Source organism: Aquamicrobium aerolatum DSM 21857 (assembly GCF_900113935.1).
GTDB lineage: Bacteria > Pseudomonadota > Alphaproteobacteria > Rhizobiales > Rhizobiaceae > Aerobium > Aerobium aerolatum.
The window spans coordinates 114132-340892 of record NZ_FORF01000001.1; the positions used below are offsets into that span (position 1 = coordinate 114132).

A 226761-nucleotide genomic window follows, 5' to 3' on the forward strand; every position below is an offset into this window, starting at 1 on the left:
CACCGAGCCGAGCAGGATGCGGTCGCTGTCGATGACATAGGTGCGGTAGATCGTTTCCTTGTCCGGTGCTTCGCGGCGCAGGACCGTCAGCGCGCGTGTCGCGCTCAGCTCGGGCGAAAGCGCCGCATAGTCCGACGTCATGATCGCGCCGGCTGTGTCTTCCTCATAGGAAGCAAGCCGACGGATGTCTTCCCGCTCGGCCTGAGCCAGACCGGGCATGAGCGCCTTGCGCTGGTCTTCGGACAATTGCTTGTAGAGATCGGCGCGGTCGTCGGCGTTCATCTCCATCACGATGGCCGCAAGTGCCCCGCGCGCCATGACGGTCGCCAGGAGGGTGCGGAAGTCGTTGTCGAGATAGCCGAATATTTCCGCCTGCTGCTCGACCGGTACAAGCTTGAGGCTGGCCCAGGCGTCATGAGCGCCGAGCGTCTTCAGGGCTTTGGCAATGTCAGCGGGATGCTCGGCAACGAGCGCTGCGCGGATGTCATCGGAGGTTCCGGTGAGCAGGATCTCGCGGATAGGCTGGGTACGTGTGTCCATAGGCGTCTCCATCGCGACAAGGCACGGGAGGCGCCAAACCGTCAGGAGGAGGAGGACGCGTCGTGCCGTCTTGGCAGTGTTGTTTTTGGTGACCGGCAATCTTGTCGCGCGATCACACTAGTACAATCGTCGTCCATCGGTTTCTCGGTTGGTTGTTCGGCTGGCGCGATGCCAGACGAGGCAGGGCTAATCCAGCACCGCGCAGAAATCAATCCGCTAACGGCTGTTGCAGGCAAATATGGTGCTGGCCCGGCAGTGCGGACAGAAGCTGAAGCTCTATTGCCACAAAAAGGCCTGATGCTGCTGTTGGCAACATCAGGCCCGGTGTGGCTCAGACTATGTTGAAAGTGTCAGTACCAGCGATGGGAAGAGCGGTCGCTCGACGAGAGTGCCTGGCCGAGAACCAGTCCCAGAACAAAGCCGAGCAGACCGGCCGAGGAGAGGACGGTTGCGGCAGTGCCGGGGTTTTCGCGGATCGCATCGCTGACCGCATGCGCCTGCTGGCGCATCTGGCGGGAAGCGCCTCGCGCGCGCCGCGCCACTTCGTCATAGGCGCCTTCCGCTTCGTCGCGGACATTGTCGTAAAGCTCTTCTCCGCGCTCGGAGAGAGACTTCGACATCCGCGTCACCTCTTTCTTGAGGTCAGCGATTTGCTTTTCAAGGTCTTTACGAATGTCGTCGGTGTTGACTGGATCGGCCATGGCATTTTCCTTGTATGTGGAGAGAGAATGCCCCGCCCTGTGGATCAGTTCCCCTCGATGGAGACCCCGCTTTCGTTGATCCGCAGCTCAACCCCGGAAGGTTGGCTTTCCTGGCGGTAAACATAAGCGCCGAGCCCGATGACAACGACGACAAGCGCGCCGATGAGGAGATAAAGACCGTTCTGATTCATGAATGCCCCAAAGAATGTCTGCAATAAAACGCAAACGCCGGGCGGGCGAACTGGTTCCATCCGATGGGCGCAGAAGCAACAATACGCAATCGCCGCCTTGATGCTGTCGCGGATCGCCGCTATCTGCGACGGAACGACCGCAGGAGACGACAGATGTCCGCAATGAACCGCTTTCTTGGCGACACGCCCTTGCGGGTTGCGATCAAGCTGATCGTGATCTCATTTCTGGTCGGCATTGTGATGGCGACGTTCGGATGGTCGCCATGGGATGTGTTCTACCGGATCGAGGATTTCTTCGTCGGATTGTGGAATCTCGGCTTCGACGCGATCTATCGCTTCTGGGGCTATCTGCTGCTCGGTGCGGCGGTCGTCATTCCGGCATTCATCCTGTTGCGGATTGTCAGCTACCGGCGCTGACCCGCATCATTTTCAGATCGCCACCGCTTCCCACTTCTCCAGCGCGGTGTCGCGCATCTGCGAGATCGATGTGAGGCGTTCGCGCGCAACGATGGTGGCCAGGCCCTTCACGATCTTGCCGGGCAAGGATGGTCCGGCATAGATCATGGACGTGTAGAGCTGCACGAGATCGGCGCCAGCGCGGATCTTTTCGGCAGCGGCCTCGGCGCAATCCACCCCGCCGACGCCAATGATGGCGACATCTGGTCCAAGCCGGCGGCGCATGCGTGCGAGCACCGCTGTGGAGCGTTCGAAAAGCGGTTTTCCGGAGACACCGCCAGCTTCCTTGGCATGACGACTGCTCAATCGCTCCCGTGCAAGCGTGGTGTTGGAGACGATGACGCCCTCGATGCCATTGTCGAGAACTTCCGCGGCAATGTCGTCCAGATCCGCCTCGGTCAGATCTGGCGCGATCTTGAGGAAGATCGGCGTGTTGCGGCCCGATTTTTGCCGCTGTGCGTCGCGCGCATCGCGCACCGCTGCAAGCAGTTCGGCAAGACTGGCACGCGCCTGAAGATCGCGCAGGCCCGGCGTGTTGGGCGAGGAAATATTGACGGTCAGATAGGTGGCGAGGGGGGCGAAAAGCTCGACACCGGCGCGATAGTCCGCGATCCGGTCAGCGCTGTCCCGATTGGCGCCAATATTGACGCCGACGATGCCGGTGCGGCCGCTGCGATGGCGCAGGCGACGCAGACACGCCTGATGGCCCTCATTGTTGAAGCCCAGACGGTTGATGACGGCCTGATCTTCCTCGAGGCGAAAAATGCGCGGTTTCGCATTGCCTGTTTGCGGTAACGGCGTGACGGTGCCGATCTCGGCATGGCCGAAGCCCAGACCGATCAGCGCATCCGGTACTTCGCCATTCTTGTCGAAGCCGGCAGCCATGCCGAGAGGGTTGGCAAATTCGAGGCCCGCCACCCGCACGGCCAGCCTCTGATCTGTGACCGGCGTGCAGGCCAGCGGCAGACCGGTTTTCAGGGCTGAAAGAGAAATTCCATGAGCAGTTTCGGGATCGAAGGCGAAAAGGAGACGTTGTCCAATGCGGTCGAACCCAGGAATCATGCTGTCAAATCCGGAAATATGTGCCGGCCATCGGTGTCGAGCGGGAGGGGCTTGACCCAGGCGACGGCAGAAAGGTCGAGGGAGGCGTAGAGGTGGGGGAAGAGTGCGCCGCCGCGCGACACTTCGTATTTCAGTTCGCTGCCAAGACGGCGCGTGTCGATCGCCGCAATGAGCAGATCGGTCTGGCCGGCAAAGTGCTTTGCCGCAGTTTCCTGCGCCTGCGTGGCGGTCGAGAAATGGATGTAGCCGTCTTCAAGGTCGATCAGCGCGCCGGAAAAAACGCCCTTGGCTTCGGCTTCGCGCCAGAGAGACTCGGGGACGATCTTGAAAATCAATGTGTGCATGGGGCTGCTATAGGCCCGACGCGAGATAAAGGAAAGCGCATCGTTGACGCATTTAGGGCATAAATCCACTGCTATGCTGCAAGCACACCTACTGAGGAAGACGATCATGCTCAATCGATGTGTGACAGGCGTGACAATCGCGATGGCTTGCGTGGCCTTGCCGGCCATGGCGCAGGAGCAGGTTGACCGCTACCAGCTGCAGCGTACCGATGACGGTTATGTCCGGCTCGACACCAAGACCGGCTCGATGTCCATCTGCCAGGAGAAAAGCGGCCAACTGATCTGCAGAATGGCGAGCGACGAGCGCGCCGCATATGAGGGCGATCTTGACGTGCTGGAGGATCGTGTCGATGCGCTGGAGGCGCGCGTGAAGACACTTGAAGCAGGCCGACCCGCAGCTTCCATGCCGGACGAACAGGAATTTGAACAGACGCTGGGCTATATGGAACGGTTCTTCCGCCGCTTCATGGGAATTGTCCGGGATTTCGAGCAGGAAAACCAGCCGGCCCAGCCACAACCCGACCGGACGTGACCCTGCGGCGGTTCTGCCGTTTTCCTGCTTATCGTTCGAGTGGTTTTTGGTATGATCGCGCTGCCCAAGTTTTTTGGGTGGGGGTTCTACTCGAGCAATTTCCATCTCCAGGAGGGAAGGATGATTAAAGAATTTCAGGAATTTATCGCACGCGGCAATGTCATGGACCTTGCTGTCGGCGTGATCATCGGCGGAGCTTTCGGGCTCATCGTTTCCTCGCTGGTGGATGATATCATTATGCCGATCGTCGGCGCGATTTTCGGCGGGTTCGATTTCTCGAACTATTTCCTCCCGTTGTCCTCCAACGTGACAGCCACCACGCTGGCAGCTGCCCGTGAGCAGGGTGCGGTGTTTGCCTATGGCAACTTCATCACCGTGATCATCAACTTCATGATTCTGGCCTGGATCATCTTCCTGATGGTCAAGGGCGTGAACACGATGCGCAAGCGCCTTGAGCGTGAAGAAGCTGCCGCACCGGCTGCTCCTCCGCCAGAAGACGTCAAGCTGTTGACGGAAATTCGCGATCTGCTTGCGACCAAGTAAGCTGCGCGATAGAAATGCCAAGGGCCCCGATTGCTTGCGACCGGGGCCTTTTTCTTGAGGAGGATTTGCATGTCACAGGTGGAGTTTCTGCGCGATGTTGCGCGCGGTGCACCGGAGAGCGGAATTGTCGAGCTGGTCAACCATGCGCGGGGCAGGGCGGACCTGATCCCGCTTTGGGTCGGAGAGGGGGATCTGCCAACGCCCGACTTCATTACGCGTGCAGCAAGCGAGGCGCTGGCGGCAGGCGAGACCTTCTACACCTGGCAGCGCGGTATCCCCGAATTGCGCGAAGCCCTTGCGCGCTACTATGCGCGGCAGTTCGGCGGTGCGTTCAAGGCCGAGGAATTCATCGTCAGCACCAGCGGCATGCACGCGATCCAGATGGCGATCGACGCGGTGGCAGGCCATGGTGACGAGATCGTCTATCTTTCGCCGGCCTGGCCGAACTTTGCCGCGAGCGCGGAACTGGCGGGCGTGAAACCCGTGCCGGTCACACTCGAAAGGTCGGGCAATGGCTGGACCTGCGACGTCGAGAAGATACGCGCGGCGGTCAGCGGATCGACAAAAGCGATTTTCATCAACAGTCCGTCCAACCCGACCGGCTGGACTGCCGATCGGGCAACACTAAAGTCGATTCTCGACGTCGCGCGTGAGAAGGGTGTCTGGCTGATCGCTGACGAAATCTACTCTCGCTTCTATTACGGTGGCGCACGCGCGCCTTCGTTCATCGACGTGATGGAACCTGATGACAGGATCATCTTCGTCAACAGCTTTTCGAAGAACTGGTCGATGACCGGCTGGCGTATCGGCTGGCTGCGCACCCACCCCTCGCTGCAGCAGGTGTTCGAGAACCTCGTGCAATATTCCGTGTCAGGCGTGCCGGCGTTCCTGCAGCGCGGTGCAGTTGCGGCGCTCGATCATGGCGACGCCTTCGTTGATGAGCAGGTGCAACGCGCGCGTGCGGCGCGCGATATTGTCTGCGACCGGTTGCTGGCAACGGGACGTGTCAAACTGGCCGCTCCCGAAGGTGCGTTTTATGCATTCTTCTCGATTGACGGGGTTGCCGACACGCGTCAGGCGGCGCTTGATCTGGTGGATAGTTGCGGTGTCGGGCTGGCGCCGGGAAGCGCGTTCGGTGCCGGTGGCGACGGCTCGTTTCGTCTTTGCTTCCACCGGCGGCTCGATCACGTCGAGGAAGCCGCAGGACGGATTGCGGACTGGATCAGAAAGATCTGAAGCGAGGGAAGAAAAGTCTGCAGGCTCGCCGTGGGGCGAGCCTGGGGCATGGTTCGGGTCGAGCGGTCAGCCGCCCGATTTTGCGACCAGCAGCGGCACGACGCGATCAGACGCAACCGGCTCGACCGGGGCACTATCGTCGCGGAATGGAATGCCCAAGGCGGTCCAGGTTTCGACCAGCGCATCGCGCAAGGTTTCGATCAGGCTGTCGTCGTGCAGAGGGGTTGGGGTGACACGCAGGCGCTCGGTGCCACGCGGAACCGTCGGATAGTTGATCGGCTGGATATAGATGCCGTGCTTGGCCAGAAGACGGTCGGTCGCCATCTTGCACAGTTCCGGATCGCCAACCAGGATCGGCACGATGTGGGTTTCCGAAGGCATCACCGGCAGGGCGCTTGCCGACAGGATGTCCTTGGTGGCCTGCGCCTGGCGCTGCTGGGCGTCGCGCTCGACCTGCGATGATTTCAGGTGGCGGATCGAGGTGACGGCTGCCGCTGCAATGGCTGGTGGCAGCGCGGTCGTGAAGATGAAGCCCGGCGCATAAGAGCGCACGGCGTCGACAACAGACCGGGTGCCGGTGATGTAGCCGCCGAGCGTGCCGAATGCCTTGGCCAGCGTTCCTTCGATCACGTCGATACGGTGGGAAAGGCCTTCGCGCTCGGTGATGCCACCGCCACGCGCGCCGTACATGCCAACCGCGTGGACCTCATCGATATAGGTCATCGCGTTATATTTTTCGGCGAGATCGGCAATCGCCGCGATAGGTGCGATATCGCCGTCCATCGAGTAGACGCTCTCGAACACGATCAGCTTGGCGCGCTCGCGTCCGGCCTGTTGCAGCAACATTTCCAGATGCGCGACATCGTTGTGGCGGAAGATTTTCTTCTCGGCACCAGAGCGGCGAACGCCTTCGATCATCGAGGCGTGATTGAGTTCGTCGGACAGGATCAGACAGTTCGGCAGGAGGCGGCCGATTGTCGAGATCGCTGCTTCGTTGGACACGAAACCGGAGGTGAATACGAGTCCGGCTTCCTTTCCATGCAGGTCTGCCAGCTCGTCTTCAAGCTGCACCAGCGGGTGTGTCGTGCCGGAAATGTTGCGCGTGCCGCCAGCGCCGGACCCCATGCCTGCGGCGGTGTCCTGCATTGCCTTGATGACGTCAGGATGCTGACCCATGCCGAGATAGTCGTTCGAGCACCAGACAGTGATTTCGCGAGCCTCGCCGTCGGCGCGCCAGCGCGCCTTCGGGAACGCTCCGACGATCCGCTCCAGATCTGCAAACACCCGGTAACGTCGTTCGGCATGGAGCTGATCGATCGCCTCGTCGAAAAACCGCTGATAGTTCATGGTGCCTTCCTGAATTTGCGCCGCAACGTAATCTCCGGCGCATTGTGCGTCCATTGCCGCAATGTGGGCAAATTGCCACGTCGTTTGACGTCTCTCTAGCATCGCTTGAGAGGGCATCGTGTTGATCTGGCGCAATAATCCGAAAACTTTGTCGATTTCGGCGAGAAGATAGGCCTGTCAGGGGCGATAGTAGTGCTCGGTCAATCGTGTCAGCAGACGCGACTTCGGCCGGATGACGCTGCCATCGATGGTCTCAAGATGACCATTGCCGTTGAGCGTGTGCAGCTTGTGTCCGGGCCAGTATGGCCCGGCGGTCAGGTTGGTCTCGATGGTCTGTTCGAAATGGCTTTCATCGAGACGGTCGATGCGTGCCAGCGCGAGCGCTGCGCCATAACCGTCCTGGCAATCCTGCACCGGGCGCATCAGAACGCCATTGCGCAGCACGAAGTTGCCAGCCGGGCGCGCCGTGCGGTCATTGATGAGCACGGGGTTGGTCGCATGTGGCTTCCAAGGCCCGAGCAGGTCCGGCGCATGCCAGATCGCCAGCGTATCGGAGTAGCCCCCGACGCCGTGACGGATCACGGCAAACATGTGCCACGCTCCGGCATGGTGGACGATGGTCGCATCGGCCGCCTCGACACCACTGACCAGTACGCTGTGTCGTTCCCAGCGATAGGGGAACTCGACTGCGCGATAAAGGGCAATCTCACCGCTGAGCGAGGCTTCCGGCACCATCCAGATGTTGCCATGGGCCTCGACCAGAAATGGATAGGACAGATGCCATGGCTCTTCGAGCACCGGAATGGCAGAGCCCGGCTGACCGTGCTCGTCAAACGCAACGACGCAGATGATGCCCTTGGAGGTCTTGTGGTCGAGATCCTCGAAAAAGATGTAGTCACGGCCGCGATGGTGGAACGGAAACGGATCTGCGTAAAAGTGGTCGCCGGGATCGGGCAGGACGTTCCAACGCGCACCGCCAAGATCGCGCCGTGCCCAGACATCGCCGTCCGGCTCCGGTCGTCGCCAGCCGACGCGCCAATGGGGCGAATAGCAGCAGAGCCGGTAGGCTGCCCGCGCTGCCTCGCAGGCAAGCATTCTGGCGCTGCGCCTGAGCACCGCGCTTCTGGTCAGAACATCGGCGTGCGGATGGGGCGCGAGCGTGCTTTGTGCCGCAGGCTGGTCGAGCTTGTCGATGGCAGCGAGAAGCAGCATGGCGACGCGCGACCACACTGCCTCCATCGCTCCGCCAATCCCGGCGGCAGCTTCCAGCGAGGCAACGCCTTCACCGACAATGTCGGTTGCGCCGCGCTCATCTTCTCGCAGGATCGATATTTGCGGCGAGTGGCAGTGAAACAGCGCACTGGCCAGTGCATTTTCGCCGGCGGCGCCATTGTAGAGCGGACGCAGCGTTGTCGTGCCGGTCGACTTGGTGTCGGCGGTGGAAAGGTCAAGGATCAGGTCAGGCTGCGGCGCGGTTTCCCCACGCTGGAATTCCTGCAATTGCGCAACTGGGATACGATCGCTCCAGCACGGCTTGCCCCGGCGCACCACCATCTTTTCCAGAGCCAGCAATGTGTCGAGCGCTGACGAGCCGTCCTCGATCCCCGCAACGAGACGGATTTTGACCTGTGCGCCGGTGTGGTCAACGATCTGCTGTGCAAGAGCGGGAACGAATGCGGACAGTGAATCGGCATCAACAACAATGCAGATCGAGCCGATGGTAGGGGGCGGCTTCTGTATCATGGGCCGCTGGACGCCAGATGTGGCCGATGTAATTCGTCGCTGCTTGTCGCCGGCAGCGACTTGCTGAGGATCAGGTCGCGATAGGCATCGACCATTGCCGAAAGCGAGTAGCGTTCGGCCAGACGCCGCCCGAGTGCGCCCATGGCAGCAGCTTGTGCGGGATTGTCGAAATTCTGCTGGATTGCGGCCGCGAACGCGCCAGTATCGGCGGCATCGACGAAGTGCGCGCAGGGCTTGCCGTCGACATCGAGAACTTCACGCAGCACAGGCAGATCGTGCGCGACAACGGGCAAGCCTGCCTGTGCCGCCTCGACGGCGGCGAGGCCGAAGGTTTCCGCTGCGCTGGGAAAGACGAACTGATCAAGGCCAACCAGAAAATCGGCAACACCGGAGCCATCCATCTCGCCCACAAAATGCACGCGCTCTCTGACGCCATATTCAAGCGCACAGGCGCGCAAGCGCTCTTCATCCGGCCCCTGTCCGGCAATGGCCAGATGAACCTGCGGCAATAGCGGCAAAGTCGCAATCGCCAGATCGATCCGCTTGAGCGGGTGCAGGCGCGCTACCGTGCCAATGATCGCGGCGTCCAGAGGAAGGCCGAATCTGGCGCGAGATGCCGATTTATCCAGTGTGCTGATGCGCTGGGCGAAGCCATGCGGGACATGCACAATACGCCGCGTGTAGCGGGCCGGATAGGATTGGTAGTCGCGCCACGTGGCGTGTGAGTTGACCGTGATGACGTCATAGAAGCCGCTCAGGCCAAGGACACGGTCGATCAGGCGGACGGGTCTGCTGATCGTGGCCGGCGCGGAGACGTGGTTGGCGATGATGCGCGGAACGCCCATGAGCCTTGCGACCGGCGCGGCAACGATGTTGCCATAGTGCTGAAACGGCAGAACGACATCGGGGCGCAACTCGCGCATCACGGCAAACAGGCGGCCTACGAAACGCGCGGCACCCAGCAGGCCCGACGGTCGTTCGCGCGCGACGAAATGCACGTTTGGAAAGTGGTCGCAGCCAGCGGTCTTGCGGTAAAGAAAGAGATGGTGGATCTCGAGGGCAGGCGTTCCGTCATTGGATGGGGATGAAAGTTCCTGCCCAAGCAAACGCGAAATCTCCTGCGCGCCAGCCATTTCGGCTTGCGTTTGCACGAAGAGAATTCGCAGCGGTTGCTTGTGAGAGGCACCGTTTGGCATTGATGTGTCCTGTGTCTGAGCCCTTACCAAAGCCCAGAAACGTCAAGAAATCATTGCCGCGTACTTTCACGAGGCCAGGCGCTGTTCAACGCCTGACCGCACGGAAGCCCCCAGAATCATCCCCCCAACACCGAGAAATAGCGACAGGGCGAGCGGTGCAAAGAACGCTTCTTCCTGGAAAACGCCGTTGGCTACGACACCCATCACCGCGAAAGCAATTGCAGCCTGAAGTGCGTTCCCCGTCAGATGTGCAACGCGCAAAACTCTCCAGGCAATCCAGATATAGCCGCCGATAACCGCGAACGCGAAGATGCCCAGCTGGTACATCAAGACGCCGACGGAGCTTTCAACCGGGAAGGGCGTTCGGCCCGCTGCCTGAGCTTCCGTCCAGACGATCGTGTTGAACAAGGGCGACAGATTGCCACCGCTACCGATACCGTGGCCGATCGGGTTGCGAAAAAACTCGAAGATCGCGGCCATCAGTCCAAGGACGTGATAGTCGCCAATCTGAAGGCCGATGATGACTCCGATGACGACATAAAGCGAAAGCGCTGCTGCGATACACAAAAAGGCAAAGCCGCTCCCGAACAGGCGGAAGGCGACCCATGTGAGGACCACAAGCGCGGTCATGATCAACGGTCCCTTGGCGCTGCAGAGAAACAGCAGAATGAACAGAAAGAACGCTTGCAGCCAGCGACCCCGAAACACCGCGAAGATGAAGAAGAATGACAGCGCATAGGCGAAACTGATCGAATGCATGTTGGGACCGAACAATCGCGTTACGGTCGATGCAAGCTGAGAAAATAGCGGCGAATTGAAGAATGAGATCTGGAAGCTGTCGATGAGACCGGTGGCTACGATTCCGGTTTCGGCAGCCATCTGGTCATAACTTAGAGTTTGCCAATTGGCACCCGAGGCAAGCTCCCAATAAGCATAGCCATTTGTCAGGGCGAGCCACGTCTCACGCGCCGCCGATTCAGTGAAGCCGCATAAGACGGTCAATACAGACAATACCGTCAGCATTGGCCCGAGCCTGACGGGATAAGCCGCGAATAATGTCAGGCAAATCTGAAACAGCAGCAGCGGGGTGACAATATTGCGCAGATAGATGATTGCCTGAATGCCGTTGAGTGCGAAGCCGATGAGAAAATAAGTCCCGATGGCGACCATCAACCCAGTGGATAGCTTGATGTAGGGCATGATCAGGGGACCGTGACTGCGCCACTGCAACAGATAGCGCACCGCAAAGGTCACCCAGGTGACAGCCAGGATGAGAAAATTGTAGGCGCGGATCATGTCGAAGTCGTCATCGCTGCGCACAAAGTCAGCCATGATCGATACAAAGAAGTTCTGGAACAAAAATGCCGTGATGATCGCGATCACCGAGATGTGTGGCATCCGGATCGCCACGATGGCGGCAAGAAAAGCCGCCAGCGATATCCCGAGTAATTGGTGGACCGTATGCGCGACGACGGGCATGGCGATCATCGTCATTGCGACGGCCACGCCGAGGAATGTACGCACGCAGTGGGTCAGCAGCCGCCCGGCACTATCGGTGTCGGAATACCACTGATCGTGTGCGTTTGGCGCCATGGCTGGTGCCGGAAAGGCAGTCATTCGTCGTCACGCTCCGGGCAGGTCAGTCGCAGCATAGCGTCGCGGGTCTCTTTGTTTGGTTAACTCGCACTTCAGCTTTCTGGTTTACGAGTTTATGTCTAGCGGGCGGGAAAATCGCGGTCCCCCCGCAGAGCAATAGCGGAGAGCAGTTTGAGCGTGGACTGGGACATGCCGGGTGGAGAGAGCTCTATGCGTTCGTCAGCACGCCCGATGCGTGGCTCGCAGCGCTTGAATTCCACTCGTGACGGCCAGAACGCAGGCGACGGCTTGTTTGATCCGCTCGAGCTGTTTGCCTGGATTCTACGCAACTTCGTCAAGATCGGACTGGTTGCGGCAATCCTGACCGCACTCGGCCTGATGGTGTTCCTGTCGCTTTCCTTTCCGTACCGGTCGACCGCGATCGTGCTTGCTGACCCGCGCGATCAACGGATCACGCTGCAGGAGGAGGTGCTTCCCTCGATAGGAACCGACGCTGCGGTGCTGGAAAGCATGGTCCAGATTGTCAAATCTGATGGCTTCCTGCTGCCCGTCATGCGCGAACTCGGACTCTTGGGTTCAGCCGAAACCGGAATGAGCCGTGAAGCTGAACTGAAAGCGTTGGCGCAGTTTCGCAAAAACATCACCGTGGAGCGCAAGGGTGCGACATATCTGGTGGAGATCTCCTATGCTGCGTCGTCAGGAGATGAAGCAGCGCGGATTGCCAACGGGATCGCGGAAGCTTTCGCGGCCAGCCAGAACGGAGCGCGCTTAAGCGCCAATGTCGACGCGGCTCGCAGTCTTGCGGCGCAACTGGTCGAGATCCGCGCCAAGCTTAATGTGTCCGAAGAGGCGGTTGCAAAGTTTCGGGCAGATAACGGCATTGTCTATGTGGACGAGCGCAATACGGTCCAGATGCGCCAGCTTGCGGATCTCAATCAACAACTGGCGCTCGTCAACAATGCAACCGAGGAAGCACGCGCGCGCTACCAGGAACATCAAAACGGCGGCGCACTGACCCGTGGCGGACAATCCAACGACGGAGAAGGGGCACAGCTGGCATTCTTGCAGCAGCAACGCGCGCAACTGCTGCAGACCCGCGACCAGCAATTGCAGATCTATGGCTCGCGCCATCCGACGTTGGCGCAGACAATGCAGGCTCTCGGTGGTGTCGAGCGCGAGATTGCGCGTGAGCGCAGCCGTCTTTCGGCACAGCTGAAGACGGAACTGGATGTTTCGCTGTCCAAGCAGCAGCAACTGGAGCGCCAGATTGGCGAACTCAGTTCGGCGGTGATCATCACCGACGCAGCCAGGGTGCAGCTCGAGGCGCTTGAGCGCGAGGCGGCCGCAGACCGAGAGCTTTATCAGCAGCTTCTCAGCCGCAACAAGGCAACCGATCAGCTGGCGTCTCTCACCATCAACAATGTGCGGGTTGTTTCGGCTGCGGCTGCACCGATCATGTCTTCGCGCCCCTCACTGACGGTGGTGCTTCCTGTGATAGCGTTCCTCAGCCTTGTGGCGGCAACGGTCTTCGCGGTGATAGCCAACAGCAATGCCTTGCGCCGGACGGCCTCGCCCCGTGTCAAGAAGACACGATTGCCACGCACCGCAGCCCCGCAGGCGGCACCGAAACCAGCAGCCCCATCAAGGACTGAGGCTCCCGCTCCCGCTCCCGCTCCGCGTCCCGAGCCTTCCCATGGTTCTCTTCTCAACGCCAGTTTGCGTCCTGCGACCGCGCGCAACGCGATTCATCGCGATGAAGCGATGCGTGTGGGGCGTTGAGTCCGGTCGCGCTTTAACCAAGTCTTTACCATAATTCCTGTCGCCAACCCGTTTCGGCGCGGTTCGGCATGCAATGTGCATGGCTATCTCGGAATGCCTCTTCCGTGCCGATCTGGCACGTGTGGAGATTGTCGACCGAGGTCTTGCCGCATCTGAGATGTGGCGAACGCGCAGCTTCAAGGGGTGCCATAAATGAACTCTATGGTCATGGGTCAGGACATCATCAGCAATTGGGAACCTCGCCACGAACGACTGTTCGGGACGGAAATCGTCAAACTCAATCACCGCTTGCGGGAGTCGGGCCTTTTTACCCGCGATGCAGTGGCGCGTCTGATCGAGCGTTGCCCGGCAAGCGAGTTGGGGCTGGAATCGATGAGCGAAGACCCCAACAAGAAAGAACGGCTTTACGGCGTTCTCGGCGATGCGCGTGGGATCGATGCAATCGACGCGATCGAGAAGGGGCGTATCTGGATGAATATCCGCCGCGTCATGGACTGGGCACCGGAATATCGGAAGCTGCTCGACAATATTTTTGACGAATTCCGTGGGCGGATGCCGGGTTTCGACACCTTCAAGCGCAACATGGGCGTGCTCGTCTCGTCGCCTGATGCGAATGTCTATTACCACGCCGACATCCAGGGCCAGTCCCTATGGCAGATCGAAGGGGTCAAGCGCGTCTATCTCTATCCCCGTTCCGAAGCGTTCATGACGGGCGAGACAGTCGAGAAAATCCTGCTGCGCGAGACCGATGAGCGGATGCCCTACGAGCCGTGGTTCGATGAATATGCGCGGGTGATCGACCTGCAGCCAGGCGAGATGGTGACATGGCCGCTTTACGCGCCGCACCGTGTCCATAACCACGACTGCCTGAATATTTCGGTCACGATGGAGCATTGGACCAAGGAAATCTGGAATTCCTACGCGGTCCATTACGGCAATGGCGTCTTGAGGCGCACGCTTGGGTTGCGCACCCCGTCGACCCAGCCGTCCGGCCTGCACGTCTACCCGAAGGCGGCAGCGGCGCTGCTGTGGAAAAAGATGGGACGGCAGCGCGCGGGAGACGTGAACAATGCCCGGCATTTCCGCGTTGATGCCGCATCGCCGAACGGGCGCAGCCCGATCTGAAGATATGACCAGGATCGCTCACCCGCCTCGCGGGTGAGGATCAGACATGAGGTTTGGCATGGGCGTCGACACATTGAGCCGGATGCAACATCAATTCGTCCTGGAGTCGCTGCCCGATTTCGACTTTCTGAGCGCAGAATATCGTGCATTCTTCGACCTGCATGGGACAACGGCGTTTCAGGCTCCCTTGTGGCAGCAGCGGCTCCATGATCGCCTTGGTCCGGCGCTCGGCGCCAAGAGCAAGACTGTTGTGGTGCGTCATGCCTCGGACGGGCGGCTGATGGCGGTGCTGCCGATGGCGACGCAGCGCGCGTTCGGCGTGACAATCGCCCAGTTCGCCGATTTCGGCACCTGCGACTACAACAGCGCGGTCGCGGATCGGGAAACGCTGCAGGCGCTCGCGGCTGACCCACATTTCCGCGCAGCGTTGCGTCGCGCTTTCGAAGGGTCGGACCTGATTCTGTTTCGAAAGATCCGCAGTGACGATTTCGACATGGCCCTGCTGTTTGGCACGAGCCGCACCAGTGTCGGCGAGCACCCTGCCTATCTATGTGAGGTCGGCACCGATTTTGGCCACTGGCGCTCCAAGGTCTTGCGCAACAAGTTTACCAAGGAGCTTGGACGACTGCAGCGCCAGACCGAACGCGAGCATGGCAGCTTCGAACACCGCCTGGCTGTCGGGGAAGACGAGATTGACGCTGCGTTTGAATTCTTGCGCCAGACGCAGGCGGAACGTCAGCGGGACAGCGTTCTGAACAAGCCGGAATATTATAGTTTCTATCGCGATTTTGCCATTGATGGCGCAGCCAGTGGTGCCGCGCTGACCTATGTGAGCTATCTGGCGGGCAAGCCAGTTGCGGTGCTGTTTGGTCCGGCCGACCGCGACCGGTTTCATGCGGTGCTGATCGGCGTCGACACGGTCAATCACGCCCGAATCTCGCCGGGCACCCAGCTTATCTATCGGGTGGTCGAACAGCGGATGCGCCAAGGTCACAGCAGTTTCGACATGGGACTAGGCGACCCCGGCTACAAAAGCCACTTCCGGCCAACAGAAATACCGATGCAAAACGTCAGTTCCAACCTCACGACCCGTGGTATGGCCGTGTCTTTCGTCTATCACTATTCCAAGCCGCTCAAAAACGTGCTCAGAGAGTTTGCTCCTGCCGTGCGGTAACGGTTCGAGCTCGTATTGGGGATTTGGAATGAGTCTCAGCATGCGTGATCGCCTGGTCGCGATTCTGCAGCGACCAGACATTCGCGGCATGGCCGGTGTCATTGGCGTCAAGGTCGTGATGGTGGTGCTCAATTTCACCCTGATCGCCCTGGCTGCACGCGCGCTGGAAACCGATGAATTCGGCTATTATTCGATCCTGTTTTCTGCGGCGGGCCTTCTTCTGATCACTGCCGCCGCCGGGCAGGAACTGTTCGTGATCCGCTCGTGGAACGAATTCGTGGTCCGCAAGGACATGGGGCGCATCAAGGGCCTGTTCTACTTCAGCGTCGGGCTTTGCACAGCAGCTTCGATACTTGTTTCAGCCGGGTTCCTGCCGTGGGTGTCGTGGTGGTACGGGTGGCATACCGCGCTGGCGGTGACCTGCTTTATGGTCCTGTCGGCGGTGCTGCAGGTCTCAAACCACCTGCTGAGAACATCGATCAGCGTCGCTGCAGGTGACGGCATCGGCAATGTTTGCCAGGTCACGCCCGCAATTCTCTATCTGGCATGGTGTCTCGTTTCGGCACATGATGCGCATTTGACGGAGTTGTTCGTCTTTCTTTCGATCGGCGCCTTTGCGGGCATCGTCGTTCACTTCGTGATGATGCGTCGCCGTGTGCGCAAATTGTTTCCCGCGATCGCCAGCGCCAAGGCCGTTTCAGACCGGTTGGAATGGCTGGCGCGTTCGGCGCGGATGTGGGCCTCGAACACGTTGGAGGCCATCAATCAGTATGTCGATGTTCTGATCATCGGCTATCTGATGAGCCCGACGATTGCAGGCGCATATTTCGTGACGGTCCGGCTCGCAAATCTGTTTGCCGCCGCCGCCGATTCGATCAATCTGTTCGCAACCCGGCATTTCTCGCGTCTGTACTACCAGGGCGACCGTCAGGAACTGGCGCGCTTTCTGGACAGCGTGGCTTGGATCACGCTGGCGTTCATCGTTCTCGGGCTGCTGGCAATTGCAGGGGGCGGATATTTCGCGCTGTATTTCATCAACGAGGAATACGCGGTCTACTATCCCGAACTCATGGTGCTGTGCTGCGGTACAGCGGCGCTGGCGGTGGCACGTCCTTGTGGCTCGATCCTGATGCTCACGGGTTATGAAGGCCAGTATCTGCGGATCATTGCCGCCTCGGTGACGCTGCGCGTCATCGCGTTGTTCGCGCTGATCCCGCATTTCGGCGTCATGGGCGCTGTCGTCAGCACGGCGGCATCCTTTGTGGTCGCCGCCACGATGATGCGGCGCGCGGCTAAGGCCTCGACGGGGCTCGATGCAACTATTGTCAGACTGATGGCGACGTGACGTTGGTTTTCCAGGGTCTTTCCGCGCTTCTAGGAAGTGTTAGAGCGTCCTTTGTGCGTCCGACCGGAGTCGTGGCGCTCTAGTGGCTGAGAACGCCCCAGCGCCAGAGACGTTTTCGCAAGGCTTCGACCTGCGGTCGTAATTGCGGAAAGCGGACAAGCGCCAGCCGTACAAGGCGACGTGCGCGTGCGTCGGCGAGTGCCAGCCAGCCGCGCAAGGTCAACACCTCATGTCGTTCATAAAGCGGCATCTCGGTGCCGGTGAGGCGCTCTTTATAGGCGTGCTCGCCAACACCGATGTCGCAGTAGCGAACACCCTGCTTGCGCGCTTCATCCAGCATCAGCATGAAGACGATCGTGCCGGGTGAGTGGCGGCTCCAGGTATCGTTGTTCATCGAGTTGATGATGCGGTGAAGGGTCTTGCCGTTGAGAATGCCCAGATCGGTGGCGATGCATTCCCCATCGATGTACAGCCCGCCGAACAGCAGCTGCCCCGCAGCAACCCCTTTGCCGACAAATTCACGATAGAATTCGCGAACGGGAAGCGCGCAGAGGGGATCGGGCCGGTTGAGTGAACGAAAGCGTGTGACGCGCTGCTCGACCAGATGTTCGAATAGGACCAGAGCTTCGTCCTGAGTGCGGGTCAGCCGAAACTCGACCGCGCCCATCGTTTTCAGACGGCGCAGCTTTTTCATGCCGTCCTTGTAGATGCCGGACTTGCGGTAGTGGGACGGAAACTCCTCGCCGCTCAGGGACGCGGTCTTGGTGGCAGTGGCCATGTCGACCGTGTTAGGCAGCAACACCAGCGGATTGGGGCGCCCACCTTCAAGCCAGGCGGGAAGCTTCTTGAGAAGAAGGATATCAGCCTGTGGCAGCACATGGCGCAGGCTCCCCCAGATTGCGGCCATTTCCTTGTTTGCCGGGCGGAACCAGTCCGCGATGATCGGCGCGGTGTAGTCGGCCAGTCCAAGGTCGGCTGGCTCGATGTAGCTGAGTGCCTGCGTGCGTCGTCGAATCAGTGGAAGGACCATCGCGAGACGGCCGGATGCCTTGTCTTCCACGCTGATGAGGACGGGTGAGCAATTGTCGGGCAGGTGGTCGTAGAAGGCCTTGAGAAACGCAACGGATTGAAACGGCGTGCTGATGAAGCCGCAGGGCTGACCATCAGGCCATAGCCGGTCGAGCACAGCGCTGCCGGACGCCTCGTGCACTGTCAGCGTGAACTCAGTTCCTGCAATGCGTCGGCCTTCTAGGTCCGCAGCCCGGTCGTTCACGCGCGCTCCCCTCTTGTCACCGAATGCCGCCGCGATAAATCCGGCGGCACATCGAGCGGGCGCATCTGAAAGAGTGCAGTGAACCCGTTCGTTCCTGCAGCGGTAATGCCTGAAAAGAACTAAATATGCCTGAACATAACCGCTTATATGCTCATGACTTCAGTATTTGGCAGCAGGGCAAACGATGTTTGAAAGTAAATGCCGTTCACATACAGGATGGTCGCGACCCGTTGCGGGAGCGAAAGGGTTAGGCAACTAGGCTCTCGGGCAGGCCAAGCGCGGATGCGAGACGGGCAAGTTTAGCGGGATCAGCGCCGCCATTTTCCAGGTCTGCAAGTTCGGATGTTGCAAGCCCTGACGTCACGGCCAGTTCCTCAAGTGAATAGCCGAATGCATCGCGCATTGCGGTGACGGGATTGGTGCCGGAGCTAAGTGCGGCAGAGATGGTGTCTACGAGTTCGAGCATTGAAGGCCTCTTTTTATAGGGTACCAAGAATCGCAAAAATGAGGGGATCGATTGCGGTTCAAATGGATAGCAGCACCTAGCTTTTCAAGAATGCTGCAGAATATGGCCGAACAGATGACGCTGATATGAAGGCGCCATGCGAATTTCAGTAGTGCAGCTTATAGCGAAGCTGAAAATCTGGAGTGGTGCCCGGAGACGGATTTGAACCGCCGACACGCGGATTTTCAATCCGCTGCTCTACCAACTGAGCTATCCGGGCAACCTGAGAAAAGACATTTCGTGGAAACGACTTTCTCGTCAGCGGTATTGGCTACCGCCGGAAATCGGGTGCGTTATAGCACGAGAATCGCTTCTGTCCAGCAGGTAGGGCGACCTTTTTCCGACTATTTTTGTGCTCGCGCGATGCCTCTGGCCGCTTCAATGCGCACAAATGCGTCCCGGCCGTCGAAAACGACAAAAAACGTGGCTTAAACAGGCAGATAACGCATTTCTGAGCCTACCCTACCGTCATCTCTCGGGGGGCAGCATCCAGCTGGCAACGCAGCTAATTTTGGCTCGCGCCTAGCGCTCGTCGTCGTCCGGATTGGCGTCTTCTTCACTGCCGGGAATGACATAGGAGCCGGAAAGCCAGCGATTGAGGTCCACATCCTTGCAGCGCTGCGAGCAGAACGGATAGGTGGCGCGCGCCGACGGCTTGCCACATTCGGGGCAGGGGCGCGTCGGACGAAGCGGGGTCACGTTGTCTTTTTCTGGAACGTTCGTCATCGCTCAGGCCTTTGCGCCGGCAGCCCAGTTCAGATGGGCCTTGTAGCCGTCTGCAGATAGGAGCCCGACGGTTTCATACAAGGGCAGGCCGACGACATTGGTGTAGGATCCGACAAGCTTGACAACGAAACTGCCTGCAAAGCCCTGGACAGCATAGCCGCCAGCCTTGCCGCGCCATTCGCCGGAGGCCAGATAGCTGTCGAGTTCCGCGCGCGACAGGCGCTTGAAGCGCACGCGCGTCTCAACCAGCGACTGGCGCTGCTTGCCGCTCGGGGTAATGAGGCACACGCCTGTATAGACGCGATGCGACCGGCCCGACAGCAATTGCAGGCAGTTCGACGCCTCATCGGCAAGCTCGGCCTTGGGCAGGATGCGCCGGCCTACGGCGACGACGGTGTCGGCTGCCAGGATGTAGGCAGAGCCTTCGCCTTCCTTCTGCAGGGTTTCCAGCGCCTTGCGTGCCTTGGCAGCCGAAAGCCGCTTGGCCAGCGAGCGCGGATGTTCTGCACGCAGCGGCGTCTCGTCCACATCGGTGGCGAGGACGCGATCAGGCTCGATGCCTGCCTGCTGCAGAAGCTCGATCCGCCTGGGCGATCCCGAGGCCAGCACAAGCTTCTGAATGTCGCTCATAGGAGACCCGTAATCTAGCGGGAGGAAAACCGCTACTTGAAGCGGTAGGTGATGCGACCCTTGGTCAGGTCGTAAGGCGTCATTTCAACCAGAACCTTGTCGCCCGTCAGGACGCGAATACGGTTCTTGCGCATACGGCCAGCCGTATGGGCGACGATTTCATGTTCGTTTTCGAGCTTCACCCTGAACATGGCGTTTGGCAGCAGTTCAGTGACCACACCCGGAAACTCGAGTACTTCTTCCTTCGGCATCCGATACCTTTGTTGATTGTCTGTGCCGGCCGACAGGGCCGGAAAGTTGCGCGGAACCTACATGATCAGCGTGGCTTTGTGAACACGCTTAATCGGGCGCTCCCGCTGTAAAACGGCGTATTATATGCGATTCAAGGCGATCGCGCACGTCCCGATAGGCATCCAGCACCCGATCACGTGTCCCGGTAATACCCGAAGGGTCAGCCGTTGGCCAGTACTCGACATCGACCGCACTGGTGCGCGTCAGTTCCAGCGCGGCATGGTGCGCTTCAGGCGCCAGCGTGATGATGAGGTCGAAATAGGCGTCTTCAAGCTCGTCCCACTCGTGTGGATGGCGCTCGCCAAGGGTCAGGCCAATCTCCTGCAGCACCGCTTCCACGAACGGGTCCGGGTCGCCTGCGCGCACTCCGGCAGAGGTGACGAAGGTGTCAGCCGGCAGGATGTAGCGCGCCAGCGCCTCGGCCATGGGAGAGCGAATGGCGTTCATGCCGCAAAGGAAAAGGATCGAGCGTGGAAGCCGGCGCGACTCCTCCAAGCGTCAACCTCGCCAGTGCAGGACGCAAACGAGTGTGAACAGTCGCCTCGCAGTGTCGAAGTCGACATCGATCTTTCCGGCGAGGCGATCCATCAGCGTCTGCGAGCCTTCATTGTGCAGACCCCGTCGACCCATGTCGATGGCCTCGATCTGTGACGGCGTGGATGAGCGGATGGCGTCATAATAGCTTTCGCAGATCATGAAATAGTCTTTCACGACCCGGCGAAACGGGGTCAGCGAAAGGATGTGCGTGACAACCGGCTCGTCGTCCTCGCGCGTGACACTGAAGACAAGCTTGGCGTCAACGAGAGAAAGGCGAAGCCGGTAGGGACCCCCATCGTCGCCAACCGGCTGAAAGGAGTTGTCCTCAATCAGATCGAAGATGGCGACGGCGCGCTCGTGCTCCACGTCCGGTGTCGAGCGGCCGATCGATTCGTCCAGCGTGACATCGGCCAGTCTTGCCTTTGCGTCGCGCCTGCCCATTGCATCAGCTTTCCATGTTCAACCTGATGGCCACCGATGCGGCGTGGCCGTCAAGATTTTCAGCACGTGCCAGAGCAATGGCTGCCGGACCAATCGCGCGCAGCTGATCCGGCCCAAGCTTGAGGATCGAGGTGCGCTTGACGAAATCAAGAACGGTCAGCCCCGATGAGAAGCGTGCGGAACGAGCCGTCGGCAGGACGTGATTGGTGCCGCCGACATAGTCGCCGATCACTTCAGGAGTATGGCGGCCAACAAAGATCGCACCCGCATTGCGGATCTTGGGGATGAACGCCTCGGCGTCGTCCATCGCCAGCTCCAGATGCTCGGCGGCAATCCGGTTGGCCAGGGGGACAGCGTCCTCAAGGTCCGGGACGACGATGACCGCGCCGAAATCGCGCCAGCTGGCCGCTGCCGTCTCGCCGCGTGGCAGACGAGCAATCTGGCGCTCCATTTCCGCTTCGACGGCATCGGCAAGCGTCGCATCGTCGGTGATGAGAATGGACTGCGCACCAGTGTCATGCTCGGCCTGCGCGATCATGTCGGCGGCGAGCCATGCCGGGTCATTGTTGCCATCGGCAATGATCAGAACTTCTGAAGGTCCGGCGATCATGTCGATGCCGACAGTACCGAAGACGCGTCGCTTGGCAGCCGCAACGAAGGCGTTGCCGGGGCCAACGATCTTGGCGACAGGTGCAATCGTTTCAGTGCCATAGGCCAGTGCGGCAACGGCTTGTGCGCCACCGACACGGTAGATCTCGGAGACGCCGACCAGACGCGCTGCCGCAAGCACCAGCGGGTTCAGCTCGCCGCGTGGCGACGGGACCGTAATTACAAGCCGTTCGACGCCGGCGACCTTTGCCGGAACTGCGTTCATCAGCACCGAACTGGGATAGCTTGCCGTGCCGCCCGGAACGTAAAGCCCGACAGCTTCGATTGCGGTCCAGCGCGAGCCAAGCTCAACGCCAATCGCGTCAGTGTAACGGTCGTCGCTCGGCATCTGGCGCGCGTGGTGCGCTGTGATGCGTTCGTGGGCGAGTTCCAGCGCAGCGTAAGTTTCGGGATCGACACTGGCGACGGCGGCGTCGATTTCCGCTTCTGTCACCGCGATGCCGGTTTCACTCAGGTCGAGATGGTCGAAGCGCTTCGTGTAGTCGATGAGAGCGGCATCGCCTTCCGCCTGGATGCGCGCAATGATTTCGGCCGCGATGGCGTCGACGTCGGCTGACACCTCACGCTTGGTGGTGAGAAACGCGGCAAAGCTCTGTTCGAAATCGGGAGCGTTGAAATCGAGGCGTAGGGACATGAAGGAAAAATACTCCGGTCAGTTCTTGTGGGCTGGCCTGGACTGCGCTTCCCAGGCTGCACCCAGATCGGTGAGGCGTGCTTCGACATAGTCGACATCGAGCCGGATTGCAGCACCGCCCGAACAGGTCAGTTCGATGACGCCGGCAGGCGTATCCGCCGCCTGCTCGAACCGGATCGCCAACAGCGACAGGACATCGTCCTTGGCATCGCGTGAAAATCCGGTCGTCCTGACGCCGCTGACCCGTTCGAAATGCAGGATGCTGCGGCGTCGTTCGTTGTTGCGGCTGAAAAAGCCCGACTTGTTCTCCCACACGAAACGGTTGAGTTCGATGAGAAAGAGCTTGTCGGCGGCGCGATAGGTCAGGTCGCCGATCTTCATCACCGCGTCCTGAGTATAGGCGGAAATGATCTTGAGATCGTCTGCGTCGAGTGCGGCAAGCTTGAGTTGAGACATGTCGTTGCACAATCCGCGAGGGGCCAGCAAAGCGCGGCAAGAATAGGTTCCACCCGGTGTTATGCCGAGATTGGAAGCAGTGCAACAGGGAGAAGGGGAAATAGGGGAGAGAAGGGAGTAGGGGAGTAAGGGAGTAGGGGAATGACGGGACGCTCGTTTTCCCCTGTTCCCCTAAATCCCTATTCCCCTATCACGATGACAGCCGCTCGATCGTCGCGCCGCACGCCGACAGCTTCTCTTCCAGCCGTTCGAAGCCGCGGTCGAGATGATAGACGCGGTTGACGATGGTCTCGCCTTCAGCGGCGAGGCCCGCGATGACCAGCGAGACGGAAGCACGCAGATCGGTAGCCATCACCGGTGCGCCCTTGAGCTGGGAGACGCCATCAACGATTGCGGTCTGGCCCGCCAGCGAGATCTTCGCGCCAAGACGCGCAAGCTCCTGAACGTGCATGAACCTGTTCTCGAAGATCGTTTCGGTGATGCGCGAGCGCCCCTGCGCCATCGTCATCAGCCCCATGAACTGCGCCTGTAGGTCGGTCGGGAAGCCGGGGAAGGGTTCCGTGGTGATGTCGACTGGCAGGATGCCTGCGCCATTGCGGCGGATGCGGATGCCGGAATTCAGCGGAGTGACTTCGACACCGGCCTGCGCCAGCGCGTCGAGCGCGCTTTCCAGAAGATCGGCGCGCGCGCCTTCAAGAACGACGTCGCCGCCAGTCATCGCCACAGCCATCGCGTAGGTGCCGGTCTCGATGCGATCCGGGATGACCTGATGGGTTGCGCCGTGCAGCGATGTGACGCCGTCGATGGTGATCGTCGAGGTGCCGGCACCCGAAACCTTCGCACCCATGGCGTTAAGGCATTCGGCAAGATTGACGACTTCAGGCTCGCGGGCGGCGTTCTCCAGCACCGTCTGCCCCTTGGCGAGTGTGGCCGCCATCATCAGCACATGGGTTGCGCCAACGGATACTTTCGGGAAGACGTAGCGGTCGCCGATCAGGCCCTTTGGCGCACGGGCATGGGCGTAGCCCTGTTCGATCTCGATCTCCGCGCCGAGCTGGCGCAGCCCGTCGATGAACAAATCGACCGGACGCGTGCCGATGGCGCAGCCACCCGGCAGCGAAACCCGTGCCTCGCCCATGCGGGCCAGGAGCGGGCCGATCACCCAGAACGAGGCGCGCATCTTCGACACGAGTTCATAGGGTGCGGTCGTGTCGACAATGTTGCGAGCGGTGAAGTTAACTGTTCGGGCATAAAGCGAATTCTGCTGCTCGCGCCGTCCATTGACCGAATAGTCCGCACCGTGATTGCCGAGAATCCGGATCAGCTGCTCGACGTCGGCCAGATGCGGTACGTTTTCGAGGCTCAGCGTTTCTTCCGTCAGCAGCGACGCGATCATCAGGGGCAGGGCGGCATTCTTCGCTCCGGAAATCGGAATGGTTCCATTGAGCGTGTTGCCACCGACGATCCTGATGCGATCCATGCGCTGTATCCTTCCCGCAAAGCGGTTGTTTCAATGGTGCGGCGTGCCGGTGCCCGGCGGGCGCGCGAAATATTATCCGGGGAGAGCGGGCTTCGATCTGTAACCGGCCCGATTGCCGTGTCAGGCCTCGTCCCCATTGTCCCTCAGCAGTCCTTCTGGCCGCGAATCAGCGGCGCCGTCCCGTCTCGACCGCGCCTGTACCTTGCGCCTTTGAAGGTTGGCACGCAATTTTTCTGCAAGCCGCGCCTTCTTGCGGTCATTCGGATCGCCCTTGGGCGGCTTCTGATTTTCTGGCGGGTTCATCCAGCATGCTCCGGCTACCGGCGAATTGTGTCGAACTGGCGGCGCTGGCCTATAGCAGAGGAAGGCGTTAGGCTCAAATCCCCGGCGATCTTGCAGCATTTGCCGCGGGCAGGGGAAATTATCCAGTTCAGCGCTTGCACTTCTCAAACTCATGTGGCAGAAGGCCGCCACAATCAAGACCGGCTGCGGTAGCTCAGTGGTAGAGCACTCCCTTGGTAAGGGAGAGGTCGAGAGTTCAATCCTCTCTCGCAGCACCATTCTCCTCCTGTAATTTTAGATGTTTCTGGATTTTGTGATGTCCAGAGAAACCCGCCAGCCTTTCCCCTGTTTGTTGTGTTTCAATAACTTAGGGTCACGCGGCTTCGTGCTGGTAACACAAGCCTAGCACGCGGGCGTACCACTGTGATTTTTGGTGGCGACCCTATGCATATCGAGGCGACAAAAAGCACGTTGCGCCGTGAATACGTGAAATATTCACATTTCGAATGCGCGGCGCACCAGGGGATCTAGTCGTTGTGACTGCATGTTGTGTGGCTTGTCGTATCTAGATCATTTCCGAAAAGTCACAGAGTTCCTGCATCATGGTGGCGAGGGTCAGTACGAAGGACGATGGGTGATCCTGACGCAAAATTGCGACATAAGGGATGTCTGGCAGGAGCGGCTTGGTCTCAATGATGCGAAGCTTGTTGCTTTCGAGGAGGTGACGGAAAGGTCGCCGGGGGAGGTGGCTGATCCCCAGTCCCGCCACCGTCATCCCGACGGTCGCCATCAGGCTATCAGTGACACGCACGCGTTCGAACACCAATCGCTCCGACAACAGCCATTTCGAGAGGTGCGACCCGGCTCCAGAGCGACCTCCCTGTAGAAGCAATGGGTAGGAGACCAGTTCCTGAAGTGGCACGACTTCATCCAGTCCCGTTAATCCGGGCTGTTCCATCCACGCGAAATCCACATCACTGAGATGCAGGATGGTGACATTTGTGTCCCTGATAAACTCGGGACACACGATGATGTCGAGCAGGCCGCTCTGCAGGCTCTCATAGAGGGTACGGCCACTTGCGACTTCTGGCTCCAGCACCACGCCGGGATGGTTGTCACGCACGGCTGCGGTCAATCGCGGAAGCCAGGTCATTGCCGTCAGTTCGGTAATGCCGATACGGATCCGTTTCGCCATGGTGGTGGCGCGGCCGGCTTTGATGGTCGCAATATCGTCTTGAAGAAGCAGCATCTTGCGCGCCACCTCCAGGACTTCCTCCCCGCGCGGCGTCAGCTTCGACCCGCGTTGTGAACGTTCGAACAGCGGAAAGCCGATCGTGTGTTCCAGTTCATTGATTCGCTTGGAGATCGCGGACTGCGATGTGCCCAGACGTGAGGCAGCGCGCTCGAACGTCCCAAGCTGGGCGATCCAGACCAAGGCTTCCATCTGTCGGAGAGAGAGCATCTAATATTCCAAAAAGGAATGAAAGTCGGCAACTTAATATCTCTTTATTCGATTGCTCGTCAAACAATATGGTTGCCTCTCAGTCAGAACCTGGAGGGTAGTCGGAAATGGCAATGAAACTTGCTGAACGGGTGGTGCAGTTGAAGCCGTCCGCCAGCATCGTCGCCAGGCAGCGCGTTCTCGAATTGCAGGCCGCTGGCGAGACCATTATCGATCTGACAATTGGCGAGCCGGATCTTGATACGCCGGCACACATTGTCGAGGCTGCATTCGCTGCCGTGAACGCCGGTGATACGCATTACACCGTTCCGCCCGGAACGCCTGCGCTGCGCAAGGCCATCATTGCAAAACTCCAGCGCGACAACGGTCTCGATTATGCAATGAACGAGGTGATTGTCGGCGTCGGCGCGAAGCAGCTGATCTATGAAGCATTTGCCGCAAGCCTCGATACCGGCGACGAGGTGATCGTTCCGGCGCCGTATTGGGTGAGCTATCCCGACATTGCCACCATTCACGACGGCACTCCCGTTATCGTGGACTGTCCTGAAGTTGATGGATTCAAGTTGACGGCGAAGGCGCTTGAGGCAGCCATTACGCCGAACACCAAGTGGCTGGTCCTGAACTCGCCCAACAACCCCAGCGGTGCCGTCTATTCGCGTGAGGAACTGGAAGCGCTCGCTCAAGTGCTGCGCCAGGCTCCGCATGTCTGGCTGATGACCGACGAGATCTACGAGCATCTGACTTATGACGGCGTGACGGCGATCAGTCTCGTCGAAGCCGCGCCGGACCTGAAGGACCGTACGCTCATCGTCAATGGCGTCAGCAAGGCTTATGCCATGACCGGTTGGCGGATTGGATACGCAGCTGGCCCATCTGACATTATTGCCGCCATGGTAAAGCTGGTCGGTCAGAGCACGTCGTGCGCCAGTTCTGTAAGCCAGGCTGCTGCTGCCGCTGCGCTTTCGGGAGATCAGGCCTGCGTTGCTGAAGCCACGGAAATCTTCCGCCAGCGCCGCGACCGGATGTTCGAAATTCTCGACGGGACGCCCGGCCTTGCCGTCAGGAAACCGGATGGCGCGTTCTATTTCTATCCTTCGGTGGCGGGGTTGATCGGCAAGACGACACCGCAAGGCAAAGTTCTGCAAAGCGACCTCGATGTGTCGCTCTACCTGTTGGAAGCCGCGCATGTCGCTGTTCTCGACGGCGGCGCATACGGCATGTCGCCATATCTGCGCATGTCGTTTGGTGGCGCAATGGCAGATATCGAGGTTGGTTGCCACGCCATCCGCAAGGCCTGCGAAGAGTTGGTCTGACGCCAGCCCGGATCTAGACGCGTTTTGAAAGTGAATATCATGGCTCAGGACACTGTAATCGAAAAGCTGCTGCGCGAATTCGGCACGACTTCCACCTCGATCATCAGCGACAACCTGCAACGCTTGCCGGGCGCGGTCGGTCTGCGGCCCTTCCACAAGATCGAGGGTACGATGGTTGGCCGCGCGCTCACCGTGAAAGTGGCGGCCGGTGACAACAAGCTCATCCACAAGGCGCTCGATGTCGTCGAACCGGGTCAGGTGATCGTCGTTGATGGCGGCGGGGAAACCTCCCGTGCGCTGATTGGCGAAATCATGGTGGCCATCGCCCGCAGTCGCAATGCGGTCGGGTTTGTGATCGATGGCGCTATCCGTGACAGTGCCACGATCGGCGCAGGCGATTTCCCGGTCTTCGCGCGCTCTGCGATCCATCGTGGACCGTACAAGCACGGCCCCGGATCAATCAACGTCCCGGTATGCATCGGCGGGATGGCGGTGAACCCGGGCGACATCGTCGTTGGTGATCATGACGGCATTGTTGCGTTCCCGGTCGAGGGGGCTGAAGCCCTGCTCGAAAGTGTCCGCGCGAGCGAACGCATGGAAGAAGAAATGCTTCGGCAGATCGCCGAAGGAACCTATGTCGGAGCCTACGCGTAGGCAGGCATGCTGCCGCCCCCGCGCGGTAAGTCGTAGAGTACCAGAGGAGAAGACATGAAAACCAAATTGCTTTCACTTGCCGTCGCCGCAGCGATCCTGTCCACCGGAACCGCTTCGGCCGACCAGCTCGAAGATATCAAGGCGCGCGGCACGCTCATCTGCGGTACGCTTGGAACCGCCGAGCCGTTCAGCTTCGCAGATCCCCAGACCCGCCAGATCGTCGGCTACGACATCGATCTGTGCCAGGCCATCGCTGATGACCTTGGTGTGAAGATGGAAGCCAAGCCGATCTCGGTCGAAGCACGCATTCCAGAGCTGGTTCAGGGCCGCATCGACATCGTTGCGGGCAATCTGGGCTACACGCCAGAGCGCGCAGAGCAGATCGACTACACCACGTCGTACTTCGTCAGCCTGCAGAAGCTGCTCGTCAAGGAAGGTTCGGCTTTCGACACCATCGACAGCCTTGCCGAGAGCCGTATCAGCGCCCCCAAGGGCTCCAGCTCGGAGCGCTATGTTCGCGAAGTGCTGCCTCAGGCGTCACTGCTGACTTTCCAGGATCCGCCGTCGGCATTTCTGGCGCTGGCGCAGTCCAAGGTTGATGCGATGATCCTCTCCGAGATCAACGCTGAAAAGTTCATCGCACAGACCGGCGAAAGCTTCCGTTTCGTCGAGCAGCCGGTAGCTGAAGAGTACTGGGGTCTGGGCGTGCGCAAGAACGAGGAAGCTTTCCTCCAGCAGGTCAACGTGACACTGAAGCGTCTGGAAGACAGCGGCGAAGGCGAAGCGATCTTCGACAAGTGGCTCGGTCAGGAAACCGTCTACAAGCTGTCGAAGCCGTTCAAGTTCGACACCCCTGTCAGCGATCCGGTCCTGCGTCCGGCACTCTGATACATCATTGCGATCACCGGCTCCCGCGGCATCCGCGGGGGTCGTTGAAAATAGGACACTGCAATGGGATATGAATTCGACTTTTCGTCGGTGCTGACTGACCAGTATATCGACTGGCTCATCTCAGGCGTTCGCATCACACTGCTGCTGACAGCCGGCGCCTGGATCATCGCGTTCGTTATCGCCGTTGTTCTTGCTGTCCTGCGCGCGACCAACTTCCGCCCGGCGGTATGGTTGGTGGCCGTTTTCGTCGAGGTTCACCAAAATATTCCGCTGCTGGTGCAGGTGCTGTTCTGGTACTTCGCGATGCCGGAACTGCTTCCCGAGGCCTGGCGTGATTGGCTGGTTCGCAACAACAGCGAATTCATCCTCGCGATGATCGCCATCGCCATGTGTACCGCCGCTTATATGTCCGAGGCTCTTCGCAGCGGCCTGCGGGCGGTTCCTGTGACGCAGTATGAAGCGGGGCGCTCGTTCGGGTTCAACTATCTCCAGACGATGTCCTACATCGTGGTGCCGCAGGCATTGCGGCTGTCGGTGCCGCCGATGGTCAACCATTCGCTGCTTTTGTTCAAGAACACCTCGATCGCAATGGCGATCGGTGTGCATGAACTGACCTATCAGACCCGTCAGATCGACAGCGACACATTCCGCACCTTCGAGGTGTTCCTCGTGGCTACGGGCCTCTATCTCGTCCTTTCATTCATAATCATGTTTGTCGGCAACCTCATCGAGCGCCGCTTCAGCATGGGAACGAGGTAAGCGCCATGCTGGAAATCGTTCAAAACAACTGGACCTTGCTACTGGTCGGCCAGTACCCAGCAGGTCCACTCGGCGGGATAGTCGCCACGCTGCTTCTGGCCATTGCCGGTCTTGCACTGGCGTTCCCATTCGCCATCCTTCTGGCCGTCGCCCGCCTCAGCCCGTATCGCTGGGTGAACTGGCCTGCCACGGCGGTAGTCAACATCGTCCGTGGAATGCCGTTTCTGATGGTGATCTTCTGGAGCTATTTCGCGCTGCCGATCCTGATTGGCCGCCCGCTGAGCGGCTTCTGGACCCTCGTAGGCGCTCTTGTGCTTTATGAAAGCGCCTATCTGGCGGAAATCATCCGTGCCGGCATTCAGGCACTGCCACGTGGTCAGGAAGAGGCGGCTCGTTCGCTCGGGTTCGGATATTTCCGCACGTTGACATTCGTCATCCTGCCGCAAGCCCTCTACAACTCACTTCCAGCGCTGATCGGCCAGTTCGTTTCGCTGATCAAGGAGACTTCTCTTGGCTACGTCATTTCGGTCAACGAGTTCACTTACGCTGCGTCGCAGTTGAACAGCCAGCTGCTCGTACGTCCTGTCGAGGTGTTCTCCATCCTTGCGATCACCTACTTCATTGTCTGCTTCGCCCTCACGCAGTCGGCTCGCTGGGTTGAACAGCGTATCGCGCGCACCCGCCAGGGCAAGAGCTCCGGGATGCAGATTCAGACTAATCCCTTGGCCACGGAACCGATGCCATGATCCGCTTCGATAAAGTCAACAAGTGGTACGGACCACAGCTCAAGGTGCTCAATGAAGTCACTGCTGAGGTCAAGAAGGGTGAGGTTGTCGTCGTTTGCGGTCCATCGGGCTCGGGGAAGACGACACTGATCCGCACGATCAACCGTCTCGAGCCGATCGACAGCGGTTCGATCACGGTCAACGGAACCGATGCCCATTCCTCGAAGAACAACGTCAACACGTTGCGCCGCGACATCGGCTTCGTCTTCCAGCAGTTCAACCTGTTCCCGCATATGAGCGTGTTGAACAACATCACGCTTGCTCCGCGAAAACTGCGCGGAATGAGTCGCGCTGCGGCGGAGGAAAAGGCGCGCGAGCTGCTTGATCGCGTCGGCCTTGCGGACAAGGCGGAAGCCTATCCGGCCCAGCTCTCGGGCGGCCAGAGCCAGCGCGTCGCCATTGCGCGCTCTCTTGCCATGGATCCGCCGATCATCCTGTTCGATGAGCCGACCTCGGCGCTCGATCCGGAAATGGTCGGTGAAGTGCTCGCTGTCATGAAGGGGCTTGCCACGACCGGCATCACCATGATGTGCGTGACCCACGAAATGGGTTTCGCTCGCGACGTCGCCGACCGCGTGTGGTTCCTCGACAAGGGCAACCTCCTGGAAGACGCAAAGCCGGACGAATTCTTCTCCAACCCGACGCACCCACGCGCGCAGCGCTTCCTGGCCGACCTTCGACATTGAGCGGAGCGCGCGCCAGCGCGCGCTTCCCGGTACGCGCGCTGCTCACGCCTCGCTACCTCTTCAGGTTGACGAGCACATCCATGAGATCGCCGCCGGTCTGGAACACTTTCGAGTTGGCGGTGTAGTTGCGCTGTGATTCGATCATGTTGGTCAGCTCCTCGGCGATGTCGACGTTTGACGCCTCAAGCGCTCCGGACTTGACCGCTCCGAGTGAAATCTCATTTGGCTTTCCGAAAGTTACTTGGCCGGAGTTGAGCCCTTCCTGAAAAATATTGCCCGGCAGCACGGTTAACATGTCAGGGCTCTGTACCGTTGCGAGATCGAGACGATAGAGCCATTCTGTGGCTCCGTTCCCGTATTGCACCGACAGAATGCCGTCATCGCTGATGACGACCCGGTCGATAGCTGAAGGACGTGAACCGTTCATCTCAGAGGCGAGGGGCGTGTAGCCCGCCGCAAGCTGACGCATGCCGGCAAGGTCAATCTCCACCTCTCGGCCATTAAGTGTGGTCAGGTCGAGTGTGATGTTTGTGGGGGTGCCAGTCTCGATATTGCCGGTTGCGGGATCGAATTCCAGCGTGATCGTGTTGAGCGGCACGACGGAATAGGGGAAGGCGGTGCCAATAGCCGCGTTGGGCTGGTGGAAAACGGTCATTTCCCACTCATCGGTGATCGCGATGGTGGTGGATGTGAAGTTGCCGATCCCGGCATTGATGGGCGCGCCTGTGGCGTTGTCGACATTGACGATGAGATCTGAACCGCTGGTGTCGTAGGTGATCGCTACGCCCGCCGGTATGGAGCCGGGATTGACGGGAGCGAACGACCAAACGCCACCACCGAGCGTACCAGTAACATCAATGCTGTTACCGTCTATGTCGATGGTGAAGGAGGCGGTATCGCCGTCTCGCCAGACAAGATCGACGAAACCGGCAAACGCAAGGTCTATGTTGTCGTTATATGTGTGGGACACAAAGCCATCGATCTCGGCATTGATGGGTGCGCCTGTGGCGTTGTCGACATTGACGATGAGATCTGCACCGCTGGTGTCGTAGGTGATCGCCACGCCCGCCGGTATGGAGCCGGGATTGAGGGGAGCGAACGACCAAACGCTGCCATCAAATGCGCCCGTGACGTCGATGCCGATGCCTCCAACATCTAGGGTAAAGGACGTGGTGTCACCAACGGACCAAGTCAGGCCGGTGAAGCCGGCAAAAGAAAAGTCTATGTTGTCGTTATATGTGTGGGACACAAAGCCGCCGATCCCGGCATTGATAGGCGCGCCTGTGGCGTTGTCGACATTGACGATGAGATCTGCACCGCTGGTGTCGTAGGTGATCGCCACGCCCGCTGGTATGGAGCCGGGATTGTCGGGCGCGAACGACCAAACGCCACCGCTGAAAGTGCCCCTGACATCGACGCTGCTGCCGTTGATGTTGAGGCTGAACGAGGTGGTGTCACCAGATGACCAGGCCAGGCCCGTAAATCCGGCGAAGGTAAAATTGTTGTTGGCAGCGTCGGCAATTGGGGTGCTCGGAGCCGAGTAGCTGGAAACGGTGGGGTTGTTGGGATTGAGCACCGGTGCGGCCGGAATTGCTGTGCTTGGCACGGAGTACGCGGAAACGACGGGGTTGTTGGGGTTGAGTAGTGGCGCAGCGGGAATTGGCGTATTCGGTACAGAGTAGGCGGAAACGATCGGAGTGTTGGGGTTTGGACCTACGCCACCGGGGGCACTTGCGCGCATTTTGGTGAAGTAGATGTCGAGTCGAATTGGCTCACCCGCATTGCCGATTGCTGTCAGTCCCGACTTAAAGATGGAGCCATTGTCCATGCCTTGCCTGATCTGGGTATCGGTTAGTGGATTGCTTGATGGTGGGAGCCCTGCATAGATGGGGGCGCCAAAAGGAAGGTTGGACGCGAGAGTGCCGGCAGTCGATGGCACGCGCTCAAGGCCGGAGGTCGGTATCGTGACTCTTTCATAGTCACTGAACGATGTCGTTGCCCCTGGCTCTCCGAGTTCGAAGCTGCGTCCCATCAGATAGTATCCAGCCGCGTTGATCAGATTGCCGTTGCCGTCGGGAATGAAAGAGCCTGCGCGCGTGAGAAGCGGCTTGCCTGCAGCGTCTTGAACGACCAGAAAGCCGTTTCCGTCGATCGCCAGGTCGGTGATCGAGTTTGTATATTGCAGGTTGCCGGACGACATCAAATGGCGGATCTGCGTTGATGCGGCACCGGAAACATAGCTGCTGCCGGTACTTGGTGCCACCAATGAGGAAAACTCAACGGACGCCTTCTTGTAGCCGTTAGTTCCAGAATTGGCGATGTTGTCTGCCACAGTAGCCAGGCGCGTAGACTGCGCGTTCATGCCCGATACACCGGTGCGCATCATTCCATACAAGCTCATATCTGTCCCCAAAGTATCTTGTTTGAGACAGAGTTACGTGTGCAAGCTTGTGCGAAGCTTTTATAAGTTTATTCTTATTTTTATATAAAATTTATTTCTTAATCGCGAAATATCGCAAAATACGCGGGCAGCTGAACTCTAGGTAACATACGACGCAAGCTCTTGTTTTGTCTTTCAGAATTCGGCTTTGATTTTTCAAGATTCTCTGTGTGATGTGCGGGCATTGAATCTCGTCTAGCGGGGATACTCTGCTGCCCTTGTTCATGGGGTGGCGGTGAGGTTCGCTCGGTGCTCCCGTGAAGGACAACTTATCAGAGCCCTACATCTTTACTTCAGCGTTATCACCAAGCTCGGGCGCGGTGCCTGTTACCGCTGCAATCAGCATCTTGGCGCCTGAGACGACTGCGTTCGGGCTGTCCCAGATCTCGCCGTGCTCCGGCACGACAGTCAGCAGCCTGATCGTCGGATCCTGTTCATCCTCCCACCAGACATTGTCCATCTTGGACCAAAGTTGCGAAATCTTGGCGCGATCATTGCTGATCTTGGCCCGACCCGAAATCAGCGCATAGCGATAGTTGCCGTTGTCAGCCCAGGCCAGCGAGACGGTGGGAAATGCTTCGATGTCGGCATTCTTCTCGCCACTGACATCCGTCAGGAAGTAAATCGCGTTTTCATCGCGGCGTGGGCGTGCCGACATGGGCCGGCTGCGCTGTTCCTTCCCGGTCCAGGTCGTCAACATGCAAATGTCGATCTTGTCAGCGAGTTCCCAGACGCGATCGATGACTTCCTCAGGTGGTGCAGGGTTGTCGTGCTGGCGTTCTTTCATCGTGGCCTCCTTGTGGCCACCTGAAACGCGGGGCGAGCGCCGACGTTCCCCCATGAGGCGAATTTGGTGCGATGGGGGGCAGATCTGCCTGGAGCATTTTAGCTTTTCAGCGCATCGGGGAAGTGCTCCAACTCTTTATTTCTGCGCAATTCCAAACGCCCACGGCTTGCGCTGTGCAGGGGGGTGTTCAGATGGATTTCGCCCGATCGTGGCGCTCAGAGCGCGATGCGCATGCCATCTTTTGCATCGAACAGATGGGTGTCTTCTCCGACGACACCCAGTCGGATCTTGTCCCCGGCATTGACCTTCATCCGCTTGCGCAGGAGCACGACAAGCGGATCGCCGGCAACGCGAACCAGCAACTGCGTGTCCGGCCCCGTTGGCTCTACGACTTCGACGGTTCCCTCAAAGCCATTATCATCCGGGACGATCGACTCGGGGCGAGCGCCCCAAAGCACGTGGCGTCCATCGAGAGCGCTCGCCTCCGAAAGTACCGGAAGGCGTGTACCGTCGCTTGCCTTGACTGCACCGTCGCTCATGGTGCCTTTGATGAAATTCATTGCCGGTGAACCTAGGAAGCCGCCTACGAAGGCATTGGCCGGCCGGTCGTAGAGATCGAGCGGAGCGCCCTCCTGCTCGATGCGCCCGCCCTGCATGACCACGATACGGTCTGCCAGCGTCATCGCTTCGATCTGGTCATGCGTGACATAGATCATCGTGCTGCCCAGCCGTTGATGCAGCGCCTTGATCTCGGTCCGCATCTGCACCCGCAGCTTGGCGTCCAGGTTTGACAGAGGCTCATCGAAAAGGAACAGCTTCGGATCGCGCACGATCGCGCGCCCAGTGGCGACACGCTGTCTCTGGCCGCCGGATAGCTGGCCGGGGTATCGATCGAGCAGGTGCTCCAGACCAAGAACGCCAGCCGCTTCTTCCACTTTCTTGTTGATCTGGTCCTTGGCATCACCGCGAAGTTTGAGCGAGAAGCCCATATTCGCGCGCACGGTCAGATGCGGATAAAGCGCATAGTTCTGAAACACCATGGCGATGTCCCTCTCTTTGGGCGGCAGGCGCGTGACATCGCGGTCATCAATGAAGATGTGGCCAGAAGTTGCCGCTTCCAGCCCGGCAATGAGCCGGAGCAGGGTGGACTTTCCACAGCCGGACGGACCCACCAGCGCCACAAACTCACCATGGCGTACATCCAGGCTGATTCCGCGCAAGATCTCGAGTTCGCCAAATGACTTGCGGAGAGTATCAATTTTCATCGAGGACATGATTTATTCCACAGACTTTCGAGAGGTCACTTGATTCCGCCGGAAATCAGCGTGCGCACGTAGAAGCGCTGGATCAGAAGAAACGGGATGGTCCCGAGCAGGATGGCAAGATTGGTAGAGGCAAACAGACCGCCCCAGTCATTTTGCTCGAAGTTGATATTTCGGGCGATGGCCACCTGAACCACCGCGTAGGCGGAATCGCTTGCCGCCACGACTGGCCAGAAGAACGAATCCCACTGGGCAAGAAACAGCATCAATCCGGACGTGGCGATCGTTGGCCAAGACAAAGGCATTGCGATGCGCGCAAAGATGTAGAACCACGACGCCCCGTCAACGCGCGCTGCTTCATAGAAGTCACGCGGGATGGACGCGAAGAACTGCCTGAACAGGAAGATCACCATGCCATTGGCGATTTCGGGGACGATCAGCGCCTGGTAGGAATTCGCCCAGCCGAAAGCCCGGATCATCACGTAGAGAGGCAGCACGATTGCTTCGAAGGGCATCATGAATGACACGATCACCAGCAAGAACAGGAGATTCTTGCCACGAAAATCGAACACCGCAAACGCAAACCCGGCCAGCGCGTTGACCACGACGCCAAACAGGACCGTGGTCAGCGCGACGAAGGTAGAGTTTTTGACTGCCAGGGGAAAATCGCCGTTCAACAGGGTCCGGTAGTTGTCCAAGGTGAAGCGCGACGGGATGAACGTGTTCCAGCCAAAATCGGAAACTGGCTGGAAGATCTCGTTTTGGGGTCGAACAGATGCGAGCGCGAGCCAGACCAGAGGGAAAACGACGATGAACGCAAGGATCGAGAGCAACCCGTAGCGGAGCATCAGGACGTGCGGTTTCTGAAACGGGTTGTCCATCATTTCGCCTCTTCGGGGGAGCGCATGAAGCGGAATTCGAGCACCACGATGATTGCGATGATTCCGAGGAGAACGGTCGAGATCGCAAGCGAACGTCCGATGTCGGAGAAAGTGAAAGCCGCGCGATAGGCCTGGAACATCAGAACGGAAGTCGAGCCGCTGGGTCCGCCGGATGTCAGAATGTAGACGGGAGCGAAAAACAGGAAGTTGATCGCGGTGTCGGCCACCAGAACGAAAGCCATTGGCTTGCGCATCAGGGGCAGGGTTACATAACGAAAGCGCTGCCAGCCATTTGCACCGTCGATGGTTGCCGCCTCGTAGACCGTCGACGGTATCGAATAAAGCCCGGCAAGCAGGAACAGCATCCAGTAGCCCGCGCCCTTCCAGGTCGCGATGCCGATCAGCGTGTAGAGTGCCTGATCATGGCTGCGGTGGAATGGCTGGGCACCAATCCCGATCCATTCGAGGAAGCCGTTCATCGGCCCGAGATTTCCATCAAGGAAAAGGCCGAACAGCACTGCACTGATGCCGGTGGAGACGGCCATCGGCAGCACCAGCAGCGTGCGATAGAACCAGACACCGGGCAGCGGCCTGAAGACCAGAAGGGCCAGCGCGAAAGCGACTGCGAGCTGGATCGGATTGATCAGCAGATTGAAATAGAGAGTTGTCCGCAGCGATTCCCAAAATTCCGGATCGTCCGCCAGATATTCGAAATTTTCGAGCCCGACATAGCGCAACTCCCCCATCAGGGAGACGCCACTAAGGCTACCTCCTACCGCGACAAGGATCGGCGTCAGTCGAAAGATCAGCAGTCCAGCAAGCGCCGGCGCCAGGAAGAGGAAGGGTGTCCAGCGGGACGAAATCATGTGCTCTCACTCACGGGCAGGTTGACCAGTCGCCAGTCGGCGTGCGCCTGGACCATGATCGGCAATCCGCCTCGCTGCAACGTATTGCGACGAGGCAGCTTTGTGCCGAAGCGATGGAAATCAACGGTACTTGCGCATCTCGCGGTCGATGTTCTGTGCCGCACGATCCAATGTCGCGCGCACATCAGCGCCAGTATTGATGTCCTGCATCGCAGTCTTCAGGAAATCCTCATATTCGCGATAGCCGGGTGTCGCCGGGCGCGGTGTCGCGGTATGTTCCAGTTCGTGCTGGACGATCTCCCAGACAGGATCGATGAAGTTGGTCGATGCCCGCTCTTCCCAGATCTGCCGAAGCGATGGCGGATACTGGCGCAGTTCGAACCACAGATCCATTGCATCACGTGTCGACAACCAGCGGACGAACGCCTTGGCTTCTTCCATGTGCGCCGTGCGAGGGTTGATGCCGATATGCCAGCTGCCGGTCGGCGTGACCGGCGTGCCCTTGGCAAAATATGGATGGGGCGCGACACCGAAATCGAGCCCTTCAAATTTCTCGAAGCCAACCAGATTCCAGGTTCCGCCGACGATCATGGCAAGTTTGCCGGAGCCGAACATTTCCTGGGTGACGCCGGTCTGAAAGGTGCCGACGGGCGCGACTTTATGCGTTTGGTGCAACTCCTGATACCAGGTCATCGCATCGACCATCGCATCACCGTTGACATAGCCAGCCGCTGTCAACTGATCGGGGCCAATGACTTCGGCTCCCCAGCTCTGGGGCAGGGCCAGGAGCTGATAAGGATTGCAATTCTCAAACGCGATACCGAATTGTGAAATCTCCGGCTTGGTGAGCGCTTGCGCGATCGAGAGCGCTTCTTCCCAAGTCATCCGCTTGGCAGGATCTGCCGACGGCTCGGGAAGGCCCGCTTCCGCGAACAGCTTCTTGTTGTAGAACAAGATCTGCGTCGATGTCCCCAGGGGCATGGCGTAGAGTTTCTCGTCATATGTGCCCTGAACCAGCGTGCTCGGCAGGAAACGCTCGAGGTCGTCCGCGAGCATTTCATCCAGGACGAGGAGGTGTCCACGCGCGGCGTAGGATGCGGTCAGCGGACCATCAACGAGATAGACATCGGGGATTTCGTTGCGCGCCTGAAGCCGTACTTCCAGCGTCTTGAACAGCTCCGCGATTGGGAGACGCTCGGCAGCTACCTTGATGCCGGTCTCCTTCTCAAACGCTGCCATCAGTGGCGCAACCTGCTCTTCCGGCCAGCCCATCCACGGTGCGGAAAGCGTGGTCGATTGCGCGCCAGCGCGCCCTATCGAGCCAAGCAATGTGGTTGTGGCGAGGCCCGCCATAAACTGTCGTCTTCCGATCTGCATTGCAAATCCCCATCCCAGATTTCGTTACATTCCCTGCAGGTGCCCAAATTGGGTTGTGCACACGTGTGAATAATGCAATCTATTTTGCGTGGCTAGTCAAGACATGAGCTTCGGGTCAACAATCCGATAAATTTGCGAAGCAGTGCTTGGGGGTTCGGATTTGCAGAGAGAAGGAAAGAAGGTTCGCTCGTTCGAGGTTGCGGAGCTTGCACAGATTTCGCGCTCGACGGTTTCCCGCGCACTTGCTGGCGACCCGCGAATCTCCAAGGCCACCCGCGAGCGTGTTCTTGCGGCTGCCGCCGAGCTTGGCTACCAGCCCAATCTGATCGCGCGTGGCCTCAAGAACAGCACCACGGGGATTATTGGTGTGGTCGTCACAGACCTCAACAATCCCTACCACGCGCATGCCCTGCAGTTGCTGATCGAAAAGATGGGGCTGAAGCATCTCGCTCCGCTCGTCTTCGTCGGCAACACGGCCGAGGGTGCGGAACATGCTATTGAGCGCCTGATGAGCTACCAGGTCGATGCAGTGATTGCACTGGCGGCTCCCTTTCTCGAACACGTCATTGAAGCCTGTCTGACCCGCTCCAAACCGCTTGTCTTGATGAACCGCTACGACGGCAGTGAGCCTGTCAGTGCCGTCGGAGGAGACGGAGGTGCGGCAGGCCGGCTTGTTGCTGACCATCTGGTGTCGTGCCGGGCGAGACGGTTTGCGTTTTTTGCCGGTGAAGACCGCACAGGCATCAGCTGGGAGCGTGAGCAGGGCTTTTCGGAGCGGCTCAAGGAGCTCGGGCACGCTATCGATGTGACGATTTCAGCGCCCTACACTTACAGGGCAGCGGTGGTTGCCGCGCACGAAATGTTGCGTGAAGAGCCTGACGCGGTGTTTTGCGCCAACGACACGCTGGCCATAGCGCTGATGGACGCTGCACGCTCTACCGGTGGCCAGATGCCGCTGATCGTTGGCTATGATAATTCGACCTTCGCCCAATGGCCGATCTATGACCTGACTTCAGTCGATCAAAATCTCGACGAAATGACCACGCGGACGGTGGAGATCGCGATTGCCATCGCACGCGAGCCCAAGCGCGCGCCCGACCGGCAGATGATCCAGCCTTCTCTGGTTGTGCGTGGCTCGACATCCCGAACTATCAAATAATCCCGAAATCCAGGAATGAAAATGACAAAGGTATTGATCGACTGTGATCCCGGTCACGACGACGCGACGGCGATTCTGTACGCCGCACGCCATCTCGACCTGGTCGGTATCTCAACGGTCTACGGCAATCAGTCGGTGGACAAGACAACCAGGAATGCACTTTCGCTCACTACCCTTTTGGGCCTGGACGTTCCTGTCGCGCGTGGCTGTGAACAGCCGCTCAATCGCGTGTTCTCTCATGGCGGCGACGTTCATGGCGAAACCGGCATCGATGGCGCTGAATTGCCAGCGCCCGTGAGTGAGCCGGTCGACATGCATGCGGTGGACTTCATCATCGAAATGGCCAGCAAGCATCGCGGCGAACTGGTTCTGTGCCCGATCGGTCCGTTTACCAATGTTGCCATGGCGTTGCGCAAGGAGCCCCGACTGAAGCAGTGGCTGCGGGCGATCAGCGTGATGGGCGGGACGACACAAATCGGCAACACGACTCCGGTTGCCGAGTTTAATGTCTGGAGCGATCCTGAAGCGGCGGTCGTGGTGTTCGGATCGGGATTGCCCTTGTGGATGGTCGGTCTCAACGTCACCCGCCAGGTGGGCATCGATGAGCAGGATATTCTCAAGCTGGAAAGCGGTGGCAATGTTGCGCGCACTTATGGCGGGTTGTTCCGCTTCTTCCGCGACAGTCTGCGCAAGGTTCACGGCCTCAGCACCGCATCAATGCACGACGCCTGCGCACTGGTCCCGTTCATCGCGCCGGACCTGATCACCTACCGGGATTGTCCGGTCGAAGTTGAGGTCGGGGAGGGGCTGACGCGCGGCATGACGGTCTGCGACTTCCGCACCCTGACGAGCGCCAAACTGGAAAATATCAGAGGCCAGGCCGCGCCAAACTGCAAGGTTGCCGTCGAGGTTCAGGCGCGTGCGGTGGTCGATCACATTGTCGAGGCGATCATGCAGTGGCCCGATACTTCAGCGCAGACGAGTGTCTGAGACGATCGGTCTGATCGCTACCTGCCGAATCCGCGGCAGGTAGCGAGTTCAACTCTCTGGGTCCGATCAGGCGATTGGACGACGCAGATGCCAGTTCGTCATCTGCTGGAAGGCGTGACCCGCTGCGCACAGCACGTCCTCCGACAAATGCTTGCCGACCAGCTGGAGCGAAATCGGCATGTTGTTGCGGGAGAAGCCGGCAGGCAGGACGATCGTCGGGTTGCCCGTCAGATCGAACGGCGCGGTGTAGCGGATCATCTGCAGCAGGACGTCGTCATCGGCGCCAAAAGCCTCAAGGTCGGCAAGCGTCGGTGTCGGCGTCGTCATGGTTGGAAGCAGCAGCAGATCGACATTCTCGAACGTTGCCTCCAGGCGGCCGGTAAGCTCGAGCCTGTTCACCCAGGCCTTGGCAACAGCCTCGCCGCTGACCTTGCGGCCATGCTCGATCAGGCCAGCCATGCCGGCGTGATAATCACTGGCGCGCGAAGGGTAGGTCGCTTCGTGCACCTTGGCTGTTTCGGAGCCGCAAATGTCGAACCAGCCGCGCAGCGCGTCATAGGGAGATGGGAAGGTGACCGGGACGATGCGTGCGCCGCGGGCGGCGAGAATATCGCGTGCGGCTTCAACCGCAGCGACGACTTCCGGATCGGTGCGCGTCGAGATGAAGTTTTCGTCGTAGCCGATGCGCAATCCGTCGATGCCGCGCATTGTGGCGCTGACATAGTCAGGAACCGGCGCACGCAATGCCGTCGCATCGTTGTCGTCCGCACCGGAAATGACGCGCAGCATCATCGCGGCATCCACGGCATCACGCGCAAACGGGCCGATGTGGTCCAGTGAATGCGACAGGGTGAACATCCCGTGACGGCTGACGCGGCCCCAGGTAGGCTTGATCGCTGTCAGGTTGTTACAGGCGGCAGGGAAGCGGATCGAGCCACCGGTATCGGTGGAAAGCGAGCCGAATGTCATGCCGGTGGCGGTAGCGACGCCGGAGCCGTTTGACGACGTGCCAGCCCAGTACTCGGAATTCCATGGGTTGATCGGCGTTGGAAAGATGGGGTGATTGTTCGTGTAGGCGCCCTCGGTCAGCGACAGCTTGCCAAGGATGATCGCGCCGGCTGCATAAAGCCGCTCCACCACAGTCGCATCGTAGTCAGGAATGAAATCCTTGTGGATGCTCATGCCCGCGGAAGTCGGGGCATCGCGTGTGAAGAGGAGATCCTTGAGCGCGAGCGGGACGCCATGCAGCGGGCCGCGCCACATGCCGCTGAGCAATTCCTGCTCGGCGATGCGGGCACGGGCCAGCGCCTGATCGGCCATCACGGTGATGTAGGAATGGTAATTGCCGTCCAGCGCCGCGATGCGGTCCAGCGTGGAGCGAACGACCTCGACCGGAGAGATCGATCCAGAACGCAATTGATCTGACAGCTTCTGAATTGACCAATAGTGCAGCTCTGACATCGATAGCCCCCTGAAATTGTAGAAAATTGGTCGAATTCAGCCATTTTCGCTCGTGATCCGACCTTTGAGCGACATCAATCTCCAATAACAGCGTGTAGAAAGCAATAAAATAAATTGACAACTTTGTTGCAGCAATCCTACGATCCGTAGGAAGCTTGGAAAAAAGCGAAGCAACAGAACGAGCAGGCGGGAGGCTGGAAGGCCTCAAACAACGCCTGACCGCTCTTCCAGGCTAGATCCCAAACACTTCAGAGGCCGCGCCTTCAAGGAGAGGAATTTCAACGATGCGTGATCGTCGAACAGCTATGAAATCTGCGGTTGCCGTGCTCGCCCTCGTGGCAGGTCTCGGTACCGCGTCGGCAAAGGACACTCTCACACTCGGCCTGCCCATCGAGCCGACTGGTCTTGATCCGACGATTTCCGCGCCAGTCGCCATTCGCGAGGTGACGTGGGGCAACATCTATGAAGGTTTGACCACCATCGACAAGGACGGCAAGGTTCAGCCCTTGCTCGCGACACAATGGACTGTGTCGGACGACGGACTGGTCTATACGTTCAAATTGCGTGAAGGCGTGAAGTTCCACAATGGCACGGAATTCGATGCATCCATCGTAAAGTTCTCGCTGGATCGTGCGCGTGCTGACGACTCCACGAATGCTCAGAAGCAGTTCTTCGAGCCGATCGAGAGCATCGAGACGCCAGATCCGCTCACAGTTGTGATCGCACTGAAGGCGCCGACAGGTCTTTTCGCCTACCATCTGGCCTGGGGTGACGCTGTGATGGTCGATCCCAAGACGGTCGAGACGAACAAGACCGAGCCGGTTGGAACCGGACCGTTCCGGTTCAAGTCATGGCAGCGCGGCGACCGCGTCGAGGTCGTGCGCAACGACGACTACTGGGACGCAGGTGTGCCGAAGCTCGCGGCGGTCACGTTCCGCTTCATCGGTGACGCGCAGGCCCAGGCGGCTGCCTTGCGGGCAGGCGACGTCGATGCGATCCCCAACTTTACCGCACCGGAATTGTTCGGTGAGTTTGAAAACGACGACCGGTTCACCACGATTGTCGGCAACACGCCGCGCAAACTTGTCGCTGGATTTAACAACTCCAAGGCACCGTTTGACGACATCCGAGTGCGCCAGGCGCTGATGTCGGCCATCGACCGGCAGACGGTGATCGACGGCGCCTATTCGGGCTATGGCATTGCCATCGGCAGCCATTATGCACCGACGGACAGCGGCTATGTCGATCTGACCAACGCGCTGCCCTACGATCCGGAAAAGGCCGCTGCACTGCTCAGTGAAGCGGGAGCCGAAAACCTCAGCCTGACCATCAAGTGCCCGCAGATGACCTACACGATGCGCGCCTGCGAGGTGATGCAGGCGATGGTCGCGGAAGTCGGCGTGACGATGAATATCGAGGCCAGCGAATTCCCGGCCAAGTGGATTGATGAAGTATTCATCAAGCACGATTTTGACATGTCGATTGTCGACCATGCCGAGCCGATGGACATCGATATCTATGCCCGTCCCGGTTATTATTTTGAGTATAATAACCCTGCCTTCAACGAGATCATTGCAAAGGCGACAGTGAACTCGAACGAGGCCGAGCGCGACGCGCTTTATGGCGAGGCGCAGAAGATTCTGGCCAGCGAAGTGCCCGCTCTCTACCTTTTCGATCTGCCGCGCCTCAACATCTGGGCCAGCAAGATTCAGGGCTTGTGGGAGAACGAACCGATCTCGCAGGTCTATGTCCGGGACGCCTATTGGGCCGACTGAACCGTGAGGCTCCCGCACGTCATTGTGCGGGAGCCATCCCTGTTATCGTCAGGCATGTGCACTGACTGATCCGGAAGCTGGAGAGCCTGCAGATTGATGCTGCAGAAGTTCCGGTTGCAACCGCTGAAAGACCGATGACCTTGAAAGGTACCCCGCGATGACGGGCATTTTCCTGCGCCGTCTGGGCTCGTTTGTATTGACACTGCTGATAGCCTCGCTGCTGATTTTTGCCTGCATGGATCTTCTGCCAGGCAATGCGGCGGCTATTCTGCTTGGCACCGCTGCGCGCCCCGACACCATCGCCGCGCTTGAGCAGCAGCTGGGTCTCGATCAGCCGGCCTATATTCGCTATCTGAGCTGGGTTGCGGGTGCGTTCACTGGCGATCTTGGAAATTCGGCTTCCTATGGGGTTCCGGTCGCCGGTTTGATCGCCGAGCGTTTGGCTGTGACGCTGCCTCTGGCCGCACTTGCTCTTCTTCTTGCTGTCGCCCTAGGCACCCCGATGGGTGTGTGGGCGGCTGCCCGCTGGCGCAAGGCGCCTGACCGCATCGCTTCAGGATTTTCCCAGATCGGCATTGCTATTCCAGACTTCTGGTTTGGCCTTCTGCTGATCCTGACATTTTCCACCGGTCTGCAGTGGTTCTCTGCGGGCGGCTTTCCCGGCTGGCAGGAGCCAGCAAGCGGACTCAAGGCATTGGTGCTTCCGGCCGTTGCGCTGGCCCTGCCGCAGGCCGCGATCCTGACGCGGGTCACCCGTTCGGCGGTTCTTGATGTCGCCAGCGAAGACTTCATCCGCACTGCTCAAGCCAAGGGGCTGACGGAAAGCCGCATTCTGTGGCGACATGCCGTGCGCAATGCGCTCGTTCCCATCATCACCATCATTGGCCTGCAATTCTCCTTTCTGATCGCAGGCGCGGTGCTGGTCGAGAACGTCTTCAACCTTCCGGGAATCGGACGTCTTGCCTATCAGGCGCTGTCTCAGCGTGACCTTGTGGTGATCCGCAACGTTGCCATGTTCTTTGCAGGTCTCGTCATAGTGGTGAATTTTCTGGTCGATCTGTCCTACCTTTGGCTCGACCCGCGATTGAGGGCCCGCCGATGAGCGCGATCGTCGACAAACCCCGCCGCTCGTGGTTCGGGCCGCATGTGCGGCTCTATCTTGGGATGGTCATCACAGCACTTGTCGTCGGTCTGGCGGTCCTGTCGCTCGTCTGGACGCCTGCGCCGCCGACGAAGATGCGGATCGCCATGAAGTTGAAGCCGCCGCTGGAAAGCGGCTTGGCAGGCACCGACCAGTTCGGACGTGATATTTTTTCGCTGCTGATGACCGGCGCATGGAACTCGCTTTCCATAGCGCTGATCTCGGTTCTGATCGGCGTCACGGTCGGGGTGGCCCTTGGAACGATGGCCGCGGCAAAACGCGGTTTCATCGAGGAAGCAATCATGCGTTTTGCAGACGTTGTGTTTGCCTTCCCGGCGATCATTTCAGCGATCATGATCGCGGCACTGATCGGGTCAGGGGCGCTGACGCCGATCCTCGCCATCGGCCTGTTCAATATTCCGGTCTTCATTCGAGTTTCGCGCGCTCTGGCGCAGCGTGTCTGGGCCAATGATTTTTGCCTTGCGGCACAAGCCGCCGGCAAGGGCGCTTTTCGGATCACGACGGATCACGTGCTGCCCAATATCGCTGGAGGCGTGGCAATCCAGGCGACGATTCAGATCGGTCTGGCAATTCTTGTCGAAGCGGGCCTGAGCTTCCTTGGCCTCAGCCTCGCACCGCCGTCGCCATCCTGGGGACGCATGCTGGGAGATGCACAAACCTATCTCAGCCAGGCACCCTGGATGGCAATAGCTCCGGGTATTGCGGTGGCCGTGGCAGTCCTCGGCTTCAACCTGCTTGGCGACGGGTTGCGTGACAAATTTGATCCGCGAACGGAGGGCGGGGCATGAAACTCTCAGTCGCGCTGGATTCCATTGTCCATTCGCAGTGGGACGGCACGCGTCGCACGCTTGTTGAAAACATCGCCTTTGAAATTCCGCAGGGAACCACAATGGGCGTCGTCGGTGAATCCGGTTCGGGGAAATCGCTGACATCGCTGGCGATCATGGGGCTGCTGCCGCCCGGCATGACCGCTGCAGGTCGCATCGAACTTGATGGGGCTGACATTCTGCAGCTCTCCCCCGCCCAAATGCGAAAGATACGCGGCGCGCGGATCGGGATGATCTTTCAGGAGCCGATGACCGCGCTCAATCCGGCGATGCGCATCGGCGATCAGATTGCCGAAGGGCTGCTGGCGCATAAACCCATGTCTCGCAGCGAAGCGCGGGCCGAGGCGCTGCGCTTGCTGGAGCGCGTGCACATACCGGATGCGAGACGACGTATCGACAGTTTCCCGCATGAAATGTCGGGTGGTCAGCGTCAGCGTGTCGGCATCGCCATAGCGCTGGCACCAGGGCCGTCGCTGTTGATCGCCGACGAGCCCACCACTGCGCTTGACGTAACAGTTCAGGCGGAAGTGCTCGCGCTTCTCGGAGAACTCATCAGTGATCTGAAGATGTCACTGCTGATGATCAGCCATGATCTGGGCGTGATTTCCAGCATCTGCGAGCGCACGCTGGTGATGCAGTCAGGGCGTCATATCGAAAGCGGTGCTACGCAGCAGGTGTTGCGCAACCCCGCAAAGGACTACACGCGGCGACTGATTTCGGCCATTCCTCGCCGTGAAGATGACGATGCCCGCAGGCTTCCCGTCGCCCAGCCAGATGAAACTCCTGTGCTGGAAGTGCAAAATCTGTCGCGTGAGTATCGTTCCCTTTCCGGGCAGGTGTTGAGCCGGGCGGTCAACGACCTCAGCTTCTCTGTCAGGCGCGGCACGATTTTCGGAATCGTGGGTGAAAGCGGCTGCGGAAAGTCGACGCTGTCGCGCATCATCATGGGGCTCGATCGTCCGACCTCCGGTCGTGTCCTGTTCGATGGCGAGGATTTGTTTGCGAAGAAGCCGCACGAGTTGCGGCTGGCCAGACGTGGTTTCCAGATGGTGTTTCAGGATCCGCGTGGTTCGCTGGACCCGCGCCAAAATGTTTCACGCATCATTGCCGAACCGCTCTATCTCGACCCGCACGCACCAAAGGGCAAGGAACGCGAGGCGATGATCGCAGAGGCGTTGACCGATGTTGGTCTTCACCCGGATGATGCGAGAAAATACCCCCATCAGTTTTCCGGCGGGCAGCGCCAGCGCATTGCCATCGCTCGCGCCTTGATCTGCAAGCCAAAACTCGTCGTTGCCGATGAACCGGTTTCAGCGCTTGATCTGTCCGTTCAGGCGCAGGTGTTGGAGTTGATCCGCGAGCTGCGTGACAAGCAAGGTATTTCGTTCCTTTTCATAAGCCATAGTCTGGCGGTCGTTGAATCGATTTCAGACGACATCGGGGTTATGCACCGCGGCCAGTTTGTCGAAACCGGCAAGGCCAGAGCCGTATTTGCCGACCCGACCCACCCATATACCCGCACGTTGATTGCCGCGGAGCCGCGCATCGATCAGCCCCGCCGCTACGGCGTCGTTTCTGCGGATGAAGTTTTGTAATGGGAGAAGAACGACATGCAAAAGACAGTGGATGGCGAGCCGGTTGATCAGTTCATTCGGCGACATATGGCCGGGGATTTCCTGCTGTGGTCGCCGAACATCCAGTCTGAGGCCTTCCTGAACTGGGACCGCATCTGGGCGACGCGGACGATCGAGAAAGGCACTCCAAAGCTTTTGCCCGTCTCGGCGGAGCCGCTCGACATTACCTTTGAGAGCGGCGGCGCAACCCACACGATCGACGATCTGATGCGCTGGGAATTCGTCAGCGGCCTGATCGTCATCAAGGATGGTGAGATCAAGCTCGAACGTTATGCCCGAGGTCTCAACGTCGAGCGCTGCTGGCAGTCTTCATCGATGGTCAAATCGCTGGCGGCGATTCTGATTGGTGCGGCAATTCAGGATGGAGCAATCCAGAGCATCGAGCAGAAGGTTACGGATTTTCTGCCCGATTTTGCCGGCACGCCTTATGAGAGTGTCACGATCCGCGACCTCTTGCATATGGCTTCCGGGGTGGAGTGGGTCGAAAACACCGACGATCTGAGCACCGATGTCGCTGAACATTATATCAAGGTCATCGCGGCGCGGCGGCCCGACTATATCCTCGATTATCTCAAGACGCGTCCTCGCGCCAATCCGGCTGGAACCCAGTTCTACTACAATACGGGCGACACTTTCCTGCTGAGCCACATTTTGAGCCGCGCGACAGGAAAATCGGTGGCGCAATATTGCTCCGAAAAGCTCTGGCAACCGATGGGCTTCGAGCAGGATGGCTATTTCATTCTCGATTCCGATGACGGCCATGAAGTGGTCGGCAGTTGCTGCGGTGCATCCTTGCGCGACTATGCGCGGTGGGGGCTTTTCATGCTCTCTGACGGTGTGATCGACGGACAGCGGGTCGTTCCTGAAGGTTGGGTCAAGGCCTGCACAAGCCCAACTGCACCAAACTTTGCCTTTGATTTTGGCGGCGAGCGTGGTGTTGCCGGCGGCGCTGATACGGCGTTTGAAGGCTATGGTTATCTGTGGTGGGTACGCCAGGGCGGCGACTATCAGGCACTCGGCAGCTATGGGCAGTGGATCTATGTCAGCCCGGCCAACAACACCGTGGCAGTGATCCTGGGTGCGGTTCCGCGCCACGTTTACATGACGCCGGAGGAGGCTGCCCTGCATCGAAACTCTTCGCATTGCGGCTCAGAGATGCGGCTTGATTTCATCAAGGCGGCAATGAGCGCGCTGGCCTGAGCGAAACTGGCCGCAAGAGCAGATCATCAGCGTGACAAGGTGACAAGATCAGGTCACCTTGCTGTGGAGGTGACGTAGAGCAGCTTCATGAAAAGCCCATCGAAATGGATATTTCATCCGTCGCAATTGATGGGAAAGGTGGGCTTTTCAGGCCGGGTGCAAGAAACTATGGGAGTATAAGGGGAAATTCTTATAGTAACGAGCATTCGGCGAGGGCTATATTTGTCTTTTCTCGAATTTCTCCTTTTTCCTTCTGGTTGCCTCAAGTTCAAGGGATGCCCGAAAAATGCAGATGAAAGAGGCAACCGCTACATTGATGGCCGCCAGTACGCCCAACGATGGCTTCTTCGATACTGCACGTCCTGGAGGAATGCATGAGCGCGTCTACAACAGCCTCGTGCACGCGATAGTTTCCGGTCGCTATGGCGAAAGTGACAAGCTTCCTTCCGAAGCTGAACTGGCGACGATCTTCACTGTGTCGCGTCCTGTAGTGCGTCAGGCGCTGGAAAAACTGCGCGACGAAGGGTTGGTTGAGTCGCTTCGCGGGTCTGGCAACTACGTAACCGGTCTCGCGCGCCTGATTGAAGGGATGCAGGAATTCGGCTCTCATTGGAGCCGACATGCCAAGACCATGCTCGATGATCTGGAGTTTCGCCTGATTGTCGAGCCCGAAGCTGCCTATCTGGCGGCGCGGCGGCGGACCAAGGCTGATCTGCACCGTATGCGTGCTGCGTTGGAGCAGTTCGAGCAGGCCCATGCAAGTGGGCGGATCACGCATCATTTCGACTATTTGTTTCACGAGGCGATTGCCCTCGCGACCACGAATACGCGCTTCATCGAAGCGGCGCGCTCGGTCGAGTTTTCAAAAGACCCGAGAAGTTTGCTGATACGCCATCGGGTGCATTTTCAGCCCGCGGGCAGGGGGCTTGAGTCCATTCAAGAGCATCTTCGGGTGTTCGAACTGATCGAGGAGCGTGAGCCCGACCATGCCCGCAAGGCGATGTGGGATCATCTCAATGCGAGCCACAATCGGCTCAACCAGCAACTCGAGGCCCTGCGGGACGGTCCAGCAGGCAACATCGCGTAAGACTGCCGCTTCCAAAGTGTGTCGCGGAGCTTTCAGATGCGCTTGTGGCGCTTTAGACCCTTGTTTTTACGCATGTCTTTATCCTGAAACCGGTTCTCACTTTCGGGAGACATGCGTTATCGATTGGCAGCGAGTGAAACGCTTTTGATCTGCGCAATCACCATCTCGTCGATCTGCAAATTCAGCGCGGCGAGCGAGCGCTGCGAAATCCGCGCGCGCACGATGGCGGGGTGGTTCTTACCGATATCGAGGCGCAGGCTGGCCTCTGTCGCTCCCAAGGTTTCGATGCCCAGAATCCGCGCCGGAATTGAGTTGAGGATGCTGCTGCTGGCATGTTTGCCGCGGGCGATTGAGATGTCGCTGGCGGCAATGCGAAGGCGCACTGCGTCGCCGGGCCGCAGTGTGTCTGCCAGCACCAGAAATTCGCTCCCCGCCACATCCAGTGCGCTGATGCCATCTTCGTCAGTGCGCAGCACCTGAGCTGGCAGCACGGCAGCAAAGTCGCGGCGCATGGCTAAAGTGGAGTCCGGGGCAGACAACACATCGCTGAGTGGGCCTGAATTGACTAGCCGCCCATCCTTCAGAAGAACCAGATGATCAGCCAGCCGCTCGACCTCGGAAATGTCGTGCGAGACCAGAAGGATCGGTACTTTCAGGTTCGCGTGGAGCGCTTCGAAATAGGGTAGGATTTCATCCTTGGCCATGCGGTCGAGCGCTGACAGAGGCTCGTCCATCAGCAGCAATTGCGGCTGCGACAGCAGCGCCCGCCCAATTGACACGCGCTGACGCTCGCCGCCGGACAGATGCATCGGTGAGCGGTCGATCAAATGACCAATACCGAGCAGGTCGACGATGTCGTCGAAGCGTATGTGCTTTTCAGCTTTCTTGGCGCGTTTCTCGCCATAGATGAGGTTTTGGCGGACGGACAGGTGCGGAAACAGGCTGGCTTCCTGAAACACATAGCCAAGCGGGCGCTTGTGCGTCGGCACGAAGCGCTCCTGATCCTGCCAGATGTGGCTTCCGATCGCGATGCGCCCAGCCATGTGGTTGAGGCCGGCGACCGAGCGCAGGATCGATGTCTTGCCGCACCCGGATGGACCGAACAGGGCGGTAATGCCGTGCATCGGCACCGCGAAATCCACGTCCAGATGAAATGCTCCGAGATCGCCCTTGAGCGTGATGGCGATTTCATTGCCCATCAGAATGCCCTACGTCCGCTGCGCCGCGCCAACAAGGACACGGTGAGAATGACCAGGAATGCGAAGACCAGCATGCCTGCCGACAGGATATGCGCCTCGCGCCAGCGCAGTGTTTCGACGAAATCGTAGATCGCGATCGACAGCACTTTGGTTTCACCGGGAATATTGCCGCCGATCATCAGGATCACGCCGAATTCGCCAACGGTGTGAGCAAAGCCCAGCACCGCGCCGGTCAGAAAGCCGGGAATGGCGAGTGGCAACGCGATGGTGAAAAATCTGTCGAGCGGCGAGGCGCGCAATGTCGCTGCAACCTCCAGCGGGCGTGCGCCGATGGCCTCAAAGGCGTTGCGGATCGGCTGCACCACGAAGGGCATCGAATACAGCACTGAGCCTGCGACCAGGCCTTCGAAGGTGAAGGCGAATGTCCGCAGGCCGAACCATGGCCCAAACCAGCCGCCAAGCCCGTTGGGTCCGAGGGCAAGCAGGATGTAGAACCCAAGAACTGTCGGCGGCAGCACCAGCGGCAGCGCGACCAGCGTGGCCACGACTTCCTTCCAGCGCGATTTTGACCAGGCCAACCACCACGCAATCGGTGTGCCGATGATCATCAGCAGCACTGTTGTGATGGCGGCCAACTCAATCGTCAGCCGGATCGGCGACCAAAGTTCCTGTGACAGGGTTCAACTCCCGCAAACAAGCGTCGTTCAAAAGCGCGTCGCGATTCAATCAGATTCCGTGAGCGCGTGTTAGAGCAATTCCGCTTTTCCTGAAATCGCGGAATTACTCTAACTCTTTGTTATTACGCTATTTCGAGCGCAAAGCCGCATCGCCCTTTCGGGCGAGATGCTCGAATAGCTCAGCGGTCCAGTGCGTAACCGTATTTCTCGATGATTGCAGAAGCAGCATCACCCTTGAGGAATTCGATGAACGCTGTTGCTGCCGGGTTGTTCTCGCCGTTCTTCAGCAACACCGCATCCTGCTTGATCGGCGCGTAGTGTTCCTGCGGCACGATCCAGCGCGATCCGACATCGGTCTGCGAGACCTGTCCGAGCGCGACGAAGCCGATCTCGGCATTGCCGGTTTCAACGAACTGATAGGTCTGGCCGATATTCTGGCCCTGAACGATCTTCGGCTGCAGCGCTTCATAAACGCCAAGCGCCTGCATGGTCTCGACCGCCGCCTTGCCGTATGGGGCCGTTTCAGGGTTGGCGATAGCGATTTGCTTGAACTCGCCAGCCGTGAGCGTCTCGGCGCCGGTCACCTTGCCGGGCTCGATCGAGTACAGCACCAACTGCCCGATGGCGTAGGTGAAAACCGTTCCCGCGACGCCGTAGCCTTCGTTGACTGCCAGGGTCGGGCGTTCGTCGTCGGCCGCGAGGAATACCTCGAACGGAGCGCCCTGAGTGATCTGAGTATAGAACTGACCGGTTGCTCCAAACGACAATATCGCTTCGTGGTCGGTCGCTTCAGCGAAGGCGGCCGCAATCTCATTGGCGGCATCCGTGAAGTTCGCTGCAACTGCAACGTTCACATTGTCTGCATGGGCAGTGGATACCAGAAAGGTCGCTGCGGAAAATGCGATAAGAAGATGTCTCAAAATGCCACCCGATATGTTCGAACGAAGATAACGAAGTTCTAGCTTCTTAAGTTCAACCCTGCAAGCGGCCTTGGGGTCATCATGCGCTGGGCCATGAATGAACGGCGACCTCGTGGTCAGGAAGGGTCGACGGTGGTGACCGCAGATCGGCTGAGGAAGCGCTGTTTGCTCACAATGCCGGGCGTAGATGGCTGCATCGGGTCATTCGGGGCGGCTCCCACTGTCGCGAGAGTCTTTTTGCCTGTATAGCGCAGAGTTAGTCGGCGAGACGGCGGTCTTGTCACTCATGACTGCTGTGGCCTGTATTTCATCCGCACACCGTTGCTTTGGTCGGCAGTTCTTTCAGTCTGTCGGCAAGTAATGAGGAGTTGTAGACAGCGATGCTTCAGACGAACCCGCAGGCATTATCGACAGCCTTCCAGACATTGAAGATCGCCGTTGCCGCTGATCCCTACCCCTCACTGGCGGCGCGGCGCGATAGTCTGAAAAAACTGCTTGCTCTGGTTGAGGACCATGAGCGTGAATTCTGCGCGGCCATCGATGCCGACTTTGGCGGACGCTCTGCCCATGAAACCCGTATGGCGGAAATGATGGTCGTGAGGGCCGGCGTGCGTCACGCGCTCGCGCATCTTTCGCGATGGATGCGCCAAAAGCGTGTTGCCACGAGCATGTTGTTTTGGCCTGGCCGTAACAGATTGCTGCCACAGCCGCTGGGCGTTGTAGGTATCGTTTCGCCTTGGAATTATCCGTTCCAGTTGGCGCTCGCTCCTGCGACGGCGGCGCTCGCGGCCGGAAACCGCATTCTGATCAAGCCATCGGAGCTCACACCGGCTTTTTCTCAATTGCTGGCAGAATTGGTGGGGCGCTATTTTCCCGCCGATCAGCTTCAGGTGGTGAACGGAGATGCCGAAGTCGGCAAGGCGTTCGTGTCGATGCCTTTCGATCATCTGCTGTTTACCGGTTCTACCGCAGTTGGGCGGGAGGTTGCAAAGGCGGCGGCAGCGAACCTGACGCCAGTGACGCTGGAACTAGGGGGCAAATCACCGGCCATCATCGATGCGTCCTGCGACCTCGATAGTGCCGTGAAAAGCATTGCCTATGGCAAGTTTCTGAACGCCGGACAGACCTGCATTGCACCGGACTATCTGCTGGTGCCAAAGGGAGAGAGTGCATCCATCGCAGCGCGTCTTGAGGCGGTGGTCAGACGCTATTACCCAACTCTCGCGGAAAATCCCGATTACACTGCAATCATTTCGCCGCGCCACCATGCGCGGTTGGAAACGCTGGTGGAGGAGGCCCGTGCGCGCGGGGTGGTCGTCACGCGGATCAATCCAGGCAATGAAGACCTGGTTGCTGGCGGGAAAAAATTCGCGCCAACCCTGATGCAGGGTGTCGATCCGGATCTGACGGTGATGCGCGAGGAAATTTTCGGGCCAATTCTGCCCATCATTGAGTATGAAAATCTTGACGCCGCCATCGCCTTTGTCAACGAGCGCGATCGTCCGTTGGCGCTGTACTGGTTCGGCAGGAACGCTGCACGGCGCGACCGAATTCTGCAGGAGACTGTGTCCGGTGGTGTGACAATCAACGATTGTCTCATGCATCTGGCACAGGAAAACCAGCCCTTCGGCGGTGTCGGGGCAAGTGGGATGGGAGCTTATCATGGCGAATGGGGCTTCCGAACCTTCAGCAAGGAAAAGCCGATATTCCACCAGTCACGGCTGGGGGCAGCGGCATTGCTGCGCCCACCTTACGGTGCGACGTTCGAGCGTCTGCTGAAATTGTCCAGACTTATCACTTGAGAAGTTGGTCAAGGCGCAGCCATTGCACTTTTTTCGCTCTGGATTTTCTCAAGATCGAGTGATTTTCACCCGAAGGCGACCGAAGTTTTCCACCTGATCGATAGTTGCGTCAACGCATTCCTCATGTCGGCGCAACCTGCTGGTGTGCCTGCTGTTGCGCCGATTCCAACCCTCGGCAGATTGGGCATTTTTGAGGCGTCAATGAGGTGTTTTTTGCAAAAAAAACCTCAAATCCTTGCATAATCGGCTGTTTTCTTTATAAGCATCCGCGCTGCCTTGTGCAGATTTCGTCGGCGAAGCGCTAATTGCGCGTGATAGTCCGGTTCGATCCCGGCTCGCCTGTCTCGGCATGAATTAGCCGTTTATTGACCGCGCGGTGTGGTTTGCCTGCAGTGATCTGCGGGTTTTCGTTGTCTTGCCTGTTTTCGCGCGGCAAGAGCGTGAAATTGGAATAATGGAACTTCAACAACTAGGAACGCCTCTCACTCTATTACTGCTTTTTCTATTTTTCGGCGGCACGTTTTTCATCTCGCTCTCGATCGGGCGCAAGCGCGAAAATGCCGACAATTACATGAATGCCGGCAACGCGGTGGGGTTCGGAGTATCCGCCGCATCGATGACCGCAACCTGGATATGGGCCTCTTCCCTCTACGCCTCTGCAACCTCCGGTTACACCTATGGCGTGTCTGGCCCGATTCACTACGGGCTGTGGGGTGCATTGATGATCCTGTTCATCTACCCCTTTGGCAAACGCATCCGATCCCTGGCGCCCAATGCGCATACGCTGGCTGAAATTCTCTATGCCCGCCACGGACGATCGAGCCAGCTCCTATTGGCCGGATCGAACGTTGTTGGAAGTGTCATCAGTCTGACGTCCAACTTCATCGCAGGTGGCGCGCTCATCGCCATGCTGTCGCCATTGTCGTTTTCGACGGGCATTCTCATCATCGCATCGGGTGTTTTGCTGTACACGATCTGGTCGGGGCTGCGCGCTTCGATCCTGACGGACTTTATTCAGGTCTGCGGCATGCTCGGGGCGGCCGTCATTATCGTTCCTGCGGTGTTTTTCAGCGCCGGCGGCCCCTCCGTGTTTGAAGCAGGTGCAGTCAATCTCACTGCCGAGCAGCAGAACTTCTTCTCGTCGGAAGCGTTTTTCAATCAGGGAGCACCGTATATCGCGGCTGTTCTTGCCTACGCGATTGGCAATCAGACCATTGCCCAGCGGTTGTTCGCCGTGCGCGAAGACATGATCAAGTCGACGTTTATTACCGCAACGCTTGGCTATGGCGCGACGGTGATCGGTGTCGGAATGCTGGGTGTCCTCGCACTTTATATGGGGATCGAACCGCTCGACGGCGATGTCAACAATCTCGTGCCGCAACTCGCTGCCAACTACCTTGGGGTCGGGTTCCTATGCATCTTCTTCCTGATGGTTATCGGCTCTCTGGCTTCAACCGCCGACTCTGATCTGTCGGCCCTGTCCTCGATCGTCATGACCGACATTTATGGGCGCAGCGTTGGAGAGGGGCAGGCCGATCCGAAGCTGATGCTTTTCATCGGTCGTGTGACCATGATCCTGGCAACGGCGACCGCGCTCTATTTTGCCAGCAGTCGCTTCAACATCCTTGAATTGCTGGTTCTTGTCGGGGCGATCTGGGGCGCGCTCGTGTTTCCTGTTATCGCGAGCTTCTACTGGAACAAGGTGACCAATACGGCCTTCACCGTGTCGGTGATCGCGGCACTGGTCGTTTTCTTCCCGGTTCGCTTTGGCCTCATCGAGCTGACAGGGGCGGTCGCCCTCGTGAGCGATGTGGTCGCCTCGGTGGGTGTCGGCGTCATTGTCGGGCTGATGGCGTTCGGATTTTTCGGTCTTCGCACAGGCCGTATATTGGGCGTTGTCGCTGCCATCGTCACGATCCCCTTCGCCGTCGGCTTCCTGCACACCTACGCGATCCTCACAGCGTCCCTGCTTGCCTACGCGGTCAGCGCGATCGTCTGCATTGCGCTTTCGATGCGCAATTCAACGGCGTTCGATTTCGACACGATCAGCGAACAGACCGGCAGTTTTGACACCAATCGGGCACATGCCTGAACAAAGGAGATATCCTGATGAGTACTTTTTTCCTCACGACCTACATGCTGATCTGGCCGGTGCTGGTCGCGGCGATTCTTTATGTTCTGGTATCGGCTTTCTTTCGCGAATGGCGTGAGGCCCGCATGGAAGGCCGCTCGCTGGTCTGATCCCGGTACAAGAGTTTCGGCTCAACAAAATGCCTCGCGATTGAAAGATCGCGGGGCATTTTTTCTGGATGCTGTTTGCATGTGAGGGGACTAGCTGGTTGTGATGAACGCCGTCCACGGGGTGTTTGTGGCCGACGGGCTCGGTTATGATGCGCCAGCGAATCCCTCAGGTAGTTTGTTCATGCGTCAATACCTCGATCTCCTTCAGCACGTCCTTGATCACGGTGTAGACCGTGGCGACCGCACCGGCACCGGCACACGCGGCGTGTTCGGCTGGCAGATGCGGTTCGATCTGGCTGAAGGCTTCCCGGTCACGACCACCAAGAAGCTGCACCTGAAGTCGATCATCCACGAATTGCTGTGGTTTCTCGCCGGCGATACCAACATCAAGTACCTGACAGACAACGGCGTCTCGATCTGGAACGAATGGGCCGACGAGAACGGCGATCTCGGCCCGGTCTACGGCTCGCAATGGCGCTCATGGCCGACGCCGGATGGCGGCTCCATCGACCAGATCGCCAATGTCGTGCGTGAAATCCGCAACAACCCCAATTCGCGCCGCCTGATCGTCTCGGCATGGAATCCGGCAGAGGTTGACGCGATGGCTCTGCCGCCGTGTCATTGCCTGTTCCAGTTCCATGTCGCCAATGGAAAGCTGTCGTGCCAGCTCTACCAGCGTTCCGCCGACATCTTTCTCGGCGTGCCGTTCAACATTGCCTCCTATGCGCTGCTGACGATGATGATGGCGCAGGTTACGGGCTTGAAGCCGGGCCATTTCATTCACACGCTGGGCGATGCCCATCTTTATTCAAATCATTTTGATCAAGCGCGTGAACAGCTGACCCGCACACCGAAACAATTGCCGACCATGTGGATCAACCCAGATGTGACGGATTTGTTTGCATTCACGTTCGATGATTTCACACTGGAATCCTATGTAGCCGATCCCACCATCCGCGCCCCGATTGCCGTTTGACCCGCAACCGGCCTGTGCCGGTCCTCTTGGGAGGTTCACATGAAGCGTACCGTTCTGCTTGTGGCTGCCGGGTTCGCGGTTGCCCCGGCGTTTGCCAACGACACCACTGCCTTACCCGGAGCGCGACATCAATATTCTCATCATGCAGCCTTACCATGACGACTGAACCTATGTCTGATGCTCCCGCGCTCGCGAGACCCTCTATCGTCATCCATGTCGCGATGGCCGGGAACGGCGTGATCGGGCGCGACGGGGACATGCCATGGCGCCTGTCGACCGACCTGAAGCGGTTCAAGGCGGCCACGATGGGAAAGCCGATCATCATGGGGCGCAAGACATGGGAGAGCTTTCCCAGGCAGCCTTTGCCGGGTCGGCACAATATTGTCATCACACGTAACCCCGACTACCGCGCAGAGGGGGCGGACAGGGCAACTTCCCTTGATGAAGCGATTGTGCTGGCAGGGCCGGTTGAAGAAATCTGCATCATCGGCGGAGGGCAGATCTATTCTCAGGCGATGGGACTGGCGGATCGCCTCGAGGTGACCCACATATTGGCGGATATTGAAGGCGATACGCGGTTTCCTGAGATCGATCCGAAAGTCTGGACACTTTTGTCTGAAAACCTGTTTCCTGCCGGTGAGAAGGATAGCCATTCTACCCGTCATGCGATTTACTTGCGTTCCAAAGTGTGAACCCGCGTTTGTCCGCGTCGTTAAATCGCCGCATCGACCCTGCATTTCGTTGAAAACGTGGACTTGCGTGCCTATAACGCCGTAAAACGGCACCATGCGGCGGTTCGCTCCGTCGCCTGATTTAAGTCAGACGAGAGGAAGTATATGCCCTGGAGCAATCAGAGTGGCGGCGGCGGTCCCTGGGGGGGCGGTGGCGGCAATGGTGGCAGTGGCGGGCCATGGGGCCAGGGGCCTCGGGGCCCGAACAACGGTCAGGGGAACACCCCTCCCGATCTCGAAGAGATCATTCGTCGGGGGCAGGACCGCTTGAAGCGTGCACTGCCCGGTGGCGGCAGTGGAAGTCCAGCCATGTTTGGCCTCACCGCGCTGGTTCTCGCTGCCCTGTGGCTTTTTCAGGCAATCTATACGGTGCAGCCGGACGAACTGGCAGTTGAACTTCGCTTCGGACGGCCGAAAGCTGAAGTTTCCGAGCCAGGTCTCCATTTCCATTGGTGGCCGGTCGAAACAGTTGAGAAGGCGACCGTTGCAGAACGCCTCATCAATATTGGCGATGCCCGTCAGGGCAGCTCGACAGGTCATATGCTGTCGGGTGACCAGAACATCGTCGATGTGCGTTTTTCGGTCGCCTATCAGGTCAGCGACCCGCGCGCATATCTGTTCAACGTATCGGATCCAGACTCCACCCTTCGCCAGATCGCCGAAAGCGCGATGCGTGAAGTTGTCGGCAGCCGTCCCGCGCAGGACATTTTCCGCGATGACCGTCAGGGCATAGCCGAGACCGTGCGGACGGTGATGCAGGAAACCATCGACGACTACGGCGCAGGACTCGCGATCACAGCGATCTCGATTGAAGACGCGGCCCCGCCGCGCGAAGTCGCCGACGCGTTCGAGGAGGTGCAGCGCGCCGAACAGGACGAGGATCGGTTCGTCGAGGAATCCAACCAGTACTCCAACCAGAAGCTTGGTGCAGCGCGCGGTGAAGGCGCCCAGATCCGCGAAGAAGCGGCAGCTTACAAGAACCGTGTCGTGCAGGAGGCGGAAGGTGAGGCGCAGCGCTTTATCTCGGTCTACGACGAATATGCAAAGGCACCGGATGTAACCCGCAAGCGTCTTTTCCTGGAAACCATGGAAGGCGTGCTCAAGGGTTCAAACAAGGTGATTGTCGAGCAGGGGAACGGTCAGGGGGTCATTCCATATCTGCCGCTGCCTGAGCTGCGCGCGACGCAGCAGGGAGGAAACAACTGATGGCAAACCGTCTTCCTGCGATCGTTGTTGTCGCCCTTGTCCTGTTGTTCCTCGCCTGGTCATCGATCTTTGTCGTCAACGAGCGCCAGCAAGCCATCGTGCTGCGTTTTGGCGAGATCGTTGATGTGAAATCGGAGCCGGGGCTCTACTTCAAACTGCCTTTTGCCTTCATGGAAGCCGACAACGTGCAGATGGTCGACGATCGCGTATTGCGTTTCGATCTGGATGATATCCGCGTTCAGGTGTCCGGCGGCCGCTTCTATGAAGTCGACGCGTTCATTGCCTATCGTATCAGCGATGCGCGCCGTTTCCGTCTTGCCGTTTCGGGTAGCATTCCGCTCGCCGAACAGCGTCTTCGGACACGTCTGGATGCGGCTCTGCGTCGTGTTTACGGTCTGCGTGGCTTTGAAGCAGCGCTGTCGGAAGAGCGTTCCTCGATGATGCGGGAAGTGCGCGACCAGTTGCGCCCGGACGCTACGTCTCTTGGCCTTGAGATCGTGGACGTGCGTATCCGCCGCACCGATCTGACGCAGGAAGTCTCGCAGCAGACCTATGAGCGTATGCGTGCCGAGCGACTTGCAGAGGCAGAACGCCTGCGCGCGCGTGGTCGTGAAGCTGCCCAGCGTATTCGTGCACGTGCTGACCGTGAAGTAGTCGAGATCGTTGCAGAGGCCCGTCGCGAGTCGGAAATTCTGCGCGGTGAGGGTGAAGCCCAGCGTAACGCGGTCTTTGCCGACGCTTTCAATCGCGACCCTGACTTCTTCGAGTTCTATCGCTCGATGTCGGCCTACACGTCTGCGCTTGAAGGCTCGGGAACGACGATGCTGTTGTCGCCTGACTCGGAATTCTTCCGTTATTTCGGCAGTTCCACGGGGCGCGACCTGACAAATGGTGCGGCGACTTCGACACCGGCGACACCATCTGCCGGTGGCGTGAACACAGGCGCAAACAACTGACGTGAGTGACTTCATCGTCGCTTTGGGACTTGTCCTTGTGATCGAGGGCGTCTTCTACGGTGGCCTGCCGCATCTCGCAAAGCGGTTGGCCGCCGATGTTCAGTCGGTTCCCGAACAGGCATTGCGCGCCGTGGGGATCGTTGCGATCATCATCGGCGTTGGCATCGTCTGGCTTGTGCGAGGCGGCTGACCACCGAAATATTGCGGGTGTCTGCTTCGGCAGACGCCCGCCATTCTTAAGTTATTGCGTGGTTCCCGGCATTGGTCGTAAACGCGCCCTATTGTTGGTCACCATGAACAAGTGAGGACCTGCGCCTCATTCCCGAATTTGGAGACTGGTTGCATGGTTTCGAAGATTTTCGCGTCGGCTGCCCGCAAGGCTGTTCTGGGAGCAGCGGTAAGCGCCATCTGCGCAGCTGGTGCTTTGCAGGTCGTTCCGGCTGCATATGCTCAGGCCCAGCCTGCTGTCACCAATGGACCGGCATCGGTGGCCGATCTTGCGGAAGGTCTGCTTGATGCGGTGGTGAACATCTCGACCTCGCAGAGTGTCGCGCCGTCCGCTCGTGGCGGCCGCACGCCGCGCCCCGGCCCGCGTCCGACCCTGCCGGAAGGCTCACCATTCCAGGAATTCTTTGACGAGTTTTTCGGCAATCCCGGTGAAGGGGGCAGCTCCAATGGACCGCGCCGCGTTCAGTCGCTTGGCTCCGGCTTTGTCATTGACGCCGCTGAAGGCATTGTCATTACCAACAACCACGTCATTGCCGATGCGGACGAGATCGAGGTCAATTTTGCCGATGGTGGCAAGCTGAAGGCCGAGTTGGTCGGAACCGATCCACAAACAGATCTGGCAGTGCTGAAGGTCGATCCGAAGCTGCGCAAACTCACGCAGGTCGAATTCGGCGATTCGTCCGCAATCCGCATCGGCGACTGGGTGATGGCAATCGGCAACCCGTTCGGGCTTGGCGGGTCGGTGTCCATCGGCATCGTGTCGGCGCGCGGGCGCGATATCCAGTCCGGTCCTTATGACGATTTCATCCAGACGGACGCAGCGATCAACCGGGGCAACTCGGGCGGGCCGCTGTTCGACATGCATGGCAAGGTGATCGGCATCAACACAGCCATCATTTCGCCGTCGGGCGGCTCCATAGGCATCGGTTTCTCGATACCGTCGCAATTGGCGGTGAACGTCATTCAACAGCTGCGCGAGTTTGGTGAAACGCGACGTGGCTGGCTTGGCGTCCGCATTCAGCCGGTGACCGATGAAATCGCCGAGAGCCTGGGCATGGACAAGGCCATGGGCGCGCTGGTCGGCGGGGTGATTGCTGGAGGGCCGGTTGACGATGGCAGCATTCTGCCCGGTGACGTCATCATCAGCTTCGATGGCCGGGAAATCCGCAGCGCGCGCGATCTGACGCGCATCGTCGCTGAGACACCGGTTTCGAAGGAAGTTCAGGTCGTCGTCGTCCGCAAGGGTGAAGAACAGACTGTTCCCGTCAAGCTCGGTCGCCGTGAGGATGGCGAGAAGATGCTGCAGGGCGAGAACGGCACCGAGGATGACGAAGCCGCGATTGCTGAGACGGAGACTGTGCTCGGCATGACGGTGGCCGAACTGGACGATGCAGGACGTGCCTCGTTCCAGATTTCCCCTGACATTTCCGGCGTATTGGTGACCGAGGTCGCGGCAGGATCGAGCGCGGAAGAGCGCGGGATTGCGGCTGGCGACGTGATCACGGAAATCGCGCAGGAGAGCGTGTCGACTCCCAAGGAAGTCATTGATCGTATTGCTGCTCTCAAGCAGCAGGGCCGCCGCAATGCCCTTCTGATGTTGTCGTCAAAGAACGGCGAGTTGCGGTTTGTGACGATCCGTATGGACTGATCAGGGCAGGGCGGGGGCTTGCTTGCGTCCCCGCCATTGTTCTGCTGTCAGCGTGTAGAGCAGGTGGCGTTTGAGGTCTTGCCGCGCCACTTGCGGGTGATCGAAATCGCCCGATGGTTCCGCCACCATTCCGATCCGTGTCATCACTGCTGTTGAGCGGCGATTGTTGGCCACAGCGAACGACACGATTTCCTCAAGGCCGAGTTCATCAAACCCGAAAGCAAGGCAAGCATTCGCCGCTTCGGTGATGTAGCCATACCCCCAGCATTCCGGCACCAGACGCCAGCCGATCTCGACGCAGCCGGTTTCTCTGGACGGTACGGCATTCGTCGGCTGAAGCCCCGTGAAGCCGATGCATTCGCCTGTGTCCCTGCGCTCGAGCGCCCAGAAACCGTAACCCCGCTGCGCAATTCCCGACGCGATATGATCGAGCAACTCGTCGGATTGCTGCCGCGTGCGGCGCATCTCGAAAAACTCCATCACCGTCTCATCGGAATTGATTCGATGAAACAGCTCTCGATCTCTGTTTTCCCAGTTGCGCAGTATGAGGCGATCAGTGGCGGGTGGCTTCAAGCGATAATCTCTTCCTGTCGGTAGCCTTGCAGGTAGAGAAGCGCACTCAAGTCGCCATGGTCAATACGGATACGCGCCTGGGCCGCAACGGAAGGCTTCGCGTGCAGTGCAACGCCGGTGCCTGCAAGTTGCAGCATGTCGAGGTCGTTGGCGCCGTCGCCCACTGCGATTGCGTCTTCGACACTCAAGCCAAGCCGCGTGGTCATCTCGGTCAGCGCCTCGGCCTTTGCCGCGCGCCCCAGGATCGGCTCGGCAACCTTGCCCGCCAGACGGCCATCTTCTTCGAGCAGCACGTTGGCGCGGTTCTCCTGAAAGCCGAGCTTTGCTGCAATTGGACCGGTGAACGAAAGAAAGCCGCCTGAGACGAGAGCTGTCCATGCACCTGCGGCATTCATGGTGGCCACTAGTGCTGTGCCGCCGGACGCCAGAGTGATGCGGTTCTCGATGATGCGTGCGATGACGCCGACATCAAGTCCGGCAAGAAGCGCGACGCGCTCGCGCAGCGCAGGCTCGAAGGCCAGTTCGCCGTTCATCGAACGTGCGGTGATGTCGGCCACATGCTCCTTCAGTCCGACTTCGTCGGCCAGCTCATCGATGCATTCCTGGTCGATCATGGTCGAGTCCATGTCAGCGATCAAAAGCTTCTTGCGCCGGGTTTCTGCAACCTGAACTGCATGGTCGATTGGCTCGCTGGCGAGCAGCGTGGCGAGGCGCGATGACGCTTCATCCTGCGCCAATTCCTGCGGCAGAGGGATGTCGAGCGCGACGCCGGGGTTGAGCCAGTCGATGCGGCTTGCGCCGAGCGCATGCATGGCTCTATCTGCAATCTCTTGTGAAAGGATGGGACGAGCCGGATGGGCGATCAGCGTGGCGACGAGCGACATGGATAATCCTGTAGAGACGGTCGGGGACGAGGCGATCAAGAATGCGATCCTGATAGCCGGGCCAACAGCCAGCGGCAAGTCGGCGCTTGCGTTGTCGCTGGCACGCCAGACCAACGGTGTCGTCGTCAACACAGATTCGATGCAGGTCTATTCGGTCCTCCGGCTGCTGACGGCACGCCCGGACGACGACGATCTCGCCGCCGCGCCGCATCACCTTTACGGCCATGTCGATCCGCGTGCGAGCTACTCGACCGGGCGCTGGACAGACGATGTTCAGCAGCTTGCCCGAAGCGGTTTGTTCGAAAACCGACCGCCGATCTTCGTCGGGGGCACCGGGCTTTATTTCAAGGCTTTGCTGGATGGTTTGTCGCAAATGCCGCCGGTGCCGGAGAATGCGCGACAAAAGTGGCGCGAGGCGCTTGCGCGTGAAGGGCCGGGCGCCTTGCACCCGCTGCTCGCGGAGCGCGACCCCGAGGCAGCGCGCCTCATCCGTCCCACCGACGGTCAGCGGATCGTGCGCGCGCTGGAGGTCCATGACGCTTCCGGGCGACCCTTGTCACACTGGCAAAAGGCCAAAGGAAAGCCGTTGGTGGACGGAGCTTCCGCGAAGCTGATTGTGATCGAGCCGGATCGTGCGAAGCTGGCGGAACGCATCAGTCGCCGGTTTGACCTGATGATGGACAATGGCGCGGTTGATGAAGTGCGCGCTCTGGCAGCAATGTCGCCGGACGGCGCGGCACCGGTCATGAAGGCCATTGGCGTGCGCGAGTTGATGGCTGTCGACCGCGGCGAGATGCTGCTGGCGGACGCAATCGAGCGCGCCAAGATCGCAACGCGGCAATATGCCAAACGTCAAATGACGTGGTTCCGAAACCAGTTCGGCCCGGAGTGGGAGCGAACACCACTTAAAGACTGATTGAAGGCGCTGCGGATCCGCCTATTCGTACAGTCGGCGCAGGCCCGCGTCGTCTGATCGTCTGCCGCTCCCGTCAGGTGCGGTTGGCACGATGGTTCCTCGGACGGGATGTGAGGAAAATCCCATGCCACGCAGCGGCGAGGGAAAATCCAGACCGGTTTCGTCCCCGGATTGGGCGGGACTTTCCGCGCGCCGAAGAGCCTCCACGAGTGAGAAGATATCGATGTCTTGATCCGTGGGCTGACAGAACGTGTTGCTGCTCGCGGCGCCAGGCAACTGATCGGCCGGAAGCTGCTCGAATTTCAGCCGCATTGTCGTTCCGACGCCGTCTCCGAAAGCTATCGCCTCCCGCTGTCCCATTGAGGACAGGAACGACAGGCTTGACGCGGATGTGTCAGAGATGGCCGAGCGAATTATGTTCTGGTCGATCTCATTGGCCAGGCGCATGGCAAAAACAGTCGAGCACTGGGAAAGCACCGTCGGGTCAAGCTCGCCGGGGCGCTGCGTGACGACGCCGAGCGAGCAGCCATATTTTCTGCCTTCCTTGGCAATGCGCGACAGGGCATGGCGTGTCGGTGCGAAGCCCAGCTGCGGGTCGGCAGGCATGTAGCGATGCGCCTCCTCACAAAGGACCAGTAGCTTCAGCCTTCCCTGGCTGTTGACGGCCACGTCAAAGGCAAGGCGCGCGACCACCGAACAGACGGAATTGACGACTTCGGATGGCAGTCCGCCCAGTTCAAGGCATGTAACCGGGCGTCCTTCGAGGGGAACGCGGAAGATGGTGCCGATCGTTTCATGAATGTTGTCGCCGATGGTGCGTGACGAAAACATGAAACGATAACGCGGGTCGTTTGCTGCCGTTTCGATACGGGCGCGCAGTGCACGATAGACCGGGCGGTCGTTCTTTGACTCGAGCAATCCCATCCGGTCGTTGATCAGCTTTGCCACGTCCGCCATCCGGTAGGGAATCGGAGTGTCGGCGGTGATGCTTATCGCTCCGTCGATGGGGCGGCGCGCCAGTGCGCTGGTGGGCGGCGTGCGATAATGCTGTTTTGCCAGCGGCAACAATTCGCGCAGCAAGTCGACTTCTTCGGGGATGGGCTTGCGGCCCTGGTAGAGCACCTCCACCAGCTCGTCGAGGCGGAACAGCCAGAAGGGCAGGTCCAGCGTCGAGGTGTTGACCCGGATTGCATGATCAGGAAAGGCGCTCGCAAACTCGTTGTGTGGATCAAGGATCAGCACGCGAAGATCAGGGCGCGAGATAATGGCCTTGCGAAGCAGAAGCGCGACCGCGCTGGACTTGCCGACCCCGGTGGTGCCGACAACTGCGAAATGACGGTTGAGCGTGTCATCGATGGCAATGCGAGCGTCGATGGTTGTGTCTTGCGACAGACGACCGATTGTCGCCGGCAGGCGGCCGGACAGATCGTAGACTGCTTGCAGATCGGTGGCACGAATCCGATGAGCTACGGCACCGATCGGGGGATAAGTCGTGATGCCGCGATCAAAGACAGGGGCGCCGTCGCCTGTTTGGCTGACCTCACCAAGCAGCTCGACATAAGCCCTGATCGGATTGTCGCCATCTTCGAGCCAATCGCCAGCCATGCCTTCGATGCGATGCACCAGTCCGACTGTGCGGATCGACCCAAGATTGATCGATATGATCCGGCCCACGGTCCAAAGCGCTGTGGCGTCAGTGTCCTTGCCGCTGGCTGTTGCCGCGATTGTCGCCCTGGCACCATCGCAGTGGATGACCCGGCCTATCGTGCGCGACGGATCTTGCGAACCATCCCGGCGTTCCTGGCTCGTCAGTTCCCCTACTTTGGATTGGTCAACGAACATCGTGCAATTCCCCGACGATTGGTCACATCTCACCCGAGAAAAGACTTGTAGGGGAACGGAGTTAAGGCGGCGTGTGGAGCGATGGTTGCTGATGGGTTAGCAAAGTCATTCAAGCATGAATGTGTTTTCGGATGCCGAACGTGGGCACGAAAGAGGCGACATGATGCGTTCATCACGCCGCCTCTGCCGCGACAGCAAAGTGGCTGTCTATCGGTCGCGACTGTCCCCGATCGCGACCATCCCCTGCTCCGGAGAGCCGAACATCAAGCTGATGCCCTCGATTTGTCGACGATGCCAGAAGATGTTGAGCGTCGTCACATGACCACAACCTTCGCGCCAACCGGTACCCGCCCGTAAAGATCGACCACGTCCTCGTTACGCATGCGGATGCAACCGGAAGAGACGGCGCGTCCGATGGATTGTGGCTGATTCGTGCCGTGAATACGATAGAGCGTCGATCCCAGATAAAGAGCACGTGCGCCGAGGGGATTTTGCGGGCCGCCCTTCATGTGGGCCGGAAGGACACGTCCCTTTTTCTTCTCGCGGGCAATCATTTCCGCTGGCGGCCGCCAATCGGGCCACTCGGCTTTTCGAGTGACCGTATGTGTTCCGGCCCACTCGAAGCCGGGCTTGCCGGTTCCGACGCCGTAGCGGCGCGCCTGCCCGCCTTGTTCGACCAGGTAGAGCAGGTGCTCGCGGGTGTCGATGATGACCGTTCCAGCAGGGTGCTGCCCATCATAATCGACCATCTGGGGCAGGAATTTCGGATCCAGCGTGGGCTTTGCATCCCGAGGCGCGCTTGGCACTGCCGCAGTCCGGATTGCGTCGGGCTGGGGTGTCACCTGGTTCGGTTGGGCGGTGGCACGCTGCCGCGTCGATACTACTGGTGCAGGGGCGATGCCCACGCGAATTCCGGGCAGACCGGTGCTGGATGGACGGCGATCGATCAGCCGATGACCGCCTGATGGTGCGCGCTGCAGTTGCATAACCCACGGCGCCGCGAGGTCGGGGCTGACGACAACGGGCGGCATGTCGCGGTAGCGGTCCTGGGCGAGTGCGCCACAGGTTGCAGCTGCGGCGAGGCTTGCTGTGCCAAGCAGCACCAGAATGCTTCTCATCTCGTCCACCTTCTATATCTGACAAAGTGTGGCGGCTGAAACCGGGTGGGAAAACAGCCTGTGCTGCAGCAATTGTCAGGACTGTGCGCGCAAAAAGGATGAATGCGCTTTCATAAAATGCAGCGCAAAGCGTAAACCTTTGATTGTGGTTACCGATCCGTTGACCGGAGTGGTTAGGAAAGTTTCAAGGAGGCAATTATGGATGGGCTGGTTCGCGGCGAGGACGGTGAGGTGCGATGTGCATGGCACGGCAACCTGCCTGACTATATGCGTTATCATGACGAAGAATGGGGCAAGCCGGTTGCTGACGACCAGCGACTTTTTGAAAAGCTCTGTCTGGAAGGTTTCCAGTCGGGCCTGTCATGGCTGACGATCCTGCGAAAGCGTGAGAATTTTCGGGCAGCCTTTAGCGGCTTCGACTATCACGACCTTGCGCAGAAGGACGCGGATCAGATGATGGGCACCCATCTGCAGGACGCCGGGATCGTACGCCATCGCGGCAAGATCGCTTCGGTCTATAACAATGCCCGCCGTGCAGTTGCGCTGGAAGCGGAATTTGGCTCGCTTGCGAGCTATTTCTGGTCCTTTGAGCCAGGCCCCGATGAGCGTCCCGCTGTCGCGGACTGGAATTCCTTGCGGGCAATGGGAAACACGCCAACCTCCACGCGCATCTCCAAAGAACTGAAAAAGCGTGGCTGGAGCTTTGTCGGTCCCACGACGGTTTACGCGTTTATGCAGGCAATGGGCATGGTCAATGACCATGTGGAGGGATGCGTTTGCCGGGAGCGGGTGGAGCAGCTGCGCGAGGGGTTCCGCCGGCCAGCCAAAGGTGAGCGTGGGTGAAAGCGGGTGACATGCGCGGCTGCATGCGGTAATTCCCCGAGCGCCCGGCGCTGCTGTCGCCTTTTGTCCCGGATGGAATGACATGCCCAAAATGATTGAAACCCTGGATGATATTGTTGGCGGCTATTCCGCGCTGTTCTGCGATGTCTGGGGCGTCATTCACAATGGAATTGACGTATTCGAAGGCGCGGTCGCTGCGTTGCGACGCGCGCGGGAGCGAGGCGTCGCAGTCGTGCTCATCACCAATTCACCCCGTCGCCGCGACGGTGTGATCGAGCAGTTGATCTCGATGGGAGCGGATCCAGAGTGCTGGGACCGGATCGTGACCTCGGGCGATGTGACACGCGATCTCATCAGCGCCGGTCCGCGTCGTGTGTTGCACATCGGTCCTGACCGCGACCTGTCGCTCTACGACGGGCTTGATGTCGAGATGGCCGAGGAGTTCGAAGCGCAGGCGATCGTCTGTACCGGCCTTGTCGATGACGATGTGGAAACACCCGAAGACTACACCGAACTGTTGCAGCGCTTGCGTATGCGCAACCTGCCTTTTATCTGCGCCAATCCAGACATTGTGGTCGAGCGGGGCGACAGGCTGATCTGGTGCGCTGGCGCCCTGGCGCGTGACTATGCGCAAATGGGTGGTCGCACACTGATTGCCGGCAAGCCGCACCGACCGATCTATGAGGCAGCCCAGCAGGCAGCGGCGGAACTGCTTGGACGCGCGCCTGAAAAAAATGAAGTGCTGGCAATCGGCGATGGTGTGCTGACCGACGTCAAGGGGGCCAGCGATCATGGACTCGATGTGCTTTTTGTTTCGGCAGGCATTCACGCCGGGGAATACGGGGCTTCCATGGCGCCTGACCGCAGCCAGTTGGCGGCATTCCTTGAAAAGCATGGCTACGGGCCGGTGGCTGTGATTCCACGGCTGAGATAACCAATGGCCGAACCTCGTATCCAGCGACTGACCTGTTCGTCCGGCCAACTTGCATCATTCAAGGGCGGGGTGGTGGCCATCGGAAATTTCGATGGCGTTCACCGTGGCCATCAACAAGTGCTGACAAGCGCGCTCCAGCAGGCCGAAATCCTCGGCGCGCCGTCGCTGGTACTGACCTTCGAGCCGCATCCGCGTTCAGTGTTTCGTCCGGAAGTGCCGTTATTCCGCATCACCCCGCCAGAGCTTCGTGCGCGGTTGCTTGAGGCATCGGGCTTCGACGCTGTTGTCGAGCAGCCGTTCACTGGCGCGTTCGCGGCCTTCGACGCAGAGGCGTTCGTACGTGACGTTTTGGTGCGTGATCTCGGCATTCGCCATGTCGTCACCGGCTACGACTTCCATTTTGGCAAGGACCGTCAGGGCAGCCCCGAATTTCTCATCGAAGCCGGCAAGCGGTATGGTTTTGGTGTCAGTCTCGTCGCTGCTTTTCGCGATGAGTGCGCACAGATCGTTTCCTCCAGCCGGATTCGAAGCCTGCTGACCGATGGCGAGGTTGCAGAGGCAGCAGGGTTGCTCGGATATCGCTTCACGATCGAGTCCGTTGTGCAGCATGGGCGAAAGCTGGGGCGTGAACTCGGCTTCCCCACGGCCAACATGGCGCTGGAAGACAGCTGCACGCTCAAGGAAGGCATCTATGCTGTCCGCTTGCGACGCGCAGATGGCACGCTTCACAATGGCGTCGCCAGCTTTGGACGCCGCCCGACCGTCACTGATGACGGCGCGCCGCTGCTTGAGACATACGTCTTTGATTTCTCGGATGACCTTTACGGCGAGACCTGTGCGGTCTCCTTTTTTGGCTATCTACGCGGCGAACTGAAGTTTGATGGCCTTGACGATCTGATCGTCCAGATGAAGCAGGATGAGGCGGAGGCGAGGGCGCTGTTGGCTGGTGCGAAGCCGCTGTCGGACCTTGATCGCAAAATCAGCTTCGAGGGTATTTAATTCAAATTTTACCCTGCTTGCGCCAGACTGGCGGACCACCCGCAATAGTAGTGTGTAAGCGGAGCTTTTGAATGTCCCTAACGATAAGGCTGCTCGCAGCCAGCGTCGCCGTTGGTGTGAGCGTAGTTGCGGCGATGGCGCAGACCTACGACCAGCAGTCAGGCTACCTGCAACCTGCCTACGGCAATCAGCAGTCCCAGGAATATCCGGCACAGACGGTCGAGTATCAGCAGCCGCAGCAGCAGGACTACGGTTATCCCGCGACGCAGACTTCCTACAACCAGCCGAGCAGCGGCAGCTTCATTTCGGGCAGCTGGTACCTGAAGCTTGGCGGCGCAATTCTGCATGCGCCAAAGTTCGAGGGCGCTTCCGGTCGTGTCCTGTCTTTCCAGCCGCTGGTGTCGCTTGGCAAGCACGGTAATGCGGCGCGGTTTACCTCGCGCAATGACAACATCTCGCTGGCCTTGCTCGACGATGGTGGCTTGCGGGCGGGTCTTGCCGGCAAATTCATCTGGTCGCGCGATTCTTCGACCGATGACCGGTTGCGCGGTCTTTCGCCGGTGAAGTTCGGCGGTGAAGCGGGTGTTTTCGCGGAAATGTACCCGACCGAATTTGCCCGGGTGCGCGCGGAAGTCCGCCACGGTCTTCGTTCGCATGATGGTGTCGTCATCGACATTGCGGCAGATGCGTTCTTCGACGTTACCGAAGATGTGCGCGTCTCTGGCGGGCCACGCGCGACATGGGCGTCCAAGCGCTATCACAATGCCTATTATGGCGTAGATGCCAGCGAAGCTGCCCTCAGCGGGCTGGGCGAATACTCACCGGGCAGCGGGTTCAAGTCGGTTGGCCTCGGCGGAGCGATCACCTGGAAAGCGACAGATGCGCTGGAGACGAGCGTGTTTGCAGAATATTCGCGCCTCGTTGGCCCGGCAGGCAACTCGACGCTGGTGAAGGAGCGTGGGTCGAAAAACCAGTTCACGCTGGGTGCGTCAGCGATCTACCGTTTCGATTTCTCGATGTAGTTTTGCAGGCCCGCTGGCTTTCAAACCGCATTGGCCCTTTATTCTGTGCTCGCGCTCAGCTAAAAGCGCGGGCCATGATGACACGCGCTCCTTCCATCGCGATCTCGATACGAATTATTGGCCCGGCCTTCCGGGCGGCCTGAAGGCTGCCGGAAGGTCCGGGATACTTGCGCGCTGATCTTCGCGCGCCTTTCGCCTGTTTATTCAAGCCTTGCCCGGTGCGAACTGCACGCTGGGCCGATAATGCGATGAGACCGATGACCGCCGCTGAACCGATCGACTATTCAAAGACACTCAATCTGCCACAGACGGATTTCCCGATGCGAGCCGGCTTGCCGGACAATGAGCCGAAGCTCGTTGACCGCTGGCAGGGAATGAACCTCTACAAGAAATTGCGCGAAAGCGCCGCCGGACGCCCGCTCTATGTCCTGCATGACGGCCCGCCCTACGCCAATGGCAACATCCATATCGGCCACGCGCTGAACAAGGTTCTCAAGGACGTCATCACGCGTTCGTTCCAGATGCGCGGTTTCAACTCGAATTACGTGCCGGGCTGGGACTGCCACGGCCTGCCGATCGAGTGGAAGATCGAGGAAAAATACCGCGCCGAGGGCAAGAACAAGGACGAGGTGCCGGTCAACGAGTTCCGTCAGGAATGCCGCGAATTCGCCCAGCACTGGATCGACGTTCAGACAGTGGAGTTCAAGCGCCTCGGTATCGAGGGTGACTTCGATAATCCGTATACGACGATGAATTTCCACGCCGAGGCGCGCATCGCTGGCGAGTTGCTGAAATTCGCCATGTCCGGCCAGCTCTATCGTGGCTCCAAGCCTGTGATGTGGTCGGTGGTCGAGCGTACCGCGCTGGCCGAGGCTGAAGTCGAGTATCAGGACTATGAGAGCGACACGATCTGGGTGAAGTTCCCGGTCGCCACCGGCTCGCAGGAGCTTGCCGATGCCCATGTCGTGATCTGGACGACCACTCCATGGACGATCCCCGGCAACCGTGCGGTCAACTATTCGCCGCGCATCGCCTATGGCCTTTATGAAGTCACCGCGGCGGAGAATGATTTCGGCCCGCGTCCCGGCGAAAAGCTGATCTTCGCCGACGCACTCGCCGAAGAGTCGTTTGCCAAAGCAAAGCTCGAATTCAATCGTCTGCGCACTGTCGAGGGCGACGAACTTGCTTCATTGACGCTCGCCCACCCGCTCAAGGGTTTTGGCGGTGGCTATGAATTCGTCGTGCCGATGCTGGCTGGCGACCATGTCACCGACGATGCCGGTACCGGTTTCGTCCATACCGCGCCGGGCCACGGCCGCGAAGACTTTGATGCCTGGATGGATGCCGTCCCCGAGCTGGAAAAGCGCGGTATCGACACGCGCCTGCCGTTCACCGTCGACGACGCCGGCTTCCTGACCAAGGACGCGCCGGGCTTCGGGCCGGACCGCGAAGGTGGCGCTGCTCGTGTCATCGACGACAACGGCAAGAAGGGCGACGCGAACAAGGCGGTGATAGAAGCGCTGATCGGTGCGAATGCGCTGTTTGCCCGCGGTCGCCTCAAGCACTCCTATCCGCATTCCTGGCGCTCGAAGAAGGCGGTCATCTTCCGCAATACGCCACAATGGTTCGTCTACATGGACAAGGATCTTGGCGATGCCACAACGCTGCGCAGCCGCGCGCTGAAGGCTATCGATGAAACCAGGTTTGTTCCAAATGCCGGTCAGACCCGCCTTCGCGCCATGATCGAAGACCGTCCGGATTGGGTCCTGTCGCGTCAGCGCGCATGGGGTGTGCCGATCTCCGTTTTTGCGGACGCTGATGGCGAAATCCTGAGGGACGAAGCCGTCAATGCGCGCATCCTTGAGGCTTTTGAGGCCGAAGGCGCTGACGCGTGGTTTGCAGAAGGCGCACGTGAGCGCTTTCTCGGGGAGCGCGCGGGTGAGCCGTGGCAGATGGTCACGGACATCCTCGACGTGTGGTTCGATTCAGGGTCGACCCACACCTTCACGCTGGAAGACCGCCCGGACATGAAGTGGCCGGCTGACGTCTATCTGGAAGGCTCCGACCAGCATCGCGGCTGGTTCCACTCGTCGCTGCTGGAAAGCTGCGGAACGCGTGGACGTGCGCCCTACGACGCTGTCATCACCCATGGCTTCACCATGGACGAAGACGGTCGCAAAATGTCGAAGTCGCTCGGCAACACGGTGGTGCCGCAGGAGATCATCAAGCAGTCAGGCGCAGACATTCTGCGTCTGTGGGTGATGACGACCGACTATTGGGAAGACCAGCGCCTCGGCAAGAACGTCATCCAGACCAATGTCGATGCCTACCGCAAGATGCGCAACACCATCCGCTGGATGCTGGGCACGCTCGCGCACGACGATGGCGAAGACGTTGCCTTGGACGACATGCCGGAACTCGAGCGGTTGATGCTGCACCGCATTGCCGAACTCGATGAGGTCGTGCGCAAGGGCTATGACGCGTTCGACTTCAAGCGCATCACCCGCACGCTGATCGATTTCATGGTGCTCGAACTTTCGGCGTTCTACTTCGACGTCCGCAAGGATGCGCTGTACTGCGATGCGCCATCCTCCACGAAGCGCAAGGCATCCATCGTCGTCGTACGGCACCTCTTCGACAACCTCGTGACATGGCTCGCACCGATGCTGCCGTTCACCACCGAAGAAGCCTGGCTGTCGCGCTACCCGGATGCGGTTTCGGTTCACCTCGAACAGTTCCGCGACATTCCGGCCGAGTGGAGGAATGATGAGCTTGCCGCCAAGTGGCGCAAAGTGCGTCAGGTTCGAAAGGTTGTGACCGGCGCGCTCGAAATCGAACGCCGCGAAAAGCGCATCGGCTCGTCGCTGGAAGCCGCGCCGATCGTCCATGTGGCCGATGCAGAATTGCGTGCCGCCATCGCCGATGTCGACATGGCCGAGATCTCGATCACGAGCGACATCACGATTCTTGACAGTGACGCTCCTGCCGGTGCGTTCGTTCTTGAGGACGTGAAGGGCGTCGGTGTCGTGCCGGCCATGGCGCAGGGTACGAAATGCGCGCGCTCGTGGCGGTATACGTCGGACGTTGGTTCGGACCCGGCATTCCCGGATGTTTCGGCTCGCGATGCGGCTGCCTTGCATGAGTTGAAGACGCTGGGCCGTCTCTAAAATATGGTCTTGCAATGGCAGTCTCTACGAGGCTGTCATTGCCGAGAGATTGAGAGTGCGATACAAGGTCGCCCGATCGTGCGCCTTGTTGTCGCCGGAATTTCCGGCGAAGTCAGGCAACGAAAGCGGTTCTGATGCCCGGGTATGAGAGGCAGGTTGCATTGAAGATTGATCGCATCACCGGGCGTGGCCATGCGCCGCTTTTCATCGGGCTTACTGTCGCTTGCGCGGCAGCGCTACTGTCAGGCTGCGTGTCGTCTCCAACTTATGGCACCGACAAGACGTCCAGCGAGCAGTTGCTGGATGACATGACGAGCATTGTGTCGATTGGGCCGGGCAGCAATCGGAAGCCGGAAGTCGCTTACAATCCTCGCCCCAATCTCGTGCGTCCGAAGTCCCTCGAAGTGCTTCCTGAGCCGCAGCAGGACATCGCCAGCAACAATCCCGCCTGGCCGGAGTCCCCGGAGCAGCGTCGTGCGCGCATTCGCGCTGAGGCGACAGAGAATCAGGGCAATCCGCATTACCGCCCATCCGTCCGGTCATCGGCGCCAGCTCTTGTGCGCAATCTGGACGACGATGTGACGGAGCAGCGGAAATATTCCGGCATGACTGACGCGCAGCGCGCCGATGTCACCAAGAAGATTCGCGAGCGTAATCAGGGCGATCCGAACGTTCGGCGTTACCTGAGCGAACCGCCAGTCACTTACCGCAGGCCTTCCGACAACGCCGCAGTGGGTGAATTGGGCGAAGACGAACTGAAGAAGCAGCGGCGTCTTGAGCGCGACAGTGGCAAAACCAGCGGTTTGCGCAGTCTGCTGCCCTGGCTGTAACGCACACAGATCAGCGCTTCTGCTGAAAGAAGCGACGGAGCATCAGCGCTGATTGAACTTCACCAATGCCTGTATAGATGTCAGGGCTGTGATGGCAGGTCGGCTGGCTGAAATATGTAATCCCATTGGTGACCGCGCCGCCTTTTTCGTCTGATGCGCCGAAATAGAGCCGCCTGATCCTTGCAAATGAAATGGCGGCGGCGCACATCGGGCAAGGTTCGAGTGTGACGTAAAGGTCCACCTGAGGTAACCTCTCGCTGGAGAGCTTGCTGCAAGCTTCCCGAATGACCAGAATTTCGGCATGTGCGGTCGGGTCGTTGAGTTCACGGGTGCGGTTTCCCGCACGCGCGATGATCTGACCGGCAAGCACTGCAACCGCGCCAATGGGAACTTCGCCTCGATAACTGGCAGACTCGGCCTCCTCGAAGGCACTATCCATGAAAGACGCCGATTTCATCCGATTCCCGCTGATGACAATTAACTCGCAACACCCGACACGCTCTGATAGTTACCCGCGCTGAAAGGCGATTTCCATATGAACGACGATAAACGGAAACCACCCCGTGACAATGCTGGGCGCGGCAGGCCGCGAGACAGTGAGCGCGCACCCTATAAGAAGGCTGAGGGCGGCGCTGGCAAGCCGTTCCGCAAGCGTGAAGAGGGCGATGCCCGTCCGTTCCGCGCTCGTGAGGATGGTGACCGCAAGCCGTATCAGGGCCGTCCCGATGGCGACCGCAAGCCGTTCCGCAAGCGCGAGGAGGGCGACGCCCGTCCGTTCCGCGCTCGCGAAGATGGCGACCGCAAGCCGTATCAGGGTCGCCCGGATGGTGAGCGCAAGCCTTTCCGCAAGCGTGAGGAGGGCGATGCCCGTCCGTTCCGCGCTCGCGAAGATGGCGACCGCAAGCCGTATCAGGGTCGCCCCGATGGTGAGCGCAAGCCGTTCCGCAAGCGCGAGGAGGGCGATGCCCGTCCATTCCGCGCGCGCGAAGATGGCGACCGCAAGTCGTATCAGGGCCGCCCCGATGGTGACCGCAAACCGTTCCGCAAACGTGAGGAGGGCGACGCCCGTCCGGGTCGTCGCGAGCGTGATACCGGTGCAACCGAGCCCGTCATTCATGAAGATGGCGAGCGTATCGCACGGCGTCTGGCACGCGTGGGCATCGCCTCGCGCCGCGACGCTGAGGACATCATTGCCGCTGGCCGCGTGAGGCTGAACGGCAAGGTGCTCGACACGCCGGCGGTCAATGTCGGTCCCAATGATCGCATCGAGGTGGACGGTCAGCTGATCCCTGCCGTGGAGCGGACGCGCGTGTTCCTGTTCCACAAGCCCGCAGGTGTCGTCACGACCAACCGCGATCCTGAAGGCCGTACAACCGTGTTCGATGTGCTGCCGCAAGGGCTGCCACGTCTGATGACGGTCGGCAGGCTGGATATCAACACAGAAGGTCTTTTGCTGCTGACCAATGATGGCGGTCTGTCCCGCGTTCTGGAGCTTCCGACAACCGGTTGGCTGCGACGCTACCGCGTCCGCGTTCATGGTAAGGTGGATCAGGCAGCTCTGGACAGCCTGAAGGACGGCATCGCCGTCGATGGCGTCTTCTACGGGGCCGTGGAAGCGACGTTGGATCGCGAGCAGGGCTCCAACGCCTGGCTCATGCTGGGGCTGCGCGAGGGGAAGAACCGCGAGGTCAAGAACATCCTCGGGGCAATCGGCCTTGAAGTGACGCGCCTGATCCGTGTGTCCTTTGGACCGTTCCAGCTTGGCGAGCTGCGTGAAGGAGAGGTTCGCGAGCTCAAGGGTCGACTGCTGCGCGAACAATTGGGCGACCGGCTTATCGAGGAGGCAGGAGCCAACTTCGAAGCGCCGATCCTCAAGGAATTCACCAATGATGCAACTTCTGTCGTCAAACAGCAGGTAGTTGCAGAAGAGCGCAGCGAATTTCGTCCAAACCGCAAACGCGAGCGTGAAGAAAAACGCGAAAGTGCGCTGGATCGCTTGCAGACGCGCCCGAAGCGGCCCGATGGCTCGGCTCCGAGGCCTGGCCCCAAGCGCGAAGGTGGCCCCAAGTGGGACAGCAACGGTCCCAAGCGGGATGGTGGCGGGAAATTCGGCAAGCGCGAAGAGCGTCCGGTCGAAAGCCCGCGTCCGCGCAACGCTAATGTCTGGATGGCGCCGGGAGCCCGCCCTGTAGGCGAGAAGAAGGCCGCAGTCATGGCGGAGCGCAGCGAAGGCCGACGCTATGCCGGCAAGCCGCGTCCCGCTGGCCCTGCCCGTGGCAAGGACGGCGGCTGGGCCAGCCCGGCGCCGAAGGGACCACGCAAGCCGCGTGACCGCTCCTGAAAATGCGGATTGTCGGTGGTGAATTTCGCGGGCGACCTCTTGCGTCGCCGCGTTCCGACAGCATCCGGCCCACCACGGATCGGACGCGGGAAGCCCTGTTCAATGTCTTGTCCCACTCTTATGCGGACAAGCTGGCCGGCGCGCGGGTCTTGGACCTGTTCGCCGGTACCGGAGCCTTCGGCCTTGAGGCGATGTCTCGGGGCGCGTCGTACTGCGTCTTTATCGAAGAGTCCGCAGAGGGCCGCGGGTTGATCCGCACCAATGTTGAAACATTGGGGCTGCAGGGTCGCACGAAGATTTTTCGGCGCGATGCCACCGCTTTGGGCGAGGCAGGAACAATCGCGCCGTTCGACATCGTGTTCGCCGATCCGCCTTATGGCAAAGGCCTTGCTGAGAAAGCCCTGACTGCAGCAATAGCGGGAGGGTGGCTGAAGCACGACGCGCTCGTTCTGGTAGAGGAAGCTTCGGCGACGCCGTTTGCGACACCCGCAGGTCTGGTTGCTGTGGATCGGCGCGATTATGGCGAAACGTCTGTGACATTCTGCGACCGCGCCTGACTTTCGTCATTCTTCCGCCGGATGAGTTGGCATCTTGTCTGGTTCCGATTGCAAGTTCGCCCCAAGGCGTTAATTCTCGCAATGCTTGGAAGAAGGAAGTTTCGATGAAGCTGATTCCCGATTGTAGCCTTGCGTTGCGGTCCGCAGCCCTGGCTGCGTTTCTCGTGGTGCCTGTGACTGCAGCATCTGCGCTGGAGGCAGGCAACGTCTCGCACTTCACGCTGGACAATGGTCTGGAAGTGGTGGTGGTCCCTGACCGCCGCGCACCGGTGGTCACCCATATGCTTTGGTACAAGGTTGGGAGCGCCGATGAGGCTCCTGGCAAGTCCGGCATCGCCCACTTCTTCGAGCATCTGATGTTCAAGGGCACCAGCACGCACGGCCCCGGCGAATTTTCCGGCTACATTTCCAAGGTTGGCGGACGGGAAAACGCTTTCACGTCCTATGATTACACGGCTTATTTTCAACAGGTCGCGCCGACCGAACTGAAGACGATGATGAGTTTTGAGGCCGACCGGATGCGAAATCTGGTGCTGACCGACGACGTCATCGGGCCAGAGCGGGACGTCATTATCGAGGAACGAAACTCACGCGTGGAATCAAGCCCGCAGGCGCTCCACGGCGAAGAAGTAAGCGCGACCCTCTATCAGAACCATCCCTACCGGATCCCGGTAATCGGGTGGATGCAGGAAATTGAGCAGCTGAATCGCGCCGATGCGGTCGATTTCTATCAGCAGTTCTATGCGCCCAATAATGCCGTACTGGTTGTCACCGGCGATGTGGATGAGGCGACCGTTCGTACGCTGGCAGAGGAAACCTATGGCGCTGTAGAACGAGGCCCGGATTTGCCGCCTCGTGTGCGCCCGGTTGAGCCGGAACAGAACACGCGTCGCATTGTCACGATGAATGATGCCCGTGTCGGCGTCCCGTCCTATTCGAAGCGCTGGGTTGTCCCTTCCTACACTACGGCGAAGGATGGCGAGGCAGAAGCGCTTGAGATCCTTGGCGAAGTTCTTGGCGGGGGCATGCGCAGCCGCATCTATCAGGAAGTCGTGGTGAAGAACGGTCTGGCCTCGGGTGCGGGTGCCTACTATCAGGGCACCGCGCTCGACGACACGACCTTTGCGATCTACGGCTCGCCACGGGGCGATGCGACGATCGAGGACGTCGAGAAGGCGATCGACGCCGAGGTGGCGAAGATCCTCAAGGATGGCATCACCGAGGACGAACTTGCCAAGGCTAAGAAGCGTGCGGTTCGGTCCATGATCTTTGCCCGCGACGATCAGTCGGGCATGGCGCGTATTTACGGTGCAACACTGACTACTGGCGGGACGGTTGAGGAAATCGCCGCCTATCCGGAGCGGATCAATGCTGTCACGGCAGACCAGGTCAAGGCTGTCGCGGTTCGCTATCTCGACGCCCGCCGTTCGGTAACGGGCTATCTTCTTCCGGTAGAGGACGATCGCTCATGACTCGCGTCCAGCCTGGTGAAACTATGACACAACGGATTTCCAATACGCTCACCGTCATGCTGCTGGCGTTGGCATTCCTGACATTCCCGGCAATCGTTGCAGCGCGTGCGGCAGTCGATATCCAGGAGATCACGACCGACAAGGGCATAAAGGTCTGGTTGGTCGAGGACTACACGGTGCCGATCATTTCCGTGCGCTTCGCGTTCAAGGGTGGCTCGGTACAGGATCCCGCGGGGAAGGAAGGGCTTACCACGCTGATGACCGGTCTGTTCGATGAGGGTGCCGGCGACCTGGACGCGGACGCCTTTCAGGAACGGCTTGACGATGTTGGCGCAGAGATCGGATTCACTGCCGGGCAGGATGTCGTTTTGGGACAGATGCGCACGCTTGCAGATGAGCGCGCCAACGCATTTGAGTTGCTCAGCCTTGCCGTGAACAACCCTCGTTTCGACGAAGAGCCGGTCAATCGTATCCGCAGCCAAATGCTGACCGGTATCCAGCGTGAAATGCGCGATCCGGAAGCGCTTGGCCAACAGGCATATGCAAAGGCGCTGTACGGCGATCATCCATATGCGCGCCGCGCAGGCGGAACGCTCGAATCGTTGCCAGCCATCACGCAGGAAGATCTGAAGACCCTTCACAAGCGGACTTTCGCGCGCTCCAATTTCTACATTGCCGTGGTTGGCGCGATTGATGCCGAGACGTTGAAAGGCGAACTGGATCGCGTCTTCGGCGAGCTGCCGGAACAGGCCGAACTGACGGAAATTCCCTTCGTCGAGCCGAAGCTCGATCAGGTCGTCCTCTACCCCTACGATCTTCCGCAATCGACGTTGCAGATGACCTACCCCGGCATTGATCGCGACGATCCGGAGTTCTTTCCTGCGTTCCTGATGAACCACATTCTCGGAGGCGGTGTGTTTTCCTCGCGCCTCTTCAATGAGGTTCGCGAAAAGCGCGGCCTGACCTATGGCGTTGGCTCGGGACTGATCAACGGCGATTATTCCAACTCGCTGTTCATCGGAACATCGACGCGCGCTGACCGAGCGCAGGAAACACTTCAGGTGATCCGCGACACGATCCAGACATTTCTGGATGAGGGAGCGACAGAAGAAGAGCTGGAAGCAACAAAGACCTATCTCGTCGGCGCCTATCCGATCAACAATCTGGATTCGTCATCTTCGGTTGCCAGCACTTTGGTTCAGCTCCAGATCGATGACCGTGGCGTCGACTATATCGACCGTCGTGTCGGCTATATCGAAGCGGTGACACTGGAGCAGGTGAAAGCCGCTGCAGAACGTTTGCTGAAGGCAAAGCCTGCCGTGTTGATTATTGGTCCTGAAACCGCTGGCAATGGCGGTTAGCAGCCGTAAGCGCCACGACCCCACATTCGCCGTTGCTTTTGGCGGTGGGGGTGCGCGTGGGCTCGCGCATATTCACGTGATCGACGCGCTCGATGAGCTGGGCATTCGGCCCGTCGCTGTGTCTGGTGCGTCGATAGGTGCGATCATGGCTGCGGGCGTTTCCGCAGGCATGTCGGGCCAGGATATACGCGACTATGCTGTCGGAAACCTTGGCAATTCGTCAGAGGTGGCTTCGCGTATCTGGCGGTCGCGTCCCGAGACACTCTCAGACCTTTTCAAGGGTGGGATGCGACTGGGCCAATTCAATATCGAGCGTGTTCTGCGCGCATTTTTGCCGGAAGATATCCCGGAAACATTCGAAGAGTTGCACATTCCGCTGAAGATCGTTGCGACAGACTACTTTGCGCATCGCGAGGTGGTGTTTTCCCATGGAAGTCTGTTCCCGGCGCTCTCGGCATCGGCGGCGTTACCCGCTGTATTCCGCCCTATCCGCTACCAGGGACGTTTGCTCATAGACGGTGGGATGGTGAACCCGATCCCGTTCGATCTCGTGTCCGAACATGCGGACATCGTCATCGCTGTTGACGTGATCGGGGCACCTGAGAAGAACGACCGTCCACCTGAACCGGGCTCGATTGAGCTTTTGTTTGGCGCGAGCCAGATCATGATGGAATCCATCGTCGCCCTGAAGTTGCAGCAGGTACGTCCGCAGATATTGCTGCGGCCATCCGTATCTCGTTTCGGCGTGCTCGATTTCCTGAAGGTCGAGAAGGTGATGGCAGATACAGCCTACATCAAGGACGAATTGAAACGCGCGATAGACGATGCTGTTGCGCGGTTTCACGACGAGATTGAGCCTACTGGATTGTAGAGGCCTTGCCGGTCGAAAAAGGTGACTGAGCAGCAGGTGGAGGCGGAGGCAAATCCAACTGGCTGGGCGGTGCGCTGCTGCCGATATTTCTGACAACGCGGAACGCGACGATCATTGCGCCGATCCCGAACACCACGGCCCCGAGAGCCCATCCACCAAGAACGCCGAGGGCACCATAGTATTTTGCGCCGATCCAGACGAAAGGGATAATACCGAGCGTCGAGCGGCCCCAGTTGAACAGGGTGGAATAGGTCGGGAAGCCCAGATTGTTGAATGCAGCGCTGGCGACGAACAAAGCTCCGTTGAACAGGAACGTTCCGGCGGCAAAGACACAGAAGAATACCACCTGATCGCGCGCGGCTCCCGTTGCTCCAAACAGGTCGGCGATGGGGTGTGCGAAAATTGCCAGCAGCGCCCAGACGACGCAGCAATAGACCATCACAAAGATCAATGCGTCGCGCATGGCTGTATTGAGCCGATCATAGCGCCGGGCCCCGTAGTTCTGGCCGAGGATCGGGCCGATCGCGCCTGACAGTGCAAAAATGACTCCGAAGGCGACCGGAATTACGCGACCGACAATTGCCCAGCCGGCAACAGATTCGTCTCCAAAATGCGCCATCTCGATGGTCACGTAAGCGTTGCCCACGGGGGTCGCCAGTTGAGTGAGAACCGCGGGCAGGCCAATTCCGAAGAAGGGCTTGGCAACTTCGGCGAGCTTGCGCGGATCCGGCATGGCCATGAGCCTATGCACGACATGGGCCCCATGGATGCCGACAGCAAGCAGCACGACGCGCGAGAGCACTGTTGCAATCGCAGCGCCCTCCAGCCCAAGGCCAAATCCGAAGATGAGAATCGGATCGAGGATGGCAGTCGCGATGCCACCGGTCAGCGTCACATACATTGCCCGTCGCGCATCACCCGCACCGCGCATGATGCCGGTCGTTGCCATTCCCATCGAGACCAGCGGCGTTGACGGCATCACGATCTGAAGAAAAGCCGTGGTGAGCTCGCGCGTTTCGCCTGTCGCGCCGAGGAGGCCCACCAAGGTGTCGAGAAACGGCCACGCGGCAATGGTGATAAAGCCGGTCACGAGGCCGATGAAGAGCATCGAGGCACCACCATGGCGCGCAGCCTCGGCACGTTCACCACGCCCGAGCGCACGTGAGACAAGTGCCGAAGATGCGATCGTGAAGCCGATCGACACCGAAACGAAGAAGAACATCAGCGTGCTGGCAAAGCCGATCGCCGCCGCGAGTTCCTGTACGCCCAGCATGGAAATGTAGAACAGGTTGAGCGCATCAACGATGAAGATGGCGATGAGGCCGATGGACCCGGTTGCTGTCATCACCGCGACGTGACGCATCGTTGATCCGGTGACGAATTTCGCCTGATGGTTGGGGGGATTTGAGGGCTTGGCCATGAGACTCGCTTGGTGTTTGCAATGCTATTAGCATGAATTGCATGCGCAGGGAGCATTGCATCCGCGGGTCGGGAGCCATAGATGGACTACCACCAGAGCTAGCGATGCGGATGTTTCCCAGAACATGACCCAGAAAATAGATTCCCGGAATCTCGTCGATATTGTCGCTTCGCTGGTTGAGGCCGCGCGACGCGCAGGTGCGGACGCCTCCGATGCGGTTGCCGTGCGCTCCCGATCGACCAGCGTGTCGGTCCGCCTGGGAAAGGTCGAGGGAACGCAATCATCTGAGAGCGACGACATTTCGTTGCGGGTTTTTGTAGGCAAACGCGTCGCATCGGTGTCTGCAAACGCTTCTTCCGATCGGTTTGTCCTTGCCGAGCGAGCTGTGGCGATGGCGAAGGCGTCGCCAGAAGATGAATGGCAGGGCCTCGCCGATGAAGCGCTGCTTGCACGTTCGCCCAAGGATCTCGATCTCTTCGATTCAACCGAAGTGTCGGCAGATAGATTGCGAGAGGATGCTTTGGCCTTGGAGGAGGCAGCGCTTGCTGTGCCTGGGGTCAACAATTCGGGCGGTGCAGGGGCTTCCGCAGGCATGGGTGGCCTAGTCCTTGCAACGTCGCATGGCTTTCTGGGGGACTACGCGGCCTCGCGGTTCTCGCGCTCGGTAAGCGTTCTTGCAGGCGAGGGCACTGGCAAAGAACGCGACTACGACTACTCGTCCAGACTCCACTTCGCTGATCTCGACGCAGTTGGTTCCATTGGCCGCAGTGCGGGAGAGCGTGCGGTCAAGCGTCTTGGCGCCCGCAAGGCGAAAACGGGTCCGGTCGCTGTGGTTTTTGATCCGCGCGTTGCTCGAGGCATCGCAGGTCATCTTGCCAGCGCGATCAACGGGGCATCGGTCGCGCGAAAGACCAGCTTCCTGCGCGACAGCATGAACAAGCAGGTCGCATCGTCTGCAATCACGATCACAGACAACCCTCTGAAGTTGCGTGGTCAGTCTTCCAGACCTTTTGACGGGGAAGGCATTGAAGGTCAGCCTTTGGTAATGATTGAAGAGGGTGTCCTGAAGCACTGGTTCCTGTCGACGTCAGCCGCAAGAGAACTCGCTCTCGTGACCAACGGAAGAGGAGTACGCGCGGCGTCTTCCGTTACTCCTTCATCGACAAACCTTGCCATTGAGCCCGGCGAGCAATCTCCGCAGGAACTCATTGCCTCGCTGAAGACCGGCTTTTATGTGACGGAAGTGTTCGGGCAGGGGGTGAACATGATCACCGGCGAATACTCACGCGGTGCGAGCGGTTTCTGGATCGAGAACGGCGAACTGACATGGCCTGTGGCGGAAGTGACGATTGCCGCGAACATGAAGGACATGTTCCTGAATCTTGTGCCGGCCAATGATCTTGACCGGAATTTCGGCACCGCTGCACCGACATTGTTGGTGGACGGCATGATGTTGGCGGGGGAATAGAGGATGGACCCGCAGGAACTGCAAGCTGATCTCACCCTTATCCGGAATGCCGCACGCCAGGGCGGTGAGATTGCGATGAGCTATTTCCAGAAAAATCCGGAAACCTGGATGAAGGCTGGTGAATCGCCTGTCTCTGCAGCCGATATTGCAGTCGATACCTATCTGCGGGAGACACTTGGCAGCGCGCGACCCGATTATGGCTGGCTGTCGGAGGAAACCGTCGATAACTCCGCTCGCCTGGCGGCACGGCGTACCTTTGTGGTCGATCCCATCGATGGGACGCGGGCCTTTATCGCGGGCAAGCCGACATGGTGCATTTCTATCGCCGTGGTCGAGGAAGGGCGGTCTGTTGTTGGCGTTCTCGATTGTCCTGTACTGGGGGAGCGGTATGAAGCAACGCTGTCTGGGCAGGCCTTGTGCAATGGTGCGCCCATTCATGTCAGCAATGGTTCAAACGCCGATGGCCCCATTATCGGAGGCCCGAAGCCGATGCTCGATCAGTTGCCGGCTCATTTGCTGGGCGGCGAGAGCGTGCCCTATGTGCCATCGCTGGCATATCGCATTGCCATGGTCGCCAAAGGCGACATTGATGCAACCTTTGTGAAGCCGAATTCACATGATTGGGATCTGGCCGCTGCCGATCTGATCCTCAGGCGTGCGGGGGGAGGCTTGCTGAATGCGCACGGCGCAGCCCCGTTCTATGCAGGTGCTAATCCACGCCATGGGTCCTTGGTGGCTGGGCATGGCACATTGCTGGATGAAATGGCCAAACTAATTGCAGTGTGACAATCGTGACCTGATCACGTCATGGTTTCAAATCGTAACGATTTGATCTAGAGGGTGGTGGTTATGGCATGGCGCGGATGATCGCAGTGCCTTCCCTTTTTCAGACATTTGGGAACCGTTATGGCCGAAGATAAAGAATCCAAGCAGCTCTTGCATCTGGTGTTCGGTGGAGAACTGACGTCACTGGACGATCTGCGTTTCAAGAAACTCGATGAACTCGACATCGTCGGGATCTTTCCTGACTACAAAACTGCCGAAATTGCGTGGAAAGCTAAGGCGCAGGAGACGGTGGACAATGCTTTGATGCGTTATTTTATCGTGCATCTGCACCGTCTTCTCGATCCGCAGACCAATTAAGAAGAATACCAACGTATGGACGAACACTCCGTTTCAGCCTCTCTTGATGGCAGAGGGGACGGGCCAGTCAAGAAGTCGCGCCCCCTTAAACGATTTTGGAAACGGATACGCCAGCCGCTTGCGCGCTCGACGGTCGTCAAGCACGCGCTTGTGGTGCTGATTGCGGGCGTTGTGAAGTTTGTCTATCGGACCAACCCGGCGGTCGATGGTTCAGACGATATCGAGGCTGTGATTTCGACGCACACGCCTGCCATCGCCGCCCTGTGGCATGGTCAGCATCTTCTCGGCCCGGTTATCAACCCGCGCAATAATCGTATCGTTGCGATGTTCTCACGCAGTGCGGATGCGGAACTCAATGCCGCTGTAGCAAGTCGTCTCGGTTTCGACATTGTCCGGGGCTCTGGTGGGCGCACGGATTCAAGCAATGTCGGGAAAGGCGGTGCACGTGCCCTCATTGCGTTGAAGCGGGAGCTTGATGGTGGCAGCAACGTCGCAATGATTGCCGATATTCCTCATGGAACGCCGCGTGAGGCGGGGCTTGGAATCGTGACGCTCGCACGCATCTCGGGCCGCCCGATCGTGCCGATTGCGATTGCGACCAGCCGTCGCAAGGTGCTGGAGCGCAGCTGGGACAAGACGGCGATCAACCTTCCATTTGGTCGGCGGGCTCTGGCCATTGGCGAGGTCGTCTACGTTCCTGCGGACGCAGATGCCGACACGCTTGAACTCAAGCGCCAGGAGGTGACAGCTTCCCTCAATGCTGCGACCTCCCGCGCTTATGAAATGGTCGATGGTCTGCAATGAGTGAACGCTGGGCGCGCGCAATTCTGACTGCATACCGCTGGGCCGGCGCATCGGTCTATCCGTTTATCGGCTCGTATGTTGCGTGGCGCGCCAGCCGCGGCAAGGAAGAGCATGTACGCCGGCGCGAGCGCTATGGCCGTGCAGGGCACCCCCGTCCCGAAGGGCCATTGATCTGGGTTCACGCCGCGAGCGTTGGCGAGACACTGGCTGTCACGCCGCTGATCGAGCGGCTGGCCGGCTTTGGCATCAATGTTGTGCTGACCACGGGCACGGTCACTTCCGCCCAGGTAGCCAGCGAACGGCTCGGCCAGATCATCATTCATCAGTATGTGCCGCTGGATCTGAAGCCGGCGATCAGTCGCTTCCTGGATCATTGGAAGCCGGATCTCGCGATCATGGCCGAGTCGGAGATATGGCCCATGACGATCCTTGAACTTGGCGCGCGCCGGGTTCCGCAGGTTCTCGTCAATGGTCGCCTTTCGGATCGTTCCTTTGCCAGCTGGACCAAGCGCAGCTATCTGGCGGAGGCCTTGTTCGAAAATCTGGCGCATGTGGTGGCCCAATCCGAGGTGGATGCGGAGCGCTTTGCAAAGCTCGGCGCTCGCCCTGTCACGGTATCTGGCAATCTCAAGGTCGACACCGATCCGGCATCGGTTGACGACGCGGAGTTGGAGCTGATCGAGGGGCAGATCGGCAGGCGTAAGGTATGGGCGGCCATTTCGACTCATGAAGGTGAGGAGCTGGCCGCGGTTGAGGTGCATCAATCCCTGAAAGCGCGCCATCCTGACATTCTGACCGTCATCGTGCCTCGCCATCCGGAGCGCGGTGCGGCAATTGCTGCAGAGGCAGAAGCCCTCGGCCTGACTGTCGCACGCCGCAGTCTCGGAGATGCGATCACCCCGCAGACTGACATCTATCTTGGTGATACGATTGGCGAGATGGGGCTCTATTTGCGCCTGACGGAGATTGCTTTTGTCGGGCGTTCGTTGACTGGCCAGGGCGGCCAGAATCCGCTTGAGCCGGCGATGCTGGATACAGCGGTTCTGTCTGGTCGCAACGTGCAGAACTTCCGCGACGCCTATCAGAAATTGTCCGCGCATGGTGGGGCGCGCTTCGTGCGCAACAAGGAAGTTCTGGCAGGGGCCGTGAATTATCTGCTCAACAACTATTCCGAGCGCCGCAAGATGATCGAGGGCGGCCGCAAGGCGGTCGAGGAAATGCGCGGTGCGTTGTCGCGGACATTGCAGGCGCTTGATCCTTACATTCATCCGCTGATCGTGCAGGCGCGCCTCGGATCTTCCGGCAACGGCAACGGCAGCTAGTATGGTCAGCGAAGCGCCTCCATTCTGGTGGTCGAGAGCTGACTGGCGCGCCTGGTCTCTGTGGCCGATCTCCAGCCTGTATGCTGCGGTCGCCGGCAAGCGTATGGTGTCTGCACGTCGTGAAAAATTCGACGTGCCTGTGCTTTGCGTCGGCAACCTGACTGTGGGGGGATCGGGCAAGACACCGATTGCGATAGCGCTTGCCCGGCAGGCGCGGGCGATGGGACTGACGCCTGGCATTCTTTCGCGCGGCCACGGCGGTACGGTTAGCGGCGAGGCGCATCTGGTTGATATCGTCAACGACGTGGCACGTCATGTCGGCGATGAGCCCTTGCTTCTGGCGCGCGCGGCCACCGTTGCTGTGACGGCTGACCGTGCGGCAGGTGCCCGCGCGTTGATCGCCCAGGACTGCAATTTTCTGATCATGGACGATGGCTTTCAGAGCGCACGTATTCATATGGATTACGCACTCATCGTTGTTGATGCGCGCCGAGGTATCGGCAATGGGCACGTCATTCCAGGCGGGCCGCTGCGCGCCAGAATGGTCGACCAGATGCGCCATGTGGATGCGGTGCTGAAAGTCGGCAGCGGCTCAGCGGCAGACATTGTCGTGCGTCAGGCGGCAAAGGCCGGCAGGGCGTTTTTTGAAGCATCCGTCCGTCCCACGGCACCGGATGGAATTTCCGGCCAGCGGTGCCTGGCTTTTGCGGGCATTGGAGAGCCGGAAAAATTCTTCGACACCGTGCGTGCCGTCGGAGGTGATGTGGTGGTGGCGCGCAGTTTCGGCGATCACCACTTCTATTCCGGGTTCGACGCGCAGGAATTGATCGATACGGCTGAAGCTCAAGGTCTCCAGCTCGTCACCACTGCAAAAGACGCGGTGCGGCTGGATCATGCAGAGGGCGCGCTGTCCACGCTGCGTCAGCGCGTCAAGGTGATCGAAATCGAGGCCGAATTTCAGGTGGCTGGCGCGCCGCGCGCAATCATCGAACACACCATGCACGCATGGCGTCGTCGACGGATCGAGGACCGGAAGTAAGCGCTCTATCGCTTGCGAAGGTCGGGGTTTTCGTCGATTTCACGCGCAAGCGAAGTCGCAGCGTCGACATAGGCCTCCTGCCGCGCAACGCTCCAATATTTCAGGTCTTCAAGGTGGATGGCCTCGCCGGTAACGGCGCAGCGAACGAACGAGCCGGGTGAAACGACCTGGAAATCACCGTCCAGATAGCGGAGTTTCGCTTCCTTGCTGCCTGGACCCTCAAAACGGTTCATTTCGTTTGCCTTCCTTGTTCTTCCAGGCTCTTAGCGCCATAAAAGCCGCGCCGCGTCAAGCATGGCGCTCCTTAGCGACGACCGAACAGCCGTTCGATGTCGGACAGTTTCAGCTCTACATAGGTCGGGCGGCCGTGGTTGCAGGTGCCAGAACCGGGCGTCGCCTCCATTTGCCGCAGCAATGCGTTCATTTCCTCCGGTCGCAAGCGTCGTCCTGAGCGCACCGAGCCATGGCAGGCCATTGTCGCCGCGATGGCGTCGAGGCGTTCTTTGAGCGTCTCGACCGTGTCAGTGTCGGCGATCTCGTCCGCAAGGTCGCGTACCAGCTTCTGGACATCCACCTCGCCGAGCATCGCCGGGGTTTCGCGCACAGCCACTGCGCCGGGTCCAAAGCGCTCAAGCCCGAGCCCGAAGCGGCGCAAAAGCTCCGCGTGGAGTGACAGCCGGTCGGCATCGTCCTCGGAAAGGTCAATGATCTCGGGCAACAACAGCATCTGCGATGGCACGTCGCGGCTGGCGAGCGCCTGTTTCAGCGCTTCATAGACCAGCCGCTCGTGAGCAGCATGCTGGTCCACGATCACGATGGAATCGTCAGTCTGGGCAACGATATAATTCTCGTGAACCTGTGCGCGAGCCGCGCCCAGCGGCATAGCTGTCAGCTCTGGAGACGTTTCGTTCAGGCCAGCGCGCGCATCCGCACTTGGCGCGACCAAACGTTCCATCATTGCCTGAGTGGATTCACCGAAGCCCATTTCCAGCGGACGATGCAGCGACTGCGTCAGGTCGAATGGCGCCGCGCGATGTCGGTCGTGTCCATATTGGGATGGTGGAGCATATTCAGGAGCGCGGAACGCATCCATCATTGCAGCTGCGCCTGTGGTTGCGGGCCGGATGCCTGCCTGCGCCAAAGCCTGTCGGATGGCGCCGACGATCAGTCCGCGCACCAGTCCGGGATCGCGGAAGCGCACATCGGCTTTGGCCGGGTGCACATTGACGTCGACCAGAGCCGGGTCGATGTCGATGAAAAGTGCCGTCACGGCGTGGCGGTCGCGCGGCAGCACGTCGGCATATGCGCCGCGAATTGCGCCAGCGAGCATCTTGTCGCGTACGGGCCGGCCATTGACGTAAAGGTACTGGTGCAGCGAGTTTGCCCGGGTAAACGACGGAATCGAAACATAGCCGGTGAGCCGCACGTCCTCGCGCCCGGCGTCGATGTGCAGGCTATTGTCGGCAAACTCCTTGCCGATAACCTGCGTTATCCGATCGCGAATTCCTTCAGGGGTCTTGTCGGTTGCGGCAAGGTCGAGCGTCGTTCGGTCCGTACCCGAAATGGTAAATCGGACATGTGGGAAAGCGATCGCGATCCGCCGCACGATTTCTGTAATCGCGCCCGTTTCCGCGCGTTCGCCTTTCATGAATTTCAGCCGCGCTGGCGTCGCGAAAAACAGGTCGCGCACTTCCACCAGCGTGCCGCGATTGGCGGCGACGGGTTTCACCGGCACGACGCGCCCGCCGTCGATGGCGATCTCGTGGCCATTGTCCGCATCGGCTGTCCGCGAGCGGATCGTCAGCCGCGCGACGGACCCGATCGACGGCAAGGCTTCGCCCCGGAACCCCAGTGAGCGGATGTCATGGATGTCATCCGACAGCTTTGACGTGCAGTGGCGCGAAACGGCCAGCGCAAGATCATCGGCGTCCATGCCAAAGCCGTCATCGGTCACGCGCAGGAAGGACAACCCGCCGCCCGAGGTCGCGACCTCGATGCGGCTGGCGCCTGCATCCAGTGCGTTCTCGACCAGTTCTTTCACCACGCTGGCAGGGCGTTCGATGACTTCGCCAGCGGCAATCTGGTTGATGACGGTTTCGGTGAGCTGGTGGATTCGCATGACAGCTAGTCTAGCTGAATTTGCCGGCGTGGTGCAGTGCCTCGCAGCTTATCCACGCTTGCGAAGGACAACCCCTTCAAGGATAGCAAGCCCATCCAGTAGCCGCTTGCGATCAGCCGTGCTCAGGCTGGCGAGCAGTGATTCCTCATAGCCGTGAGCCAGTGGAACGAGATCACGGTAGGCCTCCAATCCCGCGCGTGTCAGGGTCAAATTGTCGATCCGGCGATCCAGCGGATTTTCCGCACGGGACAACCAACGGCGTCGCTCCAGCTCGGTGACTGCTCGCGACACTTTTGTCTTGTGCATCGACGAATGCTGCCCGACGGCCGTTGCCGTCATTGTGCCGTACTGGCCAAGGGTGGCCAGTAGTCGCCACTCGGGACGGGTCAAGCCGAAGCGATCCTTGTAGATCCGCGAGAAGTCGCGGCTGAACGCATCTGCCAGCCGGTTCAGCCTGTACGGCAGGAAGTTTTCCAGTTCGAGCGCATCGCTGGCGGGCATTGGCTTGCCTTGATAGTTGCATTTTCAATGGTTACGAATGCAACAAATATGGCGTGGCGTCAAAGTCAAATGACGGGACGTCGCGAATGCCAGATTGGGAGGTTGTCATGAATGAGATGAGCCCACTGAAAAGCACGTCGCCACGTGCGGTTGCCGCGAACAATTTTGCGTACATGCCGGGCTTCGGCAACGACTTCGAGACCGAAAGCCTGCCCGGCGCACTGCCGCATGGCATGAACTCGCCGCAACGTCCGGCCTATGGTCTTTATGCTGAGCAGTTATCGGGCTCGCCCTTCACTGCGCCACGCGGCACCAATGAGCGCTCCTGGCTCTATCGCATCCGACCGAGCGTCAAGCATCACCAGCGATTTCAGTCGTTCAAGCTGCCGGCATGGAAATCGGCTCCCAATGCCGCTGATCAGGAACTGTCGCTGGCGCAGATGCGGTGGAATCCCCTGCCGATGCCCATCGGGGAAACCAATTTCATTGAGGGCATCCGCACGATGACGACGGCGGGCGATGTCTTCGGGCAGGCGGGCATGGCCGCCCATGCCTATGTTGCCAATGCCGACATGGTCGACGACCATTTCTTCAACGCTGATGGTGAACTGCTGGTCGTGCCGCAGGTCGGCGGCTTGCGCTTTATGACCGAGATGGGCGTGATGGAAGTTCAGCCCGGCGAAATCTGCGTTCTGCCGCGCGGCCTCGTGTTCAAGGTTGAATTGATGGACGGCTCGTCGCGTGGTTATGTCTGCGAGAATTATGGCGCCAAGTTCACCATGCCGGATCGCGGGCCCATCGGCGCGAACTGCCTCGCCAATCCGCGCGATTTCAAGACACCGGTCGCGTGGTTTGAAGAAAAGGAGACGCCGTGCCGGATCATCGTGAAATGGTGCGGCTCCTTCCATGTGACCGAAATCGGCCATTCTCCGCTGGATGTCGTCGCCTGGCACGGCAATTATGCGCCTTACAAATACGACCTTTCGACCTTCTCGCCGGTCGGCGCGATCCTGTTCGACCACCCGGATCCGTCGATCTTCACAGTGCTCACTGCGCCATCGGGCGAAGAAGGCACCGCCAACATCGATTTTGTCATTTTCCCACCGCGCTGGCTGGTGGCCGAAAACACTTTCCGCCCTCCCTGGTACCATCGCAACATCATGAGCGAGTTCATGGGGCTGATCCATGGCCAGTACGACGCGAAGGAGGAAGGTTTCGTTCCCGGCGGCATGAGCCTGCACAACATGATGCTGGCGCATGGTCCCGACGCCACCGGATTCGAAAAGGCGTCACGCGCGGACCTGAAGCCGGTAAAGCTCGAAAACACCATGGCGTTCATGTTCGAGACGCGCTTTCCGCAATTGCTGACGCGCTACGCTGCCAGCCTCGACACATTGCAGGACAATTACATCGACTGCTGGACCGACCTGAAAAAACGTTTCAACGGCACCCCGGAAGGTGATTGGAGTTAGCCGGATCTCCTGCAATACTGCCGTTGCGTCAATCGCGGTTCGCGGCGAAGGCGCAGCTGTTACCGGAAAAGAACAAGTCAATCTGTGACGGAGAATTCATGAAACTGGCAACTCTCAAGGACGGCACGCGTGACGGTAAGCTGGTCGTCGTGTCGCGGGATCTGACGCGCTACACCGATGCATCGTTCCTCGTTGCCAATCTGCAAGGCGCGCTCGACGACTGGGCGCGCATCGTGCCGCATCTGGAAGCGTTGGCGGAGGGGCTGGAGCACGGCTCCCTGCCGTCGGAACGGTTTCACGAAAGCGCCGCGCATTCGCCATTGCCGCGCGCCTATCAGTGGGCTGACGGCTCGGCCTACGTCAATCACGTTGAGCTCGTGCGCCGTGCCCGCAATGCTGAGATGCCCGCCACGTTCTGGACGGATCCCTTGATGTACCAGGGTGGCTCCGACAGCTTCCTTGCCCCTCGCGATCCCATCGTCATGGAAGACGAAGCATGGGGTATCGACATGGAAGGCGAGGTTGCAGTTATCGTCGACGATGTGCGCGCCGGTGCCAGCGTTGAGGAGGCAAGCGATGCCATCCGCCTTGTGATGCTCGTCAACGACGTTTCGCTACGCGGGTTGATTCCGGCTGAACTTGCCAAGGGCTTCGGGTTCTTCCAATCGAAGCCGTCATCGGCGTTCTCCCCTGTTGCCGTCACGCCGGAGGAGCTTGGCGACGCATGGGATGGCGGCAAGCTGCATTTGCCACTTCTCGTCGAATATAATGGCAAGCCGTTCGGCTGCGCCAATGCAGGCGTCGACATGACGTTCGATTTCCCGACTCTCATCGCGCACGCCGCCAAGACCCGTCCATTGGTCGCCGGCACGATTATCGGCTCCGGTACAGTGTCGAACAAGCTGGATGGCGGCCCCGGCAAGCCTATTGCAGAGGGGGGCGTTGGCTACTCCTGCATCGCCGAGATCCGCACGATCGAAACCATCCAGCAGGGCGGCCCGAAAACGCCCTTCATGCGGTTTGGCGACACCGTCCGCATCGAGATGAAGGACAAGACGGGTCATTCCATCTTCGGTGCCATCGAACAGGTGGTTCAGAACTCCGCTACCTCCTCAGAGCAACGAGGGTAGCGCTGGCATGGCAAAGCAATTCGCATCGCAGGGCGACCTGACGGAAAAGAAGATTTCCTTCACCGAGATTGGTCGCGACCTCTGGGCCTTCACGGCAGAAGGAGATCCCAACACCGGGGTCATCATCGGCGACGACAGCGTCATGATCATCGACGCGCAAGCAACGCCTCGGCTGGCGCACAAGGTGGTGGAGCATATCCGCAACGTCACTGACAAGCCGATCAAATACGTTGTGCTTAGCCACTACCATGCAGTGCGGGTGCTTGGCGCATCAGCCTATGGCGCGTCCGAGATCATCATGTCGGATACGGCGCGTGCCATGGTCGTGGAGAGGGGGCAGGAAGACTGGGACTCCGAGTTCGGACGGTTCCCGCGGCTGTTTCAGGGACATGAATCGATCCCGGGCCTGACCTGGCCGACGATGACCTTTGAGAGCAGCATGACGCTGTATCTGGGCAAGCGCCGCGTTGATCTCTCGTTCCTCGGACGCGCCCATACCGCTGGTGACATCGTTGCCTATGTGCCGGATGCAAATGTGATGTTCACCGGTGACATCGTTGAATATCACTCCGCCTGTTATTGCGGTGACGGGCATTTCGGCGACTGGCCGAAGACCGTGGAGGCAATTCGGGCTTACGATCTCGACGCGATCGCGCCGGGGCGAGGGGATGCTCTTGTCGGCTCAAAACTCGTGAACGAAGCACTCGACAATACGGCAGATTTCGTCACGTCGACCTATCGGCCGATTGCGCGGATCGCGCAGGGGGGCGGCTCGCTGAAAGAAGCTTGGGATGCCTGCCGCGCGGCCTGCGATCCGAAATTCGCGTCCTATGCGATCTACGAGCACTGCCTGCCGTTCAACGTGGCCCGAGCCTACGACGAGGCGCTTGGCATCGATACACCCCGTATCTGGACTGCGGAGCGTGACCGGCAGATGTGGGAGGCGTTGCAGGGCTAGGCGCAAGCGTTCCTTTGGTCGGCAGCAAGCGTCTGGGAGGAGCCTTTGCCGCGTTACGATTACCAACCGTTCGAGTATTCCACGCCGCCCGAATTGCGTGGGGCATCGGCGCATCGCTACCCTGTTGTGATAGTCGGCGCGGGGCCGGTGGGGCTGAGCGCCGCCATAGACCTGGCCCTGCACGGCATTTCCTGCATCGTTCTAGATGACAATGACGTTGTTTCGCGCGGGAGCCGCGCCATTTGCTGGTCCAAGCGGACGCTTGAGATTTTCGACCGCCTGGGTGTCGGCGAGCGAATGGTGGAGAAGGGGATCACGTGGAAGATCGGCCGTCTTTTCCATCGGGAGCGGGAGGTCTGGAGCTTTGACCTGCTCCCTGAAGAAGGCCACAAGATGCCGGCCTTCATCAACTTGCAGCAATATTACGTTGAGCAATATCTCGTTGAGCGCTGCCGTGATTTTCCAGACCTGATTGATCTGCGCTGGAAAAACCGCGTCACCGATGTAGCTCACGATCCAAATGGGGCCATTGTCACCGTTCAGAGCCCTGACGGCAGCTACAGGCTTGAAACAGATTGGCTTCTGGCCTGCGATGGGGCGCGTTCGTGCGTGCGCAGCTGTCTGGGGCTCGATTTCGACGGTCGCGTGTTTGAAGAGCGATTCCTGATCGCCGACGTCGAGATGAGTGCCGAGTTTCCTGCTGAACGATGGTTCTGGTTCGAGCCGCCGTTTCACAAGGGGCAGTCAGCGCTCCTCCACAAGCAGCCGGACAACATCTATCGCATTGATTTGCAGCTTGGATGGGACGCCGATCCGGAAGAAGAGAAGAAACCGGAAAACGTCATCCCACGGATCGAACGTGTGATCGGTCATGGCGATTTCGAACTCGACTGGGTGTCGGTCTACACCTTCCAATGTCGCCGACTTGACCGGTTCGTGCACGGTCGCGTCGTTTTCGCCGGCGATAGTGCGCACATTGTGTCGCCATTCGGCGCGCGCGGCGGAAATGGCGGCATTCAGGACGTCGACAATCTCGTCTGGAAGCTGGCGATGGTCCTGAGTGGCGAGGCGCCGGAATGCCTGATCGAGACCTACAATGTCGAACGCGTTCATGGTGCTGACGAGAATATCCTCAATTCCTCGCGTGCAACTTCGTTCATGACGCCAAAGACGGATATGGAGCGGCTTTTCCGGGACAGCGTGCTGGATCTGGCGGCTGATCACGAATTTGCACGCAAGCTGGTCAACTCCGGCAGGCTGTCGCGGCCATGTGGGCTCGGCTTCAGCCCGTTGCAATCATCGCCAAATGAAAGCGGGCATATGGTCGGTGCGGCAATGGTCGATGCGCCTTTGGGCGCCGATGGCTGGCTGCTCAATCATGTTGGCGGTCGGTTCACAGCCCTTGCGATTGATGCCGACTTGCCGGAATTGCCGGACGGCGTAGATGGGATCGTCGTGAGCTCGGACCCGCAGCGGTTCGATGACGTCTCATGCCTTCATGACGCAGAGAAATTCGTGAAGAGGCGATACGGGGAGGGAAGCATCTACCTTGTCCGGCCGGATCAGCACATCGCTGCCATCTGTCGAGACGCCACAGAGCTTTCAGCCGCATGGCTACGCGCGACGGGGAGAACTACATGAGCGATCACGCTAGCGGTGGCGACCGGCTAGGCCTAGCCGGCGATGATTTCTACGCCGCGCTGATGGCGGCGCATGACGGGCTGACCTATGACGAAAGCGCCCGTCTGAACGCCAGGCTTGTCCTTCTGATGGCAAACGCTATCGGTGATCTGGAGGAACTTCAGGCGCTGTTGGCTGCGGCGCGCAAAGGGTGAACAATCTAAACTTAACGTCATCCCCGGTGTCTCCAAGGATGACGTTGGTTTGCAATTCTGAACCTATTCCGCAGCTTCCTGCGGCTTGATGACACCGCGCCGGATCTGATCTTCCTCGATCGACTCGAACAGGGCACGGAAGTTGCCTTCGCCGAAACCTTCATCGCCCTTGCGCTGAATGAATTCGAAGAAGATCGGGCCGATGACCGTCTTGGAGAAGATCTGCAGCAGGATCTTCGTCATGCCGCCATTCACCACACCTTCGCCGTCAATCAGGATGCCATGCTGCTTCATGCGGTCGAGCGGCTCATCGTGACCGACCACCCGCTGATGTGACATCTCATAATAGGTGTCGGGTGGGCCAGGCATGAACTTCAGGCCATTATCCGCCAGCTTGTCGGTCGCGTCATAGATGCCGTCGGTTCCGACCGCGATGTGCTGGATGCCTTCGCCGTTGTATTTGCGCAGATATTCGGCGATCTGGCTGGTGTCGTCCTTGGACTCGTTGAGTGGGATGCGGATCTTCCCACAAGGCGACGTGATCGCGCGGCTGACGAGGCCAGTGATCCGTCCGTCAATGTCGAAGAAGTGGATTTGTGTAAAGCCGAACAAGTTTCGGTAAAAGTCCCACCACGTATCCATGTTGCCGCGGAATACATTGTGGGTGAGGTGATCGAGATAGTAGAAGCCGACGCCTTCCGGTTTCGGGTCGCGCTCTCCAATCCACTCGAACTCTGCCTCATAGGCCGAGCCCTTCGTTCCGTAAGTGTCGATGAAATAGAGCAGCGATCCGCCTATGCCGACGATGGCCGGAACGTCGAGCGTCTTGTCATTGCCTTCGTAAGGTGTAGCTCCCTGAGAGACGGCGTGAGCGTAGGCGTGTTGCGCATCCACCACGCGCCACGCCATCGAAGGCGCGCATGGGCCACGCTCATCGACAAATCGCATCGCGTGTGAGCCAGGTTCTGCATTGACGAGATAGTTGATGTCACCCTGTCGCCAGACGGTGATGTCCTTGGTCCTGTGTTTGGCCACCGCCACGTAGCCCATGCGCGTGAACAGCTCCGCGAGCTTTTCCGGTTCTGGATGTGCGAATTCGACAAACTCGAAACCGTCGGTACCCGCAGGATTGGCTTCGGTAATTTTTGCAGGCGGCGCGTCGTGTGGGAACGGACCCATGGTTTCCTCCTCTGGAAATCTGTCAGGAACAAATTTTAACACCGGAGAGCTGCAAAGGGCTTGCATTCAAGCCCGGCAAGATGAACCATGTTGCGGGGTTTGTGTATGGACTGGGGTCTTCATGATGGAAAGTGAGCATCTAGATCAATTTGATCGCAAGATATTGTCTCTTTTGCAGGAAGACGCGCGATTGACGAACGGTGACCTTTCCGAGCGGGTGAACCTGTCAGCTTCGCAGTGCTCACGGCGACGTCAGAGGCTGGAAGAGAGTGGATTGATCAAGGGCTATCGCGCAGTCCTCGACCGTGATCGGCTGGGTTTCTCGCTCGTGAACGTTATTTCCGTGACGCTGTCGACGCACAACCGCGACAATGCACGGCGTTTCTCGGATCTGCTCAGCCGGTTGCCTGAAGTGCAGGAAGCGCACGCTTTGACCGGTGAGATGGACTATATCCTCAAAGTCGTCACGCCGGATCTGAAGTCGCTGTCCAACTTCGTGAATGACGTTCTTCTGCCGCATGAGGCGGTTCAGCACGTCAAAACGGCGATCGTGCTTGAAACACTGAAAGAGACCACAGCTCTGCCACTTTGAGTGTTACGGAAAAGGAAGGTCAGGCATCTTTATTGTTACATAAAGTTCTGTAAGATCGACCGTCCGATCCGGGATAAAGCGGCAGGAGGAGCTGCTCCCGGAGGGTTCATCAGGGAGGAACATATGAACACCGGAACGATCAGGTCGATTGTCCTTGCAGCCTCGCTGGCGTCAGCCGGCTGGCTTGCCGCTACCACGTCAACATTAGCGCAGGAAGTGACGCTGCGCCTGCATCAGTTCCTGCCAGCACAGGCGAACGTTCCTGCACACGTGCTGGACCCTTGGGCTGACAAGGTTGAATCTGAATCCGGTGGGCGTATCAAGATCGAGCGTTACCCCGCGATGCAGCTTGGCGGCACGCCGCCGCAATTGATCGATCAGGCGCAGGACGGCACCGTTGATATCGTCTGGACTCTGCCGGGCTCCACGCCGGGTCGCTTTCCCTCAACAGAAGTGTTTGAACTTCCCTTCATGATGACCAGCGCGGAGGCCACGTCGCGTGCCTACTGGGACCTGTTTGAATCGCACATGAAGGATGGTGAGTTCAAGGATCTCCAGATTCTTGCGGCATGGGTTCATGGTCCCGGCGTGATCCATTCGCGCACGCCGGTTGAGAAGATGACCGATCTTCAGGGCATGAAAGTACGCGCCCCGACGCGGGTGATCACGGCACTTGTCTCGGAACTGGGCGGCACGCCGGTCGGCATGCCGATTCCGGCGGTGACCGAATCTCTGTCCAAGGGCGTGATCGACGGGGCGGTGACGCCATGGGAAGTTGTGCCGTCCCTGAAGGTGCAGGAACTGGTCAGCAATCACACCGAATTCGGCGGCGATCATGCGCTGTATACGACCACGTTTGTGCTGGCGATGAACAAGGCAAAATATGACAGCCTGCCGGATGACCTCAAGAAGGTGATCGATGCCAACTCTGGCCAGGACGTATCGGCACTGTTTGGCAAGACGCAGGAACATTACGATGCACCAGGCCGCGAACTTGCTGTAGCCCGCAAGAACAACATCATTACACTCAGTGCCGAGCAGGTCGATGAGTGGAAAGCCGCCGCGGAACCGGTGATCGCAAACTGGGTCAAGGAAGCTGACGGCAAGGGCATCAAGGGCCAGGCTCTGCTTGATGAAGCGCGGGCGTTGATCGACAAGTACACCGCGAAGTAAAGTCGTCGCAAAAGAGAATCGAGACGGCTGTTCCGTCTCGATTCCTCTGGTGGACGGAGGAATAATGGACGTCATCATTGCCGGCGGCGGGATCGCCGGACTGTCGCTTGCGCTATCGCTCGATCAGATCGGTGTGCGCGCGCGAATCTATGAGCAGGTCGCAACGATAAGGCCGCTGGGCGTGGGAATTAATGTCCAGCCACATGCGGTGCGTGAATTGTTCGAAATGGGCCTTGGTGACGAGCTCGACAAGATTGGCGTACGAACGAAGGAAGTTGCCTATTTTTCGAAAAAGGGCGGTCTGATCTGGAAGGAAGCCCGTGGTCTGGGCGCGGGCTATCGTTGGCCGCAGTTCTCGGTCCACCGCGGCCAATTGCAGATGATGCTGTATCACGCGGTCCGTGCGCGACTTGGTGGCGATTGCGTCGTCAACGGCGTCAGCGTCACAGGTTTTACGCAATGCGAGGATGGCGTTGATGTCCATCTGCGAGATACTGAAGGGCGGCAGAGCACCGCAACTGCGACACTGCTCGTCGCAGCTGATGGCATCCATTCTGCCATTCGCAGTCAGATGGTGCCGAACGAAGGAGCGCCCAAGTGGGGCGGGGCCGTCCTGTGGCGTGGAACCAGTATGGCAGCGCCGTCGCTCAGCGGAGCAACAATGGCGATGGCCGGCCATGAGTGGCAGAAGTTCGTTACCTATCCGATTTCCGCACCTGATCCGGTGACGGGAAAAGCGTTGATCAACTGGATTGCCGAACTGAAATATGAGCCCGGTGCTGGCTGGAACCGGGAAGACTGGAACAGGCAAGGCGATTTTGCCGACTTCCTGCCGGCATTTCAGGACTGGCGTTTTGACTGGCTCGATTGCCCGGCTCTGATGCTGGAAGGCGGCGAGTGCTACGAATATCCGATGGTCGACAGAGATCCCCTGGACAACTGGACACAAGGGAACGTCACCTTGATGGGCGACGCCGCGCATCCAATGTATCCGATCGGCTCCAATGGCGCGTCCCAGGCGATCATTGACGCCCGTGTCCTGACGCGAGCGATCGCCGAGCGAGGGCTGACAGCGGATGCGCTGCAACTTTACGAGGCGGAGCGGCGTCCTGCCACCACGCGCATCGTTCACGCGAACCGCGGCAACGGTCCTGATCAGGTCATGGAAATTGTCGAGGAACGTTGTGGTGGTGTTTTCGACGACATCTCGGAGGTCTTGTCAAAAGAAGAGCTGGTTGAAACGGCCGACGTTTACAAGAAAATCGCTGGTTTTGATGTCGATACACTCAATAATCGTGGTCCGATTGTTGAGCTTTCTCGGGTGATGCACGCTTGACGAAAAGTGGGCAGGGATTTGACAGAAGCATGGACTGGCCGAGACCTGGCACACCAATGAAGCGGGTGCGTTGTCACGAGCCACAGGGTGGAGAACAGGCAGGATGAAACGCTCAGCAGCCATTGAGTGGTTGGCGCGCGCACTCGCCATTCTGGGTGGCCTGGTGCTGATCCTTATAACGGTGCTCACTGTTGTCAGTATCACCGGCCGAGCATTTGTTCGGCAAGGACTGGGTCCGATCCCCGGAGATTTCGAACTGGTTGAAGTGATGACCGCGTTCGCTGTCTTCTCATTTCTGCCCTGGTGTCAGTTGCGCGGCGCGCATGCGACGGTGGACGTTTTCACCAGTTTCTTTCCGGCTGGCGTCAACCGTGTGATCGATCTCATCACCGAAATATTGATGACGTTTGCAATCACGCTGATCGGCTGGCGCCTCTGGTATGGGATGACCGACAAGATGCGGTACAACGAAACCACCTTCATTCTTCAGTTTCCGGTGTGGTGGGGCTTTGCTGCCGCGATGGTCGCTGTTGGGGTAGCGATTCTGGTGTCGTTCTACATGACCTTCATCCGGATTCAGGAAGTCGTTGCGGGCCAAAGGCAATTTGGACCGGCTGAAGGGGGACATTCGTGAGCGGTCTGGAACTTGGTATCTATTCATTCCCACTCGTTCTGCTTCTGATTTTTCTTCGTCTTCCCATCGGCCTGGCAATGTTGCTGGTCGGGCTGGGCGGGTCGTGGATCATCATGGGCAGTGCAGTCCCCATTCTCTCACGCCTCAAGGGCGAGACATACTCGACCTTCTCCAGTTACTCTCTTTCGATTATCCCGTTGTTTCTGCTGATGGGGCAGTTTGCGACCCTCGGCGGAATGTCTCAGGCTCTTTTCAGAGCGTCAAATGCATGGCTTGGCCACCGAAAAGGTGGTGTTGCTATGTCTGCGGTTGGAGCCTGTGCCGGTTTCGGCGCGATATGTGGATCGTCGCTGGCGACAGCCGCCACGATGGCGCAGGTGGCTTTGCCAGAATTGCGCCGATACGGTTATTCGAACGCATTGGCCACGGGAACGCTGGCGGCAGGCGGGACGCTTGGCGTCCTCATTCCGCCTTCGGTGGTTCTGGTGATCTATGCGATCCTTGCTGAACAGAATATTGCAAAACTGTTTTTGGCGGCATTCGTACCGGGAATCCTCGCAGCCATCGGCTACATGATCGTCATCGCGATCTATGTACGCGTCTCGCCTGGCTCGGCCGGGTCTGCGGAGCGTATGCCGTACCGAGAGCGATTCCGCGCACTGGCCGAAGTCTGGCCGGTGCTGATTGTTTTCATCACGGTGGTCGGTGGCATCTACGCAGGCATTTTCACCCCGACCGAGGCTGCAGCGATTGGCGCGGCCGGCACCGGATTGATTGCGTTCGTCAACGGCGGGCTGACACGAGAGACCCTTATCCAGTCCATTCTGATGACCGCATCCGCCACTGCGATGATCTTTTTCATCGTGTTCGGCGCGGCCATCTACAATGGTTTTCTCGCCCTGTCGCAACTTCCCGCTGAAGCCGCATTGTTCATAACCTCTCAGGGCTACAATCCGTGGATGGTCCTGGTCGGGATACTGATCTTCTACCTGATCCTTGGCTGCTTCATGGATTCGATGTCGATGATCCTTCTGACCGTTCCGATCTTTTTCCCGATTGTGAGCGTGCTGGACTATGGTTTGGGTGCTGAAGAATTCGCGATCTGGTTCGGAATTCTCGTTCTGATCGTCGTCGAAGTGGGGCTCATCACACCACCGGTAGGCATGAATCTGTTTGTCATCAATTCAATGGCTAAGGATATTCCAATTATCCAGACCTACCGTGGAGTGACGCCATTTGTTGCCAGCGACATCGTCAGGACGGTCATTTTGACAGCGTTCCCGGCCATTTCCCTTTTCATGGTGCGATGGCTTTATTGATCGGGGCGCGCTGAGACATGCGTAAAAACAAGGAGCTAAAGCGCAAGGTGCGAATCTGAAAGATTGCGATACGCTTCAAGAAAAAACGCCCGGCGCTGCCGGGCGTTTTTCATGGTCGGGAGATTACCGCTTGCCTTCCTGCACCAGCGCAAAAATATTACCGCTGCGTGTTCCCGAGCGGCAATAGGCGAGCACGGGTTTAGGCAGTGCCTCGATTGCCGACGCCTGGTCGCTGACGTTTTCCTGCGTCATCTGTCCGCTGATCACCGGAATGTAGCGGAATTCAAGACCTGCCTCACGTGCGGCAGTCTCGATTTCCGTGTGAGCGACCGCACCATCTTCGTTGTCCGGACGGTTGGCAATGACGCTCTTGAAGCCCGCAGCTTTGATGAGTGGAATATGTTCGATACCCACCTGCGGCGAGACCGAATAGTCTTCGGTGATCTGACGAATTTCCATGGCAACGTCCTAAGCTGAGAATGTGCGGAACATCTATGCCCTCGCGTCCCTCTTGCCAAGGGACGCGAGCGCGTAAAGCCAACACGAATAACAGGAGCAACGCAGCCTAAAGCGTGTCGCACGCCTGTCTCCCGAAACCGGGTCCGACTTTCAGGGGACGTGCTTCAAGCCGCCAGCAGGCCACCCATCGCAGCCAGCGCGCGCAGGTGATAATCCGCATCGCCATGAGCGATATTGAGCATCGTCATGCGCTTGAAATAATGTCCGACTGCATATTCCATCGTCATGCCGACGCCGCCATGCAGCTGGATGGCGTTTTCGCCGACGATCTTGCCGCCCCGGCCGATCTCGGCCTTGGCCGCGTGTATCGCGCGGGTGCGCTCGGTGGCATCGTCGCTGTCGGCCATCATCGTGGCGTAAAGCGATATGGACCGCGCCTGTTCAATCGCGACGAACATGTCGACGGCGGCGTGTTGCAGCACCTGGAACTGGCCGATAGCGACACCGAACTGCTTGCGCACCTTCAGATAGTCCACCGTCAGCGCGTGCATCGCCGACATCACGCCGATGGACTCGGCGGCAAGGGCCGCGATGCCGGTGTCGACGACGCGGCGCACCAGTGGCAAGCCGTTTTCAGCATCGCCGAACACCGCCTCGGCCCCGACCGCCACATTGTCGAACGTCACTTCGGCGGCACGCAGGCCATCCTGCGTGCGGTAGCCACGCACGGTGACGCCTTGCGCCGTGGCGTCAACGAGAAACACGCCGATGCCGTTTTCATCGCGGACATCGCCGGCCGTACGTGCGGTGACGAACAGTTTGTCGGCGCAGTCGCCATGCAGCACGACGCTTTTCTGGCCGTTGAGCACATAGCCCGAACCGTCCTTGCGAGCTGTCGTCTCGACATGGTGCAAATCGAAGCGCGAGTTGCGCTCGACCTGCGCGAACGCAAGCTTGAGCGCGCCTTCAGCCACGGCCGGGATGTACCGCGCCCGCTGGTCATCATTGCCGCCGTAGCGCAGGAACGCGCCGCCGAGGATCGCGGTGGTGAAATACGGCTCCAGCGCCAGCGCCTTGCCGAGCGATTCCATCACGATGGCCGTTTCCACGGCTGTGCCGCCAAGCCCGCCATCTTCTTCCGCGAAGGGCAGGGCGAGCAGGCCCATCTCGGTGTACTGGCTCCACAATTGCGGGCTCCAGCCTTCGGCGCTCGCCATGTAGCGCTTGCGGTCCTCGAAGCCGTATGTGTCGCCAAGCAGACGATCGAGCGAATCCTTGAGGATCGACTGTTCTTCGGAAAGATCGAAATCCATGCTGTGTTCCTCTCTTTCCTAGAGCCCGAGAACGGCTTTGGCGATGATGTTCTTCTGGATCTCGTTCGATCCGCCATAGATCGAGACCTTCCGGAAATTGAAATAACCCGGTGCGGCCGAGGCAGCATAATCCGGCTCAATCGGCAGTTCGTTGGAGCCGTCGATTTCGTCCTCATGATAGGGCAATGCGTGCGGTCCCATCACTTCCATCAGCAGCGCCGTCGTTGCCTGCTGGATTTCCGAGCCCTTGATCTTCAGGATCGACGAGGCCGGGTCGGGCTTGCCGGTATTGCCGCGCTTGGCGTCGGCAGCGACCACACGCAATTGCGTCAGCTCCAGCGCTTTCAGCTCGATCTCGACGGCGGTCAGCTTCTCGATGAAGCGCGGATCGTCCAGCAACGGACGTCCACCCGACAGTTCCAGCGCCGCCAGCTCGCGGATGCGGGCAATGCGCTGCTTCGACATGCCGACGCGGGCAATGTTGGTGCGTTCATTGCCGAGCAGGAATTTTGCGTAGTCCCAGCCCTTGTTTTCTTCACCAACCAGATTTTCGACCGGCACGCGCACATCGGTGAGGAATACTTCGTTGACCTCATGGCCGCCGTCGATGGTCTGGATCGGACGTACTTCGACGCCCGGCGTCTTCATGTCGATCAGCAGGAACGAGATGCCGGACTGCTTTTTCGCCTCCGGGTCGGTGCGCACCAGGCAGAAGATCCAGTCGGCAAACTGGCCGAGCGTGGTCCAGGTTTTCTGGCCGTTGACGACATAATGGTCGCCGTCGCGCACCGCGCGGGTTTTCAGCGAAGCAAGGTCCGAGCCCGCGCCGGGCTCGGAGAAGCCCTGACACCACCAATCGTCGAGATTGGCGATACGGGGCAGGTAATGCGCCTTCTGCCCCGCGTTGCCGAAGGTGGCGATCACCGGTCCGACCATGTTGACGCCGAAGGCCAGCGGCTGCGGCGCCGGCCATTTCTGCGTCTCTTCGAGGAAGATGTACTGCTTCATCGGATCCCAGCCGGTGCCGCCATGCTCGACCGGCCAGTGCGGCACTGCCCAGCCTTTTTCGTTGAGAACACGCGACCAGAAGACGAGGTCTTCCTTGCGCACCTTCTCCCCGTCGATCAGGCGAGCGCGAATCTCTTCCGGCAGGTTTTCCGTGAGAAAAGCCCGCACTTCGTCGCGAAATGCCAGCTGTTCGTCCGTGTAACGCAGGTCCATCTTCCCCTCCGACTCAGTTGATCTCGAACAGGCCGGCAGCGCCTTGACCGCCGCCGATGCACATGGTCACCACGGCATATTTCACGCCGCGACGCTTGCCCTCGATCAGCGCATGGCCGGCCAGACGCGAGCCGCTCATGCCATAGGGGTGGCCGACTGCAATCGCGCCGCCATTGACGTTGAGCTTGGCCGGGTCGATGCCGAGACGGTCGCGGCAGTAGAGCACCTGCACGGCAAACGCTTCGTTCAGCTCCCACAGGCCGATATCGTCGACTTTCAGGCCGTGACGTTCGAGCAGACGCGGCACCGCGAAGACCGGGCCGATGCCCATTTCGTCGGGCTCGCAACCCGCGACGGCAAAGCCTCGGAAGATGCCGAGCGGCTGCAGCCCACGCTTTTCGGCTTCCTTCGAGTTCATGATGACATTGGCCGACGCGCCGTCCGAGAGCTGGCTTGCGTTGCCTGCCGTGATCGTTCCGCCTTCGCGCACGGTCCTGAGGCCAGCAAGGCCTTCCGCTGTGGTGTCGGCGCGCGGACCTTCGTCGTGGGCAAGTTCGATGTCGCGGTGACTGATCTCTTTGGTCTCTTTGTCGATCACAGCCATCCGCGTCTTGATCGGCGCGATTTCGGCATCGAACAGCCCGGCTTCGCGAGCAGCGGCAACACGGCGCTGGCTTTCGAGGCCGTATTCATCCTGACGCTCGCGTGAGATGCCATATCGCGTCGCCACCACTTCCGCAGTGTCAATCATCGGCATGTAGACGTCAGCGGCAGGTCCGGTGAGCGTCTTGTTGACGAGGCGATAGCGATTCATGTGATCGTTCTGCACGAGGCTGATCGACTCCAGTCCACCTGCAATGCCCGCCATCACGCCATCATTGCGGATCGCGTTGGCCAGAAGCGCCATTGACTGCAGGCCCGACGAGCACTGGCGGTCGATGGTGGTGCCGGCAACCGTCACCGGCAGACCGGCGACGAGCAGCGAGCGTCGTGCGACGTTGAGGCCGGTTGTGCCTTCCTGCATGGCGCAGCCCATCACCACGTCTTCGATCTCGCCCCCGTCGAGGCCGGAGCGCTCGAGCGCATGCTTGATCGCGTGGGCACCAAGTGTTGAACCATCGGTGTCGTTGAATGCGCCGCGATAGGCTTTGCCGATCGGGGTGCGGGCGGTGGAAACGATGACGGCTTCAGCCATGATGAGGATCTCCTTGAACTGTCAAAACAAAGCGGCCCATGGTTGTGAAGCCATGGGCCGTTCCAAAAATCAGGCTTTCATCGCTGCAAAGCTGCCGCCGGTTTCCGCCAACGAGCGCAGCAGCGGCGCGGGGTCGAACACAGCTTTGCCGGTCTTGGCATGCCAGTGGTCGAGCTGCGCGACGATCTTCGACAGACCTTCGAGGTCGGCCCAGAACATCGGTCCGCCCTTGCCGACGGGGAAGCCATAGCCGTTGATCCAGACAATATCGATGTCGGACGGACGCGCGGCGATCTTCTCTTCCAGAATGCGCGCGCCTTCGTTGACCATCGGATAGATCGTGCGCTCGATGATCTCCTGATCCGAAATCTCACGGCGCGCGATGCCAAGTTCCTTGGTCTTGTCTTCGATTAGCGCCGCGATTTCCGGGTCTGGCTTGGGCGTGCGTGAGCCGTTCTCGTAGAGATACATGCCCTTGCCGGTCTTCTGGCCGAACCGGCCCATCTCGCAGACGGCGTCGCCGATGACAGCGGTCTTGCCGAGCGACTTGCGGTTGCGCCAGCCAATGTCGAGACCAGCCAGGTCCCACATCGCAAACGGCCCCATCACGAAGCCGAAATCGGTGAACACGCGGTCGATCTGCTCTGGCGAAGCGCCCTCCAGCAGCAGCGCTTCAAGGTCTTCGCCGCGCGCACCAAGCATGCGGTTGCCGACGAAGCCGTGGCAGACGCCGACGACGACCGGAACCTTGGCGATCTTGCGGCCGAGCTGAAGCGCGGTCAGCACCACGTCAGCAGCGGTTTCCTTGCCGCGCACGATCTCCAGGAGCTTCATCACATTGGCGGGCGAGAAGAAGTGCAGGCCAATGACGTCCTGTGGACGGCTGGTGTTGGCGGCAATCGCGTCGACGTCGAGATAGGACGTGTTAGTGGCAAGAATCGCGCCCGGCTTGGCGACAGCTTCGATCTTGGCGAACACGTCCTTCTTCACCGACATTTCCTCGAACACCGCTTCGATGATGAGGTCGCAATCGGAAAGGTCGGCATAGTCGGTCGTGCGCGAGAAGCTGGCCATACGCTTGGCCTTGGCCTCTTCGGTCAGCGACCCGCGCGAAACCGAGATGCCATAGTTCTTTTCGATGGTGGCAAAGCCACGGTCGAGCGCCTCGTCGCTCATCTCCAGAATGGTGACCGGCAATCCGCCGTTGACGAACGCCATGGCAATGCCGCCGCCCATCGTGCCGGCGCCGATGACGCCGACCTTGGCGATGTTGCGCGGCTGCACGTCCTTGCCGATTCCCGGCACCTTGGCGGCTTCGCGCTCGGCGAAGAACAGATGGCGCTGGGCGCGCGACTGGTCACCGGACACCAGCTTGATAAACAGCTCGCGCTCCTTGGCCAGCGCTTCGTCGAAGGGCAGCGTGATGGCGTTGCGCACCGACTGGGCGCATGCCAGCGGCGCGTCGAGGCCACGCGATTTCTTGGTCGCTTCCTTGGCCGCCGCGTCGAATGCGGCAAGATCATTGCGCGCTGCTACCAGCTTGTCGTCACGGGCGCTCACCGGGATATGCGGACCACCCTCGGTGGCTTTGCCTTTTGCGAATTTCACGGCTTCTGCCGTGAGGTCACTCTCGACCACGGCATCGACGACACCGGCAGCCAGTGCCTGCGCCGCACCGATTGGCGTGCCTGAAACGATCATTTTGACGGCGGTTTCCGGGCCGGTCAGGCGCGGCAGGCGGATCGTGCCGCCGGCGCCCGGCAGCAAGCCGAGCTTTACTTCCGGCAGGCCGACCTTCGCGCCCTTGTCGGCCACGCGGTAGTGGCATGACATTGCCAGTTCGAGCCCGCCGCCAAGCGTGGTGCCGTGAATGGCGGCTACGACAGGCTTGGGCAGGGATTCCAGCAGGCTGCACAGTTCCGGCAGGCTCGGGCTTGCCAGTGCTTTTTCGGAGCCAAACTCGCTGATATCAGCGCCGGAAACAAAGGTGCGTCCCGCGCAGGCGAGCACGACGCCCTCGACCGAGGCGTCGTCGCGCGCGGCTTCGATGGCCTTGTAGAGCGGCTGGCGCAGGTGAAAGCTCATGGCATTCACCGGCGGGTTGTCGATCATGATGATCGCAATGCCACCCTCGTGGGTCACTGTGACGTATTCGCTCATTCTATCAGTCCCTGTTCAACGCCAATGGGAGTTGGCAAATTGGCAAATAAGTTTGCGGCGTGGTCAGTGCCAGCCAGCTTCACTCAGGAAGCTTCCGATCAGCCGCGAGGTTTCCACCGGCTGTTCTACGCAAGGTATGTGGCCGGCATCGCGCACCAGCTCAAATCGCGCACCCTTGATGAGTGCCGCCGTCGAGCGCACCAGGTCAGGGGGAGTAGACCCGTCCTGATCTCCAACGATGCATAAAACTGGAATCGTCAGCGCCCGCGTCGTTTCGGTGTAGTCGGCATCGCGCAAAGCTGCGCAGGTTCCGGCATAGCCGTCGACTGTGGTACGGGTAAGCATCGCCGTGTAGCCGACGAAATCAGCGTTTTCGGGCACGCGATAGGCGGGCGTGAACCAGCGTTCCATGATCGCATCGCCCATCGACGCAATGCCGTTGGCGGTTACGGCATCAATGCGGGCGTTCCACATCTCGGCGGTGCCGATCTTGTGTGCCGTGTCGCACAGCACCAGCACGCGCACGAGGTCTGGCCGCCGGGAGGCCAACCCTTGCGCGATCATGCCGCCGACCGAAAGGCCGACGACAGCGGCTGCGTCCACGCCCAGATGGTCGAGCAGTGCAGCCAGATCGTTGACATGATCGTCCATCCGGTACGGTGCGGGCGTCGCTTCCGAAAGGCCGTGTCCGCGCTTGTCATAAAGGACGACACGGTAACGATCGGTCAGTGAAGCGACGACCTCGTCCCAGATGCGGAAGTCGGTCCCGAGGGAGTTGGAAAAGACGACGACAGGCCCATCTGCCTTGCCGCGTACGTCGTGGTGCAAAACGACGTCATTTACGCGTGCAAACGCCATGGCAGTTCCTCCCCTTCCTGAAACATACCGGCTAGTATGTTGCAGGTGCGAAGTCGGAGTCAATCACGATGTGACAAATTCAGAACTGTGCGGGGTTGCTCAGGTCGAGTTCGTCCGGCAAGGGCGCGAAATACGCGTCGACATCGGCATCCGACACGGCTTCCAGCGTCGCCGGCTGCCATTTCGGCGCATTGTCCTTGTCGATGATGACGGCGCGCACACCTTCATAGAAATCGGTGCCATCGGCGATCCGCGTGACGATGCGATACTCGATGCGCATGCACTCTTCGAAGTCGGCCTTGGCGCCATCCTGCATCTGGCGTAGGGCGATCTTCAGGCTGGTCGGTGATTTGGCGCGCATCATCGCGGCCTGCTTCTGCGCCCATTCGGCGTGATCGCCAGTTTCGGCGTCAAGGCGCGCGAGAATTTCTTCCACCGTGTCTGCAGCAAAGCAGCGGTTGATAACATCGAGCACAGCCTGCGTCGGTCCTGCCTGCGGCGTGGTGGCAAAGCGCGCCAGCGTTTTGTCGGGGTTGCCATCGGCGCACAATGCGTCGAGCACCGCGTCCATATCGGCGGACGCGACCGCATGCGTTGCAATGCCGCCCCACAGCGCATCGGATTGGCCAAGGCGTGCAGTGGTCAGCGCCAGCCAGGTGCCGACCTTGCCCGGCATGCGCGGCAGGAAATAGGTGCCGCCAACGTCAGGGAAGAAGCCGATTCCGGTTTCGGGCATCGCAAACATCAGCCGCTCGCCGACGACGCGGTGGCTGCCATGCACGGCCACGCCCGCACCGCCGCCCATCATGATGCCTTCGATCAGCGCCACATAGGGCTTCGGATATTCCTTGATATAAGTATTGAGGATATATTCCTCGCGGTAGAAGACGCGCATCGCCGGGTCTTTCGCGATGCCCCATTCGTGCAATTCGCGGATGTCACCACCAGCGGAGAACGCCTTTTCGCCCGCAGCGCGAATGATGACGAGTTCGACGCTGTCGTCGCTCGCCCATGCCACCATCTGCGGGTGCATCAGGCTGACCATCGTGCCGCTCAGCGCGTTCAGCGCCTTCGGACGGTTCAGCGTGATGATCCCGGCGCGACCGCGCTTTTCAAACAGGATCTCTGGCTCGGCGACAAGGGAATTGGTCATCTTGGGTTCCTCTCGAAATTTACGCGGCACAATAGCCGCTCGGGCCGGACTTGGAAGAGCAGGCCGAAAGGTGACAGGGCGAGTGGGGCCTATTCGTTTCGCCGCTTTCCTTGCATCAGGTCGAGCACCGCGCGTGCCGCGTCGAGGACATTGGTGCCCGGACCGAAAACAGCGGCAACGCCATTGTCCAGCAGGAATTGGTAATCCTGTCTTGGAACCACACCGCCGACGACGACGATCACCTCCGACGCGCCCCGTGCCTTCAGGGCTTCGACAAGTTGCGGCGCCAGTGTCTTGTGGCCAGCCGCGAGCGACGACATGCCCACGACGTGAACCTTGCTGGCAACGGCAAGGTCTGCGGCCTCTTCAGGTGTCTGGAACAGCGGGCCAGCGATCACCTCGAACCCGATGTCGCCGAAGGCTGAGGCGATGATCTTGGCGCCCCGATCATGGCCGTCCTGACCGAGCTTGGCGACGAGAAGTTTCGGCGTTTCTCCAAGCACCTTGGCGAAATCTTCGAGGCGCTGGGTCAGCGTTTCATATTCCGGCTCACCTGCATAGGCCGCGCCGTAGACCTTGCGCACGACTTTCGGTACCGCCGCATGATCGCCGAACGCATCACGCAGCGCGTCGGAAATTTCACCCAGCGTGGCGCGCGCGCGTGCCGCCTCAACAGCCGCTTCAAGGATGTTGCCTTCGCCAGTCTGTGCCACCTTGCGCAGGGCGTCGATGGTGTCCTGCCATTTTTTCGGATCGCGCTGGCGGCGCATCTTTTCGATGCGGGCGATCTGCGCCTCGCGCACCGCCGCATTGTCGATGTCGAGAATGTCGAGATCGTCTTCCTGCTCGAGCCGGTATTTGTTGACACCGACAATCACTTCGTCGCCGCGGTCGATGGCGGCCTGCTTGCGGGTTGCGGCCTCCTCGATCAGGCGCTTGGGCAGGCCTTCATTGACCGCCTTGGTCATGCCGCCCATCGCTTCGACTTCCTCGATCAGCGCCCAGGCCTTTTCGGCGAGTTCATTGGTGAGGTTTTCGACATAGTAGGAGCCCGCCAGTGGATCGACCACTTTAGTCACACCGGTCTCGTGCTGGAGAATGAGCTGGGTGTTGCGGGCGATACGCGCCGAAAATTCGGTCGGCAGCGCAATCGCCTCGTCAAGCGCGTTGGTATGCAGCGACTGGGTGCCGCCGAGTGCTGCCGACAGGGCTTCATAGGCAGTGCGAATAACGTTGTTGTACGGATCCTGCTCCTGCAGCGACACGCCGGAGGTCTGGCAGTGTGTACGCAGCATCAGCGAGCCAGGTTTCTTCGGATTGAACTCCTCCATGATCCGCGTCCACAGAAGACGCGCAGCACGCAGCTTGGCGGCTTCCATGAAGAAATTCATGCCGATGGCGAAGAAGAAGGACAGCCGCCCGGCAAACGCATCGACATCGAGGCCTTTTGCCAGCGCGGCGCGGACATATTCGCGCCCGTCGGCGAGTGTGAATGCCAGTTCCTGAACCAGCGTCGCTCCCGCCTCCTGCATGTGATAGCCGGAGATGGAGATCGAATTGAACTTCGGCATCTCCTTTGCCGTGTATTCGATGATATCCGCAATGATGCGCATCGAAGGCTCGGGCGGGTAAATATAAGTGTTGCGGACCATGAACTCCTTGAGGATGTCGTTCTGGATGGTCCCGGACAGTTGCGCGCGCGAGACGCCCTGTTCTTCGCCGGCAACGATGAAGTTGGCGAGGATCGGAATCACCGCGCCGTTCATCGTCATCGACACGGAAATCTCGCCAAGCGGAATGCCGTCGAACAGGATTTTCATATCCTCGACGGAATCGATCGCGACGCCCGCCTTGCCGACATCGCCGACCACCCGCGGATGGTCGCTGTCATAGCCTCGGTGCGTTGCAAGGTCGAACGCCACCGAAACGCCCTGCTGGCCTGCTGCGAGCGCCTTGCGGTAAAACGCGTTCGACGCCTCGGCGGTCGAGAACCCCGCATATTGGCGGATCGTCCACGGACGGCCCGTATACATCGTGGCGCGCGGGCCGCGCACAAAGGGCTTGATGCCCGGCAGCGAATCCAAATGTTCGATGCCCTGAAGATCGTCCGCCGTGTAGAGCGGCTTGACCGCAATGCCTTCCGGCGTTTCCCAGGTCAGCGTATCAGGGTCGCGTTTGACTTCTTTTTCTGCCAGCGCCCGCCATTTGTCGAGATCTGGATTGGTCATCACTCGAACTCCATGATGAGTTCGTCGACAGCGAGACTGGAGCCTGGCTCGACCGCCACGCGCTTGACGATCCCGCGGCGCTCGGCGCGCAGCACGTTCTCCATCTTCATGGCCTCGACCGTGGCCAGCGCCTGACCTTCCTGCACTTCGTCACCTGCATTGACAGCGATGATGGTCACCACGCCGGGCATCGGACACAGCAGCATTTTTGAGGTGTCTGGTGGCAGCTTTTCAGGCATCAGGCGCGCAAGCTCTGCCGTGCGCGGTGCGCGAACATAGGTCTTTACGTCGATGCCCTGCCAGCGCAGGCAAAGCCAGGAGCCGTTTTGTTGCACCTTGACGCCAATGCGTCGTCCGCCAACGATGAAATGGGCGTGGCTACGGCCCGGCAACCAGTTGGACGTGATGGACAGCGACGTGTCGTCATCAAAGCCGACGATTGTCTTGCTGCCGTCCTCCTTTACAGTGACCGTCAGTTCACCCGATCCGTTCAATTTCACCGACCAGTCTCGGCCAACCTTGCGCGGATGGTTTGCGAGAACGCCGGAAATGAGGACCGCACGTTTCTGGATGCGGTGGTTGATAAAGGCCGCCACCGCTGCCAGCGTGCGCGCCTGCTGGTCGCTTGGCACAACGCCACCAAAGCCTTCCGGCCATTCCTCCGCAATGAACGCTGTCGTGATATGGCCGGACTGAAAGCGCGGATGTTCCATGACCGCAGAGAGAAACGGCAGATTGTGACCGATCCCTTCGACCTCAAAGTCGTCCAGCGCTGCCGACATCGCTTCGACCGCCTTGTCGCGCGTCGGTGCCCAGGTGCACAGCTTCGCGATCATCGGATCGTAGTACATTGAGATCTCGCCGCCTTCGAACACGCCAGTGTCGTTGCGGATGATTGAGCCGTCGTCCTGCGTCCCTTCTTCGGGCGGCGCATAGCGCGTCAGACGACCGATTGAAGGCAGAAAATTGCGATATGGATCTTCGGCGTAAAGACGGCTTTCAATCGCCCAGCCATTCAGCTTGACGTCATTCTGCCCGATCTTCAGCTTTTCGCCCGCTGCAACGCGGATCATTTCTTCCACGAGGTCGATGCCGGTGATCAGTTCCGTCACCGGATGCTCGACCTGCAGGCGCGTGTTCATTTCGAGGAAGTAGAAGTTGCGCTCGCCATCGACGATAAATTCTACTGTCCCAGCGGAGTGATAGCCGACTGCCTTCGACAGCGCGACTGCCTGCTCACCCATTGCCTTGCGGGTGGCTTCATCGAGGAAGGGCGAGGGCGCTTCTTCGACAACCTTCTGGTTGCGGCGCTGGATCGAGCATTCGCGTTCGCCGAGATAAAGTACCGTGCCATGCTTGTCGCCGAGCACCTGGATTTCAATGTGACGCGGCTGCGTGACGAATTTTTCGATAAAGATGCGGTCGTCACCGAAGGACGACTTCGCTTCGTTCTTGGAAGACTGGAAGCCTTCGCGCGCTTCGGCATCGTTCCACGCGATACGCATGCCCTTGCCACCGCCGCCCGCAGACGCCTTGATCATCACCGGATAGCCGATGGACTTTGAGATGCGGACAGCTTCTTCTGCGTCCTCGATCAGTCCCATGTGGCCGGGGACGGTCGAAACGCCTGCTTCCGCCGCCAGCTTTTTGGAGGTGATCTTGTCGCCCATCGCTTCGATCGCGCCGACTGGCGGCCCCACAAAGGCAACGCCTTCCTTGTCGAGAGCCTCGGCAAACTTTGAGTTCTCCGACAGGAAGCCGTAGCCGGGATGCACCGCATCAGCGCCGGTCTGACGGATCGCATCTATGATCTTTTCGATGACAATGTAGGACTGGTTCGACGGTGCAGGGCCGATGTGAACGGCTTCGTCTGCCATCTTTACATGCAAGGCGTCGCGGTCTGCGTCCGAATAGACAGCGACCGTAGCGATGCCAAGCTTCTTGGCGGTCTTGATGACCCGGCAGGCGATTTCACCGCGATTTGCGATCAGGATCTTCTTGAACATGTCAGACGGTTTTCTCTGTCGGTACGGCGCAGGCCGGATTGAAGTGAGACGAACGATTTGCAGTGTTCAGCCGGATCATCATCATACCTCCATCACGTCATGAAACGCTTCGGGCATGCTCGTACGGGCAACGCTTTCATCAATCTGAAGCATCGTGTCGTAGGATGTGGGGTCGAAGTCATCGTCTGCCGGAACCACCTCGCGGCCAAGCAGGTAATTGAGACGTCCGGCATCAAGATTTCCGCGCTCAAACGGCTCTGCTCCAAAATAGTGCCACAGAGCGTGCAGGAACGCTGCGTCGACCAGATATTCGGGCGAGCCCCGCCTTGCCTTGCGGGGCAGCGCCTTAATCGGCGTGACGCCCTTGGGGTTCGCCCGACGAATGGTGAATTGATACCCGGTTCCCGGCATCCCAGAAGGAAAGCCGCGGTGTTTGGTCATGTCCGGCAGTTTAGCCATCAGTGATATCCTCAGGCCTTGCCGGTCTTGTCTTGGGTTTTCGTGTCGAAATCCGCAGCATCGTGGCGTTCGTGCAGTTGGGTTGCGGGGTTGCCTGACGTCTTGTTGACCATCGATCCACGCTTCACGGCTGGGCGGTCGCCGACCTGTTTCGTCCAGCGTTGAACATGCTCGTATTCGTGGGTCGACAGGAATGTGCCTGCGTCTTCATAGGACTGGTTAAGGGCAAGGCGGCCATACCATGGCCAGATCGCCATGTCGGCGATCGTGTAGTCGCTGCCTGCCATATATTCGTTGTCAGCAAGATGGCGATTCAGCACGTCCATCTGGCGCTTGACCTCCATCGCATAGCGATCGATTGCATACTGGATCTTCATTGGCGCGTAGGCGAAGAAGTGGCCGAAGCCGCCGCCGAGGAACGGCGCAGACCCCATCTGCCAGAAGAGCCAGTTCATCGTCTCGGTGCGGGTACGCAGGTTCGTCGGCAGAAAAGCGCCAAACTTCTCCGCGAGATAAACGAGGATCGAGCCGGATTCGAAAACGCGCAGCGGCTCGCCGCCGCCCTTCGGAGCATGGTCTGCCAGTGCAGGGATTTTCGAGTTCGGATTGATCACGACAAAGCCGGAGCCAAATTGATCGCCGTCGCCGATCTTGATCAGCCACGCGTCGTATTCGGCGTCTTTATGGCCGGCGGCAAGCAGCTCTTCGAGCATGATCGTCACTTTGACGCCGTTTGGCGTGCCGAGCGAATAAAGTTGAAGCGGATGTTTGCCGACCGGCAGTTCCTTCTCATGAGTCGGGCCGGAGATCGGACGATTGATGCTGGCAAAAGCACCGCCGTTGGCGTTTTCCGATGTCCAGACCTTCGCTGGAACGTAGCCTGCAGGCAGGTTGTTTTCAGGTGGAAACTTGGTGTTGTCAGTCATTTGGGCCTCACAGGGGCATGGTGTCGTGCTTCTTCCAGGGTTGCTCCTGCTTCTTGGTGCGAAGCATCGCGAACGCGCGGGCAATACGCCTTCTGGAAGAATGAGGCATGATCACCTCGTCGATAAAGCCGCGTTCGGCAGCCTTGAATGGATTGGCGAAGTTGATTTCGTATTCCTTGGTGCGTTCGGCAATCTTTTCTGGATCGCCAAGTTCCGACCGATAGAGAATTTCCGTCGCGCCCTTGGCACCCATCACTGCGATCTCTGCGGTGGGCCAGGCATAGTTGATATCCGCGCCGATATGTTTGGATGCCATCACGTCATAGGCACCGCCATAAGCCTTGCGGGTAATGAGCGTCACCATCGGCACAGTTGCCTGGCTGTAGGCAAACAGCAGCTTGGCACCGTGCTTGATAACGCCGCCATATTCCTGTGCGGTGCCCGGAAGAAAGCCCGGAACGTCGACGAGCGTGAGCAGCGGAATGTGGAAGGCGTCGCAAAAACGCACGAAACGGGCGGCTTTGCGCGAAGAATCGATATCGAGGCAACCGGCGAGCACCATCGGCTGATTGGCGATGACGCCGACCGTCTGGCCTTCGATGCGCATCAGCCCGGTGATGATGTTGCGGGCGAACGCCTCCTGGATCTCGAAGAAATCACCCTCGTCGGCAAGCGTGAGGATGAGTTCCTTCATGTCGTAGGGCTTGTTGGCGGAATCCGGGATCAACGTGTCGAGCCGCATGTCGACGCGGGCGGGATCATCGTGGAATGGCCTGACCGGTGGCTTTTCTCGGTTCGAAAGCGGCAGAAAGTCGAACAAACGGCGTGTTTGTTCCAAAGCTTCGACATCGTCGTCATAGGCACCGTCAGCGACTGACGATTTCTGCGTATGGGTCCGCGCACCGCCAAGCTCCTCTGCGGTAACTATTTCATTAGTCACGGTTTTGACGACATCCGGTCCGGTGACAAACATGTAGGACGAGTCGCGCACCATGAAGATGAAGTCGGTCATCGCCGGCGAATAGACCGCGCCACCGGCGCACGGGCCCATAATGACGGAGATTTGTGGGATGACTCCAGAGGCTTCTGCGTTACGGCGGAAGACTTCGGCATAACCTGCGAGCGAGGCGACGCCTTCCTGAATTCGCGCGCCGCCCGAATCGTTCAGGCCGATGACAGGCGCACCGTTGCGCACCGCCATGTCCATGATCTTGCAGATTTTTTGCGCGTGGGTCTCCGACAGGGAGCCGCCGAGAACGGTGAAGTCTTGCGAAAAGACGTACACCAGACGACCATTGATCGTGCCCCAGCCCGTGACGACGCCGTCGCCGGGATATTTTTGCGAAGCCATGTCGAAATCGACGGCGCGGTGGGCGACGTAAAGGTCGAATTCTTCAAAAGATCCTTCATCCAGAAGGACTTCGATCCGTTCGCGCGCGGTCAGCTTGCCCTTTGCATGTTGCGTGGCGATGCGCTTTTCGCCACCGCCTGCCCATGCTTGCGCACGACGATCTGCCAATTGTTCCAATATGTTACGCACAGCGTGACCCTCGCAGACCTTAGAATTTATTCAAAACGGATTTCTTGGTGGTCTTTTCGATCCGTTTTTTGGTTTTCCAGCTCAATAAAGCGCATAAACGCTTCAGGGGAAATGAAAAGACTTGAAGGGGCGGAGGCGCGTAATGTAGTTTTTGCAAAATTGCAAAAGGCAAAATTGCAAAATGCGTAACAACAAGCTGTTCATTGGACGAAAGATACGCGATCTGCGCGAGGCAAATCGGCTGACGCAGGCTGCGTTTGCCGAGCGGATCGGGATCTCGACCAGCTACCTGAACCAGCTGGAAAATAATCAGCGGTCTGTGTCGGCTTCCGTTTTGCTCGCCTTGGCTGAGACTTTTCGCATCGATATTGCCGATTTTTCCGCAGGTGAAAGCGCCCGGCTGCTTTCGGTGCTTTCCGAGACGATCAGCGACCCGCTATTCGAAACATCGCGTCCTTCGCTTCAGGAGCTGAAGCTGGTTGCTCAGAACGCGCCGGGTTTTGCGCACGCCTTGATTGCGGCCCACCAGGCCTATCGGCGCAATTCCGAACAGCTGGCGAGTTTCGACGACAGTTTTGGGCAGTCGGTGGCGGTGGAGCCAACGCCCTATGAAGAAGTGCGCGATTTCTTTCATTTCGTGGACAATTACATCCACGATCTGGACCTTGCCGCCGAGGATTTGTCATCAAAGTTGCGAATTCCCGACCGGCACCCGTTCACAGCGCTGCCTGAACATCTGGAAAGGCGACATTCAGTTCGCATAGATCGATCGTCCCCGGACGAGCAAACGCTGCGCAGGTACGATCCTGAGACACGCACGCTGCTGCTCGATCCGTTCTCGCCAGTGTCAACGCGCAGCTTTCAGGTTGCGTTTCAGGTGGGCGCGCTGGAAATGTCGGCGACCATCGAAGCGATCATCGACAGCGCCAACTTTCATTCGAACGAGGCGCGTGAAATCTGCCGGATCGGCCTGTGCAACTACTTCGCTGGCGCGTTGATGATGCCATACGAGACGTTTCTGGCGTCGGCGACTGAGTTGCGGCACGATCTGGAACTTCTGGCCATGCGTTTTGGCGCCAGCATCGAACAGGTCGCGCACCGGCTCTCCACACTGCAAAGGCCGGGTCGAAAGGGTGTCCCGATCTTCTTTGCCAGGATCGACCGTGCCGGCAACATCACCAAGCGGCATAGCGCCGCCAAGCTGCAGTTTGCCCGTTTCGGCGCGGCGTGCCCGCTCTGGAACGTGCATCAGGCTTTTGAGCGGCCCGGACAGATTATCCGGCAATTGGCCGAAACGCCGGATGGGATACGCTATCTTTGCCTCGCGACCGAGATTGGAAAGGGCGGCGGCGGCTTCGGTACGCCGCAACGGCGCTATGCGATCTCTGTCGGCTGCGAAATCACCCATGCAGGCGATTTCGTTTATGCCGATGATATGGAACTCGACAATCGTCGCCGCTACGACCCGATTGGCATTTCCTGCCGCATCTGCGAGCGCACCAACTGTGTCCAGCGTGCGGTGCCGCCGCTCAAACGCCGGCTGGTCGTCGATCGCAACAAGCGCGGGGCCGTGCCCTATCAACTGGATTAGGGCGGCCTGAATAGGCGCTACCCATCGCTTTCGTTTGTGGCTAGGGTTTGTCGAAACGAAAGCAAAGGAAGCCCACATGTTCCTGCCGCCGCGCCACGCCGAGATAATCCAGATGGCCAAGGATAATGGCCGGGTGCTTGTGGACGATCTTGCCGCGCATTTCAGCGTGACGCCGCAGACGATCCGCAAGGACCTGAACGAGTTGTGCGACCGGCGTCTGTTGACCCGGATTCACGGTGGGGCCTTGTTTCCTTCCGGCATCGAAAACGTCCAATATGAAGCACGTCGCAAGATGGCGGCGGACGAAAAGGATGCCATCGGGCGTGCCGCGGCGCGGATCATCCCCGACAATGCATCGCTGTTCGTCAATATCGGCACGACGACCGAAGCGGTATCGAACGCGCTGCTGGACCATGAAGGGCTCATGGTGATCACCAACAACATCAACGTCGCCAACCGGATGCGTGTTTACCCCTCCATCGAGGTGGTGATTGCCGGCGGCGTGGTGCGCGGCTCGGATGGAGGCATCGTCGGCGAGGCGGCGGTGGATTTCATTCGCCAGTTCAAGGTCGACTATGCCGTGATCGGCGCATCGGCAATTGACCATGATGGCGCATTGCTGGACTTCGATTACCGCGAAGTGAAGGTGGCGCAGGCGATCATCGCCAATGCGCGGCACGTCATCCTTGTGGCGGACTCCACCAAGTTTGAACGCACGGCACCGGTGCGGATTGGTCACCTCAGCCAGGTCAACACCTTGATTACCGACCATTGCGATATCGCGACCATCAGAACGATTTGCAGGGAGGCGGAGGTCGATCTGGTCGAGACGAACACCATCTAACTGCCGGGTCGGAATCCCAGCATCGACGGATGCTGGGAGGGCGCGAGACGGGTTTTGCAAGAGATATTTCGTTTGACATTCGTTATAGGTTCGAATTATTTTCCATATAGTTTCAGCGAGGCATTTTGCCTTGCAATCGCCTGTGGAGGCCACAGTGGAAAATGCCGCGATCCACGACTTGTTTGTCATCGGCGGGGGCATAAACGGGTGCGGGATCGCTCGTGATACCGTCGGGCGGGGCTATTCCGTCTATCTTGCCGAAATGAACGATCTGGCCAGCGGCACGTCGTCGGGGTCGACCAAGCTGATCCATGGCGGGCTGCGTTATCTGGAGCACTACGAGTTTCGTCTGGTGCGCGAAGCGCTGATGGAGCGCGAGGTGATCTGGAAAAACGCGCCGCACATTGTCTGGCCGTTGCGGTTCGTGTTGCCCCATCACAAGGGATTGCGCCCGGCCTGGCTTCTACGGCTTGGGTTGTTCCTCTACGACCACATCGGAGGGCGCAAGCTGCTGCCGAAGACGCAAACGCTGGACATGACCGCGGATGCTGCCGGACGCCCTCTCAAGAAGCTTTTCTCTCGCGCGTTCGAATATTCGGATTGCTGGGTCAATGATGCGCGGTTCGTCGTTCTGAATGCGCGCGACGCAGCGGATAAGGGCGCGACGATTGCGACCCGCAGCACGGTTGTTGGCGCGCGGCGCGAGGGCGATCACTGGGTGATCAGCCTCAAGGAAACGCATGGCGAGAAGCGCTGGGACGTGAAAGCGCGGATGGTCATCAATGCGGCGGGACCGTGGATTGATGAAGTGCTCGGCGGTGTTCTGGGCAAATCGGGCGCGCACAATGTGAGGCTGGTTCAGGGCAGCCACATCGTCATCCCGCGCAAGTTCGATGATCCGCGCGCCTATTTCTTCCAGAATGCAGATGGGCGGATCATCTTTGCGATCCCCTACGAGGAAGACTTCACCCTGATCGGCACCACTGATCGAGACTATGGTGGCGATCCACGCGACGTGCGGATCACAGATGACGAAGTCGACTATCTGTGTGCGGCAGCGAGCGAGTATTTTGCCGAGCCGGTGACGCGCGACGATGTAGTGTGGACCTATGCCGCCGTCCGGCCGCTTTATGACGATGGCGCGTCCAAGGCGCAGGAAGCAACGCGGGATTATGTGCTCAAGACCGAAGGCGGCGATGGCGCTGCGCCGCTCCTGAACGTATTCGGCGGCAAGATCACCACCTATCGACGCCTGTCGGAACATGCGCTTGAGAAGATCGAGGGGTTCCTGGGCAAAAAAGGCCAGCCATGGACTGCCGATGCACCATTGCCTGGCGGTGATTTTCCCGCGTCGGGGTTTGAGGCGCAGGTGAAGGCGCTGATGCGCGACTATGGCTTCCTCGACGACGGCCATGCCCGCAGGCTGGTGCGCCTTTATGGCACGCGCGCACGCCAGCTGCTGGGAGATGCGACGGAGGCTTCCGCGCTGGGGCAGTGTTTTGGCGCGGATCTCTATGAGGCTGAAATACGTTACCTCATGCGATACGAATGGGCGCTGACCGCCGACGATGTTGTTTGGCGGCGCACCAAGCGGGGTCTGCGACTCAGCACTGGCGAAATTGCGGATCTCGATGCATTCATGAGCGCGAATATCAGCGCCTGAGCGCGTGATCCGAGATCCGGGGGAAAAAGCATGAGCGGCTATATTCTGGCGATCGATCAGGGCACGACGTCGAGTCGCGCAATCGTGTTCGACAAGGACATGAAGGTCGTTGCCATCGGCCAGAAGGAATTCGCCCAGCACTACCCCGCCTCGGGGTGGGTTGAGCACGACCCGGAGGAAATCTGGTCGACCGTGGTGTGGTCGGTTGAGACCGCAATCAAAAAGGCCGGCCTGAGCGCAGGCGACATCGCCGCCATCGGTATCACCAACCAGCGCGAAACGGTAGTTGTCTGGGACAGGAAGACGGGCAAAGCGGTTCATAACACCATCGTCTGGCAGGACCGCCGCACCGCAGAAATGTGCCTGGAGCTGAAAGACAGAGGGCTGGAGCCGATCTTCACCGCGAAGACCGGGCTGCTGCTTGATCCGTATTTCTCCGGCACCAAGATCGCCTGGATCCTGAAAAATGTTGAAGGCGCGGCTGGTCGGGCCGACGGGGGCGAGTTGCTCGCCGGGACCATCGACAGTTTCCTGATCTGGCGGCTGACGGGCGGGAAGGTGCATGCCACCGACGCGACCAACGCATCGCGCACGCTGGTCTACAATATCGAGCGCAACGAGTGGGACGAGGAACTGCTCGGCATCCTCGGCATCCCGGCAGCCATGCTGCCACAGGTGAAGGATTGCGCCGACGATTTCGGATTGACCGACGAGGCGCTGTTTGGTGGGCCTATCCCCATTCTCGGCGTTGCAGGCGACCAGCAGGCGGCGACGATCGGACAGGCCTGTTTCGAACCGGGCATGATGAAGTCGACCTATGGCACCGGCTGTTTTGCGCTGCTCAACACCGGCGACAAGCTGGTGCGCTCGCAAAATCGGCTGCTCGGCACTATCGCCTACCGCCTCGACGGCAAGACGACCTATGCGCTCGAAGGGTCGATCTTCATCGCCGGCGCGGCTGTGCAATGGCTTCGCGACGGGCTGAAGGTGATCGACAAGGCAGGACAGAGCGGTGAACTGGCCGCGCAGGCAGACGAGACGCAGGACGTCTATCTCGTCCCCGCTTTTGTCGGCCTTGGCGCGCCTCATTGGGATGCGAATGCGCGCGGTGCCATCTTTGGCCTGACACGCAATACCGGCCCGGCGGAATTCGCGCGTGCGGCGCTGGAGGCGGTGGCGTACCAGACACACGATCTTTTGATGGCGATGCACGGAGACTGGAAAGCAGCTTCCAGCGCGACTGTGTTGCGGGTCGATGGTGGTATGGTCGCGTCGGACTGGACGATGCAGCGGCTCGCCGACCTTCTCGATGCACCCGTCGACAGACCGACCATTCTTGAGACCACGGCGCTCGGCGCTGCCTGGCTGGCGGGCTCGCGCGCGGGTGTCTGGCCGGGTCAGGCGACATTTGCAAAGAGCTGGGCGCTTGATCGCCGGTTTGAGCCGGCGATGGACAGCGCGTTGCGCGAACGCAAGCTCGCCGGCTGGCAGGATGCCGTGAGACGTACGCTCAGCGCATAGGTGCTGCCACCAAACAGGCTTTCCTTTTTCTGGCCCCCGTGGTACGAGCCAGCGCCATTCTGAAGGGGAAAAAACCGAGTCGCTGCGAGCTTTAGCTGGCGCGTCCCTTTCGTGTATCTGAACGTCGAAGGATCGGAAATGGCAAAGATTATTGAAACGGCAACTGGCGCGCTGGCGCTGACCTTCGACGACGTGCTGCTCCAGCCGGGGCACTCTGAAGTGATGCCGGGCCAGACCGATGTTTCCACGGTCATCGCCCGTGACATCGAACTCAATATCCCGATCCTGTCTGCGGCGATGGATACCGTCACCGATGGTCGCCTCGCGATCGCCATGGCGCAAGCCGGTGGTATCGGGGTGGTTCACCGCAACTTCACGCCGGAAGAGCAGGCCGAGCAGGTTCGGCAGGTGAAGCGCTTCGAAAGCGGCATGGTCGTCAACCCGTTGACGATCGGGCCCGACGCGACGTTGGGCGATGCCCAGACGCTGATGCGCGAACATGGCATCTCCGGTATTCCGGTGGTCGAAAATGGCGGCACCGGCGGCCATGTGACCGGCAAGCTGGTGGGCATCCTTACCAATCGCGACGTTCGTTTTGCATCCGACCCGGCCCAGAAGGTCAGCGACCTGATGACCCATGAGCGCCTCGTTACGGTGCGCGAGAATGTCGATCAGGAAGAGGCCAAGCGCCTTCTGCACACCCACCGTATCGAGAAGCTGCTGGTGGTTGACGGTGGCGGACGCTGCGTCGGTCTGATCACGGTCAAGGATATGGAAAAGTCGCAGCTGAACCCGAACGCGGCCAAGGATGCGCAGGGTCGCCTGCGCGTTGCAGCGGCGACAAGCGTCGGTGATGACGGTTTCGAACGTGCCGAGCGGCTGATCGACGCCGGGGTCGACCTTCTGGTGATCGACACCGCGCATGGCCATTCACAGCGCGTGCTGGATGCGGTGACACGCGCAAAGAAGCTGTCGAACAACGTCCGCATCATTGCGGGCAACGTTGCGACCGCGGCTGGCACGATGGCGCTGATTGATGCTGGCGCCGATGGCGTCAAGGTCGGCATCGGGCCCGGCTCGATCTGCACCACGCGCATCGTTGCCGGTGTGGGTGTGCCGCAGCTGTCGGCGATCATGTCTGCGGTCGAGGTCGCGGACAAGGCGGGCGTCGGTATCATCGCCGATGGCGGCATCAAGTTCTCAGGTGACCTTGCCAAGGCGCTGGCCGCAGGCGCGTGCGCGGCGATGGTCGGATCGCTTTTGGCTGGCACCGACGAAAGCCCGGGCGAGGTCTATCTGCATCAGGGCCGTTCGTTCAAGGCCTATCGCGGCATGGGATCGGTGGGTGCAATGGCGCGCGGCTCGGCCGATCGCTATTTTCAGGCGGAAGTGCGCGATACGTTGAAGCTGGTGCCGGAAGGCATTGAAGGTCAGGTGCCCTACAAGGGGCCGGTGGGCGGTGTCTTGCATCAGCTGGTTGGCGGACTGCGTGCGGCGATGGGCTATGTCGGCGCGCCGAATCTGTCGGAATTGCACTCGCGCGCAACCTTCGTGCGGATTTCGAACGCGGGTCTGCGCGAAAGCCACGCCCACAATGTGACGATCACACGGGAAAGCCCGAACTATCCTGGCGCGATCTGATCTGTGGCGGAATACTGGGTGGCATGGCAATATTGGTGCCGTGCCACTCAATGCGCTGGCATTGTTTCAAATGCGTCAGTTCGCGTTAGTTGGCAATTACTGCGCTCGTGCTATGCAGGAGCTTGTTGAACAGATTACTGGCCCTGCACGGTGATTTTTGGTTTTGCCTTCGAAATCGGTATGGAAACGAACAGCGATCGTCACGCTTGTCGCGGCGGCGATCTCGATCTCGTTCTCGACCGGTATCCGGCTCATGATGGGCACGCAGGCTGACGCTGTCACGATTGCCGTCCGCCTGATTCTGCCGTTCGTCATCGCAATCCCGCTGGGACTGGTCTGGTTTACCAAGCTGGACGCTCTGGAATCATCATATCGCGATCTGCTCAAGAAGACGAACCAGCTGGCAAAAACCGCAAGCGCCGATCCTTTGACCGGCCTCCTCAATCGACGCAGTTTTGTCGAGCAGTTCGAGGTGGCGCGCGTGCATGGAGTGGGTGGCAGTTTCTGTATCGCAGATATCGACTATCTGAAGGCGATCAATGACAGCTACGGTCATTTGGCTGGCGACGATGCGATCCTTGCCGTTGCAGAGGCGCTGTCATCAGTGCTTGGCGAGGAGAGCCTGATCGCACGCATCGGCGGCGATGAATTCTGCGCTTTTGTTCCCCATCCGATAGGTGATGTCGCTGAACTGTCGCAACGGATCAATGAAGTGGCAGCGCGTGAATTCAGGAAGCGAAGCGGTCTCCTTGACTATCAGCTTGGTGTGTCGTTCGGCCATCAGGTCTGCAAGGCCGGGCTGACATTCCGGGATCTGATGGCGGGGTCAGACACCAATCTTTACAGAAGCAAGCGGCATCGCACTCGCATCGTGCAGGAAGCCGAGAGCTAGTAGCATTATCGTCCGATAGAGCGAGACATCATGAAACAGACTGCGATCTTCTGGCCGATGATCGGCCATGTGCTTCTCGTCTTTCTGATCTACGGGTTGCTGTCGCTGCGACGCAAGGCGGCCGTGATGAGCGGCAGCGCCAAGATCTCACAGTTTCGCGAAAACCAGAACGAGCCCGCGCAAAGCCTGTTCGTACGCAACGCGCTCGGCAACCAGTTCGAGCTTCCGGTGCTGTTTCATATTGCTTGTCTGTCGCTCTATGTAACGCAGGGCGTGGGAACGCTGTCGCTGGCGGTGGCCTGGGTTTTCGTCGTTTCCCGCTATGCGCATACGGCTATTCATGTCACGTCCAATCGCATCCGCTATCGCCAGCCTGTGTTCATCGCCGGTTTCGTGATGGTGTTTGTGCTCTGGCTTTTGCTCGCGCTGCAGCTGATTGAAAGCTGAGACGGGCGCAAATCTCTTGGCGATCGGCTGGTCGTGACGATGATTGAAGCCTGAGATGTGAGTCGCGTTTCTTCGTTGCCTGCAATGTTTCGTTAACCATAATGCCGCTACTGCTTGCCTAAGCAATCTGGAAGGTCTGGGAGACGTCATGAGCATTTCGCGTCGGGGATTCGTGATCGGACTACCGCTGTTTTTCGCCGCATGCTCGGCGACGGAATACCGGAGCGACTATCAGAACTACGCGGCTGTCCCGCATCCGCGCTTCCCGCTCGCAGCGCTCTCTCCAGAAAAGATCAAGCCGGAGTTGCGCCGCCGCGAAGTCGCCTATGAGACCAAGCATCCAGCGGGCACGATCGTCGTCGATACGCCGGCGCGTCGTCTTTACTACGTGCTCGGCGATGGACGTGCGATGCGCTACGGCATCGGGGTTGGCCGGGAAGGGCTGGCTCTGCGTGGACACGCGCGGGTCGGGCGCAAGGCTGAATGGCCAAGCTGGACACCGACGCAGAACATGATCAATCGCGATCCGCGAAATCGCCAATATGCCGGCGGGGTGCCTGGCGGCTTGACCAACCCGCTTGGCGCACGGGCGCTCTACCTCTATCGCGGCAGCGCGGATACGATGTTCCGTATCCACGGCACCAACCAGCCGCAGACGATTGGCCTTGCGGTCTCCAGCGGCTGCGTGCGGATGATGAACCATGACGTCGTCGATCTGTACGAGCGGGTGCCGGTCGGGGCGAATGTGGTGGTCATCCAGGCTTGAGGGCAGCGAAAAGCGCGCTGCTCTGACGCCGTTGCCGGACGTTTAATTGCGCCCCTCGGCGAACATTCCCTTCCATGGCGAAATGCTCTAGTCAGGGTCCATTCGGGTCAACCGGCAATGGAGTGACATCATGCGCCTTGGGGGCAGGCTCGCCGCAGCCATCGACGTTCTGGACGACATTTCACACAAGAACCGCCCGGCGGCGGATGCATTGAAGGACTGGGGCAAGGCGCATCGCTTTGCCGGTGCTGGCGACAGGGCTGCCATCGGCAACATCGTCTACGATGCATTGCGGCGCAGGCGCTCGGCAGCCTGGCTGATGGACGACGAGGCCTCGCGTTCGATTGCGATCGGTGCGCTGTGCCTTGAGCAGGGCATGGATGGCGCGACGATCAACGCAGCGGTCGAAGGGGATCAATTTGCCCCGCCAGCTCTGAGCCAGCGTGAACTCGACGCGCTTGCAACGCGCCGCTTGGTGGACGCGCCGGACGCTGACCGCGCCGATTGCCCGGACTTGTTTCTGGAGGAGGTGCAATCAGGATTTGCCGATGATTGGGTAGACGAGCTTGCCGCCCTGGCTGCGCGCCCTCCGTTGGATCTGCGCGTCAATACCTTGGCTGCAAGCCGGGACAAGGTATTGGCTCGCTTGCAGCGTGAAGATGCAGTTGCGACCGCGCTGGCCAGCGAAGGAATCCGCATCCCGCCCGTCGAAGGAAGTGGACGCCACCCCAATGTGCAGGCGGATCAGGCATTCGAGGATGGCTGGTTCGAGGTGCAGGACGAAGGCTCGCAGATCGTGGCGGAACTTGCCGGCGCTGCGCCGGGGATGCAGGTGCTTGACTATTGCGCTGGAGCAGGCGGCAAGACACTCGCGCTGTCGGCGATGATGGAAAATACCGGGCAGATCTTTGCCCATGATGCGGAAAAACACAGGCTGTCACCGATCCACGAACGCTTGCGGCGTGCCGGGGCGCGCAACGTGCAGGCCGCCGTTGGTGAAGCCAGCCTCGAGCCATTGCGAGGGATGATGGATCTGGTGCTGGTTGATGCACCGTGCACCGGATCGGGAACCTGGCGCCGCCGCCCGGATGCCAAATGGCGTCTGAACGAGCGTCAGCTTGCCATTCGCACGCGTGAGCAGTTCGAAATTTTGCGTAAGGCCTGCAATTATGTCCGTCCCGGCGGACGGATGGTCTACATCACCTGCTCGGTCTTTCCGGAGGAAAACCAAAGGCAGATCGAGGCATTCCTGGCTGAAAATCCCGAGTTTGCGGCAAATGACTCAGAAAGCCTTTGGCAGGAGCGGTTTGGCGAGACGACCCACAAGGTACGCCTGGATGCAAACGGCATCGTGTTGAGCCCAGCGCGGACGGGAACGGACGGGTTTTTCTTGTCGGTCATGACGCGGGCTGGGGGCTGATCGGTTCAGACTTGCGGAACTAACAGCCGAAACTACCGTTCTTAGGCGTCAGGCAACACGGTGGCTTCATGACGAAATATTTCTCGCTGGTGCTGTTTTTGCTTCTGGTGGTGGGCGGTGGCCTTCTTATCGGGGCGACCAACGTGCCTGGCGCGTGGCATGCGGCGCTGAACAAGCCATCCTTCAATCCGCCGAACTGGATCTTCGCGCCGGTCTGGACCGTGCTTTATGTCTTCATTGCCATTGCAGGCTGGCGGGTGTGGCAACGCCAGGATCTACGCGAAGCGATGTGGGCATGGTGGAGCCAGCTGGGTTTGAATTTCCTGTGGTCGCCAGTGTTTTTCTCGTTGCACTCGCCGGGTATCGCGATGGTTGTGATCCTCGCAATGCTGGCGGCAATCGTGGTTTTCATGCGGCTGGTGTGGAACAACGACCGGGTTTCCGGACTGCTTTTCGCCCCGTATCTGGCGTGGGTCAGCTTTGCGACCTTGCTGACCATGGCCGTGTTCGTGCTTAATTAGCATCATGCATTGCACAATGAGCATTGCATGATCGTGTTGTCACACGATAAGCAGGCGCCAATTCTGGGATTGCCGGTGAGGAAAGCCATGTCGGTGAAGTTTGAAGCGTTCGGAGACTTCGAAACGCGCGTGCGCGATAGTTTCCAGCGCCAGAAGATCATGACCACCATTGGTGCGGACTTGACCCGCGTCAACCCAGGCGAGGTCGAGATCGAGATGCCGTTCAGCCCCGAGCTGACCCAGCAGCATGGTTTCCTGCATGCAGGGATTATCTCGACGACGCTGGATTCCGCGTGCGGCTATGCGGCATATTCGGTGATGCCCGAAGACTCGGCGGTCTTGACGATCGAGTTCAAGGTCAACCTGCTTTCGCCGGGCAAGGGGGAGCGGTTCCTATTTCGCGGCTCGGTGACAAAGCCGGGGCGAACGATCATGGTGGCCGACGGGCAGGCTTTCGCATTCGACGCCGAGGGCAATGCGCGCATGATCGCGACGATGACCGGAACGATGATGGTGATCAGCGGTCGGGGCGACCTCGCCGGGTAAGCGGGAACTTCGCTGTGGACCGGGGAGGGACGTGCCCATGGCGGGGTTGATTTGACGCCCTGACAAGGCTTCAAGACAGGATTGAATGATATTTGATCTGTGCGCGAGGCTTGCGCCCCATTGCGAATGCGCGCGGATTTCATTACAGGCTCGCCATGAACACGACAGCCCATCCCGACACAGTCCTCATTATCGACTTCGGCAGCCAGGTCACCCAGCTGATCGGCAGGCGCGTCCGCGAAGCGGGCGTCTATTGCGAAATCGTTCCCTTTCAATCCGCAGAAGCGGCCTTCGAGCGGCTTTCGCCAAAGGCGATCATCTTCTCCGGCGGCCCGGCTTCGGTCCTCGATGAAGGCAGCCCGCGCGCGCCGCAAGCGGTGATCGACTCTGGCCTCCCGATCCTTGCGATCTGCTACGGACAGCAGGTTCTTGCAACCCAGTTGGGTGGCAAGGTCGAAGGCGGACACGGCCGCGAGTTCGGGCGTGCAGAGGTCGAGATCCTCAAGGAAAGCCCGCTGTTCGAGGGCATCTGGGAAGTTGGCAAGAAATATCCGGTGTGGATGAGCCACGGCGACCGCGTCACGCAGGCGCCTGAAGGCTTCGAGGTCATCGGCGTCTCGGAGAATGCACCATTCGCCATCGCTGCCGATGAGAGCCGCCGTTACTATACGACGATGTTCCATCCGGAAGTCGTGCACACGCCTGATGGCGCCAAGCTGCTGGCGAACTTCGTCGGCAAGGTTGCTGGCATTACCGGTGACTGGTCGATGTCGGCCTACCGTGCGCGTGCGGTTGAAGAAATCCGCGAGCAGGTCGGCGGAGGTCGTGTGATCTGCGCGTTGTCCGGCGGCGTCGACTCGTCGGTCGCAGCACTGCTGATCCACGAGGCTGTCGGCGAACAGCTCACCTGTATTCTTGTTGACCACGGCCTGATGCGCAAGAACGAGGCGGCGGATGTCGTTGCCATGTTCCGCGAGCACTACAATCTGCATCTCATCCACGTTGATGCGGTTGACCGTTTCGTTGGTGAGTTGGAAGGCGTTTCCGACCCCGAAACCAAGCGCAAGATCATTGGCCGGCTGTTCATCGAAGTGTTCGAGGAAGAGGCCAAGAAGCTCGGCGGCGCTGAGTTCCTCGCACAGGGAACGCTCTATCCGGACGTGATCGAGAGCGTGTCGTTCTCTGGTGGTCCGTCAGTGACCATCAAGAGCCACCACAATGTTGGCGGCCTGCCCGAGCGCATGAACATGAAGCTGGTGGAGCCGCTGCGCGAGCTGTTCAAGGACGAGGTGCGCGTGCTCGGCCGCGAACTGGGCCTGCCGGAAAGCTTCATCGGACGCCACCCGTTCCCCGGACCCGGTCTTGCCATTCGTTGCCCCGGCGGCATTACCCGCGAAAAGCTGGACATCCTGCGCGAAGCGGACGCGATCTATCTCGATGAAATCCGCAAGGCGGGTCTCTACGACAAGATCTGGCAGGCTTTTGCCGTGTTGCTGCCCGTTCAGACGGTTGGCGTCATGGGCGACGGACGGACATACGAATCGGTTTGCGCGTTGCGGGCAGTGACGTCAGTCGATGGCATGACCGCCGATTTCTATCACTACGACATGGAATTCCTCGGCCGGGCAGCCACGCGCATCATCAACGAAGTGCGCGGCATCAACCGTGTCGTCTACGACATCACCTCGAAGCCGCCCGGCACGATTGAGTGGGAATAATCACGGCATGACGGTTACCATCTACGGCATCAAGAACTGCGACACGATGAAGAAGGCCTTCACGTGGCTGGGTGCTCAGGGGATCGATTACACGTTCCACGACTACCGGGTTTCGGGCGTGGAGCGTTCGGATGTCGAGAAATGGATCGCCGAAGCTGGCCTCGACAAGGTTCTGAACAAGTCGAGCAAGACGTTCCGGGCCTTGCCGGATGAAGTCCGGGCCGATGTGACTGAAGCGAGCGCCATCGACCTGATGGTGGCAGAGCCGACCATGATCAAGCGCCCGGTTCTGGTGACGGCCAGCACTGTCGAAGTCGGCTTCAAGCCGGAACGTTATGAAGCATTGTTTGCAGGGTAATGTCTCGATCAGGGTAATGGCTGGTCCAGGCGCATATTTTCCTTGCAGGGCCGGATGCCGTCTTTAGCTTGAGCCGCATGATTGCTCCCCCTCGATCACCGCTGATCTATGCTGCTGCAGGCGCAGCCGGGATGATGGTCGGGATGGGGATCGGCCGCTTCATCTATACGCCGATCCTGCCGGGGATGATGCATGCACTCGGGCTTTCGGCGAGTGATGCCGGCCTTATCGCATCGGCGAATTATCTTGGCTATCTCATCGGTGCATTTGTGGCGGCTGGCCGCTGGGCGGAAGGCCGCGAGCACAATGTGGCTTTGGGCTCGCTTGTTGCCAGTACCGTGCTGACCGGCACGATGGCGATGACCGACAGCGTTGCCGCATTTCTTGCGATACGTTTCCTGGCCGGTGTCGCCAGCGCGTTCATGATGGTGTTCATGTCAACAATCGTGTTCTCACGGTTGGCGCGTGCTGGGCGCAGCGATCTGAGTGCCTGGCACTTCAGCGGCGTTGGCGGCGGCATGGCGATTTCAGCCCTCGTGACCGGTCTGCTGGGCTACATGGCCGCAAGCTGGCGGGCGGACTGGCTGGCGGGAGCCGTGGTGTCGGCGATCGGCGTTTTGATCGTGTATATGCTGCTCGATCGCGAACCGGGTGCTTCGACGCGTCCGGTGCCGGAGCCCAATCTGTCGATGACCGGCGCGATGGGGCGCATCACGCTGGCTTATGGCCTGTTTGGTTTCGGCTACATCGTAACGGCGACTTTCCTTGTGGCCATTGTCCGTCAGGACGGTCTTGGCGTCGAATTCGAATCGATCGTGTGGATTGCGGCCGGACTTGCCGGCGTGCCTTCGGTCTGGCTCTGGGGGAAGATGGTAGGGCGCTGGGGGCTTGCCAGGGTCTTCGCGGTGGGGTGCGTCGTGGAGGCGATCGGAGTGGTGGCGAGCGTCACTGTTGGCGGATATGCCGGGCCGCTGATCGGCGGCGTTCTGCTGGGCGGCACATTCATCGCGATCACCGCATTTGGCCTTCAATTTGGCCGTCAGATCGCCGGAGCATCGCCGCGTCGCGCCCTCGCGCTCATGACGGCGGCGTTTGGCGTCGGGCAGATCATCGGCCCGATCGCGGCGGGCGCGATCGCTGATCGTACCGGAAATTTTACTGCAGCTTCACTCCTGGCGTCGGTCGTCCTTCTCGTCGCCGCTTTTGTGGCATATGGAGCTGGAAAGCGCGTGTAAGCTGGCTTTTTCGGTGCCGCCTCTTCCATGCGGTGGAGATTCCGCCTAAACCGATGCCAGCAATTGATGGGCGCGGCCAACGCTGCCCGATTTCCAGTTAACCGGTGAACGATGTCCGACGACAGTTTTTTTCGTGAAGTAGACCAGGAACTCCGCCAGGATCAGGCGAAGGCCCTGTGGGAAAACTACGGAACCATCATCATCGCTGCTGCGGTCGCGGTGGTGGTGGCGACGTCCGCCTGGGTCGGCTGGGACTACTGGAGCCAGTCGCGCGCCAATGCGTCCGGCGATGATTATTCGCAGGCGCTGACGCTCGCCCGCGAGGGACGCACCGAGGAAGCCAAGGCCGCTCTGGTGCAGCTCGAAGCTGATGGCTACGGCGCCTATCCGGTGCTTGCCCGGATGCGCGGAGCGACCGTTCTTGCAGAAGCTGGCGATGCCGCCGGTGCGGTTGCAGCTTTTGACCAGGTCGCGGCGGACCGCGCGGTGACCAGTTCGATACGCGACATGGCCCGTCTTCGTGCCGCGCTGCTGCTTGTCGATCATGGCTCGTACAGCGATGTTGCAAGCCGTGTCGAAGCACTGACCGCGGACAGCAATGCCCTGCGCTACTCGGCCCGCGAGGCGCTCGGTCTTGCAGCCTGGCGCGAAGGACGATTGGCCGACGCGCAAGCTTTGTTCGATCAGATTCTTGACGATCAGAACGCCCCACGAAACCTGCGCCAGCGCGCCGAGATGATGTCTGAACTGATCCGCGGTTCGGGCCTGTCGTCGTAATCAGGACCGATCATGAGTTTTACGGTTGCCATCATTGGCCGTCCGAATGTCGGCAAGTCGACACTGTTCAACCGGCTGGTCGGTCGCAAGCTTGCACTCGTCGATGATCAGCCGGGTGTCACGCGTGACCGGCGACGTCATGCAGGCAAGCTTTATGACCTGCGCTTTGACGTGATCGATACCGCTGGTCTTGAGGACGCAGCGGCAAATTCGCTCGAAGAGCGGATGCGAGCGCAGACCGAAACTGCGATCCGGGAAGCGGATCTGGTCCTGTTCATGGTCGACTCGCGCGCCGGCTTGATGCCCGACGACCGCACTTTCGCCGAAGTGGTGCGACGCACCGGCAAGCCGGTCGTTCTGGTCGCCAACAAGGCCGAGTCACGTGGCGCGCAAAGTGGTGCGCTTGAGGCGTGGGAACTGGGACTCGGCGAGCCAATCCCGTTTTCCGCCGAGCATGGCGAGGGTCTCGTCGATCTGCGTCACGCAATCGTGGAGGCGATCGGCAAAGAGCGCGCTCTGCCGGAGGATGACGAGGACGACGAGACCGTCAGCGCACCGGAAAACGCCGCCGCACTGATCGGTGAGGATGTCGACGATCCCGACGCGGAGATCATCCCTGAGTATGACCGGACGAAGCCGCTGCAGATTGCGGTGGTTGGCCGCCCGAATGCGGGCAAGTCCACCCTGATCAACGCCTTCATTGGTGAGGAACGTCTGCTGACCGGACCGGAGGCGGGCATCACGCGCGATTCGATTTCGGTCGATTGGGATTGGCGCGGACGCCGCATCAAGCTGTTCGATACCGCCGGAATGCGCCGCAAGTCGAAGGTGCAGGAAAAGCTCGAACGCATGTCGGTGCAGGATGGCTTGCACGCCATCCGTTTTGCCGAAGTGGTCGTTATCGTGCTGGATGCGACAATTCCGTTCGAAAAGCAGGATCTGCAGATCGCCGACCTGATCATCCGTGAAGGGCGCGCGCCGGTCATCGCCTTCAATAAATGGGATCTGATCGAGAACCCGCAGGAGCTTCTCGCCGAGTTGCGCGAAAAGACCGAGCGCCTGCTGCCGCAGGTGCGCGGCGTGCAGGCTGTTACGGTTTCGGGTGAAACGGGCAGGGGCCTCGACAAGCTGATGGAGGCGGTCGAAAAGACCCATCGCGTCTGGAACCGTCGCGTTTCCACCGGCAAGCTCAATCGCTGGATTGAAGGCGTTCTGGCACACCACCCGCCACCGGCAGTCGCCGGAAGACGTCTGAAGATCAAGTACATCACGCAGGTGAAGACACGTCCGCCAGGATTTGTGTTGTCGTGCTCGCGCCCTGAAGCGATGCCGCAGTCGTACGTCCGCTATCTGGTGAACGGATTGCGCGAGACATTCGACATGCCGGGTGTGCCGATTCGTGTCGCCTTGCGCGCGCCGGACAACCCGTTTGCCGGACGCGCCAAAAAACGCACCTGACACGGTTTCGTGATCTCGTAACTGCCGACGCCGTTAACGCTCCATCAAGGTTAATACACCACTATCATTGGCTAGTGGGTACAAGCGTTTCTGGAGAGTATGCGTGCGTCGACAAGTTTCACGCCGGTGTGAAAGCACAGGTGGCTTGCGGTCTTTTGCCGCGCCGCTTGTAGTGGGTCTCGGAATATGGATCGGGTCGCCGACCACCGCCGCGTATCAGGACATGACGAGCCTCGTTTCCGGCATGGAGGGCAGTGCCGCCCGCTGGTCTTCGTTTGTCGAGCGTTCCGTGGCCGGGTCCATCCACGCCGCCGAAATGCCCTTCATCGATTCGACCGTCACCGGATCCATTTCCGGGGCAGGGGTGTCTGCGCCTGGTGTCGGCACCGTCGCTTTTCGGGGCAAGAGCGATGTCGCGGACAGCCCTGACGAATTGCGCGTAACACGCGATGACAAGCGGGCACGTATCGTGCACGTAGCGCCGGTGGCGCCCCCGAAATCGTTCAATGCTGGCTCAGTTTTCCAGCGCACCAGTTCGCTGCTCGACAGCCAGATCGAGACCGGATTGGAAATGGCGTTCCAGGCCCCTGAGATTCAGGGCAAGGAAATCCAGATCGCCGCTGCGTTCCATCCGAAGGTGAACAAGGCCGATCACGCTGTTCCAGCCTTTCTTGCCGATCTCGTCACCAATGACACGCCGGATATTCTGGCAACTGCCTATGCCCCTTCGCAGCCCGATTATGCACGGGCGTCGCCATTCGCAACGCTGCTTAAAGGCGAAGACGAAAATGCCGGGCGATACATCCCTCCGGTTGGCGAGGGGGATCATGCGTGGATGAGCACTCCGCTTCCTGAAACGGTGTTTTCGGCGAAAGAGCAGCAATGTCTGGCTGAAGGGATATATTTTGAAGCGCGAGGCGAGGATGTCAAAGGGCAGGCTGCGGTTGCGCAGGTGATTCTCAACCGGGTCCGCAATCCCGCTTATCCGGCAACAATCTGCAGCGTTGTCTATCAGAACCAGGACTGGCGGAATCGATGCCAGTTCTCATTCGCCTGTGATGGGTCGCGACCTAAGGTCGCCAGCCGCGAACATTATCGCGTGGCGCAGGAAGTCGCGATGGCGGTCACGGCGGGCAAGATATTCATTGAGGAAGTCGGGTCCGCTACCCACTATCACGCGACTTATGTGCGGCCGCCATGGGCACGAACCATGGAAAAGATGAAGAAAATCGGGCTTCACGTCTTCTACCGCACCTATGGCGGCGGCTGGCGCTGACACGGCAATTCGCGGTTTTGGGCGCAGCGATTCCCTTTCGCGCATGATGGCGCATTGTCGCAGCTTTTTAACCCTCTGATATTATGGGGCATTCACGCCCCCATTCTCCCCCGCGCCCCGGCTTGACTGGGCAGTGGCCCCTAACTATGTTGCGCGCGACTTAGAAAGCGGGATGTGCATGCCGTCTGGACCTGAAAAAAGTCGGGACGATCTGGCGCGTCGCACCCAGGAACTGGAGGCGAAGCTCGCGGCAAGGAATCCTGTGCGTAAGCAAGACGAGCCATCTGCAGATGGCGGAACGGCTGGCTACGGACAGGCAATGAAGCTATCAAGCGAGTTCATCTCCGCGATAGCGGTTGGGGCAGGTTTGGGTTGGTTGATTGACAAGGTGGCGGGTACATCACCTTGGGGTCTGATCATCTTCCTGCTCTTGGGATTCGCGGCTGGTGTGCTCAATGTTCTGCGTTCAGCAGGCGTGGTTGCCCAGCCTAAGACCGGAATGGGGCCAGACGGGCCCGACAGGTAACAATTGCGCGACAGCGCTCGTGACGCATCGAGGGGTTTCAGTGGCCAACGATCCAATTCACCAGTTTCAGATTTCGAAACTGATTCCGCTTGAAGTTGGCGGCTATGACCTGTCGTTCACCAATGCCTCCTTGTTCATGGTGGCAACGGTTGTCGTGACAAGTGCGTTTCTCTACCTGACAACGTCGAGCCGCAGCCTTGTGCCAAGCCGGCTCCAGTCGGTTTCGGAAATGTCCTACGAGTTTGTCGCCAACATGCTGCGCGACGCTGCCGGGACCGCCGGAATGCGGTTTTTCCCGCTGGTGTTCTCGCTGTTCATGTTCGTGCTGATGGCGAACATGCTGGGCATGTTCCCTTACTTCTTCACTGTCACCAGCCAGATCATCGTGACGTTTGCGCTCGCCGTTCTCGTTGTCGGCACGGTTCTCGTCTACGGTTTCTACAAGCACGGCTTCAAATTCCTGAAGTTGTTCGTTCCGTCAGGCGTGCCGATGGCTGTTCTGCCGATGGTCGTGGTGATTGAGCTTATTTCTTTCCTTTCCCGTCCGATCAGCCTTTCGGTTCGTCTGTTTGCCAACATGCTGGCCGGACACATCACACTGAAGGTGTTTGCAGGCTTTATCGTCTCGCTGAGCTCGCTGGGCGCCTTGGGTGTGGCTGGTGCGATCCTCCCGTTGATCATGACGGTGGCGATCACCGGGCTTGAGTTCCTGGTGTCCTTCCTTCAGGCCTACGTGTTCGCCGTCCTGGCCTGCATGTATCTCAACGACGCGGTGCATCCGGGTCACTGACGAGCAATTCTCTTTTCACCGGCGGCTTGCCGTCGATACGAAAACCGCAATCACGAAAGTCACAAGGAGTTTGACATGGAAGCGGAAGCAGCACGTTACATCGGCGCAGGTCTGGCTTGCCTCGGCATGGCTGGTACGGCACTCGGCCTCGGCAACATTTTCGGCAGCTACCTGTCGGGCGCTCTGCGCAACCCATCCGCTGCTGACGGCCAGTTCGGCCGCCTGATTTTCGGCTTCGCAGTGACTGAAGCACTCGGCATCTTCTCGCTGCTGATCGCTCTGCTGCTGCTGTTCGCCGTCTAAGACCTGAAGCTGCACAAGTCGGCTGCGATCACGCGGCCGACTTCTTTCTGACAGGGGATGCCCATGTTCGTGGCACCTGCTTACGCGCAGGAATCGACATCTAGCAGTGAGCTGCAGACAGAGCTCGAGATCGACGTGCACGAGGAAACCGCGTTTCCGCCCTTCGATAGCTCGACCTATGTCTCCCAGCTCGTCTGGCTGGCGATTACGTTTGGCCTGTTCTACCTTTTCCTGAAAAAGGTCGTTCTGCCTCGCATCGAGGGAATTCTGGAGGTGCGCAGCAGTCGCATTTCGCAGGATCTCGATCAGGCCGCTCGCCTGAAGGAAGAAGCAGATGCTTCGGTTGCTGCCTATGAGCAGGAACTGGCAGATGCACGCGCCAAAGCGACAATTATTGGTCAGCAGGCTCGCGATGGCGCCAAGGCGGAAGCCGAAGCCCAGCGCAAGCAGGTTGAGGCAACGCTGGACTCGCGCCTTGTCGAGGCCGAAGCCCGCATCGCCTTGATCAAGGATGCAGCAATGCGTGACGTCGACCAGATCGCCGAGGAAACCGCCGATCTGATCGTTCAGGAACTTGTTGGTGTGAAGGCCGAGAAGGCAGCTGTCTCAGCCGCCGTCAAGGCAGCGAGGGGTTAAGCCGATGGATGCTACATTCTGGGCAACAGCCGGCCTTTTCGTTTTCCTCGCGATCATCGCTTACTTCGGCGTGCCGAAGATGATCGGCAAATCGCTCGATGATCGTGCGGAGCGTATCCGTAACGACATCGAGGAAGCCCGCAAGCTTCGCGAAGAAGCTCAGCAGCTTCTGGACGAGTACAAGGTCAAGCGGGCCGAAGCGGAGAAAGAGGCGAGCGACATCGTCGCTGCAGCTAAGATCGAAGCTGAGACGCTGGTCGTGGAAGCCAAGGCAAAGACCGAAGAGTATGTTGCTCGCCGGACTGAACTTGCCGAGCAGAAGATCGCTCAGGCCGAACGCGATGCGGTCAACGAAGTGCGCAGCCGCGCCGTGGATATTGCCGTTCTGGCCGCTGGCCGGCTGCTTTCGGACAAGGTCGATGCCAAAGCCGATGGCTCGCTGTTCAAGGCCTCGCTGGCTGATGTCAAAGCTAACTTCAACTGATATGAACACTATCGGATGAAAAGCACTGAACGCCGCCTCCAGGGCGGCGTTTTCATTTTCAGAACAGGCGCATTACCGACGAAATGGCGCGAAAGACAGCCGATGTAGTCTTTCTGCAGGGCCATGTTCCGTAATGGCGGTACGGTGACGCACCGTCGCATAGCCCATATGCACTTCAAATCCATAGGCAGGCAGGCAAAAGCCGGTGCGCGCCATCATCCGGTCCCGCATGACTTTGGCGACGATCGATGCAGCTGCAATCGACTGTGAGCGCTGATCGCCCTTGACGACAGCGCGCCCAAGGCAGAACAGGCCCGGCGGGACATCGCGCCCGTCGGCAAGAACCATTCGGGGCTGGGTCGGCAGACCTGCAACCGCCCGCCGCATTGCCTCAAGGCTGGCCTTGCGAATGTCGCCGGTGTCTATGCTGCCAGCACAGCAGGAGGCAAATGAGATCGCGACAGCCTTGCTCAGGATCTCTTCGAAAGCGACCGCGCGGGCTTGCGCATCCATTCGCTTGGAATCGTCGAGGCCGGCTGGAATGCAATCGGGATTGAGGATGACCGCCGCAGCCACCACTGGTCCTGCCAGCGGCCCCCGGCCAGCTTCGTCGGTGCCGGCAACAGGCCAGAGCCCCTCGCGGCGGGCTGAGTTTTCAAGAGTATAATCCGGACGCAGCGGAATTTCGAAAAGAAGAGGAGAATCGGAACGCGATTGAGTCATGGTGCGGCGATGCTCGCATCGGCTCCGATTCTCCGCAAGACCTTCCCGCCGATTGGGGCACGGGCGGAAAGTCTCCGTCGGGCTCAAGGGGACAGGCAGCCGGACGGATCTCGTTGAAGGCGAGGTTTGTGCCTCGCCGTCGAATCAAAAGAGTTGCAACTGTTCGCCGGGCCCGCGCGGTGCTTTGAACAGGTCCGTGCGCAGCCGCCGCTTTTCGGCATTGAGGCCGAGCCGCTTTGCGGTGATTTCGAAGCGGCGGCCAATCTGCCAGGCGTAGGGCCCCGCACCTTTCATGCGCTTGCCCCACTCAGCGTCATAGTCCTTGCCCCCGCGCATCGAGCGGATCAGCGCCATCACGTGCCGGTAACGATCCGGGTAGTGGCGCAGTAGCCAGTCCTTGAAAACGGGAGCCACCTCCAGCGGCAGCCGCAGGATGATGTAGCCCGCTTCGCGCGCGCCTGCGGTATGGGCTGATTCCAGAATGCGCTCGACTTCCTGGTCATTGAGCGCGGGAATGACTGGCGCGACCATGACCGACACGGGAATGCCCGCATCGGAAAGCGCCCGCATCGCCTCAAGGCGGCGCGGCGGTGTAGCCGCGCGGGGCTCCATTGTGCGGGCGAGCTTGCGATCGAGCGTGGTGATTGAAAGCGCGACTTTCGCCAGACCCTTTTCCGCCATGCGCGCCAGAATATCGATGTCGCGCATGACCAGCGCCGATTTCGTGACGATGCCCACTGGATGATCGTGCGCTTCGAGTACCTCGAGTATCTCGCGCATGATGCGCCATTCGCGCTCGACTGGCTGATAGGGGTCTGTGTTTGTGCCTATCGCGATCGTGCGCGGTTCATATCCGGGCTTGGCCAATTCTCGCTCAAGCATGCGGGCGGCGTCAGGCTTGGCGAACAACTTGGCCTCGAAATCGAGCCCTGCGGAAAGGCCCATATAGGCGTGCGTCGGGCGCGCGAAACAGTAGACGCAACCGTGCTCACAACCCCGATAGGGATTGATCGAGCGGTCGAATGAAATATCTGGCGAACTGTTTCGGGTGATGATGGTGCGCGGCTTTTCGACTTGCACCTGCGTCTTGAATGGCGGGAGATCCTCCAGCGTGTTCCAGCCATCGTCGAAAACATGGCGCGTCACCGGCTCATAGCGACCCGAAGGATTGATGCCTGCTGCGCGACCGCGCCTCCTGTCGAAGCCGACGCGCAGACCGCTTTCATCGATGAGCGCATTCGCCATCGGGGTTCCACCCGAGGTGAAAGCGGCGGCGTCTGCCTGTCTGATCGGTTCCATCTGCGGCTCCTTCGGGCACCGATTCGGTTGCCGTTGATGAATCTATTCCTAAAAGCCGAAATGGAACAAAGAAAGAACTTTGTGCTGGGTCAGGATGCTGGTGCTGTCGATGTCTTTGCTATATGCGGGGCCAATGCTGTCTGTGGTGATCGAAGCTGACGAGAATGCGGAAGGGCTTGCGGCGACGCTGGCATCGCTGATTCCGGCCGCGGTGGATGGTGTCGTCCGCGAGGTGATCGTTTGCGACGCGGCGACAAATGATGCCATTGAGATCGTGGCGGATCATGCCGGATGCACTTACCTGCCGCGATCGAGCGCGTGCGACGGGATCAGGCTTGCACGCTGTGAATGGCTGCTGTTGCTGGAACCCGGCGCGCGATTGGGCGATGGCTGGGCGGATCCGCTGTACACGCTGATGGCAGCCGACAGTGTTGCGATGCGCTTCAGCTGCGTGCCGGCGTCGCGACCGTCATGGGCGGAAAGATGGCGTCAGGGTAGGCGCCCGTTGCGCGACGGTCTAGTCGTCCTGAAGGCGCAGGCACTGGCGACAGGACATCTGACCGCCAACGATATAGCCCGTTCGACGCGAACACGGCGTGTCGAAGGCGTGATCTTCGCCGCTCCGCGTTGAAGCCTCAGGCACCACGTTTCAAATGCTCGTCGAGCCGGGGCATGATTTCCACGAAATTGCACGGCATATGGCGGTAGTCGAGCTGGGGGCGAAGGATATGGTCCCAGCCATCGCGACATGCTCCGGGAGAGCCCGGCAGAACGAAGACAAAGGTTGCGTTGACGACGCCCGCCGTCGCACGTGACTGGATGGTGGAGGTGCCGATCTTGTCGTAGGAAATGCGATGGAAGACTTCGGAAAACCCGTCCATCCGTTTTTCAAACAGGGGCTCGACGGCTTCCGGAGTGACATCGCGTCCGGTAAAGCCGGTGCCGCCGGTGGTGATGATCACGTCGATCGCGGCATCTTCGCTCCAACGCTGAACCAGATTGCGGATTGCCGTAACGTCATCTGCGACCAGTTCACGCGCAGCGAGGCGGTGGCCGGCTTCCGCGATCCGGTCTGCCAGCGTCTGGCCTGACCTGTCCTCTTCAAGCGTGCGTGTATCCGAGACCGTAAGGACAGCGATTCCGACGGGAATGAAGGGCCGGTTCTCATCGATACGGGACATGGCGTGATCCTAAATCGTTTGCGTCGCTTTCACGTACCATGCGGGCGATCTAGAGGCGAGAGACCGGGCCGCGGCTTGCGCCGCGGTGGCATCGGGAAACAGGCCAAAGCAAGTTGCCCCTGAACCCGACATGCGTGAGAAAGCCGCGCCTGCGGCGTCGAGCGCTGAGATCGCCTGCCCGATCTGCGGCACTTGTACGGATGCGGGGTGCTGCAGATCATTACGGGTCTTACGGAGCCAGTCGACAAGATCTGAAAACGCGACATTGCCGGGGAGTTCGGGCAAGGGGGCGTTCTGTTTCTCAAGGAGTGAGCCGAACACGGTGGGCGTGGACACCGCCATGCCAGGGTTGACGAGGACCATGTGGAGGACTGGAAGTCCGCGCACTGGAGCCAGACTTTCACCGATCCCCCGGACGCGTAGGGGATGCGATGCAAGGCACATCGGAACGTCGGCACCCAGTGACAGCGCAGCAACGGAGAGTTCAGCCTCGCTGAGTGGCGCATCCAGCATGCCAGACAAAGCGCGCAAGGTAGCTGCCGCGTCAGCCGAGCCACCGCCGATACCGGAAGCGACCGGGAGAGATTTTTCCAGGTCGAGCGCGACGGGCGGAAGTTCCGGGCGAAGCTGGCGTATCAGGTCGCGGGCGCGCAGGACGAGGTTGTCCGCGTCTGCCTGCAAGATGCTGGCGAACTGGCCACTGAGCGTAAAGCGGTCCTCATCGGACGGTGCGGCACGAATCGTATCCCCCGCCTGCGTGAAGACAACGAGCGTGTCGAGAAGATGATAGCCGTCATCGCGCTGCCCGGTAATGTGGAGAGCAAGGTTGATCTTTGCGGCGGCATGTTCGGTGACAAGCGCCGCGTCGCCAGCAGGCAGATGTAAATTCACGGCGCGCTGTCAGTCCTTCGTCGGATGGTATTCACCGGTCGTCGGGTCCTTTACCAGCGTCCCCTGACTCTCATTGCGTTGCTCGGCTTCTGCGCGGCGGGCTTTGGCGGTCACGCGTTCTGCTTCGCGCAGGAAGGAGCGGTAGCCGACATAGCCGACGACACCAATCAATGCGAAGAAGATCAATTGCGGCATGGCATCCTCCTCCGATACTCACCTGCTGAGCCAGACGGTCTGCACACAAGTGTAGTTGCTTTTCTGACCCGGTCAAAGACCGAAACGGTTCCAGTGTGCACGCTCTTCGGCTGCTTCGATGAGCCCGGAAGCCGCGCCTGCTGCGATGTCAGGAGCCTGCGACCCGAAAACGCCCAGTTTGCGACCGAAGAAGCCGCGCGGCGGCGTGATCAGCTGGAGGCGGGTCTTTTCGCCATAGCGCTGCTTGAGAAAACTGCGCATGTCCCCCAATGCGTCGACGAGGCCAAGCTCGACGCCCTTCAGGCCCGTCCAGAACATGCCGGTAAACAAATCCGGGTCGTCCTTGAGCTTGAGGCCGCGCCGCTGCTTGACCAGGTCAATGAAGGTCTGATGAATTTCCAGTTGCAGATCCTTGAGCCGCGCCACGTCGTCTGGCTTTTCTGGCTGGAAAGGATCAAGGATCGCCTTGTTCTGGCCCGCGGTGTGAACGCGACGCTCAACCCCGATTTTCTTGATGAGATCCTGAAACCCGAAGCCTGCCGACACGACGCCAATCGAGCCGACGACGGATGAGGGATCAGCGATGATTTCATCGCCTGCAACGGCGATCATGTAGCCGCCAGAGGCAGCGACATCCTCGACGAAGACGAGCACATGCTTTTTCTTCTCTTCGGCCAGATCGCGGATGCGCTTGTAGATCAGCCGCGATTGAACCGGCGAGCCGCCGGGCGAATTGATGGTGATAGCAACTGCAGGCGCGTCCTTCATAGCGAAGGCCTTTTCGATCAGCGCTGCAGTTGAGGCCAATGACAGGCTGGGTCGGAACTGATTGCCACCGGACATGATCGCGCCGTGAAGACGGATAACCGGGATGGTGACGGTGTTGGAGCGCATGGAAGCAGGCAGAAAGCGGCTGAACACTCGTTTCACGAGGGCAAATCTCCAAATGACAGGTATGCTGCATGTAAGCACGCATGCTGCGTACGCAAGCCGCGTCAGCTGCTTTTGTTGTGCTGCTGCCGTTAAAGCGCGTCGCGATCTTCCGGATTTGCTCCTTGCGCTTTAGCCCCTTGTTTTAACGCATGTCTTTGTCCCGAAAACCGGTTCCCACTTTCGGGAGACATGCTTTAGTCACCAAACAGCGATGCGCGCCCGTTGCTGATGCTGTCAGCAGCTTGGGAAAGGCGATTGCTGCCCGGTTCATGGAGGACGAGCGGGGGAGCGAGCGATATTTCGTCAGCACCTCCGCGACGAGCTCGCACCACCACGCGAATTGCGGCCTTTTCAATGCGCGGGTAGAGGGGTTTGATCTCTTGCCGCCCAAAATGCGGACGCATCGCCTCCAGAATGTGGTTCAGCGAATGCGGGCGTGCGATGACGCTGATGCCACCGCCGCGCCGAACAAGAGCCGCTGCCGTCGCCAGCCAATCCCTGAACACGCCGGCATCTTCCATGACGTGCGCTTCGCGGCGCAGCGGATCGGGCGTGGCGTGGTCGAGCGCACTGTTGAAAGGCGGGTTCATGATCGCCCAGTCGAAGCTGGCGTTTTCCACCAGAGCACGGCGCTCTTTGGCTGGCATGCGCACATCGGCCTTGACGACGGCACTTCTTGCCGCAATGTGAGCATTTTCCGCAAGCGCGATGGAGCGACGTGCATAGGCCACCATCTCAGGCGAGCGCTCCAGCAAGGTGACATGCGCGCGCGGGCAGCGTGAAGCAACGCCAAGACCCGCGGCTCCTGCCCCGGAACCCAGATCAATGAGATGGCCTGCGAAGGAAGAGGGCACGCTGGCCGCAAGCATCATGGCATCGGTCCCAGCCCGATGACCCTTGCGAGCCGGCTGAGCAACGTAGAATGCGCCGCGGTGAAACGCGTCAACAGTATGGTCAGCAGTGTCGTCGCTCGTGAGCTGCATGGTCAGGCTGGGTTTATCTCGTCCAGAATGCCGGCGTCGAATAGCACTGCGCGCGCCCGTTCGCTATCCTCGTCGATAACCATGACGCGTCGAGGCAGCACCCCGAGGGAACCTTCGATGACGCTCATGTTCTGATCGGCGATAAAGAACGTGCAGCCCGAATCGCGAAGCAGGGCCTCAACGAAGGAGAGCAAAACGGGATCGTTGGTGCGTAGCAACTCTTTCATCCGTCAGAAATCCCAGTTTCTGTGCAGCGTGTAAATGCTTCAAGGGCAAAAGGACCGAAGATGGGTGACAAACAGTCTCGTTTCCGTGGTAATTCGCCCCTTGCCGCACGGTTCGCGCCTGCCTAGAGTCCGCCGCGAAATTGGTGGCGGCGGTTGTGACGCTGACAGGAGTTCCGTTTAGTGGGCGCAGTAGTTAAAATCGAAGGTGATCGGCGCGAAGTGGCATCGATCGAGGCAATTATTTCGCTCACTGCGCAGGATATGGGGCGTGTCAACGAACTGATTCTCGCCAGGGCGGGATCTGACGTTGAGATGATCCCGGAGGTCGCTAACCACCTGATCTCGTCGGGTGGCAAGCGCCTGCGCCCGATGCTCACGCTCGCGGCAGCACAGATGTTCGGCTACAACGGCGATGCCCATGTGAAGCTGGCGACCAGCGTCGAGTTCATGCACACGGCGACGCTGCTGCACGACGATGTCGTGGACGAGAGTGATCTGCGTCGCGGCAAGCGCACTGCACGTATGATCTGGGGCAACCAGGCGAGCGTGCTTGTGGGTGACTTCCTGCTGGGCCAGGCATTTCGCATGATGGTGGATGTAGGATCGCTTGACGCACTCGATATCCTGTCTGCCGCAGCATCCGTGATCGCCGAAGGCGAGGTGATGCAGCTTGGCGCTGCTAAAAATCTGGAAACCACGGAAGAAAATTATCTTTCTGTGATCGGAGCCAAAACTGCGGCGCTGTTTTCGGCTGCAGCAGAGGTCGGTCCGATCGTGGCGGGTGGATCGTCAGATGACCGCACGGCCTTGCGTTCCTATGGCATGAATCTCGGCCTAGCTTTCCAGCTGATAGATGACGCGCTCGACTATGGCAGCGATTCTGAAAGCCTGGGCAAGAATGTCGGGGATGATTTCCGTGAGGGCAAAGTGACCCTGCCGGTGATCCTGAGCTATGGTCGGGGCAGCGACGAGGAGCGCGCGTTCTGGAAGCGCTCGATCGAGCATGGCAGTTCCGATGACGTGTCGTTGGAAAAGGCGCGCGGCCTGATGGCCAAGCACGGATCGATTGACGACACGATCGCACGCGCCCGACATTTCGGCGAACTCGCGCGCGATGCGCTGAAGCCGTTGGCGGAGACCCCGCAAAAACAGGCTTTGCTGGATGTCATCGACTTCTGCATCAGCCGCGTGAATTGATATCGGCCACGAAGGGCGCGGGCGGATGACACAATCTTGCCCGGTGAACGGATTGAACGCCATTCGCAAAAAGGCCATCCTTCAGGCGTCCAAAGACTCCAGATGAGTCTGATTTCCGGGAGGCCGGAACGACAGGAAGGAAAATTATGCGGCTTAGGACAGGAAGCTGGTTCGTTGCGGCAGGCTTGGCGGCGGGTGTCTCGCTGAGCAGTGCATTTGCCGCAACCGGGCCCGAGGAACAGGCCGCGAAGGTTTCGTCGCTTTCCGGCGCGTATCTCGCTGCGCGCATTGCGGACAGCGACAACGATCTTCCTGCTGCGATCGCATATTATCGCCGCGCCATGGTGTTCGACCCTGATAATCAGGGGGTGCAGCAGAGCCTGATGCTGGGTCTTATTTCGCAGGGCGATTTCGACGAAGCGTTGCCCTTGGCGGAGAAGCTGAAGGAAGCGCCGGAAGTTGAGCGCTTTTCGCGGGTTGCCCTCGCGGTCGACGCATTTCGCAAGAAGGATTTCTCGAACGCCGAGTATCTTCTGAAGCTGGCGCTTGGATCTGACCTTGACCGTTTGATCACCGGAATCATGACGGGCTGGGCGAAGCAGGGCGGTGGTGATTCGGCGGGAGCGCTGGCTGCCATCGACGCGCTGGAGGGGCCGGAATGGTACGAGTTGTTCCTGAGCTATCACCGCGCGTTGATTGCGGAGCAGGCCGGCAATGATAGCGTTGCGCGCAAGGCCTATGACGAAACCGCAGAAAATCTCTCCGCTGGCGGTGCGGCACCGGAGACCTATCTGCGAGCACTTGAGGCCTATGCCGGCTATCTGGTGCGCAAGGATGACCGCAAGGGCGCATTGGCAGTTCTCGACAAGGCGGACGAGTTCGCGCCTGGCAGACTGACAGTCCAGGTATTGCGCAACCAGATCGACAAGGGCGCAAAGGCTCCCGCGATCGTGGCAAATGCGCAGGAGGGCGCAGCCGAAATTCTGCTCAATCTCGCCACCGCGCTGAATCGGAGCGGCGGCGAGTCTTTCGTGCGGCTGTATCTCCAGTACGCCAACGCCTTGCGCCCGCGCAGTGACGCGATCTTGATCCAGCTGGCGGGTGTCGCTGAGCAGCAGCGCGATGCTGAAACTGCGATTGCCGAATATGAGAAAATTCCCGACAGCTCGCCGATGAAGGCTGTCGCGGAACTGCAGCTCGGGCTGAATCTGGCCGATCTGGAGCGTTATGATGAGGCGATAGAGCACCTGAAGTCGTCGCTTGCAGAAGACCCGGATGACATGCGCGCCTATCAGGCACTTGGCGGTGTCTATGCGCGACAGGAAAATTATCGCGCGGCAGCCGATCTTTTTGATGTGGCGGTGTCTCGAATCGACGAGCCCGAGCGCACCGACTGGAACGTGTTTTATCAGCGCGGCATCGCCTATGAGCGCTTGAAAGAATGGGACAAGGCGGAGCCGAATTTTCGCAAAGCGCTGGAGCTGTTCCCCGATCAGCCACAGGTTCTGAACTATCTTGGCTATTCCTGGGTCGATATGAACATCAACCTCGAGGAAGGACTGGACCTTATCCGTCGAGCCGTCGAGTTGCGGCCAAGTGATGGATATATCGTCGATTCGCTGGGCTGGGCTTATTACAAGCTTGGGCGCTTCGATGAGGCGGTCAGCGAGTTGCAGCGCGCGGTCGGCCTGATGCCGGCCGATCCGGTGCTCAACGATCATCTCGGCGATGCCTATTGGCGTGTCGGGCGCAAATTGGAAGCGACCTTCCAATGGCGTCATACTTTGCAGCTGGAGCCCGACGACAAGGTCAAGGCCGATGCCGAAAACAAGCTGAAGCAAGGTCTTGGGCCGGTCGAGGAAAGGGCTGCTTCCGAGACTGTGGAAGCCCCAGAGACTGCGGCCGCAACGGTCGTGCCGGTGCCAGAATTGCCGGAGGCGACCGAGACTGGCGCGCAGGCGGTTCCCGAACCCGTCGTGATTGAGCCCGCCGCGGCGGAGCGGCGCACGCATGTCGTTGCCCCTGGTCAGTCGCTTTGGTCGATCGCTGTGGAGAAGCTGGGTGACGGTCACCGCTACCGGGAGATCCTCGGTCTGAATCCGTCGCTGCGGGGCGATCCGGGCCGGATCATGCCAGGGCAGGAACTGGTATTGCCACCGGAAAACTGAGGCGGCGTGAAGAGGGATTTATAGAGCTTCCGACGCGACAGCAGTTCTGGCTTGCCTTGACGGTTCCAGGTTGCCGCTCTAGGAGGTGCACGTCCTGCCACAGCCCTCCAGAGGCACGCCGTGAACGCAAATCTTCCTGCTCATATGAATCCTGTCCGTTCCTTTCAGGGGCTGATCCTCGCACTTCATAATTATTGGGCCGATTACGGCTGTGTTGTGCTGCAGCCCTACGACATGGAAGTGGGCGCAGGGACATTCCATCCGGCGACGACACTGCGTGCGCTTGGGCCGCGTCCATGGAATGCGGCCTACGTTCAGCCGTCACGCCGCCCCAAGGACGGACGCTATGGCGAAAATCCCAATCGGCTTCAGCACTACTACCAGTATCAGGTGATCCTGAAGCCGAACCCATCGAACCTGCAGGAACTCTATCTTGGGTCACTGAAGGCGATTGGGATCGACGTTCTGACCCATGATATCCGCTTCGTTGAAGACGACTGGGAAAGCCCGACGCTGGGCGCCTGGGGGCTCGGCTGGGAGTGCTGGTGCGATGGCATGGAAGTGTCGCAGTTCACCTATTTCCAGCAGGTCTGCGGCATTGAGTGCGCGCCGGTAGCCGGTGAGCTGACCTACGGCCTTGAGCGTCTGGCCATGTATGTTCAGGGCGTCGACAATGTCTATGATTTGAATTTCAACGGGCGCGAGGGCGACGAAAAGGTCACCTACGGCGACGTCTTCCTGCAGGCCGAGCAGGAATATTCGCGATTCAATTTCGAACACGCCGACACGGCAATTCTGTTTCGTCATTTTGAAGATGCGGAGCGTGAGTGCCGTGCGCTGCTCGATGCCGGAGTTCCGTCTGGGGACCGGAAAGTTCATCAGATGGTGTTTCCGGCATATGATCAGTGCATCAAGGCATCGCATGCTTTCAATCTGCTCGATGCGCGCGGCGTGATTTCGGTCACTGAGCGACAGAGCTACATTCTGCGTGTCCGCAATCTTGCCAAGGCATGCGGCGAGGCGTTCTTACTCACTGAAGCCGGTGGCGTGGGCTATCAGCCGAACGTCTGAAATGCTTCCCATAGACCAGCGCTCGCGCTAGTCTGTCATGTCTTTCAGAGGGGAAGCAGACCATGGATTTCGGACTAGGGACGATACTGATCGTCATTGCGATCGCGCTGGCGGGCTACGTCATCGTCGTCTACAACGGGCTGGTACGTGCCCGACAGATGGTGCAGGAAGCATGGTCTGGCATCGACGTGCAGTTGAAGCGGCGCGCTGACCTGATCCCGAACCTGATCGAAACGGTCAAGGGCTATGCCGGGCATGAGCGCAAGACGCTTGAAGAGGTGACGGCCCTTCGGGCCCGCGCGCAGGCGCTGCCCAGCGACGATGTTGCCGGCCGCGCTCAAGTCGAAGGTATGCTCAGTCAGGCACTGGGCCGTCTTTTTGCTGTGGCCGAAGCCTATCCGGATCTCAAGGCCAACCAGAATTTCCTGCAATTGCAGACGACACTGGAAACGCTTGAAGGGGAGATCCAGATGTCGCGGCGCTACTACAATGGCGCAGCCCGTGATCTCAACATTCGGGTCGAGAGCTTTCCGTCCAATATCGTTGCCAACAGTTTTGGCTTTACCAAGGCGGAATATTTCGAGATCGAAAATCCGCAGGATCGTGTCGTGCCGCAGGTTTCTTTCAACTGAGCCGAAGGCTGGCTATGTCCTTTCTTGCGCGCCTGCTGGTTGCAACCGCATTTGTCGTCCTGGGATTTGCCGCGCCGTCCGGTGCGGCTGAGCAGATACGCGCCTTCCACGCCGATATTGACGTGCATGCCAACGGTACGTTGTCGGTGACGGAGAAAATCACCGTCAACGCCGAAGGCACGCGTATTTCGCGGGGAATATTCCGGGATATTCCGCTGCGCTACGAAGACGCGCAGGGAAAGATACGCGAGGTGGGGCTCGATGTCGTCTCGGTGTTGCGGGACGGCCGGCCTGAGCCGTTCGCCACCGAACGCAGCTCCGGCGTCTTGCGTATTCGCATCGGTGATGGCGATGTGAGGCTGACGCCGGGCGTCTATACTTACGAGATCGCTTACGACACGACACGTCAGATTCGCTTTTTCGAAGATCACGACGAGCTTTACTGGAACGTCACCGGCAATGTCTGGGAGTTTCCGATCCGCCAGGCGTCGGCGCAGGTCACGCTTCCGCGCGGTGCCAAAGCCACTGACGTGACCTACTACACCGGGCGATATGGCTCGCGGGAGCAGGATGCTTCTGCTCGCATGCTGGCGAATGGCAACTCGATCCTGTTTCAGACCACGCGTCCTCTGTCGCAACGCGAAGGACTGACGGTGGTCGTCGCGTTTCCCAAGGGTGTCGTTGCACCCCCGAGCGCTGCGGATGAAAGTGCGGAGTGGTGGCGCGACAATGCCGGGCTTTTTGCAGGTGGGTTTGGTTTCCTGATTGTGACCTTGTTTTATCTGTGGGCCTGGCGACGTGTGGGACGTGATCCGCCTGAGGAGATTGTCGTGCCCCGATGGACCGCGCCGGATGGCGTGTCGCCAGCGCTTGCCAATTATATCGAGAAGCGTGGCTTTCGGGGCGAGGGCTGGGACGCTTTTTCCGCCTCGATCATCGATCTAGCGGTGAAGGGTCATCTTGAAATCGAGCAGCCGGGCCGGAACCTGACCATCCGCCGCAAAGGCGACGGCACTCCTTCAGGGCTGGGCGTCGGGCAGCGTGCAATCCTCAACGCGATCCCACACGATGGCGACGCTTTGGCGGTCGACAAGGCCCACGGCGAGACGGTGCAGGCGGTGGGAACCTCGTTCCGTCAGGCGATGGAGACCGAACACCGCAACAAATTCTATCGCCATAATCCGCTCTACATAGTTTTTGGGTTGTTTCTGTCGGTAGTTTCGATGCTTGCCATGGCGGTGCTGGGAGCGATCGATGAAGAGACGCTGGCGGTCTTGTTCATGGCCGTCGTGCCGTCCGTCGTCATCGCAATCATTGCTGTAAAGGTCGGGCGCAGTTTTCGCAGTGCCAGTTCGTTGCGGGCGCGGATCATGTCCGTGCTGGGCGCGGCTTTTGTCGGTTTCATCGGCCTGAACATGCTGGGCGGCGTCCTTGCTGTTCTGACCGATCTGGATTTTCATCCAGCCATCCTTGGCATTGTCGCCGGGATGTTGATCGTCAATCTGCTGTTCTTCCTGATCATGGGGGCGCCGACGCCGATCGGGCAGAAGCTTTCGGCGCAAGTGGCGGGTCTGAAGCAATATCTGACATTGGCTGAAAAAGACCGGATGAATATGCAGGGCGCACCGACGATGTCGCCACAGCATTTCGAGACGCTACTGCCTTACGCGGTTGCGCTTGGCGTCGAAAAGCCCTGGTCGCGCACATTCGATGCCTGGCTTGCGTCGGCTGCAGCCGCGGGCGCTGCCGCGGGATATGTTGGACCAAGCTGGTATCATGGTTCGGATTTTGGCGGTGGCCGGATCGGCAAGAGTCTGGGCGATGTCGCCGGTTCGCTCGCCAGTAGCCTGACGGCATCTTTGCCTGCGCCAAAGTCTTCTTCCTCCGGGTTCAGTTCAGGCAGCGGAGGGGGTGGATTTTCCGGCGGCGGCGGCGGCGGCGGCGGCGGCGGTGGCTGGTAAACGCCACGTTTGCGCTAAAGTTGGTTCCAGCCCATGACAAACCGCAGCCGTCTTGCTAGATGGCTGCGCAACACTTGCACAGATATTACGGCGATCAATTCATGCCCGACCTCCTTCTAGAACTCCGCTCCGAGGAAATCCCGGCACGCATGCAGCGCAAGGCTGCGGGCGATCTGAAGAAGATGGTGACAGATGGTCTGGTCGAGGCCGGTCTGACCTATGAGGCGGCGACCGAATACTGGACGCCGCGTCGGCTGACGCTGGACATCCGTGGCCTGACCGCGCGCTCCAAGGATGTGCGCGATGAAATCAAGGGACCGTCGACCTCGGCTCCCGAGCAGGCGGTTCAGGGCTTTTTGCGCAAGGCGGGGCTGGCGTCGATCTCGGAGGCGCATGTTCACAGCGACCCCAAGAAGGGCGACTTCTACGTCGCCCATATCGTCAAGGCAGGGCGTGGCGCCGAAGAGATCATCGCCGAACTGATACCCGGTATCGTGCGAAATTTCCCGTGGCCGAAATCAATGCGCTGGGGCGCGGCCTCGGCGCAGCCGGGCGCATTGCGCTGGGTGCGTCCGCTGCAATCGATCCTGTGCACGTTTGGCCCGGAAGTCGGTGAGCCGGTGGTCGTGGATTTCGAGGTCGATGGCATCCGCTCCGGCAACATCACCTTTGGCCACCGCTTCCATGCGCCGGACGCCATCGAAGTGCGCCGGTTTGAAGATTATGTCGCCAAGCTCGAAGCGGCGAAGGTTGTGCTCGACGCCGAACGCCGCAAGCGCATCATCCAGGATGACGCGCGCAATCTGGCTTTCGCCAGCGGGCTTGATCTCGTTGAAGATGAGGCTCTGCTTGATGAGGTGTCTGGCCTTGTTGAATGGCCCGTCGTGCTGATGGGCGAGTTCGAGGAGGCGTTTCTCGATATCCCGCCAGAGGTCATCCGCCTGACGATCCGTGCCAACCAGAAATGCTTCGTTACGCGTCCGCGCGGCGAGGATGAGGCTTTGTCCAACCACTTCGTGCTGACCTCGAACATCGAGGCAACCGATGGCGGCAAGGAAATCGCGCATGGTAACGGCAAGGTCGTGCGTGCGCGCCTGTCGGACGCCGTACACTTCTGGAAAACCGATCAGGCTGATCTGCCAGACCGCGACGCCTTGGTAGACTCGGCATCCAATTTCGGTCTCGATCTGAACAAGCCGCTCGACCAGCGCATGGCGCGCCTGGACAATCTCGACGTCACGTTCCATGCCAAGCTTGGCACGCAGGGTGAGCGTGTGCAGCGGATCGAGGCTCTGGCCGCACAGATTGCACCGCTGGTTGGTGCCGACCCGCAGCTCGCAAAGCGTGCCGCCGTGCTGGCGAAGGCTGACTTGCAGACCGAAGTCGTGGGTGAGTTCCCCGAACTTCAGGGTGCAATGGGCCGCAAATACGCGCTGCTGCAGGGAGAGCATCCATCGGTAGCAGCGGCACTTGAAGAACATTATCGTCCGCAGGGGCCATCAGATGTGGTGCCAACCGATCCGGTATCGGTGGCGGTCGCACTGGCTGACAAGCTCGATACGCTGACGGGCTTCTGGGCGATTGACGAGAAGCCGACTGGCTCCAAGGATCCGTACGCCCTGCGCCGCGCTGCGCTGGGCGTGATCCGCATCATTGTTGAGAATGGCGTGCGCCTGCCGCTGTTGTCGGTGACGAAAGGCGATGTCGACCTCCTGTCGTTCTTCCACGACCGGTTGAAGGTCTATCTGCGTGACAAGGGCGCGCGGCATGATCTGATCGACGCTGTGATTTCAGCACAGGACGATGATCTGCTGCCGGTGACCAGCCGCGTCGCTGCACTCGGGATCTTCCTTGATTCGGATGACGGCAAGAATCTGCTGGCCGGCACCAAGCGCGCGGCCAACATTCTGGCTGCCGAGGAAAAGAAGGGCACCGCCATCGCTGCGGAAGTCGACCCTGCGTTGTTCCGCGATGCGACCGAAGGCGCATTGTTGGAGGCAATCAATCACGCGGAGACCGAAGCGGGCCCGGCGGTTGCCGCGCAGGACTTTGCCGGAGCCATGCAGGCGCTGTCGGTGCTACGAGCGCCGGTCGATGCGTTCTTCGATGCGGTGCTGGTCAACGATGACGATCTGGCGGTCCGCGCCAACCGTCTCGCGCTCCTGGCGCGCATTCGCAATGCGACCGGGCAGGTCGCTGATTTCTCAAAGATTGCTGGATAAGAAAATGGCCGCTTCAAGCGGCCATTTTTTTAGATGAAGACCCAGACGCCCAGAGCAACCGCGATCAGTGTGAGGATCGGAGTGGTCATGCCGAGCTTCGGTAACCACGATGGCGGCGGCGTGCCTGCATTTGCGGCGCGGCGGTTGACGACGTTGATCACCAGAACAACGACGAGCAGCACAAGTGCGACAAGCATCTTGTACGAATAGGCTGGCCCGAGTTGGGCGAAGTCGTAGCGCAGCATCCACAGGCTGAGCCCGGTGATCCACAACAGGATGATGCCGGACAGCGCGAGCTTCGACAGAAGTGGGCGCAGCGCCAGAAGGTCTGGCGATGGGGCGGCCGCGCGGCGCGCCTGACGCGCTACGAGCATCGAGCCGAAGCCGGCAGCGGCGCCGAGCATGAGACCCAGAATGTGGAAGAATTTCAGGACAACATTGACGGTCAGTTCGATCACGGTTGGGTCTCTGGTTGAGTTGAGGCAGTTTCAGTACCTTGGCTACCCATTCCAACCGATGATGTAAACGTATTGTCAGCGCCGATTTCAGCGCCGCGAATAGACAGGTTTGCGGCTTGGGACATCCATGTGGGAACCTCTGGCGAGACGCTTGCGCCTGACATTGCGGGCGCGTCATCCGGTGCCGGAGCGCCACGGTAGACGATCGAAGGACTATGCTCCGAAGGTGCTGGCGCGATGGAGACAAGCGACGACGCGCTTGCCGTTCCCATTGATGAGGCGATGACAACGCTTAAAGCTGTGGTGAGTGTTCGATACATTTGTCTCCCCCCGCTCTTGCGACCGTTCTGGCTCCGGAAACGAAGCCGGTATCTGTTAGCATCTCCTGATTAACAATTTGGTCATGGTTGGTCTTGCCGTGCTGCGCGGGCCGGAGTAGGCAGTCAGGCCTTGCCATCAGAAGTTAGGAATTGTCCTTGGCGCGGATACTGCCCCTGGAAGACGCGCTGGCCCCAGCGATTGAGATCATCGAACTGGGTGAGGTTGTCGCGATTCCTACCGAGACCGTCTACGGGCTTGCTGCCGACGCCACCAACGGCGAAGCGGTCGCGCGCATCTTCGAGGTCAAGGGTCGCCCTCGGTTCAATCCGCTGATAGTGCATGTCGGCAGCTTCGATATGGCGCGCGAAGTTGCCGTGTTCGATGAAATTTCAGAACGTTTGGCGCAAAAATACTGGCCGGGACCGCTGACACTGGTACTGCCGCTGAACGAAAATCACTGTATTCATCCGCTCGTCACGACCGGACTGGAAACAGTCGCGGTTCGCATGCCGATGGGATTTGGCCAGCAACTGATCAACACGTTGGGCAGACCGCTTGCCGCGCCATCGGCAAATTCGTCGGGACGTATCAGCCCGACTTCTGCACAGGCTGTCGCGGACGATCTGGGTTCAAAGATTGAACTTGTTGCAGATGGCGGTCGCACGCAGGTCGGCGTGGAATCGACCATTATCAAGGTGGGCGACGGTGAGGTGCGCATGCTGCGCCCCGGTGGCATCACAGCAGATGAAGTCAGTGAATTTCTGGGCGTCGACGTTGTTCGCGGCGGCTCCGGTTCGATCGAAGCACCGGGCATGCTCGCGTCGCACTATGCACCCGATGCCAGTGTCAGACTCGACGCACAAGAGGTCCGCGATGGAGAGGCTTTGATGGCCTTCGGTCCGCGGCGCATTGCTAATGCAGCAGCAGCGAAGGCGATCCTGAACCTTTCGCCCGACGGAAATCTGCGCGAGGCAGCAGCCAACCTTTATGCGTACCTGAAGGCGCTGGATGGAACGGGTGCCGCCACAATCGCCGTTGAGCCAATCCCGGTAGATGGGTTGGGCGAGGCGTTGCGTGATCGTCTGGTTCGGGCAGCAGCGCCCCGCGATGGCGGTTCGCTCATACCACAGTGAGGTGAAGATGACCGACAGTGCCATTCTGGACCGGTTCGCCGCGATTGTTGGCGATGCATATGCGCACCGCCGGCCGGAGGATGTCGTTTCGTTCCTGGTCGAGCCGCGGGGGCTGTGGAAGGGCACCACGCCAATGGTGCTGCGTCCCGGCAGCGTCGCCGAGGTCAGCGCGATCTTGAAGCTGGCGACGGAGACGGCAACGCCGGTCGTGCCTCAGGGTGGCAATACCGGTCTTGTCGGTGCGCAGGTTCCGGACGCCAGCGGAACAGAGATCATTCTGTCGCTGTCACGACTCAACGCAATTCGCGAGATCGATCTGGCTTCGAACACCATCACGGCTGAAGCCGGCGTGATTCTCCAGCACCTTCATGATGCGGCACACGCTGCCGACAGGCTGTTCCCGCTTTCGCTCGCTTCACAAGGCTCCGCGCAACTGGGAGGCAATCTTTCGACCAATGCAGGCGGCACGAGCGTTCTGGCCTATGGCAATACGCGCGATCTATGCCTGGGCCTGGAAGTCGTGCTTCCGACAGGCGAGGTGCTGGATGATCTGCGCAAGCTCAAGAAAGACAATACGGGCTACGATCTGAAGAACCTTTTCATCGGCGCTGAGGGCACGCTGGGTGTGATCACCGCTGCGGTGATGAAGCTCTATCCCCGGCCGAAGGGGCGAGAGGTTGCGTGGGTAGGTCTCAACAGTACGGATGACGCTCTCAAACTGTTTGGCATTGCGTCCGAACATGCAGGATCAAGTCTCACCGGCTTCGAGCTGATGATCCGCAAGTCGCTGGATTTTGTCTTGCAGCATGCGCAAGGCACGGTGGACCCGCTTCAATCTGCCTATCCCTGGTATGTGCTGATGGAGATCTCTTCCAGCTCGTCGGCAGAAGATGCACGCGCGTTGATGGAGCGGATCCTGACGGCGGGTTTTGAGGCCGGATATGTCGCCGACGCTGCGCTCGCCGCGAGCATTGCACAAGGCGATGCCTTCTGGAATCTGCGCGAAAGCATGTCGGAAGCGCAGAAGCCGGAAGGCGCGTCGATCAAGCATGACATCTCTGTCCCCGTGGCGTGTATTCCGGACTTCATCGATGCTGCATGGCAGGCGGTAACCGCCATCGAGCCGGGCGCGCGGCTGGTGTGCTTTGGTCACATGGGCGATGGCAATCTGCACTATAATATTTCTCAGCCTGTGGGCGCTGAAACTGCCGATTTTCTCGCGCTGTACCGCACGATCAACACTGCCGTTCATGATGTGGTGCGGTCGTTTAACGGGTCGATTTCGGCAGAGCACGGCATTGGCCGCCTCAAGCGTGATGAGCTGATCGCCACAGCGCCACCTGTTGAAATTGACCTGATGCGACGGATCAAGACCGCGTTCGATCCAGCCGGGATAATGAGCCCAAAACGCGTAATTTAATCTTCATTTTACGAAGATTTACAGCGGGTTACGCGGTTGGAATTCGATAACCATTCGCGAAATCCAGAAAGCCTTAACCCCGTTTCTTAAGCCGGTTGGAAAGAAACGGGCCTAGTCTCACCCTCATAACGAGGCAGGAAAACTGCCCGTGAGAGACCGGAACACCGGCTCTCAGGAGAGACAGGAAGGCAAGACAGTGACAAGCACCCAGCTGAAACCAGTCTGGGCCAGCAGCGACATGCGGCTGGACCCGTTCCGACTTCCGCAGGCGGTTTCCTACGCCTCGCGTGATGAACTTGGCGACGTAAGTTTTACCATCGATCCGCGCGGTGCGACCGTGCGTCGGTTGCTCCAGCAGAGCGGATTGCCGGTGACGGTTGTTGTGCCAGCGACGGCGTTTCGTGGCGTTGCGGCCCGCGCAATTGAACATGAGGGCGGCACTGTGACAGTGACGCTGGAATTGCTCCACAACGACCCGCACCTTTCGGTGCCGCTGCTGGTGGCAAGCGACCTCGATGATGTTGCCGCCGACTGGCGCGCCTGGGCGGAAGCCTATCGCCTGCCGATGCTGCTGTTTGAAGCAGATGGCGTTGCACGCACTCTGGACGAAACCTTGGGCATGGTCCGCACCGGACAGCCGGTCGAGCGCCGCAAGGGACGTGTTTCCCGCCAGCGCCGTCCGCGTTTTCTGGCGCGCCGTCGCACTGGCGATCTGGGGCTGCGTCTGGTCGTCGACGGTGAAGAGATCATCGCGCGCAACTGATGTGAACGCGGCAAGAAAAAAGCGGCGGTGCCATGGGCGCCGCCGCTTTTTGATTCGGCCTAGGACAATCCAGCGTTTCAGAATGACGGACTGATGCTCGCCCAGACACCGCCGCCGAGCAGACCAAGGAAGATTAGCCAGCCGACAATCGAATTGGATTTGAAAAGCGCAAGGCACTGATCGGGATTGTCGATGTCGAGCACCTTGATCTGGCGGGCCATGTGCGCTGCGGCTGCGAGAAGCCCGGCAAGCGCCGGCATCGGGACTGCCGCGTTGGCGAACGCCACAATGAAGAAAAGCAGCGCACCGCCATAAAGCGCGATCAGCCACTTTTTGGTGTTGTCGCCGAACAGGCGCGCGGTGGAGCGCACGCCGACGAGCGCGTCGTCTTCCTTGTCCTGATGAGCGTAAAGCGTGTCGTAGCCGATCACCCACAGGATGGAGCCGAAATAGAGCAGCACTGGCGCAAGTTCGAGCGACCCGAAATGAACTGCCCAGCCCATCAGCGCACCCCAGGAAAAGGCGAAGCCGAGGAAGAGCTGGGGCCAGTCGGTGAACCGCTTCATGAACGGGTAGACGGCAACCGTCACCAACGAGGCAAAGCCCACGAGCACCGCAAACCAGTTGAACTGCAACAGCACGGCTAGTCCGACGAGGCATTGCGCCAGTAGGAACAGCCAAGCCTGCTTGCGCGATACTTGACCGGATGGCAGCGGTCGTGAACGGGTGCGGGCTACCTGTTCGTCAATGTCGGTATCGACAATGTCGTTGTAAGTGCAGCCAGCACCACGCATGGCGACGGCGCCGACAAGGAACAAAAACAGCGTCCAGAGCGAAGGCAACACATCAAGAATCGGCGCGCCTGGCTGCGCGTGGGCCGAAGCTGCCATTGCCACCGACCACCAGCAGGGCCACAATAGCAGCCACCATCCGATGGGGCGGTCCCAACGCGCGAGTTGAGCGTAGGGCCAGAAGCGGCGTGGCAGCGTTCTGTAGACCCAATGGCCGGTTGGAGCGTCAGCAACGCGCCCCTGCGTTTCTTTTGACTGCACGTTTTCCATCGCGGTGGAGTGGCACCCAAGCGGTGCCTCGTCAAGCAAAAGCATATCGCAACGCTTGACCGGCGCGCTCTGGAACCCTACCGGAAACTGCTCTGACGCGTGGCAAGGAATCGGCTTATGAACGTTCTCCTGATTGGCTCCGGTGGGCGCGAACATGCACTGGCATGGAAACTCGCAGCTTCACCGCTTCTGACGAAGCTGTACGCTGCACCGGGCAACCCTGGCATCGCTCAGGAAGCCGAGTGCGTGGAACTTGATGTCAGCGATCACGCAGCTGTCGTCACGTTTGCAAAGGAGAAGGCGATCGACCTTGTGGTTGTTGGCCCCGAGGCTCCATTGGTTGCCGGGATCGCCGACGATCTGAATGCAGCCGGCATTCGCGTTTTCGGTCCGTCGCGCGCCGCAGCGCAGCTGGAAGGCTCGAAGGGCTTCACCAAGGATTTGTGCGCCCGTTTTGACATTCCAACGGCTGCCTATGGTCGTTTTAACAATGCACCCAAGGCCAAGGCATATGCGCGTAGCGTTGGCGCGCCAATTGTCATCAAGGCGGATGGGCTTGCGGCCGGCAAGGGCGTCACCGTGGCAATGACCATGAGCGAGGCGCTTGACGCCATCGACGCGTGCTTTGAAGGCGCTTTTGGAGCTGCCGGCGCCGAGGTGGTTGTGGAGGCGTTCCTTGAGGGCGAGGAAGCCAGCTTCTTCTGCCTGTGCGATGGCAAGACCGCGCTGCCGTTTGGTACAGCGCAGGATCACAAGCGCGTTGGCGACGGGGATGTCGGCCCGAACACTGGCGGCATGGGGGCTTATTCGCCCGCACCGGTGATGACGCAAGAGGTCATCGATACGGTTATGTCCCAGATCGTGCGGCCAACGCTTTCCGGCATGGCGCAGATGGGGATGCCGTTCACCGGCGTCCTGTTCGTCGGCCTGATGATGACTGCCGAGGGGCCGCAACTCATCGAGTACAACACCCGCTTTGGCGATCCCGAGTGTCAGGTGCTGATGATGCGCCTGAAGGACGATCTGCTCGTGTTGCTCAACGCTGCTGTCGATGGGCAACTCGCCCATATGTCAACACGTTGGCGAGATGAGGCGGCGTTGACGGTTGTATTGGCGGCCATTGGCTATCCCGATGCTCCCGAAAAGGGCACGGTGATTTCCGGCGTCGACGCAGCCGAAGACGGGCGCGACGATGCAATCGTCTTCCATGCCGGCACCAAATTGACGGAAGATGGAGCGCTCGTTGCTGCGGGCGGGCGCGTCCTCAGTGTCACTGCGCTGGGCAAGGACGTGACTGCCGCCCAGGCCAATGCCTATGCGCTCGCAGATGCGATCGACTGGCCAGGAGGCTTCTGCCGCCGCGATATTGGCTGGCGCGCGGTGGAGCGCGAAGCCGTCTTGTGACGAAATTTGATGAGGCGAAAAGCCTTCTTCCTGCTCTGCACGTTTGACGCTTACGTAAAAAGTATCTAGCACTTTTCTCATGCATGGCAGGGTTGCGGACCAAATTGGAGAGATCGCATGTATCGCGCACCGGTGAATGAGATTGCACACACGCTCAAGCATGTTGTGGGCGTCAACGCGGCAATCGAGAGCGGGAAACTCGGCGATCTGAGCGAAGACCTGCTTGATGCCATTCTGATTGAAGCCGGGCGCTTCGCTGCCGAAGAAATCACACCGTTGCGGCGCGTCGGTGACGAGAAGGGCGCGGTCTGGAAGGACGGCGTCGTAACCACCGCGCCCGGTTGGAAGGAACTTTACCATCGCTGGATCGAAGGCGGCTGGAACGCTCTGAGCGGTCCAGTTGAATATGGCGGGCAGGGGCTTCCAACCAGCCTCGCCATCGCGACCTACGAGATGTGGAACTCGGGTTCGATGGCGTTCGCGCTAGGGCCGACATTGACGATGGGCGCGATTGAAGCTCTCCACGCACACGCTTCCGACGAGTTGAAGGCGACCTATCTGGAAAAGGTTGTGTCCGGCGAGTGGATGGGCACGATGAACCTGACCGAGCCGCATGCAGGCTCAGACCTCGCCGCGCTGCGCACCCGCGCCGAGCCACAGGGCGATGGCACCTATCGCATCTTCGGTCAGAAAATTTTCATCACTTATGGCGAGCACGATATGACCGACAATATCGTGCATCTGGTGTTGGCACGCCTGCCGGATGCGCCCGCCGGCACGCGCGGTATTTCCCTGTTCCTGGTTCCCAAGTTCCTCGTCAACGAAGACGGCACACCCGGAAAGCGCAATGACGTTTTCTGCGCCTCGATCGAGCACAAGCTCGGCATTCACGCTTCGCCGACCTGCACCATGATTTTTGGTGACGGCACGGTCGAGGGTACTGAAGCAGGCGCAATCGGTTGGCTGATCGGTGAGGAAAACAAGGGCCTCGCCTGCATGTTCACGATGATGAACAACGCCCGCCTCGCGGTCGGCATTCAGGGCGTCGCCATCGCGGAAGCAGCCTATCAGCAGGCGCTGGCCTACTCGCAGGAGCGACGTCAGGGCAAAGCTGCTGACTATGCCGGCGAAGGAATGGCACCGATCATTCACCACCCGGACGTGAAGCGTAACCTTCTCACCATGAAGGCGCTGACCCAGGCTTCGCGTGCAATCTCCTATGCCTGCGCACATGCAATTGACCTCGGCAAGGCTGGCGACGGCGATGAGGCGCGCCATTGGCAGGACCGCGCCGCACTGTTGACCCCGATTGCCAAGGCGTTCTCGACCGATATCGGTGTCGAGGTCGCTTCCATCGGCGTGCAGGTGCATGGCGGCATGGGCTTCATCGAAGAAACCGGCGCGGCTGCGCTTCTGCGCGACTCGCGCATTGCCCCGATCTACGAAGGCACCAACGGCATTCAGGCCATCGACCTTGTCATGCGCAAGCTGCCACTGGATGGCGGCGCACACATCAAGGGCTTCATCGCCGAACTGCGGGAAGAGATCGACGCGCTGCGTAAGTCGAACGCCGAGGGTTTTGGCAAGACTGCCGACAAATGCGCCGCCGCGATTGACGATTTTGCCGAGGCAACAGAATTCCTTCAGGAAGCAACTGCCGGTGGTCGTCAGCAGGAGGCGCTGGCTGGCGCAACGCCATATCTGCGCCTGTTCAGTCTGGCGGCTGGTGGTGCGTGGCTGGTTCGCGGCGCTCTCGCCGGTGAAGACAAGGCGCGTGTCGCATTGGCGCGCTACTTTGCCGAAAACCTCATCGAGGAGTCGGGTGCATTGAAGCGTCGTGTGATCGAGGGCGGCGAGAGCCTTCTCGGTGCAGAAGCCGCGCTGGCGTCGTGATCGAAGCGGGGGAGGAGAATATGAGCGAACACATACTCGTTGAGCGTCACGGCGCGGTTCAGACCATTCGGATGAACCGGCCAGACAAGAAGAACGCCATCACGCGTGCAATGTACGCGACGATGGCGGCGGCGCTGCGGGACGGTGACGCGGATGCGACAGTGCGCGTTCATGTCATCCTTGGCGTTCCAGGTGCGTTTTCCTCCGGCAACGACCTCGCCGACTTCATGACGGTTGCCACCGGTGGCGAGGGCGGCATGGAGGTCTATGATTTCCTTGAAGCTCTGGCGATGAGCCAGAAGCCGATTGTCTCGGGTGTCGACGGTATCGCCGTCGGGATTGGCACCACAATCAACCTGCACTGCGACCTGACGCTGGCGACTCCGCGCACGGAATTCCGCACGCCTTTTGTCGATCTGGGACTGGTTCCTGAGGCGGGTTCGAGCCTGTTGGCGCCTGCGGTAATTGGCCGACAGCAGGGGTTTGCGTTGCTGGGCTTGGGCGAGGGCTTTTCGGCAGAGCGCGCCAAGGCTGCGGGGCTGATCTACGACGTCGTCGCAGAAGATCAGCTGGAAGCGGCCACTCTTGCCGCCGCAGAGCGCATCGCTCAGAAGCCACCAGAGGCGCTGAAGATCGCCCGTGATCTGATGCTGGGCGACCGCTCGGTGCTGGTCGCGCGGATTCGCGAAGAAGGCGCGCATTTCCGTGAGCGCCTGACTTCGGAAGAGGCCAGAAACGCGTTCATGGCCTTTATGAGCCGCAAGAAGGGCTAAGCTGCGCTTCTACGGATAGAGACGGGTCTTTTTCCAGTCGCCGCCATCCGCCTCGAAACGAACGCGGTCGTGGAGACGAAACGGGCGGTCGTGCCAGAACTCGATCGCCACCGGCTTGATCCGGAAACCCGACCAATGCGGTGGACGCGGAATTTCGCCGATCGCATAGCGCGCCGTATATTCTGCAACGGACTTCTCCAGCGCGAATCGGCTTTCCAGTGGGCGCGATTGGGCGGAAGCCCACGCGCCGATGCGGCTGCCGCGGGGGCGCGATGCGAAATATTCGTCGGCCTCGGCGTCGCTGACCTTTTCCACCAACCCGCGCACGCGAACCTGCCGGCGTAGCGACTTCCAATGAAAACACAGGGCGGCTTTCATGGTCGACAGGATCTCCTGTCCCTTGGCGCTTTCATAGTTGGTGTAGAAGACGAAACCCTGAGGGTCGAAGCCCTTCAGCAGCACCATGCGCACATCTGGCATGCCGTCCGTATCGACGGTTGCCAGTGCCACGGCGTTAGGATCGTTGGGCTCGGATTTGCCCGCGTCGTCGAGCCACTGCGAAAAAAGCGCATATGGCTCGCCACTCACGGTGAAATCATTATCCGTTAACTGTGTCTCTGCCATGGTCGCACCTCGAACCTATGTGAACTGGCAGGGAGATTGCCCATTGGCGAGCCCGGTGCAAGCTTTGGATGGGGGGGGCAGGCAGAATTTTTATTGGCGCAGCGGGCGTGGCTGGCTGTGCGTGGTTTCCTGCGTGCTGCTGTCAGCTTGTGGATCAGCCGGATTTTCGCTGGAAAGCGCAGTCCCGGATTCATCAATTGTGACCGGATCGATCTCCCGAGAGCCAGCAACGGCGAGCGACAGCACCCGTCAATCCGACGAAGCAATCGTCAGAGCGGCGGTGTCGGCCGCAATCGTTGAAGAGGTGGACGAGGGGATCGGCTGGGCAAATGCAGATACCGGATCTCGCGGAACCATCAGCATGATAAGCGAGAGCCGCGACACCGGCTTCCTCTGCAGGCGTTTCATGACCACAAGAGAGAGCTTCGAGGGGGTGCATCTCTATCAGGGCGAGGCCTGTCTGGGCGCGGCACGAATGTGGATGACGAAATCGTTTGATCGTGTGCAGTAACAAGCGGATAATCGTCCGGCTCTGGAATTTCTTCCTAGAAGGTCTCATATACCGTTCTAAATTCATTCGAGATTTTGCAGGCAGCACATCATGCGTGATCCCTATGACGTATTGGGCGTTTCGAAGAGCGCCTCTGCGAAAGAGATCAAATCCGCGTTTCGCAAACTCGCCAAGAAATATCACCCTGACCAGAATCAGGATCCCAAGGCCAAGGATCGTTTCGCCGAGGCAAACCAGGCCTATGAGATTGTGGGTGATGAGGCCAAGCGAGCGCAGTTTGATCGCGGCGAGATAGACGCGAGCGGCAAGCCCCGTTTCACCGGCTTCGAAAATGCTGGCGGCGGCGATCCTTTTGGTGCGTTTCGTCAGGCCGGCGCACGTGGCGGCCCTGGTGGCTCACGTTTCGAGTTTCGTTCCGGTGGACCGGGCGCAGCGGGTTTCGACGCAGGCGACATATTCAGTGAGCTGTTCGGGCAGGCGCGGCGTGGCCCAGGTGCGCAGCCACAGCAGGCAGGCGCTGACATCAACGCGACCCTCGACGTTTCCATTGAGGATGTCGCCAAAGCCGAGAAGGTTACGGCGATTTTTCCAGGCGGGCGAAAGCTTGGCATCAAACTGCCGGCCTATGTCGAAGATGGACAAACGATCCGGCTGAAGGGGCAAGGGGAGCAGTCTCCCTTCGGCCCGGCCGGAGATGCGTTGATCAAGATCCGCATTGCCAGTCACCCGCTTTATCGGATGGATGGCCGCGATCTCCATGTCGATCTTCCGGTGCCTCTGGCTGATGCGGTTCTGGGTACCAAAGCAGCGGTGGAGACACCCTATGGCCGACTGTCGGTTTCGATCCCGGCGTGGTCAAGTTCGGACCGCAAGCTCCGCCTCAGGGGCAAGGGTCTGCCAACCAAGACAGGTGGACACGGCGACCTTTACGTCCATGTCGTGATCATGCTGCCCGAGGGTGGAGATACTGAACTTGAAGAACTCATGAAGCAGCGAAAGTCGATTTCGTGATCCGCTTTCTGACGGTTCAACGGGCGCGCGCTTGATGCGCGCATCCGCCTGTGCGATACGGCTGCAAAACTAGATCGACGCAGGAGACGACATATGACGGCAGATAATGGCCTTCTGGCGGGCAAGCGTGGCCTCATCATGGGCGTGGCCAACAACAGGTCAATTGCGTGGGGAATTGCCAAGGCCTGTGCCGATGCCGGCGCCGAAATCGCACTGACCTATCAGGGCGATGCGTTCCGCAAGCGCGTGGAGCCGCTGGCAACAGAACTCGGTGCCTATATTGCCGGCGACTGCGATGTGACCGACATGGACAGCGTCGATGCGGTGTTTGCGAATATCGAAGCCAAGTGGGGCAAGATCGATTTTCTCGTCCACGCAATAGCGTTCTCCGACAAGGACGAGCTTGACGGGCGCTACATCGACACCACGCGCGACAATTTCCTGCGCTCGATGGATATTTCGGTTTACTCCTTCACGGCTGTCGCTCAGCGCGCCGAGAAGCTGATGACCGATGGCGGCTCGATGCTGACGCTGACCTATTATGGCGCGGAAAAGGTCATGCCGCACTACAACGTGATGGGCGTCGCCAAGGCTGCGCTTGAGGCAAGCGTGCGCTATCTCGCAGTTGACGTTGGCGGCAACGGCATCCGCGTCAATGCAATCTCGGCAGGTCCGATCAAGACGTTGGCTGCATCAGGCATCGGCGACTTCCGCTACATTCTCAAGTGGAACGAATACAATGCGCCGCTGAAGAAGACCGTGAGCATTGAGGAAGTCGGCAACTCCGCCCTCTACCTGCTGTCCCATCTTTCCAATGGGGTTACCGGCGAAGTGCATCACGTCGACGCGGGTTATCACGTGGTTGGTATGAAGTCGGTCGACGCTCCGGATATTTCCGTCGTCAAAGAGTAATGTCTCGCACCGTTTACTTCGTGCGGCACGGACAGACCGACTGGAATGCCGAGGGGCGACTTCAGGGGCAGACGGACACCGACCTCAATGAGGTCGGTCGTGCGCAGGCTTCAGGCAATGGTGCGCTTCTGTCGCGCCTCGTGGCGGAGCCGGCAAGCGTAGATTTTGTCGCGAGCCCGATGCGGCGCACCCGCCAGACCATGGAACTCATCCGACAGGCGATGGGCCTTGATGCGCGAGGCTATCGCACGGATGATCGTCTGATCGAGTTGAGCTTCGGCGATTGGGAAGGACATACCTTCGCAGAGCTGGAGGCCATCGATGAGGGCTGCTTTGCGCGGCGGCAACAGGACAACTGGAATTTCGTGCCGCCGGGTCGCAAAGCGGAAAGCTACCAGATGCTTGCCGACCGGGTTGCGCCGATGATCGACACCATTGCGCGGGATACGATCTGCGTTGCTCACGGAGGAATTCTGCGGGCAGTGCTTCAACTCACGGGCACGCTTACTGCGGCCCAGGCAGCCGCTCTGTTGATTCCGCAGGACAGGATCCTGTGCTGGAAAGCTGACCGGCTGGAGTGGTTGGGGGAGGACTGACTATTCGTAGATCACGATGTCGGTGATTTGTTTGGTGCCATCGACGGTTTCGTAGGCGACGATCACGTCAGCGCCCTCTGTCAGAGCTTCTGCGTTGAATTCACCGGGCAGTTTGTATGTGTTGCCATTGTCCAGCGTGATGGTCTGTGCCTCGGTGTCAATCCGCTTGATTGTCCCCTCATCGTCGGCGGCCATCGACGGGGCGGTGGAAAGACCTAGCGTAGCCGCGATCACAAGCGCGGAGAATATCTGGGTTACGAGACGCATTGCCATTCCTCATCATCCAAAATTGTTGTCGACGCGTGCCGCAGACGTCCTAGGGTCAGCAAAGCAGAAACACCCTGACTGTGTCAAAAATTTAACTTCTGCGCGAGCAATCCCTGTCAGGTGGTTCACCTCGCCGGCCAGCAGGCTCGCGGAAGGCGGCGGTGCCCGTTTGACGCTCACCAAAAACGCCAATAGAAGCGGATCGCAAGGCCGCCGCGAGCGGAATCGGAACCATCATCATGTCGCATAACACTTTCGGTCATTTATTTCGGGTCACCACCTGGGGCGAGAGCCACGGGCCGGCGCTGGGCTGCGTCGTTGATGGCTGCCCGCCCGGTATCCGCTTCAAGCTTTCGGATATCCAGGACGATCTCGACCGACGACGTCCGGGACAGTCGCGGTTCGTCACCCAGCGGCGCGAGCCTGACCAGGTCAGGATCTTGTCCGGCGTCGTCAGCGATCCTGATGACGAGGAAATCCTGATCACGACCGGCACTCCCGTGTCGATGATGATTGAAAATGTCGACCAGCGGTCGAAGGATTATGGCGAGATCGCGCGGCAGTATCGCCCCGGTCACGCCGATTACGCTTACGACATGAAATACGGCATCCGTGAATATCGTGGCGGCGGGCGTTCATCGGCGCGCGAGACTGCGGCGCGTGTTGCAGCCGGCGCACTGGCGCGAAAAGTGGTGCCGGGTGTGGTTGTGCGTGGAGCGCTGGTGTCAATCGGCGTCAAGGACATCGACCGCGCAAACTGGGACTGGGATTATATTGGCGATGAGAACAATCCGTTCTTCACGCCCGATCCGAAATCCGTACCGGTTTTCGAGGAGTATCTGGACGGTTTGCGCAAGGCGGGATCGTCTATCGGCGCGGTGATCGAGATTGTTGCGGAGAATGTGCCGGCAGGTCTCGGCGCACCGCTTTACGCCAAGCTCGATCAGGAGATCGCCAGCAATCTGATGTCGATCAACGCCGTAAAGGGCGTCGAGATCGGTGACGGTTTCGCGACGGCGCGCATGACCGGCGAGGAGAATGCCGACGAAATGCGGATGGGCAACGACGGCAAGCCGCTGTTCCTGTCCAACCATGCCGGCGGCGTTCTCGGTGGCATTTCGACCGGCCAGCCGGTCATTGCCCGCTTCGCGGTCAAGCCGACGTCGTCGATCTTGACGCCGCGCCAGTCGATTGACGTGGACGGCAACCCGGTTGATGTCCGCACCAAGGGGCGGCACGATCCGTGCGTCGGCATTCGCGCGGTGCCGATCGGCGAAGCGATGGTTTCCTGTGCGATTGCCGATCACTATCTGCGCCATCGTGGCCAGACCGGACGGATTGGCTGACGAGTTCTCGATAAAGGGCTGCAAATCATGGCATATGACCAGAAGAAGATCGTCGAAGCGCTGCGGGCGTTCGAAAAAGGCGAAATTGTCGTTGTCATGGATGATGACGGTCGCGAAAATGAAGGTGATCTGATTGTTGCTGCCGTGCACTGCACGCCGGAAAAGATGGCTTTTATCGTGCGTCACACCTCCGGCATCGTCTGCACGCCGATGACGCGCGAAGATGCGCGGCGCCTGAACTTGCAGCCCATGGTCGCTGAAAACGATGCGCCGCACGCAACGGCCTTCACGATCAGTGTCGACTTCAAGCACGGAACGACCACCGGCATCTCGGCGGAGGACCGCACGCTGACCGTTCGCAACCTTGCCAATGGCAATGTTGGACCGGGAGATTTCGTCCGTCCGGGACACATCTTCCCGCTGGTGGCCCGTGAAGGCGGCGTTCTGATGCGTTCGGGTCATACCGAGGCTGCTGTGGACCTGTGCAAGCTGGCAGGTCTGCCGCCTGTCGGCGTGATCTGCGAGATGGTCAATGATGATGGCACCGTGATGCGTGGCCCGCAGGTCAAGGCATTCGCCGAGCAGCACGGGCTCAAGCAGGTCTCGGTCGCGGATCTCATCGCCTACCGTCAACGTCAGGAAACACTGATTGAGCGCGTTGACAGCTTCTCCGTCGAGACGGTTGCTGGACCGGCCAAGGCATTCACCTACCGGTTGCCATGGGATGCCATGCAGCATGTCGTCGTCGTCTATGGCGATATCCGCGATGGCGTCGACGTGCCTGTCCGCCTTCATCAGGAGAGCGTGGTCACGGATGTCTTTGGATGCGACAGCCGTCTGGATGACATCATGCGCAACATGGCGGAAAACCAGCGCGGCGTGATCGTCTACCTTCGTGAGGGTTCGGTCGGGGTTGGAGCTGGTTCCCGCAACCGGCCGACGCTCGGTGATGAGGCGCACGAAGAAGCCCTGCGCCGCGAAAGCGAGTGGCGCGAGATTGGACTTGGCGCGCAAATCCTGCGTGATCTCGGCATTTCTTCAATCAAGCTCATCGCCTCGCGTGAGAAGCATTATGTTGGTCTTGAAGGCTTTGGTATGGAGATCAGTTCGACTGAGATTTTGTAACTCCGTTCACAATTCTGTTGAACAAACACATCTCCCGGCGTGGTCTTCTCGTCCGTCTCGTCGTATATCGGAACGATGACCACGCGGCTCTACACCCATCCGATCTATCTTGAGCACCTCACACCGGCGGGCCATCCCGAGCGCCCTGACCGGCTGCGAGCCATCGAGCGCATCCTCGATGAAGAGGGGTTCGAGGATCTGGACCGCAAGGAAGCGCCGGAAGGGGACGAGGAAACAATCACCTATGCCCATCCGGGCGGTTTCGTCGAGGGCATCAAGGCCCGTATCCCTGAAGAGGGCATCGCGCGGATCGATTCCGACACGACGGTCAGTCCGAAAAGCTGGCAGGCGACGCTGACGGCAATCGGTGCGGCCAATGCAGCGGTGGACGATGTGTTTGCAGGCACGGTGGACAACGTTTTCGTGGCCTCACGTCCCCCCGGACATCACGCCGAAAAAGTCACCGCAATGGGCTTTTGCCTGTTCAATCACGCCGCAATCGCTGCGCGTCACGCACAGCGCAAGCATGGCGCTGAACGCGTTGCGATTGTCGATTGGGACGTGCATCACGGCAACGGCACGCAAGACATCTTCTGGGATGATCCGTCGGTGATGTATTGCTCGACGCATCAGATGCCGCTTTTTCCTGGTACCGGGGCAAAGACGGAAACCGGAACTGGCAATATCGTCAACGCCCCGCTCACGGCGGGTGCCGATGGCGACGTGTTTCGCGATGCGTTCCTGAGCCGGGTGTTGCCTGCGCTTGATGATTTCCGCCCTGATCTGGTGATCATTTCGGCCGGGTTCGACGCTCACCACCGCGATCCCCTCGCGGAAATCAATCTCGTCGAGGAGGATTTCGATTGGGCGACGGCGCAGTTGATGGAGCGGGCGCATCGCTGGGCCGGAGGACGGTTGGTGAGCATTCTTGAAGGCGGATACGACCTTCATGGGCTGGCTTTTTCGGTAGGCGCGCATGTGCGCCGCCTGATGAAAGGATAATCCGTGACCGAGACGACGACGATCAACGACGACATCAAGCTCATGACCTTCGAGCAGGCGCTGGAGGCGTTGGAGCGCATTGTCGACGATCTCGAACGTGGCGATGTGCCGCTGGACCAGTCGATCCGGATTTACGAGCGCGGCGAGGCGCTCAAGGCGCATTGCGATCGCTTGCTCAAATCTGCTGAAGACAAGGTTGAGAAGATCCGTCTTGCACGCGACGGCAAGCCCGTCGGTGTCGAGCCGCTCGACGGCGAGTAGCGCGTACGCGCCGGCGTTGCCAGTGCCACTCTGTTCACCGCAACCCGGACGACAAGCGCTGGCCAACGCTGAGCGCGTGCCATAGTCTCAGACTCCTAGACGACCCAGCCGCAGGAGTGACGAATGAGCTTCTTTCCCGGAAACGATCCCCAGCCCGGCGATGCTCTGGCATGCGATGCGATCGAGACGCTGGTCATTCCGAATGCGCGCGACATTGGCGGCTTTGAAGTGCGGCGGGCCTTGCCCACGGCACGTCGGCGCCTTGTCGGGCCGTTCATCTTCTTCGACCGTATGGGGCCAGCAATATTGCGCGGCGACAAGATGCTGGATGTGCGCCCGCATCCCCATATCGGTCTTTCGACGGTCACATACCTTCTCGACGGCAAGATCCGCCACCGCGATTCGCTCGGCACGGAAATGGTCATCGAACCGGGCGACATCAACCTGATGACGGCCGGGCGCGGGATCGTGCACTCGGAACGCTCGCCCGAGGAACTGCGTGGCAGCCCGATGTCGATGTCGGGCCTCCAGACATGGCTGGCGCTGCCGGACGGCAAGGAAGAGATCGACCCGCTGTTCGAGAACACGTCGGCTGGAAGAATGCCGGTGTTCGATGCGGATGGTATTTCCGGGCGTCTGTTGATCGGCTCATTCCATGACTGGAAGTCGCCGGTAAAGACTGCCACCGAGACGCTGTATGCCGATCTGAGGATCGCTCCCGGCGCAAGTCTGCAGATACCCGCCGACGCGGAAGAGCGGGCGATCTATGTGCTCGACGGCGAAGTCGATATTCGCGGCGACATTTTCCCGTCGGATCGTCTGCTCGCATTCCGGCCCGGCGATGAAATCGTCGTTTCGAGCGAGCGCGGCGCTCATGTGATGCTCTTTGGCGGGGCATCACTTGGCAGCAAGCGCTACATCTGGTGGAATTTCGTGTCGTCGTCCAAGGAGCGGATCGAACAAGCCAAGGAAGAGTGGCGTACCGGGCGTTTCGACATCGTGCCCGGCGACGAAGAAGAATTCGTGCCATTGCCCGAGGGCTGACGGTCGAGATTGGCTTGTACGTTTACTTTCCGCAGTCAAAGTCCTATCTGCCCTATAACGTAATCAAACAGATGGCGAGTTCGTGACGTCAGCTCCCAACACTCCTCTTCTGGACAAGGTCCGGATCCCCGCCGACCTCAGGGCTTTGCCTGCGAGTGATCTGCCGCAAGTGGCATCGGAATTGCGCACCGAATTGATCGATGCGGTTTCGCAGACCGGAGGCCATCTCGGCGCTGGACTTGGCGTGGTTGAATTGACCGTGGCGCTGCACTATGTCTTCGACACTCCGGCAGACCGGATCATCTGGGACGTGGGGCATCAGGCCTATCCGCACAAGATCCTGACCGGGCGGCGCGATCGCATTCGTACGCTGCGCCAGGAAGGCGGTTTGTCCGGTTTCACCAAACGTTCGGAAAGCGAGTACGATCCGTTTGGCGCGGCCCATTCCTCGACGTCGATTTCGGCTGGTCTCGGCATGGCCGTCGCGCGCGACCTGAAGGGTGGCAAGAACAATGTCATCGCGGTGATTGGCGACGGCGCCATGTCTGCTGGCATGGCCTACGAGGCGCTCAACAATGCCGGTGCGCTCGATGCGCGCCTGATCGTCATTCTCAACGACAACGACATGTCGATTTCGCCGCCTTCAGGCGCGATGAGCAGTTATCTTTCGCGTCTCGCATCCGGCGCAACCTATGCCGGCATAAGAGATTTCGGCAAAAAGATGACCGCCTATCTTGGCAAGCGGGTCGACCGCGCTGTCACGCGTGCCGTTGAGCATGCGCGTGGCTACGTCACGGGTGGCACCCTGTTCGAGGAGCTTGGCTTCTTCCATATTGGTCCGGTCGATGGTCACAATCTCGACAATCTGGTGACGGTCCTGCGCAATGTGCGCGACAACGGCACCGGCCCGGTGCTGATCCATGTCGTGACGCAGAAGGGCAAGGGCTACGCCCCCGCAGAAGCTGCCGCCGACAAATATCATGGCGTCAACAAGTTCGATGTCATCAGCGGCACTCAGGCGAAGGCTCCGGCCAATGCGCCAAGCTATACGAAAGTGTTCGCCGAAAGCCTGATGCAGGAAGCGAAGCTCGACGACCGCATCGTGGCGGTCACAGCCGCGATGCCGTCGGGCACCGGACTTGACCTTTTTGGCGAAGCCTTCCCCAAGCGCACCTTCGACGTCGGCATTGCTGAACAGCACGCGGTCACCTTTGCCGCGGGCCTTGCAACCGAGGGCTACAAGCCTTTCGTGGCAATCTATTCGACATTCCTGCAGCGCGCCTATGATCAGGTCGTGCATGATGTTGCTATTCAGAAACTGCCCGTGCGTTTCCCGATCGACCGGGCGGGCTATGTCGGGGCTGACGGCGCGACACATTGCGGCGCGTTCGACATTTCCTATCTGGGGTCGCTGCCCGACTTTGTGGTGATGGCTGCGGCGGACGAGGCGGAACTGAAGCACATGGTGCGCACGGCTGCCGACTTTGACGAAGGCCCGATTGCGTTCCGCTATCCGCGTGGCAACGGCGTCGGCGTCGATATGCCGGAGCGTGGTCAGCCGCTGGAGATCGGCAAGGGGCGCATTATACGCCAGGGCACGAAGGTCGCTTTGCTGTCACTCGGCACGCGTCTGGCCGATTGCCTGCTTGCCGCAGAGGAGCTTGATGCTGCCGGGTTGTCGACAACCGTGGCCGATGCACGCTTTGCCAAGCCGCTTGACGCTGATCTTGTACGCCGTCTGGCGCGCGAGCACGAGGTGCTGGTGACGGTCGAGGAAGGCTCGATCGGTGGGTTTGCAACGCATGTGCTGCACCAATTGGCGCATGAGGGTTTGCTCGACAATGGGTTGAAGGTGCGCCCTCTGGTGTTGCCGGACGAGTTTACCGATCATGCCAAGCCGGAAAAGATGTACGCCGATGCGGGGCTCGATGCGGCTGGTATCGTGCGCACCGTCTTTGCTGCGCTTGGACGCAACGTCTCTGCCGCGACGGCGTGACGGTCACCATTTCCTAACCCTCTCCCTTGGCGCTTCATTAGCTTCCGCTTGTTAAACCCCGGCATGTGGTTGGCGTGTAGGGGCAAGGGATGCTGGCGTTGGCGGTGATAGTGATGGCAGGGACGACAGGCGCGGTGGATCTGCCGGCTGTCCAGCACGATCAGCGCGTCGAACAGGCCGCTGCAGCGATCGTTGCCCGACGCATGGGAGACCTGCGTGGTGGTCTTGACCTCGGCTTTCGTGCCGAAGCGTCACAGCCTGCCCGTGCCGCCAGACATTCCCAGCGGATCAAACGTCAACCGAGGGCAGGGGTGTGGCGGGATGGTCTTGCTGTCGCAATAGAGAAGAAAACGACGGTTTCTCCGAACCTGTGACGTCGGCTGCTCTTGCGTTGCCGGTGGACATGGCACAATGAGTGCGGATGAATTCCTCGGTCCCGGCCCCCAAGACGCGTCTTGACGAATTGCTCGTCCAACGTGGTCTGTTTGCCAGTCGCTCGCGTGCGCGTGATGCGATCGCGCGTGGTGCGGTGCTGGTGGCGGGCACAGTCACGACGAAGCCGGGACACACTGTGCGCGCCGATACTGAGATCGCGGTGGACGATCCTGCCCAGAAATATGTTTCGCGGGCGGCTTTGAAGCTCATCGCGGGGCTGGACGCATTCGCACTCGATCCTTCCGGCAAGCTGGCGCTGGACATCGGCGCTTCGACCGGCGGGTTTACACAGGTACTGCTGGAGCGTGGCGCGAGCCAGGTTTTCGCTATTGATGTCGGACATGGCCAGCTGGATGAGCGCCTGGCCTCCGACCTGCGCGTCAATTCGCTCGAAAAGACCAATGCGCGTGACCTGACTCTGGAACACCTCAGGGGGCACCGCCCCGGCTTTGTGGTTTCCGACGTAAGCTTCATCTCGCTGAAGCTGGCGCTGCCCCCGGCGCTTGGTCTGGCTGACGACGGTGCGCATTGTGTGCTGCTGGTCAAACCCCAGTTTGAGGCAGGGCGCGAAGCAATCGGCAAGGGCGGCCTGTTGCGCAGACCTGAGGACGGCCCGCGCATTGCCGCCGAGCTGCAGGACTGGCTGGCGGATCAGCCTGGCTGGCGCTCTCTGGGTGTCGTGCCGTCGCCTATCGAAGGCGGCGACGGCAACAAGGAATTTCTACTCGCAGGTGTGAAAGATAGATGAGTACCGTTCTGACGATATCGAGGCTGGGCGCGCAGGGTGACGGCGTCGCTGATACGCCGAAAGGACCGGTATTCGTGCCGTTTGCATTGCCAGGCGAGCGGGTCAATGTTGCTGCTGACGACAAGAAGGCCGATCTGGTTGCGGTGCTGGAAGCCTCGCCGCAGCGCATTGCGCCTGTGTGCAAGCATTTTGGCGATTGCGGCGGCTGCGCGATGCAGCATTTGGACCCGGACGCCTACCGCGCGTGGAAGCGTGACAAGTTGGTCGATGCGCTGAAAGCGAAGGGGATCGACACGCCGGTGGACCCGCTGGTGTCGGTCGAGCCGCAATCGCGCCGCCGCGCCGCGCTCACGGCGCGCAAGACCGAAGCCGGTGTTCTTTTGGGCTTCAACGCGGCGCTGACACATCGCATCGTCGACATGGAAGAGTGCCACGTCCTGCTGCCGTCGATCGTTGAGAAGCTCGACGTGCTGCGGGCGCTGGCAATGCTGGTCGGACGGACGCCAAAACCGTTCCGGTTAGGGGTGACGCAAACCGCGTCCGGCCTCGATGTGGCGTTTGAAGATTCTGGTAGCCTTGAAGGCAAGCCGCGTCAGGCTGCTGTCGACTTCGCCACGCGCAACGGTTTTGCGCGCGTGTCGGTCGATGGCGAAATACTTGTCGAGCCGAAAAAGCCTGTGGTGATGGTGGATGACATCGCCGTGCCGACACCACCGGGCGCATTCCTGCAGGCAGTGGAAGCTGCGGAAGCGGTCATGGCTGATCTGGTGTCTGCGCATCTGAAGAAAGCCAAGCGCGTTGCAGACTTGTTCTCTGGTGTCGGGACTTTCGCATTGCGGCTGGCGCGCAATAGCGAGGTGCATGCGGTGGAAGGCGATGCGCCCGCGCTGGCGAGTCTTGACCGCGCGTTTCGTGCAACCGCCGGAACCTTGAAGCGCGTGACGGTCGAAAAGCGCGATCTGTTCGTGCGCCCGATGACCTACAAGGAATTTGACGCGGCCTTTGCCGGCACCGCCTTCGACGGCGTCGCGTTCGATCCACCGCGCGCGGGTGCGGAAGATCAGGCCAAGCAACTGGCGCGCAGCCAGGTGCGGCTCATCGCGGCTGTCTCGTGCAACCCTGTGACCCTCGCGCGTGACCTGCGCATCCTTGTCGATGGCGGCTATGTGCTGAAGCGCGTCGTGCCGATCGACCAGTTCCTCTGGTCGCCGCATCTTGAAGCGGTCGCTTTGCTGGAAAAGCCGCGTCGGCGAAAATAGCTACGCCAGCAGGCTGTCGACGAAGGCGGGAACGATTTCGGTGGCAGGCCCGGCAATCTGTTCCGCGAACGCGCTTGTATAGCCTGTCGGCTCCAGATTGAGTTCGACAGTTCGTGCCCCTGCCATCTGCGCTTCGTTGACGAAGTCTGCGGCCGGATAGACGTTGCCGGAGGTGCCAATGGCGATGAACAGGTCGGCCCGTGCCAGCGCGCGATAGATCGTGTCCATCTGATAAGGCATTTCGCCGAACCAAACGATATCGGGCCGGATACGCCCAACGGTCTGGCATGAAGAGCATTGCGAGTTGATCGTCATGTCCGCGTGCCAGACGGTGCGCATGCCGCACGCCCCGCACAAAGCAGAATTCAGTTCCCCATGCATATGGAGGAGTTTGCGCGATCCCGCAGCTTCGTGAAGATTGTCAACGTTCTGCGTTACCAGCAAAAACTCGCCTTCAAACGACTTCTCCAGACGGACCAAAGCTTCATGTGCCGCATTGGGCCGCACATCGGCCAGCGCGCGGCGACGCTTGTTGTAGAAATTGAGCACTCGGGCAGGGTGGTGTGCGTAACCTTCCGGTGTCGCGTAGTCGCGCCAATCGTGCTTTGCCCAGATGCCGTTGCGGTCGCGGAAGCTGGCGACGCCTGATTCAACCGAAATGCCGGCACCGGTGAGAATGACAATGGAAGTGGGACGAGGCATGAAGCGATTGGCGGCAGGTGAAGACGGACATTGAACGCGAGATTTCATCATAGACTATCGGCGGTTGCATTTCACAGTCTTGATTTGACGCAAGGGCGTTGCGCTCTACCTTCTCAGATCCGAGGAGGAAAATCCCGATGGAGACCCATGAACTGCATCGAGGAAGGCTGATCGATCATATCCAGCTTGTCGTGCGTGATGTCGATGCGAGTCGGCGTTTTTATGAAGCGATCCTTGCGGTGCTCGGCATACCGCTGGGTGGCGTCGAACGCGACTATTTCTGGGCGGATGAATTGTTCGTTTCCAGTGTCGACAGCGAGGCAGCCCAAGGGTTGATGACCGGGCGCCATCACCTTGCGTTTCAGGCGCGCGATGAGACGATGGTACGTGCGTTCCATGCTGCCGGACTGGATGCCGGGGCAATTGACAACGGCCTGCCCGGACCGCGCCTCTACCACCCCGGATATTACGCCGCTTTCCTGCTCGATCCTGACGGAAACAACATCGAAGCCGTGTACCACGGGGAAGCTAGTCGCAGCACTCCATCGGTGAAAATCACCTTCTGAGCGCTGCCAAGGATCAGTTCTGTGTGCCGCCGACCGTCATCGCATTCATGCGTAGATGCGGCTGGCCGACACCGACGGGAACGCCCTGACCGGCCTTGCCGCACATGCCGATGCCATTGTCGAGCTTCATGTCGTTGCCGATCATGGTGACCCTGTGCATCGCATCGGGTCCGTTGCCGATAAGCATCGCGCCCTTGATCGGATAGGTGACCTTGCCGTTCTCGATCATGTAGGCTTCGGTGCAGCCGAAGACGAATTTGCCGCTGGTAATATCGACCTGTCCGCCGCCGAAGGATACCGCGTAGATGCCGTTCTTCACCGAGGAGATGATCTCGTCCGGCGAATAGGCCCCGTTCGTCATATAGGTGTTGGTCATGCGCGGCATTGGCGAGTGGGCATAGGATTCGCGCCGTCCGTTGCCGGTAGGCTCCATGCCCATCAGTCGCGCATTCTGCCGATCCTGCATGTAGTTGACCAGGATGCCATCATCGATCAGCACAGTGCGGTTGGTCGCTGTGCCCTCGTCGTCGACGGTGAGCGAGCCACGACGCTCGGCAATGGTGCCGTCATCGACCACAGTGACACCCTTGGCGGCGACCTGCTGGCCGATCATGCCGGAGAAGGCGGAGGTGTTCTTGCGGTTGAAGTCGCCCTCGAGCCCGTGCCCGACCGCTTCGTGCAGCATGACTCCGGGCCAGCCGGAGGAAAGGACAATATCGAAAGTGCCGGCGGGGGCAGGGGCAGCCTCGAGATTGACGAGCGCCTGACGAAGAGCTTCTTCGGAAGCTTCCTTCCATGCTGCTTCGGCCAGAAACTCTCCGAAAGACCTACGCCCACCAGCGCCGTACGAACCGCTCTCCTGCCGGTCGCCATCACCAACGACGACCGACACGTTGAAGCGAACGAGCGGGCGTATGTCGCGCACGACCTGACCGTCGGCGCGCAGGATTTCGACCTGTTGCCAAGAAGCTGCTAGCGACGCGGTGACCTGGCGCACACGCGGATCACGTGAGCGCAACCATGCGTCGATCTCCTGCAGCAGGTTTGCCTTGGCATCGAATGCGGGCTCGGTGATGGGATTGTCTTCGCCATAAAGCTTGCGGTTTGTGCCTGCGGGAGCGGCCGCCAAGACGCCCGAATGCCCGGACTTGACCGATGAGACTGCATCTGCCGCCCGCAAAAGAGCCGCTTCGGTCAGTTCGCCTGCGTGAGCATAGCCAACAGCCTCACCCGCAACGGCGCGCAGACCAAAGCCCCGGTCGGTGTTGAAGTTGGCGGTCTTGAGACGGCCATTGTCAAACACCAGTGCCTCACCTTCCCGATATTCGAGAAACAATTCTCCGTCGTCGGCCCCGTTGATCGTGCTTGCCACGATCTCGCGTAGACGGCTTTCGGAAACGTCGAACTGTTCAAGAAGTCTGGTCGTCATCATCGGGGCTCCGAATTCGGGATTTGCCATGACGCGTATATAGTTGCGGTCCTCACCACTTGCACGACGTCAGTCGGCCGTTGGTTCGGCGCTTGCAACACATGGTTGCGCGACGTGTTTCGTGGACGCGCGTCGCGCAGGGTAGGCTATCGGCTGGATTGTCTTCAGGGCAGAGCGTCAAAGCCGGCAGCAAAGCCGCTAAGATCAACTGGAATGCCAATCCCTTCTTCCGGTGTCTGGAAGACGATGAAAGTGGCTGCCTGGCCGGTTTTGAAGGTTTCGAGGAGTTTGTCCTCGAGGATCACTTCCGCGTAGCAACCATCCTGGAAGCAGCGGACGAAATAGGCACGGCCAATATCATTGCCGTCGACATTGAGCCCGAGGCCGTTCGGAAGCAAAACGCCAAGCGGGGCCAGAACGCGCAGGATTTCGGCCTTGTTGTCAGCCGTGCGCAGGACGACCACGGAAAGTCCGACTTCGGGGCGATCTTCGGCGATCACGTTCTGCATGAGGGCGCATTGTTCGCTGGTCGCTCCACCCGGCGTATCGCAGATTACAGACCAGGCGCCATGAGTCGCGCGAACTGTCCCGCCCTGTTGTGCGTGTGCCGGCAAGCCCAGTGTAAGGGCACCGGCAATAGCTGCGAGCGAGGTAATCCAGCGAAAAGCCATCGTGCGATCCGTTCCTGTTCTGCAATCCGTTGATTCTCTCACGATATCTGCAGCCATGGCAACAGAATGCAAGAGTCTCTGGTCTTTGCACCAACTTTTCGCCCTGAAAATCCGGGGGCGGAAAGTGCCATGGTCAATCTCCACAGTCCGTTCGGCCGTCCCGATTTTCGCAGAACTTGAGCGAAATCAAGGCGTCGTCTCCAATTTTGTCCCTTGCGCGCGCAAAAATGCCGCACATGGGGGTGCAGGGCTTTCTTGCGGTTGATATGAGAGTATGGTTTGAACGCGCGATGGAGGTCGGAGGCTGCGCTCCGGCACGCACAGATTTTCGTCGATACTTTCGACCGGGGAGAAAAAGAGGGTTATGAAGAAGTTCCTTGCGAGCATGGGCGCCATATCGCTGGTCCTTGCTGCCACGGGAATGGCGGCTGCGGCGCAGCCGACTCCTTGGCAGATGGGTTTTCAGCCGGCAGCCACCGGTATTATGGCTGAAATCGCCTGGTTTGAGCGCTATACCCTGTATTTCATTATCCCTGTGACCATCATGGTCCTGATGTTGCTGGCCTGGTGCATTCTGCGTTATCGCGCCAGCGCAAATCCGGTGCCGTCGCGGGTCAGCCACAACACCATGATCGAGGTGATCTGGACGATCGGGCCAGTGATCGCGCTGCTGTTCATCTCGGTGCCTTCGTTCCAGCTGCTGACATCTCAGTATACGCCGCCTGAAGAGCCGGCGATGACCATCAAGGCGACAGGCCTGCAGTGGAGCTGGGAGTACGAATACCAGGACGAGGAACCGCTGACGTTCTCCTCCTTCCTGCTGCGCGACGAAGATCGCGATGCAGCCGGCAAGCAGGATCGCAACGAGTATCCGCGTCTGCTCGCGGTCGACAACGAGGTTGTGGTTCCGGTCAATACGACGGTCCGTGTGCTCGTCACCGGTGCTGACGTGATCCACGCTTTTGCGATGCCTTCGTTCGGCATCAAGGTCGACGCCGTGCCTGGCCGTATCAACGAGACGTTTTTCAAGGCCGAGCATGAAGGTATCTTCTACGGCCAGTGCTCGGAGCTGTGCGGCAAGGACCATGCGTTCATGCCAATTGGAATCCGCGTCGTGAGCCAGGAGCAGTATGCGACGTGGCGCGCGCAGGCGCAGGCCAATCTCGAAGGCGCGAACAAGGCGCTGATCGCCTCCATCCGGGGGCAGGAACTGAATGTAGCGGACGCCGGCAAGTAAGCCTGCGCGGATAATGAGAGAACGGAGCGGGAATATGGCAGGCGCTGCAGCCTACGATGCCCACGACGATCACCGGCCAACTGGCTGGGTTCGTTGGGTCTATTCAACCAACCACAAGGATATCGGCACCCTCTACCTGATCTTTGCGATCATGGCGGGTATCGTTGGCGGCTTCATGTCCGTCATGATGCGCTGGGAGCTGGCCGAGCCGGGAATTCAGATCTTCCATGGTCTGGCTTCCATGGTTTACGGATTTGAAGGCGATGCTGCCATTGATGGCGGCAAGGAAATGTTCAACGCCTTCACGACCTATCATGCGCTCATCATGATCTTCTTCATGGTCATGCCGGCCATGATCGGCGGCTTCGCCAACTGGATGATTCCGATCATGATCGGTGCGCCAGACATGGCGTTCCCGCGTCTCAACAACATTTCTTTCTGGTTGTTGCCTCCGGCATTCACCCTACTGATGATCTCGTTCTTCATGCCGGGTCCGGCTGGCGGCTATGCCGCGGGCAGTGGCTGGACGATGTATCCGCCGCTGTCGACCATGGCATCGCCTGGGCCGGCAACTGACTTCGCCATTCTGGCGCTTCACGTTGCGGGTGCCTCGTCGATTCTTGGCGCGATCAACTTCATCACCACCATCTTCAACATGCGCGCTCCGGGCATGACGCTGCACAAGATGCCGCTGTTTGCCTGGTCGGTGCTGGTGACGGCATTCCTGCTGCTGCTGACGCTTCCTGTTCTGGCAGGCGCGATCACCATGCTGCTGACGGACCGCAACTTCGGCACGGCGTTCTTCAACCCGGAGTTCGGTGGCGACCCGATCCTGTACCAGCACCTGTTCTGGTTCTTTGGTCACCCGGAAGTTTACATTCTGATCCTGCCGGGCTTCGGCATTGTCAGCCACATCGTCTCGACCTTCTCCCGCAAGCCGATCTTTGGCTATCTCGGGATGGCCTACGCAATGGTTGCGATCGGCGTTGTCGGTTTCGTCGTGTGGGCGCACCACATGTACACCACCGGTATCTCGCTCGATACGCAGCGCTACTTCGTGTTCGCCACGATGGTGATCGCGGTGCCAACCGGCATCAAGATCTTCTCGTGGATCGCCACGATGTGGGGTGGATCGATCACGATGCGCACGCCGATGCTGTGGGCAATCGGGTTCATCTTTCTGTTCACCGTGGGCGGCATGACGGGCGTCCAGCTTGCAAACGCGGGCCTCGACCGCTCGCTGCATGACACCTACTATGTCGTCGCGCACTTCCACTATGTGCTGTCGCTGGGTGCCGTGTTCGCTATCTTTGCGGCGTGGTACTACTGGTTCCCGAAGATGTACGGCTACATGTACTCGCCGTTCATCGCGCGCCTGCATTTCTGGATCACCTTTATCGGTGTGAACGTGATCTTCTTCCCGCAGCACTTCCTCGGGCTTGCTGGCATGCCGCGTCGTTACATCGACTATCCGGATGCGTTTACGGGCTGGAACATGGTGTCGTCCTACGGCTCCTATCTGGCGGCAATCGGTGTGCTGGTGTTCCTCTACGGCGTCTTCGAAGCGTTCTCGAAGAAGCGTGAGGCCGGTGCGAACCCATGGGGTGAGGGTGCAACGACGCTCGAATGGCAGCTGCCTTCGCCGCCGCCATACCATCAGTGGGAACAGCTGCCGAAGATCAAGTAAGCAGCAAGATATCGAGCGATGGCGCCGGGCGGATTTACCAACCGGCGCCATCGCAGGATTTAACAGGTGGAAGAACAGACGATGTCCCTCGCGGAAAAAGCCAGTTACGACGCTAGTACCTACCGTGTCTCCGAGGCACAGGCCGGTGACTACATCGCGCTGTTGAAGCCGCGCGTGATGTCCCTAGTCGTGTTTACGGCGCTTGTCGGGCTCGTCAGCGCGCAGGCCTCGGTCAATCCGTTCATTGCGCTGTTCTCGATCGTTGCCATTGCGGTCGGCGCGGGTGCATCGGGTTCACTGAATATGTGGTACGACGCAGACATCGATGCGGTGATGACCCGCACGACCAGCCGTCCGGTGCCGTCAGGCCGCGTGCTTCCCAATCAGGCGCTTTCGTTCGGCTTGATCTTGTCGGGCCTTTCGGTCATGACCCTCGGGCTTGTGGCAAACTGGCTGGCAGCGTCCCTGCTGGCGTTCACGATCTTCTTTTATGGCTTTATCTACACGATCTGGCTCAAGCGTCGTACGCCCCAGAACATTGTGATCGGCGGCGCGGCGGGCGCGTTTCCTCCGATTGTCGGCTGGGCGGCGGTCACGGGCGATATCGGCTTCTACAGCGTCATCCAGTTTCTGATCATCTTTCTCTGGACGCCTCCGCATTTCTGGGCCCTTGCGCTGTTCAAGTCCAATGACTACGAGCGTGCAGGTGTGCCGATGATGCCCAACGTTGTTGGCGAGGCGTCAACCAAGCGGCAGATATTTGCCTATTCGATTACTGTGGCTATCGCCGGTGTCTTGCCGACCGTGTTTGGCTATGCCGGCTATGCCTATGGCATCTTTGCTGGCGCGCTGAGTGTCGGGTTTCTCTGGTACGCATGGGGCGTGCTGCAGATGCCTGAAAGCGACCGCTCGATGAAGCCGGCCAAGGCGCTGTTCGGCTATTCGATCCTCTATCTGTTCGCCATCTTCTCGGCGATCATGGTGGACAGCGTCCTGGCAGGCTTTGGATATTCGTGGTGAGTGCTTTGGAAGACAACAACCATATCGCGCTGACACCGCAGCAGAAGAAGGCCCAGCGGAGCAGGTCGGTTGCAATCGCGGTCGCGCTGGCGTTGTTCGTCGTGGTGATTTTCATCGTCACCATCGTCAAGATGGGGCCGGCGATCATGAACCGGCCGTTCTAGCGAGCAGGAAGATGACTGAATTACGAACTGACGTGAGCGAGAATGTGCAGCGGTCAAACCGCCGCCTGGCGCTTATCTGTGTCGGGTTCTTTGCAGGCATGCTTGGTATGGCCTACGCGGCTGTGCCGCTCTACGACATGTTTTGTCGGGTGACGGGCTATGGCGGACGCACCCAGCGGGTCGAGCAATATTCGCAAAAGGTGCTCGACAAGGATATTCACGTTCGTTTCGACGCCAATGTGTCGAACGGTCTGGGCTGGGATTTCCGCCCTGTCCAACGCGAAGTGACGTTGAAGATCGGCGAAACGACGCAGGTTTCGTACGAAGCCAAAAACATTTCTTCCAAGCCGATGATGGGGCGGGCGACTTTTAACGTCACGCCCCAGCTGGCTGGTGCCTATTTCATGAAAGTCGAGTGTTTCTGTTTCACGGATACGGTACTGCAACCGGGGGAGACCATGGATATGCCCGTGGTGTTCTTTGTCGATCCGGAAATCGCAGACGTTCCTGAGTTCAGGCACATCAATACGATTACGCTTTCCTACACGTTCTTTCCGGTGGACGGCGAGGCGACAGAAAAGTCTGCCGCCGTTTCAACGGACGTGAACACAACAAACGACGCCGATACCAGATTCGGGGGATAAGATGGCAGACGGACACGCAAAACATCACGATTATCACATCATCGACCCCAGCCCGTGGCCATTCCTCGGGGGTGTGGGTGCGCTGGTCATGGCGACCGGCGGCGTGGGCTGGATGCAGTATCTGAAGGGCAATGAATTCTCGCTGCTGGGAATTCCGCTGGCTTCGCCGTGGCTGTTCTTTATCGGCGTGGCGATTGTTCTCTACGTCATGTTCGCCTGGTGGTCCGACACGGTCCGCGAAGCGCATGAGGGTCATCACACGCGCGTGGTGCAGCTGCACCTGCGTTACGGCGTCATCATGTTCATCATCTCCGAACTGATGTTCTTCGTGGCGTGGTTCTGGGCGTTCTTCGATGCCAGCCTGTTTCCAAATGAGCTGAACCAGTACGGGCGCATGGCCTATACCGGCGGTCAGTGGCCACCGGCAGGTCTGGAAGTCCTGAACCCATGGCACCTTCCGCTCTACAACACGATCATTCTGCTGCTGTCCGGCACTACCGTGACATGGGCGCACCATGCGCTGCTGCACAATGATCGCAAGGGTCTGGTCTGGGGCCTGGCGCTGACCGTGGCACTTGGCCTGTTGTTCAGCTTCGTGCAGGCTTACGAATATTCGGTAGCTCCGTTTGACTTTGCCAATTCGCTCTACAGCGCGACCTTCTACATGGCGACGGGCTTCCACGGCTTCCACGTGGCAATCGGCACGGTCTTCCTGCTCGTCTGTCTGCTGCGCGCAATGGCTGGCCATTTCACCCCGAAGCAGCATTTCGGCTTCGAGGCTGCAGCCTGGTACTGGCACTTCGTTGACGTGGTGTGGCTTTTCCTGTTTGCCTGCATCTACGTCTGGGCGTCGATCGGTGCACCGATTGCAGCCCACTAACGGCTAGCGAATGTGATCTGAGGGGGCGGCTATGGGGGACATGGCCGCCTTCTTCTTTTGTGGTGAAGGGAGTTGACCAGATGAACGCACAGGACCCCCGTGATACGGCGCTCTGGGCACCGGTCGACCCGATCAAGGCGGGTGTATCTGGGCGCTGCCCGCGCTGTGGCAATGGCAGCATGTTTCAAGGGTTCCTCGCGGTTCGGGAACGCTGTGGCACGTGTGGACTCGACAATTCCTTCGCAGATTCTGGCGATGGCCCGGTCGTGTTTGTCATTCTGATTGTCGGGTTTATCGTCGTCGGGCTGGCTTTGTGGATGGAAGTCAGCCTCAACCCGCCGTTGTGGTTGCACTTTTTGTTGTGGGTGCCTTTGACAATCGTCCTTGGCCTCGTTTCGCTCCGCGTGATCAAAGGCCTCCTGATCGCGCTACAATACCGCAACAAGGCGGCACCGGGCGTCGTCGACAGGAATTGACGGAGCAGATCAAGACATGACTCCCCAGCGCAGCACACCACTTTTCATCGGACTTTTTCTGGTTGCTCTTGCGATCCTGTTGACGCTCGGCACCTGGCAGGTACAGCGGCTGGGCTGGAAGGAAGACCTGATAGCGACAGTCAACGAGCGGATCGCGTCGGCTCCTGCGCCGCTCGCCGAAGTTGAGCAGACTTTCGCGCGTACGGGCGACGTCGACTATCTGCCCACAATCGTGGAAGGCGAGTTCCAGCACGTAGGGGAGCGCCACTTTTTCGCTACGCATGAAGGCCGTTCGGGCTATTTTATCTATACGCCGCTCGCCCTTGATGACGGACGCCTGCTCCTCGTCAATCGAGGGTTCGTGCCGTTCGAACTCAAGGATCCGGCGCAGCGGGCGAGTGGGCAGGTCGAGGGCCGGCAGACAATTGTCGGTCTTGCGCGCGATCCTCTGGACGGCAAGCCGTCATGGATCGTCCCCGATAATGATCTGCAGAAGAACGTATTTTACTGGAAAGATCTGGAAGCCATGGCCGCGACCTCCGGGGTGGGCCGTCGCGAGGACTATCTGGGCTTCTTCGTTGATGCGAATGATGCGGCAAATCCCGGCGGGCTTCCTGTTGGCGGTGTCACCTTGATCAACATTTCCAACAACCACATGCAGTACATCATCACATGGTATGGGCTTGCTTTCGCGCTTGTATGCGTCATGGCAGCGTGGTTGTGGCGCAGGCGCAAGCCTTGACAGGGCAGCGTGCCCGACGCCATCTGCATATCCGAGACGTCCAGCCTGCGAGATGACAATGAAACGACCCCTGACGATCAGACTTTGTGGCCCGCGCGGCTTCTGCGCCGGGGTTGATCGCGCGATCCAGATCGTCGTGCTGGCGCTGAAAAAGTACGGTGCGCCGGTCTATGTGCGCCATGAAATCGTGCATAATCGCTACGTGGTCGAAGGTTTGCAGGCAAAAGGCGCGGTTTTTGTCGAGGAAATCGATGAAATTCCGCCGGAACACCACGCCCAACCGGTCGTTTTCTCGGCTCACGGGGTTCCGAAGTCCGTGCCCGCCGACGCCAAGGCGCGCAACTTGTTTTATCTCGACGCGACCTGTCCGCTGGTTTCCAAGGTTCACAAGCAGGCGATGCGTCATCAGCGCCAGGGGCGTCATGTGCTGCTGATCGGCCATGAAGGGCACCCGGAAGTCATCGGCACGATGGGCCAGCTTCCCGATGGCGCGGTGACCCTTGTGGAAACCGCCGAGGACGCCTCAAGGCTGGTGGTCGACACGCCTGACACGCTAGGCTTCGTCACGCAGACGACTCTCTCGGTCGAAGACACCGCCGGCATCATTGAGGCATTGCGCATCCGCTTCCCGAATATCCAGGCACCGGCTGCCGAATCGATCTGCTATGCCACCACAAACCGCCAGGATGCGGTGAAGGAAGCAGCGCCAGGATCGGATCTGTTTCTCGTCGTCGGCGCCCCCAACTCGTCCAACTCAAAGCGGTTGGTTGAGGTTGCGGAGCGGGCTGGCGCCAAGCGCAGCATTCTTGTCCAGCGCGCCTCAGAGATACTTTGGGATGACATTGGCGATATTGCTATCCTCGGTCTTTCGGCAGGTGCATCCGCTCCCGAGATCATCGTTGATGAAATCATTGACGCGTTCAAGGAACGCTACGACGTCACCGTCGAGCTGGCTATCACCGCGGAAGAGACCGAGAATTTCCCGGTCAATCGCGATTTGCGTGATGTGGAACTGACTGCCAGCGACATGGCATTCGTCAACGGAAACGTCTGAACCATGGCGGTCTATACGGATATTACCGAGAGTGAACTCGGCGCGTTCCTTCGCGACTACAACATTGGCGAATTGCTGTCCTATAAGGGCATCGCGGAAGGAACGGAGAATTCGAACTTCATTCTCCATACGACCGGCGGCACTTTCATCCTGACGCTGTACGAAAAGCGCGTGGATCGCGATGATCTGCCGTTCTTTCTCGGTCTAATGGATCATCTTGCGCAGCGCGATGTGTCATGTCCACTGCCGGTCAAGCGCGCCGACGGCGAGATCATTGGTGAATTGGCGGGTCGGCCTGCGGCTATCATCACGTTTCTTGAAGGCATGTGGCCGCGACGTCCGACGACAGCGCATTGCCGCGAGGTTGGCGTTGCACTGGCAAAGCTGCATCTGGCCGGACAGGATTTTCCGCTGCAGCGTCGAAATGATCTGTCGCTGCCGGGTTGGCAACGGCTCTGGGACGGCTGCCGCGAGCGCTGCGATGAGGTGGAGCACGGTTTGGAGGCGGAAGTCAGCGATGACTTTGCCGCGCTCGAAGCTGGCTGGCCGGCAGATCTGCCGAGTGGGGTCATTCACGCCGATCTTTTCCCGGACAATGTGTTCTTTCTCGGTGAGCGCCTGTCGGGACTGATCGACTTCTATTTCGCCTGCAATGATTTCTACGCCTATGATGTTGCGACCTGCCTTAACGCCTGGTGCTTCGAGCGCGATCATTCGTTCAACATCACCAAGGGGGCAGCGTTGCTTGCCGGCTACCAGAGCCTGCGTCCGCTCGACGCCGCCGAGGTTGAAGCGCTGCCGCTCCTTTGCCGTGGGTCGGCGCTGCGCTTCATGCTGACACGCCTGTATGACTGGCTCCACGGCCCGGATGGCGCCATGGTGCAGAAGCGTGATCCATTGGAGTATGTCCGCAAGATGCGCTTCCATCGCCAGATCATTTCGGCAACCGAGTATGGATTGCAGCAGTCATGAAGCGCATCGAGGCCTATACCGACGGGGCGTGTTCGGGAAACCCTGGCCCCGGCGGCTGGGGTGCTATCCTGCGCTATAATGGTGTCACCAGGGAACTGTCCGGCGGCGAGGCGGACACCACCAACAATCGCATGGAGCTGATGGCCGCGATTTCGGCGCTGAATGCGTTGAAGGAGCCTTGTGCGGTCGATCTCTACACCGACTCCAGCTACGTCAAGGACGGTATCTCCGGCTGGATCGAGGGCTGGAAGCGCAATGGCTGGAAGACAGCGGCCAAGAAGCCGGTGAAGAATGCGGAGTTGTGGCAGGCACTCGATGAAGCGCGCAAACGCCACAATGTCACCTGGCATTGGGTGAAGGGCCACGCCGGCCACCCGGAGAATGAACGCGCCGACGAGTTGGCGCGCATGGGCATGGCGCCGTTCAAGGAAGCAAGCCGCCCGGCCAAGGCGGTGTAGGCGGCCTGCTCCCTACGTGTGTTGTCAGAGCTGTCCGATCAGTGTCGCTGCACCGGAGTTGACAGCACTGCCCGGCGCTTCTTCGATGTTGAGCGCGGTGACCACTCCGTCCTCGACGATCATCGAGAAACGCTGAGAGCGAATGCCCATGCCGCGCGCGTCCAGGTCCAGATCGAGACCGACTGACTTGACGAAATGGCCGCTGCCGTCGGCGAGGAAGACGAGCTTGCCTTCAGCGCCGGTAAACCGCGCCCATGCTTGCATGACAAACGCATCATTGACGGCGAGAACAGCAATCGTGTCGACGCCTCGGCCGATAATGGCATCGTAGTTTTCGAGATAGCCGGGGAGGTGGCTATTGTTGCAGGTCGGGGTGAATGCGCCCGGAACTCCAAACAGAACGACCTTCTTGCCCGCGAACAGCTCGGCCGAGGTGATTGTCTGGACACCATCGGCAGTCGGACTCTGGAAAGCGGAATCAGGCAGCTTCTGGCCTATTTCGATCGTCATATGGTTCTCCTAGGGGAAGTAGTGAAGAATTCTGGATACGGCAGTTCCGCATCCGTCCGGAGCGCAGATGGCCAGATCGTCCTCGCGATGGCAACCTCCGGAGTGGTCCGCACTCAGGGAATTTGTAGCTGGCCGCGCACTGCACCCTCGGTTGTGACGAGAGTGTAGTCGAAAACGTCGCCGGAGTTGATCGCGCCGCGAAATCTGGTCGTGAATGTCGGGAGATTTGCGCCCGCGCGCAATGTCGGCGTTTCGAATGTCACCCTGCCGTTCCCTGCTACGAAAATCTCCATGACCGCGGCGCCAGCAGGTACGATTGCCTCGGCCACGAGTTCACCTTCATTTACATCGTCGATCCGCAGATGCATGGCCGGTGTCGCTTGCGCGGGGAGGGCGTCAAAAGCTGCCGAAATGATCTGCTCGTCCGCAGCGACTGCTTGATTGAGCCCCTTGTCGAGCAGCAGCTCGACCTGAACCGGAATGCAGATTGCCTCGCAAATCCCCAGAAAGACGTTCAATCTGGTTGGTTCACCGTTAAGGCGGGACGGTGCTTTCAGCGTTAAAGCCATGGTGACGTCGTGGTCGTAGCCCGCCCAACTGCCATAGTCATCGGCGAACCATCTGGGCGTGGGAAAGTTGAGCGTGGCTGGTGCAATACTACCGTCCTGAATCGTGGATACGACCGGTGGTACCCCCGATGATCCGGGATCCTGCCAGTATGTTTTCCAGCCTGGATCGAGCCGGATCTCCATCGCGGCTCGTCTTCTGCCATCTTCGGTCGAAACGCTGCTCTCGATAACCCGAATCGCTCCGCCTTCGACCCGATACCAATCGCTGCTGGCGGCGTGGAGAGAGGGCGCGGTGGTTGTCCAGATGCAGAAAGTCAGGCAGGCGGCTCGGGAAAAAATCATGAGGTCAATGTTATAGCTCGCAACTGTTTTCGCAATTGCCTGTCGTGCGCGAGGCTTCATTTCAATGTGAACAGGCCGTGGGGCAAAATGTGCGAATGCAGTCCCTTTCGTCCGCGCGCCAAACGCGATAGTTTCCCACCATGGATATTCTTGGCAGCAAGACTTCGGCCGGACAAGGCTACTTGGATGACCAGTTCCTTGTCGCAATGCCGGGGATGAAGGATGACCGCTTTGCGCGGTCGGTGATCTATGTGTGCGCCCATAACGAAGACGGTGCAATGGGCCTGATTATCAATCAGGCGCAACAACTGCTTTTTCCTGAGCTGTTGGTGCAGCTGGGAATACTGGACCAGAAAGAGGCGATACGCCTGCCGCAAAAGACGATGGACATCGTCGTCCGGCATGGCGGCCCGGTGGAGCGCAGCCGTGGTTTCGTGCTGCATAGCGACGATTACACGGTCGACTCGTCCATGCCGGTTGCCGGCGAAATATGTCTCACCGCGACGGTCGATATCCTGCGGGCGATGTCGGACGGCTCCGGGCCGCGCCACGTTCTGATGGCGCTTGGCTATTCGGGCTGGGGTGCCGGTCAGCTTGAACAGGAAATTGCCGAGAATGGCTGGCTGACATGCCCGGCGAGTGTCGACCTGCTGTTCACGCCGCAGATCGACAGGGTCTATGATCGGGTGCTGGCGTCGATCGGGATCGACATTGCACATCTGAGTTCACAGGCCGGTCACGCCTGAACGAGCGGGAACTGCTCCTTGAGGAGCTTGAGTGCCCCTTCCGCGTTGAGCGGCGGTCCGAACATGAAGCTCTGAACATATTCGCAGCCGATCTGGCGCAGTTCGAGCGCGTCGTTTTCGTCCGCGACGCCTTCCGCAACGACAGACAAACCGAGCTCGTGCGCCATGTTCACCATCGAGCGCAGCAGCACCGAGCGCTTCGGGCTGGTGTCGTCGACAAAACTCTTGTCGATCTTGATCGTGTCGAACGGGAAGCGCGTCAGATAGGCAAGTGATGAGTAGCCTGTGCCGAAATCGTCGAGAGACAGCCCGATGCCCAGCTGTTTGAGTTTCTGAAGGATATGGGCCGATTGCTCGGGATTATCCATGATCAGCGACTCAGTCAGCTCAAGACGGAAGTTGCGTGGCTTGAGGTTTGCGCGCGCGATCACCGAGCGCACGTCGTTGACCAGATCACGGCCGATCAGCTCACGGCTGGAAAGGTTCACTGAAACCGATAGTGGAATGTCGCCGACCTGTTTCTGCCAGCTCGACAGATCGTCTGCCGCCTGCTGCATCGCGAACAGGCCCAGTTGGCCGATGAGCTCGCAGCTTTCCGCAACCGGGATGAAATCGGAGGGTGGGATTGAGCCTCTGCGCGGATGCTCCCAGCGCAGCAGGGCCTCAAATCCCGCGACCGAGCGATCTTCCAACCGCACGATGGGCTGATAAGCCAGCCGCAGCTCGGAGCGCTCGACGGCCCGCCGCAGGTCCGATTCCAGCTGCAACCGGTCTGTGCCGACCGAGCGAAACGCCGGACGGAAAGGCTCGATGCGGTCGCCGCCGAAGCGCTTTGCCTGATGCATCGCCAGTTCCGCGTCCTTGACCATATCCTCAGCCGAGGATTGCGAGCTGTTCCAGGATGCCAGACCGATCGATGCGGCAAGAACGATCTCGCGCTTTGCGAAGGTGATCGGCGCGTTGATGGCCTGCTTCACGGCCTCTGCAACAGCGGCAATGCGTGACGGCTCGTGCTCTGACAGAAGAAGAAGTGCGAACTGGTCGCCACTGAAACGTGCAAGCGAGTCCTGAGGTCTCAGGAGACGGTGCAGGCGACGCGCCACGGTCAGCAGGATCGTGTCGCCAGCTGAGATGCCGAGGCTGTCATTGACCTGCTTGAAGCGGTCGATGTCGATGACCATCACGGTCGGCCGGATCGCCTGTTCTGTCTTGGCAATCGAGATGACGGTCTCGAGTCGGTTGAGCAGCAATTCGCGTGCAGGCAAGCCGGTGAGATTGTCGTGCACTGCATCGTGCAGCAATCGTTCCTCGGCCTTCTTTTGTTCTGTCACGTCCACCAGTGTTCCAACACAGCGGATGATCTCGCCATCCGAGCCGATCACGGGACGCGCGCGGAGCGTGAACCAGTGATAATGCCCGTCCGCACCGCGCAGCCGGAAAGACTGGGACACGCGCCCACGGCGGTGCTCAAGAATGACGTCCAGTGTCGTGCGGAACGTGTCACGATCATCGTGATGCAATGTCGGCAGCCAGTTGCGCGCGGGCCCGTGCAGGCTGCCCATCGGCAGTCCAAGCTGGCGGGTCACGTCCGGCTTGGTGATGACGCGGTCGCGCGGCACATCCCAGTCCCAGACGATGTCGCCGGAGCCGGTAATGGCGAGCGCCTGGCGCTCCATGTCGCTGAACAGGCCCTGATGAAGCGCGCCGCCAGCAAAGGCGTGCTGCATCACCGTAAAGCCGATCAGCAGGATGATCAGGATCAGCCCACCGCCAAGCGCCGGCTGCACGATATCGTTGTCGAGCGCGCCGGTGACGGCCATCCATGAGCCGGTCAACCAGACGATGATCATCAGCCAGCTCGGCACGAGCATGATTGCGCGGTCATAACCCTGGAACGACAGATAGGTGATGATCCCGACGCCGACGATCGCAGTCAGGGCGAATGACATGCGCGCCAGACCGGAGGCGACCGACGGATCGAACAGCGCAACGCCTGCAAGAAGGCAAAGCAGTAGCACCCATGCCGACGCACCATAGCTGAAATGCAGGTGCCAGCGGTTGAGGTTCAGATAGGTGAACAGGAAGACGACGAGACTTGCCGCAAGCCCGATCTCGGTTCCGGCTCGCCATAATTGCTCGCTGCCGGCAGAGATGTTGAGAACTTGATTCAGGAACCCGAAGTCGATGCAGATATAGGCCAGAACCGCCCATGACAGGGCAGCGGTGGCGGGGAACATCGACGTTCCCTTGACCACGAACAGGATGGTCAGGAACAGCGCGAGCAGCCCAGCAATGCCGATAACGATGCCGCGGAACAGCGTGTAGGAATTCATCGTGTCCTTGTAGGCCTCAGGCTCCCACAGATAGATCTGCGGCAGCTTCGGCGAGGACAGTTCAGCGATGAAGGTCACGATCGAGCCGGGGTTCAGCGTCACCAGAAACGCGTCAGCGTCCTTGTTGGCCTGGCGATCGAGCGCGAACCCTTCAGATGGCGTGATGGCGGCGATGCGGTCGGAACCAAGGTCCGGCCAGATCAGCCCTGAACCAACGAGACGGAAATGCGGGGCGACGATCAGTCGGTCGAGCTGCTCGTCGGTGGCATTGGCAAGCGCGAACACGGCCCAGTCGCCGCTTGAGCGCTCATCAAGGGCAGACACTTCGATGCGTCGTACAATGCCATCGATGCCGGGCGCGGTGGAGACCTGGAAGTTTTCACCCTGGTCGCGATAGATCTCGACCGCCTTTGACAGGTCGAGCGCAACGTCGTCACGCGAAATCTTGATCGGTTCGATAGCCATTGCCGGGAGCGTGAAGACGCTCAGAACAATCACTGCGAAAGCGCTGATGAGCCATCGCATGATGGGCGCCGGTGCGGTCAAAGCTTAGCCTCTCGGTTTTCGTCTCGAGACACGGGGATCCTTCGATCCTGCATGCTTTCCTGTTTCTGTCGATGCTCATCTGCAATCAGCGAATAGATGCAATGATCTTGCCATACGCCATTGATGCGCAGATATGAGCGCAGCAGTCCTTCCCGCGTGAATCCGGCTTTTTCAAGCACATGCATCGAGCGGGTGTTGGTGGGGATACAAGCCGCTTCGATCCGGTGCAACCTCATCCCGTTGAACGCGTGCTCCAGCAGAGCACCTATCGCATCCTGCATGAAGCCATTTCCTGCGTGTCTTGCACCCATCCAGTAGCCGATCTGCGCGGATTGAGACACGCCGTAGCGGATATTTCCGATGGTGATGCCGCCGAGAAGGTTTGAGTTTTTCTTGTGAAAAATGAAATAGCCAACGGCACTGCCGGCTGTCATTTCCTGTCGGTAGCGACGCATCCGGGCGTTCCATGCAGGACGCTGGAGTTCGTCGGGGCTCCAGAGCGGCTCCCAGGGTTCAAGGAACCATCGGCTTTCCCGGCGCAACGCGGACCATTCTGCGTAGTTTGATCGCCTCGGAAAACGCAGGACCACCTCACTCCCCGTGAGCACGGGTGGCTCACGGTGGAATATGGGTAGCCCGATCATCGGCTTGCTTTATCAGACGGCAAGCTTGCGCGCGTCAGGCGCCAAGCTTGTCAGGCTGCGATTGATGCTCTCATAGTCCGGCAGAAGCTCGACCGGGCCAACGGAAGCAAGCGTCGGGCGGGTCGAGAACAGCCGCGACGACAGGTCCGTCAAGCGCTCGATGGTGAGCTTCGACAGGCGATCAACCAATTCCTCGGTTGTTACTGGACGCCCGAAAAGCAGCATCTGGCGTGCGATCTGCGAGGCGCGGCTTGCAACGCTTTCATGCGACATCATCAGACCGGCGCGGTACTGCGCGCGGGCGCGGTTCAGCTCTTCCTGTGTGATGTTCTCGCCAGCGCGGTGCAATTCGTCGACGATTACCGGGACCAGTTCCTGCAGGTCTCCGCTGCCGGTGGCGGCATGAACGCCAAAGATGCCGGTATCCGAAAAGCCCCAATGGAACGCATAGACGGAGTAGCACAGGCCGCGCTTCTCGCGCACTTCCTGGAATAGCCGCGAAGACATTCCGCCGCCAAGGATCATCGACAGCACCTGCGATGCGTAAAAATCCCTGGCGTGATAGGGGCGTCCCTCAAAACCGAGCACGACCTGTGCGTCCATCAGGTCACGCTGCTCACGGTAATCGCCACCGATATAGGATGCAGGCTGTGGTGCCTCGCTGGTCGCATTGGGGCGAAATGAGCCGAGACGCTTTTCGACTTCCCGCACGAACGCATCATGCTCGACCCCGCCCGTGGCGACGACGACCATTCGGTCCGCGCCGTACTGACGGTCCATATAGTCACGCAACTGCATGGAGGTGAACGATTTCACCGTTTCAGGCGTGCCAAGGATGGACCGGCCGAGCGTCTGGTTCAGGAAAGCGGTTTCCGTGAAGCGGTCAAAGACGATGTCATCGGGCGTGTCATGAGCTGCGCCGATTTCCTGGAGGATAACGTGCTGCTCACGCTCAAGTTCGGCCGGATCGAATTTCGAATCCATCAGGATGTCTGACAGGATATCGATGGCCAGAGGTACGTCGTCCTTCAGCACACGGGCGTAAAATGACGTCGATTCAAGGCTTGTCGCAGCGTTGATCTCGCCTCCGACGTCTTCAATCTCCGATGCGATTTTCCAAGCGCTTCTGCCGCCCGTGCCTTTGAAGGCCATGTGCTCAAGTAGATGCGCAAGGCCATGCTCGCCGTCACGCTCATAGCGCGCACCGGACTTGACCCAGACTCCCAAGGCAACGGATTCGATATGCGGAAGCGTTTCGGTTGCGACTGTCAGGCCGTTCGACAGACGGCTTACCTCAACACCCATATAGGCTGAACTCCTAATGATTGCGCGCCGCTCTACTTAGGCGACTGATATGATCTTCCACCATTTTGGTGTCCGATGGAAGCACTGTGTAGTTTTCCTTTCGCTCCATCAGGTCGCCGAGCCATGCGGGCAGGGCAGGTGTCACTCCGCTTGCAGCCTCGACCGCTGCGGGAAACTTGGCTGGATGGGCTGTTGAGAGGACCACCATTGGTGTTGTACTCGCAGATTGCTCGCGGGCCACCTTTACAGCAATCGCCGTGTGCGGATCGAGTAGGTAATTCGATTGCGAGAGGACGGCACGGATCGTTTTCGCGGTTTCGTCCATGTCCGAACGCCCTGCGTCGAATTCAGCCCGAATAGCAGCAAGTGCGTCGGCTTCGATGGTGAAGCTGCCCGACTGCTTCAGGCTTTGCATGTAGCGCGTCACCGTTTCAGCATCGCGACCGGAGGCCTCAAACAGCAACCGCTCGAAATTGGACGACACCTGAATGTCCATCGACGGAGACGTGGTCTCTACAACACCGCGCGTCTGGTAGGTTCCGGTCGCCAGCGTGCGCGCCAGAATGTCGTTGTCGTTGGTGGCGACCACCAGACGCTCGATCGGCAGACCCATGCGCTTGGCGGCATAGCCAGCGAAAACGTCGCCGAAATTCCCTGTGGGAACCGTGAAAGAGATGGGGCGGTCGGGTGCACCAAGCGAGAGCGCAGACGAGAAATAGTAGACAATCTGGGCCATGATGCGTGCCCAGTTGATCGAATTCACCCCCGACAGATGCGTGCTGTCACGGAAGCCGTGATTGTTGAACATGCTCTTCACGAGGTCCTGGCAATCGTCGAAATTGCCTTCGAGCGCGATGGCGTGAACATTGCTGGCTGTGGAAGTGGTCATCTGGCGCTGCTGCACCGGAGAGACCTTTCCGTGCGGGAAAAGGATGAAGATGTCAGTGCGGTCGCGTCCGGCAAAGGCGTCGATTGCAGCGCCACCGGTGTCACCGGAGGTTGCACCGACAATCGTCGCGCGCTCATCGCGCTCGGCTAGAACATGATCCATCAGACGGGCGAGGAGTTGCATCGCAACGTCCTTGAACGCCAGCGTCGGACCGTGGAAAAGCTCCAGCACATATTCGTTCGGGCCCGTCTGGACGATCGGGCAGACCGCGTCATGGCGGAAGGTTGCGTAAGCATCGCGGACGATCGATGCGAAAACCGTCTCTTCGATCTCACCGGCAACGAACGGCGTCAGCAGTCTTACTGCGAGTTCGGGATAGGACAGGCCACGCATCGCGCGGATATCTTCTGCGCTGAACGAGGGCCACTCCACGGGCACATAGAGCCCCCCATCCCGCGCCAAACCGGTCAGAAGCACATCGCGGAACCCTAATTGCGGGGCGGTGCCCCTGGTGCTCATGTAGCGCATATCGGCGTGTCCATTTTCAATCAGCGACGCGGTTCCGTGAAAAACCGCAATCTCTAGGTCGCAATCTTGGTGCGGGGTTGGTATAGAACGTCAGCTTTGCATGAGGAAAGTGCAGTTCATGGCGTTCAGGTTCATTGTAGGCAAACGGTTGGCGGGCTTGGCTGCGGCTGGTTTTATGCTGGTAGCGGCAGGTTGCCAAGGTGGTGATACGCTTGGTGCGATGAAACTGCCTGGATTGGGTGGTGACAGCGCGCAGGCTCCCGCGCAGGATGACCGCATTTCAATCGAGGAATTGCAGGCGTTCTGTCCTCGCGTTGCAGTTCGTGATGGCGGCGCGTTCTACGATTCCTTCCCGCGTAACGTTCGCGATGACCCATCCAAGTTGATCTACCGGGCCACCATTGGTGACATGACCCGCTCCTGCACCTACGCAAACGGGATGACCACCATCACTGTCGCGGTAGCAGGTCGCATCATTCCCGGCCCGCAGGGCAAGACCGGCACGGTCCGCGTTCCGATGCAGGTGACCGCGATTCAGGGCACGCAAGTGGTCTATTCGCAGACGCGCAATCACGAGGTTGCGGTGAGCGATACAGCTGGCGCAACACAGTTCCTGATGACCGAGACGAATATCACGATTCCGACGCCGACCACCCGGAACGTTGCGGTGTTTGTCGGCTACGAGAACTCGTCGTCGCGCTAAGACATCCGCGATGACAAAAGCCTGAAGTCTGTGAAGCGAACTCAGAAGAACGCGACACGCTTTAAGTCCTGATGGCGCGTGCGGTCTGCCGGTGTACCCGGCAGACATGAAAATGCGCTTATTCCGCCCATTCCGACAAGGCTGCAAGAACCGGGCTGAAATCCGCCCAGCGGCGGATGACCGTTTCTGCGCCAGCTTCCGTCAACTGGTCGGCATGACCCGGATAGGTGTGCGAAGCGCCGGTGAAGCCGATGACCCGCATGCCGGCCGCGCGCGCGCCGGCCACGCCATGCGTCGAATCCTCGATCACGAAGGTCTTTCTGGGATCGGCGCCCATCTTCTCAGCGGCATACAGAAACACGTCCGGCGCCGGCTTCGGCTTGCGTGACGGCGTGTCGAGCGACGAGAACACCCGGCCTTCGAAGAAGGGCAAAAGGTTGGTTCGCGTCAGTGTTGCCTGAAGTCGCTCCGCGCTGGAATTGGAGCAGATGCATATCTTGCCCTCTACGGAAGCCACCGCTTCGTGCACACCATCGATCGCTCTCACTTCGGCGCGCAAGCGCCTGTCGACCAGCTTTTCGGCCTCATCAATCAGCGTGGCCTGGAACAGTTGCTGCGATTCCTGCTCGATTCGAAGCAGGATGTCGCGGAAGGTAAGCCCGGCATAGATGCGCGCCAGATCTTCTGCCTCGATCGGGTAACCGGCGGCAGTGAGAAGCTCGGCTTCCACGCGCGCGGCGATGATTTCTGAATCGACCAGAACGCCGTCGCAATCGAAAATGACGAGATCAACACCTGACATGCAAAGGGCCTTCTGTAATCGATGGGGAATGGTCGTGGCCTACACCATGACAGCCCGAACGGCAATTCAGACCGCGGGTTCACGAATTGTTTACGCAAAACGGTAACCATAACAGTCAGTAAACATTCAAGCGTATCGGTGTGTCCATGCCCGCATTGCGTCATCTCGACGACCTTTCCCACGCTCCAGCGTCTGCCGATTGGCTCAACACGATCCTCAAGGGGGATTGCGTCGCCGCGCTCAATCGTCTGCCGGAGAAGTCCGTCGACGTGATCTTCGCGGATCCGCCGTACAATCTTCAGCTTGAGGGCGACCTGCACCGTCCGGACCAGTCCAAAGTCGACGCCGTCGATGACGAGTGGGACCAGTTCGAAAGCTTCGCCGCCTACGACGCCTTCACGCGCGCCTGGCTGCTGGCGGCCCGTCGGGTTCTGAAGCCGAACGGCACCATCTGGGTCATTGGCTCCTACCACAACATTTTCCGCGTCGGCGCGATCATGCAGGATCTCGGGTTCTGGATTCTCAACGACGTGATCTGGCGCAAGACCAACCCGATGCCGAACTTCCGCGGCCGTCGTTTCCAGAACGCGCATGAGACGATGATCTGGGCGTCGCGCGATCCGAAGGCCAAGGGCTACACCTTCAATTATGATTCGATGAAGGCCGCCAATGACGACGTTCAGATGCGCTCCGACTGGCTGTTCCCGATCTGCACCGGTAATGAGCGCCTGAAGGACGAGCACGGGGACAAGGTACACCCCACGCAAAAGCCGGAAGCACTTCTGGCGCGAGTCCTCATGTCATCGACCAAGCCCGGCGACGTCGTGCTCGACCCGTTCTTCGGTTCGGGTACAACCGGTGCCGTCGCAAAGCGCCTGGGCCGCAACTTCGTCGGGATCGAACGCCAGCAGAGCTACATCGATGCAGCGCGCGCCCGCATTGCAGAGGTGAAGCCGCTTGAGGTGCAGGCGCTCGAGATGCTGACCGGAAAGCGTGCCGAGCCACGCGTCGCATTTGTCAGCCTCATCGACGCTGGTTTGCTGCAGCCGGGCGCAAAGCTTTATGATTCGCGTCGCCGCTGGAGCGCGCAGGTGCGTGCTGATGGCACGCTCGCATGCGGCGATGTCGCAGGTTCGATCCACAAGGTCGGCGCTCTTCTGCAGAACTTCGAGTCCTGCAATGGCTGGACGTTCTGGAACTACGAGCACAATGGCGAGCTGATCTCGATCGACCGGCTGCGCAGCATCGCGCGCCACGGCGCCGAACGCGCCGGCGCCTGAGCCTCAGAAATCGACGCCGAAACGACGCAAATCATCTGCGAGCGTTTCGGCGTCCTGAAACAGCACCGCATTCCAACCGGCGTTGCGCTCGCTAATTTGGCTTGGCTGGACTGAGTAATCTCTTGGTCGCGGCGGGTATAGCGGCCTCGATTGCCTTCTTCATGACAGAGGGCAAAGCTTCGCTCAAAAGCGTTTCCGGCAGAGACCACCACCAGTCCTGCGGCATGTTTTCGTCGACACAATCGGCCCTGAACACATCCAGTCGCAATTCGAAATGCGTAAACACGTGCTTGATGGTGCTGGCGTATTGCCAGTCCCCTTCAAACGGCGCTGCAGTGGCGCTGGTTTCGCCATCTTGGCGGGCCGTCCAGTCGGTGTTTGGCGGCTCGCTCATACCCGCCAGCAGCCCGCGTCCCGGTCTCTTGCGCAGAAGGATTGCACCGTCGTGGCGAACAGCGACGAACGCCGCGCCGCGTCTCACCGGTTTTTCCGGCTTGGCCGCCTTGATCGGGTAAAGTTCGGGCTCCCCTTCTTTTAGGGCGAGGCACATCTCCTTGAGCGGACACAGCATGCATTTGGGACGTCGGGGCGAGCACAGCGTTGCGCCAAGATCCATCACTGCCTGCGCAAAATCGCCGGGACGATCGTGCGGGAGCACGTCGCTTACGAGCCGATGGATTTCCTTCTTGGCGGCGGGCAGGGGTGTTGTGACCGTAAACAGGCGCGAGAAGACGCGTTCGACATTGCCATCGACCACGGCTGCCGGTCGGTTGAAGGCGATAGCGGCGATCGCGGCTGACGTATAGGGACCAACCCCCGGCAAAGTCCGCAGGCCTTCTTCGGTGTCCGGGAAGATCCCGCCGAGGTCTGCGGCGATGAAATCCGCGCATTTCTTCAGATTGCGAGCGCGCGAGTAATATCCAAGGCCGGCCCATGCCTTCATGATGTCGTCTTCAGGCGCAACTGCCAATGCGGTCACATCTGGCCATTGCGCGACGAACTTTGCAAAGTACGGTTTGACCGCCTCGACCGTTGTCTGCTGCAGCATGATTTCCGACAGCCAGATGCGGTATGGGTCCGGCTGCACTGCGCGCGCGATCTGATGGGGTGGCACACGCCAGGGCAGCTCTCGATGGTGCGCATCGTACCAGCCGAGCAGCGCATCGGCGATAACACTACGCTGATTTTGTGCCATAACTCTGCTACCGTGCCTGTTCATCGGTACGCGTTGATTTCGTCGACGCGGTATCCGCGCCGGAACGTAACGGAGAATTCACATGGCAGGGAATCGGCGAAACGGCAATGCCGTGCCCGTAGCTGACCTTGCGGTCGCGCTGCTGGACCCCGTCCTGCGCAAGCGAGCCGGCATGACGATCGGCCTGGTGCAGTCATGGGAGGAGATCGTCGGGGAGCGGCTGTCTGCCACGACGCGGCCCGAAAAGATCGCCTGGCCCCGTCGAATGCACGAGAACGACCCGTTCGAGCCTGCAACATTGATCATCGCCTGCGAGGGATTTTCTGCTGTTCACGTGCAGCATGAGACCGGGGAGATCATCGCGCGCGTCAACGCCTTCCTCGGTTTCGCTGCCGTGGGCCGCATCAAGATCGTCCAGAAGCAGGTTGCTGCGCCGGCGCGGCAGCCACGGCGTCAACGCGCATTGACTGAGATCGAAGCGGCACGCCTTGGTCGTCTGACTTCCACGATCGAAGACGATGACTTGCGTGCATCGCTGGAGCGGCTTGGCCAATCGGTAATGGCGAAGAAACGTTGACGTTTGTCAGCGCTTTATCGCGTCATTGTGAACAATCTGCTGCTGTTGGCAGATTGGAATGCTGATCGGATTGCCGTATGTGGCATGCACGTCAAGCTCTGACTAAGATGATATTCACTCGCAACCCGTTTCCATGGTGATCCGCATGACCAGCCTTCTTCCGCGTAGAACTGTTCTCGCCTCGTTGACCGCAGTGTCGGCGGCGGCACTCCTTGCGGCGTGCAGCGATTCTGGTGGGAGTGCACAGGCGCAGACATCGGCTTCTTCCGGAGCCGCCGTTCCTGCAGCCCGGGGCACGGTGGACATGGCGAAGCTCGTGGCTGAAGGATCGCTGCCCGACCAGGTCATCGGCAATGCCGATGCGCCGGTGACAATTGTCGAATACGCGTCGATGACGTGCGGCCATTGCGCCAATTTCCACCGCGATACGCTGCCGGTGATCAAGAAAGACTATGTCGACACCGGCAAGGTGCGGATGATCTTCCGCGAGTTCCCGTTTGATCCGCGCGCGGAAGCCGCCTTCATGCTGGCGCGCTGCTCTGACGACAAGTATTTCGCCATGATCGACGTGCTGTTCCAGCAGCAGAACAACTGGGCAGGTGTCGAGAATGCGAGCGAAGCCTTGCTGCAGATTGCGCGCCTCGCCGGTTTTTCACAGGAGTCTTTTGAGGCCTGCTTGACGAACCAGAAGCTTCTTGATGATGTGCGGGCTGTGCGCCAGCGTGGTGCGAATGACTTCGGTGTCGACGCCACGCCTACTTTCTTCATCAACGGAAACAAGTATTCGGGAGCACTGACGGTTGCCGAGATGTCGGCCATTATCGACAGCATGCTCTAGTCGCCGGATTTTTCGGCGGCGGTTTCCGCGCGTCCTGAGTGGAGCGCAGGCATGAAGTTTTCGCGCCTGCGCCTTCTCGGCTTCAAGTCCTTCGTTGAATCCGGTGAGTTCGTCATCGAGCGCGGCCTGACGGGTATCGTCGGGCCGAATGGCTGCGGCAAGTCTAATCTTGTCGAAGCCTTGCGCTGGGTGATGGGCGAAAGCTCCTACAAGAACATGCGCGCGTCCGGCATGGACGACGTGATTTTTTCCGGTTCCGGCACAAGGCCGGCGCGCAACACCGCCGAGGTGACGCTGTTTCTCGACAACAGCGACCGTACCGCACCACCCGCTTTCAATGACGTCGACGAACTTCAGGTCTCACGCCGCATCGAGCGCGAGGCTGGATCTGTCTATCGTATCAACGGCAAGGAAGCGCGCGCCAAGGACGTGCAGCTTCTGTTCGCCGACCAGTCGACCGGCGCACGCTCGCCATCCATGGTCGGTCAGGGCCGCATTGGCGAGCTGATCCAGGCAAAGCCCCAGGCGCGCCGCGCGCTGCTGGAAGAGGCAGCGGGTATTTCCGGTCTCCACACCCGTCGCCATGAGGCCGAGCTGCGTTTGCGCGGAGCCGAGCAGAATCTTGAGCGTCTTGATGACGTTGTCGGCGAGCTCGAAAGCCAGATCGAAAATCTGAAGCGCCAGTCGCGGCAGGCTTCTCGCTTCCGCAATCTTTCCGCCGACATTCGCAAGGCCGAGGCCACGCTCCTGCATTTGCGCTGGACCCAGGCCAAGGAGCAGGAAGCCGAGGCCAAGTCTGCGTTGGCGCAGGCGACCGTTCTGGTTGGCAATCAGGCTGCGGCCCAGATGGAGGCAGCCAAGGATCAGGCGATTGGCGCGCACAAGCTGCCCCAGTTGCGCGAGCAGGAGGCCGCCGCCGCCGCCGCGCTGCAGCGCCTGACCATTGCAAAGACACAGCTGGAAGACGAAGCGTCCCGATTGACCGCGCGTCGGGTCGAGATCGAAAAGCGCCTGTCTCAGCTTGATAGCGACATCGCCCGTGAAGAGCGCATGGTGCGCGACAATGCCGACGTGCTTGATCGGCTCACCGCTGAAGAACACGCTCTTGTTGGCGAGAACGACGGCGCTGCCGAGCGTGAAGACGAGACACGAGCGATCCTTGAGGATGCGCAGGTCTCGCTTACTGAGGCAGAGACTGCGTTGGCGCGGCTCACCTCCGAGCGCGCAGAGGCAGCAGCGGTCCGCACCCAGATCGAGCGCATGCTGCGCGACCTGACCGACCGCCGTGATCGCTTGCAGCGTCAGCTGGGCGAGATTGATCGGGAAGCTGACGAAATCCGTGGGCGCATCTCAGGCCTTCCGGACCCGGCTGAAAAGCGCGGGTTGGTCGATGAGGCCGAAATTGCCGCCGAGGACGCGGAAGCGGCCGTTGAAGAATATGAGCAACGGGTGGTCGCCGCCCGCGCTGGTGAGACCGCCGCCCGTCCGCCGCTTGCGGAGGCGCGCGCCGAACTCCAGCGGATCGAGACAGAAGCCCGAACGCTCGCCTCGATTCTCAATGCGACGACGAATGATCTCTTCCCTGCAGTTCTCGAGCAGGTCACTGTCGAGCGTGGTTTTGAAACTGCGTTTGGCGCTGCGCTGGGTGAAGATCTTGACGTGCCGCTTGATACGGCCGCGCCGGTGCATTGGGCGGCACTTGTACCGCACGCGGATGATCCCGCGTTGCCAGCGGGTGTCCACTCCTTGGCAGAAGTGGTACAGGCACCGGACGCGCTGGCCCGACGGCTTGCGCAGGTAGGGATCGTCGACGCCGCTTCTGGGCCTGTCTTGCAGGCCGAGTTGAAGGCTGGGCAGATGCTCGTTAGCCGAGATGGTGCAGTATGGCGCTGGGATGGTCTGACCGCCAGCGCTGACGCGCCGACTGCGGCAGCCTTGCGTCTTGCCCAGAAAAACCGTCTGGTCGAGCTTGAGGACGAGGCCGCGGCCGCAAGCGAGATCGTTGCCGCAGCAGAAGACGCCTTGGCGCGTGCTGAGGCTGAGGTGAAAGCGGCGGTCGACGCCGAGCGCGAAGCCCGTGACCGTTTACGCGAGACCCAGCGCTCACTCGCCCTTGCGCGTGAGGCGCTGGTTGCTGCGGAAAAGGCCTCCGGCGAGCTTTCCAACCGGCTTGCAGCGCTCGATGAGACGCGCGCGCGCCTGTCTGACGACATCGAAGAGCTCAGCATATCGCTGGAGGAAGCAACTGACACGCTTGCCTCCGCGCCCGACGTGTCGGACCTGCAGGCGCAGCTGGAAGAGCAGACGCGCCAGGTTGCCGAGCAACGCGCCAGCGTTGCCGATGCCCGCGCTGCGCATGACGGATTGCGTCGTGAGGCAGAAGCGCGGGCACGTCGTCTTGCAGCCATCAGCGTTGAACGGGCCTCCTGGGTCGAGCGTGCCGCCAACGCTGACCGTCAGATTGCATCGCTGCGCGACCGCCGCGAAGAAGCAGTCGAGGAATACGAACAACTGGCTGAGGCTCCCGACGAGATCGACGAGCGTCGTCGTTCGCTGTTGTCGGAGCTGACGAAGGCGGAAGCAAATCGCAAGGCTGCTGCGGACACGCTCGTTCAGGCCGAAACGCAGCAGGCGGAACTGGACAAGGCAGCAACCGCCGCGATCCAGGCGCTGGCTGAGGTGCGTGAACAGCGTGGCCGAGCCGAAGAGCGCCTCACCGCTGCCGACCAGCGCCGCGCGGAGGCTGAAGCGCGCATTCAGGAAGTCTTGAATGTTCCGCCGCATCTGGTGATCCAGCACACCGGACTGGCCGCTGACGATCCACTACCGGATCTCGCCCACACCGAACGGCAACTTGAGCGGCTCAAGATCGAGCGCGAGCGCCTGGGTGCCGTCAACCTGCGCGCCGAGGAAGAGCAGCGCGAACTCACCGAGCGCCACGAGACCATCGTGCGCGAACGCGAAGATGTGATCGAAGCGATCCGCAAACTGCGCCAGGCGATCCAGAGCCTCAACCGCGAGGGTCGCGAGCGGCTGCTGGCAGCGTTCGAGGTGGTGAACATGCAATTCCAGCGCCTGTTCACCCATCTGTTCGGTGGCGGCACGGCAGAATTGCAATTGATCGAGTCGGAAGATCCGCTCGAAGCCGGCCTTGAAATTCTCGCACGGCCCCCCGGCAAGAAACCGCAGACGATGACGTTGCTGTCAGGCGGCGAGCAGGCGCTGACAGCCATGGCTTTGATCTTTGCCGTGTTCCTGACCAATCCCGCACCCATCTGCGTGCTCGACGAGGTGGATGCACCGCTTGACGATCATAATGTCGAGCGCTTCTGCAATCTGATGGACGAGATGGCGGCCACGACCGAAACGCGCTTCGTTGTCATCACTCACAATCCGATCACCATGGCGCGCATGAACCGCCTGTTTGGTGTCACAATGGCGGAACAAGGCGTCAGCCAGTTGGTTTCCGTTGATCTGGAAGCTGCTGAACAATTGCGTGAAGCGGTGTAATCCCGCCCTGTCACGGAGACCCCCTATGCCAAATACCGACCTTTCGGCTGAGTTTGCAGTCAGCCTTTCGAGCGCTCTCAAGGACATGCACCGCGCACTCATCAGTGCCGAGACTGGTGATGATCCTGCGTTGCGCGAAAACCCCTACACGGTTCTGTTCGCCCTGATCGGTGATCCGCGCTTCGAGTGGATGGGTGTGTTGTCACAGCTCATCACGCGGCTGGACGAGGCAGTTGCAAAACCGGAAGAACAGGAGCCCGACGAGCTGGCCCAGATTGTTCGCGCGGTACAAAATCTGGTCGGCGAGGGCGATGGCAGCGCCAGCGCGTTCCGTATGCGTCACGTCATGGCGCTCCAGAAGGAGCCGGAGGTCGGTATTGCGACCGGCAAGGTTCGTAAGGCACTGGCCAATCGCCCGGTGGATATCGGGTAGGCTTTTTTCAGATCGGCGGCCCTGCCTTCATCGACAAGGCAACCAGAGGCTCAGGTGTCTATTCGCTCCAGACCGCCAGTTCGTTTCCTGCCGGATCGGAGAAATGGAACCGCCGCCCACCGGGAAATGCAAAGATCGGTTTCACGATCTTGCCGCCCGCTTCTGTCACGGCCTCAAGGGCTGCCTCCAGATTGGCGGCGTAGATGATCGGCAGCGGCTTTGTTTGTGCAGTGGCGGCACCGTCGAAGCCGCCATCCAGCCCTTCTGAAAACGCGCTGTAGGACGTGCCGTAGTCGGTGAACGTCCAGCCGAAGGCGGCGCTGTAGAACGATTTCACGCTGTCGATTGCGCCGCCAGCCGCCTGAAGTTCGATATAATTCAGCTTTCCATCGAGTTTCATCGCACACATCTCCGACGTTCTATTTTTGTTCTAATTCTGGTGCGCCAGATTTACAAGCGCAAATGCTCTTCCCGCCTTAATCGATTGTTTTGGTGACGTTGCCCGGTGGCCGCTTGCGTTTGGTCTTTCGTGACCTTATCGATCGCGCCAACCGGGGCCTGAAGGTGCCCCAGGGTTTGGAGCGGAGGTCAGTGATGACAAAGTGGGTCTACAGCTTCGGCGACGGTAGCGCTGAAGGCAGTGCGGCAGACCGTAACCTGCTGGGCGGCAAAGGTGCCAACCTGGCGGAAATGTGCAGCCTCGGGCTGCCGGTGCCCCCAGGCTTTACCATCACGACCGAGTTTTGCACCTGGCACTACGCCAACGGCCGCGCCTATCCGGATGAGCTGAAGCAGCAGGTCACTGCTGCGCTGGTCGGGATCGGCGAAATCACTGGCCGCAGTTTTGGCGACCCTTCCAACCTTTTGCTGGTGTCCGTTCGTTCAGGCGCGCGCGCGTCGATGCCGGGCATGATGGACACGGTGCTGAACCTTGGCCTCAACGACGAAACTGTCGATGCGATGGCACGCGAGTCCGGCGATGCGCGTTTTGCCTATGACAGCTACCGCCGCTTCATCCAGATGTACTCCGACGTGGTGCTGGGTGTCGATCACGGCTATTTCGAAGAGATTCTCGAAGACGAGAAGGCTGGACTGGGGGTCGAACTCGATACGGAAATCACCGCGGATCAGTGGCAGCAGGTCATCCAACTCTACAAGGACAAGGTCGAGGAAGAACTGGGCCAGCCATTCCCGCAGGATCCCAACGAGCAGCTTTGGGGTGCGATCGGTGCGGTGTTCTCCAGCTGGATGAACCACCGCGCGACGACCTATCGTCGTCTTCACGACATCCCCGCCAGCTGGGGCACGGCGGTCAACGTTCAGGCGATGGTGTTCGGCAACATGGGCGACACCTCGGCGACCGGCGTTGCCTTCACGCGCAATCCGTCGACCGGCGAGAAGCAGCTTTACGGTGAGTTCCTTGTCAACGCGCAGGGCGAGGACGTTGTGGCTGGCATCCGCACGCCGCAGAACTTGACGGAAGCCGCGCGCATCGAGGCTGGCTCAGACAAGCCGTCGATGGAGAAGGTGATGCCGGAAGCCTATGCCGCATTCGTGGCTGTGGCAGATCGGCTCGAGCAGCACTACCGCGACATGCAGGATCTCGAATTCACCATCGAGCGCGGCAAGCTATGGATGCTGCAGACGCGATCCGGCAAGCGCACCGCCAAGGCTGCGCTGAAAATCGCGGTCGATATGGCCGCAGAGGGGCTGATTTCCACCGAAGAAGCCGTTTTGCGGATCGATCCGGCGTCGCTCGACCAGCTGTTGCACCCGACCATCGATCCGAAGGCCGAGCGCAACATCATCGGCATGGGGCTGCCGGCCTCTCCGGGTGCGGCAACCGGCGAGATCGTGTTCTCGTCCGACGAGGCCGAGGAAATGCGCGCGCAGAACCGCAAGGCGATCCTTGTGCGCATCGAAACCAGCCCGGAAGACATTCACGGCATGCACGCCGCCGAAGGCATTTTGACCACTCGTGGTGGCATGACCAGTCACGCGGCAGTGGTGGCGCGCGGCATGGGCAAGCCCTGTGTGTCCGGCGCGGGCACGCTTCGCGTCGATTATCGCAATGCCACGCTGACAGCGATGGGGCAGGTGTTCCGCAAGGGCGACATCATCACCATCGACGGAGCTAGCGGTCAGGTGCTCAAGGGCACCGTCCCGATGCTGCAGCCCGAGCTTTCAGGCGATTTCGCTTCGATCATGGAATGGGCAGACGCTGCGCGGCGCATGAAGGTGCGCGCCAATGCGGAAACCCCGGCCGATGCACGGATGGCGCGCTCGTTCGGTGCCGAGGGCATCGGGCTGTGCCGCACGGAGCACATGTTCTTTGATGACGAGCGCATCGTTGCGGTGCGCGAGATGATCCTGTCCGACGCGGAAGCAGACCGGCGGGCGGCACTTGCGAAGCTTCTGCCGATGCAGCGCTCCGACTTTGCCGAGCTGTTCGAGATCATGGCCGGACTGCCGGTGACGATCCGTCTTCTTGATCCACCGCTGCATGAGTTTCTTCCCAAGAGCGACGAAGAAATCGATGAAGTCGCCAGGGGCATGAACATTTCGGCTGACAAGCTGCGTCAGCGTACCGAAGCCCTGCATGAGTTCAACCCGATGCTCGGCCATCGCGGGTGCCGGCTTGCAGTCTCATATCCGGAGATTGCCGAGATGCAGGCGCGCGCAATCTTCGAGGCTGCGATTGATGCCGGGCAGAGCACCGGCAAGCCGATCGTTCCGGAAATCATGGTGCCGCTGGTTGGTCTTCTCAAGGAACTCGACTACGTCAAGGCGCGCATCGACGAGGTCGCGCAGGCGGTGATGGCAGAGCGGGGCGTCCAGCTCGACTATCTGGTTGGCACGATGATCGAGCTGCCACGCGCAGCGATCCGCGCCCATGTCATTGCGGAAGCCGCAGAGTTCTTCTCGTTCGGTACGAACGACCTGACGCAGACGACCTTCGGCATCTCGCGTGACGACGCATCGTCGTTCCTCGAGACCTACCGCCAGAAAGGCATCATCGAAAAAGACCCGTTCATCTCGCTGGACATCGACGGCGTGGGTGAACTCGTCCGCATGGCAGCGGAGAAGGGGCGTACAGCGCGCCCAGACATCAAGCTCGGCATCTGCGGCGAGCATGGCGGTGATCCTTCGTCGATTACCTTCTGCGAAGAAGTTGGCCTTGACTATGTGTCGTGCTCGCCCTTCCGCGTGCCGATCGCAAGATTGGCTGCAGCGCAGGCGGCGATCCGCAAGTAACATGAGAAAAAAGGCCGCTGCACCCGCAGCGGCCTTTTTCAATTGCGTATCGTATCGGAGAGATTTCAGCTGCGCAGGCCTGGTGCTTCCTGGCCGGTGCTTGCGACATATTCCGTGTAGCCGCCACCATAGGTGCGCACGCCATCCGGTGTCAGTTCCAGCACACGGTTTGACAGCGCTGCAAGGAAATGGCGGTCGTGCGAGACGAACAGCATCGAGCCTTCATATTTCGACAGCGCTTCGACCAGCATTTCCTTGGTGGCGATGTCGAGATGGTTGGTCGGCTCGTCCAGCACCAGAAAGTTTGGCGGATCAAACAGCATCATCGCCATCACGAGCCGTGCCTTTTCGCCACCTGACAGCACCCGGCAGCGCTTCTCGATCTCGTCGCCCGAAAATCCGAAACACCCGGCAAGCGCGCGCAACGGAGCCTGACCGGCTTGAGGAAAGCGGCTTTCCAGCATTTGTAAGACGGTCAGTTCGCCTTCGAGCACATCCATCGCGTGCTGGGCGAAATAGCCCATCTTGACGCTCGGCCCGCGCGACACCGTGCCAGTATCCGGCTCGGACGCGCCAGCAATGAGCTTCAGGAGGGTTGATTTGCCCGCACCGTTGACGCCCAGCACACACCAGCGCTCGCGACGACGCACCTGAAAGTCGAGCCCTTCATAGATGGTCTTGCTGCCATAGCTCTTATGGACGCCCTTGAGCGTTGCGACGTCTTCACCCGAGCGCGGGGCAGGCAGAAAATCGAAGCGCACCGTCTGCCGGCGCTTGGGCGGCTCGACCTTCTCGATCTTGTCCAGCTTCTTGACGCGGCTCTGCACCTGCGCTGCGTGCGAGGCGCGCGCCTTGAAACGCTCAATGAACGCGATTTCCTTGGCGAGCATCGCCTGCTGACGCTCGAACTGGGCCTGTTGCTGCTGTTCTGCGAGGGCGCGTTGCTCGACGTAAAAGCCGTAACCACCCGAATAGGTGGTCAGGCCGCCGGCGTCGATCTCGATGATCTTGCCGACGATCCGGTCCATGAACTCGCGGTCGTGCGAAGTCATCAGGATGGTGCCGTCATAGCCCTGCAGGAAAGATTCCAGCCAGATCAGGCTTTCGATGTCGAGATGGTTGCTTGGTTCATCGAGCAGCATTGCGTCAGGGCGCATCAGCAGGATCTTTGCCAGCGCCACGCGCATCTTCCAGCCGCCCGACAACAGGCCGACATCGCCTTCCATCATCTCGAGCGAAAAGCCGAGGCCGCCGAGCACTTCGCGCGCGCGCCCGTCCAGCGAGTAGCCGTCAAGTTCGTCGAACTGGCCTTGCACCTCGCCATACCGGTTGATGATCTCGTCCATGTCGTCGGCGCGATCCGGGTCGCCCATGGCGGCTTCAAGTTCTGCCATCTCTGCCGTCAGCGCGGAAATTGGTCCGACGCCTTCCATGGTTTCAGCGACCACGCTGCGTCCCGCCATCTCGCCGACGTCCTGACTGAAATAGCCGATCCGCACGCCCTTATCGACGGAGACCTGGCCTTCGTCGGGGGCTTCCTGCCCGGTGATCATGCGGAACAAGGTCGTCTTGCCAGCGCCGTTCGGTCCGACGAGGCCGATCTTCTCACCCTTTTGCAGTGCTGCGGAGGCTTCGATGAAGACGATCTGCTGACCGTTCTGCTTGCTGATATTTTCGAGGCGAATCATGAAAAAAGGGACCCTGCGTGGCGTTGCAGGGTCCCTTACGGGATGATTCGGTCGTGAGAAAGAGGTTTCAGGCTGCTTGGCGCAGGCCTTCCTTGGAAACCCATGCCTCACAGGCGGCCAGGGCCTTTTCGAACCGGTCGAACAATTCGTTCAGCTGTGCTTCGGTGATGATCATCGGCGGGCAGAATGCGATGCTGTCGACGATCGCGCGCTGGATGAGGCCATTCTCCTCGCAGAACTTTGCGCACTGAGCGCCGACGCCCTTTTTCGGGTCGAAAGACCGCTTTGTGGCCTTGTCTGCAACCAGTTCGACTGCGCCGACTAGACCGCAATGGCGAACCTCACCCACCAGCGGATGGTCGGTCAGCTTCTTCATCCGGGCTTCGAACACCGGCGCGACCGAGCGGACATGTCCGATGATGTCCCGCTTCTGATAAATCTCGATCGCCTTGACACCGAGGGCGCAGCCAAGCGGATGGCCGCCATAGGTGAAGCCATGGCCGAACGTGCCGATCTGCTTCGAGTGGTCGACATAAGCCTGATAGATGTCTTCGGGCACCATCACGGCGCCAAGCGGCGCGTAGGCGGCCGTGAGCTGCTTTGCGGTGGAGATCGTCGTTGGACGCATGTTGACGGTCTGGCTTCCCCACCAGTTTCCGGTCCGGCCAAAGCCCGTGATCACCTCGTCCGAAATGAAGATGATGTCATGCTCGTCCAGCAATGCCTGGATCGCTGGATAGTAGCCAGCGGGCGGGATGATGACGCCGCCTGCGCCCATGATCGGCTCTGCGATCATGGCTGCGATGGTGTCAGGGCCTTCGCGCTCGATAAGGTCGCGCAGGGAGCCGACGATCCGGTTCAGGAACTCCTGCTCGGTTTCGCCGTCCTGTCCGAAGCGATAGTAATGCGGGCAGTCGGTGTGCAGCACGCGGTCGACCGGCAGGTCCCAGCCGATATGGTTGTAGGGCAGGCCGGTCAGTGAGGCCGACATCACGGTGACGCCGTGATAGGCCTTCATCCGCGAGATGATCTTCTTCTTGTTGGGCCGCCCCTTCGCGTTGTTCATGTACCAGGCGAGCTTCACCTGCGTGTCGTTGGCTTCCGAGCCGGACGAGGTGAAGAACACCTTCGACATCGGAACCGGCGCGATTTCCTTGAGCTTTTCGGCCAGCTCGATTGCGGACTCTGTGCCCTTGGCGCCAAACAAATGGTAATAGGGAAGGGTCCGAAGCTGCTCCGTGGCAGCGTCGATCATCTCTTCGTCGCCAAAGCCGAGACCCGCGCACCACAGGCCGGACATTCCCTCGATGTAATCGCGGCCTTGCGTATCATAGACGAACACACCTTCGCCGCGCTCGATGACCAAAGGGCCGATCTCGCCAAGACGGTGGATCGGTGTGTAGGGATGAAGGACCGACGAGATATCGCGGGTTTGCAGGTTGGTGAGCGGGACGGACTGGTTCATGTGGGACTCCAAGCTGATTTGCCGCACTGTAGCCGCGAAAGATGGGGCGAGTAACCCCCGTGGACGCAAGGTCACCGGGTAAACGCTCAACCCGCGCACAAGCTTCCAAAGTACGCTTGTTCGCGAAGTCTATGGACATGCGCAATCCTTCGGAACAATGTTGTGCAACTGCAATGGAGGAATGCAATGCAAGGATTGATGCAGGACTGGCCGCTGCTGTGCCACAAGATTTTGGATCACGCAGCGCAACAGTACCCTGATACGGAAATCGTTTCGCGTTCTATTGAGGGGCCAATCGTGCGCTCGACCTATGCCCGGTCGCGCCAGCGCGCTCTGCAGGCAGCGCAGTTGTTGGCTCGGGAAGGTTTTGGACAAGGAGATCGCATTGCGACGCTCGCCTGGAACACCGGGCGTCATCTTGAGGCCTGGTACGGGATCATGGGGGCGGGCGGCGTCTACCACACGCTCAATCCGCGACTTTTTCCCGAACAACTCGCCTGGATCATGAACCACGCCGAGGACAAGGCGATCTTTGTTGATCTGACCTTCGTGCCGCTGCTTGAAAAGCTCGCACCGATGGTCAAGTCGCTCAGGCGCGTCATTGTCTTCACCGATGCTGCGCACATGCCCGAGACAACGTTGCCGAATGCGATTGCCTATGAGGAATGGCTCGCGCAGGCAGATGGCGACTATCAGTGGGTGAGCCTAGACGAGAACGCTGCCAGTGGCATGTGCTACACGTCCGGCACGACAGGTGACCCCAAGGGTGTCGTCTATTCGCACCGCTCCAACGTCCTGCATGCGATGATCGCGGTTTCGCCTAACGCGATGGGCATTTCCGCCAATGATGTGGTGCTGCCGGTGGTGCCGATGTTCCATGCCAATGCGTGGGGACTCGGCCAGAGCGCACCGATGATCGGCGCAAAGCTCGTGATGCCTGGCGGTCGCATGGATGGGGAATCCATCTACGAACTGCTCGATTCCGAGAAGGTCACGTTCACCGCTGCCGTTCCGACTGTCTGGCTGATGTTGCTCCAATATCTGGAGCAGACCGGCAAGCAGCTGCCGCATCTGAAGCGGGTGGTTATCGGCGGGTCTGCGAGCCCGCGTGCCATGACCCAGAAGTTCCAGGACAATTACGGCGTCGAGGTCATCCATGCCTGGGGCATGACGGAGATGTCGCCACTGGGCAGCTTGTGCACGATGAAGCCGGTTTACAGCGGTCTCGAAGGGGACGCGCGACTGGATATTCAGCAAAAGCAGGGGTCTGCGCCGTTTGGTGTTGAGATGAAGGTCACCGACGACGAGAATGTCGAACTGCCGTGGGATGGCTCCACTTTCGGTCGCCTCAAGGTGCGCGGCCCGGCGGTCGCGCGGGCCTATTACGGCGGCACCGGAGCTGAGCAGTTCGACGAGGAGGGCTGGTTTGATACGGGCGATGTCGCCCATATCGACATTCACGGCTACATGCAGATCACTGACCGTGCCAAGGATGTGATCAAGTCGGGCGGCGAGTGGATTTCGACCATCGAGCTCGAGAACCTTGCGGTGGGACATCCCGATGTTGCCGAAGCCGCCGTCATCGGTGTCGCCCATCCCAAATGGGACGAGCGTCCGCTGCTGGTCATCGTGCGCAAGCCGGGCAAGGAGCCTTCAAAGGAAGAACTGCTTGCCTTCATGGAAGGCAAGATTGCCAAATGGTGGATGCCGGACGACGTTGCCTTCGTGGATGAAATTCCGCATACGGCGACGGGCAAGATCCAGAAGACCACGCTTCGCGATCAGTTCAGGGACTACCAACTGCCAACCGCATGAGTAGCATTTCACTCAATCACGGTCGCCGGGTTTCCCCGGCGGCCCAATGGGCCAGAACGCTGTCCAGCTTTGCGCTGGTTCTGGCGTGTACTGTCGCTGTCGGCCACCGTTATGGCATGGTCGAGACACCGGCATTCTTCTGGGTGCTGGCTCTCGTCGCGGCGATCGCCATTTTGTCGTTGCTGTGCGCCATGGTCGGGTTTCGGCGCTTGTGGACGCATGGCGACAAGGCCGGAAAGGCATCGTTTGCCGCGACTTTGGTCGGCTCTTTCGTGCTCATACCCTTCGTGTTGGCCGGTTATCTGGCTTACACCACTCCGCCGCTCCACGATGTTTCGACCGACCTTGTAGATCCCCCGCCGCTTCGCAGGGCTGCGTTGGAGCGGACAGCCCAGATGAATGCCGTTACACCATACAGCGCCGAGATGGTGGCGGTTCAGCGCGAGGCATATCCCGACGTGACTGGGCGGCGGCTTGACGCGTCGATGGAGCGTGCTGTCGCGGCGGTTCAGGCGGTTGTTGCCTCATATGGCTGGCGCGCGCGCACGCCGTGGCCAACTGAGTTTGAAACCGGCAGCGAGATCATCCTCGAGCTGGAAGCTCCCAGTTATATTCTGGGCCTTCCCGCTGATGCATCACTGCGCCTGACCGACGAGGACGAATCGATATTTGTCGATCTGCGTATGAATTCCCGTTATGGGCGCTATGACCTTGGCGAAAACGCGCGCCGCATCCGCCGCTTCATGAACGACGTCGATGCCGAATTCGCGCGTCAGTCGCTGCTGATCATCGACATTCCAGCGTCAAGCGATGGTGAAGATACCGCCCAGTGAGGCTTCGCCGTCCGTAATCACCAAGCCGCGGTTCACAAGATCTTCCAGATGCGCAAACACCGAAAGGCCTGCTGCGCCATGCAGGCGCGGATCGGTGTCGCGGTAGATTGCGGCGACAATCTCCGCAATGCTCCGGTCGCCCTTGCGCAGCCGCTCGACAATGGCGCGCTCACGCATCTTGCGGTGTGAGCGCAGCCCTCGCATGAACGCGGCTGGCGAGGTGACCGGTCCGCCATGCCCCGGCAGGAACGCCCGGTCGTCGCGTTCCAGCAGCTTCTCGAGCGAAGCCATGAAGTCCGACATCGACCCGTCCGGAGGCGCAACCACCGAAGTCGCCCATGCCATCATGTGGTCGGCGGAAAACAGGATGCCGGTCCCTTCAAGGGCGAACACCAGATGATTGGCCATGTGGCCTGGCGTATGGATCGCGCGCAGCGCCCAGCCGTCGCCTTCCACGATTTCGCCATCCGCCAGCAAGACATCCGGCTGAAAATCGGTGTCGCCGCTGGCGTCAAGCGCGTTGACCTCGCCCAGATGCAGCGGGCGGGCGGAACGGTGCGGCCCTTCGGCAAGGACCGTTGCGCCGGTCGCCTGCTTGAGCCGTGCGGTCAGTGGAGAGTGATCCACATGGGTGTGCGACACGAAGATGTGGCTCACCGGACGCCCGTCGATAGCCCTCAGCAACGCCTGCAGATGCGCTTCGTCCTCCGGGCCCGGATCGATCACGGCCAGCGTATCCTTGCCGACGAGATAGCTGTTGGTGCCGTGAAACGTGAACGCGCTGGGGTTGTTGACCGTGAGACGCACCACATTGTCAGCGACAGGGACCGCATCGCCGTAGGCGGGCTCGAAGTTGGTGTTGAAGTCGAGAGCCATCAGTTTCCTCGGGTGGTTGCGTCTGGTGCAGATTGCAGGTCGGGGCCGCATAGCACGGAACCTGAAGATAGTGAAAATCTGCGCCAATGATTGCCGGGCTATCATTTCATATGGTTGGGAGGGTTGCGCAACCAAGAATTATACAGTTTGCGCTAGCTTGGCAGCCGACTGGCTTGAGTTTCGGGGTGAAGAACCATGGCGGTACTTGTAACGGGCGGAGCAGGCTATATCGGCAGCCACATGGTCTGGGCGCTGCTGGATGCGGGCGAGGACGTGGTCGTGCTGGATCGGCTGTCGACCGGTTTCGCCTGGGCGGTCTCTCCAGATGCAAGGTTGGTGGCGGGAGATATCGCCGATACCGAACTTGTGCGCTCGCTCATCGACAAGCATGAGATCGACGCGATCATACATTTTGCGGGCTCGATCATCGTTCCTGAATCCGTATCCGATCCGCTGGGCTACTATGAGAACAACACCAGCAAGACCCGCACGCTCCTGCAAACCGCGGTCGAAGGCGGGGTGAAGCATTTCATCTTTTCATCAACCGCAGCGGTTTATGGCGCAGCCGGTCTTGAGCCGGTTACCGAAGACACCCCGCTTCTGCCTGAATCGCCGTATGGACGCTCCAAGCTGATGAGTGAGTGGATGCTGCGCGATGCCGCCGCCGCGCATGATCTCACCTACACCGCGTTGCGTTATTTCAACGTGGCTGGTGCCGATCCGAAGGGCCGTATCGGCCAGTCGACCCCCGGCGCAACCCATCTCATCAAGGTCGCCAGCGAAGCCGTGCTTGGCAAACGCGATCATCTGAAAGTCTTTGGCACCGATTACCCGACGCCTGACGGCACCTGCGTGCGCGACTATATCCATGTCTCGGATCTCGCCGACGCCCACCTTCTGGCGCTGCGACGGCTGCGCAGCGGAGGCGGGAATCTGATTGCAAACTGTGGCTACAATCACGGCTATTCGGTGCTGGAAGTCGTGGACGCGGTCAAGCGCGTTTCCGGTGTCGACTTCCCGGTGGAATTCGTCGAGCGCCGCCCCGGCGACCCTGCCGCCATTGTCGCCAATGCAGATCGTGCGCGTGCCGAACTCGGCTGGACGCCCCAACTCGACAACCTCGAAGAGATCGTCACCCACGCGCTCGCATGGGAAGAAGCCCTGACGCGCAAGAACGCTTCAGCCTGAGCAGGTTTCGAGTTTCGTGCTGGTGTTTAAATTCGTGGCTGGGGCGCCTGGATTCGAACCAGGGAATGGCGGTACCAAAAACCGCTGCCTTACCGCTTGGCTACGCCCCAACGTGGAATGCGCCGTTCATTATCGCGTGTGTGCGCCGAGGTAAAGGTCGAACTTCGCTTGTACCCAGACCTTCTTGCGGTTCCTGAGCGGGTTTGAGCCTTTGCTATTGCTGGAACCTCTAGCGCGCGCTATCGCGACACTATGATGAACGATCCTGTCGACCGTGGAATGCTCGATCAGCTTGAAGCCCTCGCATTGTCTGCAGGCAGACGAATCATGGAAATCTGCCGCGAAGGGTTCGAGGCCGATTCGAAAGACGATGATTCGCCGGTAACGCGCGCCGACCGCGAGGCCGAGGTGATTATCCTGACGGGTCTTCGCGAGTGTTTTCCTGAAACTCCTATCGTGGCTGAGGAAGAAATATCCGCAGGGGCGCAGCCGCAGCTCGATGGTGCTGCCTTTTTTCTGGTCGACCCGCTGGACGGAACCCGTGAATTTGTGGCGGGAAAAGATGATTTCACCGTCAATATCGCCTTGATTCGTCAGGGAATGCCGGTTGCAGGCGTTGTTTATGCGCCCGCTCGAAACCTTCTCTATTCGGGCGCTTCGGGCATTGCCGAGCGGGTCACCACGGATCAGGCGCATCAGCCGCTGGCGCGCAGTGTCATTTCTGCGCGGTTGCCGGCCTGCCCATTGCTGATCGTGGCCAGCCGGTCACATCGCACCGCAGAAACTGACCGCTATATCGAACAGCATGAAGCATTCGAATGTGTCAGCGTTGGCTCGTCGCTGAAATTCTGTCTGCTGGCGAGCGGGGAGGCGGATCTTTACCCGCGCATGGGGCGCACCATGCAATGGGATACCGCTGCCGGGGATGCGGTGCTGCGCGCCGCTGGTGGGATGACGACGACGCTCGACGGCAGGCCCTTCATCTATGGCCCCGGCACCGCTCCGGGTGATGACACCTTCGCCAACCCGCATTTCATTGCACGGGGTCTTTGCTCGGAAGCTTAAGACTGCCCAATTCGCTGCGCCATGGTGGATTGGCTCCAGCGCGCGAAACGGTGATTGCCGCGGCCTTGGTCGCAAAATCGAGCGCTGCGCTCAGATCGTTTCGCGATAAGCCTGCAATGTTCTCTTTCGACAGCAGCCCTGTATCGTGAAGCCAGCCGAGAAGGCCGGCGTTGAATGTGTCGCCCGCGCCGACTGTGTCCACGACATCAACTGGTGGTGCGCGCAGCTCCACGCGAGATTGTGTAGTGTAGCCGACCGATCCTTGAGCACCGCGCGTCAGCACGACCATTTTCGGTCCCATCGTCAGCCAGCGCTGCGCAATATCGTTGTGGTTGGCGCCTTCGCCGAACCAGTCCATGTCTTCGTCGGACAGTTTCACGATATCCGACATCGCGATCATGCGGCGCATGCGCTCAAGGTGGCGCGTTCGGTCGGTGATGAAACCGTCACGAATATTTGGGTCCAGCATGATGACGCGCCGCTGATGTTCGCGCTGCATCAGCGTTTCATATTCTGTGCCGCACGGTTCGGCGACGAGGCTGATGCAGGAAAAGTGCAGTGCGGTGACGCTCTCATCTGACAGAGGCAGGTCTGGTTGCGTCACCATCCGCCCAGCTGAATTTTCGTCGTAGAAGCTATAGACCGCATGTCCGTTGCGAAGGTGAGCGAATGCCAGCGTGGTGGGGCGGTCGCTGAAATGTGCGTGACGCAGGTCGACGCCGCTTTCGTTCAATGCGTGGACGAGTGATTGGCCGAACACATCACGCGATAATCCGGAAAAGAGACCGGTGGGTATCCCGAGGCGGCCAAGCGCAATTGCGGTGTTGAATACCGCGCCACCCACATGCGGCACAAACGCCGCTTCGCCGCCATCGGTCTTGCCGGGCAGCATGTCGATCAGCGCCTCGCCGCAGCACAGGATCATGAACTTCCTCGCCATTTCCGGGCAACCGTCATCGCTTCTGCCCGTTTACGCTTACTCAATTCTTTTGAGTAGGCTATGCATGACTTTTCCATAGTGTTGTCGAGCGACAGGCCGCAGGGCAATCTCGCGAAGGATTTTCCGAAATGAACCTCATTGTTGCGACCCAGCCTTATGACGACCAGAAGCCTGGAACGTCGGGTCTTCGCAAGAAGGTGCCCGTGTTCCAGCAGCCGAACTATGTAGAGAATTTCATCCAGTCGATCTTCGATTCCGTTGCAGGCTTTTCCGGCGAGACGCTGGTGATCGGCGGCGATGGGCGCTATTTCAATCGCGAGACGATCCAGATCGCGATCAAGATGGCCGCCGCCAACGGCTTTGGCCGCGTCATCGTCGGGCAGGGCGGCATCCTGTCCACCCCTGCTGCCTCGCACCTCATCCGCAAGAACAAGGCCTTTGGCGGCATCATCCTGTCGGCAAGTCACAATCCGGGTGGCCCCACGGAAGATTTTGGCATCAAGTACAACGTATCCAATGGTGGCCCTGCGCCTGAAAAGGTCACCGACGCGATCTATGCGCGCAGCCTCGAAATCGACCGCTATGCGATCAATGACGGCCCCGATATCGATCTCGACCGGATCAGCGTGCAGCATGTCGATGATCTCGCTGTCGAGGTGATCGATTCCGTTGATGATTATGCCGCGCTGATGGAGACGCTGTTCGACTTCGGCGCGATCCGCCAGATGTTCGCAGACGGTTTTCGCATGTCGTTCGACGCGATGCATGCCGTCACCGGACCTTACGCGCTGGAGATTTTGGAGCGCCGGCTGGGCGCGCAGCCCGGCACGGTGAAAGATGGCATTCCCCTGCCGGACTTTGGCGGGCATCATCCCGACCCGAACCTCGTCCACGCGCATGAACTCTACGAGTTGATGATGTCGGCGGATGCGCCGGACTTTGGCGCCGCCTCGGATGGCGATGGCGACCGCAACCTCATCATCGGCAAAAGAATTTTCGTCACCCCTTCCGATTCGCTGGCGATGCTGGCGGCGAATGCCCACCTTGCTCCGGGCTACAGTGGCGGGCTGAAGGGCATCGCCCGCTCGATGCCGACGAGCGGTGCCGCCGATCGTGTCGCCGAGAAGCTCGACATCGGGATTTATGAGACGCCGACCGGCTGGAAATTCTTCGGCAACCTGCTCGACGCGGGTTTGGTCACCATCTGCGGTGAGGAGAGCGCCGGCACCGGATCGAGCCATGTGCGCGAGAAGGATGGTCTTTGGGCGGTGCTGTTGTGGCTGAATATTCTCGCGGCTCGAAAGCAGAGCGTTCAGGAAATCGCCGCCGATCATTGGGCCACCTATGGGCGAAATTACTATGCGCGCCACGATTATGAAGGGCTCTCGGTGGAAGCCGCGACCGGCCTGATGGACAATCTTCGCGCCCAGTTGCCCACGCTTCCCGGTCGTAAGCTCGGCAGCCTGTCGATCCGAACCGCGGATGACTTTGCCTACACTGATCCTGTCGATGGATCTGTCAGCGAACATCAGGGCATCCGCATCCTTTTCGAAGGGGGCTCGCGGATCGTTTTCCGTCTCTCAGGCACCGGGACGTCCGGCGCGACGCTGCGAGTCTATCTCGAACGCTTCGAGCCGGACACGGCCCATCATGGTATGGAGACACAAATTGCGCTGGCAGGCCTGATCGAGGCTGCCGACGGCATCGCGCAAATCCGCAGTCGGACCGGGCGTGACAAGCCCAGTGTCGTTACCTGAGGCAGGTTCTACTGCACCAACACAGCGCGCCCGCAACTCGCCCGGTAGACGCGTATATCGACCTCGCCGATGGCAATGCCCAGCAGGCCGAGAACTTCGGTCAGCAGCGCGTCGATGCTGCCGGCAGAACGCCCGACAAGGAACGCAACATTGCTCCCGAGATTGAGCCCGACCTGCACTATCCCCAGCGCCGTCACCTTGGGATCAAGGCTCGAAAGCAGGGAATGCGTAAGCGCGCCGGTAAGCTGCGTCGTTGAGACCTTCTTGACCACCTTATTGTCCCGGTCTTGCCGGGTGAAGGTCAAAGGCGTGTAGGCCATGTTGCCGATTTCAGCGTGTGCCTGAGCTGAAACAGTCACGACGACTGGCACGTGCAGGAGGTTGGCGGGGCTGCGCGGTGCCGGGTTTGCAAAGCCGCTGATCTTCGATGGATCGACCTCGGCAAGATAGAGATTTGCCACGCCGGGCCGGGCGTCGATGACGACCCTGGCATTGTCCGGGTTCCCGTCTGGGCATGTCACCTCGCGCAGCTGTGCCTCGCCATAGGCCAGCTCAAGATAAAGCGGGATGCGGATATTGGCGCCCAGCAGACCGCCGATTTCTGCAACGATCGTCAGTCTTGTTTGCGCTGTCCGGACCAGCTGGCCAAGCGTTCCAACCGCGATCCATGAATATTGTGGCGGCTCGCCAACCAGAAGCGTGACACGTGTGGCCAGCAGGCCGGGTACGGTCGCCCCCAGATTGAGCGTGACGTGCTTTCCCTTGCCGGCGACCAAGGCACTGCCTGTCACCAGTTCCATCACATTGAAGTCGAGGCCAAGTTGCTGGACATTGGCTTGCAGAATCTGCCCACCGGTGTCGCCCAGGTTGAGAAAATCGGCCAAACGAATTCGCGGTGCGTTTGAGGCGCTGGTCTTCTGCGCCAAGCGTCCCGCGACCATGCGGGCGTCAGCGGGAAGTCCGCTGCTGTTGGAAAGCGCCCGCGAGATCTGGCCCATTGTCACCTCGGCGTCCAGCACCTGCGTGTAGGAGCCTGCGGTGATGCCTGTTTCGATTGCTAGCGCGTCGAGAAAGCCAAGCAGCGAGATGTTCGCGCCCAGCAGCGCCTTGTAGTCCATCAGCGACAGGTTGATGTTCGAGCCGAGCAATCCGCCGAGCAGTTGGTTGATAAGCCCCTCATTGCGCAGATCCAGCAGTCGCGATCCGATGGAGAACGACGCCCATGACGATGACTCGCCGATAGCCTCGACGATGATCTCCGGTGTTGGGATGATGGAACTTGCGAAATATCGGGTTCCTGTCGTCTTGTAGGTGACCTTGACAGCATTGCGAGGCTCCGCGCCGGCGACGAAGCGCAACTCTGGTGCGATGCCGGGAGCGCCCCGGTAATTGCCGGTTACGGCCACGATCTGGTCGTCTGCAATGCCGCTCGAGAAAACCGGTTTGCCATAGGCGTCGGCCTGCGCGGTGACGATGGATGTCACGCCGTTGTCGCTCATTGTCAGGCGCGCTGCCTCGCTGGCGCGCGAAAGGTTCGCGGCAGCCGTTATCGCGGCCAGATCGACACGTCCCTGTGCCTCGCGTTTCTCGACGTAAAGTGACCCGGCATCCACTGCGAATGCGGCAAGTATGATCGCGACAGGTGTCATGAAGGCGGTGAGCAGCGCAAACTGCCCGCTAGTGTCCCGGCCCAGACGTCGGAAGGCTCGCATGATCCGGTTTTCCATCAGATGCCTCCAATGCGGATCGTGGAGCGCCGCTGGATGATCTGGCTCGGCATGCTCAGTCCACCGAACAGGCCCCAGATCGGTAGCTTGCTCGCGTCATAGCTGATGACAACCTGAAATTGCGTGGCTTCCGGCTGCACATCCAGGGAGACGCTCAGATTGCTGATCTCGATGAATGGATATCCGGCGGCGTGTCGATTGATGAAAGTCGTAGCAAGATCGCGCCGCTCGGCCGGAGACACCCCCGCCACTGCTGCTCGCGCCGCGTCAGCCGAAATTTGTTGCACCGAATGTGCTGCCCCGAAATAGATCCCGTAGGCAGTCATCCCCATCAGAAGCAGCAGATAGAGTGGGGAAAGCAATGCAAACTCAACCGCCGTAGAACCTGATCGTGCGGCGGCGAATTCTCTCAAACTCGATTTGCGATCTTGCGTGCTCATGGCTGCAGACAATCACAGCCATGTATAGTTCATGCGAGTTGCAAATTCGCGCCAAGGTTGAGATCGGTTGTAGTTCTTTTCTGTCGGCAAAAAAGAAGGCGGCCCCGCAGAGCCGCCTTCGATACTGCATCGGTCGCGTGGTTTACACGAGCGTCCCGACGTCGAACGTCACTTCGTTGGAACCAACGAGGTTTACTGTCCCCTTCTCGAAGACTTCAAGCCGAACAGTATAG

At 59.8% G+C, this 226761-nt stretch carries 216 protein-coding genes, 3 tRNA genes and 1 pseudogene (2 of these 220 running past the window's edge); 133 read left to right on the forward strand and 87 right to left on the reverse strand.

What is annotated here, in order from left to right; genetic code table 11:
* The 3 genes from mgtE to BMZ42_RS17895 all read right to left on the reverse strand — a co-directional run.
* Positions 1-540 carry the 5' end (the start) of a magnesium transporter gene (gene mgtE, locus BMZ42_RS00530; RefSeq protein ID WP_091517470.1) on the reverse strand. 801 nt of this gene lie to the left of the window's left edge, so 540 of the gene's 1341 nt are visible here — the first part of the coding sequence; its start codon is at positions 538-540; the stop codon falls past the left edge of the window.
* A gap of 350 nt (positions 541-890) precedes the next feature.
* Complete coding sequence (locus tag BMZ42_RS00535; RefSeq protein WP_091517472.1) at positions 891-1241, reverse strand: anticodon-binding domain-containing protein; 351 nt, start codon at positions 1239-1241, stop codon at positions 891-893.
* A gap of 44 nt (positions 1242-1285) precedes the next feature.
* Positions 1286-1432, reverse strand: coding sequence for a hypothetical protein (locus BMZ42_RS17895; RefSeq protein WP_091517474.1), 147 nt, complete (start codon positions 1430-1432; stop codon positions 1286-1288).
* A gap of 153 nt (positions 1433-1585) precedes the next feature.
* Between BMZ42_RS17895 and BMZ42_RS00545 the strand changes: the two genes are divergently transcribed.
* Positions 1586-1849, forward strand: coding sequence for a DUF6460 domain-containing protein (locus tag BMZ42_RS00545; protein ID WP_091517787.1), 264 nt, complete (start codon positions 1586-1588; stop codon positions 1847-1849).
* 12 nt (positions 1850-1861) lie between these two features.
* Here BMZ42_RS00545 and BMZ42_RS00550 read toward each other — a convergent pair whose 3' ends face one another.
* A complete protein-coding gene (locus BMZ42_RS00550) occupies positions 1862-2950 on the reverse strand; it encodes a quinone-dependent dihydroorotate dehydrogenase (protein ID WP_420492429.1) in 1089 nt (362 codons plus the stop codon).
* Entirely contained in the window at positions 2947-3294 is a 348-nt protein-coding gene (locus BMZ42_RS00555; protein WP_091517475.1) for a DUF952 domain-containing protein, read from the reverse strand. The genes BMZ42_RS00550 and BMZ42_RS00555 overlap by 4 nt, the downstream gene beginning before the upstream one ends.
* A gap of 106 nt (positions 3295-3400) precedes the next feature.
* Between BMZ42_RS00555 and BMZ42_RS00560 the strand changes: the two genes are divergently transcribed.
* The 3 genes from BMZ42_RS00560 (at position 3401) to BMZ42_RS00570 (ending at position 5605) form a co-directional block, all read left to right on the forward strand.
* On the forward strand, positions 3401-3826 hold the full coding sequence (locus tag BMZ42_RS00560) for a hypothetical protein (RefSeq protein WP_091517477.1): 426 nt from the start codon (positions 3401-3403) through the stop codon (positions 3824-3826).
* A 120-nt stretch (positions 3827-3946) separates the two neighbouring features.
* The gene (gene mscL, locus BMZ42_RS00565; RefSeq protein ID WP_091517478.1) at positions 3947-4369 is read left to right on the forward strand and encodes a large conductance mechanosensitive channel protein MscL; all 423 of its coding nucleotides are present in this window, start codon (positions 3947-3949) and stop codon (positions 4367-4369) included.
* Between the two features lie 69 nt (positions 4370-4438).
* A complete protein-coding gene (locus BMZ42_RS00570; RefSeq protein ID WP_091517480.1) occupies positions 4439-5605 on the forward strand; it encodes a pyridoxal phosphate-dependent aminotransferase in 1167 nt (388 codons plus the stop codon).
* A 66-nt stretch (positions 5606-5671) separates the two neighbouring features.
* On the opposite strand, the gene hemA is transcribed toward BMZ42_RS00570, so the two are convergent.
* The 4 genes from hemA to BMZ42_RS00590 form a co-directional block, all read right to left on the reverse strand.
* Complete coding sequence (gene hemA, locus BMZ42_RS00575) at positions 5672-6952, reverse strand: 5-aminolevulinate synthase (RefSeq protein ID WP_091517790.1); 1281 nt, start codon at positions 6950-6952, stop codon at positions 5672-5674.
* A gap of 177 nt (positions 6953-7129) precedes the next feature.
* Positions 7130-8695, reverse strand: coding sequence for a glucosamine inositolphosphorylceramide transferase family protein (locus BMZ42_RS00580; RefSeq protein WP_091517482.1), 1566 nt, complete (start codon positions 8693-8695; stop codon positions 7130-7132).
* Positions 8692-9891: a glycosyltransferase family 4 protein gene (locus BMZ42_RS00585; RefSeq protein ID WP_244523097.1), complete on the reverse strand. Its 1200-nt coding sequence runs from the start codon at positions 9889-9891 to the stop codon at positions 8692-8694. The genes BMZ42_RS00580 and BMZ42_RS00585 overlap by 4 nt, the downstream gene beginning before the upstream one ends.
* A gap of 66 nt (positions 9892-9957) precedes the next feature.
* Complete coding sequence (locus BMZ42_RS00590; protein WP_091517483.1) at positions 9958-11508, reverse strand: hypothetical protein; 1551 nt, start codon at positions 11506-11508, stop codon at positions 9958-9960.
* Between the two features lie 189 nt (positions 11509-11697).
* On the opposite strand from BMZ42_RS00590, the gene BMZ42_RS00595 reads away from it, so the two are divergent.
* The 4 genes from BMZ42_RS00595 (at position 11698) to BMZ42_RS00610 (ending at position 16910) form a co-directional block, all read left to right on the forward strand.
* Positions 11698-13266, forward strand: coding sequence for a GumC family protein (locus tag BMZ42_RS00595; protein ID WP_175556585.1), 1569 nt, complete (start codon positions 11698-11700; stop codon positions 13264-13266).
* A 192-nt stretch (positions 13267-13458) separates the two neighbouring features.
* Positions 13459-14391 (forward strand): cupin domain-containing protein, encoded by a 933-nt coding sequence (locus tag BMZ42_RS00600; protein WP_139207817.1) that lies wholly within the window; start codon positions 13459-13461, stop codon positions 14389-14391.
* A gap of 46 nt (positions 14392-14437) precedes the next feature.
* Positions 14438-15565 carry a GNAT family N-acetyltransferase gene (locus BMZ42_RS00605; RefSeq protein WP_091517488.1) on the forward strand — a complete coding sequence of 376 codons (1128 nt, stop codon included), beginning with the start codon at positions 14438-14440 and terminating at the stop codon, positions 15563-15565.
* A 40-nt stretch (positions 15566-15605) separates the two neighbouring features.
* On the forward strand, positions 15606-16910 hold the full coding sequence (locus tag BMZ42_RS00610; RefSeq protein ID WP_175556586.1) for a lipopolysaccharide biosynthesis protein: 1305 nt from the start codon (positions 15606-15608) through the stop codon (positions 16908-16910).
* Positions 16911-16989: 79 nt separating this feature from the next.
* On the opposite strand, the gene BMZ42_RS00615 is transcribed toward BMZ42_RS00610, so the two are convergent.
* From BMZ42_RS00615 to BMZ42_RS18210, 12 genes are all read right to left on the reverse strand, one after another.
* Entirely contained in the window at positions 16990-18183 is a 1194-nt protein-coding gene (locus tag BMZ42_RS00615) for a GNAT family N-acetyltransferase (RefSeq protein ID WP_091517492.1), read from the reverse strand.
* 247 nt (positions 18184-18430) lie between these two features.
* Complete coding sequence (locus tag BMZ42_RS00620) at positions 18431-18649, reverse strand: helix-turn-helix domain-containing protein (RefSeq protein ID WP_091517494.1); 219 nt, start codon at positions 18647-18649, stop codon at positions 18431-18433.
* Between the two features lie 183 nt (positions 18650-18832).
* A tRNA-Phe gene (locus BMZ42_RS00625) sits at positions 18833-18908 on the reverse strand.
* 302 nt (positions 18909-19210) lie between these two features.
* The gene (gene yacG, locus BMZ42_RS00630) at positions 19211-19414 is read right to left on the reverse strand and encodes a DNA gyrase inhibitor YacG (protein WP_091517496.1); all 204 of its coding nucleotides are present in this window, start codon (positions 19412-19414) and stop codon (positions 19211-19213) included.
* A gap of 3 nt (positions 19415-19417) precedes the next feature.
* Positions 19418-20044 carry a Maf-like protein gene (locus BMZ42_RS00635; RefSeq protein ID WP_091517497.1) on the reverse strand — a complete coding sequence of 209 codons (627 nt, stop codon included), beginning with the start codon at positions 20042-20044 and terminating at the stop codon, positions 19418-19420.
* Positions 20045-20076: 32 nt separating this feature from the next.
* On the reverse strand, positions 20077-20295 hold the full coding sequence (infA, locus tag BMZ42_RS00640) for a translation initiation factor IF-1 (RefSeq protein ID WP_091517499.1): 219 nt from the start codon (positions 20293-20295) through the stop codon (positions 20077-20079).
* A gap of 88 nt (positions 20296-20383) precedes the next feature.
* Positions 20384-20830, reverse strand: a complete 447-nt coding sequence (locus BMZ42_RS00645) for an arsenate-mycothiol transferase ArsC (protein ID WP_420492430.1) — start codon at positions 20828-20830, stop codon at positions 20384-20386.
* A 3-nt stretch (positions 20831-20833) separates the two neighbouring features.
* Entirely contained in the window at positions 20834-21313 is a 480-nt protein-coding gene (locus BMZ42_RS00650; RefSeq protein WP_091517501.1) for a UPF0262 family protein, read from the reverse strand.
* Between the two features lie 4 nt (positions 21314-21317).
* On the reverse strand, positions 21318-22616 hold the full coding sequence (gene hisD / locus BMZ42_RS00655) for a histidinol dehydrogenase (RefSeq protein WP_091517502.1): 1299 nt from the start codon (positions 22614-22616) through the stop codon (positions 21318-21320).
* Between the two features lie 18 nt (positions 22617-22634).
* A complete protein-coding gene (locus BMZ42_RS00660) occupies positions 22635-23072 on the reverse strand; it encodes a DUF2948 family protein (RefSeq protein WP_091517504.1) in 438 nt (145 codons plus the stop codon).
* Between the two features lie 190 nt (positions 23073-23262).
* The gene (murA, locus tag BMZ42_RS00665) at positions 23263-24552 is read right to left on the reverse strand and encodes a UDP-N-acetylglucosamine 1-carboxyvinyltransferase (RefSeq protein ID WP_091517505.1); all 1290 of its coding nucleotides are present in this window, start codon (positions 24550-24552) and stop codon (positions 23263-23265) included.
* A 120-nt stretch (positions 24553-24672) separates the two neighbouring features.
* Entirely contained in the window at positions 24673-24855 is a 183-nt protein-coding gene (locus BMZ42_RS18210) for a hypothetical protein (RefSeq protein WP_091517507.1), read from the reverse strand.
* Positions 24856-25037: 182 nt separating this feature from the next.
* Here BMZ42_RS18210 and BMZ42_RS00675 point away from each other — a divergent pair.
* Positions 25038-25112, forward strand: a tRNA-Thr gene (locus tag BMZ42_RS00675).
* A gap of 287 nt (positions 25113-25399) precedes the next feature.
* Here the strand turns inward: BMZ42_RS00675 and BMZ42_RS00680 are convergent.
* Positions 25400-26296: a LysR family transcriptional regulator gene (locus BMZ42_RS00680; RefSeq protein ID WP_091517509.1), complete on the reverse strand. Its 897-nt coding sequence runs from the start codon at positions 26294-26296 to the stop codon at positions 25400-25402.
* Between the two features lie 107 nt (positions 26297-26403).
* Between BMZ42_RS00680 and BMZ42_RS00685 the strand changes: the two genes are divergently transcribed.
* The 6 genes from BMZ42_RS00685 to BMZ42_RS00710 all read left to right on the forward strand — a co-directional run bounded on the left by BMZ42_RS00685 (position 26404) and on the right by BMZ42_RS00710 (position 31384).
* Entirely contained in the window at positions 26404-27609 is a 1206-nt protein-coding gene (locus BMZ42_RS00685) for an aminotransferase class I/II-fold pyridoxal phosphate-dependent enzyme (RefSeq protein WP_091517510.1), read from the forward strand.
* 39 nt (positions 27610-27648) lie between these two features.
* Positions 27649-28263 (forward strand): RraA family protein, encoded by a 615-nt coding sequence (locus BMZ42_RS00690; protein ID WP_091517512.1) that lies wholly within the window; start codon positions 27649-27651, stop codon positions 28261-28263.
* Positions 28264-28317: 54 nt separating this feature from the next.
* On the forward strand, positions 28318-29151 hold the full coding sequence (locus BMZ42_RS00695) for an ABC transporter substrate-binding protein (RefSeq protein ID WP_091517513.1): 834 nt from the start codon (positions 28318-28320) through the stop codon (positions 29149-29151).
* Positions 29152-29214: 63 nt separating this feature from the next.
* Positions 29215-29913, forward strand: coding sequence for an amino acid ABC transporter permease (locus BMZ42_RS00700; RefSeq protein ID WP_091517515.1), 699 nt, complete (start codon positions 29215-29217; stop codon positions 29911-29913).
* 5 nt (positions 29914-29918) lie between these two features.
* Positions 29919-30659: an amino acid ABC transporter permease gene (locus BMZ42_RS00705; RefSeq protein ID WP_091517516.1), complete on the forward strand. Its 741-nt coding sequence runs from the start codon at positions 29919-29921 to the stop codon at positions 30657-30659.
* Positions 30656-31384, forward strand: a complete 729-nt coding sequence (locus BMZ42_RS00710; protein ID WP_091517518.1) for an amino acid ABC transporter ATP-binding protein — start codon at positions 30656-30658, stop codon at positions 31382-31384. Before BMZ42_RS00705 ends, BMZ42_RS00710 begins: the two co-directional genes overlap by 4 nt.
* A 52-nt stretch (positions 31385-31436) precedes the next feature.
* Here BMZ42_RS00710 and BMZ42_RS18530 read toward each other — a convergent pair whose 3' ends face one another.
* The 7 genes and pseudogenes from BMZ42_RS18530 to BMZ42_RS00740 form a co-directional block, all read right to left on the reverse strand.
* Positions 31437-32039, reverse strand: coding sequence for a flagellar hook-basal body complex protein (locus BMZ42_RS18530; RefSeq protein ID WP_478209657.1), 603 nt, complete (start codon positions 32037-32039; stop codon positions 31437-31439).
* A 714-nt stretch (positions 32040-32753) separates the two neighbouring features.
* Positions 32754-33785, reverse strand: a pseudogene (locus BMZ42_RS18535) (flagellar hook-basal body complex protein); the annotation flags it as partial.
* Between the two features lie 319 nt (positions 33786-34104).
* The gene (locus BMZ42_RS00720; RefSeq protein ID WP_091517522.1) at positions 34105-34611 is read right to left on the reverse strand and encodes a pyridoxamine 5'-phosphate oxidase family protein; all 507 of its coding nucleotides are present in this window, start codon (positions 34609-34611) and stop codon (positions 34105-34107) included.
* 215 nt (positions 34612-34826) lie between these two features.
* The gene (locus BMZ42_RS00725; RefSeq protein WP_091517523.1) at positions 34827-35885 is read right to left on the reverse strand and encodes an ABC transporter ATP-binding protein; all 1059 of its coding nucleotides are present in this window, start codon (positions 35883-35885) and stop codon (positions 34827-34829) included.
* Between the two features lie 26 nt (positions 35886-35911).
* Positions 35912-36754 (reverse strand): carbohydrate ABC transporter permease, encoded by an 843-nt coding sequence (locus BMZ42_RS00730; protein WP_175556587.1) that lies wholly within the window; start codon positions 36752-36754, stop codon positions 35912-35914.
* Entirely contained in the window at positions 36754-37620 is an 867-nt protein-coding gene (locus BMZ42_RS00735; RefSeq protein ID WP_091517526.1) for a carbohydrate ABC transporter permease, read from the reverse strand. The genes BMZ42_RS00730 and BMZ42_RS00735 overlap by 1 nt, the downstream gene beginning before the upstream one ends.
* Before the next feature lie 120 nt (positions 37621-37740).
* Entirely contained in the window at positions 37741-38997 is a 1257-nt protein-coding gene (locus BMZ42_RS00740; RefSeq protein ID WP_091517528.1) for a sugar ABC transporter substrate-binding protein, read from the reverse strand.
* Between the two features lie 160 nt (positions 38998-39157).
* On the opposite strand from BMZ42_RS00740, the gene BMZ42_RS00745 reads away from it, so the two are divergent.
* Together BMZ42_RS00745 and BMZ42_RS00750 are read left to right on the forward strand one after the other, a co-directional pair.
* Complete coding sequence (locus BMZ42_RS00745; RefSeq protein WP_139207818.1) at positions 39158-40156, forward strand: LacI family DNA-binding transcriptional regulator; 999 nt, start codon at positions 39158-39160, stop codon at positions 40154-40156.
* 21 nt (positions 40157-40177) lie between these two features.
* Complete coding sequence (locus BMZ42_RS00750; protein WP_175556588.1) at positions 40178-41146, forward strand: nucleoside hydrolase; 969 nt, start codon at positions 40178-40180, stop codon at positions 41144-41146.
* 66 nt (positions 41147-41212) lie between these two features.
* Here the strand turns inward: BMZ42_RS00750 and BMZ42_RS00755 are convergent, their stop codons facing one another.
* Positions 41213-42607: an amidase gene (locus BMZ42_RS00755; protein ID WP_091517532.1), complete on the reverse strand. Its 1395-nt coding sequence runs from the start codon at positions 42605-42607 to the stop codon at positions 41213-41215.
* A 284-nt stretch (positions 42608-42891) separates the two neighbouring features.
* On the opposite strand from BMZ42_RS00755, the gene BMZ42_RS00760 reads away from it, so the two are divergent.
* The 6 genes from BMZ42_RS00760 (at position 42892) to BMZ42_RS00785 (ending at position 50292) form a co-directional block, all read left to right on the forward strand.
* The gene (locus tag BMZ42_RS00760; RefSeq protein ID WP_091517534.1) at positions 42892-44382 is read left to right on the forward strand and encodes an ABC transporter substrate-binding protein; all 1491 of its coding nucleotides are present in this window, start codon (positions 42892-42894) and stop codon (positions 44380-44382) included.
* A 157-nt stretch (positions 44383-44539) separates the two neighbouring features.
* Positions 44540-45484: an ABC transporter permease gene (locus tag BMZ42_RS00765; RefSeq protein ID WP_091517536.1), complete on the forward strand. Its 945-nt coding sequence runs from the start codon at positions 44540-44542 to the stop codon at positions 45482-45484.
* Positions 45481-46332, forward strand: a complete 852-nt coding sequence (locus BMZ42_RS00770) for an ABC transporter permease (protein ID WP_091517537.1) — start codon at positions 45481-45483, stop codon at positions 46330-46332. The genes BMZ42_RS00765 and BMZ42_RS00770 overlap by 4 nt, the downstream gene beginning before the upstream one ends.
* Positions 46329-47966 carry an ABC transporter ATP-binding protein gene (locus tag BMZ42_RS00775; protein WP_091517539.1) on the forward strand — a complete coding sequence of 546 codons (1638 nt, stop codon included), beginning with the start codon at positions 46329-46331 and terminating at the stop codon, positions 47964-47966. Before BMZ42_RS00770 ends, BMZ42_RS00775 begins: the two co-directional genes overlap by 4 nt.
* Positions 47967-47981: 15 nt before the next feature.
* Entirely contained in the window at positions 47982-49205 is a 1224-nt protein-coding gene (locus tag BMZ42_RS00780) for a serine hydrolase domain-containing protein (RefSeq protein WP_091517541.1), read from the forward strand.
* Positions 49206-49497: 292 nt separating this feature from the next.
* Positions 49498-50292 carry a FadR/GntR family transcriptional regulator gene (locus BMZ42_RS00785; RefSeq protein WP_175556589.1) on the forward strand — a complete coding sequence of 265 codons (795 nt, stop codon included), beginning with the start codon at positions 49498-49500 and terminating at the stop codon, positions 50290-50292.
* 116 nt (positions 50293-50408) lie between these two features.
* Here BMZ42_RS00785 and modC read toward each other — a convergent pair whose 3' ends face one another.
* The 3 genes from modC to modA all read right to left on the reverse strand — a co-directional run bounded on the left by modC (position 50409) and on the right by modA (position 53088).
* Positions 50409-51491 (reverse strand): molybdenum ABC transporter ATP-binding protein, encoded by a 1083-nt coding sequence (gene modC / locus BMZ42_RS00790; RefSeq protein ID WP_091517543.1) that lies wholly within the window; start codon positions 51489-51491, stop codon positions 50409-50411.
* Positions 51491-52126 carry a molybdate ABC transporter permease subunit gene (modB, locus tag BMZ42_RS00795; protein WP_280139822.1) on the reverse strand — a complete coding sequence of 212 codons (636 nt, stop codon included), beginning with the start codon at positions 52124-52126 and terminating at the stop codon, positions 51491-51493. Before modB ends, modC begins: the two co-directional genes overlap by 1 nt.
* Positions 52127-52347: 221 nt before the next feature.
* On the reverse strand, positions 52348-53088 hold the full coding sequence (modA, locus tag BMZ42_RS00800; RefSeq protein WP_244523099.1) for a molybdate ABC transporter substrate-binding protein: 741 nt from the start codon (positions 53086-53088) through the stop codon (positions 52348-52350).
* Between the two features lie 380 nt (positions 53089-53468).
* On the opposite strand from modA, the gene BMZ42_RS00805 reads away from it, so the two are divergent.
* The 9 genes from BMZ42_RS00805 to BMZ42_RS00840 all read left to right on the forward strand — a co-directional run bounded on the left by BMZ42_RS00805 (position 53469) and on the right by BMZ42_RS00840 (position 62876).
* The gene (locus BMZ42_RS00805) at positions 53469-54890 is read left to right on the forward strand and encodes a coniferyl aldehyde dehydrogenase (RefSeq protein ID WP_091517548.1); all 1422 of its coding nucleotides are present in this window, start codon (positions 53469-53471) and stop codon (positions 54888-54890) included.
* 454 nt (positions 54891-55344) lie between these two features.
* The gene (locus tag BMZ42_RS00810) at positions 55345-56982 is read left to right on the forward strand and encodes a sodium:solute symporter family protein (protein WP_091517549.1); all 1638 of its coding nucleotides are present in this window, start codon (positions 55345-55347) and stop codon (positions 56980-56982) included.
* Positions 56983-56999: 17 nt separating this feature from the next.
* Complete coding sequence (locus BMZ42_RS18155; protein ID WP_210185190.1) at positions 57000-57131, forward strand: putative transporter small subunit; 132 nt, start codon at positions 57000-57002, stop codon at positions 57129-57131.
* Between the two features lie 181 nt (positions 57132-57312).
* Complete coding sequence (locus BMZ42_RS00815) at positions 57313-58107, forward strand: thymidylate synthase (protein ID WP_091517795.1); 795 nt, start codon at positions 57313-57315, stop codon at positions 58105-58107.
* A 170-nt stretch (positions 58108-58277) separates the two neighbouring features.
* The gene (locus BMZ42_RS00820; RefSeq protein WP_091517551.1) at positions 58278-58799 is read left to right on the forward strand and encodes a dihydrofolate reductase; all 522 of its coding nucleotides are present in this window, start codon (positions 58278-58280) and stop codon (positions 58797-58799) included.
* Positions 58800-58943: 144 nt separating this feature from the next.
* A complete protein-coding gene (gene hflK / locus BMZ42_RS00825; protein WP_091517552.1) occupies positions 58944-60044 on the forward strand; it encodes an FtsH protease activity modulator HflK in 1101 nt (366 codons plus the stop codon).
* Positions 60044-61000, forward strand: a complete 957-nt coding sequence (hflC, locus tag BMZ42_RS00830; RefSeq protein WP_091517553.1) for a protease modulator HflC — start codon at positions 60044-60046, stop codon at positions 60998-61000. Before hflK ends, hflC begins: the two co-directional genes overlap by 1 nt.
* Position 61001: 1 nt before the next feature.
* A complete protein-coding gene (locus BMZ42_RS00835) occupies positions 61002-61190 on the forward strand; it encodes a DUF2065 domain-containing protein (RefSeq protein WP_091517554.1) in 189 nt (62 codons plus the stop codon).
* 153 nt (positions 61191-61343) lie between these two features.
* The gene (locus BMZ42_RS00840; RefSeq protein ID WP_091517557.1) at positions 61344-62876 is read left to right on the forward strand and encodes a Do family serine endopeptidase; all 1533 of its coding nucleotides are present in this window, start codon (positions 61344-61346) and stop codon (positions 62874-62876) included.
* Here the strand turns inward: BMZ42_RS00840 and BMZ42_RS00845 are convergent, their stop codons facing one another.
* Together BMZ42_RS00845 and serB are read right to left on the reverse strand one after the other, a co-directional pair.
* Positions 62877-63449, reverse strand: coding sequence for a GNAT family N-acetyltransferase (locus BMZ42_RS00845; protein WP_091517558.1), 573 nt, complete (start codon positions 63447-63449; stop codon positions 62877-62879).
* The gene (serB, locus tag BMZ42_RS00850) at positions 63446-64333 is read right to left on the reverse strand and encodes a phosphoserine phosphatase SerB (protein WP_091517560.1); all 888 of its coding nucleotides are present in this window, start codon (positions 64331-64333) and stop codon (positions 63446-63448) included. Before serB ends, BMZ42_RS00845 begins: the two co-directional genes overlap by 4 nt.
* Here serB and miaA point away from each other — a divergent pair.
* On the forward strand, positions 64332-65249 hold the full coding sequence (gene miaA, locus BMZ42_RS00855) for a tRNA (adenosine(37)-N6)-dimethylallyltransferase MiaA (RefSeq protein ID WP_091517561.1): 918 nt from the start codon (positions 64332-64334) through the stop codon (positions 65247-65249). The two genes, serB and miaA, sit on opposite strands and share 2 nt — an antisense overlap.
* Before the next feature lie 21 nt (positions 65250-65270).
* Here miaA and BMZ42_RS00860 read toward each other — a convergent pair whose 3' ends face one another.
* On the reverse strand, positions 65271-67091 hold the full coding sequence (locus tag BMZ42_RS00860; protein WP_091517563.1) for an ATP-binding protein: 1821 nt from the start codon (positions 67089-67091) through the stop codon (positions 65271-65273).
* A gap of 314 nt (positions 67092-67405) precedes the next feature.
* A complete protein-coding gene (locus BMZ42_RS00870; protein WP_091517797.1) occupies positions 67406-68209 on the reverse strand; it encodes a L,D-transpeptidase in 804 nt (267 codons plus the stop codon).
* Between the two features lie 198 nt (positions 68210-68407).
* Between BMZ42_RS00870 and BMZ42_RS00875 the strand changes: the two genes are divergently transcribed.
* The 6 genes from BMZ42_RS00875 (at position 68408) to BMZ42_RS00900 (ending at position 76004) form a co-directional block, all read left to right on the forward strand.
* On the forward strand, positions 68408-69052 hold the full coding sequence (locus BMZ42_RS00875) for a DNA-3-methyladenine glycosylase I (RefSeq protein WP_091517566.1): 645 nt from the start codon (positions 68408-68410) through the stop codon (positions 69050-69052).
* Between the two features lie 82 nt (positions 69053-69134).
* A complete protein-coding gene (locus tag BMZ42_RS00880; protein ID WP_244523100.1) occupies positions 69135-69986 on the forward strand; it encodes a TIGR01459 family HAD-type hydrolase in 852 nt (283 codons plus the stop codon).
* A 3-nt stretch (positions 69987-69989) separates the two neighbouring features.
* Positions 69990-70985, forward strand: coding sequence for a bifunctional riboflavin kinase/FAD synthetase (locus BMZ42_RS00885; RefSeq protein WP_091517568.1), 996 nt, complete (start codon positions 69990-69992; stop codon positions 70983-70985).
* A 71-nt stretch (positions 70986-71056) separates the two neighbouring features.
* Positions 71057-72007: a MipA/OmpV family protein gene (locus tag BMZ42_RS00890; protein ID WP_244523101.1), complete on the forward strand. Its 951-nt coding sequence runs from the start codon at positions 71057-71059 to the stop codon at positions 72005-72007.
* A 257-nt stretch (positions 72008-72264) separates the two neighbouring features.
* Positions 72265-75174, forward strand: a complete 2910-nt coding sequence (gene ileS, locus BMZ42_RS00895) for an isoleucine--tRNA ligase (protein ID WP_091517571.1) — start codon at positions 72265-72267, stop codon at positions 75172-75174.
* A 161-nt stretch (positions 75175-75335) separates the two neighbouring features.
* Entirely contained in the window at positions 75336-76004 is a 669-nt protein-coding gene (locus tag BMZ42_RS00900; RefSeq protein WP_244523102.1) for a hypothetical protein, read from the forward strand.
* A 10-nt stretch (positions 76005-76014) separates the two neighbouring features.
* Here the strand turns inward: BMZ42_RS00900 and BMZ42_RS00905 are convergent, their stop codons facing one another.
* The gene (locus BMZ42_RS00905) at positions 76015-76461 is read right to left on the reverse strand and encodes a nucleoside deaminase (RefSeq protein WP_091517573.1); all 447 of its coding nucleotides are present in this window, start codon (positions 76459-76461) and stop codon (positions 76015-76017) included.
* Positions 76462-76539: 78 nt separating this feature from the next.
* Here BMZ42_RS00905 and BMZ42_RS00910 point away from each other — a divergent pair, with 78 nt between their 5' ends.
* The 5 genes from BMZ42_RS00910 to BMZ42_RS00930 all read left to right on the forward strand — a co-directional run bounded on the left by BMZ42_RS00910 (position 76540) and on the right by BMZ42_RS00930 (position 82606).
* The gene (locus BMZ42_RS00910; RefSeq protein ID WP_091517574.1) at positions 76540-78345 is read left to right on the forward strand and encodes a pseudouridine synthase; all 1806 of its coding nucleotides are present in this window, start codon (positions 76540-76542) and stop codon (positions 78343-78345) included.
* A gap of 2 nt (positions 78346-78347) precedes the next feature.
* Positions 78348-78902, forward strand: coding sequence for a 16S rRNA (guanine(966)-N(2))-methyltransferase RsmD (gene rsmD / locus BMZ42_RS00915; RefSeq protein ID WP_091517576.1), 555 nt, complete (start codon positions 78348-78350; stop codon positions 78900-78902).
* Between the two features lie 104 nt (positions 78903-79006).
* Positions 79007-80374 carry a M16 family metallopeptidase gene (locus BMZ42_RS00920; protein WP_091517577.1) on the forward strand — a complete coding sequence of 456 codons (1368 nt, stop codon included), beginning with the start codon at positions 79007-79009 and terminating at the stop codon, positions 80372-80374.
* A 23-nt stretch (positions 80375-80397) separates the two neighbouring features.
* Positions 80398-81735, forward strand: coding sequence for a M16 family metallopeptidase (locus BMZ42_RS00925; protein ID WP_091517579.1), 1338 nt, complete (start codon positions 80398-80400; stop codon positions 81733-81735).
* Entirely contained in the window at positions 81725-82606 is an 882-nt protein-coding gene (locus tag BMZ42_RS00930; RefSeq protein ID WP_091517580.1) for a patatin-like phospholipase family protein, read from the forward strand. The genes BMZ42_RS00925 and BMZ42_RS00930 overlap by 11 nt, the downstream gene beginning before the upstream one ends.
* Here BMZ42_RS00930 and BMZ42_RS00935 read toward each other — a convergent pair.
* Entirely contained in the window at positions 82593-84026 is a 1434-nt protein-coding gene (locus BMZ42_RS00935) for an MATE family efflux transporter (RefSeq protein ID WP_244523103.1), read from the reverse strand. The genes BMZ42_RS00930 and BMZ42_RS00935 overlap by 14 nt on opposite strands.
* 124 nt (positions 84027-84150) lie before the next feature.
* Here BMZ42_RS00935 and BMZ42_RS00940 point away from each other — a divergent pair, with 124 nt between their 5' ends.
* The 6 genes from BMZ42_RS00940 (at position 84151) to lpxK (ending at position 89802) form a co-directional block, all read left to right on the forward strand.
* Positions 84151-85494, forward strand: coding sequence for a TldD/PmbA family protein (locus tag BMZ42_RS00940; RefSeq protein WP_091517582.1), 1344 nt, complete (start codon positions 84151-84153; stop codon positions 85492-85494).
* Between the two features lie 3 nt (positions 85495-85497).
* Positions 85498-86280: a 3'(2'),5'-bisphosphate nucleotidase CysQ gene (locus BMZ42_RS00945; protein WP_091517584.1), complete on the forward strand. Its 783-nt coding sequence runs from the start codon at positions 85498-85500 to the stop codon at positions 86278-86280.
* A 120-nt stretch (positions 86281-86400) separates the two neighbouring features.
* The gene (locus BMZ42_RS00950) at positions 86401-86637 is read left to right on the forward strand and encodes a DUF4170 domain-containing protein (protein WP_091517585.1); all 237 of its coding nucleotides are present in this window, start codon (positions 86401-86403) and stop codon (positions 86635-86637) included.
* Positions 86638-86652: 15 nt separating this feature from the next.
* A complete protein-coding gene (locus BMZ42_RS00955) occupies positions 86653-87441 on the forward strand; it encodes a lysophospholipid acyltransferase family protein (protein WP_091517587.1) in 789 nt (262 codons plus the stop codon).
* Complete coding sequence (gene waaA, locus BMZ42_RS00960; protein WP_091517588.1) at positions 87438-88763, forward strand: lipid IV(A) 3-deoxy-D-manno-octulosonic acid transferase; 1326 nt, start codon at positions 87438-87440, stop codon at positions 88761-88763. Before BMZ42_RS00955 ends, waaA begins: the two co-directional genes overlap by 4 nt.
* 1 nt (position 88764) lies before the next feature.
* Entirely contained in the window at positions 88765-89802 is a 1038-nt protein-coding gene (gene lpxK, locus BMZ42_RS00965) for a tetraacyldisaccharide 4'-kinase (protein WP_091517590.1), read from the forward strand.
* A 5-nt stretch (positions 89803-89807) separates the two neighbouring features.
* On the opposite strand, the gene BMZ42_RS00970 is transcribed toward lpxK, so the two are convergent.
* The 3 genes from BMZ42_RS00970 to BMZ42_RS00980 all read right to left on the reverse strand — a co-directional run bounded on the left by BMZ42_RS00970 (position 89808) and on the right by BMZ42_RS00980 (position 92422).
* Positions 89808-90035, reverse strand: a complete 228-nt coding sequence (locus BMZ42_RS00970; RefSeq protein ID WP_091517591.1) for a DUF2093 domain-containing protein — start codon at positions 90033-90035, stop codon at positions 89808-89810.
* Positions 90036-90106: 71 nt separating this feature from the next.
* On the reverse strand, positions 90107-91921 hold the full coding sequence (gene mutL / locus BMZ42_RS00975) for a DNA mismatch repair endonuclease MutL (protein WP_091517593.1): 1815 nt from the start codon (positions 91919-91921) through the stop codon (positions 90107-90109).
* Positions 91922-91969: 48 nt separating this feature from the next.
* Positions 91970-92422, reverse strand: coding sequence for a MarR family winged helix-turn-helix transcriptional regulator (locus BMZ42_RS00980; protein ID WP_091517595.1), 453 nt, complete (start codon positions 92420-92422; stop codon positions 91970-91972).
* A gap of 116 nt (positions 92423-92538) precedes the next feature.
* On the opposite strand from BMZ42_RS00980, the gene hmgA reads away from it, so the two are divergent.
* From hmgA to BMZ42_RS01005, 5 genes are all read left to right on the forward strand, one after another.
* The gene (gene hmgA, locus BMZ42_RS00985) at positions 92539-93894 is read left to right on the forward strand and encodes a homogentisate 1,2-dioxygenase (RefSeq protein WP_091517804.1); all 1356 of its coding nucleotides are present in this window, start codon (positions 92539-92541) and stop codon (positions 93892-93894) included.
* A 98-nt stretch (positions 93895-93992) separates the two neighbouring features.
* Positions 93993-95024 (forward strand): fumarylacetoacetate hydrolase family protein, encoded by a 1032-nt coding sequence (locus BMZ42_RS00990; RefSeq protein ID WP_091517596.1) that lies wholly within the window; start codon positions 93993-93995, stop codon positions 95022-95024.
* 7 nt (positions 95025-95031) lie between these two features.
* On the forward strand, positions 95032-95982 hold the full coding sequence (locus BMZ42_RS00995; RefSeq protein WP_091517598.1) for an MBL fold metallo-hydrolase: 951 nt from the start codon (positions 95032-95034) through the stop codon (positions 95980-95982).
* 45 nt (positions 95983-96027) lie between these two features.
* Entirely contained in the window at positions 96028-97623 is a 1596-nt protein-coding gene (locus BMZ42_RS01000; protein ID WP_091517599.1) for an FAD-dependent oxidoreductase, read from the forward strand.
* Entirely contained in the window at positions 97620-97817 is a 198-nt protein-coding gene (locus BMZ42_RS01005) for a DUF2783 domain-containing protein (RefSeq protein WP_091517601.1), read from the forward strand. Before BMZ42_RS01000 ends, BMZ42_RS01005 begins: the two co-directional genes overlap by 4 nt.
* A gap of 63 nt (positions 97818-97880) precedes the next feature.
* Here the strand turns inward: BMZ42_RS01005 and hppD are convergent, their stop codons facing one another.
* Positions 97881-98996: a 4-hydroxyphenylpyruvate dioxygenase gene (gene hppD / locus BMZ42_RS01010; protein ID WP_091517602.1), complete on the reverse strand. Its 1116-nt coding sequence runs from the start codon at positions 98994-98996 to the stop codon at positions 97881-97883.
* 124 nt (positions 98997-99120) lie between these two features.
* Between hppD and BMZ42_RS01015 the strand changes: the two genes are divergently transcribed.
* The 5 genes from BMZ42_RS01015 to BMZ42_RS01035 all read left to right on the forward strand — a co-directional run bounded on the left by BMZ42_RS01015 (position 99121) and on the right by BMZ42_RS01035 (position 104050).
* Positions 99121-99588: an Lrp/AsnC family transcriptional regulator gene (locus BMZ42_RS01015; protein ID WP_091517805.1), complete on the forward strand. Its 468-nt coding sequence runs from the start codon at positions 99121-99123 to the stop codon at positions 99586-99588.
* A 123-nt stretch (positions 99589-99711) separates the two neighbouring features.
* Complete coding sequence (locus tag BMZ42_RS01020) at positions 99712-100761, forward strand: TRAP transporter substrate-binding protein (RefSeq protein ID WP_091517604.1); 1050 nt, start codon at positions 99712-99714, stop codon at positions 100759-100761.
* 64 nt (positions 100762-100825) lie between these two features.
* Positions 100826-102097, forward strand: a complete 1272-nt coding sequence (locus BMZ42_RS01025) for a flavin-dependent oxidoreductase (protein ID WP_091517605.1) — start codon at positions 100826-100828, stop codon at positions 102095-102097.
* Between the two features lie 103 nt (positions 102098-102200).
* Complete coding sequence (locus BMZ42_RS01030) at positions 102201-102731, forward strand: TRAP transporter small permease (protein WP_091517607.1); 531 nt, start codon at positions 102201-102203, stop codon at positions 102729-102731.
* A complete protein-coding gene (locus BMZ42_RS01035) occupies positions 102728-104050 on the forward strand; it encodes a TRAP transporter large permease (protein ID WP_091517609.1) in 1323 nt (440 codons plus the stop codon). The genes BMZ42_RS01030 and BMZ42_RS01035 overlap by 4 nt, the downstream gene beginning before the upstream one ends.
* A gap of 123 nt (positions 104051-104173) precedes the next feature.
* Here the strand turns inward: BMZ42_RS01035 and BMZ42_RS01040 are convergent, their stop codons facing one another.
* From BMZ42_RS01040 to BMZ42_RS01095, 12 genes are all read right to left on the reverse strand, one after another.
* The gene (locus tag BMZ42_RS01040) at positions 104174-104509 is read right to left on the reverse strand and encodes a protein tyrosine phosphatase family protein (RefSeq protein WP_091517610.1); all 336 of its coding nucleotides are present in this window, start codon (positions 104507-104509) and stop codon (positions 104174-104176) included.
* Between the two features lie 164 nt (positions 104510-104673).
* Positions 104674-105822, reverse strand: coding sequence for an acyl-CoA dehydrogenase family protein (locus BMZ42_RS01045; protein WP_091517612.1), 1149 nt, complete (start codon positions 105820-105822; stop codon positions 104674-104676).
* An 18-nt stretch (positions 105823-105840) separates the two neighbouring features.
* A complete protein-coding gene (pimC, locus tag BMZ42_RS01050) occupies positions 105841-107043 on the reverse strand; it encodes a pimeloyl-CoA dehydrogenase large subunit (protein WP_091517613.1) in 1203 nt (400 codons plus the stop codon).
* 13 nt (positions 107044-107056) lie between these two features.
* Positions 107057-108238, reverse strand: coding sequence for an acetyl-CoA C-acyltransferase (locus BMZ42_RS01055; protein ID WP_091517615.1), 1182 nt, complete (start codon positions 108236-108238; stop codon positions 107057-107059).
* Positions 108239-108307: 69 nt separating this feature from the next.
* Positions 108308-110398 (reverse strand): 3-hydroxyacyl-CoA dehydrogenase NAD-binding domain-containing protein, encoded by a 2091-nt coding sequence (locus tag BMZ42_RS01060; protein WP_091517617.1) that lies wholly within the window; start codon positions 110396-110398, stop codon positions 108308-108310.
* A gap of 63 nt (positions 110399-110461) precedes the next feature.
* Positions 110462-111256, reverse strand: a complete 795-nt coding sequence (gene pcaD / locus BMZ42_RS01065; protein ID WP_091517618.1) for a 3-oxoadipate enol-lactonase — start codon at positions 111254-111256, stop codon at positions 110462-110464.
* Positions 111257-111335: 79 nt separating this feature from the next.
* The gene (locus BMZ42_RS01070) at positions 111336-112409 is read right to left on the reverse strand and encodes an enoyl-CoA hydratase/isomerase family protein (protein ID WP_091517620.1); all 1074 of its coding nucleotides are present in this window, start codon (positions 112407-112409) and stop codon (positions 111336-111338) included.
* Between the two features lie 89 nt (positions 112410-112498).
* Positions 112499-114637, reverse strand: a complete 2139-nt coding sequence (gene scpA / locus BMZ42_RS01075) for a methylmalonyl-CoA mutase (protein WP_091517621.1) — start codon at positions 114635-114637, stop codon at positions 112499-112501.
* Positions 114637-116643 (reverse strand): acetyl-CoA carboxylase biotin carboxylase subunit, encoded by a 2007-nt coding sequence (locus tag BMZ42_RS01080; protein WP_091517623.1) that lies wholly within the window; start codon positions 116641-116643, stop codon positions 114637-114639. The genes scpA and BMZ42_RS01080 overlap by 1 nt, the downstream gene beginning before the upstream one ends.
* Positions 116644-116724: 81 nt before the next feature.
* Entirely contained in the window at positions 116725-117102 is a 378-nt protein-coding gene (locus tag BMZ42_RS01085; protein WP_091517625.1) for a hypothetical protein, read from the reverse strand.
* 11 nt (positions 117103-117113) lie between these two features.
* The gene (gene yghU, locus BMZ42_RS01090; protein ID WP_091517626.1) at positions 117114-118028 is read right to left on the reverse strand and encodes a glutathione-dependent disulfide-bond oxidoreductase; all 915 of its coding nucleotides are present in this window, start codon (positions 118026-118028) and stop codon (positions 117114-117116) included.
* A 7-nt stretch (positions 118029-118035) separates the two neighbouring features.
* The gene (locus tag BMZ42_RS01095; RefSeq protein ID WP_091517628.1) at positions 118036-119568 is read right to left on the reverse strand and encodes an acyl-CoA carboxylase subunit beta; all 1533 of its coding nucleotides are present in this window, start codon (positions 119566-119568) and stop codon (positions 118036-118038) included.
* 181 nt (positions 119569-119749) lie between these two features.
* Between BMZ42_RS01095 and BMZ42_RS01100 the strand changes: the two genes are divergently transcribed.
* From BMZ42_RS01100 to BMZ42_RS01205, 22 genes are all read left to right on the forward strand, one after another.
* On the forward strand, positions 119750-121159 hold the full coding sequence (locus BMZ42_RS01100; RefSeq protein ID WP_091517629.1) for a helix-turn-helix domain-containing protein: 1410 nt from the start codon (positions 119750-119752) through the stop codon (positions 121157-121159).
* Positions 121160-121235: 76 nt separating this feature from the next.
* Positions 121236-122003, forward strand: a complete 768-nt coding sequence (locus BMZ42_RS01105; protein ID WP_091517631.1) for a DeoR/GlpR family DNA-binding transcription regulator — start codon at positions 121236-121238, stop codon at positions 122001-122003.
* Positions 122004-122157: 154 nt separating this feature from the next.
* The gene (gene glpD, locus BMZ42_RS01110; protein ID WP_091517632.1) at positions 122158-123666 is read left to right on the forward strand and encodes a glycerol-3-phosphate dehydrogenase; all 1509 of its coding nucleotides are present in this window, start codon (positions 122158-122160) and stop codon (positions 123664-123666) included.
* Between the two features lie 30 nt (positions 123667-123696).
* Positions 123697-125187, forward strand: coding sequence for a glycerol kinase GlpK (gene glpK / locus BMZ42_RS01115; protein WP_091517634.1), 1491 nt, complete (start codon positions 123697-123699; stop codon positions 125185-125187).
* Between the two features lie 138 nt (positions 125188-125325).
* Positions 125326-126828, forward strand: a complete 1503-nt coding sequence (gene guaB / locus BMZ42_RS01120; protein ID WP_091517807.1) for an IMP dehydrogenase — start codon at positions 125326-125328, stop codon at positions 126826-126828.
* A gap of 157 nt (positions 126829-126985) precedes the next feature.
* A complete protein-coding gene (locus BMZ42_RS01125; protein ID WP_091517636.1) occupies positions 126986-127720 on the forward strand; it encodes a GGDEF domain-containing protein in 735 nt (244 codons plus the stop codon).
* Positions 127721-127750: 30 nt separating this feature from the next.
* Entirely contained in the window at positions 127751-128167 is a 417-nt protein-coding gene (locus BMZ42_RS01130) for an MAPEG family protein (RefSeq protein WP_091517637.1), read from the forward strand.
* Between the two features lie 148 nt (positions 128168-128315).
* Positions 128316-128933, forward strand: coding sequence for a L,D-transpeptidase (locus tag BMZ42_RS01135; RefSeq protein ID WP_091517639.1), 618 nt, complete (start codon positions 128316-128318; stop codon positions 128931-128933).
* Between the two features lie 130 nt (positions 128934-129063).
* Entirely contained in the window at positions 129064-130353 is a 1290-nt protein-coding gene (locus BMZ42_RS01140) for an RsmB/NOP family class I SAM-dependent RNA methyltransferase (RefSeq protein ID WP_091517641.1), read from the forward strand.
* A gap of 68 nt (positions 130354-130421) precedes the next feature.
* Entirely contained in the window at positions 130422-130874 is a 453-nt protein-coding gene (locus tag BMZ42_RS01145) for a TspO/MBR family protein (RefSeq protein WP_091517643.1), read from the forward strand.
* A gap of 87 nt (positions 130875-130961) precedes the next feature.
* Entirely contained in the window at positions 130962-131420 is a 459-nt protein-coding gene (locus BMZ42_RS01150; protein ID WP_091517645.1) for a PaaI family thioesterase, read from the forward strand.
* Between the two features lie 155 nt (positions 131421-131575).
* On the forward strand, positions 131576-133138 hold the full coding sequence (gene guaA / locus BMZ42_RS01155) for a glutamine-hydrolyzing GMP synthase (RefSeq protein WP_091517647.1): 1563 nt from the start codon (positions 131576-131578) through the stop codon (positions 133136-133138).
* 7 nt (positions 133139-133145) lie between these two features.
* Positions 133146-133496: an arsenate reductase gene (locus BMZ42_RS01160; RefSeq protein WP_091517648.1), complete on the forward strand. Its 351-nt coding sequence runs from the start codon at positions 133146-133148 to the stop codon at positions 133494-133496.
* Positions 133497-133573: 77 nt separating this feature from the next.
* The gene (locus BMZ42_RS01165) at positions 133574-134731 is read left to right on the forward strand and encodes a YbfB/YjiJ family MFS transporter (RefSeq protein ID WP_091517650.1); all 1158 of its coding nucleotides are present in this window, start codon (positions 133574-133576) and stop codon (positions 134729-134731) included.
* 111 nt (positions 134732-134842) lie between these two features.
* Entirely contained in the window at positions 134843-135508 is a 666-nt protein-coding gene (locus BMZ42_RS01170; protein ID WP_091517652.1) for a tetratricopeptide repeat protein, read from the forward strand.
* A 12-nt stretch (positions 135509-135520) separates the two neighbouring features.
* A complete protein-coding gene (gene der / locus BMZ42_RS01175; protein ID WP_091517654.1) occupies positions 135521-136966 on the forward strand; it encodes a ribosome biogenesis GTPase Der in 1446 nt (481 codons plus the stop codon).
* Between the two features lie 103 nt (positions 136967-137069).
* A complete protein-coding gene (locus tag BMZ42_RS01180; RefSeq protein ID WP_420492431.1) occupies positions 137070-138242 on the forward strand; it encodes a cell wall hydrolase in 1173 nt (390 codons plus the stop codon).
* 172 nt (positions 138243-138414) lie between these two features.
* Positions 138415-138768 carry an AtpZ/AtpI family protein gene (locus BMZ42_RS01185; RefSeq protein ID WP_091517655.1) on the forward strand — a complete coding sequence of 118 codons (354 nt, stop codon included), beginning with the start codon at positions 138415-138417 and terminating at the stop codon, positions 138766-138768.
* Positions 138769-138808: 40 nt separating this feature from the next.
* Positions 138809-139558 carry a F0F1 ATP synthase subunit A gene (locus BMZ42_RS01190; RefSeq protein WP_091517657.1) on the forward strand — a complete coding sequence of 250 codons (750 nt, stop codon included), beginning with the start codon at positions 138809-138811 and terminating at the stop codon, positions 139556-139558.
* Positions 139559-139633: 75 nt separating this feature from the next.
* A complete protein-coding gene (locus BMZ42_RS01195) occupies positions 139634-139861 on the forward strand; it encodes a F0F1 ATP synthase subunit C (protein ID WP_091517659.1) in 228 nt (75 codons plus the stop codon).
* A 63-nt stretch (positions 139862-139924) separates the two neighbouring features.
* Positions 139925-140497: a F0F1 ATP synthase subunit B gene (locus BMZ42_RS01200; RefSeq protein WP_091517660.1), complete on the forward strand. Its 573-nt coding sequence runs from the start codon at positions 139925-139927 to the stop codon at positions 140495-140497.
* Positions 140498-140501: 4 nt separating this feature from the next.
* The gene (locus BMZ42_RS01205) at positions 140502-140981 is read left to right on the forward strand and encodes a F0F1 ATP synthase subunit B (RefSeq protein ID WP_091517662.1); all 480 of its coding nucleotides are present in this window, start codon (positions 140502-140504) and stop codon (positions 140979-140981) included.
* 72 nt (positions 140982-141053) lie between these two features.
* Here the strand turns inward: BMZ42_RS01205 and BMZ42_RS01210 are convergent, their stop codons facing one another.
* Positions 141054-141704, reverse strand: coding sequence for a ribonuclease HII (locus BMZ42_RS01210; RefSeq protein ID WP_091517663.1), 651 nt, complete (start codon positions 141702-141704; stop codon positions 141054-141056).
* A gap of 144 nt (positions 141705-141848) precedes the next feature.
* Positions 141849-143003, reverse strand: a complete 1155-nt coding sequence (locus tag BMZ42_RS01215; protein WP_091517665.1) for a PA0069 family radical SAM protein — start codon at positions 143001-143003, stop codon at positions 141849-141851.
* Positions 143004-143112: 109 nt separating this feature from the next.
* On the opposite strand from BMZ42_RS01215, the gene BMZ42_RS01220 reads away from it, so the two are divergent.
* Positions 143113-143634 (forward strand): glycosyltransferase family protein, encoded by a 522-nt coding sequence (locus BMZ42_RS01220; RefSeq protein WP_244523105.1) that lies wholly within the window; start codon positions 143113-143115, stop codon positions 143632-143634.
* Between the two features lie 4 nt (positions 143635-143638).
* On the opposite strand, the gene moaB is transcribed toward BMZ42_RS01220, so the two are convergent.
* The 6 genes from moaB to BMZ42_RS01250 form a co-directional block, all read right to left on the reverse strand.
* Positions 143639-144184, reverse strand: a complete 546-nt coding sequence (gene moaB / locus BMZ42_RS01225) for a molybdenum cofactor biosynthesis protein B (protein ID WP_091517666.1) — start codon at positions 144182-144184, stop codon at positions 143639-143641.
* A gap of 9 nt (positions 144185-144193) precedes the next feature.
* Positions 144194-145075 carry a 4-(cytidine 5'-diphospho)-2-C-methyl-D-erythritol kinase gene (locus tag BMZ42_RS01230; protein ID WP_244523106.1) on the reverse strand — a complete coding sequence of 294 codons (882 nt, stop codon included), beginning with the start codon at positions 145073-145075 and terminating at the stop codon, positions 144194-144196.
* A 9-nt stretch (positions 145076-145084) separates the two neighbouring features.
* Positions 145085-145270 carry a hypothetical protein gene (locus tag BMZ42_RS01235; protein ID WP_091517668.1) on the reverse strand — a complete coding sequence of 62 codons (186 nt, stop codon included), beginning with the start codon at positions 145268-145270 and terminating at the stop codon, positions 145085-145087.
* Between the two features lie 72 nt (positions 145271-145342).
* The gene (locus BMZ42_RS01240; protein ID WP_091517670.1) at positions 145343-146200 is read right to left on the reverse strand and encodes a S49 family peptidase; all 858 of its coding nucleotides are present in this window, start codon (positions 146198-146200) and stop codon (positions 145343-145345) included.
* Between the two features lie 197 nt (positions 146201-146397).
* Positions 146398-147186 carry a tRNA1(Val) (adenine(37)-N6)-methyltransferase gene (locus BMZ42_RS01245; protein ID WP_091517671.1) on the reverse strand — a complete coding sequence of 263 codons (789 nt, stop codon included), beginning with the start codon at positions 147184-147186 and terminating at the stop codon, positions 146398-146400.
* A 2-nt stretch (positions 147187-147188) separates the two neighbouring features.
* A complete protein-coding gene (locus tag BMZ42_RS01250; RefSeq protein WP_091517673.1) occupies positions 147189-147413 on the reverse strand; it encodes a putative signal transducing protein in 225 nt (74 codons plus the stop codon).
* Positions 147414-147611: 198 nt separating this feature from the next.
* Here BMZ42_RS01250 and BMZ42_RS01255 point away from each other — a divergent pair, with 198 nt between their 5' ends.
* The 6 genes from BMZ42_RS01255 (at position 147612) to glyS (ending at position 156664) form a co-directional block, all read left to right on the forward strand.
* Positions 147612-148610, forward strand: coding sequence for a polyprenyl synthetase family protein (locus BMZ42_RS01255; protein WP_420492433.1), 999 nt, complete (start codon positions 147612-147614; stop codon positions 148608-148610).
* Between the two features lie 146 nt (positions 148611-148756).
* Complete coding sequence (locus tag BMZ42_RS01260; RefSeq protein WP_091517676.1) at positions 148757-150778, forward strand: tetratricopeptide repeat protein; 2022 nt, start codon at positions 148757-148759, stop codon at positions 150776-150778.
* 144 nt (positions 150779-150922) lie between these two features.
* Positions 150923-151849 carry a glycine--tRNA ligase subunit alpha gene (locus tag BMZ42_RS01265; RefSeq protein ID WP_420492434.1) on the forward strand — a complete coding sequence of 309 codons (927 nt, stop codon included), beginning with the start codon at positions 150923-150925 and terminating at the stop codon, positions 151847-151849.
* Positions 151850-151911: 62 nt separating this feature from the next.
* Complete coding sequence (locus BMZ42_RS01270; protein ID WP_175556590.1) at positions 151912-152481, forward strand: LemA family protein; 570 nt, start codon at positions 151912-151914, stop codon at positions 152479-152481.
* 14 nt (positions 152482-152495) lie between these two features.
* Positions 152496-154442, forward strand: a complete 1947-nt coding sequence (locus BMZ42_RS01275; protein ID WP_091517680.1) for a DUF2207 domain-containing protein — start codon at positions 152496-152498, stop codon at positions 154440-154442.
* A 101-nt stretch (positions 154443-154543) separates the two neighbouring features.
* Complete coding sequence (gene glyS / locus BMZ42_RS01280; RefSeq protein ID WP_091517816.1) at positions 154544-156664, forward strand: glycine--tRNA ligase subunit beta; 2121 nt, start codon at positions 154544-154546, stop codon at positions 156662-156664.
* A 29-nt stretch (positions 156665-156693) separates the two neighbouring features.
* Here glyS and BMZ42_RS01285 read toward each other — a convergent pair whose 3' ends face one another.
* On the reverse strand, positions 156694-157122 hold the full coding sequence (locus BMZ42_RS01285; RefSeq protein ID WP_244523107.1) for a hypothetical protein: 429 nt from the start codon (positions 157120-157122) through the stop codon (positions 156694-156696).
* Between the two features lie 476 nt (positions 157123-157598).
* Between BMZ42_RS01285 and BMZ42_RS01290 the strand changes: the two genes are divergently transcribed.
* The 3 genes from BMZ42_RS01290 (at position 157599) to BMZ42_RS01300 (ending at position 160759) form a co-directional block, all read left to right on the forward strand.
* A complete protein-coding gene (locus BMZ42_RS01290; RefSeq protein ID WP_091517820.1) occupies positions 157599-158576 on the forward strand; it encodes an L-threonylcarbamoyladenylate synthase in 978 nt (325 codons plus the stop codon).
* A gap of 7 nt (positions 158577-158583) precedes the next feature.
* Complete coding sequence (locus BMZ42_RS01295) at positions 158584-159996, forward strand: FAD-binding oxidoreductase (RefSeq protein WP_091517682.1); 1413 nt, start codon at positions 158584-158586, stop codon at positions 159994-159996.
* Positions 159997-160144: 148 nt separating this feature from the next.
* Complete coding sequence (locus BMZ42_RS01300) at positions 160145-160759, forward strand: DUF6101 family protein (protein ID WP_280139824.1); 615 nt, start codon at positions 160145-160147, stop codon at positions 160757-160759.
* Positions 160760-160836: 77 nt separating this feature from the next.
* Here the strand turns inward: BMZ42_RS01300 and ubiA are convergent, their stop codons facing one another.
* Positions 160837-161820 (reverse strand): 4-hydroxybenzoate octaprenyltransferase, encoded by a 984-nt coding sequence (gene ubiA / locus BMZ42_RS01305; protein ID WP_091517821.1) that lies wholly within the window; start codon positions 161818-161820, stop codon positions 160837-160839.
* A 117-nt stretch (positions 161821-161937) separates the two neighbouring features.
* On the opposite strand from ubiA, the gene purD reads away from it, so the two are divergent.
* The 3 genes from purD (at position 161938) to BMZ42_RS01320 (ending at position 165890) form a co-directional block, all read left to right on the forward strand.
* Positions 161938-163224, forward strand: coding sequence for a phosphoribosylamine--glycine ligase (gene purD / locus BMZ42_RS01310; RefSeq protein WP_091517685.1), 1287 nt, complete (start codon positions 161938-161940; stop codon positions 163222-163224).
* A 117-nt stretch (positions 163225-163341) separates the two neighbouring features.
* A complete protein-coding gene (locus BMZ42_RS01315; RefSeq protein WP_091517687.1) occupies positions 163342-165117 on the forward strand; it encodes an acyl-CoA dehydrogenase family protein in 1776 nt (591 codons plus the stop codon).
* A 20-nt stretch (positions 165118-165137) separates the two neighbouring features.
* Complete coding sequence (locus tag BMZ42_RS01320) at positions 165138-165890, forward strand: crotonase/enoyl-CoA hydratase family protein (RefSeq protein WP_091517688.1); 753 nt, start codon at positions 165138-165140, stop codon at positions 165888-165890.
* A gap of 9 nt (positions 165891-165899) precedes the next feature.
* On the opposite strand, the gene pdxH is transcribed toward BMZ42_RS01320, so the two are convergent.
* On the reverse strand, positions 165900-166514 hold the full coding sequence (pdxH, locus tag BMZ42_RS01325) for a pyridoxamine 5'-phosphate oxidase (RefSeq protein WP_091517690.1): 615 nt from the start codon (positions 166512-166514) through the stop codon (positions 165900-165902).
* Between pdxH and BMZ42_RS18370 the strand changes: the two genes are divergently transcribed.
* The 4 genes from BMZ42_RS18370 to BMZ42_RS01345 all read left to right on the forward strand — a co-directional run bounded on the left by BMZ42_RS18370 (position 166513) and on the right by BMZ42_RS01345 (position 169544).
* Positions 166513-167025 (forward strand): RT0821/Lpp0805 family surface protein, encoded by a 513-nt coding sequence (locus tag BMZ42_RS18370; protein ID WP_091517692.1) that lies wholly within the window; start codon positions 166513-166515, stop codon positions 167023-167025. The genes pdxH and BMZ42_RS18370 overlap by 2 nt on opposite strands.
* A gap of 90 nt (positions 167026-167115) precedes the next feature.
* Complete coding sequence (locus tag BMZ42_RS01335; protein ID WP_091517694.1) at positions 167116-168036, forward strand: DnaJ C-terminal domain-containing protein; 921 nt, start codon at positions 167116-167118, stop codon at positions 168034-168036.
* A gap of 93 nt (positions 168037-168129) precedes the next feature.
* Complete coding sequence (gene fabI / locus BMZ42_RS01340; protein ID WP_091517695.1) at positions 168130-168948, forward strand: enoyl-ACP reductase FabI; 819 nt, start codon at positions 168130-168132, stop codon at positions 168946-168948.
* The gene (locus BMZ42_RS01345) at positions 168948-169544 is read left to right on the forward strand and encodes a histidine phosphatase family protein (RefSeq protein WP_091517697.1); all 597 of its coding nucleotides are present in this window, start codon (positions 168948-168950) and stop codon (positions 169542-169544) included. The genes fabI and BMZ42_RS01345 overlap by 1 nt, the downstream gene beginning before the upstream one ends.
* Here BMZ42_RS01345 and BMZ42_RS01350 read toward each other — a convergent pair whose 3' ends face one another.
* Positions 169545-169817, reverse strand: coding sequence for a DUF1344 domain-containing protein (locus BMZ42_RS01350; RefSeq protein WP_244523109.1), 273 nt, complete (start codon positions 169815-169817; stop codon positions 169545-169547).
* Between the two features lie 233 nt (positions 169818-170050).
* Between BMZ42_RS01350 and aroC the strand changes: the two genes are divergently transcribed.
* From aroC to BMZ42_RS01395, 9 genes are all read left to right on the forward strand, one after another.
* On the forward strand, positions 170051-171157 hold the full coding sequence (gene aroC / locus BMZ42_RS01355; protein WP_091517700.1) for a chorismate synthase: 1107 nt from the start codon (positions 170051-170053) through the stop codon (positions 171155-171157).
* A gap of 27 nt (positions 171158-171184) precedes the next feature.
* Positions 171185-172282, forward strand: coding sequence for a 3,4-dihydroxy-2-butanone-4-phosphate synthase (ribB, locus tag BMZ42_RS01360; protein ID WP_091517701.1), 1098 nt, complete (start codon positions 171185-171187; stop codon positions 172280-172282).
* Between the two features lie 75 nt (positions 172283-172357).
* The gene (locus BMZ42_RS01365) at positions 172358-173284 is read left to right on the forward strand and encodes a histone deacetylase family protein (protein WP_091517823.1); all 927 of its coding nucleotides are present in this window, start codon (positions 172358-172360) and stop codon (positions 173282-173284) included.
* A 3-nt stretch (positions 173285-173287) separates the two neighbouring features.
* Positions 173288-173545 carry an exodeoxyribonuclease VII small subunit gene (locus BMZ42_RS01370; protein ID WP_280139825.1) on the forward strand — a complete coding sequence of 86 codons (258 nt, stop codon included), beginning with the start codon at positions 173288-173290 and terminating at the stop codon, positions 173543-173545.
* 123 nt (positions 173546-173668) lie between these two features.
* Entirely contained in the window at positions 173669-174589 is a 921-nt protein-coding gene (locus BMZ42_RS01375) for a pirin family protein (protein WP_091517703.1), read from the forward strand.
* An 82-nt stretch (positions 174590-174671) separates the two neighbouring features.
* Positions 174672-176585 (forward strand): 1-deoxy-D-xylulose-5-phosphate synthase, encoded by a 1914-nt coding sequence (gene dxs, locus BMZ42_RS01380; protein WP_091517704.1) that lies wholly within the window; start codon positions 174672-174674, stop codon positions 176583-176585.
* A gap of 113 nt (positions 176586-176698) precedes the next feature.
* On the forward strand, positions 176699-176959 hold the full coding sequence (locus BMZ42_RS01385) for a hypothetical protein (protein WP_139207819.1): 261 nt from the start codon (positions 176699-176701) through the stop codon (positions 176957-176959).
* Between the two features lie 47 nt (positions 176960-177006).
* Positions 177007-177768 carry a TlyA family RNA methyltransferase gene (locus tag BMZ42_RS01390; protein WP_091517707.1) on the forward strand — a complete coding sequence of 254 codons (762 nt, stop codon included), beginning with the start codon at positions 177007-177009 and terminating at the stop codon, positions 177766-177768.
* Positions 177765-179027 (forward strand): class I SAM-dependent RNA methyltransferase, encoded by a 1263-nt coding sequence (locus BMZ42_RS01395; protein WP_091517709.1) that lies wholly within the window; start codon positions 177765-177767, stop codon positions 179025-179027. Before BMZ42_RS01390 ends, BMZ42_RS01395 begins: the two co-directional genes overlap by 4 nt.
* Here the strand turns inward: BMZ42_RS01395 and BMZ42_RS01400 are convergent, their stop codons facing one another.
* The gene (locus BMZ42_RS01400; protein WP_091517826.1) at positions 179028-179729 is read right to left on the reverse strand and encodes an NAD-dependent deacylase; all 702 of its coding nucleotides are present in this window, start codon (positions 179727-179729) and stop codon (positions 179028-179030) included.
* 137 nt (positions 179730-179866) lie between these two features.
* Between BMZ42_RS01400 and BMZ42_RS01405 the strand changes: the two genes are divergently transcribed.
* Positions 179867-180295 carry a VOC family protein gene (locus BMZ42_RS01405; RefSeq protein ID WP_091517710.1) on the forward strand — a complete coding sequence of 143 codons (429 nt, stop codon included), beginning with the start codon at positions 179867-179869 and terminating at the stop codon, positions 180293-180295.
* A gap of 13 nt (positions 180296-180308) precedes the next feature.
* Here BMZ42_RS01405 and tldD read toward each other — a convergent pair whose 3' ends face one another.
* Both tldD and BMZ42_RS01415 read right to left on the reverse strand, forming a co-directional pair.
* The gene (gene tldD, locus BMZ42_RS01410; RefSeq protein WP_091517828.1) at positions 180309-181724 is read right to left on the reverse strand and encodes a metalloprotease TldD; all 1416 of its coding nucleotides are present in this window, start codon (positions 181722-181724) and stop codon (positions 180309-180311) included.
* Between the two features lie 164 nt (positions 181725-181888).
* Positions 181889-182395, reverse strand: a complete 507-nt coding sequence (locus tag BMZ42_RS01415; RefSeq protein ID WP_091517712.1) for an invasion associated locus B family protein — start codon at positions 182393-182395, stop codon at positions 181889-181891.
* A 364-nt stretch (positions 182396-182759) separates the two neighbouring features.
* Here BMZ42_RS01415 and coxB point away from each other — a divergent pair, with 364 nt between their 5' ends.
* From coxB to rnhA, 11 genes are all read left to right on the forward strand, one after another.
* Positions 182760-183632, forward strand: coding sequence for a cytochrome c oxidase subunit II (gene coxB / locus BMZ42_RS01420; RefSeq protein ID WP_091517713.1), 873 nt, complete (start codon positions 182760-182762; stop codon positions 183630-183632).
* 34 nt (positions 183633-183666) lie between these two features.
* Entirely contained in the window at positions 183667-185319 is a 1653-nt protein-coding gene (gene ctaD, locus BMZ42_RS01425; RefSeq protein ID WP_091517715.1) for a cytochrome c oxidase subunit I, read from the forward strand.
* Positions 185320-185400: 81 nt separating this feature from the next.
* Positions 185401-186339 (forward strand): heme o synthase, encoded by a 939-nt coding sequence (locus BMZ42_RS01430; RefSeq protein WP_091517716.1) that lies wholly within the window; start codon positions 185401-185403, stop codon positions 186337-186339.
* Positions 186336-186503, forward strand: a complete 168-nt coding sequence (locus BMZ42_RS17900; protein ID WP_175556582.1) for a hypothetical protein — start codon at positions 186336-186338, stop codon at positions 186501-186503. Before BMZ42_RS01430 ends, BMZ42_RS17900 begins: the two co-directional genes overlap by 4 nt.
* A gap of 11 nt (positions 186504-186514) precedes the next feature.
* Positions 186515-187147 carry a cytochrome c oxidase assembly protein gene (locus BMZ42_RS01435; protein ID WP_091517718.1) on the forward strand — a complete coding sequence of 211 codons (633 nt, stop codon included), beginning with the start codon at positions 186515-186517 and terminating at the stop codon, positions 187145-187147.
* A 1-nt stretch (position 187148) separates the two neighbouring features.
* Positions 187149-188027 carry a cytochrome c oxidase subunit 3 gene (locus tag BMZ42_RS01440; RefSeq protein WP_091517720.1) on the forward strand — a complete coding sequence of 293 codons (879 nt, stop codon included), beginning with the start codon at positions 187149-187151 and terminating at the stop codon, positions 188025-188027.
* 80 nt (positions 188028-188107) lie between these two features.
* Positions 188108-188503 (forward strand): DUF983 domain-containing protein, encoded by a 396-nt coding sequence (locus BMZ42_RS01445; RefSeq protein WP_091517721.1) that lies wholly within the window; start codon positions 188108-188110, stop codon positions 188501-188503.
* A gap of 16 nt (positions 188504-188519) precedes the next feature.
* Entirely contained in the window at positions 188520-189245 is a 726-nt protein-coding gene (locus tag BMZ42_RS01450; protein ID WP_091517723.1) for an SURF1 family protein, read from the forward strand.
* A gap of 52 nt (positions 189246-189297) precedes the next feature.
* Positions 189298-190299 carry a 4-hydroxy-3-methylbut-2-enyl diphosphate reductase gene (ispH, locus tag BMZ42_RS01455; RefSeq protein WP_091517724.1) on the forward strand — a complete coding sequence of 334 codons (1002 nt, stop codon included), beginning with the start codon at positions 189298-189300 and terminating at the stop codon, positions 190297-190299.
* A gap of 3 nt (positions 190300-190302) precedes the next feature.
* A complete protein-coding gene (locus tag BMZ42_RS01460; RefSeq protein WP_091517726.1) occupies positions 190303-191271 on the forward strand; it encodes a homoserine kinase in 969 nt (322 codons plus the stop codon).
* The gene (gene rnhA, locus BMZ42_RS01465) at positions 191268-191729 is read left to right on the forward strand and encodes a ribonuclease HI (RefSeq protein ID WP_091517728.1); all 462 of its coding nucleotides are present in this window, start codon (positions 191268-191270) and stop codon (positions 191727-191729) included. The genes BMZ42_RS01460 and rnhA overlap by 4 nt, the downstream gene beginning before the upstream one ends.
* Positions 191730-191753: 24 nt before the next feature.
* Here rnhA and BMZ42_RS01470 read toward each other — a convergent pair whose 3' ends face one another.
* Positions 191754-192239, reverse strand: coding sequence for a peroxiredoxin (locus BMZ42_RS01470; RefSeq protein ID WP_091517729.1), 486 nt, complete (start codon positions 192237-192239; stop codon positions 191754-191756).
* A gap of 113 nt (positions 192240-192352) precedes the next feature.
* Positions 192353-193150, reverse strand: coding sequence for a protein-disulfide reductase DsbD domain-containing protein (locus BMZ42_RS01475; protein ID WP_175556591.1), 798 nt, complete (start codon positions 193148-193150; stop codon positions 192353-192355).
* Between the two features lie 140 nt (positions 193151-193290).
* On the opposite strand from BMZ42_RS01475, the gene BMZ42_RS01480 reads away from it, so the two are divergent.
* The gene (locus BMZ42_RS01480; RefSeq protein ID WP_091517732.1) at positions 193291-193896 is read left to right on the forward strand and encodes a YqgE/AlgH family protein; all 606 of its coding nucleotides are present in this window, start codon (positions 193291-193293) and stop codon (positions 193894-193896) included.
* On the opposite strand, the gene BMZ42_RS01485 is transcribed toward BMZ42_RS01480, so the two are convergent.
* From BMZ42_RS01485 to thrC, 4 genes are read right to left on the reverse strand one after another with little or no spacing between them, the layout of a single operon-like run.
* Entirely contained in the window at positions 193887-196754 is a 2868-nt protein-coding gene (locus BMZ42_RS01485; RefSeq protein WP_175556592.1) for an EAL domain-containing protein, read from the reverse strand. The two genes, BMZ42_RS01480 and BMZ42_RS01485, sit on opposite strands and share 10 nt — an antisense overlap.
* A 17-nt stretch (positions 196755-196771) precedes the next feature.
* On the reverse strand, positions 196772-197419 hold the full coding sequence (locus BMZ42_RS01490; RefSeq protein ID WP_091517734.1) for a GNAT family N-acetyltransferase: 648 nt from the start codon (positions 197417-197419) through the stop codon (positions 196772-196774).
* Positions 197420-197431: 12 nt separating this feature from the next.
* Positions 197432-198724, reverse strand: coding sequence for a M16 family metallopeptidase (locus BMZ42_RS01495; RefSeq protein ID WP_091517735.1), 1293 nt, complete (start codon positions 198722-198724; stop codon positions 197432-197434).
* A gap of 13 nt (positions 198725-198737) precedes the next feature.
* Complete coding sequence (gene thrC, locus BMZ42_RS01500; protein ID WP_091517737.1) at positions 198738-200141, reverse strand: threonine synthase; 1404 nt, start codon at positions 200139-200141, stop codon at positions 198738-198740.
* A 118-nt stretch (positions 200142-200259) separates the two neighbouring features.
* On the opposite strand from thrC, the gene BMZ42_RS01505 reads away from it, so the two are divergent.
* On the forward strand, positions 200260-200844 hold the full coding sequence (locus BMZ42_RS01505; RefSeq protein WP_091517738.1) for a hypothetical protein: 585 nt from the start codon (positions 200260-200262) through the stop codon (positions 200842-200844).
* A gap of 118 nt (positions 200845-200962) precedes the next feature.
* On the opposite strand, the gene BMZ42_RS01510 is transcribed toward BMZ42_RS01505, so the two are convergent.
* Entirely contained in the window at positions 200963-201646 is a 684-nt protein-coding gene (locus tag BMZ42_RS01510) for an HAD family hydrolase (RefSeq protein ID WP_091517740.1), read from the reverse strand.
* Between the two features lie 146 nt (positions 201647-201792).
* Here BMZ42_RS01510 and BMZ42_RS01515 point away from each other — a divergent pair, with 146 nt between their 5' ends.
* Complete coding sequence (locus tag BMZ42_RS01515; protein WP_091517741.1) at positions 201793-202926, forward strand: site-specific DNA-methyltransferase; 1134 nt, start codon at positions 201793-201795, stop codon at positions 202924-202926.
* Positions 202927-203017: 91 nt separating this feature from the next.
* On the opposite strand, the gene mutY is transcribed toward BMZ42_RS01515, so the two are convergent.
* Positions 203018-204121, reverse strand: a complete 1104-nt coding sequence (mutY, locus tag BMZ42_RS01520; protein WP_244523110.1) for an A/G-specific adenine glycosylase — start codon at positions 204119-204121, stop codon at positions 203018-203020.
* An 82-nt stretch (positions 204122-204203) separates the two neighbouring features.
* On the opposite strand from mutY, the gene BMZ42_RS01525 reads away from it, so the two are divergent.
* The 4 genes from BMZ42_RS01525 (at position 204204) to BMZ42_RS01540 (ending at position 209479) form a co-directional block, all read left to right on the forward strand.
* On the forward strand, positions 204204-204698 hold the full coding sequence (locus BMZ42_RS01525; RefSeq protein WP_091517744.1) for a DUF721 domain-containing protein: 495 nt from the start codon (positions 204204-204206) through the stop codon (positions 204696-204698).
* A 145-nt stretch (positions 204699-204843) separates the two neighbouring features.
* Entirely contained in the window at positions 204844-205536 is a 693-nt protein-coding gene (locus BMZ42_RS01530) for a DsbA family protein (protein WP_091517831.1), read from the forward strand.
* Positions 205537-205587: 51 nt separating this feature from the next.
* A complete protein-coding gene (gene smc / locus BMZ42_RS01535; RefSeq protein WP_091517746.1) occupies positions 205588-209046 on the forward strand; it encodes a chromosome segregation protein SMC in 3459 nt (1152 codons plus the stop codon).
* 25 nt (positions 209047-209071) lie between these two features.
* A complete protein-coding gene (locus BMZ42_RS01540; RefSeq protein ID WP_091517750.1) occupies positions 209072-209479 on the forward strand; it encodes a hypothetical protein in 408 nt (135 codons plus the stop codon).
* Between the two features lie 58 nt (positions 209480-209537).
* Here the strand turns inward: BMZ42_RS01540 and BMZ42_RS01545 are convergent, their stop codons facing one another.
* Positions 209538-209879, reverse strand: coding sequence for a VOC family protein (locus BMZ42_RS01545; RefSeq protein WP_091517751.1), 342 nt, complete (start codon positions 209877-209879; stop codon positions 209538-209540).
* A 194-nt stretch (positions 209880-210073) separates the two neighbouring features.
* Between BMZ42_RS01545 and ppdK the strand changes: the two genes are divergently transcribed.
* Positions 210074-212734, forward strand: a complete 2661-nt coding sequence (gene ppdK, locus BMZ42_RS01550) for a pyruvate, phosphate dikinase (protein ID WP_091517753.1) — start codon at positions 210074-210076, stop codon at positions 212732-212734.
* A 65-nt stretch (positions 212735-212799) separates the two neighbouring features.
* On the opposite strand, the gene BMZ42_RS01555 is transcribed toward ppdK, so the two are convergent.
* Positions 212800-214422 (reverse strand): ABC-F family ATP-binding cassette domain-containing protein, encoded by a 1623-nt coding sequence (locus BMZ42_RS01555; protein WP_091517755.1) that lies wholly within the window; start codon positions 214420-214422, stop codon positions 212800-212802.
* A gap of 67 nt (positions 214423-214489) precedes the next feature.
* On the reverse strand, positions 214490-215887 hold the full coding sequence (locus BMZ42_RS01560; RefSeq protein ID WP_091517756.1) for an aminotransferase: 1398 nt from the start codon (positions 215885-215887) through the stop codon (positions 214490-214492).
* A gap of 186 nt (positions 215888-216073) precedes the next feature.
* Here BMZ42_RS01560 and BMZ42_RS01565 point away from each other — a divergent pair, with 186 nt between their 5' ends.
* The gene (locus BMZ42_RS01565) at positions 216074-217702 is read left to right on the forward strand and encodes a fatty-acid--CoA ligase (protein ID WP_091517758.1); all 1629 of its coding nucleotides are present in this window, start codon (positions 216074-216076) and stop codon (positions 217700-217702) included.
* Entirely contained in the window at positions 217699-218535 is an 837-nt protein-coding gene (locus BMZ42_RS01570; RefSeq protein WP_091517759.1) for a DUF1499 domain-containing protein, read from the forward strand. Before BMZ42_RS01565 ends, BMZ42_RS01570 begins: the two co-directional genes overlap by 4 nt.
* Here the strand turns inward: BMZ42_RS01570 and BMZ42_RS01575 are convergent.
* Positions 218506-219411 carry an MBL fold metallo-hydrolase gene (locus BMZ42_RS01575; RefSeq protein WP_091517761.1) on the reverse strand — a complete coding sequence of 302 codons (906 nt, stop codon included), beginning with the start codon at positions 219409-219411 and terminating at the stop codon, positions 218506-218508. The two genes, BMZ42_RS01570 and BMZ42_RS01575, sit on opposite strands and share 30 nt — an antisense overlap.
* Before the next feature lie 195 nt (positions 219412-219606).
* On the opposite strand from BMZ42_RS01575, the gene galE reads away from it, so the two are divergent.
* On the forward strand, positions 219607-220599 hold the full coding sequence (galE, locus tag BMZ42_RS01580; protein ID WP_091517763.1) for a UDP-glucose 4-epimerase GalE: 993 nt from the start codon (positions 219607-219609) through the stop codon (positions 220597-220599).
* A 35-nt stretch (positions 220600-220634) separates the two neighbouring features.
* On the opposite strand, the gene BMZ42_RS01585 is transcribed toward galE, so the two are convergent.
* Positions 220635-220709, reverse strand: a tRNA-Gln gene (locus tag BMZ42_RS01585).
* A 145-nt stretch (positions 220710-220854) separates the two neighbouring features.
* Between BMZ42_RS01585 and cysQ the strand changes: the two genes are divergently transcribed.
* Entirely contained in the window at positions 220855-221664 is an 810-nt protein-coding gene (gene cysQ, locus BMZ42_RS01590; RefSeq protein ID WP_244523111.1) for a 3'(2'),5'-bisphosphate nucleotidase CysQ, read from the forward strand.
* Here the strand turns inward: cysQ and BMZ42_RS01595 are convergent.
* A complete protein-coding gene (locus BMZ42_RS01595; RefSeq protein ID WP_091517765.1) occupies positions 221633-222589 on the reverse strand; it encodes a carbohydrate kinase family protein in 957 nt (318 codons plus the stop codon). The genes cysQ and BMZ42_RS01595 overlap by 32 nt on opposite strands.
* Before the next feature lie 143 nt (positions 222590-222732).
* On the opposite strand from BMZ42_RS01595, the gene BMZ42_RS01600 reads away from it, so the two are divergent.
* On the forward strand, positions 222733-224361 hold the full coding sequence (locus tag BMZ42_RS01600) for an alpha-D-glucose phosphate-specific phosphoglucomutase (protein ID WP_091517767.1): 1629 nt from the start codon (positions 222733-222735) through the stop codon (positions 224359-224361).
* Between the two features lie 8 nt (positions 224362-224369).
* Here BMZ42_RS01600 and BMZ42_RS01605 read toward each other — a convergent pair whose 3' ends face one another.
* The 3 genes from BMZ42_RS01605 to BMZ42_RS01615 form a co-directional block, all read right to left on the reverse strand.
* Positions 224370-226088 carry a pilus assembly protein TadG-related protein gene (locus tag BMZ42_RS01605; protein ID WP_091517769.1) on the reverse strand — a complete coding sequence of 573 codons (1719 nt, stop codon included), beginning with the start codon at positions 226086-226088 and terminating at the stop codon, positions 224370-224372.
* A complete protein-coding gene (locus BMZ42_RS01610; RefSeq protein WP_091517770.1) occupies positions 226088-226528 on the reverse strand; it encodes a TadE/TadG family type IV pilus assembly protein in 441 nt (146 codons plus the stop codon). The genes BMZ42_RS01605 and BMZ42_RS01610 overlap by 1 nt, the downstream gene beginning before the upstream one ends.
* 142 nt (positions 226529-226670) lie before the next feature.
* Positions 226671-226761: the end of a hypothetical protein gene (locus BMZ42_RS01615; protein ID WP_091517772.1), read on the reverse strand. 1931 nt of this gene lie beyond the right edge of the window; only the last 91 of its 2022 coding nucleotides appear in the window; its start codon lies beyond the right edge, outside the window; the stop codon is at positions 226671-226673.

What these genes read in the sequence shown, in the direction of transcription:
- BMZ42_RS00535 (WP_091517472.1), bottom strand. Translation starts at nt 1,241, where the DNA reads ATGGCCGATCCAGTCAACACCGACGACATTCGTAAAGACCTTGAAAAG.
- BMZ42_RS17895 (WP_091517474.1), bottom strand. Translation starts at nt 1,432, where the DNA reads ATGAATCAGAACGGTCTTTATCTCCTCATCGGCGCGCTTGTCGTCGTT.
- BMZ42_RS00545 (WP_091517787.1), top strand. Translation starts at nt 1,586, where the DNA reads ATGTCCGCAATGAACCGCTTTCTTGGCGACACGCCCTTGCGGGTTGCG.
- BMZ42_RS00550 (WP_420492429.1), bottom strand. Translation starts at nt 2,950, where the DNA reads ATGATTCCTGGGTTCGACCGCATTGGACAACGTCTCCTTTTCGCCTTC.
- BMZ42_RS00555 (WP_091517475.1), bottom strand. Translation starts at nt 3,294, where the DNA reads ATGCACACATTGATTTTCAAGATCGTCCCCGAGTCTCTCTGGCGCGAA.
- BMZ42_RS00560 (WP_091517477.1), top strand. Translation starts at nt 3,401, where the DNA reads ATGCTCAATCGATGTGTGACAGGCGTGACAATCGCGATGGCTTGCGTG.
- mscL (WP_091517478.1), top strand. Translation starts at nt 3,947, where the DNA reads ATGATTAAAGAATTTCAGGAATTTATCGCACGCGGCAATGTCATGGAC.
- BMZ42_RS00570 (WP_091517480.1), top strand. Translation starts at nt 4,439, where the DNA reads ATGTCACAGGTGGAGTTTCTGCGCGATGTTGCGCGCGGTGCACCGGAG.
- hemA (WP_091517790.1), bottom strand. Translation starts at nt 6,952, where the DNA reads ATGAACTATCAGCGGTTTTTCGACGAGGCGATCGATCAGCTCCATGCC.
- BMZ42_RS00580 (WP_091517482.1), bottom strand. Translation starts at nt 8,695, where the DNA reads ATGATACAGAAGCCGCCCCCTACCATCGGCTCGATCTGCATTGTTGTT.
- BMZ42_RS00585 (WP_244523097.1), bottom strand. Translation starts at nt 9,891, where the DNA reads ATGCCAAACGGTGCCTCTCACAAGCAACCGCTGCGAATTCTCTTCGTG.
- BMZ42_RS00590 (WP_091517483.1), bottom strand. Translation starts at nt 11,508, where the DNA reads ATGACTGCCTTTCCGGCACCAGCCATGGCGCCAAACGCACACGATCAG.
- BMZ42_RS00595 (WP_175556585.1), top strand. Translation starts at nt 11,698, where the DNA reads ATGCGTTCGTCAGCACGCCCGATGCGTGGCTCGCAGCGCTTGAATTCC.
- BMZ42_RS00600 (WP_139207817.1), top strand. Translation starts at nt 13,459, where the DNA reads ATGAACTCTATGGTCATGGGTCAGGACATCATCAGCAATTGGGAACCT.
- BMZ42_RS00605 (WP_091517488.1), top strand. Translation starts at nt 14,438, where the DNA reads ATGAGGTTTGGCATGGGCGTCGACACATTGAGCCGGATGCAACATCAA.
- BMZ42_RS00610 (WP_175556586.1), top strand. Translation starts at nt 15,606, where the DNA reads ATGCGTGATCGCCTGGTCGCGATTCTGCAGCGACCAGACATTCGCGGC.
- BMZ42_RS00620 (WP_091517494.1), bottom strand. Translation starts at nt 18,649, where the DNA reads ATGCTCGAACTCGTAGACACCATCTCTGCCGCACTTAGCTCCGGCACC.
- yacG (WP_091517496.1), bottom strand. Translation starts at nt 19,414, where the DNA reads ATGACGAACGTTCCAGAAAAAGACAACGTGACCCCGCTTCGTCCGACG.
- BMZ42_RS00635 (WP_091517497.1), bottom strand. Translation starts at nt 20,044, where the DNA reads ATGAGCGACATTCAGAAGCTTGTGCTGGCCTCGGGATCGCCCAGGCGG.
- infA (WP_091517499.1), bottom strand. Translation starts at nt 20,295, where the DNA reads ATGCCGAAGGAAGAAGTACTCGAGTTTCCGGGTGTGGTCACTGAACTG.
- BMZ42_RS00650 (WP_091517501.1), bottom strand. Translation starts at nt 21,313, where the DNA reads ATGGGCAGGCGCGACGCAAAGGCAAGACTGGCCGATGTCACGCTGGAC.
- hisD (WP_091517502.1), bottom strand. Translation starts at nt 22,616, where the DNA reads ATGTCCCTACGCCTCGATTTCAACGCTCCCGATTTCGAACAGAGCTTT.
- BMZ42_RS00660 (WP_091517504.1), bottom strand. Translation starts at nt 23,072, where the DNA reads ATGTCTCAACTCAAGCTTGCCGCACTCGACGCAGACGATCTCAAGATC.
- murA (WP_091517505.1), bottom strand. Translation starts at nt 24,552, where the DNA reads ATGGATCGCATCAGGATCGTCGGTGGCAACACGCTCAATGGAACCATT.
- BMZ42_RS18210 (WP_091517507.1), bottom strand. Translation starts at nt 24,855, where the DNA reads ATGAACCCGCCAGAAAATCAGAAGCCGCCCAAGGGCGATCCGAATGAC.
- BMZ42_RS00680 (WP_091517509.1), bottom strand. Translation starts at nt 26,296, where the DNA reads ATGCTCTCTCTCCGACAGATGGAAGCCTTGGTCTGGATCGCCCAGCTT.
- BMZ42_RS00685 (WP_091517510.1), top strand. Translation starts at nt 26,404, where the DNA reads ATGGCAATGAAACTTGCTGAACGGGTGGTGCAGTTGAAGCCGTCCGCC.
- BMZ42_RS00690 (WP_091517512.1), top strand. Translation starts at nt 27,649, where the DNA reads ATGGCTCAGGACACTGTAATCGAAAAGCTGCTGCGCGAATTCGGCACG.
- BMZ42_RS00695 (WP_091517513.1), top strand. Translation starts at nt 28,318, where the DNA reads ATGAAAACCAAATTGCTTTCACTTGCCGTCGCCGCAGCGATCCTGTCC.
- BMZ42_RS00700 (WP_091517515.1), top strand. Translation starts at nt 29,215, where the DNA reads ATGGGATATGAATTCGACTTTTCGTCGGTGCTGACTGACCAGTATATC.
- BMZ42_RS00705 (WP_091517516.1), top strand. Translation starts at nt 29,919, where the DNA reads ATGCTGGAAATCGTTCAAAACAACTGGACCTTGCTACTGGTCGGCCAG.
- BMZ42_RS00710 (WP_091517518.1), top strand. Translation starts at nt 30,656, where the DNA reads ATGATCCGCTTCGATAAAGTCAACAAGTGGTACGGACCACAGCTCAAG.
- BMZ42_RS18530 (WP_478209657.1), bottom strand. Translation starts at nt 32,039, where the DNA reads ATGACCGTTTTCCACCAGCCCAACGCGGCTATTGGCACCGCCTTCCCC.
- BMZ42_RS00720 (WP_091517522.1), bottom strand. Translation starts at nt 34,611, where the DNA reads ATGAAAGAACGCCAGCACGACAACCCTGCACCACCTGAGGAAGTCATC.
- BMZ42_RS00725 (WP_091517523.1), bottom strand. Translation starts at nt 35,885, where the DNA reads ATGTCCTCGATGAAAATTGATACTCTCCGCAAGTCATTTGGCGAACTC.
- BMZ42_RS00730 (WP_175556587.1), bottom strand. Translation starts at nt 36,754, where the DNA reads ATGGACAACCCGTTTCAGAAACCGCACGTCCTGATGCTCCGCTACGGG.
- BMZ42_RS00735 (WP_091517526.1), bottom strand. Translation starts at nt 37,620, where the DNA reads ATGATTTCGTCCCGCTGGACACCCTTCCTCTTCCTGGCGCCGGCGCTT.
- BMZ42_RS00740 (WP_091517528.1), bottom strand. Translation starts at nt 38,997, where the DNA reads ATGCAGATCGGAAGACGACAGTTTATGGCGGGCCTCGCCACAACCACA.
- BMZ42_RS00750 (WP_175556588.1), top strand. Translation starts at nt 40,178, where the DNA reads ATGACAAAGGTATTGATCGACTGTGATCCCGGTCACGACGACGCGACG.
- BMZ42_RS00755 (WP_091517532.1), bottom strand. Translation starts at nt 42,607, where the DNA reads ATGTCAGAGCTGCACTATTGGTCAATTCAGAAGCTGTCAGATCAATTG.
- BMZ42_RS00760 (WP_091517534.1), top strand. Translation starts at nt 42,892, where the DNA reads ATGCGTGATCGTCGAACAGCTATGAAATCTGCGGTTGCCGTGCTCGCC.
- BMZ42_RS00765 (WP_091517536.1), top strand. Translation starts at nt 44,540, where the DNA reads ATGACGGGCATTTTCCTGCGCCGTCTGGGCTCGTTTGTATTGACACTG.
- BMZ42_RS00770 (WP_091517537.1), top strand. Translation starts at nt 45,481, where the DNA reads ATGAGCGCGATCGTCGACAAACCCCGCCGCTCGTGGTTCGGGCCGCAT.
- BMZ42_RS00775 (WP_091517539.1), top strand. Translation starts at nt 46,329, where the DNA reads ATGAAACTCTCAGTCGCGCTGGATTCCATTGTCCATTCGCAGTGGGAC.
- BMZ42_RS00780 (WP_091517541.1), top strand. Translation starts at nt 47,982, where the DNA reads ATGCAAAAGACAGTGGATGGCGAGCCGGTTGATCAGTTCATTCGGCGA.
- BMZ42_RS00785 (WP_175556589.1), top strand. Translation starts at nt 49,498, where the DNA reads ATGAAAGAGGCAACCGCTACATTGATGGCCGCCAGTACGCCCAACGAT.
- modC (WP_091517543.1), bottom strand. Translation starts at nt 51,491, where the DNA reads ATGGGCAATGAAATCGCCATCACGCTCAAGGGCGATCTCGGAGCATTT.
- BMZ42_RS00805 (WP_091517548.1), top strand. Translation starts at nt 53,469, where the DNA reads ATGCTTCAGACGAACCCGCAGGCATTATCGACAGCCTTCCAGACATTG.
- BMZ42_RS00810 (WP_091517549.1), top strand. Translation starts at nt 55,345, where the DNA reads ATGGAACTTCAACAACTAGGAACGCCTCTCACTCTATTACTGCTTTTT.
- BMZ42_RS18155 (WP_210185190.1), top strand. Translation starts at nt 57,000, where the DNA reads ATGAGTACTTTTTTCCTCACGACCTACATGCTGATCTGGCCGGTGCTG.
- BMZ42_RS00815 (WP_091517795.1), top strand. Translation starts at nt 57,313, where the DNA reads ATGCGTCAATACCTCGATCTCCTTCAGCACGTCCTTGATCACGGTGTA.
- BMZ42_RS00820 (WP_091517551.1), top strand. Translation starts at nt 58,278, where the DNA reads ATGTCTGATGCTCCCGCGCTCGCGAGACCCTCTATCGTCATCCATGTC.
- hflK (WP_091517552.1), top strand. Translation starts at nt 58,944, where the DNA reads ATGCCCTGGAGCAATCAGAGTGGCGGCGGCGGTCCCTGGGGGGGCGGT.
- hflC (WP_091517553.1), top strand. Translation starts at nt 60,044, where the DNA reads ATGGCAAACCGTCTTCCTGCGATCGTTGTTGTCGCCCTTGTCCTGTTG.
- BMZ42_RS00840 (WP_091517557.1), top strand. Translation starts at nt 61,344, where the DNA reads ATGGTTTCGAAGATTTTCGCGTCGGCTGCCCGCAAGGCTGTTCTGGGA.
- miaA (WP_091517561.1), top strand. Translation starts at nt 64,332, where the DNA reads ATGGATAATCCTGTAGAGACGGTCGGGGACGAGGCGATCAAGAATGCG.
- serB (WP_091517560.1), bottom strand. Translation starts at nt 64,333, where the DNA reads ATGTCGCTCGTCGCCACGCTGATCGCCCATCCGGCTCGTCCCATCCTT.
- BMZ42_RS00860 (WP_091517563.1), bottom strand. Translation starts at nt 67,091, where the DNA reads ATGTTCGTTGACCAATCCAAAGTAGGGGAACTGACGAGCCAGGAACGC.
- BMZ42_RS00870 (WP_091517797.1), bottom strand. Translation starts at nt 68,209, where the DNA reads ATGAGAAGCATTCTGGTGCTGCTTGGCACAGCAAGCCTCGCCGCAGCT.
- BMZ42_RS00875 (WP_091517566.1), top strand. Translation starts at nt 68,408, where the DNA reads ATGGATGGGCTGGTTCGCGGCGAGGACGGTGAGGTGCGATGTGCATGG.
- BMZ42_RS00880 (WP_244523100.1), top strand. Translation starts at nt 69,135, where the DNA reads ATGCCCAAAATGATTGAAACCCTGGATGATATTGTTGGCGGCTATTCC.
- BMZ42_RS00885 (WP_091517568.1), top strand. Translation starts at nt 69,990, where the DNA reads ATGGCCGAACCTCGTATCCAGCGACTGACCTGTTCGTCCGGCCAACTT.
- BMZ42_RS00890 (WP_244523101.1), top strand. Translation starts at nt 71,057, where the DNA reads ATGTCCCTAACGATAAGGCTGCTCGCAGCCAGCGTCGCCGTTGGTGTG.
- ileS (WP_091517571.1), top strand. Translation starts at nt 72,265, where the DNA reads ATGACCGCCGCTGAACCGATCGACTATTCAAAGACACTCAATCTGCCA.
- BMZ42_RS00905 (WP_091517573.1), bottom strand. Translation starts at nt 76,461, where the DNA reads ATGAAATCGGCGTCTTTCATGGATAGTGCCTTCGAGGAGGCCGAGTCT.
- BMZ42_RS00910 (WP_091517574.1), top strand. Translation starts at nt 76,540, where the DNA reads ATGAACGACGATAAACGGAAACCACCCCGTGACAATGCTGGGCGCGGC.
- rsmD (WP_091517576.1), top strand. Translation starts at nt 78,348, where the DNA reads ATGCGGATTGTCGGTGGTGAATTTCGCGGGCGACCTCTTGCGTCGCCG.
- BMZ42_RS00920 (WP_091517577.1), top strand. Translation starts at nt 79,007, where the DNA reads ATGAAGCTGATTCCCGATTGTAGCCTTGCGTTGCGGTCCGCAGCCCTG.
- BMZ42_RS00925 (WP_091517579.1), top strand. Translation starts at nt 80,398, where the DNA reads ATGACACAACGGATTTCCAATACGCTCACCGTCATGCTGCTGGCGTTG.
- BMZ42_RS00930 (WP_091517580.1), top strand. Translation starts at nt 81,725, where the DNA reads ATGGCGGTTAGCAGCCGTAAGCGCCACGACCCCACATTCGCCGTTGCT.
- BMZ42_RS00935 (WP_244523103.1), bottom strand. Translation starts at nt 84,026, where the DNA reads ATGGCCAAGCCCTCAAATCCCCCCAACCATCAGGCGAAATTCGTCACC.
- BMZ42_RS00940 (WP_091517582.1), top strand. Translation starts at nt 84,151, where the DNA reads ATGACCCAGAAAATAGATTCCCGGAATCTCGTCGATATTGTCGCTTCG.
- BMZ42_RS00945 (WP_091517584.1), top strand. Translation starts at nt 85,498, where the DNA reads ATGGACCCGCAGGAACTGCAAGCTGATCTCACCCTTATCCGGAATGCC.
- BMZ42_RS00950 (WP_091517585.1), top strand. Translation starts at nt 86,401, where the DNA reads ATGGCCGAAGATAAAGAATCCAAGCAGCTCTTGCATCTGGTGTTCGGT.
- BMZ42_RS00955 (WP_091517587.1), top strand. Translation starts at nt 86,653, where the DNA reads ATGGACGAACACTCCGTTTCAGCCTCTCTTGATGGCAGAGGGGACGGG.
- waaA (WP_091517588.1), top strand. Translation starts at nt 87,438, where the DNA reads ATGAGTGAACGCTGGGCGCGCGCAATTCTGACTGCATACCGCTGGGCC.
- lpxK (WP_091517590.1), top strand. Translation starts at nt 88,765, where the DNA reads ATGGTCAGCGAAGCGCCTCCATTCTGGTGGTCGAGAGCTGACTGGCGC.
- BMZ42_RS00970 (WP_091517591.1), bottom strand. Translation starts at nt 90,035, where the DNA reads ATGAACCGTTTTGAGGGTCCAGGCAGCAAGGAAGCGAAACTCCGCTAT.
- mutL (WP_091517593.1), bottom strand. Translation starts at nt 91,921, where the DNA reads ATGCGAATCCACCAGCTCACCGAAACCGTCATCAACCAGATTGCCGCT.
- BMZ42_RS00980 (WP_091517595.1), bottom strand. Translation starts at nt 92,422, where the DNA reads ATGCCCGCCAGCGATGCGCTCGAACTGGAAAACTTCCTGCCGTACAGG.
- hmgA (WP_091517804.1), top strand. Translation starts at nt 92,539, where the DNA reads ATGAGCCCACTGAAAAGCACGTCGCCACGTGCGGTTGCCGCGAACAAT.
- BMZ42_RS00990 (WP_091517596.1), top strand. Translation starts at nt 93,993, where the DNA reads ATGAAACTGGCAACTCTCAAGGACGGCACGCGTGACGGTAAGCTGGTC.
- BMZ42_RS00995 (WP_091517598.1), top strand. Translation starts at nt 95,032, where the DNA reads ATGGCAAAGCAATTCGCATCGCAGGGCGACCTGACGGAAAAGAAGATT.
- BMZ42_RS01005 (WP_091517601.1), top strand. Translation starts at nt 97,620, where the DNA reads ATGAGCGATCACGCTAGCGGTGGCGACCGGCTAGGCCTAGCCGGCGAT.
- hppD (WP_091517602.1), bottom strand. Translation starts at nt 98,996, where the DNA reads ATGGGTCCGTTCCCACACGACGCGCCGCCTGCAAAAATTACCGAAGCC.
- BMZ42_RS01015 (WP_091517805.1), top strand. Translation starts at nt 99,121, where the DNA reads ATGGAAAGTGAGCATCTAGATCAATTTGATCGCAAGATATTGTCTCTT.
- BMZ42_RS01020 (WP_091517604.1), top strand. Translation starts at nt 99,712, where the DNA reads ATGAACACCGGAACGATCAGGTCGATTGTCCTTGCAGCCTCGCTGGCG.
- BMZ42_RS01025 (WP_091517605.1), top strand. Translation starts at nt 100,826, where the DNA reads ATGGACGTCATCATTGCCGGCGGCGGGATCGCCGGACTGTCGCTTGCG.
- BMZ42_RS01030 (WP_091517607.1), top strand. Translation starts at nt 102,201, where the DNA reads ATGAAACGCTCAGCAGCCATTGAGTGGTTGGCGCGCGCACTCGCCATT.
- BMZ42_RS01040 (WP_091517610.1), bottom strand. Translation starts at nt 104,509, where the DNA reads ATGGAAATTCGTCAGATCACCGAAGACTATTCGGTCTCGCCGCAGGTG.
- BMZ42_RS01045 (WP_091517612.1), bottom strand. Translation starts at nt 105,822, where the DNA reads ATGGATTTCGATCTTTCCGAAGAACAGTCGATCCTCAAGGATTCGCTC.
- pimC (WP_091517613.1), bottom strand. Translation starts at nt 107,043, where the DNA reads ATGGACCTGCGTTACACGGACGAACAGCTGGCATTTCGCGACGAAGTG.
- BMZ42_RS01055 (WP_091517615.1), bottom strand. Translation starts at nt 108,238, where the DNA reads ATGGCTGAAGCCGTCATCGTTTCCACCGCCCGCACCCCGATCGGCAAA.
- BMZ42_RS01060 (WP_091517617.1), bottom strand. Translation starts at nt 110,398, where the DNA reads ATGAGCGAATACGTCACAGTGACCCACGAGGGTGGCATTGCGATCATC.
- pcaD (WP_091517618.1), bottom strand. Translation starts at nt 111,256, where the DNA reads ATGGCGTTTGCACGCGTAAATGACGTCGTTTTGCACCACGACGTACGC.
- BMZ42_RS01070 (WP_091517620.1), bottom strand. Translation starts at nt 112,409, where the DNA reads ATGACCAATTCCCTTGTCGCCGAGCCAGAGATCCTGTTTGAAAAGCGC.
- scpA (WP_091517621.1), bottom strand. Translation starts at nt 114,637, where the DNA reads ATGACCAATCCAGATCTCGACAAATGGCGGGCGCTGGCAGAAAAAGAA.
- BMZ42_RS01080 (WP_091517623.1), bottom strand. Translation starts at nt 116,643, where the DNA reads ATGTTCAAGAAGATCCTGATCGCAAATCGCGGTGAAATCGCCTGCCGG.
- BMZ42_RS01085 (WP_091517625.1), bottom strand. Translation starts at nt 117,102, where the DNA reads ATGGCTAAACTGCCGGACATGACCAAACACCGCGGCTTTCCTTCTGGG.
- yghU (WP_091517626.1), bottom strand. Translation starts at nt 118,028, where the DNA reads ATGACTGACAACACCAAGTTTCCACCTGAAAACAACCTGCCTGCAGGC.
- BMZ42_RS01100 (WP_091517629.1), top strand. Translation starts at nt 119,750, where the DNA reads ATGCGTAACAACAAGCTGTTCATTGGACGAAAGATACGCGATCTGCGC.
- BMZ42_RS01105 (WP_091517631.1), top strand. Translation starts at nt 121,236, where the DNA reads ATGTTCCTGCCGCCGCGCCACGCCGAGATAATCCAGATGGCCAAGGAT.
- glpK (WP_091517634.1), top strand. Translation starts at nt 123,697, where the DNA reads ATGAGCGGCTATATTCTGGCGATCGATCAGGGCACGACGTCGAGTCGC.
- guaB (WP_091517807.1), top strand. Translation starts at nt 125,326, where the DNA reads ATGGCAAAGATTATTGAAACGGCAACTGGCGCGCTGGCGCTGACCTTC.
- BMZ42_RS01130 (WP_091517637.1), top strand. Translation starts at nt 127,751, where the DNA reads ATGAAACAGACTGCGATCTTCTGGCCGATGATCGGCCATGTGCTTCTC.
- BMZ42_RS01135 (WP_091517639.1), top strand. Translation starts at nt 128,316, where the DNA reads ATGAGCATTTCGCGTCGGGGATTCGTGATCGGACTACCGCTGTTTTTC.
- BMZ42_RS01140 (WP_091517641.1), top strand. Translation starts at nt 129,064, where the DNA reads ATGCGCCTTGGGGGCAGGCTCGCCGCAGCCATCGACGTTCTGGACGAC.
- BMZ42_RS01145 (WP_091517643.1), top strand. Translation starts at nt 130,422, where the DNA reads ATGACGAAATATTTCTCGCTGGTGCTGTTTTTGCTTCTGGTGGTGGGC.
- BMZ42_RS01150 (WP_091517645.1), top strand. Translation starts at nt 130,962, where the DNA reads ATGTCGGTGAAGTTTGAAGCGTTCGGAGACTTCGAAACGCGCGTGCGC.
- guaA (WP_091517647.1), top strand. Translation starts at nt 131,576, where the DNA reads ATGAACACGACAGCCCATCCCGACACAGTCCTCATTATCGACTTCGGC.
- BMZ42_RS01160 (WP_091517648.1), top strand. Translation starts at nt 133,146, where the DNA reads ATGACGGTTACCATCTACGGCATCAAGAACTGCGACACGATGAAGAAG.
- BMZ42_RS01165 (WP_091517650.1), top strand. Translation starts at nt 133,574, where the DNA reads ATGATTGCTCCCCCTCGATCACCGCTGATCTATGCTGCTGCAGGCGCA.
- BMZ42_RS01170 (WP_091517652.1), top strand. Translation starts at nt 134,843, where the DNA reads ATGTCCGACGACAGTTTTTTTCGTGAAGTAGACCAGGAACTCCGCCAG.
- der (WP_091517654.1), top strand. Translation starts at nt 135,521, where the DNA reads ATGAGTTTTACGGTTGCCATCATTGGCCGTCCGAATGTCGGCAAGTCG.
- BMZ42_RS01185 (WP_091517655.1), top strand. Translation starts at nt 138,415, where the DNA reads ATGTGCATGCCGTCTGGACCTGAAAAAAGTCGGGACGATCTGGCGCGT.
- BMZ42_RS01195 (WP_091517659.1), top strand. Translation starts at nt 139,634, where the DNA reads ATGGAAGCGGAAGCAGCACGTTACATCGGCGCAGGTCTGGCTTGCCTC.
- BMZ42_RS01200 (WP_091517660.1), top strand. Translation starts at nt 139,925, where the DNA reads ATGTTCGTGGCACCTGCTTACGCGCAGGAATCGACATCTAGCAGTGAG.
- BMZ42_RS01205 (WP_091517662.1), top strand. Translation starts at nt 140,502, where the DNA reads ATGGATGCTACATTCTGGGCAACAGCCGGCCTTTTCGTTTTCCTCGCG.
- BMZ42_RS01210 (WP_091517663.1), bottom strand. Translation starts at nt 141,704, where the DNA reads ATGACTCAATCGCGTTCCGATTCTCCTCTTCTTTTCGAAATTCCGCTG.
- BMZ42_RS01215 (WP_091517665.1), bottom strand. Translation starts at nt 143,003, where the DNA reads ATGGAACCGATCAGACAGGCAGACGCCGCCGCTTTCACCTCGGGTGGA.
- BMZ42_RS01220 (WP_244523105.1), top strand. Translation starts at nt 143,113, where the DNA reads ATGTCTTTGCTATATGCGGGGCCAATGCTGTCTGTGGTGATCGAAGCT.
- moaB (WP_091517666.1), bottom strand. Translation starts at nt 144,184, where the DNA reads ATGTCCCGTATCGATGAGAACCGGCCCTTCATTCCCGTCGGAATCGCT.
- BMZ42_RS01235 (WP_091517668.1), bottom strand. Translation starts at nt 145,270, where the DNA reads ATGCCGCAATTGATCTTCTTCGCATTGATTGGTGTCGTCGGCTATGTC.
- BMZ42_RS01245 (WP_091517671.1), bottom strand. Translation starts at nt 147,186, where the DNA reads ATGCAGCTCACGAGCGACGACACTGCTGACCATACTGTTGACGCGTTT.
- BMZ42_RS01250 (WP_091517673.1), bottom strand. Translation starts at nt 147,413, where the DNA reads ATGAAAGAGTTGCTACGCACCAACGATCCCGTTTTGCTCTCCTTCGTT.
- BMZ42_RS01260 (WP_091517676.1), top strand. Translation starts at nt 148,757, where the DNA reads ATGCGGCTTAGGACAGGAAGCTGGTTCGTTGCGGCAGGCTTGGCGGCG.
- BMZ42_RS01265 (WP_420492434.1), top strand. Translation starts at nt 150,923, where the DNA reads ATGAATCCTGTCCGTTCCTTTCAGGGGCTGATCCTCGCACTTCATAAT.
- BMZ42_RS01270 (WP_175556590.1), top strand. Translation starts at nt 151,912, where the DNA reads ATGGATTTCGGACTAGGGACGATACTGATCGTCATTGCGATCGCGCTG.
- BMZ42_RS01275 (WP_091517680.1), top strand. Translation starts at nt 152,496, where the DNA reads ATGTCCTTTCTTGCGCGCCTGCTGGTTGCAACCGCATTTGTCGTCCTG.
- glyS (WP_091517816.1), top strand. Translation starts at nt 154,544, where the DNA reads ATGCCCGACCTCCTTCTAGAACTCCGCTCCGAGGAAATCCCGGCACGC.
- BMZ42_RS01295 (WP_091517682.1), top strand. Translation starts at nt 158,584, where the DNA reads ATGACCGACAGTGCCATTCTGGACCGGTTCGCCGCGATTGTTGGCGAT.
- ubiA (WP_091517821.1), bottom strand. Translation starts at nt 161,820, where the DNA reads ATGGAAAACGTGCAGTCAAAAGAAACGCAGGGGCGCGTTGCTGACGCT.
- purD (WP_091517685.1), top strand. Translation starts at nt 161,938, where the DNA reads ATGAACGTTCTCCTGATTGGCTCCGGTGGGCGCGAACATGCACTGGCA.
- BMZ42_RS01315 (WP_091517687.1), top strand. Translation starts at nt 163,342, where the DNA reads ATGTATCGCGCACCGGTGAATGAGATTGCACACACGCTCAAGCATGTT.
- BMZ42_RS01320 (WP_091517688.1), top strand. Translation starts at nt 165,138, where the DNA reads ATGAGCGAACACATACTCGTTGAGCGTCACGGCGCGGTTCAGACCATT.
- BMZ42_RS18370 (WP_091517692.1), top strand. Translation starts at nt 166,513, where the DNA reads ATGGTCGCACCTCGAACCTATGTGAACTGGCAGGGAGATTGCCCATTG.
- pdxH (WP_091517690.1), bottom strand. Translation starts at nt 166,514, where the DNA reads ATGGCAGAGACACAGTTAACGGATAATGATTTCACCGTGAGTGGCGAG.
- BMZ42_RS01335 (WP_091517694.1), top strand. Translation starts at nt 167,116, where the DNA reads ATGCGTGATCCCTATGACGTATTGGGCGTTTCGAAGAGCGCCTCTGCG.
- fabI (WP_091517695.1), top strand. Translation starts at nt 168,130, where the DNA reads ATGACGGCAGATAATGGCCTTCTGGCGGGCAAGCGTGGCCTCATCATG.
- BMZ42_RS01345 (WP_091517697.1), top strand. Translation starts at nt 168,948, where the DNA reads ATGTCTCGCACCGTTTACTTCGTGCGGCACGGACAGACCGACTGGAAT.
- BMZ42_RS01350 (WP_244523109.1), bottom strand. Translation starts at nt 169,817, where the DNA reads ATGGCAATGCGTCTCGTAACCCAGATATTCTCCGCGCTTGTGATCGCG.
- aroC (WP_091517700.1), top strand. Translation starts at nt 170,051, where the DNA reads ATGTCGCATAACACTTTCGGTCATTTATTTCGGGTCACCACCTGGGGC.
- ribB (WP_091517701.1), top strand. Translation starts at nt 171,185, where the DNA reads ATGGCATATGACCAGAAGAAGATCGTCGAAGCGCTGCGGGCGTTCGAA.
- BMZ42_RS01365 (WP_091517823.1), top strand. Translation starts at nt 172,358, where the DNA reads ATGACCACGCGGCTCTACACCCATCCGATCTATCTTGAGCACCTCACA.
- BMZ42_RS01375 (WP_091517703.1), top strand. Translation starts at nt 173,669, where the DNA reads ATGAGCTTCTTTCCCGGAAACGATCCCCAGCCCGGCGATGCTCTGGCA.
- BMZ42_RS01385 (WP_139207819.1), top strand. Translation starts at nt 176,699, where the DNA reads ATGGCAGGGACGACAGGCGCGGTGGATCTGCCGGCTGTCCAGCACGAT.
- BMZ42_RS01390 (WP_091517707.1), top strand. Translation starts at nt 177,007, where the DNA reads ATGAATTCCTCGGTCCCGGCCCCCAAGACGCGTCTTGACGAATTGCTC.
- BMZ42_RS01395 (WP_091517709.1), top strand. Translation starts at nt 177,765, where the DNA reads ATGAGTACCGTTCTGACGATATCGAGGCTGGGCGCGCAGGGTGACGGC.
- BMZ42_RS01400 (WP_091517826.1), bottom strand. Translation starts at nt 179,729, where the DNA reads ATGCCTCGTCCCACTTCCATTGTCATTCTCACCGGTGCCGGCATTTCG.
- BMZ42_RS01405 (WP_091517710.1), top strand. Translation starts at nt 179,867, where the DNA reads ATGGAGACCCATGAACTGCATCGAGGAAGGCTGATCGATCATATCCAG.
- tldD (WP_091517828.1), bottom strand. Translation starts at nt 181,724, where the DNA reads ATGACGACCAGACTTCTTGAACAGTTCGACGTTTCCGAAAGCCGTCTA.
- BMZ42_RS01415 (WP_091517712.1), bottom strand. Translation starts at nt 182,395, where the DNA reads ATGGCTTTTCGCTGGATTACCTCGCTCGCAGCTATTGCCGGTGCCCTT.
- coxB (WP_091517713.1), top strand. Translation starts at nt 182,760, where the DNA reads ATGAAGAAGTTCCTTGCGAGCATGGGCGCCATATCGCTGGTCCTTGCT.
- ctaD (WP_091517715.1), top strand. Translation starts at nt 183,667, where the DNA reads ATGGCAGGCGCTGCAGCCTACGATGCCCACGACGATCACCGGCCAACT.
- BMZ42_RS01430 (WP_091517716.1), top strand. Translation starts at nt 185,401, where the DNA reads ATGTCCCTCGCGGAAAAAGCCAGTTACGACGCTAGTACCTACCGTGTC.
- BMZ42_RS01435 (WP_091517718.1), top strand. Translation starts at nt 186,515, where the DNA reads ATGACTGAATTACGAACTGACGTGAGCGAGAATGTGCAGCGGTCAAAC.
- BMZ42_RS01440 (WP_091517720.1), top strand. Translation starts at nt 187,149, where the DNA reads ATGGCAGACGGACACGCAAAACATCACGATTATCACATCATCGACCCC.
- BMZ42_RS01445 (WP_091517721.1), top strand. Translation starts at nt 188,108, where the DNA reads ATGAACGCACAGGACCCCCGTGATACGGCGCTCTGGGCACCGGTCGAC.
- BMZ42_RS01450 (WP_091517723.1), top strand. Translation starts at nt 188,520, where the DNA reads ATGACTCCCCAGCGCAGCACACCACTTTTCATCGGACTTTTTCTGGTT.
- ispH (WP_091517724.1), top strand. Translation starts at nt 189,298, where the DNA reads ATGACAATGAAACGACCCCTGACGATCAGACTTTGTGGCCCGCGCGGC.
- BMZ42_RS01460 (WP_091517726.1), top strand. Translation starts at nt 190,303, where the DNA reads ATGGCGGTCTATACGGATATTACCGAGAGTGAACTCGGCGCGTTCCTT.
- rnhA (WP_091517728.1), top strand. Translation starts at nt 191,268, where the DNA reads ATGAAGCGCATCGAGGCCTATACCGACGGGGCGTGTTCGGGAAACCCT.
- BMZ42_RS01470 (WP_091517729.1), bottom strand. Translation starts at nt 192,239, where the DNA reads ATGACGATCGAAATAGGCCAGAAGCTGCCTGATTCCGCTTTCCAGAGT.
- BMZ42_RS01475 (WP_175556591.1), bottom strand. Translation starts at nt 193,150, where the DNA reads ATGATTTTTTCCCGAGCCGCCTGCCTGACTTTCTGCATCTGGACAACC.
- BMZ42_RS01480 (WP_091517732.1), top strand. Translation starts at nt 193,291, where the DNA reads ATGGATATTCTTGGCAGCAAGACTTCGGCCGGACAAGGCTACTTGGAT.
- BMZ42_RS01485 (WP_175556592.1), bottom strand. Translation starts at nt 196,754, where the DNA reads ATGCGATGGCTCATCAGCGCTTTCGCAGTGATTGTTCTGAGCGTCTTC.
- BMZ42_RS01490 (WP_091517734.1), bottom strand. Translation starts at nt 197,419, where the DNA reads ATGATCGGGCTACCCATATTCCACCGTGAGCCACCCGTGCTCACGGGG.
- BMZ42_RS01495 (WP_091517735.1), bottom strand. Translation starts at nt 198,724, where the DNA reads ATGGGTGTTGAGGTAAGCCGTCTGTCGAACGGCCTGACAGTCGCAACC.
- thrC (WP_091517737.1), bottom strand. Translation starts at nt 200,141, where the DNA reads ATGCGCTACATGAGCACCAGGGGCACCGCCCCGCAATTAGGGTTCCGC.
- BMZ42_RS01505 (WP_091517738.1), top strand. Translation starts at nt 200,260, where the DNA reads ATGGCGTTCAGGTTCATTGTAGGCAAACGGTTGGCGGGCTTGGCTGCG.
- BMZ42_RS01510 (WP_091517740.1), bottom strand. Translation starts at nt 201,646, where the DNA reads ATGTCAGGTGTTGATCTCGTCATTTTCGATTGCGACGGCGTTCTGGTC.
- BMZ42_RS01515 (WP_091517741.1), top strand. Translation starts at nt 201,793, where the DNA reads ATGCCCGCATTGCGTCATCTCGACGACCTTTCCCACGCTCCAGCGTCT.
- mutY (WP_244523110.1), bottom strand. Translation starts at nt 204,121, where the DNA reads ATGGCACAAAATCAGCGTAGTGTTATCGCCGATGCGCTGCTCGGCTGG.
- BMZ42_RS01525 (WP_091517744.1), top strand. Translation starts at nt 204,204, where the DNA reads ATGGCAGGGAATCGGCGAAACGGCAATGCCGTGCCCGTAGCTGACCTT.
- BMZ42_RS01530 (WP_091517831.1), top strand. Translation starts at nt 204,844, where the DNA reads ATGACCAGCCTTCTTCCGCGTAGAACTGTTCTCGCCTCGTTGACCGCA.
- smc (WP_091517746.1), top strand. Translation starts at nt 205,588, where the DNA reads ATGAAGTTTTCGCGCCTGCGCCTTCTCGGCTTCAAGTCCTTCGTTGAA.
- BMZ42_RS01540 (WP_091517750.1), top strand. Translation starts at nt 209,072, where the DNA reads ATGCCAAATACCGACCTTTCGGCTGAGTTTGCAGTCAGCCTTTCGAGC.
- BMZ42_RS01545 (WP_091517751.1), bottom strand. Translation starts at nt 209,879, where the DNA reads ATGAAACTCGATGGAAAGCTGAATTATATCGAACTTCAGGCGGCTGGC.
- ppdK (WP_091517753.1), top strand. Translation starts at nt 210,074, where the DNA reads ATGACAAAGTGGGTCTACAGCTTCGGCGACGGTAGCGCTGAAGGCAGT.
- BMZ42_RS01555 (WP_091517755.1), bottom strand. Translation starts at nt 214,422, where the DNA reads ATGATTCGCCTCGAAAATATCAGCAAGCAGAACGGTCAGCAGATCGTC.
- BMZ42_RS01560 (WP_091517756.1), bottom strand. Translation starts at nt 215,887, where the DNA reads ATGAACCAGTCCGTCCCGCTCACCAACCTGCAAACCCGCGATATCTCG.
- BMZ42_RS01565 (WP_091517758.1), top strand. Translation starts at nt 216,074, where the DNA reads ATGCAAGGATTGATGCAGGACTGGCCGCTGCTGTGCCACAAGATTTTG.
- BMZ42_RS01570 (WP_091517759.1), top strand. Translation starts at nt 217,699, where the DNA reads ATGAGTAGCATTTCACTCAATCACGGTCGCCGGGTTTCCCCGGCGGCC.
- BMZ42_RS01575 (WP_091517761.1), bottom strand. Translation starts at nt 219,411, where the DNA reads ATGGCTCTCGACTTCAACACCAACTTCGAGCCCGCCTACGGCGATGCG.
- galE (WP_091517763.1), top strand. Translation starts at nt 219,607, where the DNA reads ATGGCGGTACTTGTAACGGGCGGAGCAGGCTATATCGGCAGCCACATG.
- cysQ (WP_244523111.1), top strand. Translation starts at nt 220,855, where the DNA reads ATGAACGATCCTGTCGACCGTGGAATGCTCGATCAGCTTGAAGCCCTC.
- BMZ42_RS01595 (WP_091517765.1), bottom strand. Translation starts at nt 222,589, where the DNA reads ATGATCCTGTGCTGCGGCGAGGCGCTGATCGACATGCTGCCCGGCAAG.
- BMZ42_RS01600 (WP_091517767.1), top strand. Translation starts at nt 222,733, where the DNA reads ATGAACCTCATTGTTGCGACCCAGCCTTATGACGACCAGAAGCCTGGA.
- BMZ42_RS01605 (WP_091517769.1), bottom strand. Translation starts at nt 226,088, where the DNA reads ATGGAAAACCGGATCATGCGAGCCTTCCGACGTCTGGGCCGGGACACT.
- BMZ42_RS01610 (WP_091517770.1), bottom strand. Translation starts at nt 226,528, where the DNA reads ATGAGCACGCAAGATCGCAAATCGAGTTTGAGAGAATTCGCCGCCGCA.